Below are 230,686 nucleotides of genomic sequence, written 5' to 3' on the forward strand. Positions count from 1 at the left end.
CGTTTGCCAATGCGATGGTTCTTGTGATTACACTGATCCTCCTCTATTTCGAAGACCGGCAGGGAGCCATGTGGACATCCATCATCTTTTTCCTATTGAATCTCGGGTTGTCGCTGTTGTTCCTCCCATTCGGCTATGACGGCTATGGGCTGAGTTTCTCGATTGGGTCCACGCTGGCCTTTGTATTCGCACTAGCCCGTTTGATTCTTTTCATTGAGAAAGTCGACTATCAAGCTTTCTGCCAGCCGCAGGCACTCACCTACACGCAAAAGCGCAGACCGTTTACAAAGCTGGGGGCATGGATGAACAAACGCACCCTCTTCTAGCAGAAAAGGTCCGTCCCCACTCATGGGACGGACCTTTTTTATTCTCTATAACGGCGCCCGCTTCGTGTTTTAACAGATGTTCAAACCTACGTCCCATTCTATATCATTTAAAAGGCTATTTTTTTGAGGGCCGTACTGACCGATGCCATTGTCGGAATCATCCCCCTCCCGTCCTGATTGAGAAACTTCAATGTATTTCTCACCATATCCGGTCGGATTCCTGTACAAATGGGGGATATGCCGAGAAGCTTAAGAACGCCTGTCAGCTCATAGAGTAGTTTTCCGGCATGTTCATCAACATCATACAATCCGGACACATCGATGATCAGGTAGTTGAGGCGGTGACGGGGGATTTCTGTGCAGAGCTGCTGCATCATATGCTCCGTCCTTGTTTGATTCATCGTGCCGATCAGAGGAAGAACAGCGATTCCTTCCTTCAGCGGGACGATAGGAGTCATGACTTTGATCAGTTCACGCTCCGCTTCTTTCTGTGTGGTCATATCACGAAAGATCGATTGAATCGCCTTGGTTTCTTCATATTGAATTGGATGACAGAAAAGTTCTACCTCCACAACCGTGCCGTCTCCCCGGTAGACGGTTGTTTCCACCAATTCCCCGATTCTGCCCTTCTCTTCCCCATCCTTAATCCGTCCTCGGATAAAAGACCGGAAGTCTTCTGTAAACACATCTAAGACATTTCCTCCGACAATCTGGTCTTTTGCCAGTCCAAAGAACTCGGAAGCCGCTTCATTGATGTGAAGAATTTCATGATCGCAGTGGATGACGGTCGGTTCCATCGAATATTCGGTAATTTCCCTGTGCAGGCTTTCTTTTTCTTCATTAAATAAGGCGCGTGTCGATTTTTTCATCCCGCTCCCTCCCCGTTGAATGGTCTTTTTCCAGGCAGCTTTTTACTATAGTAGCACATGGAAACAGAGATATTTGTCACATTATGGCGAAGGACAAAGAAATATCATTGAGAATGAAAGCGCTGTACTTGAAAATTTACTGTATGAATTTTAACCACTTAAAATATATTATATTTTCTGATAGTTTGTTACAATAAAGCTAGTAAACTTCTTGAAAAACCTAAAAAACCGCATTACACCGCTTTTTGTCGATCGCTGCCACTTCCCTCTGTTCCATGAACACGAACGTTTGTTCATAAATCTTTCAAAATATTTACGGGTTCACTCTTTCAATCTATGTTCTTTTTTATTATAATTATAATCTGAGATGGGTTATAAAATAACATAAATTCTGAAGGGAGAATTGTTATATGCATAAAGATGATCTTCACGGAAGCCAGGGCGGTCAATGCCCGTTCACTGGTCAAACGAATGGTGGCACAGAGGAAGAAACAGCCATTACCACACAAAAAGTAGGAACGACCAATAAAGACTGGTGGCCGAATATGCTCAACTTGAGTATTCTTCACCAGCACGATAAGAAAACAACGCCGATGGGCGATGATTTTGATTATGAGGAAGAGTTCAGCAAGATTGACTATGATCAATTGAAGCAGGACCTTCATGACCTGATGACGGACAGTCAGGACTGGTGGCCGGCGGACTACGGGCATTACGGTCCCCTTTTCATCCGTATGTCCTGGCACGCTGCGGGAACATACCGTACAGGTGACGGACGCGGTGGTGGCGCGACAGGAAACCAGCGTTTCGCTCCATTGAACAGCTGGCCGGATAATGCCAACATAGATAAAGCCCGCCGTCTCCTCTGGCCGATCAAACAGAAGTACGGCAATAAACTCTCCTGGGCCGACCTGCTCGTTATGACAGGTAACGTTGCTCTTGAATCCATGGGTCTGAAAACGTTCGGCTTCGGAGCCGGCCGTGAAGACATCTATCACCCCGAAGAGGACGTCTACTGGGGTACAGAGAGAGAATGGCTGGCCGACAACCGTTATTCCGGTGACCGCGACCTTGAAAATCCACTGGCTGCTGTCCAAATGGGCTTGATTTACGTCAACCCTGAAGGACCGAACGGCAACCCGGATCCACTTGGAAGTGCCCGTGATATCCGCGATACATTCGGCCGTATGGGAATGAATGATGAAGAAACTGTAGCGCTGATTGCCGGTGGACACACCTTCGGTAAAGCCCACGGTGCTGGAGATGCCGAAGCCCACGTTGGTCCGGATCCAGAAGCAGCACCGATTGAAAACCAGGGACTTGGCTGGCAGAGCACAAACGGCAGCGGAAAAGGCCGCGACACAATTACAAGTGGTGTGGAAGGGGCATGGACAGCAAACCCGACAACATGGGATAACGGCTTCTTCGACCTTCTATTCGGCTACGAGTGGGAGCTATCCAAGAGTCCTGCCGGTGCCAACCAATGGGCTCCTGTCAACCAGAAGGAAGAACATATGGCGCCTGATGCTGAGGATGCATCCATGAAAGTACCAACCTTCATGACGACCGCGGATATGGCCCTCCGCATGGATCCGGATTATGAGAAGATTTCCCGCCGTTATCATGAAAATCCGGACGAATTCGCCGATGCATTCGCCCGTGCCTGGTTCAAGCTTCTTCACCGTGATATGGGACCAAAAGCAAGGTATCTTGGACCTGAAGTCCCTGAAGAAGATTTGATCTGGCAGGACCCTGTACCAGAAGGGAACTACGACCTGTCTGATGCAGATATTGAAGACATCAAGTCCCACATTCTTGATTCAGAACTGACGATCAGTGAGCTTGTCAAAACAGCCTGGGCTTCTGCAAGCACATTCCGCGGCTCTGACAATCGTGGTGGAGCCAACGGAGCGCGCATCCGTCTGGAACCGCAGAAAAGCTGGGAAGTCAACGAGCCTCAGCAGCTGGCCAAAGCTCTTGACGTGTACGAGCGCATCCAGTCGGAAATCGATTATGAAATCAGCCTGGCTGACTTGATCGTCCTTGGTGGATCTGCTGCTATCGAACAGGCAGCAAAGGATGCCGGTGTCCACATCACTGTACCATTCGCACCTGGACGCGGAGATGCCACAGAAGAACAAACCGACGCTGAAAGCTTTGATGTATTAGAGCCGATGGCTGACGGTTTCCGTAACTACGAGAAGAAAAAATACACACTCAGCCCAGAAGAACTGCTTGTCGACAAAGCCCAGCTCCTTGGACTGACGGCCCCTGAAATGACCGTTCTTATCGGCGGTATGCGTGTGCTTGGAGCGAACTATGAGGATACGGATCTTGGTGTATTCACGAACCGTGTCGGATCGTTGACCAACGACTTCTTCGTCAACCTGCTTGATATGGGCATCGAGTGGAAGCCGGTCGATTACAACCGCTACGAAGGCCGTGACCGCCAGAGTGGCGAGCTTGTCCGCACTGCTTCCCGTGTAGATCTTGTCTTCGGTTCAAACTCTGTGCTTCGTTCCATTGCAGAGGTATACGCGACAGAAGACAACAAAGAGAAATTCGTCCATGATTTTGTATCCGCATGGGTGAAAATCATGAACGCCGATCGTTTTGACCTGAAAAAGAATAAAAACCTGGCTTATAACCAGGCGTAACCATTAATCATCAACGACCCCGACCCCAAAAACCCTGGAAGCGGCACTGCTGCTTTCAGGGTTTTTTTATATGCATCCTGAGTCAGGACAGCCGTCCGCACAATTAGTTACACTTCCCGGACGGCAGGGGTTCACCTCATCTATCGGAATAGTCGTTCTACCATCTACCAAAAGAAACCCCGGCGCGAAAAAGCGCCGGGGAAAAATATAAACAACTTAGGTGACCCAACCATGTAAGAATCATCCTTGATTCTATACATTTCGATTGATTTTTTAAGACTTTCCCGAAGGACAATTCTACCAGGCATTCGTTCCCTTATCCCGTTACGTCCCGTTTTTATTCCAGCCCAGAAAGGAGAAAGCAGCAGTTATGGAAGCGGCCAATGTTTCTTTATTCCGCTGACCATCCAGCTTAATAAAGAAACCTTCCCTGTTATCCTTCTGCGGCCGGCTGGATCACAGACCCGATGTCCTTTCCTCGGTAAATGGAGGAACTTTTTTTCCACGGCTGTGATTTTGTCCGCTCGGAAACGAACACGTAATGGTTGAGCCACCTAAGTTGTTTATGTTTGTTACTGATCTTCTTTACACTTTTATTATAGCACCCTGTGCGGGTGTGCACGGGGGAAGTTGTGTCTATTTTGCAAACGTTTACAAAAGGAGTTCAGACGGTTTTTGATGAATAGGTAAGGAAGAATGATCTATCGATTACTCCAAAGGAGAGAAAACCATGCTGGACTCTGTAGACTTATCCTTGAGCATAGACAAACAGCAGTACAAAAAGGAACTGAAGGAAACACAGCTGAAGTTACTTCAGCTGCAGCGCCCCATTTACGATCAGCAGTTAGGAGTGATCATCGTTTTTGAAGGCTGGGACGCTTCCGGTAAAGGAGGCGCCATCAAGCGGATTACGAGCGGACTCGACCCTCGCGGCTTCGAGGTCCATGCCATCGGTGCGCCTTCCACAAATGAAAAACGCCACCATTACCTCAAAAGGTTCTGGAATAAGCTCCCTCCCTATGGGAAAATAGCCATCTTTGACCGCTCGTGGTATGGACGGGTGCTGGTGGAGCGGGTCGAAGGTTTTGCTTCAGGGCAGGAATGGAAACGGGCGTACGATGAAATCAATCAATTTGAACAACTCCTTTCCCAAGACCGCTATGTAGTGATTAAAATATGGATGCACATATCAAAAGAAGAGCAGCTCAAACGATTTCAAGAACGACAATCCGACCCATTGAAAAAATGGAAAATCACAGACGAAGATTGGCGAAACCGGTCCAAATGGGACATATATGAAGAAGCGGTGGAAGATATGTTCCACTATACTTCTCCTCCTGAATGTCAGTGGCACATTGTAGAAGGGGAAAATAAGCATTTTGCCCGGGTGAAGACCAATCGGATTATTATCCAGGCCATTGAAAAAAGGTTACAGCACGTCCCTTCTCATCCAAATCCATAAGTGAGGATAATAAAAAACAATCCCTGATAGAGATGTCAGGGATTGTTCTTTCAAGGTCATTCCCCTTTTTTCTTCACGATGTACATATGATACGCGGCGTGAAAGGCAGGATAGTCTGTATAATCATCACAAAGGATTTCCCAGTCGAAATCCATCTCATTCAGCACGCGCTTCAGATGATCCTCCCTCTCCTCTCCCTGAATCATGAAAGTGGCAAGGATGCCGCCGTACTGTAACTCGGATGCGACACGATGGAGCAGCTTTGTTTCTTTTTCCAGGTCCCTTTTATAAAAATGCAGGATGGAATCAAGCAGAACAATGTCGTGGTCGCGGGATACCGGGTACGCATAAAGATCTCCTGCCACCCCTTTGACGTCCAGCTGCTCATCACGGGCGGAATGATTCATCTGCTCAAGGCCGACTGTTGATATGTCCACCCCTGTCACTGTATAGCCTAACCTTCCTAAACAAAGAGCGTCCCTCCCCTGCCCGCATCCTAAATCCAGCACGTGTCCTTTCGGTTCATAGGACTCAAAGAACTTGATGAGTCCTGGGTAGGGGTCACCGAAGTATTGCGGTTCTTCATAATAATGGTCGTAGATGGGTTTAGTCATTCTTGTCCTCCTAGATCAGTCATGTCGTTCCTAAATTAATATCCTTTCGTGATTCCTTACTGCAGACATTCCGAATATCTTTAATTACCGGGGCATACAGGTTCGTTTCTCCTGCCCACATTCTAATCAACATGCGGCTTTAAGGTCTAGTGGCAAATAACTTCCTACACCCTTCTTTAAACTCCGGCGCACCTCCATAGGAAGGATGACGAATAGGAACGTGTTTCATTCCATACTGATTCAGCTTTTCTTTCGCATATTTCCCAATACAAACTACCTTACTATTGGGTGGACAGTAGTCTAACAAGCATTTCAAATACTCTACGCCTGTTCGTAATTCATCCGCTCTTGGAGGCCGGTTGGAGAGCAATCCTTTTTCTTCTTGATAAGGATGGAAAGGGTAAACATTCCAAAAAATAACCTTGTAAGCATCGATGTTATTTTCAAGGAGTGTTTTCCATACAATAGAAGCCGTCGGCTCACTAAAACCCTTCTTTCTCCAAGAATTTCTGAAGCCTGGATAATCTGATTCTGGATGGCTCGTTCGCTGCCCCGCTTTCCCTCTGAAAACACCCTGATGCCCTATGTCAGGATGAGTACCAGTAATGATTCTTTCCGATGTCATTGGAATCCCTGAAAAAAGGCCACCCTGATACCCTAATGCTTCTGCTACAAAGATATACTCTGCTGTTGTTTTTCTCTGTTCTAAATACCTGGTGAGATGTTCGGCCCTTATCAATGGCGCTTCAGGGTGGATATCAAGGTGTTCCGAGTAATCCTTCCATGGGTTAAACACTCCAGCATCCGTACGGTGTGACTTCATCTCGTCAATGAAATTCAGCATACCCTCATCCTTCCTTCTGCTCTTATGACCAGATACCCTCACGAGCTTGTTAACGATTTCAACATAATGGAAGGATTTCCTTTTCTTTTATTGAAAATCGGTCTGTGTAAATAGGCACATCACCTCTGTTCATGGTATGGTGAAGAAAATAGACGCATACCAAACACAGCCCCCTTCCCTACCCCCAAAGGAGGAATGCTCCGTGGAATATAACCGCGAAGAAGAAGTGATCCGTAACTATCAAAAAGGCGAAAAAATGATGATCCTTGTTTTTGCCCAGTGGTGCATCAACCATGACCTCGATCCCATCGCCATGTATACAGAAGCCTATCCCTACCAGGAGAAGAATAAAGAGTTGATCGAAGCACTGGATCTGACTGTTCCGAAGAAGGAATCCGATCTCATTGATTCAGAAACAATCCTTGAGGTACTCTCCCTTTACGGAAATGACGACCTTGCTTTTGTCGTCTCTGATTACATCCATCGTAAAAATATAAAATAACCTTTAAAAACGGTACCTTCCCCAGCGGATTCAGGTACCGTTTTTACATTTCAAGGCGGCCACATAGGAAGTTGATATAAATACATGAAACATTCGCCCATGTTCTTACGTATATTCATAGTAAGAGATTCATAGATTCCCCCGGATATATGGTATTCTTGAAGTAATATATAAACTTGAAGCCACGGAAATTAGGAAAGATGAAAAAAGGGGCTGACAATGCATGGACAACCTCTACTCTTCTACGCTGGAGTATTTGGAAAGAGCCTTCATGCCGCATACATCCGAATATCAGCGCTATATCGATTTTCAAACGATGAGAGATATGAAACAGGTCATCAAAGAAAAACGGCCGGTCTATTTCGATCTGGAGATCAAAGAGCTGGCGGAAATGAACAAAAGATATATTCTGGATGGATTTTGGAACGGCATATTCTTTACCGCCGTGCTTCCAACCTCCAATACATTCAAAGGGACGATCGAGTATTACGGCAAGCCGCCGAAAATGCTGATCGGCCGGTTTGAAATGGACGATGAACGCAGACATTTTTTCCCCACGTTCCTGAAGGAAGAGTTCAGCAGGAAAAAAGTGCTCGGAGACACATTACGGGATTTTTCAGGGATTTTGTTTACCTATTTGAATACGTACGTCAACGATATGGACGTATCCATAGAAACTACAACCTTTGAAGATTTTGAGAACCCCATATTCGAGGAGTGGGAATTTCCATTTCTCGAAAAGCATCACGATCTTCAGAAGGAGTGGGTTTCTTTAAAGGAACGGACAGCAAACCAATTCAAACGCCTGGACGAACTCGACGTCGAAGACCAATACGCGCTCGAGACGATGATGGATAAAGACGTTCCTGACTTCATCGCATCGTTCCATCGATTGTCTGATGAGAATAAGGAAAACCGGAAGCATGAACTGGTAGAGACGATGTATGATTTGAGCCGGTTCATCGAAACGCTGGAACGGAAAGAAGAAGAAAGCTACGCGCAGAACTTCGCCAGAAGCAAAGGGATTATCGCTTCCAAGTACAACAAAGAAGATGAAAACTTCCTCTCCAGGAAGTGATCGTTTTAAGCAGCCGGCTGTATTGTTTTTCTTGAGAAGACCGAATCGCATACAGGAGGTAGGACTATGAGTAACCATTCCACCTATAGGGACAAAGAAGCAGAACTGAACCATCAGGACCTGCGGGAAGCTATGACGCTGATTAAAAAAGAAGATCTCGACCGATTGAATGAGGAAGCGGAAACCTATGCCGGGAGATTCGATGCATCCAGGGACGACTCCCTCTCCGATGTGATGAGGGAACTCGGAGATCTCGGAGAAAAAGAACAGCGTGTCGCCGGGGAAACGATGGAAACGTTGAAGCGTCCGGTCAACGACCTTATGACCAAGGGCAATAATGACATCCCCCAGTCTTTGCAGGAGCTTGAAACAATCGTATCGGACCTTGATCCGAAGCGTACAGAAGGAAACGGCGTCCAGCGGTTCTTTTATAAACTAAGCAAAAAGAAACCGATCGACCGCTACATGAAGAAGTATGAAACCGTCGACTCAAAAATCGATACTGTCGTCCGCAGCCTGCTTGCAGGAAAAGACCGTCTTGAAGAAGACAGCGTCGAACTGCAGCTCATCAAAGAAAACGCCCAGAAGCGTATTTATGACCTGGACAAGCAGATTTATCTCGGGAAAAAACTGTTTGAGCTGTTGAAGGAAAAAGAAGCGACGGGTGAGTACGACCTTGCCCTGATCACCGAAGGCAAAGAGAAAATCATTACGCGTACGAGAAACATGACGCAGATGAAGAGTGTGCTGCATCAAAGTGTTTCCTCTGTTGATATCATTAAGAAAAACAATGAAAAGCTGAAGGAATCCATCCGCAATGCCGTGACACTGACAAAAAATATCATTACCGTCTCCGCCTCCATCCAGCTCGCCTTGAGCAATCAGCGGAAAGTGATCGATACCGTGAACGGTGTGAATAAGGCGACCGAAGACATGCTGCTGTCAAACTCCAGGAATTTGAAGCAGAATGCAGAAGAGACGACACAGATGATGGAGAATCCGGCCATCAGTATGGAAGCTCTTCAAGAATCCTTCGATAACGTGTTTGAAGCACTGAAGACGACCGAGCAGTCGTCGGAGCGGATCATTGCTTCGAGTGAACAGTTCATTGAAGAGATGGACGCATTGAATGAGAATGTCCGGAAGAAATTATCACAGACGACTACTCAAAGAGCGCTTCGTGACTGAAGCGCTCTTTGTCTAAGTACGAGTTCATCGCCTTCAAGCAAAACCGGGATCAGCAAGGTCCGGCTCGAAATATCTTGAATTCGTAAGCACCTTTTTCTGAAAGGTGTTTTTTTCATGGGATTCTTCGTTATGAAAATACAGTTGCACATCCAATACTGTATGACATATACTATGAGTAGATAGTGTTTGTCGTACAGTATACAGAGGAGTGAAGATTTTGAGTCAACTATTGAACTCGCTGCTGACCGAACAACGAAGAGGAAATCTGACGTTAGCGGTTTTGAGCCAGCTGCGTACGCCGCAATATGGATACTCTCTCGTGAAACGATTAGAAGGATCGGGCATCACCATCGAACAGAGCACGCTTTATCCTCTGCTGCGCCGGCTGGAAAAAAAAAATCTCGTCACGAGCAGCTGGGATACGTCAGAGTCCCGCCCCCGGAAGTATTATGTACTGAGTGATTACGGGGAAGACATTTTTCAAACCTTGAAGGAAGAATGGAAAAAAGCGACAAACGAATTGTTCCAACTACTGGAGGAGGAGAACAATGAAATGGATTGAGGTCTACTTACAAGAAGTTGAGCGCCGGCTTCCAGAAAAGAACCGGGAGGACATCCTGCTTGAGATCCAATCGACCATCCAGGATATGCTTCCAGAGAACCCTTCCGAAAATGACGTCAAAAACGTCCTTCAGGAACTGGGCGACCCTGTAAAGCTTGCCCATGGCTATAGTGAAAAGCCGATGCATCTGATCGGTCCCCGTTATTATGATCTTTATATCTCCCTCATCAAATTGATTCTGCCGATTGCGATTACCGTCTCATTGATCACTCTACTCGCTGAAAATATCATAGGGAATGTTGAGGAAACGAGCTTAATTGCGATGATCCTCTCCATTGTTGGTAATGGTCTATGGCTGATCCTTTCGGTAGGCATGCAGGTCTTTTTCTGGATCACGGTCATATTCGCCCTGATTGAGCGTGTCGATTTCAGCACCGAAGACGAAGAACCGACGTCTTCACGTAAAGCATGGACACCGGAAAAGCTGAAAAAAGTCTCGCACACCCCGAAAAAACGTGCGATACCTCAATGGGAAGTGTATGGGGCCATTATTTGGACAGCAATTTGGTCAACTGTCTACTTCCATGCCGACCAATTGTTAGGGATCTATGAAAACCAGGGAGAAGGACTGACCTACATCACACCCGCTTTAAACCAGGATGTCCTGCTCAGCTATTGGCCCGGGATTGTCCTTGTGATTGGTTTAGAAATAGCCTTAGCTCTTTATAAGCTGTTGAAGAAAGAATGGAGCAAAGATGTCGTTTGGTTCAACACGATACAGGAACTCCTGTCTACAGGTATTTTCGTTTGGATCATTACGGATGAAAAACTCTTCCAATCAGCCTTCATCAACTATATCTCTGACCTCTTCCAATGGAATTCCGCTCAAGTCGCGGATGGTCTGGCTTGGAGAATCGCCGCCATTTTTATCATTTTTGCTGTATGGAACATTCTTGATGGCTTCATCAAGTACAAAAAAGGCGTGAAGAAGACTAAGCTGAAAAATGAATTCAGTCCATAACACAGGAAAAGGTGACCCATGCTGCCAAGGGTCACCTTTTCCTGTCTGAACCTGCTGTTGTTACAGGAGGAGAGTTTTTTTATCCCCACCTTATTAACATTACATCAAATTTTGAAACCAGAACCCAAGTCCCGTGCCTATGTAGTTTCCAATGATGTACCCGAGCGTACCTACAAGAAGAATCGGCACGATCAGTTTATGCCAGCCTTTGGCAATCGCCATGGCTGCAGCTGTTGTGGGACCCCCCATATTTGCATTACTTGCAAGAAGAGTTTCTTCTAAACTAAATTTAAATAGTTTACCCAAAACCAGAGAGACTATCACATTCATTAGAACGATGATTAAAACAAATACCAATAACAATGGTGATGTTGTGACTACGATAGCGATGGAAGCCGGTACCCCGATGACGACAAAGAATAAATAAATCAAGAACGTCCCAAGTTCCTGTGTTCCTTTGATGCTTTCGAATTGTCTGGGGAACAACGAAACGACCAGCACTGTCAGTGTCGTAAGCATCAGATAACGATCACCAATGATACCGCCCAGCACCTGATAAATGATGCTTACATCCTCCCCACCAGGAAGGACTCCCGCAAAAAAGTCAGCGAGATTAAAGGATACTGTAACAAGGGCGAATGCACTCGCCACGCTGATCGCAATATCTTTTAAGGATATTTCCTTTCCTTTCCAAAAAGAAGCGGCCTGCGTTTCACCTTCATCACCGGTAACGCCCGATTCCACCTCGTCCATATGAGGGGTTCTGAATGTGTCCCGGAAGAATGAAAATGTCGGAATAGCCATCAAAACAAAGAAGAAGGTGGCCATCATCATATTATCTGCAACCACGGTAGCCGAAACAAGTTCACTGGGCGTATCGAATTTTGCTGCCATGGCGGCAAAGTTTACGCCACCACCTGTATAAGAACCTGCCATCATGGCACCAATTTTATCCAAATGGGGAATCACATCTCTTAAAAGCATAAACGAGAGAATGGTACCGGCGACCGTACCGATGGAACTTAACAGGAATATCGTCAGCATCCGTCCACTTTCCTGCCAAACCTTCTTAATATTCGCCTGAAACAATAGCAACGGTATCGCCAACGGCACGACATAATTCCATACCGCATCATACACACTCGACTCTAGTGGAATGACATTTAAATTAGCTAAGACCATGGCTCCAATCAAAGCTATGATGGCTCCGGAAATTTTGGATGCCCATTTGTACTTTTGCTCCAAATAAATACTGATGGCCGCCCATCCTGTCAGAAACGACCAAAGCGCCCACGTATTGTCTGACGATATGAACGTGTGATCCAATTGATTCACCTCTTTGTTTTGTTTTCAAATAAAACTACACCAATCATTTTTCCTTATTTTGGTTAACTATCATTATACATGAAGCGGAAAACAGTATTAAGGCAATCTATTATTCAATTCTCCTATCGTCTGATATGTACTGATCAACTCTCCTGTGAGAAGTCGTGGATTTACATAAACGAAGGTACTTTTCTACTAAAAGCGAAAGGAGACCTCTGTTTCTTCATAGATTTTATGCTCTCCCTCAACTACATCCACTCAGCTGTTAAAAGCTTTAACATCCTATCAATCTTTGCCTTCCTTCCTTTTTGACGAGTTGTCCGAACATCTCTATAATTAATCCCTATGTGAAATAAACGTCTTATAACCAGAGGAGCATTCGTTTTCTGAACGTCTAAAGAACAAAGCCATTATCCATCAACGTCTTCACAATATATTAACTATCACAGGTTAAAAACCTAGGGGGAAAATAATGAACGAAAAAACGGACAGGAAAACAAGAATTGACTGGATTACATTCAGCATCAGCGGAGGCTTTCTCGTCTTATTTTTACTGATGTCTCTTTTAAACAAAGACCTTACGGGAGAATGGATCTCAAGCTCATTCGACTTTTCTGTTACATTCTTTGGTGTCTTCTGGCAGCTGCTGCTGCTTGCTACTTTCGTAGTGGGCGTTGCGCTTGCCTTGTCGAAATATGGAAAAGTGAAATTAGGAAAAAAGGATACGCCTGAAAACGGATGGTTCCGCTGGGTCTCGATGATTCTTTGTACACTGCTTGCCAGTGGCGGAGTCTTCTGGGCTGCCGGAGAACCGATCTATCACTTTTTAACAACCCCGCCACTGTTTGCTGATGAGGGAATGACAAGAGCACAAGCCGTCGTCCCCGGCTTAGCGCAGAGCTTTTTCCACTGGGGCTTTACCGCATGGGCTTGTTTAGGAACTATCGCTACCATCGTCCTGATGTATGCGCACTACCATAAAGGGTACCCGCTAAAACCACGTGCGATCTTGTATCCGATGGTCGGCGAGAAAATTTTCAACAAGAAAAGTGTTGTCGGAGCAGCTGCTGACATCGTTTCTGTCATTGCTGTTGCCGCTGGAACCATTGGACCGATCGGCTTCTTAGGCTTACAAGTCGGTTATGCGCTCAACTATTTATTCAATATCCCGGACACCCTGTTTACGCAGTCCATTGTCATTATTTTTCTTGTGACGATCGCTGCCGTTTCAGCGGCTTCCGGTGTAGATAAAGGGATTCAACTGCTCAGCCGTCTCAACGTAGGATTCGCTGTCGTTCTAATGATCGGCATGCTTATTCTCGGGCCGACGATGTTCATCATCGATTCATTCGTCGCCGCCGAAGCTTTCCAAATCCAGAACTTCCTGCGAATGAGTCTTTACCGCGGAGATAGCGGCTGGCTCGGTTATTGGACGGTCTTCTTCTGGGGCTGGTTCCTCGGTTTCGGACCTGCAATGGCGATGTTCATCAGCCGTATTTCCAGAGGCCGTACCATTCGCCAGCTGATCCTTGCCGTAGCGATCCTCGCTCCGATCGTAAGTAACTTCTGGTTTGCCGTTGTCGGAGGTTCCGGTCTGTTTTACGAACTGGAATCACCAGGAGCCGTTTCAACCGCTCTCAATGAAACAGGCATGCCTGCCGCTGTTATGGCGATTATGGAGCAAGTACCATTCGGAATGGTCATGGCTGCAGGCTTCTTGATTGTCACGATCATTTTCGTGGCGACAACCGCTGACTCGATGTCTTATTCCGTCGCCGTCACACTTACAGGCGATACCCACCCGCCACGTGTCCTGCGCGTGTTCTGGGCTCTGTTGTTCGGAGGCATCGCCGCAGCGCTCCTCGGTATTGGGGAAAGCAGTATCCAAACGCTGCAGAACTTCATCGTTGTCACTGCTGTACCCGTTTCACTGCTGTTACTGCCACCTGTCTGGCTCGCACCGAAAGTAGCGAAACAGATGGCGAGGGAGCAGGGGCTGATTGCTGAACAAAGTGCCGCTGTACCCGTTGAGGAAAAAGAACGTAAAACATCATAATTAAATGTAAAGCCGCTATTCTCATCTATACGATAGAATAGCGGCTTTTTTGTCTGTCCAGATGATTCACTGATACAATTCCACCAACAAATCATTGACTTATATGGAAGAAAATATAAAATTACTAGTAAGATGTCCGCGTTGCCTGTATCAGGCTCCACTACTTTTAAGGGGGAAACTTATGAAACGTTCACTCTTCATCCTGTTTGTCAGTGTCTTCTTGATGGCTTTGAGCGCCTGTGGTACAGAAGAAAGTTCAGGATCAGATACCACCGCTGATGATGCTTCAAGTACAGAAGGAACAGAACAAGGTACGGATACTGAAAGCAAAGAGACAGATGCTCCTGAAACCATGACGGCAGAAGAAAACGAAAATAAGGATGCCAAGGTTGGGGATACAGTCACTTCTGAAGCAGGTGAACAAACGATGGTCAGCCGCACTGATGATGTCGGAACATTTGAAAGCGGCCCTATTAGCCTTACTATTGAAAAGGTCAATGGAGTCTCCGGCACCTTAAAAGGTGAAGCCGCAGCTCTTATGGATAAGGAAGAAATCGAATACATCCAAGTCGATATGAAAACAAGCAATTCTTCTGAGGATCATATTTCCTTTTATGCTTCCCAGGCTGTAATGACTACGAATACGGGAGAGCAGCTAGAGCCTGACATGCTTATGAGTGATCATATCGATGGCGAATATTTAGGTCAAGTGAACAAAGAAGGCACTTCCTTCTACATCCTGAAGAATTCAAAAGCTGAAGATGTGGAGTCGATTACGCTGTATTACAGTGCAGCTCAGAACGAGAATTTTGAAAATATCGGAGAAGAAATTGAAGTAGACGTAAAACTTAATAAATAATGGCTCCAATAAGAAAAGCTCCCTTGATCGATGAAGGGAGCTTTTCCTATCCTGCTTTGGTTATTTCGATATCCTTTGCATGCGTCCGACTCCCCGCTTTCACAGTGGTAAAGAAGAAAGAGTCAGCCACAGTCAATCACTTACTATCTGCATCCGGTTCCTCAACAGGCAGGAAGTCGAATATCTCACCGGAATCGATAGAATCAGACAGACGCTCCAACCACTTGCAGTACTTGCGGTAATCCTCAAGCTGCTCATAATTGATCCTTGCTCGTTCTACCGTCGCTTCGTCCGCCTCCTCATCTTCCATGACCTGCTGAAGAATCTCCCCTGCATAGTCAATGGCCGACAAGTTAAGCTTGGCCTCACGTTCCCACTTGCTTCCGAAAAAGCGGGAGAAATATTTAAAGAAATTCTTCTCCGCCATAAAGGAATCCTTGCGGGACCCTTTCCGCCAAACTTTATGGATGATGCTGACCTCCTGAAGGTTCCGGACGGCAATACTCATACTCGGCTTACTCATCCCAAGGTCGTCCTTCATATCATCAAGCGTCATCGGCTCATGTTTAAAATACATTCTCGCAAATAACCTTCCCGTTGACGGAGTGATGCCATACAGGTCCATTGTTTCAGCGATCGAATTGACAACAGCGCTCTCTGCTTCCTCAATTCGTGCCTCCAGGTTTCTTTTCAAAGAACCGCCTCCACTTTCTTCATTACCTTTTAAACGTTTAAATCATTCAATTTCATTAATACGCTCTTTCTATAATATAAATCGAAAGCAGGGGCTATACAAGCCCCTGCCTTCATATGGCAGTTTATTCAAGCCGCAACTCAGCCTTTAATCGATCCCGCATCTGCTGGATGGACACCATGCTGGTAATAGTCCATATGCTCAGCTTCAAGCGGTTTTCTGCCTCGGATAATATCTGCCGCCTTTTCGGCAAGCATCAGGACAGGTGCGTGGATGTTCCCGTTGGTGACATAAGGCATAGCGGATGCATCGACGACACGCAGGTTATCAAGGCCATGAACTTTCATACTCTTCGGATCAACGACGGCCATCGGATCGGATTTTGGTCCCATTTTCGCTGTGCAGCTTGGATGCAGAGCCGTTTCCGCATCTTCTGCCACCCAGTCAAGAATTTCTTCTTCAGTCTGAGCCGCCGGCCCCGGAGAAATTTCTCCTCCGTTGAATGGCTTCATTGCCGGCTGGGACATGATTTCACGAGTCACACGGACAGCCTCGATCCATTCACGTTTGTCCTGTTCCGTTGAAAGGTAGTTGTAAACCATGCTCGGATGAGCTTTCGGATCATTGGAGCGGATCTTCAATGAACCACGAGCATCTGAATACATAGGTCCGATGTGAACCTGGAAGCCGTGTTTGACCGGCGCTTTTTCCCCATCATAGCGCACAGCTACCGGAAGGAAATGATACATCAGGTTCGGATAATCGACGTCATCATTGGAACGGGCGAAACCGCCGCCTTCAAAGTGGTTCGTCGCAGCAGGACCTTTACGCCCCATGATCCACTGCAAACCGATCCATGGCATCTTCAGCTTGTTCAAGTTCGGCTGCTCAGAAACTGGCTGCAGACTCTCATGCTGGATATACACTTCAAGGTGGTCCTGAAGATTCTCTCCAACTCCTGGAAGATGCACTTTCGGAGTCACTCCTACAGAGCGTAGGTGTTCTTGATCACCGACGCCGGAAAGCTGAAGCATCTGCGGCGTATTGATCGCACCGCCCGAAAGGATGACCTCCCCAGCCCTTACGTAGTGCTCTTTACCATTTCGTTTGAACGTCAGGCCTCGCGCTTTCCCATTATGGATATCTATGTGCTGAACGAAAGCTCTGGTTTTCACGGTAAGATTTTTCCGCTTCATTGCCGGGTGCAGATACGCACGGGATGCAGACATGCGCCGCCCTTTATAGACGTGCTTGTCAAAAGGTCCGAAACCTTCCTGACGAAAACCGTTAACATCCGGCGTCCGGGCATGACCGGCTTCGGCAGCTGCATTGAAAAAGGCTTGGAAAAGCGGATTCGTTGCAGGACCGCGCTCCAATTTCACCGGACCATTATGACCGCGGTATGGATCGTTTTTATCCGAGCCGAGGGCGTTCTCCAAACGTTTGAAGTAAGGCAGGCAGTGGGAGAAATCCCACTCTTCCATCCCATCGTCCGCTCCCCAGCGCTCATAGTCCTTCGGATTCCCGCGTTGATAAATCATGCCATTGATCGAGCTTGATCCTCCGAGCATTTTACCACGGGCATGCTTGATACGCCGTCCTTTCATATAAGGCTCAGGGTCAGATTCATATTTCCAGTCATACAGGGATTTACCTGCCGGAAATGGCAGGGCTGCCGGCATCTGAACAAGTAGATCCCAAGCATAATCACTTCGTCCCGCTTCAAGTACAAGGACATCTTTCTTTCCATCTTCAGTCAGTCGGTCTGCGAGGACCGAACCTGCACTTCCGGCACCGATGATGACAATATCATAAGATTCTTTCATGATAACAGCCTCCTTAACATTGTTGTCATGTATTTAAATCAAGCCTTAAACCAATGGATCGGTTCAGGATTCACGTTACGGAAAATATGTTTTGTTTCTGTATATTCTTCAAGTCCCGGTTTACCAAGTTCACGGCCGATTCCGGATTGTTTATATCCACCCCAGGGCGCTTGTGCGAAATACGGGTGGAAGTCATTGATCCATACCGTTCCCATGCGCAGCTTACCTGCTATACGTTCGGCTTTGTCGATATCCTGTGTAAACACAGCACCAGCCAGCCCATAAATGGAATCATTCGCAAGCTTCACGGATTCCTCTTCCGTTTGGAAACGTTCGATCGTCAATACAGGGCCAAATACTTCCTCCTGCACGATCCTCATATCTGTCGTGCACTCTGTGAAAATCGTCGGCAGGTAGAAAAAACCGTCCTGAAGTTCAGGATTCTCCGGCCGTGCGCCTCCGACAAGCAGTTTTGCGCCTTCTTCCTTCCCGATTTCCACATAATTTTCGACCTTTTCGCGGTGTTCCGCTGAGATGAGAGGTCCGGATTGAGTATCTTCATCAAAACCGTTCCCCAGCTTAATACGCTCCGCCCGCTTCTTCAGCTCCTCTACAAACCGATCATGGATGGAATTTTCCAGGATTAATCTCGCTCCGGCAGAACACACCTGTCCGGCGTGGAAAAAGACCGCGTTCAGTGCCTGATCGACGGCTGTTTCGAAATCAGCGTCTGCAAAGACAATATTCGGGTTCTTGCCACCAAGTTCAAGCGCGATGTTCTTCACATTGCCACTCGCGGTCTGTATAATTCTCTTTCCGGTTTCAATGCCTCCAGTGAAAGAAATCAAATCAACGTCGTGGCTTTCTGCAAGCTCGTTCCCTACCGTTGCCCCCGGTCCCATCACGAGGTTGACGACACCTTTCGGGAAGCCGGTTTCTTCCATCAGTTCTGTTACTTTCAAAGTTGTGAGCGGAGTAATTTCACTAGGCTTCAATACGATGGTATTGCCTGCCGCCAATGCCGGTGCGATTTTCCACGCCGCTTGTAGAAGCGGATAATTCCATGGAGTAATCTGCCCGCAGACACCCACCGGTTCGCGGACGACTTTGCTTTGACTGTCGGGAATCGGGGATTCGATGACTTCTCCGCCATCCTTATCTGCCAGGCCTGCGAAGTACCGGAACACACCGGCAATGTCTTCCATATCCGCACGGCTTTCTTCTAATGTTTTACCAGTATCCAGCGTTTCGAGTTCAGCAAGTTCTTCTTTATCCCGTTCAATCAGTTCTGCGATACGAAAGACTTTTTGGCCGCGCTCGGCTCCCGGAGTATCACTCCACTCCCCATTGTCGAATGCTTCTCTCGCAGCCGCGATCGCAAGCTTCGCGTCCTCAGCATCCCCTTCCGCCACTTGGGCAATGACTTCCTGATTGAAGGGATTGATGATATCTCTCACCTTTTCAGACGCTGCGTTGACCCACGCTCCATTAATGTACATGTATTTCAACGTGAAACCTCCTTGTTTTTAATTTATTTATTTTATTTAATTTTTTTTAAACGAAATGAACAATTTGATCGTAACGTAAAATAGGAACCTTGTAAACCTATAGATGCGATTTTTAAAATCATATAAAAAACACAGATGAAGAAAAAGATTTTCACCTTTCTTTATTACTTATGATTATCCCTTCCATCGACGAAATGATCTCCAAAATATACCGAATCGAACTGTTGACAAACTTTCATTCTACGTTAGTGTAAATAGGTGCAGGTATGTTTAATAATTATTAAACGTTTTAAAACAATTAACAGGAACCGGTTCCATAGAAAGTTTTACATCGAAAAAAGAACTGTTCACCTTTCGAACAGTTCGATACAACCAATATGTAAAAGGAGTGATTCGGTGCAGCAGACAGTCACAAAACAGGAACAGAAATATGGTAATTCAGGATTATTAGGCTTCTTAGGCTTACTTGCCATCGTCGCCATTTATGTAGGAATTGCAGGTAAAGATGTGAACTGGGGAGCGTTGGCCTTCATGTTTCTCTCATATGCCATCATCTTCTATATAGGTGTCATCACCGCTGGAAAAAAATCCGACAGCGCCAAGGATATGATGGTCGCCGGTCGTTCCATGCCGTTATGGGTCGCTATGTTCACGATGACTGCGACATGGGTCGGCGGCGGATATATCGCCGGAACAGCCGAAACGACGTTTGCCTCAGGAATCGTATGGGCGCAGGCCCCTTGGGGATACGGCCTCAGTTTAATCATAGGCGGGATTTTCTATGCCCGTAAGATGAGAAGGCACGAATTCACGACAATGCTCGATCCGCTGGAGGTTCGCTTCGGTAAGAAGGTGGCAGGTGTTCTATACTTACCAGCCCTGCTCGGGGAACTATTCTGGAGTGCCGCCATCCTCGTTGCACTCGGAACAACATTCGGTCTGATTCTCGGACTCGACTTCAATACATCGATCATCATTTCCGCGATTATCGCCGTCGCTTACACCTTTGTCGGAGGTATGTGGTCCGTCGCTCTTACAGACGTAGCCCAGATCATCATGATCCTCATCGGGTTGTTCCTCGTCGTTCCGTTCGCCCTTTCTGAAGCAGGCGGTGTCGGACAAGCATGGGGAGCTTACAAAGATGGAATGGCCGGGTTTGCGAACCTTCTTCCTCCTCTTGATGGCTGGAACCATCCGGACTGGGGAAATTATTACTGGAACTGGTGGGATTATGCCTTACTGCTTATCTTCGGAGGTATTCCGTGGCAGGTATATTTCCAGCGTGTGCTTTCATCAAAAAATGAAAAGACAGCGATGTGGCTGTCCATCGCAGCAGGTATCCTGTGTATCGTACTAGCCGTACCCGCTGTTATGATCGGTGTCGCAGGCTTCTCTGCCGATTGGGCGAGCTATGGAATCGAAGGACCCGGTTCCGCTTCCGAAATTCTCGCTTACGTCATCAACTATATGTCGCCCTACGGGATTGCGATCATCGCCCTGGGTGCTGTAGCCGCAGCCGTCATGTCATCGATGGACTCTTCCATCCTATCCGCATCATCCATGGCAGCCTGGAACATCTACCGTCCACTCATCAAGCCGAAAGCGACAGGTAAGGATATTAAAGGCACCATCCGTTTATCCATCATCATCATCGGACTAGCCGCAACCATCGTCGCTTTAAATATCGACAGTGTCTACACACTTTGGTATTTATGTGCCGATCTCGTCTACTGTATGCTTTTCCCTCAGTTGACAACTGCGTTGTTCGATAAAAAAGCAAATACATATGGAGCCGTTGCAGGACTGACGGTTTCTTTCATTCTGCGTTTCGGCGGAGGAGAACCCGCACTCGGATTGCCGGCATTTCTTCCCTATCCGATGATTGAAGACGGCGTGGTCCTTTTCCCATTCCGTACGCTTGCAATGGTAGGCGGCCTGCTGACGATCATCATCGTTTCACGGCTCACACAGAAATCATGCCCTCCACAGCCTTTAACTAAGCTGAAAACAGAGGTAAAAAGCGAGTAAATCAAATAAAACCCGTCTACGCCTTAAAGCGCGGACGGGTTTTATTTTTACATAAGGATGAATTCTCAGCCAAGAGATTTCAAACAAGTGATTTCTTGTTTATACGTTCTATGTTTCTCATTCATCAATGCAGGCTGTAGAGAAGTGGACATTATTTCATCAGGGGTTTCCATCCCCTCCCATGGGCGGGTTGTCTCTTGGTCCTGTATGCCTCGTATTCTCTTCATAGACCTTTTCTCTTCCTCTTTTTTGATGCTTATTCAATTCATCGCCGTAAAATCGGTTGGTATTCCCTCCGAATTTATCCCGGATCATTCCCCATAAAATAGGCAGACCGAGCAAACTCAGAATGATCAGCAGAAACACGCCTCCACTCATATCCTTCCACCCACTTTCGCTTTGTTCCTTATCTATACGATTAGAAGGGGAATCAGGTTTCATACTCTATTGGATCATCACAGGAAGCGTGTACGAACCGGTTCCATTCTCCCATTCAGCGAAAACTTCAATCGTATACCGGCCTTCTGAATCCGGAAGAGTCACCTGTTCATTTTCAATCGGAAGCTCCTCCTGCCTTCCTTCATCATCCCAGATAAAAGCGGAGAGTTCCGGTGTTTTTCCACTGCTGAATGTGATCACTGCAGTCTTGTCACCGCCTGACGGTGCCGCTTCAACATTGTCAGCAATGTCGTAAGGTGTTCCGGCATCCGCTGTCACTTGGCTGTCCGAAAACACCCCCTCTTTGGTCCATTCATACGTGCCTTTCGCCATCTCCGTCACTTCTTTATTCATCGTCATAAAACCGTCCGGCGGTTCTGAAGTTCCGGAGCAGGCTGTAAGCAGCGCCCCTGTTAAAATTATCAGCCACAAAGCTGTTATCTTTTTCATTTCTCTCACCTCTGAAGTTTACTCTACCTATAAAGAGTACACCATTTTGCTGAGGTATGGATAGTTCAAAACACATATCAAGCATTCATTTTCATTCCTATGTGTTGAAGCTGTCTAATGACCATGGGATTCAAGCGTTTCCAGGACTTCTCCGCGTATAAAAAAGCACCACACTTGTCGAGTGCGGTGCTTCTTATCCGTATACAGCAGAGGCCGGACTTACTTTTTGCTGCGTTTTTTAATGGTGTAGTTCTTATGAGCAACAACGGTCTTTTCGAAGTCAAAATTGCGCTCGTGGAAATCTTCCATGATGGTAAGATCGCAGACAACGGAGTTTGCCGGATTCGTAGAAGTAACGACAGCTTCCAGCTGCTGGCCGTCTCTTTTGAAAGTAATGATATCCCCGTCGTTTGCTTTATTTTCTTCTTTTATTTTCTCTGCTTCTTCTGCTTCTTTCTTATTAAAGGCAGCATCAACAAGGCCTTTACTTAGGTTTTCATCAGCCATTGGAATTCCCCTTCCTAATTGAGTGTAGTTTCGATTTCGATTATGCCATGATTCAGGCAGAGGTTTCCTATATCTATACCCTTAATCACAGACTCTCATTCGCTCTACTGAATTTTTCAGACACGATTTTTTCAATGTCTGATTGTCAGCACCGTTCACACTGTACAATAATGCGGACCGGGTACGAAAGTCATCAGCTTTGATGAAGACTATAAATTTTCTCGTTTTGGTTGAACGTCGTTTCATTACTTCAGAAGTCCTGGAGTCTTACTTTTCTTTCTTCTCCAACCATGTTACACACTCCACGTGGCTCGTCTGCGGGAACATATCCACCGGCTGAACTTCCTTCGTCTCATAGCCGCCATCTTCCAGCACCTTAAGATCTCTCGCAAGCGTCGATGGATTACAGGAGACATAAACAATACGCTCCGGTTCCATATCAAGCATCGCTTTCAACAGCTCTTCGTCACAGCCTTTACGCGGAGGGTCGACAACGATCACATCTGGACGTAGCCCTTGGTTACGCCACCATGGCATCAGTTTTTCTGCTTCACCGACGAAGAAGTCGGCATTGTCCATCTTGTTAAGACGCGCATTCTTTTTCGCATCAGTGACGGCTTCCGGTACGATTTCAACGCCATACACTTTTTTCGCTTTCTGAGCTAAGAAAAGAGAGATGGTTCCGATGCCGCAGTAAGCGTCAATGACGGTTTCGCCGCCTCGTAGATCCGCATATTCCAACGCTTTATCATACAACGTTTTCGTCTGAGTCGGATTGACCTGATAGAACGATTTTGGTGAGATCATGAATTTGATGTCACCGATCGTATCGTAAATGTACTCATCGCCCCAAAGGACGTTCGTTTCTTTTCCTAAAATGACATTCGTTCTCGCGCTGTTCACGTTATGAACGATGGACTTCACAGTTGGAAATGCATCGCGGATCTCACTGATCATTTCATCTTTATGAGGCAGTTTTTTCGTTTTCGTTACGATGACGATCATAATGTCATTCGTATTCTTCCCTGTGCGGACCATGATGTGACGGAGCACACCTCGGTGGGTCTGTTCGTCATAGGCATCCAGGCCGTGCTTGGATGCGATACGGCGGACGGTTTCCACCATGCGGTCGTTCACTTCGTCCTGGATTAGACACGTATCCATATCAATGATGTTGTGGCTGCGCTTTTGATAGAATCCGGTCATCAATTCACCGTCTTCCTTCTGTCCGACCGGGATCTGTACTTTATTGCGGTAGCGCCACGGATCTTCCATCCCCATCGTCGGGTGGACAGGCACGTGTTCCAGATGCCCGATTTTCTTCATGTTGTCTTTGACCTGCTTCTGCTTCATATCGAGCTGCATCTGGTAGCTCATATGCTGAAGCTGGCAGCCTCCGCATTGATAGAATACGTCACACGGCGGCTCGACACGGTGTTCACTTTCCTCGCTCACCTTCAAGAGTTTACCGAAGCCGAAGTTCTTTTTCACTTTCACGACCTTCACATCAGCCGTCTCGCCGGGAAGGCCATACGGTACGAAAAGCGGATAGCCATCAACTTTCCCTACCCCATTGCCTTCATGCGTCAAATCCTCAAACGTCACTTGTATCGTCTCATTCTTCTGTACAGGCGGCTTCACCTTCGCCATCATTCATCCGTCCTTTATCTATATACTCTAACCGTAGTTTATCATATCCCTAAGTGCGAAGTCGCCCTGATAGCTGCGACAAGCATAAGAACGCCGATTATGAAAAGTGATCTTCCTTTTCACAATCGGTGGACTTATGACCTCGAGCAGCTGGGCGACGCAGCCGGATATCTTTATGTGCGGAGTCGCCCCGACAGCTGCGACAAGCATAAGAACAGCGGAACTGAAAAGCGTTCTTCCTTTTCAGAGCCGGTGGACTTATGACCTCGAGCAGCTTGTGGAGGCCTGCGGACTTCTACCTCAAACAATTCCCTCACGAGCACTTACAAACAAAAGAAAAGAACGCCACTGTTCCAACAGCAGCGCTCCCCCTTATTCTTCTTCCTTGAACTTATCTTCCGGTACAAAAAACTCCAGATGCCTGTATAAATTGACAAATTCCCCGGGCAATAATCCACCGAATTCCCCGTCAATATTCAGCTGCATCTTTTCATCCGTCTTCACTTTCACACGGCTGGCCGTGGTGTGGATGAACTTCGGATGGTTCAGGTGATTTCCCTGAATCGCGAGCGTGGCCAGACGGGCAAACTCGGCGACGTTCATTTTTTCGATGATCATCAGATCGAACAGGCCGTCATCCATACGTGCGGACGGAGCCAGTTTCTCAAGTCCGCCGACGGAGTTCGTGTTACTGACGAGAAACAGCATGATTTCTCCTTCATACCATTTGCCGTCATACTCGATTTCTACACGGGTCGGACGGATGGATGGCAGCATTTCGATGCCTTTCAAGTAATAGGCAAGCTGACCGATCATCGTCTTCAGTTTACTTGGTACTTCATAGGAAACTTCGGTGATCTTTCCCCCACCGGATATGTTCATGAAGTACTGATCATTCACGCGTCCGATATCAAGAGGGTGGGTATAATCCTCAAGGATGATATCGACGGCTTTATGGATGTTTCTTGGGATGTGCAAGGCACGGGCAAAATCGTTGGTAGTCCCGACTGGAATGACGCCGAGCTTCGGTTTATGGTCCTGTTCGGCAAGTCCGTTGATCACTTCATTAATGGTTCCGTCGCCTCCTGCGGCTACAACGACGTCGAACTCCTGCTCGACGGCATAACGGGCGGCCTCAGCGGCATCGCCGGCACACGTTGTGGCATGCGCGGAGGTTTCATAGCCGGACTGTTCGAATCTCTGTAATATGTCCGGGAGAACCTTGCGAATGAGTTCTCGTCCAGAGGTCGGGTTATATATAATTCGGGCACGTTTCATCATATGACCCCCTTTATCCAAGCTTGTTCCATCATACATCATATCTTTTTTTCCTGTTTTTGCAAACTTTATATAGTATATGACCGTTCGTCCTAAACCATACGAAAGCACGCACCCGGGAGTGCGTGCTTCGTCCCTCTATGATTCAGTCCAGGCTTCGTTTCAGCGCTTATCCATTTCTGCCAGAATGATTTTGTTTACCATCGGCGGGTTGGCCTGGCCTTTGGTTTCCTTCATTACCTGGCCGACGAGGAATCCGAGGGCGCGGTCTTTACCATTTTTGTAGTCTTCGATGGACTGCGGGTTGTTGTCCATGATTTTCACGATGATTTCCGTCAGCTGGCCTTCATCGGAAATTTGAACAAGTCCTTTATCCTTAACGATTTTCTCTGGATCGCCGCCGTTTTCCACAAGCTCTGTGAAGACTTTCTTGGCGATTTTAGAAGAAATCGTACCGTCTTCGATCAGCTGAATCATTTTAGCAAGAGATTCAGGTGTCAAAGCAAGGTCGGACAATTCTTTATAGTGCTTGTTCATGTAGGCGGATACTTCACCCATCATCCAGTTGGACGCCTGTTTCACATCAGCACCCTGACCAATCGCTTCTTCGAAGAAATCGGAAAGCTCTTTGCTGTTGGTGAGAACCATTGCGTCATAAGCGGGCAGCTCAAGCTCCTCGATGTAACGCTTCTTACGGGCATCCGGAAGCTCAGGGATTTCCGCACGGATGCGCTCTTTCCACGCCTCATCGATGTAAAGCGGGACAAGGTCCGGCTCTGGGAAGTAACGGTAGTCATCCGAACCTTCCTTCACACGCATCAGGATCGTTTCCTTCGTCTGCTCGTCATAACGACGGGTTTCCTGAAGGATTTCGCCGCCTTTCAGCAGCTCCTGTTCCTGACGCTTCTCTTCGAATTCCAACCCTTTTTGAACGAAGGAGAAGGAGTTCAAGTTTTTGAGCTCGGTTTTCGTACCGAATTCTTCCTGACCGATCGGACGGATGGAAAGGTTGGCGTCACAACGCAGAGAACCTTCTTCCATCTTACAGTCGGAAACGCCTGTGTACTGGATGATGTTTTTCAATGCTTCCAGGTAGGCGTATGCTTCTTTCGGAGAACGGATATCCGGCTCGGATACGATCTCAACAAGCGGTGTACCCTGACGGTTGTAGTCGACAAGGGAGTAGCCGTCGTCGCTGTGCGTCAGTTTACCCGCGTCTTCTTCCATGTGAAGACGGGTAATACCGATGCGCTTTTTCTTTCCATCGACTTCGATGTCGATGTAGCCGTTCTCTCCGATCGGCTTATCAAACTGGGAGATCTGATAAGCTTTCGGGTTGTCCGGATAGAAATAGTTCTTACGGTCGAACTTCGTGTCTTCCGCAATGTCACAGTTCAGGGCCATGGCCGCTTTCATAGCGAAGTTCACCGCTTCTTCGTTCAGCACAGGAAGAACGCCCGGATACCCAAGGTCGATCGGGTTGACGTTCGTATTCGGATCATCTCCGAACATGTTCGGAGACGGGCTGAAGATTTTGGATTCGGTTTTCAGTTCTACGTGGACTTCAAGTCCAATGATCGTTTCAAAGTTCATGAGCGCGCACCTCCAAGGGACGGGCGTTGGGTATGGTAATCGGTAGCCTGCTCGAAGGCGTGAGCGGCACGGTAGACAGTACCTTCGTCAAAGTGTTTTCCGATGATCTGCAGTCCGATCGGCAGTCCTTCACTGGAGAAGCCGCAAGGAATGGAGATCCCCGGAACACCGGCAAGGTTGACGGGAATCGTCAAGATGTCGTTGGCATACATCGTCATTGGATCGTCCACTTTGTCGCCGACTTTAAAGGCTGGTGTCGGTGTTGTCGGTCCAACGATGACATCGTAGTCTTCGAAAACTTTTTCGAAATCGTTCTTAATAAGGGTACGTACCTGCTGGGCTTTCTTGTAATACGCATCGTAGTAACCGGAGCTCAGCGCGAATGTTCCAAGCATGATCCGTCGTTTCACTTCGTCACCGAAGCCTTCTGCGCGGGAACGCTTGAACATATCCAGCATAGACTCCGCATCTTCCGCACGCTTGCCGTAGCGGACACCGTCAAAACGGGCCAGGTTGGCAGACGCTTCTGAAGAAGAAAGCAGGTAGTACGTGGAAAGCGCATATTTGGAGTGCGGCAGGGAAACTTCTTCCCATGTCGCGCCCATTTTTTCGTATTCTTTCAGGGCAGCCTGAACCGCTTCTTTCACCTCAGGAGCGACACCTTCAGCAAGGTATTCCTTCGGTACAGCGATTTTCAAGCCTTTCACATCACCTGTCAGAGCCTCTGTATAGTTTGGCACTTCTACATTGGCAGATGTCGAATCCATTTTGTCATGACCGGCAATCGTTTCCAGAAGGAACGCGTTATCTTCGACATTGCGTGTGATTGGTCCGATCTGATCAAGAGAGGATGCGAAAGCAATCAATCCGAAACGGGAGACACGGCCGTATGTCGGCTTCAATCCGACCACACCACAGTAAGCGGCCGGCTGACGGATGGAACCACCGGTATCGGAACCAAGAGAATAAGGGACTTCGCCTGCAGCAACAGCCGCCGCAGAACCACCACTGGAGCCACCTGGGACATAATCCGTGTTCCACGGGTTACGCACAGCAGCATAGCTGGAGTTCTCGTTGGAAGAACCCATTGCGAACTCGTCCATATTCAATTTACCAATCGTGACGGACTTCGCGTCGTTCAGCTTGTTGACAACGGTTGCGTCATACAATGGATCGTTCAGGTTGGACAAAATCTGGCTTCCGGCTGTCGTACGAAGCCCTTTCGTTACGATGTTGTCCTTCACGCCGATGGGCAGACCGAACAGCTTCTCCGCTGCCGTTCCGCGCTCAGCATCCAGTTCTGCTGCTTTCGTCATGGCGGCTTCTTTATTCAGTGTGATGAAAGCCTGGATCTCTTCATCCACTTCGTCAATGCGCTTGTAGGATTCCTCTACAAGGTCCGTCACTGAGATTTCTTTATTATGTAGCTTCTCCTGAAGCTCTTTTAACGTGTACTCAAATAAAGACATCGTTGAACCTCCTTATTCCAAAATGGATGGGACTTTGAATTGTCCGTCCTGTTTGTCTGGTGCATTTTTCAGTGCATCATCCTGGGTGATCCACTTCTTCGGCTCGTCCTTACGCATGACGTTTTTAAGGTCAAGGACGTGGGTTGTCGGCTCAACGCCTGTTGTATCGAGCTCATTCAGCTGTTCAGCATAGGTAATAATGTCATCCAGCTGTTTTGTGAATGTTGCTGCTTCTTCATCCGTGATCGCAAGACGCGCAAGATTCGCGACGTGCTTCACTTCATCTTTACTGATTCTGGACATAATGCGACCTCCATTTCGATCTCACATAATATATGATCATACCAAATTTAAGAATCCATTTTCAACGTACGTAACACACCTTTTCTATCTTAACATATCCACCGCCCCCTGTCTTTTTCCGTACGGATGGAAATTGACCACCGTTTCTGACAGAAAATTGAACACCAGGATGGAAGGCAGCCCCTCTTTTTTAAACCTGCTCAAACATAAAAAATCCCCGGTCCAGCGACCGGGGATGATACTAGAAACTCAGCGTCTAGCTGCTTCATTGAATTCTTCAATGATTTCTTTCGGCGGTGTACCCATCAGACTGACAATCACCGTAGCAAGGGTGCTCAACAGGAATCCTGGTACGATTTCATAAAGATCGAAGATACCGCCGCTCAGGAAGTCACCCCAGATGACAACAGTGACGGCACCGACGATAATACCGGCGAGCGCCCCGTTACGGGTGATGCCTTTCCAGAACAAGGACAGGATGATGATCGGACCGAAAGCGGCACCGAAACCAGCCCATGCATAGGATACAAGTCCAAGAACGGTGCTGTCCGGGTTACCGGCAAGAAGCACGGCAATGAGAGCAATACCGGCTACGGCAACACGTCCGACCCATACCAATTCTTTTTCTGTAGCGTTTTTACGGAACAACGCCTTGTAGAAGTCCTCTGCCAGTGCAGAAGAAGATACAAGAAGCTGGGAGTCAATCGTACTCATGATCGCAGACAAGATGGCTGCCAACAGGATACCCGCAATGATCGGGTGGAACAGGATCTGAGAGAACGTGATGAAGATCTTCTCAGAGTCGGCAAGCATCTGGATGCCGCCTTCTGTAATGACTTCAGCATTAAACGTGGACAAGTCCGCTACATCAGCTGTGTTGATGTAGGCAAGTCCGAATAAACCGGTGAAAATGGCACCGTACAGGCCGAGAACCATCCAGCCGATACCAATCAGACGGGCTTTCGGTACATCCTTAGGTGAACGAAGCGCCATAAAACGAACAAGAATGTGCGGCTGACCGAAGTAACCAAGTCCCCAGGCAAGGGAGGAAATGATAGCCAGAGCACCGACACCCTGTACCATGTTCAAGTGGGATGGATCAATCTGGGCAACAGCGTCTGTCGCTGCGCTCCATCCACCAAGCTCAGATACAGCCACAATCGGCACAGCGATAAGAGCAAGGAACATCAGAATTCCCTGGACGAAGTCTGTCCAGCTTACAGCAAGGAAGCCTCCAAGGAACGTATAAGAAATAGTTACGATCGCGCCGAGCCATAAAGCCTGTGTATAGCTTAAGGCAAATGAAGCTTCAAACAGCTTCGCACCGGCGACCATACCGGAGGAAGTATAGAAGGTGAAAAATAATAGAATGACAAATGCAGATATAACACGCAGAACGTGGGAGTTGTCACGGAAGCGGTTCTCAAGATAGTCAGGAACTGTAATCGAGTCATTCGCAACCTCTGTAAATACACGAAGACGACGCGCGACAAACTGCCAGTTTAAGTAGGCACCGATCGCAAGACCGACACCGATCCACGCTTCAGACAATCCGGAAGCATAAATCGCACCCGGCAGGCCTAACAGCAGCCAGCCACTCATATCAGAGGCACCGGCGGATAGTGCGGCTACTCCTGGTCCTAAACGACGACCGCCTAAAACATAATCGGATAAATCAGATGTTAGACGATATGCGGCAAATCCGATACCCAGCATACCGATTAAATAAATGATAAACGTTATTAACGTTGCAGTACTCATGGTTTGTTATTCGCTCCTCTCAGTAAATAGGGAAATAAGTGATAGAATAATTAGTATTGGCATTGGGACGAACAACCAGAACCAGGTCGCCCCGGCGATGGATGCTGATGCTGCAGTCGCGAGCTCAAACAAGTGGTTCACCTCCTTCAAGACTTATGATATACAATGTTATGCATTTGTACCGACTTATGGTTCTTGAGTCACAAAGACTCAGGGAAACCAAACACGGATACAACTATATCATATAACTTTTGACTGAACATTGCAAAAATTTACATATTTTTACCTATTTAAATAAATATCCGTTAATCATGCATAATAATGCGTATATACGATGTTTTAATGATATTCATTCACAAAATTTCTTCAAAAAAATTTCATCACTTTGGTTAAAATAGGGAATTATCCCCTTTTCTCTGCCTCTTTAGTATGTACTTCTGCCTTATAAAAAAACCCCTCCTCTTATGTTGGATAAAAGAAGGGTGCGCCCTTTGCTTTACAGCATCTCAGACGATGTTTTGCCCTGCATGTGCTGCAGCAGGTAGTCCGGTCCTCCTGCTTTGGAGTCGGTTCCGGACATATTGAATCCGCCAAACGGATGATACCCTACAATAGCTGCTGTGCACCCGCGGTTGAAATACAGGTTCCCAACATGGAAATCTTCCCGTGCTTTTTCAATGTGGTCACGGTTGTTCGTAATGACCGCCCCCGTCAGGCCGTAGTCTGTATTGTTCGCGAATTGAACAGCTTCCTCAAAGTCCTTGGCCTTCGTAAAACCGACGACAGGACCGAAGATTTCCTCCTGCATGACTCGTGCATCCGGAGCAAGATCGGCAAAAACCGTCGGCGCGACAAACCAACCTGTACCGTCATTCCCTTTTCCGCCGCACATTAAACTCCCTTCTTCTTTCCCAATGTTGATATAGCTTAAAATCTTGTCGTACGCTCCCTGGTCGATGACCGGCCCCATATAATGGCTGTTATCAGATGGATCTCCATAACTCACGCCCTTCTTCGTCTTCTGGACGACACGGTCGAGAAGGTCGTCGTAAATGGCCTCATGTGCAACGACACGGGAACAGGCCGAGCATTTCTGACCGGAGAAACCGAAAGCAGAATACGTGATCGCATCCGCAGCCATTTCAAGATCGGCATCTTCATCTACGATAATGGTATCCTTTCCGCCCATCTCAATGATCGTCCGCTTCAGCCATTTCTGTCCCTCATGGACTTTCGCTGCCCGCTCGAACAAGCGGGTACCGACTTCACGAGAGCCTGTGAAGCTGATAAAGCGTGTGCGTGGATGATCGACAAGGTAATCCCCGACTTCCTTCCCGCTTCCTGGAATGTAATTGATGACGCCTGCAGGAAGACCGGCTTCCTCAAGCACCTCCATCATTTTATAGGCGATGATCGGGGTGGCACTGGCCGGTTTCAATAGGACGGTGTTACCGGACACCATGGCGGCGACTGTTGTCCCGCACATGATGGCAAACAGGAAGTTCCAAGGTGAAATGACGACACCGACGCCGAGTGGTATGTAGTGGAACCGGTTGTTTTCAATCGGACGTGAGTTCACGTCGACTCCTTTATCTATTTCAAGCATTTGACGCCCATAATACTCCAGGAAATCAATCGCCTCGGCTGTATCTGCATCGGCTTCCTTCCACGGCTTACCGGCTTCCTTGACGAGATGGGCGGTGAATTCGTGCTTTCGGCGGCGAATGATGGCCGCAGCCCGGAAAAGAATATCCGCGCGGTACGACGCCTTCGTCTTCCGCCACCAGTCAAATGTCTCATCAGCCACCTGATGGGCTTTTTCAGCCAGGTCCTGATTCGCTTTCGACACTCGGCCGATCACTTCTTTTTTATTGGCCGGATTGACGACTTCGATCTTCTCGTCAGTCATGATCCGCTCCCCGCCGATGATTAACGGATACTCTTTTCCAAGGTCTGCCTCCACCTGCTTCAATGCAGCCTGCATGGCTTTTCGATTTTCTTCCAGCGCGAAATCTGTGAATGGTTCATGTTTGTAAGGGACCACCATAAAAAAACGCCTCCTTGAAAGTAGTTGGGTATACGCCTTGTAATTTTAAGAAAATTACAATAATTAATGTTTCCACAATTATTCTACCGCACCCGTGTTCCTTATTCAAACGGAATATCCCGTTCTATTCCCCTCTAAAGCCCGGGCCGGTGAAACATTTTCAAATTCCCAGAGCATCGTACTTCCTGCTTCCGTTCCCTCTTAAATCTTTCTAAATTCCTTCCGTTATACAGCATAAAAAAACAGCCTTTATCAAGACTGTTGGGCTGTAGAAAAAGCCTGTGTTAACCAGTTAGAGTGGTCCATTTGCAGGGTCACTTTCCGCTTATCGGTGGATGAATGCCGCGGGCACGGCCTCAGCTAACTTGGTCAGGAAGATCGCCTGCCCAAGTGGATCTTCGGCCCGTGCTGTTCCCGCAGGCATCACCACCGAACGCTCCTCGTGCCGACGTTAGCATATATAGAAGAGAACATGTGCCCTATGCAGGTTCGCAGATTCAAAAGAACGGCATGAGCGGCGCTGTTGCCGCCTGCATGGAAAAGAAAAAGGGAAAGAACAGGCGCTGATGACAGCTGCCTGCCGGAATATGAAAAAGACTGCCCGCCATCAAACAAGGGTGAGCTGGGTGAAGGGGAGTCTTTTTCGATTTTAAAGAACTAACAAGGAGCGGTGACCCTTCCACTCCTGCGGAAGAACGAGTGGGCCGAGATCACCGAGCGTGGGTGTTGCGAGGAAGCTCGGGCGCTCGTCCGCGGAAAGGGAAGGGGCTTTCGCTCCTGGCGGAAAAAAAGAAAAAAGCTTGTAAAGAAACAGGAGTTTCTCTACAAGCTTTTTTCTTTGTTGTCAGGTCATGCTTTCCCTGTACCGTTCACCAGGACCGGTTGGGCAGGGAAGCATTGATAAGCCGCACGCCACCGGTTACCACGCTGAAGGTCGATCGTAAATTTGGAGCGATTTGATATTCACATCCCCTTCTTTGCTGTAGATTTCAAGTCCACTGCTTTCAGGGAATGGGAAAATCCGCGTCGTTAAGACCTGCTGTCCACCATTCGCAAACACCTCCACAGAGGACCGGTCTACGAAGATGTGCAGCTTAACGGTGCCATCCTCTAATCGGGAAGGTGCCCGGTAGACACCAGCAAACGATTCGTGGAAATCGGTTTTTCCTGAGTTCAGACGATCGGTGAATACGACGTCGTTTTTCGTATCATATCCAACAATGGTTTCTTCCTGCATATCGGAGGAATATCGAACACGGAATCCGAATTCCCCAGAGGAGCCAGGTTCCATTTCCGCTGTAATCTCATAGGTTTCTTCTTCAAAACCATCAATCGTCTCTGAACCCTCCAGCTCGATACCAGCGGCTTCATATATGAGATCTCCGCGATGGTCTTTCAGTTCATCGGCCGGCTGCTGAATCAGCTGTACTTCCCCGTTTTTGTCTTTTTGAAGCGTGACTTCCCTTGGAAGCGACATCGCTCCGCGCCACGGATCGGTTGGAAGGCTGGAGGCATACGTCCAGTTACTCATCCAGGCCATCCATATGACACGGTCCTTCATGTTGTTAAAGGCCTGGGCTGCATAAAAGTCCGTCCCATAATCCACCCAGTTGATGTCATTGGACTTCTCCTGTCTTGTAAATTCAGCACCGTCAAAATCTCCGAGAAAATACTGGCCGCCTGAACCGCCGGCGATACTGCCCGGGTTCATATCCACCTGCAGCACCCAGAGTGTATCTCCCTCCTCTCCATCTACTGGGAGTTCAAACAATTCCGGCGTTTCCCAGATACCTCCCTGGGCTCCTGTATGACCGAACTCACTTAAGTATTCCCAATCCACCAGATTCTCTGATCCATAGAACATCACCTTTTTTCCTGCAGCCAGCAGCATGATGTATGTTTCAGACTCGTCATGCCAGATGACCTTAGGATCGCGGAAGTCCTCAATCCCGGGGTTCGGTACGACAGGGTTCCCATCGTATTTCTCCCACGTCCTTCCTTTGTCGGTGCTATAAGCGATCCGTTGATCCTGAACATCACCGGCACTCGTATAAAAGGCAACAAGACCACCTTCTTCATCTGGGAAGAGTCCACTTTTATTTTCTTCATCGGCAATGATACTCCCTGAGAAAATCATGCCATGCTCATCAGGTGTCAGCGCAACATCCTGTTCCTCCCAGTGTACGAGATCCTCACTGACTGCATGCCCCCAGCTCATATTTCCGAACTGATCCCCATCCGGATTGTATTGATAGAACAAATGGTATTCGCCTTCGTAATACACCATTCCGTTAGGATCGTTCATCCAGTTTTCCGCTGGAGTAAAATGATATTGAGGACGGAGCGACTGGTCATAGGAAATCTCCTCCCGTTCAGCCGCTTCCTCCTTTTCATTGATCTGCTCGGCAGGCGACACCGTCAGCATGTAAATGATCAGGAACAGGATGAGTACGACCACTCCTGTCAAAGCTGTAATTCGTTGGCGTGTAGACATAAACTTTAAACCTCTCTCTTTAAATATCCGAGATTATCTTATAGGGAGAGAAGCTTTCTTTCAACTATTAACCGGAGGGAGTGCTTTAGACCCTCCGCACGCTTCACAACAAAGATGAAATCCTTTTCCTTAGGTGTGTAAGCGGGTTCATCCCTCAAGGAAAAATGACTAAAGAACCAGAAAAAAACGACCAAGGTCATTAAAAAAAACATACCTCCATTTACAGGGTACGGTTTCAGTTTGTTGAAAACCCTGGTATTTTTCCAGAATCGCAGACCATTCTCTTTCCGTGCACAAACGTTTTCAGGATCTCACATCTCCATGCGGCTGGGACACAAGGAGCTTATCGGTGGTGACGCCCGCGCCAAGCATTCGATAAGCGGAACGTGGCCGTCATCACTTCACAGGTAAAAAAAGCCGTACCCTGAAAATCAGAGTACGGCTTTCTTTTATTTATAGACATGTACAAAGGGTTCTTCTTCCCCTGCGTTTTTAACGATCAGGCTTTCCGGGTCGTCCATGCTGTGAATGTTCACCTGAACACCATAATGGTCCGGGAACATTTCAACAACAAGACTGTACACATACTGGGTAAACCCGACAACCTCGGACTGCGACTGGAATTCGATCGGAATTTCAATCGTAACCTCCCGCAGGTCGTTGTTCACGTAAAAACCGTTGCCGATCATACCGACAAAGTTCGGGAAATAGTCGGACACTTCTTTTCTGAAGTCCGAAAATACCTGGGAATCATCGAAGTGATCGGTTTCCGCTTCACTGGATGGGAAAAGGACATGCTTCTCATCAATGGTGTCCCAGCCACCGATGGACGCGGATGAACCTTTCACATACGCCTTGCTCAGGAAGCTGCCCGGTACTTTGGAGCTCGCCTCTTCTTCTTCATACAAAGCAAATACGACAGGCACGTCCTTCAGTTCCTCATCTTCGCGGATACGTTCCAGGATTTCCCCGGCGTACTGCTTCCCTTTAGTCAAAAGCTCCTCGGTCGAATGGTTTTCAGAGTAATTCTTTCCGTCCGGTGTCTGGAAATTGTACACCGTACGCAGGGAGATTCCGATCGTGATCCCTTTCAGTTCCACGACGTTTTCTTCCTTCTTCACTAAGTAATCCTGTTCAACGATATTGGAAATGTATTTCGGACTGTCACGGAACTCTTCTTCCGATGCTTCATCTTCGTCGAGTTCAGGGTTCAGCCCTACTTCATTTGTCTCGCTTTCACGGGAAAGCCAGCTGATCAGCGTATCGTCCGTCAAATACTGACCCGACTGGAAAAAGTAATCCTCGGGGTCATAGTATTCCTTGGAGTGCCGGCGCAGGCCGCTTTCAAATTCATCGATATCCAGCCGGTTGCCCATCTGGTTCGTCGTGACGCCGCGGGCGGAAGACACTGTCGGACTGCTTTCGGTCAGGATCATCCGGTAATCTTCTTCAGACATCGTATAGTTGGGAACAATCGCCGACTGGTTATTGTTCTCATCGGTCGTTTCCTGTATGACTTCTTCTCTATTATCAAAAACGGGCGTACACGCGCTCACGAAAAGCACCGAACTAAGTAACAGTGCGTGCATCTTCCTCATGCTTTCCACTCCCTAATCGTTTAAAGCTTCTCTAAACTGCTCTTCATCCCAGATTTCAACGCCGAGATCTGCTGCCTTCTTATATTTCGAACCGGCATCCTCCCCGGCGATGAGAAGGTCGGTTTTGGCACTGACACTCCCCGTCACTTTGCCTCCGAGTCCTTCAACGATTTTCTTCGCTTCAGAACGACTGAAATGTTCCATCTTTCCGGTCAGGACAATCGTTTTATCCTTGAACGGAGAATCTTCCGGCTGGTCGCTTTTCTTCGCGCCGAGGTATTCCATATTCAAGCCGAGCGACTGGAGTTCGTCCAACAGCTCGATGACCTGCGGCTTGTCAAAATAGCTGGCGATCGAATCCGCCATCTTGCTGCCGATTTCGGGAACCGCCTCCAGCGTTTCCGTGTCTGCTGCCTTCAGAGCCTCCATATACTCAAAGTGCTGGGCGAGCGTACTGGCGGCCTTGGAGCCGACGTAACGGACGCCAAGACCAAAAAGCAGGCGTTCCAGAGAGTTTTCCTTGGAGGCTTCTATCGCATGCAGCAGGTTTTCGACCGACTTTTCCCCCATGCGGTCCAGCTGCAGCAGCTCTTCACGGTCCAGCTTGTACAAGTCGGCAATGTTATGGATCAGGTTTTCCTGGAATAGCTGGGCGATGACTTTTTCACCGAGCCCTTCGATATCCATGGCATTTCTGGATACGAAGTGGATCAATCCTTCCCGCAGCTGGGCCGGACAGTTCGGGTTGATGCACCGCAGTGCGACTTCTTCTTCAATCCGGACAAGCTCACTTCCGCATTCCGGACACGTTTCCGGCATGTAGTACGGCTCTTCGTCCCCTGTCCGATGATCCGTAAGTACACGTACCACCTCAGGAATGATGTCACCGGCTTTTTTAATGACGACCGTATCTCCGATGCGGATGTCCTTTTCACGGATCAAATCTTCATTGTGAAGAGAAGCCCGCTGCACGGTCGTTCCCGCGACTTTGACCGGTTCCAGAATGGCGGTCGGGGTTACGGCCCCTGTCCGGCCGACGCTTAACTCGATATCCGTAAGCGTAGTGACCGCTTCTTCAGCCGGGAATTTGTAAGCGGTCGCCCAACGTGGACTTTTAGCCGTAAAGCCGAGCGTTTCCTGTTGATCCAGACGATCTACTTTAATGACGATCCCGTCTATTTCATAGTCGAGATCCGGGCGCCGTTCGACCCAGCTGTTCACATAGTCGATCACTTCATCGATGTTGTTACACCTTTTCCATTCCGGGTTCGTTTTCAGTCCCAGTTTCTTCATCCGCTCCAGCCGTTCACTGTGGGCGTCTGTCGGATCGTCCTCCCAGACACCGATGCCGTAAAGGAAAATATCAAGGTTCCGTTTGGCGGCGATTTTCGGGTCCAGCTGACGCAGCGATCCAGCTGCGGCGTTCCGAGGATTGGCAAACGGCTCTTCGCCATTCGCTTCCTTCGCTTCGTTCAAACCGACAAACGAGCGCTTCGGCATATACGCTTCCCCGCGCACCTCAAGGGTGGCAGGCTCTTTCAAACGGAGCGGGATGTTGCGGATGGTCCGGAGGTTTTTCGTAATGTCTTCGCCTGTCGTTCCGTCTCCCCGTGTCGCTCCCCGGACAAACACCCCATCCTCATATTTCAATGAGACGGCGAGACCGTCGATTTTCAGTTCGCACACGTAGCTGACTTCTTCGTCTGTGCCGTTCTTGACACGGCGGTCGAAATCACGGAGCTCTTCCTCGTTAAAAGCGTTGCCGAGGCTGAGCATCGGAATATCATGCTGCACCTTCACAAAAGCATCGAGAGGCTTTCCACCGACACGCTGGGAAGGGGAATCCGGTGTCTGCAGCTCCGGAAATTCCTCCTCCAGGTTGATCAGCTCCTGCATTTTTTTATCATATTCATAGTCAGAGACCGACGGATCATCGAGCGTATGATATTGATAGCTGTACTGCTCGAGTTCCTGTCGCAGCGCCTCGATCCTCTGCTGCGCTTCACTTGCGTTCATACTCATTCACTTCCTTACGCTTTCGTAATCGGAGCAAAACGGGCAAGCAGCCGCTTAATGCCTGTCGGTGCCGGGAACGCGATGTCGAGCTCAAGCGCATCTCCCTCACCCTGCACTTTGACGACGGTGCCGGTTCCCCATTTTTTGTGTGTCGCTTTATCACCAGGCTGCCAGCCGATCTTCTCGCCTCCGGTCGATTCCGTCTTCTTCGGCTTCTTGGCAGAACGCTTCGGCGGCTCCTGGGTCTGTCTCCCAAACGGGCTCGTTTCACGCTTCTTATTGAAAAACGGCAGCTCTTCCTTCTGCTCGCGTCCGTCGACGAGCTCTTCCGGAATTTCATGGATGAACCGGCTGATCGGGTTCATGTTCGTCCGTCCATACAACGTACGCATTTTCGCATGGGTCAAAAACAGCTGCTTCTCAGCACGGGTAATCCCTACATAAGCGAGGCGGCGTTCCTCTTCCATCTCTTCCTCATCCATCAATGCACGGCTGTGCGGGAAGACATTCTCCTCCATCCCGATGAGAAAGACGACAGGAAACTCAAGACCCTTCGCGGAGTGAAGCGTCATAAGTGTGACCGTGTCATCACTACTAGGGTCCTCATTCATGGAATCGATATCCGCAATCAGCGCAAGATCCGTCAAGAACGCCACCAAGGTTTTATCTTCGGCATTTTCTTCAAAGTTCTTCGTTACGGATTTGAATTCTTCAATGTTTTCCAGACGGCTCTGGGCTTCGATGCTTTTTTCGTTCATGAGCATCTCTTCATAGCCGGTTTTATCGATCACCTGCTGCACCATATCGGTCGCTGACAGGAACTCCTGCTGCTCGCTCCAGTTCTGGACCATTTTGCGGAAGCTCATAATCGCCTTGGCTGCTTTGGCGCTGACCCCGACGAAATCGACTTCCGCCGCTGCTTCATACAGCGAAATATCGTGATCGGCCGCATAGGCCATCATCTTATCCATACTCGTTTTTCCGACCCCGCGCTTCGGTTCGTTGATCACACGCTGGAAGCTCAGATCATCGTTCGGGTTGGCAATGAGACGCAGGTAGGCAAGAAGATCCTTGATTTCCTTACGATCGTAGAACTTCGTACCGCCGATCATCTGGTACGGGATGCCCGCTTTGACGAATGTCTCCTCAATCGTACGCGACTGGGCGTTCGTCCGGTACAGGATCGCCGTATCCTGATAGCGGAACTTCCCCTGTCTTACGAGGTCGCCGATTTTATCGGTGACGAAAAGGGCTTCCTCACGCTCTGTGCCGGCCTGATGATAGTGAATCTTTTCGCCGCCTTTATTGTCGGTCCAGAGGCGCTTCGGCTTGCGGCCGGAGTTTTTATCAATCACGTTGTTGGCCGCATCGAGAATCAATTCTGTGGAACGGTAATTCTGCTCCAGCAGGATGGTCCGTGCTTTCGGGTAGTCACTTTCAAAGTTGAGGATGTTTTGAATATCCGCTCCGCGCCACGCATAAATCGACTGGTCGGAATCCCCGACAACACACAGATTCTGATACCGGCTCGCCAGATGCTTGACGAGCTGGTACTGCGCGTGGTTCGTATCCTGGTACTCATCGACATGGATATACTGGAAGCGGCGCTGATACGTTTCCAGCACTTCCGGCACTTCATCAAACAAACGGAGCGTCTGCATGATCAGGTCGTCGAAATCGAGCGACTGGTTTTTACGCAGCTTTTTCTGATAGCCTTTGTACACTTCAGCCACCTGTTCCTCATGGGTACTGCCGGCCTGGTTGGCATAATCTTCAGCAGTCATCAGTTCGTTTTTCGAATTACTGATCGCCCCGAGCATCGCCCGTGGGTCCCACTTCTTCGGATCCAGGTTCAGTTCCTTCAGCACCTGCTTGATGACAGAAAGCTGGTCACTGGAATCCAGAATCGAGAAGTTGCGGTCATAGCCGATCCGGTCGATGTCCCGTCGTAAGATCCGGACACACATCGAGTGGAACGTCGACATCCATATTTTTTCGCCGTCTTTCCCGACAAGGGATTCTACACGCTCTTTCATCTCGCGCGCGGCCTTGTTTGTAAACGTAATCGCCAGAATGTTGCGCGGCGCTACATCTTTTTCACTGAGTAAGTAGGCAATCCGATGGGTCAGCACCCTTGTCTTACCACTTCCGGCACCTGCCATAATGAGCAGCGGGCCTTCTGTATGGATTACCGCATTGCGCTGTTCTGTATTCAAACCTTGAATCAAAGCATTCAACGCCTGAGTCATGAACGTCCACCATCCTTCTTCTTTGTTGATTTGACTGCTTCCACCGTTTGAAGCGCCACTTGTATATCTTCATAGATGACATTCCCAATGACGACGACGTCTGCCTGGGCTGCCATTTCTGCTGCCTGCTGCATCGTCCGGATACCGCCGCCGTATACGAGCGTCGTCCCCTCCAGCACATCCGCCACTTCTTTTACGAGAGCCGGATCACCATAGGTCCCGCTGTATTCCATATAAAAAACCGGGAGGCGGAAAAGATGCTCGGCCATCCGGGCATATGCCAGCACGTCCGCTTGATCCGGCAGAGAACAGGACGTTTTTTGAAAAACTTTCGCTTCGGGATTCAGGACACAGTAGCCTTCCGTCAGCATAGCCGTCCAGTTGATCATATCGCTGTATTCTTTGACTGCTTGATGCTGCACATCAAGCATCCACTTTTTATCTTCGCTGTTCAGCACCATCGGAATGAAATAAGCGTCAAAATCCGGAGCAACGGCTTCCACATCGGACACTTCCAACACACAGGTGACGTTGTACGCCTCCACCCGCTCCTGCAGATCGGTAACATTTTCAAACGTTACCCCATCGGTACCGCCGATCATCACCGCGTCCGTACCGGATGTGCAGATGTCCTTCAAGTCTTTTTCCGAAATCGTTTTATTTGGATCCAGTTTGAACACATGATCCCACTTGCTTATATTGTACATTTCCGGCCTCCAAAACAACAGTTATCCATTAGTCGATTATAACAAAATTTCGGCACCGGGTTGAGGGTTTCCCTCAGAGTGTAAATATTCTGTGAAAGAACGACCGGGAAAATCCGGCTGCCAAACAAAAAAAGCGGCCGAGAATGTTCTCGGCCGCCTTACTAAATTAAGAGGCAGGATGTTCAGGAAGGAGACGGGAAGAGGTGAACGTCATCGTAACAAGACCGACACTCAAAATCGTAATGGCGGAAAGAAGCAGCGTTTCCATCGAAAACAGCAGCCCTCCCGCCCCGATGATGACCGCATCGATGGCCAGAATAACGAATCCGACATTTACCTTCATCCAGTCAGCGATCATCTGAGCAAGAAGATCCGTCCCGCCGGTGCTCGTATGGTGCCGGAGCATCAAACCGATCCCCCCGCCGACAAGGGCCCCGCCGATGATCGAGCTGATGGCAGGGTCGAGCGGCAGATGATAAGCACGCAGTCCCTGAAGCACATCAATGGAAAACGAGGAAACCAACAGGCCGTGCAGACTGTTGTAAAAGTACATGCGGAAATAAAACCAGGCAAGAGTGAAAATCGGGATGCTGAAGCAGATGATCGTCAGCCCCACCTTCATCCCCCATATGTAATTGGCAATCATACCGATGCCGATGATCCCACCGTCGAGGACATGGTCGGGAATAAGAAAAAAGTTGATGCCGAGCGAAAGAATCAAGCTTCCGGCTACGATCATGATCCCTTTCTTCACCATCTCTTTCACAGGCCCGTCCCCCCTCACCCCATTCTATGCGGGTCGAGTGTTTTTAGAAGACGAAAAAAAGACCGCCGTCACGGAAAAGCGTTCGGTGGTGAAGACTAAGGGAACAGCACGAGCCGAAAATCTACTTGGACAGACGGTTTTCCTGACCAAGTCAGCTGAGGCCGGGCCCTCGGCAAGCATCCACCGACAAGCGGAACGTGACCAGACACCAGCCATTCTTTCAGCAGATGAACTTCTCAGGAAAACCACGGTATGAAAATCCATATGTCTATTTCTTCCTATTAACACACTTATAATATTGATGTCTGCCTACTCCTTCTTTTTGAATTCAGTGGGGATGGTATCGGGATTTTCATCCTATGGCCCTAAGGTTCATCCCTCTTTCACGCTCATTATTTGACTGTCACGAGGAGCGTTCGGTGGTGACGCCTGCGGGAACAGCACGAGCCGAAGATCCACTTGGACAGGCGGTTTTCCTGACCAAGTTAGCTGAGGCCGGGCCCGCGGCAAGCATCCACCGATAAGCGGAACGTGACCAGACACACACATAAAAAAATAAAGACTGCCGTTATGGCAGTCTTTTCTCTATTCTGTACGCTTTTCGTGGACACGGTCGAGCGCTTTGGTATAGGCGTCGTTGCCGTAGTTCAAACAGCGCTTCACACGGGAAATCGTCGCTGTCGAAGCTCCGGTTTCCGTTTCAATTTTATGATAGGTGTACCCGTCTCTCAGCATGCGGGCGACCTCCAGACGCTGAGCCAGCGACTGCACCTCGTTCATCGTTGCCAGATCATCAAAAAATTCATAGCACTCTTCAATATCCTGTAGTGAAAGAATCGCTTCAAAAAGCTGATCCAGCGTTTTTCCGCGCAATTTATCGATTTGCATTCGGATTCCTCCTCAAAATTGAACCGCTGCGGATTCTGGTATAATGTTAATCCATGTATTTCCCGGGACGAACGGCACCTGCTCTTCCCCTTCATAAGGAAGCAGCCGTCCATCTGTATTCCGCCACTCCACTTCTTTCATCGTCCCTTTCTGCAAAAGAAAACCGCGTCCGCCTGAGGTCAAATCAACCTCCCTGCGGCCGGCCTCATCGATGATTTCGTGGCGGGCCTCTATCATCCATACATTATCGGCAGAAATCTGTTCCATCGTCGAACGATCCACAGACGGTTCTCCGTCGTCGAATCGAAGAAACCCATGATCGGAATACTGCCACCGGACTTGTGTCCTGCTGCCATAGGTGATTTCCACCTCATCAACCGGACGACCGTTTGGACTTTCATCTGTAAAATACAAAGCCTCCGGCGGGGCGTCCTCGGTTAAGCCTTTTTCACCGACCACACGATCCAGTCCTTCTGTCCAAAGGTAGGAATTGTGCGGTGCAGGACGGTCACCGGAACGGCGGAAAAGCCAGCCATTGTTGTCATAAACAGCACCATCGACAGCGTCCATGCTGGTGCCGGCAAGCTGCTGATATATGGAATGGGAAGCTCCGTGATAAGTGTAAAGAGCGTCATATCCATAGGCCAGCTCAAAATAATAGGGACGGGCGCTGCGTACCGGCCCGATTGTATCAGGAATATCACTGTGGAACAAAGCGAGAAAACGGGTGATCTGCCCTTCAGCAAGGACTTCATAGACGAGGTCTGCCTGACTGAGCCCGGACTGCGGCCGTGCTTTCGGATGGTTGTTGACCATCACACCGAGGACACGCCCGGATTTATCCCCTGCACCGGGTTCTCCCGTTAATGGAAAAACATCACCGGCAGGGACAGGATCAGGGGTTTCTGCTGCTTTTTCTCCAGGAGTCTCTCCTGTTGATTGGCAGCCAATAAGACCGGCGGTAAGCAGACCGATGAGCAGCAGCTTTTTCATACATGCACGTCCTTTAGATCATCCCACTTATATTTTAACGCATTATTGAAGGAAAGAGTACCTCTTTCTTTTTCACATCGATGATTCCAAGTGGTGTGATCCGGATAAATGGAAGATGCGTCGAAGACAGGAATAAAAGCGTATAAACAGGATCGGAGAAGGCGAATCCATAGGCTTTCAAATGGTTCTTCAACGTTTCTTCTTCTTCCATCAGTGTATTCATCGGCTTGTCGGACATGACTCCTCCGAGCGGAAGAGCCAGCTCAAAGATGACTTCCCCTTTGTTGACGAGTACGATGCCTCCCCCGATTTTTTTCATCCGGGCAAATGCCGTCCTCATATCCGCTTTCGATTTTCCGGTCAGAACAAGATCGCCTGTACTGCTGTATGAACTGACAAGGGCACCGAGTGAGGTTGTGAACCCTTTGATCAACGTATTGACCTTCCATTCACCTTCACGGTCCATCAACATGAGAAATCCTTCGGAGTGATCCTCCGGCAGACGTTCCACACCTGTATCCGTATCCACTGCATAAGGTTTCATGATGACGTCATTGATCATTTCAAGACCGACCGGCATGGAAAACTGCAGATCCTGTTCGGTGAGATCCCAGTCCAGGTTCAGCTTATCGATTCCGTTTTTCTTCCATTCTACAGGAGATGGCGTTTCTACAGCTTGTCCATCCTTTTTCACCCATTCACCTTTAGCAAGAACAGAATGGGGCGTCGGATTATCCGGGCTTGATAAGAAGTTCAAATGAGCGACGCGTCCGGCGTTCAGGCTGCCGACACGGTTTTCGATCGTAAAGTGACGGGCGGAATTGTATGTCGCCATCATATAGGCATCAATTTCCGGAACACCGGCATCGAGAGCAATCTGAATACACTGATTGATCAGTCCTTCACGATAAAAACCGGGGGTAGATCCGTCGGTCGTATACATCATGTGGTCGAACTGCTGATGTCCTTTTTCCATCAGTCCCTGCAGAATATCCGGCAGATCCGGACGGATGGAAGAATAGCGCAGTCCTGTCTGGAAACCGATGGCGAGGCGGTTCAGCACATCATCAGCCGTCATCGACTCGTGCTCGGAATCCATGCCGAGCAGCCGCATCTTCACCAGTGTTTTCTCTGATGCGCCGGGCAGGTGGGCTTCAAGCGGCTTGCGGGCCCGCTTCGTTTCCTGCATCCAGTGGAGGATCTGCTCGTCCCCGTTATACAAAACATCCGGCCAGGCCGTCAGCTCTCCGCCCTGAATGACGGCGTCATGCTCAATCCACGATTCGATCTGCTCATCAAACGCTTCTCTGTCCTCATCCTTTAATACGGACTGAGGATCAAAGCGCGCCCACCAGTACATCGAAGCAGGCAGATTCATAAATTCTTCGAGCAGAGAAAACGCTTTCTCTTTGTCCGTTAAAAAAAGCCACATCAAGTTGTCATTAATGAGCGTTGTCGTTCCCGTGGCGGCTGCATATTCTCCAAGGCTCTGGGGATTATATAACTGGAATGGATGGGCATGCGGTTCAATGTAACCCGGGACGATCCAGCTGTCCCTGCCATCAATCATTTCCGTTCCTTCTGTATGGGCAGGAAGCTCCTGTCCCGTATATATGATACGGTCTTCGTAAATCCAGATGTGACCGGTCATCCACTGTTTCAAATACACGTTCAAGTATGTTGTATGGGTAATCAGTTTCGTCGGCGCCACTTTCCCGTCCATGACAGCTGCATGTTCCCGCAGCTGACGGTTGCGCCAGCGAAAGCGTGTTTCGTTCATGGAGCGTACCTCCCTGATTTCATTATGTTCTATCGTAACACAGGATATTCCAATCTGCTAAGGAGGAACCTGTTATGAAACCGAATATCGGCCTGATCAACAGCATGATCCGGATCACAGCAGGCTTCAGCATGCTGACGTACTTGACGATCCGCGGAGCGCGCAAGGAAGGATCTTCCTCCCATCCGCTGCTGATCATAATGGCTTCCTTGAAGATCGCGGAAGGCATCGTACGTTTCTGTCCTCTCACTGCTTTATACGAATCAGCAGCCGTAGAGACAGACGGAAAAGAAGAACCCTGGGCACAGAACCTGCCGGATGACGCTTGAAAAGGTGGGAATGATCGATGATGTTTCTGCCACTCCTCTATCTTTTCAGCCGTTATAAAAAGAAGAAGGACGAACAGAAAGAGGAACCTGCAGGATAATAAAAAGAGCGGGGACATGCCCCGCTCTTACTTATAAAGGATGAATGAACGTGTACTTTTTAGAATATGTGACCGATGTCGGCTTCGTCATTCTCACGATCATCGGGACGATTGCCGCTTTAGGTGCGGTGTTTCTCCGTTCCCGAAGAAAAAAGAGTTGACCTTCCGATATCCCGGCGGTAGAAAAAGTCATCAAACGTGTCGAATACTTGAAGAGAGCGGTAGGCCTTGTCCAGCGCTTCTTCGGTATTCCCGCCGAGACTGCCGGCAAGGAGAACACGGCCGCCGTTTGATACATATCCTTTTTCATCGAGGGCGGTTCCGGCATGGACAAAAAACACGGACTTGTCTGTTTTCAGCTCTGGAAGGAGACGTCCCTTATCATAGGATCCCGGATAGCCTTTGGAAGCAACCACCACACCGGCACAGAACTGCTTTTTCCAGGTAAGTCCCGGATCCTTTCCGTCAAGAACGTCAAGAAGGACCTGGACGAGGTCGTTTTCCAACAGAGGCAGGACCACTTGTGTTTCCGGGTCACCGAACCGGGCATTGAATTCGATGACCTTCGGGCCTTCCTTCGTTTCAATCAATCCGGCATAGAGAATCCCTGTAAAGGATCGATCTTCCTCGACCATCGCTTCGGCGGCTGGGCGGACAATCGTTTCAAGCGCTGTCTCATAGGATGCCCTGGACAGTGCCGGAACGGGAGCATATGCGCCCATCCCGCCGGTATTTGGGCCTTGGTCCCCTTCAAAGGCACGCTTATGATCTCTTGCCGGAACCATAGGATAAACGTTTCCTCCACGAACGAAGGCCATTAAGGAAAATTCATCTCCAGCCAGGAACTCCTCAATAACCACTTCCCGGCCTGCTTCCCCGAAGCGACCGTCTCCGAGCATTTCTTCAACGGCCTGCTCTGCTTCTTGGACGGATTCTGCTACAACGACCCCTTTGCCGGCGGCCAGGCCGTCCGCTTTGACGACGATTGGCGCGCCTTTTTCAACGATATAGGCTTTCGCCTTATCCGCATCGGTGAACGCTTCATAATCCGCTGTCGGAATGTTGTATTTTTTCATAAGCTGCTTGGCAAAATGCTTGCTTCCTTCAATGAGGGCCGCACGGCCGCTCGGGGCAAACACAGGAAGACCGGCCTTTGTGAACGCATCAGCCAGACCGGCGGCAAGCGGATCTTCCGGGCCGATAATCGTCAGGCGAATATCCTTTTCCTTCGCAAACGCCACGAGCGCTTCCTGATTTCCTTCATCAATGGTGATGCACTCGGCCTGTTCGGTCATGCCCGCGTTTCCGGGAGCCGCATATAACCGCTCCACCCGGTCACTTTCCGCAAGTTTCTGGATCAGACTGTGCTCCCGGCCGCCGCGTCCAATTACTAAAACGTTCATCGTCCCTCATCCTTTCTGTATTTAATGCTTAAAGTGACGCATTTTCGTAAAGACCATGGCGATGCCGTGCTTGTTGCAGGCATCAATGGAATCCTGGTCGCGTTTCGATCCACCCGGCTGGATGATGGCTGTGACACCGGCCGTTGCCGCCGTTTCCACTGTATCCGGCATCGGGAAAAAGGCGTCGGAGGCAAGAATGCTTCCCTCTGCTTTTTCACCCGCCTGCTCAAGAGCAATCTTCGCAGCACCTACCCGGTTCATCTGACCGGCCCCGACGCCAAGCGTGCGGTCGCCTTTGGCTACGATGATGGCGTTGGATTTGACGTGCTTCACGACTTTCCAGCCAAGCTTCAAGTCTTCCATTTCCTGCTGGGACGGCGCACGATCTGTTGCCACTTCCAACTCCACCTGATCCAGGGATCCTTCGTCCGTATCCTGGACAAGCAAACCGCCGTTCACGCTCGTCAGCTTATGGGACGGGCGGTCGGATTTCTTCATATCCACCTTGAGTAAACGCAGGTTCTTTTTCTTTGTGAGAATGTCGAGCGCTTCCTGGCTGAAGGATGGAGCGATGATGATTTCAAGGAAAATCTCCTTCAGCTTGGCGGCTGTCTCTTCATCGACTTCCCTGTTCAGCGCGACGATTCCTCCGAAGATGGAAACGGGATCTCCTTCATACGCTTTCCCATAGGCCTCATACAGATTTTCACCGATACCGACGCCGCACGGGTTCATGTGCTTCACAGCGACAGCTGCAGGCTCATTGAATTCAAGGACGACTTCAAGGGCCGCATTGGCATCCTGGATATTATTATAGGAAAGCTCCTTGCCGTTCAGCTGCTCCGCTTCTGCGAGGGATGTTCCCTCCACGGCTGCTTTCTTATAAAAAGCAGCACTCTGGTGCGGATTTTCTCCGTAACGGAGGGACTGGACTTTTTCATATGTAACGGTATACGTTTCCGGATAAGCCTCTTCCGTCAAATCAGAGAAATACTTAGCAATCATGCTGTCATAATTCGCGGTATGACGGAACACCTTGGCTGCCAGACGGCGGCGTTCTTCATAAGAAAGTTCTCCCTGATTAAGGCCTTCGACGACCGTTTTATAATCAGATGGATCGACGACCACCGCGACATCTTCAAAGCTTTTCGCCGCTGCCCGCAGCATTGTCGGACCGCCGATATCGACGTTTTCAACCGCTTCGGCTTCGGTCACACCTTCTTTGGCGATTGTTTCTTTGAATGGATACAGGTTTACAGCCACAAGATCAATGGTCTGGATGTTCAGTTCATCCAGCTGCTCCATATGCTCTTTGTTGGAACGCTTAGCCAGAAGGCCACCGTGGACAGACGGATGCAGCGTTTTGACACGGCCATCCATAATTTCCGGAAAATCGGTCACTTCAGAAATCGAAAGCACCGGAATGCCTGCTTCTTCTATCGTGCGTTTTGTCCCACCTGTGGAAACGAGCTCATAACCAAGCTCATTCAGAAGGCGGGCGAAGTCTGTTAATCCCTGTTTATTGGATACGCTTAAAAGGGCGCGTTTTTTCATTTGTATTCCTCCTTGGGTAGTAAAGACTGGATGACTTCTGGATAAAGGCGGTGCTCTACGGTCTGGATGCGGCGCTGAACGTCTTCCCTGCTGTCATCATCATAGATAGGGACAGGCTCCTGGGCAATGATCGGGCCGGTGTCCATGCCGTCGTCGACAAAATGAACCGTCACGCCTGTCACTTTCACCTGTTTGTCGAGCGCCTGTCCGATCGCATCTTTTCCTGGAAAGGCCGGAAGAAGGGACGGATGTATATTCATTATCCTTCCTTCGTAAGGGGCCAGCAGCGTCGGTCCGATCAGGCGCATATAACCGGCAAGGACAATCCATTCCACATTCCTGGAGCGCAGGTCCTCGAGAATCGCCGCCTCGTAGGCAGCTTTATCCGGAAACATCTTCGGTGTATACACGACGGTATCGATTTCATGACGCTGGGCTTTTTCAATCACCGCTGCCCCGACCCGGTCACACACAAGCAGAGCGACGCGGGCATCAAGCTTCCCTTCTTCAATGGCTTTCACGATGGCATCAAAGTTGGAGCCGGTACCAGAAGCAAAAATCGCCAGCTGCTTCATATCAGCTCCACCCCCCGGCCCTTAGTCACGCGGCCAATGACCTTGGCTTCAGGACAGACCGATAATGCTTGTTCCACCTCTTCTTCCCTGATGACCGCTGCCATACCAATGCCCATATTGAAGACACCATACATCTCTTCTTCCGCAATGGAACCCTGCTCCTGTAAAAAACGGAACACAGGCGGGACGTCCCAGCTGCCCTGCTCAACAACAGCTCCGAAACCTTCCGGAAGCATGCGGGGTAGATTTTCATAAAAGCCGCCGCCGGTGACGTGGGCCAGTCCTTTCACATCGACTGCTGCGCGAAGTTTTTTGACCGGATCGACGTAAATGACAGTCGGAGTCAACAGCACTTCCCCGAGCGGCAGGGCCATCCCCGGATACACCTGCTCCAAATCAAGCTCTTCCACGAGTTTTCTCACAAGCGAGAAGCCGTTGGAGTGGATGCCTGAGGAAGGCAGGCCGATGATGACGTCCCCTTCCTGAACGGACGCCCCTGTAATCAGCTTGTCCTTATCAGCCATACCGACGACAAAGCCGGCCAGGTCGTATTCATCCGCGTCGTACATGCCCGGCATTTCCGCCGTTTCTCCACCTACAAGCGCAGCACCTGATTGCTCACAGCCGTCTGCAATGCCTTTGACGATTTGTTCGATACGGGCGGGGTCATTTTTGCCACAGGCAATATAATCGAGAAAGAGCAGCGGATCCGCTCCCTGCGCCGCAATATCATTGACGCACATCGCTACGACATCCACCCCTATCGTATCATGACGATCGAGTTGGAAGGCGAGTTTGAGCTTCGTCCCCACCCCATCCGTTCCTGTGACAAGCACCGGATGATTGTAGGACATCCCGCTGATATCAAATAACCCGGCGAAGGCTCCGAGTCCGCCGATGACTTCCTTGCGCATCGTCCGGCTGACATGCTTTTTCATCCGCTCCACCGCTTCATAACCGGCTTCAACATCGACACCGGCCTGTTTATAGGATTGACTCATCTGTATACCTCCCTACGCTTTCTCATATGGATGCATCGTGTTCGGATAGATTTCGGTCGGGTAGTTCCCGGTAAAGCAGGCCATGCAGCCGCCGTGCCTCAAGGATTCCTCTCCCTGGTAGATGCTCTCATTCAAGCCTTCCGTCGATAAAAAGGCGAGGCTGTCCGCACCGATCTGTTCTTCCATCTCCTGAAGAGAATGGTTCGCGGCGATCAGTTCTCCGCTGTTGGATGTGTCGATTCCGTAATAGCACGGATTCTTGATCGGAGGGGAGGCAATTCTGACGTGGACTTCTGCGGCCCCTGCTTCTTTCAGCATCTTCACAATCCGCCGGCTGGTCGTTCCACGCACAATGGAATCATCGACCATGACGACCTTTTTCCCTTCAACGATCCCCCGGACAGCGGAGAGCTTCATCTTCACACCCTGCTCTCTCAGCTCCTGGGACGGCTGGATAAACGTCCGGCCGACGTAACGGTTTTTGATGAGCCCGAGCTCATAAGGAATTCCTGAAGCCTCGGCATATCCGATCGCGGCGGAAATACTGGAATCCGGTACGCCTGTTACGACATCCGCATCCACAGGCGCTTCTTCAGCCAGTGTTTTGCCCATCCGTTTACGGGAGGCGTGGACATTCTTTCCATCCACATTGCTGTCAGGACGGGAAAAATACACATATTCCATCGAGCAGAGCGTCCGCTGGATCGGTGCTGAAAACCGAATGGAATCAATGCCCTCATCAGAAATGACGAGCATTTCACCAGGATCGATTTCCCTTTCATACGTCGCACCGACGATATCGAAAGCGCACGTTTCTGAAGAAACCACCCAGCTTCCCCCTAAATGGCCGAGACTGAGGGGACGGAGGCCGCGTGGATCGTTAGCGACAAACATCCGGTCTTCGGTCATTAACAAAAAGGCATACGCTCCCTTGATCATGGAAAGGGCTTCTGTAATGGCCTGCTCCAACGGCAGATGACGCGCCCGCTTGATCAGGTGGGCGACGACTTCTGTATCCGACGTCGTCTGGAGGATGCTGCCCTGTCCTTCCAGCTGGTTTTTCAATGCCTGGGCATTCACAAGGTTGCCGTTGTGGGCAAGGGCAAGTCCGCCGGTCTGCGAACGGAACAGGAGCGGCTGAATATTTTCATAGCCCCCATCTCCCGCTGTTGCATAACGCACGTGACCGATGGACGCATGCCCCTGCAGATCTTCCAGCTGGTTTTCAGAGAATACTTCATTGATCAGCCCGTGTCCCTTGGCAAGCTTCAACTGCCCGCCATCCGTCGTTACAATGCCCGCGCCTTCCTGGCCGCGATGCTGCAGAGCGTGGAGACCATAGTACGTCAGCTGGGCAGAATCCGGATGACCCCAGACACCAAAAATCCCACATTCTTCATTTAAGCCTTTGATTTCACCAAGCATGAAAGAGCTCCTTTCCAAGCTGTTTTCAGCACAGATGTCTTTTCCTCCATCACAACGTCTTCCTGCTTCACTGTATACATGCCATTATCCGTCACTGTACCAATCTGCTGCGCTCCAGGTGCGGCCTTCTCAAACGCGTCTTTGTTTTCCGGATGGATGGTCACAAGGAAACGGGACTGGGTTTCTGAGAAAAGGGCTGTCGTGATATCCCCTTCGATCGTGACATCACAGCCAAACTCCTGATCGAATAACGTTTCCGCAAGAGCTACAGCCAGACCACCTTCGGACAGGTCATGAGCAGATTCGACAAGACCAGAGCGGATCGCTGTCAGCAGCTGGTTCTGTCGCTGCGCTTCGACTTCTAAATCCAGTCCGGGTGCTTTTCCGAAATGCCGGCCTTCCAACAACCCCTGCAGCTCGCTTCCTCCGAATTCCGGTTTCGTTTCCCCGATCACATAAATGAGGTCGCCGGCGGCTTTCGCGTGGGAACGTGTGATATGGCGGACATCTTCAATTAAACCGACCATACCGACAATCGGCGTCGGATAGATGGCCTGTCCGCCGAACGATTCGTTGTAAAGACTGACGTTCCCGCTGATGACCGGGGTGCCGAGGGTGCGGCAGGCTTCACTCATTCCATCAACGCTTTTTTCCATCTGCCAGAAAATTTCCGGGTTTTCCGGAGATCCGTAGTTCAGACCGTCCGTAATTCCAAGCGGACGGCCGCCGGAGCAGACAATATTACGTGCCGCTTCCGCCACGGCAATCTGGCCGCCCACTTCCGGGTCGAGGTAAATGTAGCGGGAATTACAATCCGTCGTCATGGCCAGCGCCTTGTCCGTTCCACGCACACGAAGTACCGCGGCATCAGAACCCGGGGAGACCACTGTGTTCGTCTGGACCATGTAGTCGTACTGGTCATACACCCACTCTTTACTCGCAATCGTCGGCTGCTGCAGAAGGGCAAGCAGGGTTTTCGTATATTCCGTCACGGCCGGCTTGTAATCTTCCATACGTTGAAACTCTTCATAATACTCCGGTACTTTGGACGGCTGGTGATAGACCGGGGCATCCTCTGCAAGGGAATCCACCGGAACATCCGCAGCCACTTCCCCGTGATGTTCAAGGCGGAAGCGCTTCGTATCGGTCACTTCACCGACCGCAACGGCTTCAAGATCATACTTCCGGAAGACAGCAGCAATTTCCTCTTCCCGGCCTTTCTCAACCACTAAAAGCATCCGCTCCTGTGATTCCGACAGCATCATCTCATAAGCCGTCATGTTCTCCTCACGCTGGGGAATGTGATCAAGATTCATCGTCATGCCGGTTCCCGCTTTACTCGCCATCTCACTGGCGGAGGAAGTTAGACCAGCGGCGCCCATATCCTGAATGCCGACAAGGGCATCATGATGAATGACCTCCAGACAGGCTTCGATCAGCAGCTTTTCCATAAATGGATCGCCGACCTGGACCGATGGACGCTTCTCTTCAGACTCTTCCGATAATTCTTCAGAAGCGAAGGTCGCTCCATGGATCCCGTCCCGGCCGGTTTTAGCCCCGACATACATGACCGTATTTCCGATACCGGCTGCAATCCCTTTTTGGATATCCTTATGATCGATCAACCCGACACACATCGCATTGACGAGCGGATTGCCGTTGTAGGCGTCATCAAACTGGACTTCCCCGCCCACTGTCGGCACACCGACACAGTTGCCGTAGCCGGCGATGCCGCGTACGACTTCTTCAAACAAATATTTCACCCGTGGACGCTCAAGCGATCCAAACCGGAGAGAATTCAGTAACGCTACAGGACGGGCGCCCATGGAAAATACATCACGCAGAATACCACCGACCCCAGTCGCTGCCCCTTGATACGGTTCAACAGCAGACGGGTGGTTGTGGCTTTCGATCTTGAATACCACCGCCTGGTCATCTCCGATATCGATGATTCCGGCTCCTTCCCCAGGGCCTTGAAGGACATGGGAACCTTCTGTCGGAAACTTCTTCAGCAGTGGCTTTGAGTTTTTGTAGCTGCAGTGCTCCGACCACATGACCGAAAACAAGCCGATTTCTGTATAGTTCGGACGGCGGCCGAGAATGTTCACCACCGAGGTGTATTCGTCATCCGTCAGACCCATATCTGCATATAAACGGTTCTGTTCAATCATTTCCGGACTGATCTCAAGCGTTGATGGCATAATGTTCCCTCCAATAGGTCAAAATCGATTGAAAAAGCCGAAGGCCGTCATCAGTGCCGAGCAGGGCATCGACCGCCCGCTCCGGGTGCGGCATCATACCGAGGACATTGCCTCTCTCATTGACGATACCGGCAATATCACCGGCTGATCCGTTCGGGTTCGTCTGATAAGTGAAAACCACCTGCTTGTTCTTACGAAGACGCTCAAGCGTTGACTGGTCACAAAAGTAATTGCCGTCTCCATGGGCAATGGGAATCTGGATTTCTTCCTTCTCTTTATACGACTGCGTAAACGGTGTATCAGCATTCTCTACGATCAGCGTTTCGGTATGACACATGAACTTCAGTTTTTCGTTCGGCAGCATCGCCCCCGGCAGCAGGCCGGTTTCCAATAAAATTTGAAACCCGTTGCATACGCCAAGCACCGGTTTCCCGGCTTCTGCGGCAGCACGGATCTGCTCAACGATGGGAGAAGTCGCAGCAATCGCTCCTGAACGCAGGTAATCTCCGTAAGAAAAGCCACCCGGCAGAAACACAGCATCATAGTCTGCTAGATTCGCTTCCTGATACCAGACAAGATCTGCGTCTGCACCAAGTTCATCTTTGACGGCATGGTACATATCACGGTCACAGTTCGATCCTGGAAAGACGACGACGGCACATTTCACGTCAGCCAGCCTCCTCTATCGTATACGTATAGTTTTCAATGACCGGATTGGCGAGAAGCTGATCACACATCTTGTCGATTTCGGCTTCCAAATCTTCCTTGTCATCAACGAGAACCTCCATGTATTTCCCGACACGGACGTCGTGAACGTTATTGTATTCCAGTGATTTCAAGGAATGCTGAACGGCCTTGCCCTGCGGATCCAGGACCCCTTCTTTCAACGTAATGTGAATCTTTACTTTGCGCATACGCTCTCCTCCAGTCGTTGTAAAATCCGTTCATACGTATCTGTCAAACTGCCAATCCCTTCACGAAAAACGTCCTTATCCATTTTTGTACCTGTTTCCAAGTCCCAGAGCCTGCACGTATCCGGGGATATTTCATCAGAGAGGACGAGGCGGCCATCAGAGAGGAAACCGAATTCCAGTTTAAAATCGATCAGCTCAAGACCGGCTTTCTGAAAAATGCTGCTCAGATGCTCATTGATGAGAAGCGCCTGTTCCTTGATCAAGGTGAGGTCCTGTTCACGGATCCCCGTCAAATGATAGGCGTGGACATCATTGATCAGCGGATCATCCAGTTCATCATTTTTGTAAAAGAGTTCAAGAATGGGTGGTTGAAAGAGTGTCTGTTCAGAGATACCGAGGCGGCGGGTGATGCTGCCTGCGGCTTTATTGCGGACAACGACTTCGAGCGGAACGATATCTGTCTTGTAGACGAGCTGCTCGGTTTCGTTTAAAGCTTGAATGAAGTGGGTCTTGATGTGTTGTTGATGTAAGGATTGAAAGACTTTTGAGGTAATCAGGTTGTTCAGACGGCCTTTGCCGGGGAACGACTCCTTTTTCTTTCCATTAAAGGCGGTCGCATCATCTTTATAGGATAAAATCAACTGTTCAGGATCGTCGGTATGGTACACACGCTTCGCTTTTCCTTCATATAAAAGGGAACCTTTCATAAAAGCAGCACCTCACTTGTTTTGTTAGGGAAGGACCTGCATCCGCAGGTCCTTGATGATTACAAACCAATACGATCGAAAATACGGTCCACCTGTTTGAGGTGGTGCTTATAGTCAAAGCAGGCATCCAGCTGCTCTGAGGAAAGCGTCGACGTGATCTTCTCATCTGCTTCGATCAGCTCACGGAACGGAATGCCCTCTTCCCAGGCTTCCATCGCCTTCGGCTGCACAAGATCGTATGCCTCCTCACGCACCATGCCTTTGTCAATAAGGGTAAGCAGTACACGCTGGGAGAAAATCAACCCGTAGGTTTTCTCCATATTCTCCTGCATACGCTCTGGGAAGACCGTCAAGTTTTTCACGAGCCTGCCAAAACGGTTCAGCATATAATTCAGGGCAATGGTCGCATCCGGAAGAATGATCCGTTCGGCAGAAGAGTGGGAGATATCCCGTTCATGCCAGAGCGGCACATTTTCAAACGCGGTCATCATTTCTCCACGCAGTACGCGGGCCATCCCTGTCATGTTTTCCGAACCGATCGGGTTCCGTTTGTGGGGCATCGCAGAGGAACCTTTCTGTCCTTTTGCAAAATACTCTTCCACTTCACGCGTTTCCGTCTTCTGAAGGCCGCGGATTTCTACAGCGATTTTTTCCATGGATGTCGCAATCAAAGCCAGGGTGGACACGTAATGGGCGTGGCGGTCCCGCTGCAGTGTCTGCGTGGAGACAGGAGCAGCAGCCAGTCCAAGCTTCTCACAGACGTACGCTTCGACAAAAGGATCGATGTTGGCATACGTACCGACCGCACCGGAGAGCTTTCCGACTTCGATCTGTTTGATTGCCAGGTCGAGACGCTCAAGGTTACGCTTCATTTCTTCATAATAAAGCGCCATCTTCAAGCCGAATGTCGTCGGCTCTGCATGGACTCCGTGTGTACGGCCCATCATGACGGTGTGTTTATGTTCCTGTGCTTTTTCACCAAGAATATCAATGAAGTTGACCAAGTCGCGGCGGATGATTTCGTTCGCCTGCTTCAGTTGATAGGACAAGGCGGTGTCGACAACGTCCGTAGAGGTCAGTCCGTAATGGACCCATTTACGTTCTTCTCCGACCGTTTCGGAAACGGCACGCGTAAAGGCTACAACATCATGCCGCGTTTCCTGTTCGATTTCATGTATGCGGTCGATGGAGAAGGATGCTTTTTCACGCAGCTTTTCGACATCTCCCTTGGGAATGATGCCAAGCTCACTCCATGCTTCACAAGCCAGCAGTTCAACTTCAAGCCAGGCCTGATAACGATTTTCTTCCGTCCAGATGGCTCCCATTTCCGGGCGTGTATAACGTTCAATCATAGTCTTCCTCCTACCAATAATGGATCTGATTTTGTTCGATGCGTTCATCGATCTCTTCAAGTGTGTCACCGATGAAGGTCAGGTGCCCCATCTTGCGTGTGGTCCGGGCTTCTTTTTTCCCGTAGTCATGAAGATGGCCGCCTGTATAGTATTCAATCCGGTCATTGAGGATGCCGCGGTGTTTTCCGAGGACATTGATCATCACGGCTGCGCCGAAGGTATGTACCGGCAGCAGCGGCAGTCCACAGATGGCACGGATATGCTGTTCGAATTGCGAGACACTGCACGCTTCAATCGTGTAGTGTCCGGAGTTATGCGGACGCGGCGCCATTTCGTTGATGTAGATATCATCGCCGCTGACGAACATTTCCACAGCAAACGTCCCGACAACGCCGATACGTTCGGCCAGGGCCTCAACGGCGGCTTTCGCCTTATCAAGGACAACGTCCGACACCTGGGCCGGAACCCGGGTTTCATGAAGAATCTGCTGTCTATGGATATTTTCCGCAAGAGGGAAATAAACGATACTTCCATCCTGTCCACGGGTGAAAACCTGGGAGATTTCAAGATCGAAAGGAATCCACTGTTCCACGATATACGTGCCGCCTTCTTTCAGAAAAGAAGGGAGATTCTCAAGATCTGACTCCTGTTCGAGTTTCAGCTGACCTCTGCCGTCATAGCCGCCGCTGATCGTTTTCATAACTGCCGGATATCCAATCTCTTTGACGGCCTGACCGGCTTCTTCCGACGTATGGACGATACGGTAATCCGGTACAGCAAGGCCGGCGTCTACAGCAAAGGCCTTCTCTTTCTCACGATTCTGTGTCACCTCGAGGGCAAGCGTGCCCTGGGGAAGCTTGTCTGCTTCAGCAAAAAAACGGGAAACACCGGCGTCCACATTTTCAAATTCGTAGGTGACCACCTGGCTGATTGTATTCAACCGCTCTGCAGCTTCAAAGTCATCATAGGCAGCTAGAATATGATGGTCGGCCACCGGTGCACAGGGGCAGTCTTCGGATGGATCCAGCACAGCAATCCGGTACCCCATATGCCTGGCAGCGAGCGCCATCATTTTTCCAAGCTGGCCGCCGCCGAGGATGCCGATGGTCTGGCCTGGACGGATGACATTAATATTCATCGAGCTCCCTCCTCATATTTCCGACTTTCTCTTTCATCCGGCTGCGGTACTCCTCCAGCCGTCCAGCTGTTTCTTTATCAAAAGCCCCCAGCATTTCTGCTGCGAGAAGCCCGGCGTTCTTAGCCCCGGCTTTTCCAATCGATACGGTGGCTACAGGAACGCCGCCGGGCATCTGGACAATGGAAAGAAGGGAATCCATGCCTTGAAGCGATTTTGATTCAACCGGTACCCCGATGACGGGGAGTGTCGTCTTAGAAGCGACCATTCCAGGCAGGTGGGCAGCTCCCCCTGCGCCGGCAATGATGACCTTCAGCCCTTTCTGGCGGGCGGTTTCACTGTATTCAAACATATCTTCCGGTGTCCGGTGGGCGGATATGATTTCTTTTTCGTAATCGACGGCCAGTTCATCCAGGACGATGCAGGCTTCCTGCATCGTATCCCAGTCCGAAATACTTCCCATAATGATCCCAACTTCAGCCATGCGCTCTCCCTCGTTTCTTTGTGAAGTAACATAAAAAAAGCCTGCCCGACCGCTCAATCAATGAGAGGAGTCGAACAGGCATACGTCGGCCAAGGCCGGCCGGGCGCCGCTGACATAACTCCCCTCATAGTCCGGGACTTTACGGTTCCCAGGTAGAGACGTGCGGGCCATATCCCCGCCTTATATGAGGTCGTCTATGCAATTCTGTCTTTATCATATCAAGAATCTCTTTTGGCTGTCAACGCCATTGTCGAACAATGACATTTTACAATTGACAAATTGTTCGGTTTTACTGTTTAACGGCTTGAAATACGATCGTTTTTCCTACAGGCTCCATGACTTTTTCCCCGTTTCGGATTTCTTCACGGAAGACCGGCTCTTCCATGCGGCGGATGGGCATATAGCCTTGACTCTTCATGCGGTCGAGACAATCATCGATCGTTTCATTTTCCTGCACTTCAAAACGCATTCTGCTGTTCCTGCTGTTCTTTTTGGGCATCGCGGATCTTTCCTCTCTTTACAGACTTCACCCAGAAGCCTCCATGGATCTGCTTTGGTTCATACGCAACGATAAAGGCTTTTGGGTCAATCGTACGGATGGTTTCATATAAACTGAGTTCATACTTTCGAGGAGTCAGGATCTGCATCGCCAGCCGGTCTCCCTCCATGCCGTACGCGTACCAGCTCGTCACCCCGTACCCTTTATCCCGGAGCTGACGGGTGAATTCGATATCCGGGTTCGAGGAGATGACGTTAACTGTAATATACCCGAGGGCGAGCTTCTCTTCAATCTTCATACCGACAATCACCCCTGTACCGTAACCGACAGCATAGGCAATAACGTTTTCAATCTGGTCCAGACGGTCAAGAACGATGCCCAGTCCGTAAATGTACGTGACGATTTCAAACATTCCGATAAACGCTGCGAAATACCGCTGTCCTTTTAATGTGAAAATCATACGAAGGGTAAAAAAGGATACATAAACGATGTTCACCGCTAATATGATGGCGATGAGTACAAGTGGGTTTTCAAACAATACAGACAGCCTCCTTTGCCCGGGATAAAGTGAAAATCTATCACCCGGACCGCTTCTCTTGCATACACTATAAACCATGAGAATAAAGGGGCACAACCGCTTTTCACCGCAATTACAGACAAATCTTGGAGGTGCAGGCTGATGGATCAGTTCAAGGATTGGAAAGGAAACTTCGACCGTTTCTTCGGCCAGGAATTCTGGGGCGGCTTTGAAGGGATGATGAAGCCCGCCATACCGGCTGTCAACATCTATCAATACGATAATGAGCTGCTCTGTTTCGTCAACATTCCCGGCATGGACCACCCGAAAAATGTCGATGTTCTCGTCGACCACGCCACGTTAACATTGAAAGGGAAAATCGAAATCAACAACCGCGGTGGTCATCAGATCAAAGCAGAAATTGCCGACGGTACATTTGAACGTTCCATCGACCTCCCCTACCCTGTCCGGCATGACAAAATAGAAGCCACCTACAGGCACGGACTGCTGGTCGTCCAGCTTCACCGCTACATCCCTGATTCATCAAGACAGAAACCGATCACCATCCGCCACCTGGAGGATGAATAAAACCGGCGCCTGACAGAAGGCCGCCGGTTTTTTTATACCTTGACGGGGAAGTCATCCAAGAGTGCACCACTCTTTTCATAGACATCCTTATGCAAGGAAAATGAAATATAAGACGAAAATGACAAAAAGGAAATACATGATCGGATGAATTTCTTTGGATCGTCCTTTCAAGATCATTGTAATCGGATAGAAGATAAAGCCGATCGCAATTCCGGTGGCAATGCTGTACGTCAATGGCATCGCAGCAATCGTAAAGAAGGCAGGGACGGCAATTTCAAACTCATCCCAGTCAATGCTCTTCAAGGTGGACGCCATCAGCACTCCGACAATGATCAAAGCAGGTGCGGTAACTTCAGCAGTTACAACAGCGAGAAGTGGAGAGAAGAACAGGGCAAGCAGGAAAAATCCTGCCGTCACGACAGAAGCAAAGCCTGTTCGTCCACCTGCTCCGACACCCGCGGTGGATTCAATGTAGGACGTCGTCGTCGAAGTTCCAACGACGGCCCCGACGACCGTAGCGGCGGAATCGGAGAACAGCGCACGGTTGGCCCGCGGCAGTTTGTTATCCTTCATAAACCCGGCCTGGGTGGCTACAGCCACAAGTGTACCGGCCGTATCAAAGAAATCGACGAAAAGGAACGTCAGGATGACTACGAGCATCTGGATCGTGAAAATATCCCCAAAGTGTGTCAACGCTGCACCGAACGTCGGTGCCACACTCGGCGCCGGACTGACAATGCCGCCAAGGCCAGATGGTGGATCAATCAAGCCCGTGAGAATCCCCATCAATGACGTCAGCACCATCCCGTAGAAAATGCCGCCCTTCAATCCGACAGCAAGCAGAATGACACTGACAATGATCCCGAAAACAGCGAGAAGCGTCGGTCCGGCGGTCAAATCACCAAGCTGCACCAGTGTCGCGTCACTGTTCTGTACGATCCCGGCGTTTTGAAAGCCGATAAACGCGATGAACAGCCCGATCCCCGCTCCGACAGCCAGCTTAAGGTTTCCAGGGATAGCATCAATGATCATCGTCCGCAGGCCGGTTACCGTTAACACAATAAAAATAAGTCCAGAAGCAAGTACGCCGGCAAGCGCTGTTTCCCACGGAATACCAAACCCGAGCACAACCGTATACGCAAAGAATGCGTTCAGTCCCATACCGGGAGCAAGAGCGATCGGATACTTCGCAAACAATCCCATAATCAATGTACCCACTGCGGCTGCTACGGCTGTAGCGGTGAATACGGCTCCCTTATCAATACGAGTGACCCCTTCAGGCAGAGCCTCAATGCCGTCCAGTGCGAGCGTGGACGGGTTGACGAACAAAATGTAGGCCATCGCGAGAAACGTTGTGAGCCCCGCCATGAATTCAATCCGATAGCTCGTTCCCATTTCCTTAAACTTAAAAAACTTACTCATTTGTAAATCCTCCCCTTTTTGTTTTCCGTCGCCTTTCTTATCGGGTCTCTTTATTTTTATGTTGACCCATCTCCCACAAAAAAAGACACCCCTGGATAAAATCCAGGAGTGTCTGTAGATACGAGGATAAACGGACGTCTGCACATGCGTACAGGCAGTCGTCCATTCACCAGCGTAGTCAGACCAATTTACGGCGGTCTGGTAGAAACTCATGGGCCTTATCCCCAAAATTATACGAAGGTGATGCGTTATTGAATTGTCTTCAGCTTACATCGTTCGACAAGAACTGTCAATAATATTTCCGAACATTATTGAATAAAAACCCTTTAATGTTCGATTATTCCCATTCAATCGTTGCAGGCGGCTTACTCGTCACGTCATACACGACGCGGTTGATGTGATCGACCTCATTCACGATACGCGTCGATATTTTCTCCAGCACGTCCCATGGAATGCGGGCCCAGTCTGAAGTCATACCATCAATGGAGGTAACCGCACGGATCCCGATCGTATAGTCGTAGGTACGCTCATCTCCCATGACTCCGACCGATCGGATATCAGGAAGCACAGTGAAATACTGCCAGATGTCACGATCCAGCCCGGCCTTTTTAATTTCATCGCGAAGGACGAAGTCAGATTCACGAACGATTTCCAGTTTCTCCTCTGTCACTTCTCCTAGAACACGGATAGCAAGACCTGGACCGGGGAACGGCTGACGCCAGACGATGTGTTCTGGTACACCAAGCTCCGTACCCAGCGCACGTACTTCATCCTTGAACAGCGTATTCAAAGGTTCGATCAATTGGAATTCCATATCCTCCGGGAGACCGCCGACATTATGGTGGGATTTGATCGTCTGAGCGGTTTCTGTTCCACTTTCGATAATGTCGGTATACAGTGTACCTTGGGCAAGGAAGTCAATGTCCTTCAGCTTTTCTGCTTCATCATCAAACACATAAATGAACTCATTGCCGATGATCTTCCGCTTTCTTTCCGGATCGGATACACCGTCAAGTTTGCTCATGAACCGCTCCTTGGCATCTATTTTAATAATGTTCATATTGAAACCGTCACCCAGCGTACGCATGACGTCATCGGCTTCGTTTTTACGCAGCAGCCCGTGGTCGACGAAAATACACGTCAACTGATCGCCGATCGCCTTATGAATCAATGCTGCTACAACAGAGGAATCCACACCGCCGCTCAACGCACACAGCACTTTACGACCGCCCACCTGCTCACGGATTTTTTCCACTTCCATTTCTACCACGTGTTCCATCGTCCAGTCGTCCTTCGCTTCACAGACATCGAAAACGAAGCTGCGAAGAAGATCATTCCCATATTCTGAATGGCGGACCTCCGGGTGGAACTGGACGCCGTACATCTTTGCATCCTCGTGGCTGATGGCAGCTACAGGACAGGAATGGCTCGTCGCATCCACACGGAAACCTTCAGGAGCTTCGATTACTTTGTCACTGTGACTCATCCATACGGCCTGTTCTTTTGGTGTCTTGCGGAACAGGACCGGGTCTTCTGTAATGTGAATGTCGGCTTTGCCGTATTCGCGTTCCTTGGCCCGTTCTACTTTTCCATTAAAATGGTGGGTCATCAACTGCATGCCGTAACAGATGCCGAGCACCGGAATACCCAGTTCAAAAATCTGCTCATCACAACGGAAGCTGTTTTCTCCATATACGCTGTTCGGCCCACCGGAAAGGATAATGCCGCTCGGATTCAGCTCCTTGATTTTCTCTATGCTCATCTTGTGTGAATGCAGCTCACTGTACACGCCGAATTCGCGGATTCTTCGTGTGATCAACTGGTTGTACTGACTTCCAAAGTCGAGTACGAGAATCATTCCTTGTACGTTTTCCATATACGTTCCACTCCCTGTACCAAAATTGGTCCTGCCTGTTTCTTTCACTTCCCGTGCCATAAAAAAATGGACTCCTGCCTCTTGTATGCTGCATACAACGAAGGCAGAAATCCATCCATGTCAAGACACGTCTGTGACTCCCACCTTCATAGTCAGGGCATTTACGGTGCCCCGGTAGAGACTTTCGGGCCTTATTCCCGAGGATATACGAAGGAAGAATTCTATCTGATAATTTTCACTTATTCTATCAACCGTCTTCCAAGGAATCAAGACAATGTCTTTTTAATTAAATTTTCCCATAATTCCGTTACTTTCTGCCACTGGTCCTTCTCGGATTCATTTCCATAGATCACACGCTCATAATTATTCGTCAACCGCTGCATTTCATTGGATTGAAAATGCTGGTCCACTTTCAAGGCGTAATCACGGAGTGTTTGATCAGGCTTCCGTTTCAACCCTTTATGATTCAGCACTTTCAAAAGGAAGTGGTAAGCCTTCTCATACGTCTCTTCGTCTTCACTACGACGGTAGCGGCGGATCAGAAGCGCGGCCATCCAGCGGTAGCGGGTGACATAAAGCAGAATACCAACCGCCAAAAGGACGGTACCTGTGAGGACTGCCGTAAAGGTCGTCGATCCAGAAGAAGAGGCTGCATCCGCATTTCCGGAGGCTTCATCTTCCTCCTCCACCTGCTGAGGATTCCCCATCGTTTCATCCTGCGTATCGTCTTCAGCACCTGCTGCCGGATCTTCTTCGGTCTCTTCCACATCGACATCGGTGTAAAAATCAGCATTGTTACTGAAGCCCTGTGTCGGTTCAAAAGGAACCCAGCCAACGTCAGGAAAATACACTTCCACCCAGGAGTGCGCATTTCCACTCGTGACTTCGTACACGTTCTGGACGCCGTCTCCTTCTTCATTTTCCACAGAATCGATCCGCTCACCGCCTGTAAAGCCTTTGACCCAGCGCGCCGGGATCCCTTCTGAGCGGAGAAGGACAACCATGGATGTCGAGTAGTTGTCACAGTATCCAATCTGGGATTCAAACAAAAATTGATCGACATAGTCTTCGTCATCGCCCGGAACCGGAACATCCGTCGTTGAATATTCAAAGCCGTTGGCTGAAAAGTAACGCTCCACGGCCTTTGCCTGATCATACCGGTTGTCCTCTCCCTCGACAATCTGGGAAGCCAGATTGCGGACGCGCTCCGGCAGATTCTCCGGGATCTGCAGGTATTGATCCCTGATTTCCTCTGGATCATTATTCCCGGATTCACGAAGCTGGCTGTATTCAAAAGAAGGAAACTCATACGTCAATTCAGCTGTACTGATTTTCGCAGGAGCATCCCCCTGGTACGTATCCATCTCCCCCGTGTTATTGTGAACGCGGAGGTTGTACTCCCCATCTAAATTCCCGACGGATGTAAGACCGTAGGGATAAACCAGTTTTCTAAACGAAGCGAACCTCGTCATTTCAATCTGCGCGGTCTGCGTTTCCGTTTCCACTTCTTGAGTGAACGTGGAGAATGGAATATCATAAGGGTCCGTCGTCATGACCGGCTGCTCCAGCGTATCTGTCCAGCCTTTTCCTGTATACGTATCCTTCGATTCAATCCGCCAGTAGCGGTCCCCATCCACGGTCGCTGTGAAGATCGGCGTATCATCCTGCACAAACGATCCGCCAAGCTGGCTGTCATCCTCGCCATACCCGACCTTCTGGATTGTCCGTCCTCCTCCGGCCCCTGTCCCTCCTGCGGCACTTTCCAAGTATGGAACCGGATCCGGCCACTGTGGAGCAAACTTGGGAGACGCATAAGCGGCTGCGGAAGAAAACAAAATGACTCCAATCAAGGGAAACAGCCAGACATTGGCTTTATGAAGCCCTTTGAATACAATGGACTCCTTATCCATTTCTTTCGCAAAACTCGACAGTCCGAGCGCCGCCATACCGATCATAAAGGTCCGGATAATCGCCCAGCTGCCATCATAAACCGTGAATGTATCAACAATGGCAACGAAAAGAATCGTCAAAAGCACGAAAAAGAACATGCGGCGCGCAACTACGAACCAGTAGTAAAGAAGGTAGCTCATAAGCCACAGTAAAATCAGGAACAGCAGGCTGCGGAAAAGCGGCGTCATCTGCCACCATTCCTGACTACTGATCATCTGAATATTGAAGGTGACCTGCTCGATAAGAACGGCGAACCACCCCGGGGAAAAAATCAGTTCCCCGATGTACAGTCCGTCCAGAATAAAGGCCACACCCAGTCCTTTTAACGGCATGGATAGATACCAGGGGACTTGTAAAAAGGAAACAAAAAAACAAAACGCCGCAAAAATAAAGAAAATCCGGACGTCATCCGTCTGGGAAATCATTTCAAGCGGCCGGAGCCATTCACAGAACAAAAGAAAACCGATGCCGTAGAGGATCATCCGGTAAATGGTTGAATGACGGTCCTGCATTACGTGTTCACCTCGAATTCCTTTTGTGTCATCTGCTCTTCGGATAAGAGATTGACCACCACACCACGGCTTTTCAGCTGCTTGATCAGCTGGTGGTCCTGAAAGGTCAGCCGTTCATGCGGGCGGACATAAAAAAAGACGAGCCGCTTGCTTTTCTTCGCCAATTTCGAAAGCGCCGCCTGAACATCCTGGTCCAGCTGATGGCTGACCACCATCAAGAGAACACCGCTCGGCACAGACGGGCGTTCGCGCTCAAGCTGACTGGCAAACGGCTGCCGCCCCACCGGCCTTACCCGGGCCAGATGCCCCTGGATCTGCTGCTGGCGGGCCGGGTCCTGGTGATAGGGGAAATACCGGCGGTCTTCCCCAAGCGTCATGAATGACAGCGGGGAAGACTGCTGGTGAAACTCCTTCACAAGCGACGCTGAAAATTCGACCGCTCCTTCAAAGCTCAAAATGTCCATATCCGAATGGGCGCCTGTATTTAAGATCATCAGCATTTCCACGCTTTTTTCCTGTTCGAATTCTTTTGTCATCATTTCGTTTTTCTTCGCCGTCGTTTTCCAATCCACCCAGGCAAAGCGGTCACCCGGCATGTATTCCCGGACACCCGTGACGATATTGGTATTTTTCTCATTGAGTTTAAAGGAAGGACTTGTCCCCTGCTCAAAGCTGTAGACCCGGTCCTTCATTTTTACCGGACGGACGTATGGAAACACGAGAAGTTCATTCGTATGCTTGTACACCTGTTCTTTTTTTACAAATCCGAAGAAGTCGCCCGTTTTCACACGGATCGCCTTGAAGGCATGGGCACCGCGCGGGACTTTTTGAAGTTCGTAGCGGTACGAAATCCTCCGGCTGAACCACGGAAAGACGACTTTCTTGATATTCCGCTGTTCATGATACGTTTCTGTTTTCGTCATATCCTTGTATTTCTCCAAGTGTTCATCCACCTTTTTCAAGGATGCCGGAAGATATTCTTCAATGACACAGTAATAAACAGGGAATGGGAACCGCCGCTTCAGCGTCACCTCCACTTCCACGGTTTCCCCCCCAAGGGCATAACGCCTGGACAACTGGTGCTCAACCTCCCACTTACGGATCGGATACACGAGCACACCGAGCATATAAAGAAGGAACGGGAGAAACGCATAAAAAAGAAACCAGCTGACAAATCCGCCTTGAAACATCGCATACGAGAACAGGGCCGCAAACAACAGAACGACGACAGCCCCTTTGCCGGCAAGGCTGAACGTCTGCTTCATTCCCCGGTCGTCCTTTTCACCGGGATGGAAGTAGCCGTTAGGAGCTCCTCAATGATAGAGGCGGACGTCTTCCCTTCAAACCTCGCTTCAGACGTTAAAATCATCCGGTGGCCGAGCACATACGGAGCCATGAACTGCACATCGTCCGGGAGCACATAATCGCGATCATGGACGAACGCATAGGCTTTGGCCGCTTTCATCAAAGAAATTGATCCCCTCGGACTCACGCCTAAGTAGACTCCTTCATGGTCACGTGTGCCTGTGACAAGTTCTACGATATAACGGTGAACAGAACGGTCCACATAGACCTGGGCGGTTTCCTTTTGAAGCTCCACCAGTTCTTCCCTTGTTATTACAGCCGAGATTTCTTCGATCGGATGACTGTTCGACGTACGGGCAAGCATTTCCATTTCCTGCTTCGCTGTAGGGTAGCCCATCTCCATTTTCAAAAGAAAACGGTCCAGCTGCGCTTCCGGCAGCGGATAGGTTCCTTCATACTCGATAGGATTCTGGGTTGCCATGACAAAGAAGGGCTCCCCAAGCTGGACGGTACTCCCATCCACGGTAATGCTCGTCTCCTCCATCCCTTCCAACAGCGCGGACTGCGTCTTCGGAGACGTCCGGTTGATTTCATCGGCCAGGACGATGTTTCCGAGAATAGGGCCTGGACGGAACTCGAACTCCAATGTCTTCGGGTTATAAATGGAAACACCGGTCACATCTGACGGCAGCAGATCCGGTGTGAATTGAATTCTCTTAAAATCACAATCCAAGGATTTCGCAAGCGTTTTGACAAGCATCGTCTTCCCTACTCCAGGAACATCCTCAAGCAGAACATGCCCCTTTGCCAGCAGGGCCACAACGCTTAAAAGCGCTGCTTCTTCCTTTCCAATCATCACTTTTCTAATATTGTTAAGTACCTCGGTTACTTTCGGCTGATAGAGAAACGTTTGTTGAGACATTTGATGGACCCCTTCCTCCCTGACGCACTATTTTTCAGAATTATCACGCTCATTTCCACTATACTATATCCCTATCTATGGAACAAAGGAAAGAAGCTGATGGGTATATCAGGCATTAAAGGGTTCTTCACCCTTTTTAACAAAAGTTAAAAAAAGTTATATAAGTAATAAAATGAATCTAAAGACCTATGATTTTTTCCGACAATTTAGTTAACTTATCATCCTTAATATGGTATCTTTAGTTTGAGCCATCTGAAGTAGAGATATAAAAGAACATAAGAGACGAACGTTTGTATAGGTATAGGTGGCGGAGGCTCCAGCATTCAGCTGGGGCTTACTTATGGGTTTAGCAGCCCCAGCCAAAAAACCGCAGATCCAGGGGATCTGCGGTTTTTTATATCGTTCCATTATCTACATGTATACCTGTTCCCGTGATCGAAGAGGACTGGTCGGATAAAAGAAAAAGAACGGTACGTACGACACTGGCAATCCCGGTTTCCTTCTTCATCGCATTTCGTTTGTAAATTCTCTCCTTCTGTTCCTCCGTTAAGGTCGCACTCATGGCTGTATCCATAAATCCAGGGATCACACAGTTGGAACGGATGCCCCGTGCCCCCCATTCCCGCGCCGTATTTTTCGAGAACGCTTCGATGGCCCCTTTTGTAGATGCGTACATGCTTAATCCTTTGTATCCGGTGTGGGCACTGATGGAGGAGATGTGAACGATCGATCCTTCCGTTTTGTTCAACAGCATATCCCGGATCACATATTTGGTCAGGTGCATGGGACTCAGTACGTTGATTCGGAACATCTTCTCAAGCGGATCGACACGGAGATTGGAAATAATGTCATCATAGGCAGTGGCGGAATTGTTCACAAACCCATGAATGACCCCGAGCGGTTTCAGCTGCTGCAGGTATAACGATTTGATCCCTTCCACGTTTTCTAAATCGTAGGTAAGGTGGACAAAACGCTCCCCTCCCAGCTGTTTCAGATCTTCGACTTCGGCCCCTTTCGACCGGCTGATGCCGATGACCCCATACGTTCCTTCCATTAAAATTTCTCTGGCAACAGCCTTTCCCACGCCTCTGGATTCACCGGTGACAATGACCCACTTCATTCTCTGACCTTCTTTCCTGTGCGCGTTTTCGGAATGGCTTCGACAAACGCAAGAATCCTCGGTACTTTCCACGGCTGCAGGATGCGTGAGGCGTGCTCCCGGACCGCTTTCTTCACTTGATCCTCTTCGGCGTCTGCCGCTTTTACGATATCAGCGGTAAGCAGGTTTCCTGTTACACTATTTTTCTTCCCTTTCACCAATGCATCCTCTACTCCCGGGACCGCTGTCAGCACAGCTTCGACTTCCAACGGATTCACCCTGTACCCCCCGACATTAATAAAATCAGAATTCCTGGATACAAAAACAAATTGATCTGCCCCGACCTCCTGTACAACATCTCCGGTATTCAGCCATTCGCCGCCGACTTCTGCGTTTTCCAATGTACCGACCAGCGACTGATGGATGAGCAGTTCCTGGTTTTCATTGATTTTCACTAAGTCTTTTATGGAGGAGGATATAGTAAAGGTGCGGCCGTTTCCAGCAAATACACTTCCTGCTTCTGTCGAGGCATACACATTCCTGATCCGGGCATGCGGGAAAACCTGCTTCATCCTCTCCGACAATCGTTCATCAAACCCTTCGCCGCCAAATGTGATCCGCCTGACGGACGGATAGGTCTTCGACTGAAGCCTGGGGAATATATTGCGATAGTAGGTAGCTGTGGCGGACAGATGCGTCATTTGATATGGCTCAATCAAATCAGGCAGCCGTTTCTGCTCTTCATTGAACACATAGATCATCGGATTTTTATTGCAGAAGGCTTGAAAAAAGACCTGCAGACCGGCCATGTGTGTAGGGTTATAGGCAAACCCCCACACATGGTCCTCCCAGTGACTGCCGGTTTTCACCTGCCGTGTTAACGACTCATACCGATGAGTGACTTTTTTCGGCCGGCCGGTTGTTCCTGATGTATACAAGGACAAGGTCCAGTTTTTTGGGTGAAGACGGGTCGCTACGTCCTCATGAGACGGAGGATGCTCAGGAAGACTTTCCAACAAAGCAGGCAGGAGGTCAGAGGTTTGGATTCCCATTTTTTTCAATTCTTCATCAGAAAAATCTCCGTCCAACAGCTCTACCGGATAATCGAGCCACAGACTATGGACAATCGCTGCGAAAATCTGATACGGTTCGTTCCCTTTCACAAAAATTCTGGAACACGCCATTTTCCTGCTGCCCACATCCTTAAGGAGCTCCTCGTACGTATACTGATGTCCTTTGGAAGCGAGAAAAAGATGCTTCATGGACGCTGGTGCCCTTCGATTTTCCTGATGACGTCTCCAACCGTTTCAACAAGGCCATCCTCAAAGATATCTACGTCGAATTCACTCTCCACCCGGACTGTCAATTCAGCGAGCATCAAGGAGTCCATGTTCAAATCATCCCTGAGATGCTGACCGGCATCCAGTCGTTTCAACGGTGGCAGGCCATTATCTTTACGCATGTCATTAACAATCACAATCAATTGATCCTCCACGTTTCCTCCTCCTCCTTGTCAAAAGGGTGCGGTATATTTCTTAAATAGACGGCTCTTCTTCTCCCAGTCGGATTTATGAAGCTCCATCAGGTGGACGTCATGGCTTTTCCCATGCTTGATCACGTGATTTTTTCGAGTGCCGACCATACGAAATCCATGGAAGGTATTGAGCTTCACCACCTTGTCGTTCCCCTCCATCACCTCTGCTGTCAGCTTATTCAAAGAAAGATTGCTGAAAACGTGGTTATATAGATAGAGAGGAAGGATTCCACCATAAATCCGGTATTTTTCCTCACCTATGTAATAACCGAAAACGGCCCGTTTATGGACAGGGTGGATGTCACTTAGAGAAAGCACACCGACAGGCACCGCATCGATCACAGCCACCCAGTAGAGGTCCGTGTCGGATTGGGAGACCGATTCGAACCAGGCCTGATGTCTGCTTCGGTCCGCCTCTATATCTGTATACATGTACCGTGTGACGAAGGAGGAGGTTCTCCACTGTAACACCAGATCGAGATGGGATTCTTTCAATCTCTCGAATTCAATCATCCGTCTCCTCCTTTTTCTGCTGGATATGATGGTTGATTCCCGCCCATTCGGGGTGGGCGTCCAACAAGGCGAGCGCATCCTCCAAAGTAAAACGGGGATTCTTTGGGTAGAGATGTTCAAGGATCTTTGCAACCAGCTGAAAATCTTCTATGGTGTCCACCGTCCATCGGTGTCTGCTTTCATCTCTCTTATACAAGAGGTGATTGTGTTTGAACGGGCGGGTATCGCGGATCATTTTTGTTGTCACATGCTCGCGTGTGCAGCTGTCATCTGCGATCAAGTGAGAATGATAGAGAGCTTCGAATGTAAATACTTCGATATCCATCCCTCTTGGATACGTCCGGAATTTTGTATTGGATACATACGGATACTTCGGATAGTGATGGAGGAAGAGAGCGGTAACCTCATCAACAACGGCAGGGTCCATCAGCGGACAGTCCCCGGTAAGCCGGATCACGACGTCTGCCTGATAGTGGGAGGCCGTCAAATAAAAGCGTTCCAATACATCCTTTTCCGATCCTCTGAAACAGGCCGTTCCAAGCTGGCTGCACAAGTGTTCAATCGGGTCATCACCAGGTTGAACCGTCGTACTCACGACGAGCTGATCGATAGAGGATGCCCGTTGGACACGTTCAATCTGGAACTGCAGGAGAGGTTTTCCTGCTGCCATTTTCAGCACTTTCCCAGGCAGTCGTGTGGAGCCCATTCTCGCTTGGATGACCGCTACAACGTTCATACATCATTCCGCCTTCCCGTAAGCATATCCCAGCTCAACGGAGTGCCTTTGGAGATGGCAAACGGCGCCCGCTTCCCAAGGAAGACGCTTTTGTACTTCGGGAGCAGGCCGTAGCCCGGACGGACCGCTCGAATATTCTCGTCTGTAAAAGTCTCCCCTTCCTTTACATCCTTCGAAATGTAAAGAGACCTCCGGTAATTTCTCGCTCTTTCGTCTTCCAGCGTATCCCCGTACGAAATCCTCCCCATCGCCCGCCACACGTTTTTCGATTCTAGTACCAGCTGTTTCATTTCTGAGGGCTCCAGAGAAAAAGAAGCATCCACGCCTCCTTCAGACCGATTCAGCACGAAATGCTTTTCAATGACGGCCGCCCCCAGGGCCACACTTCCAACGGCCGCACCGATGCCGAGCGTGTGGTCGGAGAGGCCGACAGGGCAGGAAAATGTCTGCGCCATATGCGGAATCGTGCTGATGTTCGAGTGACCGGGAGGTGCCGGATAAGTACTTGTGCACTTCAGCAGGACAAACTGGCTGCCTCCACTGCCCCTCACCGTTTTCACTATATCCTCCACCTCACTTAAGGACGCCATTCCGGTCGAGATGATGACCGGTTTCCCTGTTTTCACGACTTTTTCAATTAAAGAGAGATCTGTATTTTCAAAGGAGGATATCTTATATAACGGAACGTGACACGCTTCCAGGAAATCGACTGCCGATTCATCAAAAGGAGTGCTGAAACCAATAATCCCCGCTTTCCGGCATCTGCTGAACACCTTCTCATGCCATTCCCACGGGGTTTTCGCTTCCTCATACAAGTCATAAAGCTTTTTTCCATCCCATTGGCTTTGTTTGTCCTTAATCGTAAAATCCGGCCGGCTGCTGGAGAGCGTCATCGTCTCCGGTTTATACGTTTGTATTTTCAAAGCATCCACCCCGCATGCGGCGGCATGGTCGACCATGGTAAGGGCTTTTGCCAGCGATTGATTATGATTGCCTGACATCTCCGCAATGATGAACGGTGGATGGCCGCTCCCGATGCGACGGCCTTGAATGCTGAATTCCATGGGGGAACCTTATCCCTTCTTCCTCCCCGGTATGTCAGGAGAGTTATTCCAGTTCATTAAACAAGCCGCCACACGTCCTGGGCGGTACCCATCCATGATTTGAGAAAATCGACCGGCCATTTCCCGGGCGGCGGCTGGGTTGCAGACAAGCTTTTCAACAGCCCTTTTCAACCGGTCCACCGGCACATCCACAGCCTTTCCCACATAGAAAACGGCTTTTCTCTCTTTCAGAGCAGCGATGGTGGCGGCCTGATTGGCAGCTGTTTGAATGACAATCACTGGAAGATTCATATAGCAGCACTCCCAGATGGATGAGCCGCCAGCTCCTATGACGAGGTCAGCCTCTTCCATCAGCCGTGCCATTTGACTGGTCTGTACGTGCAGGGTCATGTGTGGAAACCGGGACACGTACCTCCGAATGACCTCCACCTTCTCGTTCGCTCCACCGACAACGATAGTCACAGTCAGATCTGTCATATGATGGACAGCTTCAATCGCTTTCAACGTCTGACCGGAAGGATCGCTGCCTCCGAAGCTGATGAGAAGATGATGGATGTTTCCACTCTGCTCCTTACCTGCCTGGAGAAATTCCTTTCTTAAAAGAAGATAGTCCGGTCCGAGAAGACGGACAGCTGACGAAGGGATCAAATGGGTATACCGTTCATGAAGATTGCTGCAGATATTTTGGTCCAGCAGCACATCACAGGCATGCCGCCGGTCAGCCAGATCATCAATGACCATCAGTCCTTTCACCAACGGCCGCACCTCTTCCTCCCATCCGGCGTCCAATTGATAATGGTCCACAATCAGCCAGTCGATGGGTCCCCATGATTGAAGCAGCTCTTTCGTCTGGTCCGCATCCTTTTTATAAGAAAATTCCCCGCTGTCCTCAAGCCTATACACAGAAAAAGACTGGTTCACAGCCACCTGCACAAGACTTTCCGGACAGCTTCGGCATATAAAAAATACATGGGCTCCAAGGTCACGAAGATCTTGGGCCAAAGTCAGACAGCGCATCATATGCCCGGTCCCCCACTGGACCGATGCGTCGACACGGATGGCTGCTCTCATGAGCCGGCCCCATCCCGGTAATAATTCAAAACCTTCCGGACTGCTTCGATCACATCATCCAGGTCCTGTTGGTCCATGGCAGGAAAAAGCGGGAGGGTGAGGAATTGCTGATACAGCTTTTCTGCGGTTGGGCAGCTGACCTGATCAAAGCCGTTTTCCTGATAGTACGGCTGTTCATATACAGGCATGTAATGGACGTTCACCCCGATGTTCTCCGCTGTCAATGCCTCAAAAATCTCTTTCCGAATGCCGATCATCTCCTCATCAAGCTTAAGAATATACAAATGCCAGCTCGAACGCCGGTCCTGTTCCTGGTAAGGGATCGTTACACCCTTCACGGTCCTGAAGGCGTTGTTGTAATAATCCGCATAAGCTTCCCTCATGGATGTGAACGTATCCAGCCGGTCCAGCTGGCTTTCCCCAAGAGCGGCCTGCAGATCGGTCATCCGATAGTTGAATCCGAGAAACTGCATCTCATATTCCCACGGATCGCGTGTTTGTATAAAATCAGGTGCATGCTTCGTAATGCCATGGGTACGGAATTGAAGAAGCGTTTTGTACCAGCTTTCCTCATTCGTCGTAATGATGCCGCCTTCTCCGGTGGTCACTGGTTTCACGGGATGAAAGCTGAACATCGTCATATCACTGAGAGCACCGACTTTCTGTGTGTGATAGGAAGCCCCGAGAGCATGAGCGGCGTCTTCGATGATGAGCAGATTGTATTTGTCCGCCACTTTTCTGATAGCCTCATAATCAGCCGGCTGTCCGGTGAAATCTACAGGAATGACCGCTTTCGTCCGCTCGGTAACAGCGGCTTCGATACTTTCCGGTGTAATCAAATACGTGCGGGGGTCTACATCTGCAAAAACCGGCGTGCCTCCGCAGTACAAGACACAGTTGGCACTGGCGGCAAAGGTGAGAGGGGAGGTGATGACTTCGTCCCCCTTCCCGATGCCGGCAGTAAAACAGGCGGCATGCAGCGCTGCCGTTCCACTTGAAAAGGAAACAGCATACGCCGCCCCTGTATAAGCAGCTGTTTTTCTCTCAAAACTGGCTACGGCAGGTCCTGTCGTTAAATAGGGACTGTTCAAAACCCGTTCAACGGCTGCTTTATCTTCCTTGGAAATCCACTGTCTTCCATAAGGGAGAAACGAATCACGTACAGGCTTTCCTCCAAATACAGCAAGCTTGCCTCCCACCTGCCCAGCTCCTTTACATACGGTTGGATTTGATCCATTCCTCTGTCCGCCGGATTCCTTCCTCTAAATCTACTTCAGGTTCCCAGCCGAGGATCTTTTTGGCTTTGGAATAATCGCACAACAGTTTGGAAATCTCACTTTGCGGGTGAATGTGCTCGATATGAGTAATGGACGTCCGGCCGTCCGCAATCAGCTCAGCCAGCTGATTGATCGACACATCGCGGCCCAGACCCGCATTCAAAATTTCCCCAAACGCCTCTTCATGGAGACCCGCCTCCACAACGAACCGCGCACAGTCCTCTGCATATAAAAGATCACGGGTCTGCTCCCCGTTTCCATAAATCTGGATCGGATCTTTATTCAGCTTTTTCTTTATGAAAATAGGAACCACACCACCCTCTCCTCCTGTCTTTTGAAAAGGACCATACGTGTTGAAAGGGCGTACGATCGTGACAGGCATCTGATAGGCATGAAAGTAGGACAGCACCATATTTTCTGCTGCAATTTTTGAACCGGCATAGGGAGAAGCTGGTTTGACAGGGTCCTTTTCGGTAATCCCCTGGGGATTGGATGCTTGATCATAAACCATACACGTGCTCATGAACACAAGTCTTACCTTGTTCTTTCTGCAGCTTTCCAGCAAATGAAAGGCCGCAACCGTATCGTTATAGAATGTGGTCTGCGGATCATCAATGCTGTCCTGGACATTGATACTTGCCGCTAGATGGTAGCAGATATCCACAGAATCGTTGACGACCTGTTCGATGACATCTTCTTTGCGTATATCATCATGATAAAAAGCTTTAAAACGTTTATGCGAAAGAAACTCCTCGATGTTTCCGACGTCCCCATTCGACAAATTATCAACGACGCAGACGTTATGCTGGTCTTCCAGTAATTTCTTCACGACCCATCGACCGATAAACCCTGCTCCACCTGTAACAAGTACGTTCAGAAAGCTCCCTCCTCTTTTAAAAACGGCATTCCTATATACATATATTGCTAGGTGCCGTTATGTATGTAAAAAAATCACAGGGCATCACTTCTTCAGAAGCCCTGTGATAAAGGATGAAAGCCGCCCCTCTGCCCCGTTCCCAAGCGGATAAGTACGTTGTGTGAATGACTGCATCAAGGACTGATCGTGTGCAGATACCCTGCCATCTTTAAGGAAAGTATTGACCAAGCCCGCAAGCCGGACAGGGTCATCCTGTTTCAAACGTCCCAATGAATCAAAATATCCGCTGTATCCATAAAAGTTATTATTCAGGATAAATACAGGCTTACCGGCCATCAAGCCTTCAAGCCCGGCGGTTGAATGGTAACTGACCACCGCATCAGACAGCTGGATCAAGTCACTTAACGGCTGGTTCCTGGAATGGAAGGTGGACGGGAATTTTTTTGTTAAGTAATGGGGCGTGTGGTCAGGGAAATCTTTGATGATGAGATTCACCGGATTTGAAAGGGGGAGGGATTTCAAAAATGACTCCCATTTTTTCATTTGATAGTTGCTCCGTACAACAATGAGAAGGTTTTTCTTATGAATGGGAAGCCCTATATTCTGTTTGATTCCTGCTTTGTCGATCTGAGCCGCCTTGTACACTTCATCAAAACGCGGGTGTCCCATCACAACGATCTTCTTCTCCGGAACCCCCCGGGATAGGAACCATTGCTTCTCATAATGTCCAAAGACAAGCTTATAATCAGTGACGCACGGAAGATAGCCGAATGCATCGGAAATGATGCCGTGCTGCAGGGCGGCTACAGGTATCTGATAAACAGCTCCTAAAATGGAAAAGATCCGCGACTCCATATATTGCGAATACGGGACGATGACACACCCTACCCCTTCCCGCTGCAGTAATGCCCCGATCTGTTCCACTCGATGAACGACCTGGTCAATCTGATTCATCAATGCTTTTTCAAAGTAAGGAACGGCATACACCGGGTGGCCGGCCGCTTTCTTACGGGCAAGGATCACTTTCGCTTCTTTTTGAAGACGCAGCACTTCTTTATGGACATTCACCTTATATTCGTCAAAGTAACGAGGAGGAAGGACGCTCGCTGCTCTTTTTTTCATACCGGACGGCCTCTTCACTAACACTGTTTCACCCAGCGACCTAACCTTCGGCTTTTTCTCCCCTTTCTTCCGGCCGTTTTCCCGATCGACGATGTACAGCGTTTCAAAGGTCCGGTTCAGTCTCAATAAAGTGGCAGTTGGAAGCCTGAGAAGCCCATACCCGTCATACAACACGAGCTTCTTTTTCACTGCCTGATTCCTTTTCTTTTGAAACCTCGATTTGTACCCGTCAAAACGCCGCTGAACGACTCGTACATCCGTGACATGGTTACGAACAAAAGAAACCCACCCCTTCTGCTGGTAGATTTCCATCAGTCCTTTATTGCTCTGGATCAGCCCTCTGTAGTAACAAAGGTAGGAGATGCTGTGCCCTTTATAATGGAGGGATTGAAAATCATCCAGAAAGTCCAGGTACACGGACCAGTATTTTTGTTCAATGATATCCATGGCCGCTTTCCTTCCTAAATTAAATTCTGCTTCTGCACAATCCGGCGCAGCTCTTCTTTGGAGACCGGTTTCTGATCGCTTGAGCTGTACGTTCCCACTTGAGTTCTGACAGCATCCGGATAGGAGGTCCGTTTATCCCCCGGGATGACGTACATATCTTCAAATTCCCAGGCTGTCGTCGATTCTTCAAAGGTCATCAGTTCTTCGTACATTTTTTCTCCCACTCTTAACCCTATCTCCTGAACTGTGATTTCATGTGTGTCCAAGCCATAGGCAAGACATACTTCCTCCCGAACCACTTCAATGAGGTCCTGCAGGGAAATGACCGGCATTTTCAAGACGAAAATTTCTCCCCCCTGTGCTCTCGTCAGTGAGCGGATCGTTAAGGAAGCGGCTTCGTCAATCGTCATCATGAACCGCGACATCCGATCATCCGTCACGGTAATCCGCTTCTTCTCTACCATCTGCTTAACAAACAGAGGAATGACAGACCCTCTGGACCCCATGACATTTCCGAAACGCACACTGGCAAAAATTGTACCTTCTTCTGATTTGTGCTGTTCGGAGGATAAAAGAAGTCGTTCAGCAATCAGCTTGGAGGCTCCATACGTATTCGTCGGAGAAATCGCTTTATCTGTACTCGTGAACACAACCTTTTTGACACCGCGGGCCTTTGCTGCCCGCACCACGTGCCGTGTTCCTGCTATGTTGGTAAGCACCGCTTCATACGGGTTGTTTTCACAAAAAGGAACATGCTTCATAGCGGCCAGGTGAAACACGTAATCTACGTTTTCCATTGCATCATAGACTGTTTCGTAATGACGGATGTCTCCTAGAATAAAATGCACCCGCGGATCGGACTTCAGTTCTTTTTCCAATTGATACTGCTTATATTCATCACGGCTCAACACCTTGATATACTTGGGGGATTCATTCAAAAGGGCAGCCACAATCCGCTTTCCAATTGTGCCCGTCCCACCAATTACCAGAATGCCCTTATTTTTATAAAACACTCTCTTTCTCCTTCCCTCATATCTTTCTACCTGATCATGCTTATGTATATGCTATTTTTATAGAAAGGTGAAAATAATAGATAGAAACCCAGCCAGGAGCCGGCTCCGGTCCCTGGTTACAGGCTTTCAAGCAGATATAACCGATCCGATAAAGGGTGGATACGATAAGGAAGGTTTTTATTGGAAATCTTATTCAGAAGGGAATAAAAGTGTACGATTTCTTCTGTCGATAAAGATGGAAAGAACCGTTTCATTTTTTCCCGCCGGTCTTTTACGAAACGCAGCCTTTTTAAAGAGGGGACAGGGGCATGGGGAACCTGTTGGTTGTTCAACACGTTCAGAATGGCCGTGCAGGCGGACGGGATGGCCGGATGACTGTAATAATGAAAGAACTGATCAGGAAGTTCAGGCTTTTCAGCATGCTGCAGGATTTGAACGACTTCGTTCTCGGTGAACGCTTGGATACTCAGCCTGTCGGGAAAGTCCATCATGCCGGAGGAGTGAATCACAGGCTGGTAGGCGATGACCGGTTTTCTCAGCACAACCCCTTCAATTCCGGTTGTACAGCCGTTATGAATGACAGCATCCGCCCCGAGAATCCAATGAATCACACTACGCTCCCTATGGATGTGGATGTTACGGAACCCTTTAAACGCCTCCTTATAAACGTCGAGGCTTTCCCCGGGATGCGGACGGAATATGATGTTTTTTCCCGGATAGACCCGGCTCAGCGTCTGAGCGAGCTGGATAAAAGCATGGCAGAGCCTTTTTATTTTCTCCATTTCCGGCAGATGGACGTTATCTCTCACCCCGCCGATCGGATTATAAAACGTAAACCGGGTATTCATGAGGATATAAGAGCCGAAATCTGCCTGTATGACTTCTACATCCGAGGCGTACAGCTCTTTATAGATGTCATTCAGCAGGTCGAATCTGGGATTTCCGGTAATGGTACAGTTCTTTTCCATATGAGGATAAGCTTTTGTCAGGATGTTTTTTTGATGCTCCCCCCAGCAGCACACGTGGGAGAGTCCGCGAATATGCTCCTTCCTCATCCGCCGGCTGATGTATTTCGGAGCGTCGGGAATGAAAAAACCCTCTTCATCCAGTTCTACAATCTTATGATGACATCTCCCTATGTTTTCCACTACTCTTCTGCCGTACCCTTTCGAATAACCCTTGGCCAGGAAAATACCAAGCGGCAGCTTCTCTGCTGCCTGTTCCACCATCCGATGCTCTCCAATCACGACATGATACCCCTGACTTATGGCATGAAACGCAAGCAGTAACTTCGCATCCAGCTCTCTCACTTTCGTTTCAATCGGAAGATACAGCCACTTACGACTTCCGCTTTTCATTTCGTTGACCTCCTGCAAGACCTGCGAATAAAACATACGTATGTGACCCGTTCGATTCCTATGCTGAAAAAAAAGACCCGGAAAGCGTCTCTCCAGGGTCCGTGATTTATTCATATTCTTTTTCAATCGTTTTCGTACTTCTGACGGTATCAATCGGGCGCACGTAATTTTCGATCTCCTCACGCTTCGGCACCAGCTTCGGCGGGAGGGAGAGCATTTCACCGAGGGTTTCATACGGCTCATCCCCCATAAATCCAGGTCCGTCGGTCGCAAACTCAAACAAAATCTGAGGCGCTACTTTCGCATAGAGAGAACCGAAATAATGGCGGTCGACAAAACCGGACGTGCGGAAACCGAATTTCGGAAGGTGATCAATCCATTCCTGGAGGGCCCCACGGTCATGGACGCGGAAAGCAGCGTGGTGTACCGTACCATACCCCTGACGCGCATCTGGAAGGACAGCGTTGTATTCAACAATGACCGCAGCTCCGTTTCCACCTTCTCCGACTTCGAACCTCGTAAAGGCTCCTTCTTCAGCGGTTTGACGGAAATTCATCACTTTCTGCAGCATGTCCTTGAAGTAATCCGCCTTATCTAAGCGGACATACAACGGCCCTAATCCAGTGATGGCATATTCGTTCGGTACAGGCCCGGCCTGCCAAGGAATTCCGGCAGACACACCATTGTCTTTTTCATCAGAAATCAATTCATACGACTGGTCGTCAAAGTCGACAAACGGAAGAACCTTGTTCCCAAAACGTTCCTTAATGCCCTTGTGCTTCACATCCAGCCGGTCAAAGCGTTTAACCCAGTAGTCCAGAGCCTCATCATTCGGTACCCGGAACGACGTTGTGGAAATTTCATTCGTCCCGTGGGACCCTTTCGGAATGCCTGGGAAATCGAAAAACGTCATATCCGTACCGGGATTCCCCCGATCGTCTGCAAAGAACAAGTGGTACGTTTCAATATCATCCTGGTTGACGGTCTTTTTCACGAGGCGCATCCCAAGTACATAAGTGAAGAATTCGTAGTTTTTTTCCGCACTGCTCGTAATCGCGGTGACATGGTGAATCCCTTTCAGTTCGTTCATGTCCATTCCTCCATTTATTTGTTCATCCTTTTGATATTATCTCAGTTTCAAGATAAATATACCTTGCAGATGAACAAATGTCAAATCCACTGTTCTCAACCAATCTCAACCTCTCATAAGTTAGATGTAGAAAGTTACGGAAAAAGCATTGACTTTTAGTGAAAAATTGGATATTTTATAAACCTTAGTAATTTTATCAGTTTTATAGGATAAACAATTAAAGGAGGTCTTTTTTTATGGAAACATTTCTTGTTCTTTTGAACATTGTACTTATTTCAGCTCTTATATTCGTATTGATCCGCATGCAGCAGAAACACGTCTCTTTCAGTAAGCGTGTGTTCACCGGTCTTGGTCTCGGCGTGCTGCTTGGGGTTTATCTGCAGACCGTATTCGGCGCAGACTCTGCCATAACCGCCCAGACGACAGACTGGTATAACATCGCCGGACGCGGCTATGTGCGTCTCCTGATGATGATAGTCATCCCATTGATTATGGTTTCGATCATCCAGTCCATTATCAATTTGGAGAAAACATCGGAGCTCGGACGCATTTCTCTCTGGATTATCGGAATATTAGTCGGAACAACAGCCATCGCCGCACTTGTCGGGATCGGCAGCTCCTTTGTCTTCGATTTGAACGCCAGTGAAATTGAGGCCGGCCAGGCCGAGTCCGACCGGGGAATATACTTGGAAGAAACGCTCACAGAGGTCCAGGACTTGTCCACACCGGAAAAAATTCTCGAATTCATCCCGGCCAACCCTTTCCTTGATATGACCGGTGACCGTGCCACGTCCACCATCGCCGTCGTGATTTTCTCTGCGATTGTTGGTATCGCTGTTCTCGGCGTACGCCGCAAGCAGCCCGAACATGCCAAAACATTCATTAACATCATCAACGCTTTTTATGCGGTCGTCATGCGGATTGTTACCCTCGTTCTACGCCTGACACCCATTGGTATTCTTGGTTTAATGGCGACAACGGTCGCCCAGACCAATATCGCCGGTATTTTAGAGCTTGGTAAATTCGTCCTTGCCTCCTATGCCGCCCTTGCTGTCATGTTTATCATTCATCTTGTTCTGATTGGAGCGTTTGGATTGAACCCGTTCACGTACTTGAAAAAAGTGCTGCCGGTCCTCACCTTTGCTTTCACGTCCAGATCCAGTGCCGGAACGATTCCATTAAATATATCAGCCCAGAAAAACAGTCTTGGTGTTGATGAAGGAGTCGCCAACATGTCGGCATCCTTTGGAGCGACGATCGGGCAGAACGGCTGTGCCGGCATCTATCCTGCGATGCTTGCTGTTATGATTGCTCCTTCTGTCGGAATTGATCCGCTCAGTCCTGGATTCCTCGTGCAGCTTGTGCTGATTGTCGCCATCAGCTCCTTTGGTGTTGCAGGTGTCGGAGGCGGAGCGACCTTTGCTGCTTTGATTGTTCTTTCTTCCATGAACCTGCCTGTCGCACTTGCGGGACTGCTCATTTCTGTAGAGCCGCTGATCGACATGGGCCGGACAGCACTCAATGTCAACGGCGCTATGACATCAGGGACATTGACTTCACGTGTCTTGAAAAAGTTGAACGTCAAACGCTTCAACGATAAGGAAGCCGTTGAAAAAGATATTGCTGTTTAAACCAAAAAAGGTTCTGCTCCCAAGGGAGCAGAACCTTTTTCTTATCAACCAACGGTTTCAGGATCTAGGACAAATGGTGTTCAATCACATCCCGCACCTGTTTTCCAGTCGCATGTTTATTTACCCTCTTCATGACAAACCCCTGGACTTCCCCATAGTCAGACTCATCTTCCGCTCCGGTTTCTTCAATCGCATACTGAACAAGGAACGGAAGCTGTTGATCAGTCAAGGTATAGTCTTTCTTTTTCAAACGAAGTTGATCCAGAAGGAAACCCAGCATGTCCGCCCTGATCAAGTCCAGATCTCCTTTGCCGGCTGCCTGTCGTTTCTTTACTTTTTCATAAAGATCGATTTTCTTATCTAAATCTTTACTGGTGGTTAACGGCATATCTTTCAACTGTTGAAAAAGTTGAGCCTCCTCACTTAAGGCTGTGGGCACATTCACATCATCCACGTTGATATGTCCCCATCCACCTGTGGCCCGGTCAGTTACGCGGATCAACAGCTGCTCTCCGATAAACTCGGAGGCATCCCATTCGACACGGCGGTAGGTTTCTGCATTTCTTCCAGTGGCCTCTTTCAGCACTTGATCGTCGGAAGCCCTGACGAGTGCGACGGACAGTTCTTCGACATTTTTTCCTCCACCGATTAGAAAATCAATTTGTCCGCTCCCGGAGAGTTCAAATACTTCGGACTCCATCACACCAGTAGCTGCATCTCCGCCGGCAGCATCCAGGAATCCCCACAAGTGGAAGCGTTCGAGATCTGTGGAATCCTCCGCCTGATCAAACGGACCGCCCCATCCCCAGTCCTGTTTTGCTGTAATATGGGCATCGGAGAAAGCGTCCCCCTCCACAACATTCCATCCCGATAAATCACCATTTTGAAAGTCATGGTTCGGCAGTTCCCCATGAGGAGGTACCGTCGGCTGCTCCTTCTCATACACCGGTTCGACTTCACCAAATGCTCCGTTCAATTCCCATACGTCCATAGATACAACTTCCACTTCTCCCCCTTCACTCCAAAGTTCAATGCCGAGGGCGTCATAACTCGTTGGATAAACACGGGACGTTATACTCTTCTGCTCATTGGCATAGGCTTCAACCATGGAACGATCCAGATAAACGTGGAGATTCCAGTTCCCGTCCTCCAACAATAGCTCTCCACCTTGGATTCCCTTGCTGACATCAGGATTCAAACTGGAGTCGTTCCGGTCAATCGCAAAGTGCTCTTCTGATTGATCATAGAACAGCAGGGTTTCTTCCCCGCTTTCCTTACTCTGCCGAACCTTCAGTCCTGCTTTATCCGCCTCTTTCATATCGATCTCGAGAACAACCTCCAACAAATCTCCTTCTACATCCTCTATCTGTTCATTTGCCTGCTCCATCGACTGATTCTTCATGGAGACAAGCTGGCTGCCACGCAGCGTTTCCAGCTCTTCGATCGGTTTCAATCCAAGATCCCCCCCACGACTTAGAGAAAGTTCAACGGGAAGGCCGGCATTATGAGCCCATCCAGCATCATAATGTTCCTGCTCGCTTCGCTTATCCTGGGCGATGCTGAATAAAAGCGGTGTGCCATCCTCATCAATCATGCCGCTTGGACCTGTGAAGTGCTCTCCATAATCAAACTGCCTCGGTTCTTCATTATCCGGTACAAATTCCAGTTTGGCCGCATCCCATGTCCCCACCCAGTAGAACGTATATTTCACATTGTGAGGGCTGTAGCCGTCAAACCATGGATTGATAAAGAAAGCATACTTTTCTTTTCCTGTGTCATCTTTACCGATCGGAAGGAAGACCGGAAGTTCCCACACATCCCCGGTTTTCGGATACGTCTCCGAGTCTCCTGTGAAAAACGGTTTTTCATACGTCCAATTCTTTAAATCCTTGGACGAATACAACAAAGCCGTCCCCCCGACTTGATCAATTCCGGATCCCATTAATTGATACCATGTATCGCCGTCTTTGAAGACGAACGGATCGCGGAACTGCCCATACATGACCTCCCCGTCTTCTGCGGGCAGGTTTTCCTCCTGTACAGTGACAGGCTCATCCAGCATCCGCCAGTCTTTCAATAAGGGATCCTCTGGATTCTCACTGAAGGCAAGACCAGTCATCTGGTTCGGGAATCTGCTGTCATCACCGGCCGTGAAGAATAAGTAAGGTTCACCGTTATCCACGACAGCACTTCCGGACCAAACCCCGTCCGGGGCCACCGATCCTTTCTCCGGTGCCAGAGCCTCCGGCATTTCTTCCCAATGGACGAGATCCTCACTCACCGCGTGCCCCCAGTGAATCTGATGCCAATACGGTCCTTGAGGGTTCTTCTGATAAAAGATGTGGTATTTTCCACCAAAATAGAGCGGGGCATGCGGTTCATTCATCCAATGCTCAGGCGGCATGAAATGATACTGCGGACGATGCTGATCTCCGGCATAACGGGTACGATCCCAGTACAGCTCTGGTTTAGGAAGTTCCCCTCCCTCCATACCGCTGCTCGTATCATCAAAAGATTTTTTCAGTTGTTCGGTCGTTTTAGCTCCATTGGAAATCTTCACGTCATCCATCAATCCGTGAAACATGTTGGCTTCAAAAACCCCGTTTAAGAGAGCGGCCTTGTTATGCTTTCCTATGAGTAAATCTTCTTCTGATGAGGCAAGAGAACCGGATGGCGTCGATGATTCTCCGACAAGTTCACCATTGATATAGACGCGCAGCTTCTGCTCACGACGGTCAAATACACCAGCGACATGAGACCATTGATCTTTTTCAATCATATGGTCACCGGAATCCACTTCCACCCATTCGCCTCCAATGCCTGCCTTGAAAGCCAGAACTCCGTGACGACCCATCCCGAGCACATATCCTTCCTTTTTCCCTGGATCGTGCTGATTGACGATGGCCGACACCTGATTCAGGTCCCCCCATTCATAGGATCTCGGGGCCACCCAGCCCTCAACCGTTAAAGCATCTTCGGGCTGAATTACATCCTCTGCCTTCTGCGTCACCCATGTGGAGTACCCATCAAACAACAGCGCATTGTCCTTTAACCCTTTCCGCCATAATGGGTCGGAATCTGCTTTATATTCAGCCTCATTAAATACATAATGGACGGGATCTACTTCGCTGCTGACAGCTTCTTTAGTGACAGCCCCCTGCTCCTCATCAAACGGATAGTGGACGAGTGTGCCGGTCTGGTTGACCTGGAAATGATCGACATTAATATGTCCCCACCCGCCGGTGGCGCGGTCCACAATTTTCAGGTATACCTCTTCTCCTCTATAATCGGAAGCATCCCACATAACTTCGTGATAGGCCTCGCTGTCTTCCCATTTTTCATTGGAAGCTTTAATCAATTCCTTATCATCCGAAGCTCTCACTAAGGCCACATACAGTTCATCAGGATTGTTTCCACCACCGATTAAAAAGGAGATTTCTCCTGTGCCTGACAAAGTGAAGACATTGGAATGCAGCACACCTGTCTGGTCGTCCCCATTTCCCAAAGCCCCCCACAGATGGTAATCCCCGTTATGATTAAAAGGGCCTCCCCAACCCCAATCCGTATGGTCGGTGATACTTTGATCAGTAAAGGCCTCTCCTTCCACTGCAGTCCAACCCGTAAGATCACCAGTTTCAAAGTCTCCATTAATCAGCGTGTTGGTTTCCGGACTTCCTTCATGGTAAACCTGGAAGTCATCCACATTCAGATGACCGAACCCTTCTGTATGAAAATCCACCACTTTAATATAAAGGGTTTCCCCTATATAATCGGCAGCATCCCAGGAAACACGCCGATACTTTTCATCATCGGCTCCTGTAGCTTTAAACAATTCCTTCCCATCTTCAGCACGGACAAGGGAGACATACAGCCGGTCAAGATCCTCACCACCGCCGACTAAGAAGTCCACTTTCCCCTGTCCGGACAGCGTAAAGGGAGCGGACTGAAGCGTACCTGTACGAAAGTCGGAATCCGGAACATCCTCCGAAAATCCCCACAAATGGTAGTCCCCTTCATGATCGAAGGAGTTTCCCTCCCAATACGTCTCTACTTCGGATACACCTGAGGAAAACGCGCTTCCGGCCGCTGTCCACCCGGTCAGATCCCCTGTTTCAAACCCCCCGTTTTCCAAAGTTTCCGGAGAAGAGGCCGGCACTTCGTCCAAAGCTTTTTCGGGAGGAGCTGATTTCAGAGGAGTTGCACGCAGCATGGTCACCGCTGCTTCTCCGTCCCGGCTGTAAGCATGGAGTTCTGACTGGGATGTATCTCTGAAAATCTGATCGGTCCATACCGACCTTCCGTTATCTGCGAACATTTCAATCGAATTCCGGTCAACGATGATAGACAGATCCACCGTTCCATCCCCGCTTTTTATCGATCCGTTATGAACAGCTGCGAAATGCTCAGAAAAATCACTTTCCCCTGAAGCTGTTCGGTCAAGAGCCACTTTTCCCTCTTCTGGAAATATGGAGATCACCGTTTCCTCTCCACTTTCATTCGTAATCTTCAGTCCAAGTTCTAAAGCTGTTGTCTTTTCCATATCAAAGGATGCTTCAATTTGGATGAGATCCTCCACTTCACCAAACGATTTCTCCCCGCTCAACGTTTGTTGTTCCCACTCCTTTCCTTCCTCCTTCAACTGACCAAACTCCTCTGCCGGCTGCTGCTGGATGCTGTACTTTCCTCCCTCGTCCAGGAGAGCCAACTCACGTGGAAGGGACATGGTACCCCTGGAACCGTCGGAGGGAATTTCCTGTCCATACTGCCAATTGTTCATCCATCCGATCAGCACGGTTCTGTCCTGTTCTTCAGGTAGATTGTTCCATGTGACCCCGGCATACATATCTGCCCCATAATCGAAAGGAACAGGTCCTTGTTCGGCCTGAAACTGTGAACCGTTGAATTCACCGATATAATATTCCATCCCTGAGCCGCCTGCTTCGGCACCTTCACTGATGCTGACGATCAAAGCCCATTTATACTCATTTTCCTTTCCTTCCACTGGGAGCCGGACAAGGTCCGGGCACTCCCAGACCCCTTCTCCACCGCTTGGGCGCTCGAACGTATCGACATGATCCCACGTCTTTAAATCTTTCGACTGATAGAATTCAATGGACTGCCCTCCGGAAAGAAGCATCACCCATTGTTCAGTTGCTTCATGCCAGAATACTTTTGGATCCCGGTACACATCCTTACCCTCAGGCCTGTCAATCACAGGATTGCCCTCATACATGGTCCATGACCTTCCTTTGTCATGACTGTAGGCAAGACTCTGGATCTGACCGCCCTTTTTCTCCTGCGTAAAAAGAGCGACCATCGGTGCCGTTGAACCGTTCTTAAAGCCCGAGGTATTTTGTTCATCTACAACAACACTCCCCGACCAGATGAATCCTTTCTCATCTGGAAAAAGAGCTGGGGAAAGCTCCTTCCAGTTGATGAGGTCTTCACTGACGGCATGCCCCCAATACATAGGCCCCCACACATTACCAGCAGGGTTGTGCTGATAAAACAAATGGTATTCCCCATCGTAATAGACGAGACCATTGGGGTCGTTCATCCAGTTCTCATCCGGGGAATAATGAAAAGCAGAGCGATAGGCAGACGTTTCCGCTGTCACCACCGCCGGCAACAGCACAGCCATTACGAAAAAAAAGAACAAGACAAATACAGTCTTCGGGAACCTCCAAGTCAATCGAATTCCTCCTTTATATTGTAAGCGCTGTCATTTTGTTATAAAATTTTTTCATTTATCATCACATTACACATATACAAAAGGAGACGGCTCACCACCGCCTCTTTCTGATTATGAAACAGCATCCAAACGCAGTTGATTCGTAAACAAAGCCACTACCAAGAAGAGAATAAGGTTCACAGAATAGAGAGGTAAAATCCCTGGGACATACCGGATGCACACCAACAGCAGCACGATCCCGGCGGACAATGAAACAAGCCGGCCCGGATAGCACATGAGCAGATGAAAGGCGCGTCGAAGCGAAGGTATTGTCTTTTCACCGCTGCCCAGCGGGAGGAGCGTCAGCAGAAGCAGAAGAAAAAGGCCGGACATAAGAAAAATGGTGCCGCTGACAAACAGGTAAAATAGAATTCCCTGAAACTGCAGACTTGTATATAAGTTCAGACCAAGGAGAATAAAAACGAGGGATCCTCCTGTAAAAACCGTATTGGAAGAAAAGAAAGACTGCCGATAGATACGCCGGAAATAGGAAAACGACGCCGGCCGCTCCCCTGCCACCCACTCCTTCAATAAAGCTGAAGCAGCAGCTGAAGCTGGAAACACCCCGAAAACGAGCAGCCCTGCCATGCTGAATGTCAGCCATAATATGTTGAGAACAGCCAGCCGCATCAGCCAGTCACAGCATTGATAAATAACAGCGCCGGTTCCTTTCATGAATATTCTCTCCTTTCAGGAATGGTTTTCTGCCCAGATGGAGGGCCGTTGATCAATGACCATGTCCTTCACGGCCGCATACCCTTTTATACTTTCCAGCTTCATGAGGTGGGACAGGGCGGTTTGAGGAAAGTACAGATTTGTCATACCGATCTCTCCAGCATTTACAAACATTTCCACCGAAGAAAAATCACAAACGACCGTCAAGGTAACCTCATCGAAACTGCCAGCTATGTCAGCTGTGCATACGGCAGCGTAATGGTCGGAAAAAGCTGGCACACATTCATCCCGGACCACATACGCCCTTCCTTTTTCGACACCAAAGCGATATCCGCCTTCACCCGTATGAAAAACCGTACCTTCCACATGGGAATCCGCCTGGAGCTCCAATGTGATCTTCCATACAAAGGGGGCATCAGGCTGTGATTGAATGTGCGGGGATCCAGGGAGCAGTTGAACCCCGCTGTCTGGAGCGCTGTTGTCCACAGATTGAATCAAATCAGCCACCGGCATCTGCTTCAGCACACTCTCCCCGGAAACCTTTGTAAGCATCAGTTCTCTCGGGAGGGTCATCGCACTTCTCCAAGGATCGGTCGGTACGTCGTTGGCGTACTGCCAGTTACTCATCCATGCGATAATCACACGCCGGTCACGAAGGTCTGAAAAAGACTGGGCAGCATAAAAGTCTTTCCCGAAATCAAGCCACTTGACTTCATCCTGCTGCTGGTCAGGGAAAAAGGCAGACCCGTCAAAAACTCCCGTAAAATACTGTGTCCCTGAACCTCCGCATGGTCCTCCGGCATCAATGCCGATCATCAGGACCCACTCTTCAACTCCAGTCTTTTCATTGATCATAGGAAACAAATCAGGGCACTCCCATGTCCCTTTCTGTTCTCCCCACCCTTCCCCAAAAGAACTGGCAAAGGTCCACTGCTTTAGATTTTCCGATGTAAACAGCTGCACCTGTTTTCCAGCAGCTAATACCATCACCCATCGGGAAGAGGACGAATGCCAGAACACTTTCGGATCACGAAAGTCTGCAATGCCGGGATTCTCCAGTACAGGATTTCCGTCATATTTAGCCCACGTCCGTCCACGGTCTTTACTGTAGGCAATGCTCTGCCGCTGAAGGTCACCATCAGCACTTGTATAAACAGCGACCAGTCCTTTACCTCCGTCAAAAAAACCGGTGGTATCCTCATGATCAACCACTGCACTCCCTGAAAAAATCATCCCCTGCTCATCCGGATGCAGAGCGACAGGCAGGTGCTCCCAAGTCACCAGGTCCCGGCTTACCGCATGTCCCCAGTGCATCGGCCCCCACTGTGTACTGTACGGATGGTATTGATAAAACAAATGGTACTCTCCCTCAAAGTAGACGAGTCCGTTCGGGTCATTCATCCACATCTGCTCGGGTGTAAAATGGAGGTGAGGGCGGTACTTTTCTTTATAATAGCCATGGGCCGGCATCGTTTCGTAATGTGTCATAACGGCTGCACACTCCTTCCTGTTAATTCTTCGAACCTGTATGAGTCAGGCCCTGAACATAGTAACGCTGTAAAAACGTGAAAATTAAAAGCATAGGAACCGTTGCAATCGTAAGAGCTGCCATGACCTGCCCCCATTTAATCGGCGGTTCGTTCATGAAGTATTGAAGGCCGATCTGAATGGTACGCATGCTTTCATCCGATGCCACAACAAGCGGCCACAGGAAATCGTTCCAATGATTGATGAACAGCACAATCGCTACGGTTGCAAAAACCGGCTTCGACAGCGGAACAATAATCCGGAAGAAAATGCCGATCTGTGAGCATCCATCAATTTTAGCTGCCTCTTCCAGTTCTTTAGGGAAATCAAGAAAGAACTGTCGGAAGAGAAAAATCGCAAAGGCATTCGCGATAAACGGCACGATTAATCCTGTGTAGGTATTCACCCATCCGAGATCATACACAAGAACATACAATGGAAGGAAAATGCTCTCCGGCGGGATGATTAAAGTAGCGATGATCACCCCCAGCCAAAAACCAGCCAGAGGAAACCGGAACCTTGCAAGAGCGTACCCTGCCATCGAATTTACGACCAGTCCGAACACGATAATGCCTGTCGTATAAATTAGACTATTGATGATATACCGAAGCAGATCCACACGTTGGAAAGCTGCGATATAGTTTTGAAAATAGCCGCCTTCCACTTCACCTGGTGCTGGAGGCAGAAAAGCCTGCAGAGACTTCATATCCTTGAAAATCTGAAACTCGTTTTTCAAAGATGAAACCAGCATCCAAATAAGCGGAAATAAGAAGATAAAGGTCAGTAGAATTAAAGACGTATACAAAACTACGGTCTGCATCTGTTTTTTCCTTTTCATTTCCCTACCCCCTCTCTTCACGGACAAGGATCCGCTGAACAATGGTGATCACAAGGACAATAACGGTAAAGACGACAGCCATCGCCGAAGCATAACCGACATCACGATAGTTAAAGCCAGTTTCATAGATATGGTAGACGAGAGACTTCGTAGAGCCGAGCGGTCCTCCCTGTGTCATGATCATCGGCTGGACAAGGAGCTTAAAAGCAGCAATACTGATGGTTATGAAAATGAATAAGGCAATGTTTTTCAGACCGGGCAGGGTCACATGCAGAAACTTCTGCCAGCTGCTTGCTCCGTCAATATCAGCTGCTTCATACAAATGATTGGGGATATTTTGAAGGCCGGCCAGAAAAATCATCATTTGAAAACCAGCGCCCTGCCACACAGACATGACAATAATCGAATTCATCGCTTGATCCGGACTGGTTAGGAATGGCTGCGGCTGGATTCCGACTAAACCAAGGAGCTGGTTGATCAGCCCTTCATTCGGGTTGTACATAAAGGTCCACAAAATCGATACAACAACTAAAGACATGACGACTGGTGAGAAAAAAGCGGTTCGAAAAAATACCCGGAAACGGATTTTTTTGTTAATCAGCAGCGCAAGGCCCAGCGCTACGGCCAGTTGAACCGGTACAACAATCACCGAAAAATAGACTGTATTCCAAAAGGCCTGCCTGAACTCTGCATCCTGCAGAATGTATGTGAAATTTTCCAGGCCGATCCACGAGATATCGTCCGGCTTTAAAATATAAAAGTCTGTGAAGCTGTAATAAAAGGCTGCCCCCATCGGGTACAGGAGAAAGACGCCCAGAAGGATCAAAGCCGGAGCAAGAAAGAAATATCCTGTAACGGCTTCCTGAAAAGCTTGAGACTTCCTTCGTTTCTGTTTCTTCGGGGATGGTACTTTCTGCAATGGCCTGCGGGTGTGAGACGTCGTACGATCACTGGTCAGGGATTTCGCTGAGGAACTGTTCCCACTCATGGATGGTTCTCCTTTCTTAATAAAAGCTGAAACTCGATTAAAAAGGATTCAGAGCCTGATCAGGCTCTGAATATGAGGGTTATTCTTCAAAACGTTTCAATTCCCGCTTTACACGCTGGACCTGTTGTTCCACAACGCTTTCTACGTCCTCACCGAGGGCAGCGGCATGGAAAGACTGGGCAAAAGCATCGGTAAGAACCGGATACGCCGGTGTCGATGGTCGGGCATGAGCGGTTTCAATGACCTGCTCTTTCATCACACTCCATGGCCTCTCATTAAATTTATCCATACTTTCGAAAGCGGATTTTTGCGCAGGAGGCATACCGGTTGCTTCGGAAATCTTGATCGCCGCTTCTTCATTAGTCATCCACTTCATAAGTTCAGCCGCCTGCTCAGGATGTTCTGTATTGTTCGTAACCGCGTAAGCCATACTTCCTGATGGGGAAACCCTTTCATCTTTATACGGATAAGGCATCATTCCCCAGTTCAAGCCGGCGTCCTCTGCAGATACAGCAATCCACGGACCACCGAGAGCAAGGGCAGCCTTCCCTTCTTCAAACTGCATTTCACCAGGACTTTCCGTCACAACGCCTTCTTCAAACAACGACTTCACGTATTGAAGCGATTCAAGGGTTTCGGGACTATTCAAGTAACCATCCACTTCTGTGCCATCTTCAGAAATCAAGGCACCTCCGTTGGACCAGGCTAAAGGAGCCCCCATAAATGTCAGCCACTCCCCGACTCCATAATTCATGAACAGATTCAACCCGTATTGATCATCGTTCGTCAACGTCTTCGCATGATCCATCAATTCATCCCACGTCCATGCTTCTTCAAGCGATTCCGCCGGCTCAATCCCGGCTTCCTCTAAAAGGTCTTTGTTGTAGTAGAGCATAACGGACGCTTCCATGGCTCCAAGAGAATATAGCTGGTCATCGTACGTCCCCTGCTGGATGATTGAATCTACATATTGGTTCTTCGTTTCCTCATCGATGTAATCATCAATCGGCTGAATAACGCCCGCATCCGCAAAACTTGCGACATATGGACCGTCCACAGCCATCACATCCGGAAGATTTCCGGCTACGAGGGCTGCGTTTATACTGTCGCTGTACGCACTGGCTCCATCATCAATGATCACCTCTGCGTTTACGTGAATATCTTCGTGTGCCTCATTAAAGCCATCAATCAAATCGATATACGCTTTCGTTTCTTCCTCCCCGGTCTGGTGAATCCAGAAGTCCATCACGACATCTTCGTCACCCGACGCTTCGACAGTCGTTTCAACAGAACCGGTTTCGACTGTATCACTGGATGCATTTTCACCAGAACCTGCTCCGCCGTCCCCCTCACTATTCGCTGTGCTGTCACTTGAACATGCGGCCATAAACAACAGGATCAGCCCAAAAACTACGTATCCGAACCTTTTCATCCCAACATTCCTCCCTAAAAGATTAAATGCCTTCGCAAACGTTTACGTAATCGTTTACTTTATGGTGAAAAAGAGAAGGCTCTTAATAAGAACCTCTCTGTACCAACTCTGAGTCCAAGATGATTTCCTGGTGCTCTCCTTTATATCCATCAATTCTTTTTAACAACTGCTCTACGGCAGTCTTCCCTAATTCAAAAGCCGGCTGTCTGACCACGGACAGTGGTGGAGAAGTCACTTTCATCCAATCGTAGTCATCATAGCCAATGACCGCCATGTCATCAGGAATAGCTATGTTCTGCTCCTGAAGGTAAGAGACCGCCCCCATCGTCATCACGTTGTTGGCGATAAACAAAGCCGTTACACCAGCGCGGTGAAGCTTCCCGGCCAGCGAATACCCTTCCTTGAATGTAGCAGGACCTTCCTGCATATACCCTTCTTCAATAGTCAGCCCCCGCTCCCGCAGTGCCTCTTTATATCCTTCCAGACGCTCATCACTCGTCGTAATACCAAGACTTCCTGTCACAAATCCAATTCTTTCGTGACCTTTTTCAATTAAAGCCGTTACGGCTTCATACGCTCCACGACGGTTGTTTACGAGAACCCTGTCTCCTTCACCTGTACTTGGATGACGATCAATAAAAACGACAGGATAGTTACCGGAGAATTCCTCCTTGTAGTCATACTCCCTGCCGTTGACCGGGGCAATGACAAGCCCATCAATCAACTGGGTATTGAAAACCCGAATCTGATCTCTTTCCGTTTCCGCCTGTTCATTAGAATTACTAAGAATAAGATTATAGCCGTTTTCCTTTAAAACCTGCTCAATACCATTGGCTACAGACATGAAGAAAAAGTTTGACGTATCCTCTGCCACCAGAGGAACAAGAAGTCCGATCGTACTGGACTTTTGACTTCTTAAGCTGCGCGCAATCCGGTTTGGCTGATAGTTTAAATCCTTCATAGCTGCATATACTTTCTGCTTTGTTGCTTCTGCGACATACCGTGTCTCATTGATCACATGGGATACAGTCGCTGTAGAAACCTTTGCTTTACTGGCTACATCTTTAATCGAAACCATGGCTGACTCCTTCTCCCCGCGGGCAAGTAATCGTTTACGTAATCGTTTACCTTAACTAGACTATATACTCAGAAAGCGCTTACGTCAACACAATTTTCATCTTTTCTTCCTTTTTCGAACACGCCTCATCCCCTCATGCACGGAAGAAAATACGAAGTTCCGCCCCAGCGTCAGGGCAAAAAAAATGACAACTCAGCTGATTCTTTACAGACTCCTTTCACGAATTTCTATATTTTTTCCGGGAAATTGTGATCCAATGTCCACCCTCCTTCGTTAGCTGTGTAAGAAATCAATTAAAGGAGAGTGTACACATGAAACAAATGAAAAGAATCTTGATCACATTAATGGCTTTGATGCTCCTTGTCCCATCCGTAGCTATGGCCGATCACCACAAATCAGCACAGACGGAGGCGGCCGATCTAAGGTCGACGCTTGATCAACTATTGTCCGAGCACTTCGTCCTTGCTACAACGTTTATGATGAAATCGTATGAAGACGCACCAGACACTGATGAAGTATGGAACAAGCTTGATCAGAACGCACAGGATATGACCCCGGCGATCGCATCCATTTATGGAGATGAAGCAGCTGCACAGTTTGAAGAAATCTTCCGCGGACATAACGATTATTCCGATGGTTTTGTAAAAGCTGCGAAAAACGATGATCCAGAAGCCCGTAAGATGGCCGAAGAGGAAGTTGAAGAATTCACGGAAGAATTCAGTACGTTCCTTGCATCTGCAACTGAAGGAAACCTTTCCAAAGAAACAGCCAAAGAAGTCCTGAACGCGCACGAACAAGATGTTTTGAATGTTTTTGACCACTATGTAAACGAAGAGTATCAGAAATCCTATACGGCTTTCCGCGAGGGCTTCAACCGTATGTTCGACATCAGTAAGGCCCTTTCTTCTGCCATTGTAACGCAGATGCCGGATTCCTTTAATGGAACCAAAGCAGATACACCAGCAGCAGATCTGCGTTCCAACATGAATGCTCTTGCTTCTGAACACTTCGCTTTAGCCGTTCTTGAAATGCAGAAAGGCTATGACCAGGCGGAAGACTACGATTTCGTAACTTGGGCTGAGAACCAGCACACCGCTGATTTCAAAGCTGCTATCGGTTCTATTTATGGTGAAGAAGGTGCAGCCCAGTTTGAAAAGGTATGGCAGCAGGATCATATCAACGCGCAGTCTGATGTGATTACAGCAGCTCTTGAAGAAGATGAAGAAGCAAGAAAAATGGCTGAACAAAGCCTGATGGCCTTCTCTGAGGACTTCGGTGCCTTCCTTGGTACAGCAACTGAAGGAAACCTTCCACAGGAGGATGCTGTTGAAGCGGTCTGGACTCACGAGGAAGATATCCTTCAGACCTTCGATCATTACGTGAATGAAGATTATGCAGCCACTTATGACTCTTTCCGTGAAGGATATGCCTTCATGTTCGGAATTGGCGAAACACTAAGCAGCGCTGTTGTGACACAGATGCCGGATCAATTCGGCGGAGAAGTTATGCCGGAAGAAATGCCTAAAACAGGCTTTGGTGGAACAAGTGATCAAGGGATCAACACATGGATGTGGGTCGCCTTCGGAGTCATCGCCGCAGCTTCTGCCGGCTTCATCTCCATCCGCAAAGCCAAACAGTAATGCTTAACATGGAAGAAGAGCTTCTGCTCTTCTTCTTTCCTTATGATAGAGAGGTGACAGTCCATGAAGCTCGATTGGAAAATGTATTTCACAATACTTGGCCTGACCGCGCTCGTTATGGTCGCCTATGAATTCAATGCGTTCACTTTTTGGAAGGACGATTCGGATGTTGTCCGGATTGAAAATGCTACACAGGCGTCCTACCAAGAGGCGGATGTGCCGGAGGAGCAAAAAGAAGAGATTTTGGACGGCGAATTTACAGTGATTAATAAAAACGGAAATATGAGGTCCGCTGACGTTGTGAAAAACCAAAAGCAGGAAGAAACAGGGATCACTCCTGCCACCATTTCCATCCCTGCCATTGACGTAGAAGCACCTGTAGAATCAGTCGGCATTCTGGATAATGGACAGATGGGTGTACCGGAGGATCCGCAGAAAGCCGGTTGGTTTGAACCAGGTACAGAGCCCGGCAGCACAGGAAATTCTGTCATCGCCGGACACGTGGACAGCCGGACAGGACCTGCTGTTTTTTATGATTTGGATCAACTGGAAAAAGGAGACGAAATTACCGTCTCTGATCAAAACGGGGAAGAAAAGACCTATGTAGTCGAAAAGCTTGAAAGTTATCCGATGGATGATTCCCCCATTGAAACGATTTTCGGATCTTCTGATGAAAAGCGTCTCAACCTTATCACATGTACAGGTGAATTTCTCAGCAGTATCGGCGGTCACGCTGATCGTCTCGTTGTGTATTCAAAACTGAAGGAACCAACACAGAATCAGGAGGATATCCAGCCCCCTTCCAACGTGCAGATCCAGGGTACGATGGTTACCTGGCATGCGGTACGCGAAGATTATGTGGCAGGGTACCGTGTTTACCGCAGCAAGGACGGGGAAACATTCGAAAAGGTCGCCAGTATCTCCAAGCATGAACGGAAATCCTATACCGATCCCGAAGCATCCGATTACTCCTACTACGTAACGACCGTCAATGAAGAAGGTACAGAATCGAAGCCTTCCAATACAACAGGAACAAAATAAACCACGTCTTCCGGTCAGACGTGGTTTTCCGCTTGTCATAGGAAGGGACGATCTTCTGTTTAGCAGAAGATCGTCCCTTTTTTCAGTTCCTCATTAGATGGGGGTGCGCAGCATGTTCATTGGTGACACCTGCGGGGCCAAAACCGTCCCCTGACAGGCAGCCACGGATAAGCGTAACGTAATCATCTACACACCGTTTCTGCCGGAAGCGGTTATCCTATTTCAAATTTTCGAAGACATTCTTCACTTTAGGCACCACATCGTGACTGCCTTCTTCTGTATCTTCCATCATCATCGCCACAAGCAGATCCTGATCCTGGGTATCCCAGGCGACGAACCATCCATTCACAGGTCCCTCTTCATCCTGGGATTTCTTTAATTCCGCTGATCCTGTTTTCCCTGCGAGGGAGATTCCTTCCACAACCGGCTCGTAGGCTGTTCCGTTTTTGTTCTGTACGACCGCTGTCAGATCATCACGGATCAAAGCCGCTGTTTCTCCGCTGATGACCTCTTCTTTCCAGACCTCAGATTCTTCCTCATTCACCAGAAGCTGCGGTTTGATCAGTGTCCCATCGGTAATGAACGGCGTGTAGGCAGCAGCCAGGTGGACAGCGCTCATCTGCACCTGCCCCTGCCCATAGGCGGTCGCCGCAAGCAGCGATTCACTTTCAAATGTATCTTCGTTCATCAACTGGGAAGCTTCTATCGGATACGCAAACGGCAGATCCTCACCAAAACCAAATCCTGCTGCTTCCTCCAGGAAAGAATCTCCGCCGATATCCACGATCTGACGGGCGAAATAAATGTTATCCGACCGCATCAGTGCATCGCGGAGATTCACCTGACTGTCTGCGGCTGCCCCGGGTACACGGGTAACGGAATAGCCGGCATCCGCCTCATACGTTTCTCCGGATATCGACAGCTCCTCTTCCGGATTAATCGTTCCTGTTTCCAATCCAACCGCTGCGGTGATCGGCTTAAACGTGGATCCCGGAGAATACGTTCTCGAAAACTTGTTCAAGGTCACTTCTTCCCCTCCAAGCCCTAAAGAAAGAGCTGTCGGGTTGTAGGAAGGCGTACTGACAAGGGCCTCCACACTTCCGGTCTCAGGATGAATCGCGGCCGCTGTTCCGGATTCGTCTTTCAATTGTTCATATACTTCCGTCTGGACATCCGATGAAATGGTCAGCGTGACGTCTTCCCCGTCCTTCGCTTTCTGTTCTGCGAGCACTTCTTTTGTTTCATTTTCCTCATCGGCAATATACACACGCCAGCCCGGTTCGCCCCGAAGCTGCTCCTCCATGACAAGCTCTAAACCGGATTTCCCGATGTTATCGCTCGTACTGTAGCCTTTTCCTTCGCGCTCTTCAAGCTCTTCAGCCGTGATACTACCCATATAGCCGGTCAAATGCGCGGCCGCTTCCCCTAAAGGATAAACACGTGCTTCTTTTCCATCATTGATCATGTAGCCAGCTGGCAGATCTTCAAATGCTGTCAGCCTCTCCTCATCATCTTCCGGAATCATCGCAAGCGGCACGAATACATCGTCCTTCACCCAGGACTGCTCCAGTTTCTGATCGATTTGTTCAACGGAGAGTTTGAGAATGTCCGCAAGCCCTTCCTTCAACTCTTCTTCCTCTTCCATCTTCCCTGGTACGATACCAACTTCCTTCACCGGACCTTTGACAGCCAGACCCTGACCGTCGCGGTCGAAAATCTCTCCGCGTTCAGAATCCAGCCGGGTGATCCTCACTGTATCGCCTTCCACCATCTGAGGGAAAATAAGGTCCGGGTGCCATTCCACCGCCCAGCGATCTTCCTCGTCGTTTTGCTCATAGACAAGTCCCGCCTGATGACTGAATTCAATCGCACCGGCTCTTGAATCTACCGAAGCCGTATATTCATAGGCAGGTGGATCCTCTTGATCATAGCTTTCTTCCTCTTCGGGAAGATCGTATGTCATCGATACCTCTTCAGCGCCGATCCCATCATAAATCTCCTTATAGCGGCTGATAAAATCCTCTTTCGTGATGGATTCTTTCGAAGATTCACTTAAATAGCTGTACATCGTTTCATACTCTTTCTTTTCCCATGCGTCCATGTACGCGGAAAACGTATCCTGCGGCTCCGGCTGACTGCTGCAGGCAGAAAGCGCGGCCGTGGTCAGGAGGACGAGCAGGATCATCCATTTTTTCATCAAATCTCCCCTTATTTTTCTGTAATCAGACAAATTTTTCTAATTTCTATTATACCAGAGACAAGCCTGGGAAAAAGAAAAACGCCCGGTGTTCAGTTCACCAGTAAAGGAGCGTTCGGTGGTGAGGGCTGTGGGAACAGCACCCACCGACAAGCGGAACGTGATTACCAGAACGACAAAGCAGCTCCACCATTAAAAAACAAAAAAAGACGACCGATTGAATCGATCGTCTCCAGCTTCACCTATTAAATTCAATGATGTTTCCATCGGGATCCGTGATGTACACTTGATGCCATTCCGTTTTATTGACCGGCTTGTTCAGCATCTCCACTCCGTGCTTTTCCATTCTTTCGATAAACGCCTCAACATCACGGACTCTGACCGCAAAATGTCCGTCTCTGGAATCAATCTCTGTTGTACCACGGAGCGTTTTCCCTTCTTCATAAGCAATCAAGTGAATCTGTGTCGCTCCTACCTGATACCACGCGCCTGGAAAATCGAAATCGGGACGGTCGGGGCTTTCTTCAAATCCGAGCACTCCGCCATAAAATTGTTTGGCTTGTTCTATATCCGACACAATGACAGATACGTGGTGCAGTGATTCATACATGTACAGGTCCCCTTTCAAAAGTTACTCTGATATCAGTGTAATCCAATCGACCAGACTATTCCACTTTACGCTTCGCTTCATAAGCTTTTATAGGCTTATCTTTCTGACGGACGTTGGTCAGCCAGGCTTGATCGGCGTCGATCATTTTCTTCGCTGCGTAAATCAGAATGAACTGGATGACGATAATCGGCAGACCCATAAGGCCTGATACGACATTCAATGGGGCCAGACCGCCGATCCTCATTAGAATCAGGGCAAAAGCAGTAATCACAGCCGCAATGATAATACGAAGCATCTTCGGCGGCTCAAAACGGCTCATATCCCGCGTACTTGTATAGGCGGCAATTGTATAAGTCGTGGAATCGAGGGTCGTCGTCAAGAAAATCAGGGCGACAATCATAAAGATGACAATGGCGATTTCCCCGAAAGGAAGCGTATTTAAAATCTCCGGTATCGCTGCCATACGTGCTTCTTCTTCCACGAAGTTCAAAATATCAAGATTTCCAGTCAGGTAGCGGTGGACACCAAGACCGCCAAGCACCCCTGTCGCCAGCCAGGAAAGCAGCGTTGGAGCGAGCAGGTACGTGAGAATCATCTCCTTGATCGTCCGACCCTGTGAAATTTTTGCTGCAAACACACTGTGCAGCATGGCCCAGGTCGCACTGTAGGCGAACCAGAAAATCGTGTTGCTTTGAATATGCGAGGTTTCCCCCTGATAGACCGATTCCGTGTTCAAGGAAAAGTCCAGGTAGTTGCTCAAGAGCATCGATACACTATCTGTGAAGTAGTTCAGGATGAAAACACCGGGGCCCCCGACGAGAATAAACAGCGCTAAGAACCCGGCAATATACATGTTCCATGTACTTAACCGTTTGATCCCTTTTTCGATGCCGAGATACGCACTGAGGGAAAATAAAAAGACCCAGACGATGGTAACGATGATCGTCAGCGTGAAATTCACCTGGATGCCGAGCAGATGAGAAAGGTTCTGCGTAATGATCGGCGCCCCCAGTCCAAGCGTGACAGCTGCTCCGGAAAGAATACTGATTAAAAACAACACATCCAGCAGCCGGCCTCCGATGCCGTCTGTGAACTTATCTCCGAACAAAATCCGGCAGGCCTCTGAAATTCTCATCAGCGGACGTTTTTTTACGTGCAGTATGTATCCCATGGCTGGTGCTATCATGACAAAAATAGCGAACACTTGAAACCCCCATAAAAACATACTGTAGGCGTTCCCCCACAGCAGGGCTTCCGCAGAACCAGCCTCTACTCCGGCCGGCGGGTCGTTGGCGACAGACGTCCACTGGAGCATCCCCGTCCGCATGATCGTCGATCCGACACCCATCGCGACCAGAATGGACGCGTACTCAAAAAGGGTGAACCTCGGCTTCTCCTCCGGATTCCCAAGAACCACTTTTCCGTATTTGGAAAATGCCAGGTAAAGACCTGCGGCGACCAGTAAAATGCCATACCATAAGTATCCCCAGCTGAATGATGCCACAATCGAATCAAAGACCGTATTCATAAGTTCCAACGACTGTGATTCATACAGAGCGAAAGGGATACTGATGGCGGCCATCAGCAAAAGTGATGGAATGAATATTTTGTAATCAATCATGTTTTTATTCATGCTATCTCCTCCCAATTTCTGCATACCCGCTGAAAAACGAATTATAACGATATTTTTCTAATAAAATATTTCCAACGAATCATTCCCCTTTTCTTTCTTCGCTGTTCCGTTTACAGGATAGGTATGGAAGAAAAAAAAGACCCGCCGGATCATCCGGCAGGCTTCAGCGGAACCATTCCACAATTCCGATCATGCTGAGCAGTCCAAGGAGAAATGAGAATGTAGCCAGACGCTCATAACCATGACCGTGGGTTTCCGGAATCAACTCCTTATAAACGATGAACAACATCGCACCAGCAGCAAAGGCGAGCCCGTAAGGAACGAGGAACAAAGAGATATGAACCACGTAAAACCCGATAAAACTGGAGACGCATTCGATCCCACCAGTAAGGAGCGCCATGAAGATGGCTGTTCTTTTGGGAACGTGTTGATGAAGCAGAAACAAAGCCACAAGGAAACCCTCCGGTGCGTTCTGCATGCCCATGGAAAAAGCGACGACCATTCCGAGATGCTCGACTTGACTGGCCAGGCTGGCACCGACCGACAAGCCTTCCGGAATGTTATGGAGAGTCATCGCCGCGACAAGCATCAGTGACTGGTGCGGCAGCCCGGGAGATTTTCTCGTATGATCCATATCTACATGTGGAAGTAGATACTCAAGCAGGTTCAAAATGAGCGCGCCTCCGAGTACACCAATACAAAGCACCGTTACATTGGTCAGCTTCAAAGAGGCCGGAATAAGGCCATAGGTGGATGCTGCCATCATCACACCAGCGGTATAGGCGAGAATGCTGTCCATTTTCCGATGGGATACCCGGCGGATCAGCAGGACCGGGAGGGCTCCCGCTCCCGTAGCCATAGCTGACAGGATCATAATCATCAGCGTCCCCTCCAACAGCTCCGCCTCCTTCCATCCATTGTTCTCTAGTATATGTACAGGCCGTTGGAAAAGAACGTTCTATATCAGTATAGCAATCTACTTTTCCCTGACCGCTGCTAACCTATTTTTTTAGTCTGCCGGCATCTGTCCATGCGAACCATCCCTGGAGGACATATAGTAGTAGGGAGTCAGAAGAACCTGTCTCATAGACACCCTTTTTGACTCGGACTCTCAAAGATGACATATGCCTTGGTATCAGAGAGAAATTTCCTCCAGGGCGGCGGCCTGAATCCCGGACATTTCCCCACCACCGTTCGATACGAACAGGCGTCATTCCTCCACCTTCCATCATTGTAGAGAGCACCTTGAACGTGACCATTGAAAAGAGGGTTCCTTCCTGCGGAACCCTCTTTCTTTTTGTTTATCCAGTCAATATTCCCAGACATCCAGACGTTTGAACTGCTGCTGGTAAAGAAACAGCCCCCCATGAAAAACCCCTTGCACGTGAAGGTCACCTTTTCCTAAATCTTCCTGGTGAACCAGGAAGGATACGTTCTCCAGCTCCTTTTCCACCGGAGATGGATACGTTTGATAGATTTCCTTATGCATTTCCGCGCTTTTCGCTGTGTATTCCTTTTCCGAATGGGAAGGGAGTTCAGGAGTGATCATCCCCCCCACTTCCACCGTTTCCTCAAAGGGAATCCGCTTACAGATCCGCTTCAAATCCCCCTGTTCCTGATAATCCACGGATACAGTAAAACACCCGCGCAAAAAGAGAAACGGGTACATAGGAACTGAGATGCGCATATCATGGACGGACCATTCCGTCTTTATAATGTCCCCGGGATGGCAAGGAACAGGAACACTTTCCCGGATTTCCCATTCCAATGGGACATGAGCCAGAAGAACAGGCATTTTCACCGTTTTTTCTATGCTCTGGTCTTTCCATGAATCCGACGAACCATCATGACAGACTGGACAGCTTGAAGAAGAGGATGAAGAAGAACTGGAAGAGGATTCACAGGAAAATAAATCATCGATCCCACTCCCTGAAAAGGGATCTTCGCAGCTTTCGTCCTCTATAACAGAGGAACCAGAACGGTGGTCTTCCGCAGAACGCCGTTCTACAGCCTTCTCCCTTTCATCGGCATCAGAAGATTCTGTGAGCTGCGACATGGCTTTTTGAGAAAAGTAATGACTCTTGAACTCATTGGAGGATTCAGCCATGGCAGAGGCAATATCTCCGAGAATGAGGTAGTCATCTTCAGCTTTAGAAACGAAGGACGCTTCTGCAGAATCCTCCGACTCTTCCAGAAGCGCAGCTATTTCAGAAAGCACACCTTCCTCCTCTACCGGCTCTGGCCTATCATCAAAGAACCCTCCGCTGGATTCATCAAGCATCGAAGAAATTTCAGCGGCAAGGGACGACTTTCGTTTTCTTATTTCACCTTCATTCATCGGTGTGCGGGTATTGTTTTCCACAGCCTTCTCCTCTTCCTCCGGTTTAAACAAGGCCATTTCCTCCTCTTCAATGGCAGAGGAAGGCATAAACAACGGGCCGCCGTCCCTCGTTTCCTCTTCCCACTCCGACAGATGACCGCCCAGGAAACTTCCACGATCCTTAGGATTGACCCAGTGTGTCTGTTGAAAAGTAATGACATCACGTTTCATAGATATGAATGGACGCCTCCCTTCCTCCCTCTGTTCCTATGAATCAATCATCGTTGCTTGTCGATGCGACACGAATCTGCTGTTTCTGCAGGACGTTCACGCAGATATCCAGCACCATCTTCTCCTCTATCTTTGTGAAATATCCTTCATGAAAAGGGGCTTTCCCTGGAAGAGGCATGCGGTCCACTGCTTCATCCCACTCCACAATCCGGCTCGACAACAGTTCACAGTAAGGCAGTTCATTATAAAATTGACTGCTTTCCTGATGATACTGGGAGATATCACTGCTGATATGCTGGTCTTTTTCCGGAAATCCCTCCGGTAAAGACTTTGAGCGGACAAAATCAAATTCCTCCCGTGTATTGTTCTTCGGCATCACCGGCATGGAAAGAAATTCGTGAATTTCCGTCACCTGTTCGAACGGAACATCCACTGTAAAAGAATGAAGGTCGGAAGCAACACTCTTATCCGTCGGCATTTCAATTTCACTGCACGGGCTGGCATATTGGATATTTTTTCGTACGAATCCTTTAATAAACAGTTTTTTAGATGGAAGCAGCAGGCGGCATTGGGTTAAGTGCACGCGCTTCTTAATATCTTTGATCTCAAGCACCGGCTCTGGAAAAGTGATGGTTTCACTGACATGAATCTGAAGCTTCAGTTCTGCGAGTACGACAGGAACCTTCGTCACAATCTTGCCGATACTTACATGCGGTTTCCTTTCACAGTGAAGCTCCAATCCGTCCTCTTCGTTAAACACACCTGTCATTTGTCTGCCCCCTAATCAAAATATACCCACATCGTATGTAGCTGCCCTTCCTGTGTCTGGGCTCTTATCATGGTTTCAAGACATTGGCGGCACAGCAAAAAAAGATGACAGCCCTGATGGACTGTCATCTTTTTCAATTATAGAGCGTCTACGCGCACCTGTTGGTTTTGAAGCACTTTAATGGTGAATCGCACCTGCATTTTTTCTACAATATGGCGGAAGTACGCTTCATCAACCGGGCTGTCGCCAAACGATCCACGATCTGTTGCTTCGTCCCACTCAAGAATCTGACTGGAAACAAGCTCACAGAATGGCAGCTGGTTGTAACCTTGGAAACTTTCCTGATGGAACTGGGAAAGGTCACTGGACAGATACTGGTCTTTTTCCGGATATCCCTTACCAAGGTCCTGCGCTCTGAAGAAGTCATATTCGTCTCTACGGTTGCGAACAGGCAGTTGAGCTGGTGAATCCAATTCGATGGTAGTCATGCACTCAAACGGCACTTTCACAGTAAGGGACTTGATTTCAGATGATACACATTCACCCTCTGTATCATGACAAGGTGTCGCGTATTGAATGTTTTTACGGACATACCCTTTCAGGAACAATGGGAACGGACCTGCTGAAAACTGATCATCATCTCCTGCGGACGTACGCGTAAGCAGACGGCACTGGGTAATGATGACACGCTTTTTAATATCTTTGATTTCAAGTACCGGGTGTGGGAAGGAAATGTTAGCGACGAGGTTAGTCGTAACATTGTAGGCTCCCAGTTCAACCGGAATTCGGACGATACGCTCTCCGCTTGGAGTGATCGCAGTATCCGCACTTGAATTTGTACACTGTTCAATAGAAGCTGATTCATTCAGGTTGACACAGTGACGGTCATTTTTTCTCATGATGTTTTCCTCCTTTATAGTAACCTCACTGTAGTCTATGCTCTATGATTTCGAAGGCATGGTCACTTGCATTAGTATAAACGTGGAACTTTTAAGACAAGTTCCTGTAAAAGATTTATAGAAACGGTCCGCCCAAATCTACCAGAGGCACCTGGGGGAGTACTGGCACAGCCTGGAAAGCTGCGCATATGCTTTAACGTCAGGAGGTAGAAAATGAAAAACGAGCATATTTTCTCTGTAGATATCGGGAACAGCTGGTATAAGATTCTCGCATCAGATGACGGTGGTTTCATGGATTATCAAATCCCGAACGCCGTCGCTTTGTTTGATGAAGAGTTTTATGAAATGCCGTATGACGAGGAAGATGTGGATTATGAAGAAAACATGATTGTGGAAATCAAGAGCCCGGCTATCCAGGACCGACGGAACATTTACTACATCGGCAAGTCAGCGGTGAAACAGAGAAATGTCAGCCTGACTTCTTTTAACAATCAAAAGGTTGATGAAGAACGGACGTACATTCTTCTTTTTGCTGCTGCTGCTTACCACGCCCTGCTCGGCAGTGGTTCAGAAAAGGATGTCGAGTACACGATCGATCAACTGGCGGTTTCCCTGCCGACCACCCAGTACAAGCGGCGGAAAGATACGTTGAAAAACCGCCTCACCGGTACGCATACAATCATTTTCCATAAAGTGCCCGGGATCCGCGAACCGAAAGAAGCCGTGGTAACCCTTCATATTGAGGATGTCATCGTCGGCGCGGAAGGCGCCCTCGCCTATCTGGCTCTTACCCGTGATCCCGAAACGCTCGCCGTCTCCGATGAATCACTCGTGAAAGAATCGGAGCGGGGCGTCATCATTGGAGACCTCGGAGGAGATTCCGTCGACTTTGTCGGTATCAAACATAATAAACCGGTAGCTTCTGTGGAGGGGGAGCCGTTCGGCATCAACCCTTTTCTCGATACCATCATACAAAAAGTAAGCCAGAATGAGCTGTACAGCTTCAACTCCAGATCAGAACTGGAAGAAAAACTGGCACGCGGCCAGTCGGAATGGTATGTAGAACCTTTTGCAGGCGTGAAAAAGGATATCAGCCGCTACATTCTCCCGCAGCTGCGATTGATGGCTGGAAAATACTTGGAGCATTTCGACCGCGTCCGTTCAAGTTCACACGAAATCAAGGGAGCGGCCCGCTACATCGCCGTCGGAGGCGCAGCGCAGATTGCCGAGCGTCAGATTCGTGAAGCTGCTGTGTCCTGGAGTGAAAAAGGACGTCCGATCGAATTGACATTCCCGGAGGAAATGGCCAAATTGAACGTACGGGGGCTGATGATTCTTGCTAAAATGCAGCTCTTCAGTAAAAAACAGACCGCTGACAGGTCATAAGGGCGAGAAGGTGAAACGATGCCACACACCTACCGTGATTACTTCAACGAAACCGTTGTCACCATACCTGAGAAATATATAGACGTCAGGACCGGACACGCGCAGGCTGTCGACGCGGATGTGATGAAAGAACTGGCCTACCACGCGGAAAACAATACGCTCCAGCACTTCCTTCTTTCTGCCCTGCACCAGTACTTATCCGCACCGGCAGCAGGACGCACCTCTGGAGGAGACCCTGTACTCGAAGAGCTCCGCACCATCAAAGAAATGCTCACCAAAGGCGCCTTCCCATCCGGCGCATCAAGCATAACAAGCGTCCCGCCCCTTGCTGGTTCTGCTTTCATCGATCAAAAAGAAATCGAAGACATGTTGGAAGCTTTCGGAGGCTGAATCAGAAAAGCCGGCTGCGGCCGGCTTTTTTGATGGAGTCGATTCAAAGCGACACTCTGTAGGAATCTTTTTTCAGCTTAATGAAGGCGGACAGCCGGGAGACAGGTCACCGCACAAAAGCAGGATAAATCCACAGTGATGCAGATGCCCGTACCTGCCAGATCACGAACTTCTTTTCCATCAATCTGGCTGCATGCCGAGTGTTTCTGTTTTGAATCATTCTTCCAATCCGACTTAAATACAAGCAGTTCCAAAACCGCACACCCATCATGGACATCTTTCACTTTGAAGAGGTACGTATGGATACACTTGAAGGTTTCTTTTTTTGCATGACACGAATACGTTGCCACGCCTGTTCCCTTGAAGGGATCACAGCCGCAGTAAAGAATGACCGGCACGGTATTCTTTTTCTTTACTTTATGATCCCCGAGCAGAGAATCAATGGACTGCTGGCATGACGTGTGGCAGCTGTCTTCTTCCACTCTGTCCTGAGCATAAACAATCGCCTCCAGTACATCTTCCACACAGCTTTTGTAATGCTTTATTTTTTTGGATTTTCCACAGGGGTCTTTATGTTTATGGTCATAACTGTAACTTGAGCTTTCATAATCATAACTCATCGTTTTCACTCCTTATTCATTCAGTCCTGATAGTATACGCCACACATCCCATTCTGTTTGATATGTGCGCCCATACTGTCTTGAATAACTTCCTCCGGAATTTTAAATAAAATTGTTTATTTTCCAAATGTTTGCTATATTGAAAGAGAAAATTGAATAGCGTTGTAGATACAGGTTCCTTTTCTTTCACAGAAGAGGATTAATAGGGAAACCGGTGAAAATCCGGTGCTGTCCCGCAACTGTAAGTGGGAGTGTTCCGTACATACCACTGTCTTCACAAACGAAGATGGGAAGGTTTCGGACTGCGATGACCATGAGCCAGGAGACCTGCCTGTATCAGCAGACATCAAAACCTACGAGGATAGGAGGTGTTAAGTGCGGTCAGATGGTTTCCATATGGGCAGTTTTCTGCCTGTTTGTTTACTTTTCAATACGTATACTTAACAACTTCTAAAAGGAAGTTGTTTTTTTATGGTCAATATTTTGTAAGGGATGAGGTGCATGCCTGTTGGCGTCGCTAAAAGAAGATTTTTTGAACCACTTGAGATCCGGTATCATGCTTTATGTTTGTAGTGGCACGCCACACACACTGGAGGATATGTATGAAGCTCTTCAGGATGGCCTGACGGATAAGGACAACGATCTTGTGCATTTGGAGGAAGCTTACCAACAGGTACTTCAGGAAATGACCGGCTGATCTCACGTTTTTTGTAAGCGTTTACTCAATTAAAGGAGGAACTACATGGATAAAACGACGACGTTTCACCCCGGATTGAACGGGGTGATTGCTGCGGAAACGAAACTTTCCTACCTGGATGTAGAAGCGGAGGAAATCGTCATCCGCGGCTATGATCTGATTGAGCTGGCTGAAAAACAGCAGTACATCGACTTGATTCAACTTCTTCTGAAAGGCCGTCTCCCTGCCCGACCGGAACAGCAGGAACTTGAGAAAACCTTAAAATTAGAAGCCCCTCTTTCCGGCAGTTTGGTTCAACTATTAGCTAAGCTCCCTAAAGACACTCATCCTATGGACGCCTTACGGACGGGAATCTCAGCTCTGGCCGGGTACGATAAAAACCTTGGTGAGCGAAAAAACCTGGAACAGACGATCCTGCGTCTGCTGGCGAAAATTCCAGTGATGACAGCCGGCAGCTACCGCCTCCTACAGGAGAAAAGCATCCTGGAACCTGACCCGGACCTTTCCTACAGTGCGAACTTTTTGTATATGCTGACTGGCCGGGTTCCGGATGAGCAGGAAGCGTCGATTTTCGACCAATCCTTAATGGTGTACAGCGAACATGAAATGCCGAATTCCACGTTCACTGCCCGTGTCATTGCTTCCACCAATTCGGATGTATATGGAGCCCTCACAGGAGCTGTCGCTTCTCTTAAGGGGAACCTTCACGGCGGAGCCAATGAAGCCGTCATGCACATGCTGCTTGAAGGTGGATCTGTCGAAGGTTTTCGGCGGCTGCTGTTGGAAAAGCTCGCCCGCAAGGAGAAAGTGATGGGCTTCGGCCACCGGGTGTATATGAAGAAAATGGATCCCCGCGCCTCCTTGATGAAAGAAGCTCTGCGGAAGCTGGCAGCTGTAAAAAACAGAGAAGACCTGCTTGAGTGCTGTGAAGCAGGAGAAGAGTTAATGAAGGAAGAAAAAGGATTGTATCCGAATCTGGATTATTATGCCGCTCCTGTCTATTATCTGCTCGGCATCCCGATTGATTTGTATACACCGATTTTCTTTTCCGCACGCACGCTCGGCATCTGTGCTCACGTGGCCGAACAATATACGGATAACAAATTGTTCCGCCCACGGGTTCATTACACAGGACCACGGGGACTGCACCCTTAAAGAGCAGCCCCCTCCCTCATCAAATATTTCAAGCAAAGGTGGAGATGGAAGATGAATGAAACGCAAGTGCAGCAGACTGGGGCCGATCCAGTGCTAAGAGAAATTGCTTCCTATGCGGTGCACGGGGAAATTACAAATGAAGAGGCGATGGAAACGGCTCAATACGTTTTAATGGATACGCTCGGGTGCGGATTTTTAGCGCTCCGTTATCCGGAATGCACGAAACATCTGGGACCGATCGTTCCTGAAACGATTGTGCCTGACGGGGCACGGGTTCCGGGGACATCCTATGTCCTTGACCCTGTCCATGCCGCGTTTAACATCGGCTGCATGATCCGGTGGCTCGACTACAACGACACATGGCTTGCAGCAGAATGGGGACACCCTTCCGATAACATCGGAGGCATCCTTGCTGCGGCCGATTATATCAGCCGGACACGCCTCCGTTCGGGACAGGAACCGATGACGATGCATGAAGTCCTCGAATACATCGTGAAGGCGCATGAAATTCAGGGAATTCTTGCCCTCGATAACAGCCTGAACCGGGAGGGGCTTGACCATGTGCTCTTCGTAAAAGTAGCGACAACAGCTGTCGTGACCGCTATGCTCGGCGGAAAAAAGGAAGACGTTACAAACGCTGTATCCCAGGCGTGGATTGATAACTCCAGTTTACGTACTTACCGGCATGCCCCGAACACCGGGTCAAGAAAATCATGGGCCGCCGGAGACGCCACAAGCCGCGGTGTGCGCCTGGCATTGATGACGATGAAAGGTGAAATGGGTTATCCTACCGCCCTTTCTGCTGACGGATGGGGATTTCAAGACGTTCTGTTCAGCGGAAAAGAATTGACTCTTTCACGTTCCTTCGGTTCTTACGTTATGGAGAATATCCTATTTAAAATCTCCTTCCCTGCTGAATTTCACGCTCAGACGGCAGCGGAAGCCGCGATCCATCTGCACAGTCAGGTAAAGGATAAACTGGACGAAATAGAAAAAATTACAATTACTACCCATGAGTCAGCCATCCGGATCATTGATAAAAAGGGGCCGCTCCACAATCCGGCGGACCGGGATCACTGCCTCCAGTACATTACCGCCATCGGCCTCCTGTACGGCGAATTGAACGCCGATCATTACGAAGATGAGACCGCCCGGAACCCGGCGATCGATAAACTGAGAGATTTGATGGAAACCATCGAGGAGGAGGCCTATACCCGGGACTACCTTGATCCTGACAAACGTTCCATCGCCAATGCCGTCCAAGTATTTTTCTCAGATGGGACTTCCACAGACCCGGTTGCTGTGGAATACCCGATAGGTCACCGCAGACGCCGGGACGAAGGCCTTCCATTATTATTGAACAAGTTTCAAAACAATGTAAAAACCCGTTTTTCATTCAAACAGACGAATAAAATATTGAACCTGTGCGAAGATTATGAAGCTCTGACCAGGACGACGGTCCCGCAGTTTATGGACGAATTCCAATTGTGATGAAGGAGGAATGACCGATGACATGGCTCGTACAGACCGCCTCAACACAGAAAGAACGTGCTCAAGTATTTAAACATTTAATGAAAAGCGGGAACCTGTTGAAAATCCCCGGCGCCCATGATGGAATGAGTGCCAAAATCGCGAAGGACCTTGGTTTCCAGGCCCTCTACTTATCCGGAGCCGCTTATACAGCCAGTCAGGCGCTTCCGGATCTCGGTCTTATTTATTCCAATGAAATGGCTGAGAAAGCCCGGGAAATCGTCCGGGCTTCCGACCTTCCACTTCTTGTTGATATCGATACGGGGTATGGAGGCGTGCTGAACGCGGCAAGAGCAGCGAAGGAGATGGTGGAATCTGGAGCCGCCGCTGTCCAGATTGAAGATCAGCTCATGCCTAAAAAGTGCGGCCACCTAAACGGAAAGCAATTGATTCCCCAGGAAGAAATGATGCAGAAAATCCAGGCCATCAAAGAAGCCGCTCCCGATTTAATTGTTGTGGCCAGGACGGATGCCAAAGCGGTCGAAGGAATCGATCAAGCAATCAACCGGGCCCAGTCTTATATAGAAGCCGGAGCCGACGCCATCTTCCCGGAAGCTTTCATAAGCGAAGAGGATTTCAAACGGGCCTCTTCTAATCTGAATGCTCCGATTCTCGCCAATATGACGGAGTTCGGACGGACCCCCTACTACACAGATGAGCAGTTTGCCTCCTTCGGTGCGGACATGGTCATTTATCCAGTTACTTCCCTGCGCGCGGCAGCGAAAGCCTATGAACGGGTCTTCTCTGAAATTATGGAAAAAGGTACGCAGGAGGAGAAGCTTCAGGATATGCAGACGAGACAGGAACTCTATGAAACCATTGATTATTATGACTACGAAGCCTTAGATGAAAAAGTAGCGAAAACCATCCTCCCGGAAATCGACAGCAGAAACAAATAACTCATCCATGGATCTAAACAAGTGTTCCATATCATCATGTAAAACCTGTCCGGTGTTGAACATTTGACCCGGGGACAGGTTTTACATTCACCGCTTAACCGCATCCACCACTTTAAGCTGGTTATCATGAACATTTCCTTTTAAAAAAGCTCTGTTAAAGTCTGTTGTTGTTAATTTAAATGATTACTAAATCGTCTCCGTCTGGAATTAGGGTCCGGTCCGTTGTTTACTCAGAGAATGGGATGGCAGGGAAAACCGTCCGCTTTCCGCGGGGAACGATGAGCCTCCTCGAACTTCGTTCTCCGGGGTCTCACCTTGTTCCTTTTTCCCGCAGGAGTCTACCTGTTTTCCCTGCCATCCCTTTCGTAGTGGTGTAACGGACTTCGGTTATATCCTTTCTAACTACCCTTCTTTGAAGAGGCGGCCTTGGGAATGGCGAGACTCCTGTGGAATGAAGGTACATCGTGAGACCCCGGAAGGCGCAGCCTGAGGAGGCTCACGGTACCCCACGGAAAGGGAGTCATTCCCAAGGCCGCCTCATACAAACCCCATGAGAGAAAGGGGTGATAGGAGCTCACATGTTAAATAACAACACCAAGCAATAACAAAGCTTTTAAAAAAGAAACGGGGGTTTCCTCCCGGACCGGTCCATTATGAATTTGACGACCGGCCACTTTAGTCAAAAAGTCCGTCTTCCGGCGGACTTTGCCTCTTTTTAAGGAGAAGAATGTAGTTTTAGCTTCAAACCTCCTGATCTTTTCTTTTATACTTAGAGGAAGTACAGAAAGAAAGGATAGGAAGCTATTGATGTTATACATATGGAAAATCGAAGAAATCATCCAGCAGACGATCAGCGACCATCAGCTCGATATCAACTGGGCCGCTGACAATCAATTGAAGGCTCCGATGAGCTTTAACGTCTCCAACAATACACTGACCTTTAATTACCTTGAGGTGAACGGCTTCATGAGCAAAGCCCATCTGGGCATCGCAAAGGAATCTTATGTGCAGCTGATGGTTTGTCATGAACTGGGGTATTACCTTACGTTCAAAAAGCATAAGCACGACCTCCGCACACTCATGTACGGGGAAGACGAAGAAATTGCCGCATTGAAAGAAACGATTGAAACGAACGCCTGGGATTACGGACGGACGCTCGTGCCTGAGTCATTGAAGGAGGCGTACGATCAGCTCCGCCGGCAGAACGAACAGCTCCTCCGGGGACTTTGATTGAATCCGTCCATTGGAACTATTCTTTCAGCCGTTTTTAAGGATTATAATAAAATCATCGTGTCGGAATAAAGTTCTTTTCCTATTTTTCTCATCTTTTTAGAGGATTTTTACTTTTTTTGGAGAAATAGTAAACTATAATACTTTGACTGTCACTGCTCTCATTGATTAGGCTTATAAAAAGGATGGTGGATGGTTTGTTCAAGAATCGTATATTCAAGAATATTCTATTCCAATGGATGCCGCATAAGGAACAGAGTGTTTGCGAGCGTAAACTCGTCAAGGCGATCAAGCGCTTGAAAATTGAAGATTTTCATTTCAACTGGGATCGGAACAGCTGTTTTATTGAGTTTTCCTACCAAGGAGAAGTGTACAGACTGGAACATTCGGTGGACAAAGCTAAGGAACGCGGGATTATCTTAAGAAATGGTCTGGACTGTCTGAATGAATTGACCCAGTCTCTGGAAGATCTCGGTGTCATCATCGACCGCGGCATGTACAATTTCGAAACGTGGATCATCGGAATGAGGCAGCCGAAAGCAGGAATATCCGCTGCAGAGTATGAAGAGGAGTTTCATATCCGGTATAAATCATCCGCTCCTAAAGCCCCTTCAGAATTCGCACGCCCTGAGGATGCCGCCGCATTCCGTGAGCCTTTACCTGAATACAACGATCAGGAAAAAAGCTATCAGCGATTTTAAAACAAAGAAAGCCTGAAGGTATCCCCTTCAGGCTTTCTTCATGAATTCTCCCCCCACACAGACACTTCCCTTTCCTTCACATATAGTAGAAAAATAAGGAGGTGTTGATCATGGGGGTCAATACAGGATGCAGCGCAGAATTCTGGGGGGCACTTCAAAATATCCCTCAATGGCCGGAAGCCTATTCCATATGCGACCGTGTGAATACCGTTTTCGATGTCTGCATTTACAAAGATAACCTCAACCTTTTATTCGCTCTCAATCTTCCCATCCCTTCCACCCCGACACAGGAACTGGCTCTGGAAGGAACAGCCGCTCTTCTCAATGCCGCACATCCACTCGTGAACTATCCACTTACCGAAGATGAAGTCATTGCGATTTTCCAGGAAGCTGTTGAAACAGAAAGCTATGAAGAAGCCATCAGCCTGTTCGCTGCCTACAACAACCTCTACTGTCCACTGTCATAAACCAACAGTTTGGACCCATCCCCTGAGTTTCAGGGGTTTTTTTATCATGCGGGTCCGGGAAAGGAACGTATCACATGAAGACGAGCAAGTGGAGAAAATATCAATGGATGAAGCAGTCCGATGACCTCCGCCCTTTTCTGCCGGAAACGAAACGACTCACCCCCGATACAATGGTGGATATGGTGAAGAGACATAAACAGGTCATTTTAAAGCCTGCGCGCGGATATAAAGGCCGGGGGGTCATCCAGCTGTCCGATTTAGGGAACGATTCCTTTGAATGGCACGTGAAGCATAAAAAAATCCGGTCCTCCCGTTTATCCGGACTTTATGAGCATTTTACCAACACGTACAGCACCGGACGTTACTTGATCCAGCAGAAAATCTCCCTCGCTGAAATCGACGGATGTCCGTTCGATTTCCGGGTTATGGTCCAGAGGAAATCAGCGCAGACCGACTGGCATGTAACAGGAAAGCTCGCCAGGGTCGCAGCCGCCCCTTTTATCGCCACCAACTATACAAAACAAATGCTGCCTGCGGAACAAGCCGCATCTGCGGTCATTGGAAAAGCAGCGGCCGTGGACCTTATGAAGCGGATGGATCAGCTCGGTTTACATGCTGCCCACCACATCGCTCCTTATTATGTGGAGCACCGGCTTTTCGGTCTCGATATAGCCATAGATAAGGACGGTCATTTATGGATCATTGAAGCCAATACGAAACCGGATATTGGGATGTTCAGAAATTTACCGGACCTTACTGCCTATAAGACGATCCGTTCCTACAAAAAGGGTTAAGCTTTACCCGAAAATCCGGTCAACGATTTGGCGTAGGCGAGCGGGGAACGGTAGATGCTGTGCTTCAAAGATTCATCCCCGATCCTCACAAGGCTGGCGTGGCCATAGTTGGCATTCACTTCGAGAAAATAAAGATCTCCCTTGTCACTAATGATGAAATCGAGGGCGATATCCCCAAAGTGACCGACGGACTCATCCAGACGGGCGGCAGCCAGCAGACAGGCGGCTTCCACTTTTTTCTCCAGTCGTGCGCGTTCTTTTTTTCCAATTCCGTAAAACTGTTGGAGAGCGTCCGGCCCTTTCATCACTTTTTCGGTATACCTCAAATTGGTGATGACACTTCCCGTCCGGGCGATTCGTCCCACAAAGCCGCGCATCTTCCACGAAGAATCAGGATCTTTTTGAACATAGGCTCTGAAGTCCACTTGTTTTCCATCCATTGCATAAGGAACTCCTTGTTGAATCAGTCCTCTTTTCCTGTCAGGAATATCCGAGAGATACGCTTTCAACTGATCTCCGCTGGAAAATACCTCCTGCTTCTGCTCTCCTTTCAGAACCCTTGTGACGATATAGCGGTTGTCTTTCTTTTTCATTTGAATTATGCCATACCCTTTGGCACCGAACTTCCGTTTCCAATAAACGATGGAATATTGATCCATCAACATCATCAGCCGTTCGTCTGTGGAATATTTTTCTGTATGGGGTACAAGCTTTTCTGTCGCCGGGTCCTGTCTGAGCGCACAGTAAAACCCCCACTTTCCGGCACCTCTTCGATTAAAAAAACGTCCGGAGGTCAAGTCATCCAACAGTCGATAGGTCCGCTCTCCACCGGCACTCGGACGGCTGAACACAGCACTTGGAAAAGGAAAAGTCCCCATACAGAAGCCGTTTTCCACACCGGCAAAGCCATATCCGGTCACCGACTCCCCCTTCGATCGAACTCCATTCCTCGGAAAAACAATGACAAGGCCTTTTAAGTTTTTGTAATCCACCACCCAGCGGCGCATAATCCTTAAGACACTCGGACGGATGTTTTCCAGAGAAGCCCCTCTTAAAATCCCAAGGACCGGACCAAGATGAAAGCCATCTTTTTCAGACATCCATTCAAAGTCAATATCCTCAGGAATGGTCAGACCATGAAGCAGGTCATGGGAAAACTCCACCACATCTTCGTTCACATGGTTGTGGTAAAAGACAGAGGTGCTCCGCTTCCAAAGACCAAGGTGAACATCCAAAGAAGTCCCCCCCTCCCGGCCCAGCACTTCTTTCATAGAAGGATGGAAAGCAACGGACGCCCGGCTCAGCTCTGCATTCTTTTTTATAAACAAAGGGCTCCCTCCAACTTGTAAAAACCATCGTAGTAAAAGTTAGTCACACGCTTCTATTGTCCACGAATACCATATGCTGTACCTCAATCCAATGAGAGGGGATACAGGATGCACGGCGCCATTCACATTCAAAAAGAACATGGGGAAGGGCGGGAGTTCCACCTCCCACACCCCATCCTTCAACAGCTGTCTATTCAGGAGGAAACTCCGATGATCGTCGAGTTCGGTTCAAAAGCTGCGGCTGTCACGATAAAAGGAACGAAGGAACGACACGCACGCCTTTTCTCACGGATTGCGGATGAACTGCTTTTCCCTGACCAGGGACGTTTTCAACTGCGTCATGATGAGGGTCATCTCAGGATCGGTCCTCATTTAGGAATATTAGCGGCAGGCAGGGAAAAATACCTGCCCGGTAAAAGAAAACGGTTCAACCATGTGCTGCAGAATGATCCGCTCCAAAACGGCATCCTCACCATTTTTTCTATGGACAGTATTCAATCCAGGCACACGCAGTTGAGCGGATACATGTATAACCCCCTTGATGAAAGCTGGGAGAAAAGACTTCTCCCCTACCCCGATGTTGTGTATAAGCGCATGTCGTTGAAGAAAGAGCTGAAGTTGAGCTTCGAACGTCACGTAAGCGGTGCCGTCTTCAATCAAGCGGTTTATTCGAAATGGCAGGTCTATCAGTACTTAAAGAAAGATCCAATCCTCCTTTCGCACCTGCCTCCTACCGCTCTTTATACAGGAGGTCCCGAGGCCGTCGATTGGATGAATCAGTGGGGATCCTTATTTTTAAAACCTGTCAAAGGGTCATTCGGCCGTAAAACCATTCACATTTCCCCTTCTGCCGGGAGCCGGACATGGCATGTACGGACGAGGGAAAATGGAATGAACTTGGAGAAATGCCTGCCTCCGGAAGAAGCAGCCAACCATCTGGATAAAATCATCGGTCGAAAACCCTACCTTGCACAGAAATGTCTGGACATAGCGTTCAATCACCAAGTGATCGATTACCGGGTCTACCTGCATAAGGATAGGCAGGCTCAGTGGAAAGCTGCTGGATGGGTCGCTAAAACAGGTGCTCCACAAAGCATCATCAGCAATCACGCCGGCGGTGGTCAGGTCTCTTCCGCAGAGGATGTGGTGAGGTCTTGCTTTTCCCTTTCCAAAGAAGAGATCGACCATCTCCGTGAAGAGATCTTTTCCGTGTGCTGCCGGGCAGCTGAACGCTTAGAGGAGGAGTCCGGCACCGTTTTTGGCTATTTTGGTGTGGATATTGCTTTGGATCAAAAAAGAAAGATCTGGCTGATTGAAATGAATCACCGGTATGTGGATGACCGGCTCCCCCTTTATGCAGGAGATCATGCGTTGTATTGGCACATACAAAAATCCTACGTAGATGCATTGAAAGGTATGTGTGGTTTTCCACAGGAACATCTCCCGGGCCCCCGGTAAAGAAAGGGACATGGAAGGTTATGGACTGCATCGTCTTTTTAGAAACACACAAATCCGGATCCAGCAGAGATGCCATCGAGGCAGCCGTGCAGATGGGGTATTTCACCATCCTCCTCACTCAGCAGCTGAAGAAGATGTACCAGCGCGAAGAGTATCCCGATGTGCATCAAATGATTTTCGTCAAAGATTTACAGGATAAAAACGTCATTTACGAGCAGCTGGCGATTATAAATAAACAAGAAAAACATATCAAAGCCTTCGTTAGTTTCGTCGACCCTTTTGTTCGTCTGGCTGCAGAAATGGCAGCTGAACTTGGTTTAACTTCCCTGTCTGTTTCCGCGTTGTATCATATGGAAGATAAAACAAGGTTCAGGGAAATTTTAAACGGACACCCCGCGGCTCCGAAGCATGCGGTTCTACCTTTGGAGAAAGATGCTGATCCATTGTTTCATACTTACGCCGATCAACTGCCCTTTATTTTGAAGTCCCCGGTTTCCAATGGCTCCAAAGACGTTCTCTTAATCAAAGACAAGGAGGCTTTTCTGGATGCCTGCACCTATTTCAAAAGGCAGTCCGGTCTGTCCTCCCTCCTTCTAGAAGAATATGTGGAAGGTCCCCAGTATCTGATCGAGATCATTGTCGACCATGGAACGGTTCAGCTGGCCGCTGTCATTGAACAGATCATCTCAAAAGAAGCCCGCTTCATCATCACCGGCTATCTTATGCCGGCGCCGCTCTCTGATTCATGTACCGAAGAACTGCAGACGACCATCGAAAGTATCGTTCACCATCTGGGGCTCACGCATGGCACATGCCACGCGGAAATGAGGAAGACGCCCTCCGGGTGGAAACTGATTGAAATCAACCCCCGGATATCCGGGAGTGCTGTCAACCAGCTCATTTATGAATCCACCGGCATTTCTTTAGTAAAGGAAACGTTGAAGTTGAACCTGGGAGACAGGATTGACTGCACCCCGAAGAAACAGCTCTCCGCCTATGCTCACTTCATCACCATCCAAGGCAGGGGAAAGTTGATGAAAGTGACGGGAAAACAGAAAGCCAAAACGATGGAGTCTATAAAAAAAGTCTACGTAAAGCCGCGCAGAGGATCGATTTTGTCCGCTCCCGTATCCATGGGACACCGTTATGCGTATGTCATCGCTGCTTCACCGGACCAGGACGAAGCTGTCAGCGCAGCAAAATCAGCAGCGGAGAAAATCAAATTTCATTTAGAACCGATATAGGGTGTGGAATATGACACGGATCGGAATGCTTCATTACCGCCAAAAACCGCATCACGTCACGAAAGCTTTTGCTTATGCAGCTGCCGCAAAAATGTATGGATCAGATTTTTTCTACTTCTCTTATTCAGGGATTGATTTTGACCACAGACGCATCAAAGGGTGGATTTACCAGGAAGGATCCTGGCACGAAAAGGATCTCCCCTTCCCTGAAGTCATCATCAATATCAGTGCGCCCAGATCCTCAAAGCACAAGGCCGTCAGCCGTGCTCTCCGCAGACAGATCCCGTTTATCAGCCGATCGATTGGCAGCAAGCTGACTGTCTATAACAAAATCAAACGAGGAAAGACGTTTGCGGGCCACCTGGTTCCCAGCCACCCGCTTCAATCAACGGAAGATGTCCATTTGTTTCTTCAAGCTCATCCGGAGGCCGTCATCAAGCCTCACTCAGGCCGGAAAGGAGAATCCATCCACTTCATTACAAAGCTTGAGGATGGATCGGTGACCTGGCAGACCGGATTAGAGAAGCAGACCTGTCCGCGGGAGGTTTGGGAAAAGAAAGTCACCGACCTTCTTCAAAACAAAAAATATTTGATTCAGCCGTATATCGACAGTCGGACGAATGCGGGATTCAGCTATGACTTCCGCCTGCATGTCCATAAAAATAAAGAAGGCCGGTGGCAGACGGCCTTGATCTATCCACGAATCAGTGGAACCAAGCGATTAACAAGCAATGTCAGCCGTGGCGGCTACCGTGGAGAGCTTGTGCCCTTCCTAAAGGAAGAATTCGGCCGTGAATATTACAATATCAAACAGCTCCTTGAGTACTTTGCCGTGCAGTTCGCCACGCATTTCGAAACATTATACCCCGGACGTTCTTTTGATGAACTCGGGATTGATGCAGCCGTTGACCGCCATCATAAGCTGTGGATTTATGAAGTAAACTGGCGCCCTGGAAGCCGTCACAGGGAGTTTTCCATTGCCCGGCATATGATTCCTTATGCTTGTTACATGGCTCAGCAGTATAAGAGCTGAAAGCTGATCGAAAGGGGATGGAAAGGTTGAAGGATCATACGAGTCTATTGAAAAGCTTTGAAATACTTTATCAACAGCAGCGGGAACTTCAGGGAGATCCCTCAGATCCATGCAGCCCACTCCTGGCTAAACTCATGCGTATCGACACCATCCCCTTCTGCTTCTATGGACAGCACTCCTCCATCCCGTTCTCCGCAGAGGGAACCACGCGTGGAGAAACGTTTCAAACGTGGTGTTTCCGCATTGAAGCCATTGATAAACAAGAAAAAAACGTCCTTCTATCCCTTCTTCAGCCTTTTACGATTTACGGGGAACCTGCAGGATGGATGGAAGAAATCTATGCCTTAAAGAGGACGGAGTGTCTGATAACCCGGCCTGTTCATTCTATTTCCTCCCTCTCCTGTTTGAATATCGATTTACTGAAACGGGACATTATCGTGGAGCCGAAATGGTAGAATTCCGGCTCCTGTGCAAAGGAGAATCCTGTGAGAAAACTATCAGTACGTGACCTTGTGAAAGAATTGGATGGTGTGGTTGTACGTGAGGGCTCCCTGTCCGTTGTGAAAAGTGTCGTCACCCGTGTGAAGAAAGTAAAGCCAGGCTGCCTATACTTCTGCCTGGATGCAAAAGCACCGGCGGCCCAGGAGACAGAGCAGCTGCAATCGTGTGTGATAATCACAAGCCGCCCGAAAAGACTTCCATCCCTCCGCGGGGATATTACGGTTATTCAAGTGAAAAAAACAAGGGAAGCCTACCATCACTTCCTCGCCTGGTACCGCCGCCTCCTTTCCATTCCTCTCCTTGCCATCACCGGCAGTTATGGAAAAACGACGACGAAAGAGATGGTCAAGTATCTGTTATCAGAGCATCACCACGTAAAAGCAACGAAAGGAAACTACAATCTCTTCCGTTCGAACGCCGGGGTTTTCACAAGGATGAACGAGCATACCGATTTCGGCATCTTCGAATTCGGCGTTGGAAAGAAAGGGCATCTGGAGAAATGTGTCCGCTGTTTCAGCCCCTTTTCCGTGTTGATAACCGGGATCGGAACGGATCATATTGAACGCTATGGATCACAGCACTTGTATGCTGAGGAAAAAGCTGAACTACTCAAAGGTGCGGGAGTGGATCAACCTATTTTCCTGAATTCAGAATGTGACCATTCCAAGCGCTTCGCTCGATCCCTTCCTCCCGGGCAGATCATCTGGTTCGGGACCGGTGAACAGGCGGATTTCAGAGGATCCCACATCAGATATTCTGAGGAAGGAATGACGTTCACCCTCACCCATGCTGAAGAAAACTATGAAGCCTTCGTGCCTGCTTTTGGACTTCATATGGTCCGCAATGCCCTCGGCGCCATAGCTGCCGCCCATACCTTCGGGGTGGATATCGAAACCCTGCTGCAGCGACTCCGAACCTTTCCACCTTTGAAACGCCATTTAGAAATCACCAACGGCCTGAACGGATCCATATTAATTGATGACTCCTGGAACTCCAACTCCGGTTCCATCGAAGCTGCCCTTGCCGTATTACAGGAAAAAGCACGCGGGAAAAACAGTGTAGCTGTGCTCGGACAGATCAATGAGCTGGGCCCTGAAGAAATTCAAGAGCATAAGAAAATCGGACGCCTCATTTACAACAACCAGCCCGGACGGCTCATTACTATCGGAGAGCGAGCGGCCGTCATGGCCAGAGAAGCTGTGAAATGCGGGATGAGAGCGCGTCACGTATATATGTGCGGCACACCAGAACGAGCGCTTGAGCTGATTCAAAAATTTGCAGATGACCAGACCGTGTGTTTAATTAAAACATCGATGCGGGACTCCTATAGTCATTTCATCCGCGTCCTCAAAGACGAAACCTAAAAAAGCAGCCCTTCCCTTTATGGAAGGGCTGCTTAGCTTGTAGAAAAACCTTTTTCTAGTGACTCCAAAGGAGCGATCACCAATCCTTCGACATGGATAGGATTTTCCCCACGCAAGCGGCAGTAACGAAGCTTGTACTGTTCTTTTGAAACGGCGAAGCAGCTATGCTCAACGTTCTCTTTTATCATAGGATAAAGCTGTCTTCCCACAGGTATCGGCACGTGTAGCGTTCGGTGGTGACGCCTGCGGGAACAGCGCGAGCCGAAGATCCACTTGGTCAAATGGTTTTCTTGACCAAGTTAGCTGAGGCCGTGCCCGCGGCAAGCATCCACCGATAAGCGGAACGTGCCCTCTCAACATGACATACGGACAACTCTAACTGGATAGGACGAACTTTTTCCTGTGCGCTCTTATTTAAAGCCCGCCACTCGTTTCGCATACAGCATATTGGCTGTACGAATACGGTTGGCAAGTTCTTTATCTCCCGTAAAAGAAGCGACAAAATCATTCGGATTCCGATGATTGATTTCGATCAACCACACACGCCCGTGTCGATCCACACCGATATCGATGCCCAATTTACAATAGTGGAAACCGCAGTTCTCGATGACCTCCGACGCTCTTAGAGCCAGATCTTCGATCTCACGGATTAGAGAAGACACTTTTTCCTTATCCTTAAACATCCGCTCCAGCAGGACGACCGCAGGTTCAATCTTCCCCCCTTGATGACGGTTACTGACAATCTGACCTTCCTGGCTGATCCTTCCCATCAGAGCAAAGTTCTCCCAGCTTCCTTCCCCGTTTTTCACCATAACCGCCCGGAAATCATTGACCCTCCCCTCATATTGAAGGTCGAGGCCCTGCTGAACGATCACCTCACTGCCCGCAAAGACGTCCTTTAAGAAAGTCAGCCCGTCTTCAGATCGAGGGAATAAAAACTCTTTTTTATCTTCGGAATGAATATAGATCACCTTTATCCCTTTCTCTGTACGCAGCACCTTCGCCACACGTTTTCCCTGCATCCCTTTTACGGGCTTTATATAAACACAAGAATGAGCCTCCAGCATCTCAAGAAAATCTACTGAATGCTGGAAAATCTTCGTTTCGGGAAGGTACGGCTTCAAAAACGAGGAGGACTGAAACCACGTATACATTTCCCACTTGGTAAACGTTCCGGAGTGAAAAATACGGTCTCCGATGAATTGGTGAAATTGCTTCTGCCATTTCTTCTTTAGTGGAACACGCTTGAAAATGACCTGTGGAAACGGATAGATTCCTGCCGTCCACTCCCTTTTCACAGGATCAAAGAGATACCCAGCCACCAACCGTTTATCCACGTCCACCGCTTCATTGGAAAAAGCAATGACAGCTCCACCAAAGGATTCGTAGTTCTTCACATAACGACGCAGCTTGTGCAGCATATCCTGCAAACCTTCCAGGCGGCTGGAGGCAACGATTCCTATAATAGGTCCAATATGAATGGTGTTTCCCACACATTTCACTTCATAATGGGGCTGCGTGGGAATCATCAGGATACCGAGCGCATCCTCTGACAAAACCATCTGACCTGGGTCTATCCGTTCGGATGTCTGCAGCACCCCCTGACAGGACTGCAGTCCGAACTCCCAGGTGTATACCCGGCCGTCCTCCAGCCCCTCTTTCAAGGCGGATGATGGGTGAAGCGTGATGGCTGTTCCCATCCCCTCTCCTTTATTCACGTGATACATACGTGTCCCCCCTGTTCATTTTCCGTCTTCTTTTATATGTATGAACAACAGGAAAGAACATATCTTTTCTTCCTTCTGTATACATAGGATAAATGGAAACCCGGGAGGTGAGACATATCGTAAAAAAAGAGACCATCGGCATCATCCTGCCTGACAGCACCTGCGACCGGCTGGCAGAGGAGGGAAGTCAAATCAATGTCCGTGCATATCAGGAGGCGGCGGACCAGTTCAAGTTGACGGCCGCCTTTTTCAAGGTGAAAGATGTCCAACCCGGCAGGTCGACAGTAAAAGCATGGATCAGCAGTGAACATCGATATGAACAGCGGACGATTCCTCTTCCACAGATCTTGTATTCCCGTGGCTTTTTGTCCAGGAAGCAGCAGAGGTTCCTAACTGAATCAGGCATCATCTTCTACAATCACAAAGGCTTTAAACACGATAAATACCGGATGCATACGATGATCAAAAAAGACCCTGAGCTTCGCCACTGTCTGCCGCGGACAGCAAAAGCAGACCCAGCCGTTTTAAAAACCATGATGGCCTCTTATGATTCTGTCCTCTTGAAGCCTGTCAACGGCAGCCTGGGTGCTGGAATTATGCATATAGAGAAGATCTCAAAGAACAGCTGGCGGTTGGAATACCAGGTGAAACGAAAGCAGTGGAAACTTGAAACGTTCCAGGAGGAAATGCCTGAAGTGATCTTGAAAGCCTTCGATGCCAGGCCTTATCTCATTCAGGAAAAGATTCAGCTTGCTGCCTGTGAAGGAAGGCCCTTCGACCTGCGCGTCGTTGTCCAGCGCAATCACACCGGAAACTGGGTGGTCGCCGGTATTTTATGCAAGGTGTCACCGAGTAAGGATCAATTCATCACGAATCTTAGTCAAGGAGGGCAGTCGCTCAGCTTTGAAGAAGTTTTCACCCACCATCCTGACTTCCCACTGATTCCAACAAGAGATGGTATTGAACAAAGGGCTGTCCAGCTGGCCCGCCACATCGACAGGTATGCCAAGCACATTGCAGATATCGCTTTCGATCTGGCTCTGGATACTTCCGGGCGGGTGTATTTCATCGAATGCAACTTCCGCGGTCGTTACGGAAATGTCCGCTATAAAGGAAAACGCCTGGAGGAATGGAAGGCCAAACATACCAATCCCATCGGATACGCTCGATTTTTATACGATCAAATGAAACACCCCTGATTTGATCAGGGGTGTTTCATTTCCATATAGGTGTACCTTTTCAGCCTTCCTTTCCGCTTGAATCCATACGTTTCATACATGGGCCGGCTGTTTGTATTGCAGTATGCATACAGTTTTTCCGCTTGCAAGGAGCGGACACGCTTCAGCCGCTCTTCAAAAAGACGGCGGTACACGCCACGCCCGCGGAACTCTTCCAGAACGAGATCGCTTTTACATTTGATCCCGTATTTAGTCCGACGGAAAGCACATACGCCGGCGAGTTTTCCTTCACAGTAGGCTCCGAGCCAGGTCGTCGCTCTTGTCTTCCTTAATTTCAAAGACTCCTTTTCAAATGCTTCTTTCAAGGGCAGAACATCTCTGAAACTGATTTCCTTCATCTCCATGTCCAACACGTGAAACTCCTCTGCCTTTTTTCCTACTATATTCCGCCGTGGTGTCACGTGCGTGGATGCACATAAAAAAGGCTGCTGAGAATGAACTCAACAGCCTTCCTACATCTATTTCCTTTTGTTGATGGTATGTCTGCCGATGTACATCCACATCGATCCATAGGTAAGGAAAAGAAGAATCAGAAACAGCGGCACGGACAAAAGATCCCGGATGACCATAGATTCCATCCCCTTTTTATTTTAAACTGTCCAGAGGAAACGGGAAGCATACGTAAAACAACACAGCAATCGGAACAGTCAGAATCAAAGCGAGAGACGGGCGTTTGTAATGAACCGCAAGGATGAGGAATAATAGAGTATTCAGCGGGATATTAAGCCAGTTGTTCCACCCATGATCATAAACAAACATCCCTTTCATGGAAAACAGCCACTCCAGCGCCGTGTAGAAACCAATCCAGACGGCAAAGTAATAGACGCGGGCGGTCTTCGAACCCGGCATCCGCTGCAGAAAAATGACAAGACCAGCCGGGCAGATGATGAACGTGAATGCAGCGTTGATGACCGAATGGTTCAGCCACTCCAGTGTAATCCCCCGGAAAGCCCACAGCGTATGATTGTAGTAAAAATAGTTATAGAGAAAGTTAGAAAGCATAAAGAATAACACCGTCGGGTACTGCCGCCGCCACTGGGTCCAGTCAATGAACCTCCACGCAAACAAAACCCAGACGATAATGACAAGCAGTAAGTACATCGTTTATCCACTCCAATGAGTCAATTACCATCATTGTCGTCGATGACCGCCATTTTTATACTTGTCCCCTACGTAAAAACCTTAATAAAATTTCGCATGGAAGTAATCATCGAAATAACTGCTGGGCTTTGTTTTAATAACGAGATGCGGAGACCTCCCGAACACAAGACTATTGGCCGGAACATCTTCATCCTTAATATAGGAGCCGGCACTAACGATCGTGTTCCTTCCGATCCGGCAGTTTCCAATGACGACCGCTCCCGCGAGCAGAGACACCCTTTCCTCGAACACCGGGAAAATATTATGGTTATTTCCAACCGTAATGTGCTGGGAAAACACGAAATCGTCGGCATACACCGCCTTTCCAAGAACAGTGCCTACTGGATGATCAAGGAAAAAGTAGTCCGGCAGCTCCACCTCATAATAAAGATCGACGGCATTCAAAACCTTATTCAAATAATAGATGCGTTCCGCCAGTGAAAACGCCTCATATTCACGTAGGACTCTTGATAAATAATAAAGAAAGACCGTATACTGTCCTGAATGAAAAGGGTTGAAGTATACCTCGCCATCTTTTCTATAGTACTTGTTCCGGCTGCGGGAAAAGTTCACGGCCGTTTTTCCAATCGCTTTCCCTACAGCAGATGCCAGGAGGTTTCTTTCCCTTTTGACATGGTATAAGAACAAATGGTCCAGCTGTTTTTCAACCAAACAAATGAGATCTTTTACCGGAACAGCTGTCTTCAGTGCCCCCACTCCTCTTCTCACATCGTTTGATTACAATGTACGCCGCTGATTTCCTGATATGCGTAAAACGGTTCGTTTGTGAGGCGTCTTCTCATCCTTTATACTTCATATATAAGGATGAGAAGGAGGAATTTGGAAATGGGAGAAATGGAAACATTGTATTCCTCACAGTTTAAAACAGGGGCTTATCCGTTTTATGAGGATAAACGAACATCAAAGCCCGTCTTCCCGATGTCAGAAGACAACGGGTATACTTCCTGGCTTGTGACGAAATACGATGATGTCAAAGAACTCTTGAAATCATCGAGCTTCATTAAAGATCAAAGCCGCCTATACGCCACCAGAGACAAACCCTCCCCGGAGGAAGGGTTGAATATTTTCGAAAATATGATGCTTGATGCTGACCCTCCTGATCATACAAGGCTGCGAAAGCTCGTCCAGCCTTATTTCAATCCAAAGACAATCAAACTTTTAGAACCACGTATTCATGAGATTACGGATGAACTGCTCGCTGAAATGGAAAGTAAGACAGCGCCGGTCGATTTGATTGATGATTTCGCTTTTCCGCTTCCGATTATTGTGATCAGTGAAATGCTTGGTGTGCCTGTCGAAGATCGTGAGAAGTTCCGCAAATGGTCCAACACCATCGTGGCCGCCTCTGATAACATGGCTGGTGATTTCGTAGAGGATGTCGAAGCATTCACTCTTTACTTAACCGATCTTTTTGAGAAACGCCGGGCTCATCCCAGGGAAGACTTGATTTCCTATCTGCTTCAAACGGAGGATGAGGGCGATCAGCTGAGTAAGAATGAGTTGTATTCCATGGTCGTCCTGCTCATCATTGCCGGGCATGAAACCACCGTCAATTTGATCGGCAATACGATGTATGCGCTCTTTGAACATCCCGATCAACTCGAGCAGGTAAAAAAGGACCTATCGCTCGTGCCCCAAACCTTGGAGGAAGGCCTGCGTTTCTATAGTCCCGTCGATTTCTCCACAGCACGCTGGGCCGCGGAGGATATGGATTTTCACGGAGAAACGATTAGAAAAGGGGACTTCATCATGGCCTCGATCAGCTCAGCGAACCGGGATGAAGCGAAATTCACCAACGCCGATTGTTTTGATATCACCCGGCAGAAAAATGCCCACGTGGCTTTTGGTTTCGGCATTCACTTCTGTCTTGGTGCTCCACTTGCCCGCATGGAAGGAAAAGCCGCTGTCGAAAAACTGCTGCATACCTTTCCAGATATCCACCTGGACCCCGAACGTGAGCGTCCGGAATGGCGTCCCGTCTTCCTGCTCAGGGGCCTTCAGTCTCTCCCTGTCCAGCTTTCCTGAAGAAAAGAATAAAACCAGGTCCGCATCATTTCAGCGGGCCTGGTTTTATCTCTGCTCTACTTGAAAGAGCCCCGGATCAAAAAAGTGACCATACAAAAAGACGCCTCAAGGAGACGTCTTTCCATCAGCCATTTATGTCTTTCGCTGACGCAGGGCATAAAAAACGGTAAGAACCAATAATAAACCGGCAAGGATATAGGCTGTATACACTACGCCCGGAACTCCTGCATCTTCATTTTTTACAGCGATTCCAATAAACGCCCAGACAAAAACAAGTGGATAAATCCAGTCGTTCTGGCTGGTCATAAAGACTAAAGCAAGCAGGAAGCCGACGATCAGGAGAAGGATCGTCCAGGCAGAGGCAGAAATCCCAAAGCCGTCCCATCCGATATAGGTCAAGAAATAACTGATATTGGCAATCGTCGCGACACTGATCCAGCCTAAGTAAACGGAAAAAGGAAGCCGTTCCCAAAACGAAGCTCCTGCTTCCTGAAGCTTAAGATAAAGGCGGATGAGCGTGAGCAGAAGCGAAAGCATAACAAGGACGGACAGCCCGAAGAACTCGTAATGCCACATAAAAATCCATAAACTATTCAACAGCGAGCTTAACACAAACAAACCGCTCGTATTCTGGTAAACAGGAAGATTTCTGCGACTTTCCGGGAACATGCTGAGCACCCAGATGCCGAGTAATAAATAGATAAGTCCCCAAATGCTGAACACATAGCCGGCTGGCGTGAACAGCACATCCAGCCTGTTCGATATTTCCCCTGTTGTCTGACCATTCAACGGCAAGGCATTCGCCAGCCCGTTCACTACTACGACGAGAAGGAACGCAGCCAGATTCATCAGGAATTTCCCCATAATAAACACCCCTTTTATAAAACATTCATGTTTCATTATTATTCCTTTTGACCCCGGAATAAAACATTTCCATACCAACCAGAAAATTAAACCCAAACGATTTTATATTTCCCTCTTGCGTTAGAGTGAACTCCAACCATTATAGTTACGTTGAACAATCCGGATTGATGATGATAAAACGATGCCACATGGATAGAGAAAATCAAAACATTAAAGGATGGGATGACAATGAACAAAAGTATTGCCGTTGTTACGGGAACTTCCTCAGGTCTTGGCCTTGGAATTAGTAAAGTCTTAGCAGAAGCAGGCTGGAAGGTTTATGCAACGATGCGGAACCTCGATAAAGGAGCACCGGTGAAGGAACTGCAGCAGAACGGACTGGATATCGAACTTCTCCAGCTGGACGTACAGTCACAAGTGTCTGTCGATCAGGCTGTCCAAACCGTCATTGACGAAGAAGGTCGCATTGACTTATTGATTAACAATGCAGGCATAGGCTACATCCGAAGCACCGAACAATCCTCAGAAGAGGATTACACACGGATCTTTGATATCAACACATATGGACCCATCCGCTGCACAAAAGCCATACTCCCTCACATGAGAGCACAGAAAACAGGGCGTATCGTATCCATCTCTTCGGTCGGCGGGCTCGTCGGACAACCCATGCATGAAATCTACTGTGCGTCTAAATTTGCACTGGAGGGGTATTATGAAAGTCTTGCCACCTATGTAACCCCTTATTTCGGCGTTGAATTTATGATTGTCGAACCCGGTGGTATTGAATCCGAATTTGCCAATTCCGTTCTTGCAGACATTGAAAAGACAGGTGGATTTCCAAAGGACGAGTATGAACAGGTCCTCAATGACTTTATGGGACAGCGGGGAAATCATGATTCAGGAGTGTTCCAGACGCCTGAAGAAATTGCAGAGCGCATGATGGTGGAATTAGAGAAAGACACCCTTCCTCTCCGCATGAGAACTTCGGAATGGTCTGAGGAATTCACGAAGTTGAAAACCTCTGCCGATCCAACCGGTTTGAAGCAGACCGCCATGGTTACTTCCAGCCTTCTCGGAAAATAAGGAAAAGACGATCCTGCACTAAGGATGGTCTCAGCTTGTAGAGAAACCCCTGTTTCTTTACAAGCTTTTTTTTCTTACCACCAGGAGCAAAAGCCCCTTCCCTTTCCGCGGACGAGCGCCCGAGCTTCCTCGCAACACCCACGCTCGGCGATCTCGGCCCACTCGTTCTTCCGCAGGAGTGGAAGGGGCACCGCTCCTTGGGGATTCTTTAACATCGACAAAGACTCTCCTTCACCCAGCTCACCTTTGCTGGATGGAGGAGAGTCTTTGTCATATTCCGGCAGGCAGCCGTCATCAGCGCCAGTTCTTTCCCTTTTTCTTTTACACGCAATCTTCAATCGCGCAGCCTATGCCGTTCTTTTGAATCTGCGAAGCTACGCTCGACTTTCTCTTTTCTCATACGGTATATCCACGTTCTTTCATTTTATCGCAGCGTAGTTTTACACAGGCACCGGCACGAAGAGCGTTCGGTGGTGACGCCTGCGGGAACAGCGCGAGCCGAAGATCCACTTGGTCAAATGGTTTCTTGACCAAGTAAGCTGAGGCCGTGCCCGCGGCAAGCATCCGCCGATAAGCGGAACGTGCCCTCTCAACACGAGATGCGGACAACTCTAACTGGCTAACACAGGCTTTTTCTACAGCCAAAGACCATCCTGAGTGCAAGATGGTCTTTCTTCATTAGGTGCGACCTTAGTAGGTATTATCGGTTCCTTGGTCAAGGACGCTGTGATTTCCACGGAGTCTGCACTCCGTATGACTGCTGTTGGAGGTCAGATGCACAAGAGATCCCATCTGGGAAGCGAGATCAGCATCCCAGATCATTCCCCGCAGGTAATTATAATCCCCTGTTACACGGACAGCACTCCTGCTTATACTGGAGAGCTGGATCTGCAGATTCGTAAAGTTATTGCCGCTTGCTTCGTTAGGGATAGTCTTGGAAGAATTCATCCATATCCCCCTGACACAGTCATCGATCGTCACGTTCATGAAATTATTGGCATTCACCCAGCTGTAACCGGAGGAAGGTTTCGTTACCCTTACTTCTAAAGCTGTATGAAGCCCCACTGCTTTAATATCATCAAACTGCAAAAAGGATATTTCATCTGAAGGCTGACTGGAAGACAGGTGGATTCCTGTACCCTTATGAGATCCCGACCAGTTCACCATGTTAATCTGTTGAAACCTGGAGCGGTTCCAGGAGTTATAATACTTGTACTTCCCATCAAAAACAAGAATTCTACGACTAAAACGGCTGTCGTCTATCGCTATATAGGCGCCTGTTATTCCCGCGTCCTTCTCAATATGCAGCACATCCTGATTGCCATATACAACAAAGCGGGCGTCATAAGCAAAAACAAGGTTCACTCCTTCACGAAGTACCAGCGTCTCATTGATCACATAATCTCCATCCGGGACATACACAACACTTGGATTTCCATTGATTGCCGCATAATCAATCGCCTGCTGCACTTTCTGTGAGTCGCTGCCGGTGAAATCCGTAACAATTACAGCATGATCTTGATTCAACTCTTCTCTACCTCCACGCGGTTTATCTGAACGAATAGAACCGCTGATATCCGGCACTTATGCCTTCTATCATTCTATGCAGACACCCCCATGCCTGTCCGGGATTCCCAGCATGAATCATGTGCTCCCCGGACGGTTCAAGAGGATGTAAAAGACTACTGCCGACGTGGAACACACAGCCATTACGAGTGCCATCGGAAGGGCACCACCGCCAAGACCGACAAGCGGTGAAACGATGGCACCGAGCAGGAAAGGCAGCAGACCAAGCAGCGCTGAGGCGCTCCCTGCCTGCTCGGCCTGATCTTCCATAGCCAGAGAGAAAACGGTCGTATTGACGATTCCTACACTCGTAACAGCAAGGAAGAGCGTGAAACATAACAGCACCACATGGGCTTCTGCCAGAGCCGCACCAACGAGCAGCACCCCCCCGGTAAACGCCTGAATCAATCCATAACGGAACAAAGCGGTCCCGCTGATCTTCCGGCTGAGCAAGCCGGTCACCTGGGTGGCTGCCACAAGTCCGAGACCATTCACCGCAAATACCAGACTGAACTGCTGGGCGGATAAGGCATAGACTTCCTGAAGGACAAAGGTCGAACCGGAAATATAAGCGAACATCCCACTCATAATGAATCCTTTACTTAATACATAGCCCATAAAGGTCCGGTCTTTGACTAATGAACCAAACGTCTCAATGGTCTCCTTCAGCCCGCCTGTTTTACGATTCTTCTCCGGAAGTGTTTCTTCTAAAAACATGGCTGATGCAAGAAGCATGAGAAGGCCGAGACCCGTAAGCACCCCAAAAATACCACGCCACGGCATCACCTGCAGCAGCTGCCCTCCCGCTACTGGAGCAAGAATCGGCGCAAGTCCGTTCACAAGCATGAGCAGTGCAAAAAACTTTGTGAGCTCAGCTCCTGAAAACAAATCTCTGGCCGTTGCCCTTGAAATGACCAGCCCGGCCGCACCGGACAATCCCTGCAGGAGCCGCAATGCCACAAAGCTCCAGATGGAACCTGTAAACAAACACAAAAATGATGCCAGCATATAAACTCCGAGCGCAATGATCAACGGCTTTTTACGGCCTCTGACATCACTCAACGGTCCCATAACCAGCTGACCGACAGCAAGACCGATCAAGCAGGCCGTCAAACTGAGCTGGGTCATCGATGTAGTTGTTCCAAGCTCATCCGCAATTGTGGGGAGCGCTGGAAGATACATATCTATGGTCAATGGACCGAAAGCACTTAATGATCCTAAAATAAATATAAATACAGCAACGGGACTTCGTCTACCCGCCCTTTCCTGATAAACTTCTGTGTGATTCATCCATTCGTTCCTCCTTTATGCATACCCGGCTATTGTACGGGGTCCACCCACTGGAGGGTCAAACACAAAAAAAAGACTGCCGGGAATCCCCTGACAGTCTTTTACTGTTTCACTTTGATTTGAATTTCCCGCGTATGCTCTTCTTCTTTATGGGAAATGAACGATTCTACGATGGTACGGACGAAAAACGGACCATCGGTCTGCCAACCCGCGTTCGTTATGTTCTCCAGAATGTTCTGGTAAACGGCAGGGCTGCGGCTTTCCTGCGCTTTCACATAAGTTGTCGCATAGAAGCCCTCTTCGAGAATCTTCCGCTTATCATGCGATTCTTCCTGTTTTTCATCCACGGTAATGAAAACAGCCCTGTAATCAACGGCCTCCGTTTTGAAAACCTCCGCCTGTTCGACAACCATCCCGACCGTCCCGACCATGATCGGGGATTTGGCACTCACCTGTTTTTTCAACGCACGGAGAACTTCTTCCACATCATCCAGCTTGCCAAAGTGTCCCCGCACTTCAATGATCGAACGTTCCGGAAAGAAGTCTATATTCGTCTGATTTCTGATCCGATGATCCTTGGAGGATTCGAGTTCCGATATTTTTTGATGCAGCAGGCGGTTCATACGGGTCAGATCTTCAATGAGATCTTCGTTTTTCTGTTTGTACTCCGCCAGCACTTCCATGAATTCATCGACTGTACTGTGCTCGACTTTTCTTTTGATTTCCCGGAGCGGCACACCCATATTTTTCAAAAAAGTGATCATGTCCAACTTCTTGAACTGTTCGATCGCATAATACCGGTACCCTGTCTGCGGATCCACTTCATAGGGGACGAACAAGCCGATATCATCATAATAACGAAGGGTTTTGACCGGAATGTTATTCAGTTTGGCCATTTGGCCGATCGTAAACGTTCTCTTCATCTTTCCCCCTCGCTTCTACCTGTTGTTTATTCCTCCAGAGCACGTTTCACTTCATCAGCCATAAGGTCGATCGGAGGAAGTCCACTGGATAGATACCACAGTTCAGGATCCAGGTAAACAATCTGGTCATTTTGAGCTGCCGTCGTACCGTTTACCAAATCGTTGTTCAACGTTTCAGCAGCGGCGGACTCTCCATTTACCACTTGGTCGCGGTCGACAACGAACAGGTAGGAGGGATCTTTTTCAGCAATATACTCAAAAGAAATATCCATGCCGTGCGTTGAAGATTCGATATCATCGGCCGTTGGCTGTACACCAAACACATCATGAAGCATGCCGAAGCGTGATCCCGGTCCATAAGCACTCACTTTCCCACCGTTGGACAGAACAACAAGACCATCCTGTCCATTGCTTTCTGCTGTTTCTTTCATAGCAGCGACCGTTTCATCTAGTTCATCAAGCTTGGTCTGCACTTCATCTTCTTTATCGAAAATCTGCCCCAGTGTTTCCATACCTTCTTTATAGGATGCCATAAAATCAGCAGGATCAGCCGATAAATACAACGTTGGAGCAATGTCCTTCAGTTCCTCGTAAGCTTCACCCTGACGTCCGGCAATAATGATCAGATCCGGCTGCATTTCATAAATCGTTTCAAAATCCGGCTCTTTCAAACTCCCGAGATTCGTATAGTCTTCTCCTTCATACTTGGAAAGGTACGAAGGGATGTTACTTGATTTTGCCACACCTGACGCTTCAACTCCAAGCTGATCCAGCGCAGATAGTGTACCATAGTTGAAAACAGCTACTTTCTCAGGATTTTCCGGCACTTCTGTTGTACCTAGTTCATGTTCAATAGTAAAAGTCTCTTTCGTTTCTTCAGATTCATTATTTGTCTCAGCTTCCGCACTGTTCCCTTCTCCTTGAGAAGAACAGGCCGCCAAAAACATAACAGCAGCAATAAACAAACCAAACAACCATACTTTTTTCATCATCGACTCATCCTTTTTTCTTTTATTTAAAATGTAGACAAATTCGTTCACCGTTAATGAGCTGCACAGGAATATCCATGTCGTAGACTTCCTTCAGCATCTCACTGTTGATCATTTCCTCCGTCGGGCCTTCCCGGGCAATCTCCCCATCCTTCAAGGCAACAATCCGGTCGGAATAGCACGAGGCAAAGTTGATGTCGTGAATCACGATGACCACCGTTTTCCCCATTTCCTCAACCATTTTCCTCAATGATTTCATAATTTGTACGGAATGCTTCATATCCAGGTTGTTCAAAGGCTCATCGAGCATGACGTAGTCCGTATCCTGCGCAATAATCATGGCAATGTAAGCACGCTGGAGCTGACCACCACTCAATTCATCGATATAACGCTCCTGGATCTCCTCAAGCTCCATGTAATGAATGGCTTTGTTGATTTCCTCCCAGTCCTCTTTTGTTAAACGCCCCTGTGAGTAAGGGAAGCGTCCAAAACTGATCAAATCACGGACCTGGATTCTCAGATCTATATGATTGGACTGTTTCAGGATGGAAAGCTCTTTAGCCAGATCGTTCGGTTTAATTGAATGAATGTCCCGGCCGTGCAGAAGCACCTGGCCCTCATCCTTGGAAATCAGCCGGCTGAGCATGGAAAGCAGGGTGCTTTTCCCCGCCCCATTCGATCCTATGAATGATGTGATCTTTCCGGGCTGAATGTCCACGGACAAATTTTCTATGACTTTTTTCGAACCATACGTTTTTGATACGTGTTTCACTTCTACCATGAACGATTCTCCTTCAACAATAAGTAAAGAAAGTAAACACCGCCGACAAAGTTTACGATGACACTGATTGGAATTGAGAATGTGAACAGATGCTCGACGATAAACTGTCCACCTGCAAGTGTGATGATGCTGATCAAAACGGCTCCAATAATCAAATAGCTGTGGCGGTAGGTTTGAAACAACTGATGAGCGACGTTGGCGACGAGCAGTCCGAGGAATGTAATCGGACCCACCAATGCTGTCGATACAGAAACAAGGACAGCAATAATGATCAGCCAGCGCCGGACAATTTTGTTATAAGGAATCCCGAGGTTCACGGCCTGATCCTGTCCGAGGGCCATGACATTCAAATATTTCAACATCGGAAACGCATAAACCCCGGCCAGGATTATAATGATGACGGAAATACCAAGCAGGTCATCATTGACATTGTTAAAACTGGCAAACATGGAATCCTGAACAATCGAAAATTCATTCGGGTCAATCAGCATCTGCATGAAGGAAGAGATGCTGCTGAAAAAGGTCCCGCATATAATTCCAATCAACAGAAGGAAATAAATATTGCGCTGCTCCATTCTGAATACAAGCCTGAACAGAAGCAGAGCGAACAGCACCATTAAACCTACAGACAATACAAAGTGGAAGCGATTCTCCATCATCGCCAGCTGCTGACCTCCGAAAACAAATACGATGGCCGTCTGGATCAGCATGTACAGAGAATCGAGTCCGATTAAGCTCGGCGTCAAAATCCGGTTGTTCGTGATCGTTTGAAAAATGACCGTAGAGAAAGCGATACAGCTTCCTGTCAAAACAATAGCGGCGACTTTCATCAGCCTGCGCGGAAACACATAACCAAAAGCTGTTCCGATATCCCAGAACAAAAAGAGAACCGAAAACGCGGTGGCCAGCAGACCGAGCAGGAGCATTTTTCTTTTAAGAAGCATAAGCATTCCTCCTTAACAGCAGAAACAGGAAGATGCCGCTTCCAAGAACGCCGACCGTCAAACCAATGGATATTTCATAAGGGAAGATCAACACCCGGCCGAGCATGTCACATACGAGCACAAACAGGGCGCCCAGAAGAGCTGTATGGAGCAGGTTCTTCTGCAGATGGTCCCCTTGGTAAATCGATACGATGTTCGGAATGATCAAGCCGAGGAACGGCAGAGAACCGACCGTCAACAGTACAATGGACGAAACGAACGCGACAATGACAAGACCGATGTTTACAATTTGTTTGTACTGAAGGCCCAGGTTGCTCGCAAAATCCTTTCCCATCCCGGCGATGGTAAAACGGTTGGCATAGAAGTAAGCCAGAATCAAAGCCGGAATACTCAAATACAACAGCTCGTACCTTCCTTTTAATATCATCGAGAAATCTCCCTGCAGCCAGGAGCCGATGCTCTGGATCATATCAAAACGGTAGGCGATGAACGTCGTCAGAGATCCAACGATATTCCCGAACATCAGACCAACAAGCGGGATGAAAATCGTATCTTTGAATTTGATCCGGTCGAGAATCTTCATGAATAGAAACGTCCCGGCCAGAGCAAACACAAAAGCGATGGAAACCTTCATCAGCATACTAGCTGTCGGGAAAAGAATGAGTGCCGCAAGAATGCCGAGTCTTGCAGAGTCCATTGTCCCTGCCGTTGTCGGCGACACGAATTTATTCCGGCTCAGCTGCTGCATAATAAAGCCGATGACACTCATGCTCATCCCGGCGATCAGAATACTAAGCAGTCTCGGGATCCGGCTGACAAGCAGAATTTCCTGCTGCTGGGAGGTCAACCCGCCAATATCCATCACAGAGAGCTCCGATACGCCGATGAAAATAGATGCTATGGATAAAACGATTAAAGTTATGGCTAAGTATAAAACTCTCATACACGTACTTCTTAATGGAATGCTTCAATCTCCAACACGACAAAGATAATCATTCTCAATTAAAAAGGCTGGACCTCCCCTCTTTCTTTCCTTCCTTATACACCCCATTATAATGATAACGATTATCATTATCAACATAATTTTCGATCAATTTCTACACGGGTCCTCTCATTCTTCTTTCCATGCTAAACCCTCCAGTAACTGGAGGGTCAACAAAAACTGCGCTCTAAAGCGGAGTATGGACGCTTCTCCTCGTTCCTCATATTTGAACCGATATGGAAGAGTATCTTCCTCCCCCTGTTGAAAAATGGGGAAAACTAAAAATTATAGAAGGAGTTTGTTGGATGTTAAAGAATAGGTGAGAGAGGGAAAAGGATCCATGGAGTTTTTAAATTTCGTAAAAGGAGCGGATATCATGAACACCCGTCATTTTGAACGAATGAAAAACGAAGAAGGTTTTATTGCTGCACTCGACCAGAGCGGAGGCAGCACACCTAAGGCACTTGCCGCATACGGCGTACACGAAGACGCTTATGCCAATGAGGAGGAAATGTTCAACCAGGTCCATGAGATGAGAACGAGAATTCTCACCTCCCCTTCCTTCAATGCTGAGCAAATCCTTGGCGCCATCTTGTTTGAACAGACGATGGACCGCGAAGTGGAAGGGAAATTTACAGCAGACTACCTTTCTTCCAAAGGTATCGTCCCTTTTCTTAAAGTTGACAAGGGACTTGCCGAACAGGAAAACGGCGTACAGATGATGAAGCCGATCCCTGATCTGGATGATATGCTGCGCCGTGCCAACGAACGAAACATCTTTGGTACGAAAATGCGTTCTGTCATTCATGAAGCGAATTACGATGGCATCAAAGCTGTTGTAGACCAACAGTTTGAAGTCGCTAAAGAAATCCTTGCAGCCGGTCTCGTCCCAATCATAGAGCCGGAAGTCGACATCAACAGTGAGGAAAAAGAGAAATGTGAGGATATCCTGCGCGGTGAGATCCTCAATCAGCTCAATCAGCTGCATGAAGATCAAAACGTGATGCTGAAACTGACGATTCCTACGAAGCCGAATGCTTATCAGGAAATCATCAACCATCCACGTGTCGTCCGCGTTGTCGCTCTTTCCGGTGGATACTCCCGTGAAGAAGCCAACGAAAAACTGAAGGATAATGAAGGTCTGATCGCAAGCTTCTCCAGAGCCCTTGTCGGCGATCTTCATGTCGACCAGTCGCAGGAAGAATTCGACCAGTCCCTGAATCATTCCGTAAGCTCCATTTATGACGCTTCCGTAAATAAATAAACAGACAAAAACCTCCGCTGATTCAAGCGGAGGTTTTCTTTGTGTAGAGAAACCATTTATTCACCAGCCTTCAGGAGCACAAACCATTCCCTTTCCGGGGACGAACGTCCAAGCCTCCTCGGGAAAACCGGCCTCCGGGGTCTTGACCGCCCGTTTTTCCGCAGGAGTGAAATGGTTTGTGCTCCCTCCGGTGCCGGAAAAGACTCTCCTTCATCCAGACGATCCTATAAGTGAAGTGTCAAAAAATGATGCTCTCTTTAGCAAACCAGCCACCTTTTCAACCATGACAGGGTGTGGACACGGGAAGCGTTCGGTGGTGACGCCTGCGGGAACAGCACGAGCCGAAGATCCACTTGGTCAAGTGGTTTTGTTGACCAAGTTAGCTGAGGCCGTGCCCGCGGCAAGCACCCACCGATAAGCGGACCGTGGCCCCCACACGATTCAGGCGAAGAGGTAAGAGGTGAAAAACACGTGCTCTGTAAGTAGAAAACCCCCGCTTTTGAAAAGCGGGGGTTTTCCTTATTAATCGAACAGGACACTGACGGACTGCTCTTTCTGTACACGTGTCAACGCATCTGCAAACAACGGGGCAACAGATAGCGATACGATCTTATCAATCCGCTTTTCCTCAGGAAGATAAACAGAATTCGTCACGACCAATTCCTTGACCGGTGAATCCTCGATGATCTTCACGGAAGGATCGGACAACACGGCATGGGTGCCGCACGCATAAATTTCATTGGCTCCATTCTCGAGGAGTGCAGCAGCCGCTTGATCGATCGTTCCGGCAGTATCAATCATATCATCCACGATAATGACGTTCTTTCCTTCAATATTACCGACCACATTCAAATCTTCCTCCATGTGCGGTTCGGGGCGGCGTCTATCCACAAATGCTATAGGCGCATCCAGAATATCTGCCATGCGGCGCGCCCGGCGCAGACCGCTTGTATCAGGAGCTACCACGACAACATCCTCGATGTTTTTCTCCTTGTAATACTGAGCAATAATCGGAATGCCGAGCAGCTGATCGACCGGGATATTGAAGAATCCCTGAATCTGCGGCGCATGCAGATCAAGAGCGACGACTCTTGATACGCCTGCTTTTTCCAACAGGTTGGCAATCAATTTAGCCGTGATCGGTTCACGCGGACGTGCTTTCCGATCCTGACGGGCATACCCATAATAAGGAATGACCACGTTAATGGTCTTGGCGGAAGCTCTCTTCAAAGCATCCACCATAATCAAAAGCTCCATTAAATGTTCATTGACCGGCTGAGCCGTCGATTGAATCAAGTAAATGTCGTCTCCACGGACACTTTCTTCGATCGTAATTTGAATTTCACCGTCACTGAACCTCACTACAGAACTCTCTCCTAAAGGAACATCCAATATCTCTGAGATTTCCTCTGCCAACGGTTCGTTGGAGTTAAGCGTAAACAGCTTCATGCTCATCTTGATCTCTCCCGTACGTAAGAATTCAAATGGAGCCTATGTTTTACTTTTCATCTTGATAAACATTTACACCATTTTTATTTTGAGTTTACATCACTGTGTTATTCCAATAAAGAGTATACTATACCATTTCGAGTTTCGAAACTAATTAACTTCATACAAAAAAAGCCTTCTCCCGCATGAAAGGGAGAAGGCTTTTTCATCTAGCGGAACAAATCCAAAAAGCGGTCCCAGAGACTTTTCTCGTCCTGCTCCTCCTGCTCTTCTTCCTGTTCTGCTTTTTTGATACTTTCTGTTTTTATAACGAACTGAACCGATTCAACGTTCTCATTTTCTTCGGAAACAAAGGACACCGGTTCGAAATCGGAATAGTCATACTCGCTCATCAATTGATCGATTTCCGACTGCATTTCGTCCGGCAGATCGCTGGTAGAGGCAGCGAGTTCTGCCGTTCCGTTCTGAAGATCAGAAGCACCGGATTCCAAGCCGGCTGTCCCGCTTGTCAGCCCGCCGATCCCGGAATGCACTTCCTCGTACGAACCGGCCAGCTGTCCCACGCCGTCCGTATACTCGACAAGTCCGGCATGAAAGTCATTATACTGCGAGGAGAAATTCTGAATCCCCTGCTGCAGCTCCTTGATGGATTCATCCACATTCACACTGCCGAGATTTGTTTCAATTGTATCAGCCGCCGCTGCGAGCTGGCCGTTGATCTCACTCAATGAAGCCACTGCCTGATCAAGGGCAGGCCCGGCTGCATCAAATGCGCCTTCTGCATCTCCGTAAACCACCTTAGCCTCCTGGGCTGCGTGATACGTTTCAATCAGATGATCGACCACTTCCTGATCGACTCCTGACTCACGAAGCGCCTGGATATCCTCCTCGGTCACTTCATACCCGGGAATGGAAGCCATCGCCTCATCCAGTTGATCGTGGGCATTGGTATATTGGCTTCTCAAATCCTCAAGGCCGTCTTCCGCTTTCTGAAGACCGGAAGAGAGCTCTCTCAAGTTCGTCTGCATCTGCGACAGGTCCCCAAGGTTCAATTCTCCAGGTCCCTGTGAAGCCAGACGGCTCATTTCCGCAAGCGCACTTTTGATCGATGCGGATCCTTCGACCAGAGAACCCGAACCACTGTGCAACTCCTGGATGCCGTTCAGATACTGTTCTGAACCACTATAAACCTGAGCTGTTCCGTTATTCAGTTCAGCGATCCCGTCGGCTAGTCCGGAAGCTCCATCATGGATGGCGGCTGTCGCATCCGCGAGTGAACTCATATCATTCTTGACGCCATCAATATCAGGCTCTTCCATAGATATGGAGGCAGGAACCGCAGCAATTTCAATGCTGTCCATTTCAATATTCTCTGCATCAGCTGTCACCTTGTAGCTTTCTTCTTTCTCAGGAAGAACTGTGAACGTGACCTGTCTGTCTTTCCCGGAACTGGCAACCGTCCCCTCAGGTGCCTCAATATTCTCGAAGATTTCTGCATCTAGAGGAACCGTAATCTGCAGGGTATAGTTGTTGAAAAAGACAGGATCGGCCCCTTCCTTTTCTGACGTCTCGATACCGATTTCCAGTTGTCCATCTTTTCCAAGGAGTTCCTCCGGATTGATTTCTTCTCCGTCCAGCTTATAGGAGAAGTTGATATTCCAAGGAAGATTTTGATCTTCAAGATTTCCCTGGTAATAAAACTCCTCTTCTCCGGCTTTCACTTCAATCCGCGAATTTCTCTGTGTGACTTCATTCGTATTCGTTAAGTTTTCTACGCTTGAGTAGGGGCCGAAATCAACAATCGTTCCCGGCTCTTCGATATCAAAGTTATTGACCACATACATGTCCTTCTGGCTGCCGTCTGCATTCAAGGTGGCATAGACGACTTCACGCTTTTCAGAGTAACGGCCTTCCTCCGCTTTTCCATCTTCTTCAGCAGAAGCAGGAGCGGCTGGCACGGCAAGAAGAAAAGCCATGATCAGCAGAGATGAACGTTTCCCTATCATTATCATTTCCCCTTATAAAAGTTTGCTTTCCATGTCGTTTTTTCAATCACACGGTCCAAAATCACAAGCAGTGCAGGCAGGACGAGGACGACCATCAGAAACGCAAGCAGCGCTCCTCTCCCCAGCAGCAGACCAATCGACGAAACAATGGGGTTCGTGGAGGTCATCCATAAAATAAAGCCGACACTGGACAAAATCGAAGCCGATACAAAAATAGCGAAGACCTTATCATCAATCGTTTTCTTAATCGCCTCAAGAGCTGACATATCTTTACGGAGATGATTGTAATTCTCCGTAAATAAAATGGCATAGTCGACGGTTGCTGCCAATTGAATCGTGCTGATCAATAGATACCCCACGTAGACGAGCGGCGTATCCATGAAATATGGAAAAGCGAGGTTCACCCATACCGAGGCCTGAATCGTAATGAGCAGGACCACCGGGATGGAAACCGACCGGAACGTCAGAATCAATACCGCCGCAACCGCAGCGATTGTCAGCCAGTTCACAAGGGTATTATCCTTCTGCACAATATTTTTCATATCATACAACGTGACGCTTTCCCCCAGCAGGTGTGTCTCATCATAGTACCCATCTGCAGTTTCCCTCACTTCTTCAATAAGGGAAAAGGCTCTTTCCCCCTCCGCATCGGTCTCCGTATACAGCGTAATTCTAGCGTAGTGTTCTGAATAAAACGTCTCGGTCACCGATTTTTCCAAGTATTCAGGCGGAATCGCGGGACTGACGATGTTGACATAGGAAACAACGCTGGAGACATCTGTAAGCTGCTCCAGATCCTGCACCAATTCTTCCTCTTTCGCCCGGTCTCCTTCAGGTACGAGGAGAACCATCGGGATGTTTTTGCCAAAAGAATCCTGGATGGCGGCTACATCCTGGCCGGCCCTTGTGTTTTCCGGCTGCTCTCCTGTTCCGTAAATAAAGCTCGTTTCATTTTGAGCCAGAAAAGCAGGCACAATGATGATTAACAACAGGATAAAGCTCGGCAGCCGCAGCTTCATGACGTGACGGCCGATCCCTTTGAAATCAGGAACAAACGGACGGTGCTTGGTTTTATCAATCCAGTGATAAAACATCATCGTCAGCGCCGGCAGGAAGACCATGACACTGATAAAGCTGAGAAGAATCCCTTTCAGCAGGTTCAATCCGAGATCGGCCCCGATACCAAAGTCCATAAAGGTTAAAGCGGTAAACCCAAAGAAAGTTGTGGAAGCACTTGCGACAATCGCCGGAAAAGAACGCTTCATCGCCAGCTGCATCGCTTCCTTCGGATCTTCGACTTCCCTGCGGTAATCCGAAAAGCTGTGGAGAAGGAATATCGCATAGTCAAGCGAAACGGCCAGCTGTAAAATCGGAGCGACCGACTGCGTGACAAAGGATATTTCTCCAATGAAAATGTTCGTGCCTAAATTAATCAGGACAGATACACCTATGGCCACCAAGAAGAAGACCGGTTCCATCCATGATGTCGTTGATAAAATTAAAATCAAAATGATGATCGGAACGAGCAGTGCGGCTGCATACATCGACTCGCTGCCTGTCATTTTCTGAGACACAGCTGTGTTGACGGCTTCACCAGCCACCGCGTTTTCTTCTCCAATCAATTCATAAATTGAATCTGTGGCTGCGACTTCTTCCCCTTCTTCAATGTGAAGGGAATAGAGCGCTTTTTCATCCTGGTAATAGGATTCAACTGTATCCGCAGAAGCCATCTCCAACGGTACTTTCACATCGATGATATCATCGAGCCATGTGACACTTCCGACCCCATCCACGTCCTCCAGCTGCTGTTTATAGCTGAGTGCTTCAGTGATCGAAACACCTTCAATCATGACCCGGGCGTTTTCCACCGGTTCATCGAATTCCTGCTCCATGATGTCCACCGCTTCAATCGAAGGGGCGTCATCCGGCAGGTAGTCAATCATATTGTAGTTGACGGACACGGCGAACTGAGCCGCCGCACTTAACAGCGTAAGTATGACAAAGATAAGAACAATACTCTTTTTATGCTTTATGATTCGTGCTGTCCATCCGATAAAACGTCACCCTCTCTTGCATCTCCCATTCGTACACTATACTATTTTATTGACACCGTGTTGGATATTCAACAAACAGTTTTGTAATTTTCGTCATTTATCCAACATACCGGTACGCAAATGTTGGATTGTCATAAAAATGTAAAAAAAGGAGCCCCGCTATGAGTGAAAAAATGGACCGCCGCAAAAAGTATACCCGCCATGTACTGAAGGAAAGTCTGATCCACCTGCTGAATGAGAAGCCCATCGCTGACATTACCGTAAAAGAGATCTGTGCGCGGGCAGACATCAATCGTTCCACGTTCTACACCCACTATTCCGATCAGTATGACCTGCTCGGGCGGATTGAAGAGGAAATTACAGCGGATATGAACACCTATCTCAGTCAATATGATCATGAGCTTGAAGAAGAATCGATTCAGATGACGGAGAAGATTCTCTCGTACGTGCTTGAAAATAAGCTGATCTTTCAGACTCTGCTGAAGGGGGAAGCGGCGCCATCCTTCGAAAAACGGATGATGAACCTGACCAGAGGGTTCATGCTGGATAACTTAACGTCTGATAAAGTTATTTCCAAACAGGAATCTGAGTACGTCAGTACGTTTGTCATCAGCGGCGTCATCCACGTGATTAAAGACTGGATCCAGAACGACATGGACCAGCCGCCCGAGGAAATGGCGGTTATGGTCAATCATTTCATCCTCCATGGCCTTTCCCATTTCGATTAAAAAAGCCGCTTACGTTCCATAACGTGAGCGGCTTTCACGCTGTAGAAATCATACATGTCATCCAGTAGAGTTGTCTGTTTGTCCGGGTAGTGGTCACGTTCCGCTTATCGGTGGATGCTTGCCGCGGGCACGGCCTCAGCTAACTTGGGCAGGAAAACCACCTGCCCAAGTGGATCTTCGGCTCGCGCTTTTCCCGCAGGCGTCACCACCGCACGCTCCTCGCGCCAAAAGTACAGCACATACGAAGGAAAATGGGTATCTTATGAGAGAAGGACAATTTGAGCTTAGCTTCGCAGATTCAAAAGAGCTGCACTTACGGCGTAATTGTCGTTCGCGTGGAAATGACAATGGTCCGAAACAAACGCTGATGACAGCTGATTATAAGAAGATAAAAAAGATTACCCTCTACCCAGCAACGGTGCAGGTACTAGAAAAACACTGGACTTGTTTACAAACGGAAAGCCGCTTACGTCTGATGACGTAAGCGGCTTTTTCAATCATGATTCGTGTTTTCTGGCTTCTCGTTCTTCCGTTACCTGCACGACCGGCTCATCCCATGGGTGAGCGGCGTAAATGCCCTGCTCAATCACTTTGGTGAGCAGATCTTCATCTCTCGGTATGGAAAATTCAATTCGAAACGAGGTCACCCGTTCTTTTTCTCCTTTTTTCCCTTCTGCAGGGACTGCTGTGCCGGAGGGAACAAACTGCTCCATCCCATCTTTCGTCTGCCACATCACATTCTTATACTGACCGACCTGCAGATCATCCACATTCAACACACTTTGAATGACACTATCGACATACTCAGGAATCACATATGTTTTCACTCGGTAGATATCTACAAGTTTCATACAATCTCTCCTTTTGTGTTAATGGAACAGTCCGGATTCCCTGGATTTAGCCTTCACCTGTCTTGTCCGCTTATGCAGCGGTCCTTTCAGGAAGACGCCGATTAACAGAAATACCCCGCCGAATAAACTGAGAAACACCAAGTCTGTTTCCACTCGTTCCGGCACAATACCTCCGACGGCTTCCCGCATCAGATCGATGGCGTAGGAAAACGGAAGGAATGGATGAATCGTCTGGAAAAACTCCGGAAGAAGCGCAACAGGATACGTTCCTCCCGACCCGGCAATCTGCAGGACGAGCATGACAATCGCTCCGGCTTTTCCGACGTCCCCCAGAACAGATACAAGAGTAAAGACAACCGTCATAAAGACAAAGCTGATCAGCAGACCGAACAAGACAAATGGAACAACTTCAGCCACACCGATATCAAGAAGGAATACGTTTCCGAGCGTGACGACAAGTGTCTGCAGGAAGCCGATACTTACAAACGTCGCAAGTTTCCCGAAGTACTGCTCATAGCTCCGGTATTCCTGGAGGTTGACCGGGTCCGTAGACAGTAACGACACCAGAAGCAGTGCACCGACCCACAGGGACAGGACCGTATAGAAAGGCGTCATACCTGTTCCATAGTTTTCAATCGGGAACATGGCGTTCTTACTTAAGGTGACCGGTTCTTCAAAAAAGTTTTCCTCTGCGGCCGGGTCATTTTTCAGAAGATCGATGATTTCATTGATATCTGTTTCTCCCTGGATCTCACGTATCCGCTCCGCCATTTCATTCACTTTTTGATTGACGTACGGATATTCGTTCATCATATATTCCAGGATATCCTGACCTTCTGCAATATTGCCTTCCGTACTGTTCAAAATCCGCTCGACTTCAGGAACGGTCGATTGGACATCCATCAAAATGGATCGGGCGTCCGCCAGCGTGCTTTGAGTTTTGTCGATTTCGGACAGGACCTGCGGCTCAATGTTTTCGTTGTATTCTTGCAAGAACGCATCAATCTGATCCGCCGTTTCCCCTGACTTTTCTTCAAGGGAGGCAAGGGTTTGATCGATGTTCTGCTGGGCTTCTGACAATCGATCACCAATCTGACTGCTGTCCTCCTGGATGGACGTGAGCGCTTCTTCTATCGCCTGGACATCAGCAATCGCCTGATCAATGGTTTCCTCAGGAATCTGCGGGGGTGGCTGCGGCGTGCTTTCTTCACTATTTTCTTCACTGCTCTCTTCCCCATTGTCTTCCTGATTTTCTTCATTCCCTTGATTGGCTTGCTGCTGTTCCTTCACTTGTTGGAGAAGCTGCTCGACCGCCGCAATTTCTTCCAAGGACTGACTTGTCTGATCATTGATTTGACTACGGATTTCACCAATCGATTCCACATTGACATCGACCGACTGGACATCCTTCAAGAAGGCGTTCACGTCCTCAGCCGTCTGTTGGGCTGCGTTCAAATCTTCCTTTACCTGCGGAGAGAGTTCGTTCAACCGCTGCTCGGCATCATCAATAAACGCCGTCGTTTCATCAATTGTGTTTAATCCATCCCCTGCCGCCTGCTCAGCCTGCGGAATTAACCCCTGCACATCGTTGATGATGGAGGAAGCATTCTGGGAATCATCATACGCATCGGAAATCAATTGATAAATTTCTGGCAGATTCTCTTCCAGCTTGAAAATATATTCTTCAAAGCGCTTGATATCCGGCAGATCGTTTTCCAGTTCAAGTCCGAGATCGTTGAACAGATCAGCAACGGTACCGTTCACTTCCGAGATGAACTGACTGGTAATTTGATCGACCAGCACCGTGGCTCCTTTTTCAGTGATCTTGGGAGCGATGGCATTAATCTTTTCGTTTACATAGTATTGAACTTCCGACTTTTCCGGATTTCCTTCAACGACTGTTCCTAAGTGTTCAGAAAAGGTATCCGGGATGACAATGACAGCATAGTAATCCCCGTATTCCAGCTTATCCATGGCCTCATCACGATCGGTAAACTGCCAGTCGAAACTGTCTTCATCCTTTAAGTTATCCACCAATTCCTGACCGACATCGATATCCTTATCCCGGACAACAGCCCCTTGGTCTTCATTGACTACGGCCACAGGCAGCTGGTCCGTCTGACTGTAAGGGTCCCACGATGCTTTAATATTGAACCAGGCATACAGGGAAGGGAGGACAGCGAGTCCAAGAATCAGGATTAACGCTACCCAGTTCGTTGCCGTGTTTTTCCAGTCTCTGCTGAATATTTTCCATATGTTCTTCATTTCAGATGCTCCTATACGTTCGTCATGGTTTTGAATGGGAGTACATGAGTTTACGTTAGTTTTATCTACGAGAAGAAATTATATAGGAATGTTTCAAAAGTGAAAAGGGTGGCAGCTCCATGTAAGCCTCACCAATCCACACAGCAGAGGACAAAAATGAATTTTCGTTCATTATGAAAAGGTGATTCCACGAGAGGAAACCCGCTTCTAATAGAAGCGGGTTTCCTCTCTCGTTTATTGAAAAAGCTGGTGCAGTTTCTCAAGCGTCCTCTCTTCATCCATCGATGTGTCATGAAAGGCGACATGGCCATCGGGCCGGATCAAAAACGCACTTCCTTTTTCCATGCCGAGCTTCCGTTCCATGTGCCGGTGGACATCATAAATGATCGGTAAATCATCACCATCCGTATGGACAGTCCCACCTTTAGCCACAAGGAATATCTTCATCAGCCCTTGGAACTGGTCATTCACTTTTTGCGCAAATGTGTAGGCATAATCTATGACATCCTGATGCTGGGCATCAATATAGATCAGACAGACAAATCCATATTCGCAGATGAACGGATACAGCCTCTCATCCTTCGCCCCATCGAAAAACAAAAGATGATCAGGTACACGATGGCCGGCTTGGATCGCTTTACGCGGCAGGGTGGAATCCTTCAGCTCTTTATTCCGTTTCACCTTTTCATATTCGTTATGGATATTGGATAGATGATTGGCGATTTTCTGCTGCACCCAGTCCTGAGTCAGCGCTGCTTTTCCAGCCCAGTTGCGGACTTTTCCCTGAGTTCCCTCAAGATTTACGATTTTCAACATCCGGGACGTTTCTTTCAAAACATCCTTCCCAATAGGAAAGCGTTCATCCTGATAACTATCCAGGAACGAATCTGCAGCATAGCCTTTCAATACTGAAGCCAGCTTCCAACCCAGATTGGAAGCGTCCTGCAGGCCTAGATTCATTCCCTGGCCTCCGAACGGGTTGTGGATATGAGCCGCATCTCCAACAAAAAACACCCGGTTTTTCCGATAATCGGGGACCTGACGGTGAGCAGTACCAAAATAGGAAAGCCATGTCGGGTTTTCAAGGCGGTAGGAATATTTCAGAACCGTATTGACGCTATCCTGCAGTTCTTCCATCGTCAACTCATCTTTGTGAGGAAGCCCCTGCCTGGCGCGGTCAAAACCGACCACCCGGTAACTGCCGTCTTTGTATGGAAAGAAGGCGACTGCCCCGCGGTCATTCAAGTGCATATGAATAAAAATTTCCTCAAGACCGGGAACATCGACATCACCAAGGAAAAAGGTGTACCCTTCATCTTCGCCTTCAAAATCGATATGCAGCGCCTCACGGACTTTACTGTGTGCGCCATCTGCTGCAATTAAATAGTCCGCTTTATATTCCTTCACTTTCCCGTTACAGGAAGCCTTGACGTATACGCCTGTTTCATCCTGATGAACATCCATCACCTCGTGCTCCCGTTCGACTGTACCACCGAGCGAGGCGAGATGGTTTTCCAGGATTTTTTCTGTTTCACTCTGAGGGAGGATTAAGAGGTAAGGATAACGGCTTTCAATATGGTACAGTTCCACAACGGAGGCATTCTCTCCACCAAGATGAAGCTTAGCCCCGGGGCCTGGATAACCTTTTTCGAGAAATTCCTTGTGCACACCAAGAAGCTCGAACATTTCCATCGTCCGCGCTTGAATGCCGAGTGCCTTGGAGAGATCGGATGGTGCCTCGCGTTTCTCCAGACAGATGAAGTCGATGCCCTGTTTTTTCAGTTCATTGGCCGCCATCAAACCGGTAGGACCCGCACCGATGACGATCACTTCTGTTTCAATAACGGAAGACATGATTCTGTGCCCCTTCCTTTTACGTACTTTTGTATAACGCAACCTATTGTACGATACCCTTCTGGCAGAGCTTCAAGCGTATTGAGGCATATTCGTAAAGGGACCATCAAGAAAAACACAGCACTAAAAAAAAGAGCCCGCACCTATATGCAGACTCTTTTTTCTCTATTTTTATTGATCAGTCGTCTCTTCTTCTTCAATCATCTCTGTTTCATCCAGATAACGAAGCAGGTCTCCGTATACAACGGAATCAGACAAGGCCAGTTCTTCTTCTGCCTGTTCAAAGCCTTCTCCGCAGGCCGCGTCTTCGACCTCTTCACCCGTTTCCCGGTCATAGCAGGTGCCGTTGACGCCGACATATTCTTCGTTGGCGAAGTTTCCGTCACGTGTGACCATCAGCTCCTGACGGTCCTCGTTGAACAGGTCCTGACCGAACTGGATCGGGTTGTCATCTTCTACACCGAGCATATTCATCAAGGTCGGACGCAGGTCAATCTGTCCGCCTACGGTGTCATATTCCTTACCTTCAATGCCTTCTCCAATCATTAGAAGCGGCACTCGCTGAAGTTGGAACTGCTCGTAATCGTTAATATCTTTATCGAGATATTCCCCCATCGCCTGCTGGTGGTTTTCAGAAATCCCGAAGTGGTCCCCGTATATGACGAGTACCGTGTCGTCATAGAGGTCTGACTGCTTGAATTCCTCCACAAACTGCTTCAATGCCTCATCCTGGTATCGGATCGTCTGGAAGTAGTTGTTCAGCGTCTGACTGGATGTTTCTCCTTTTTCAATCAGCTGTTTATCTTCTGGAAGAGTAAAGGGATGGTGGTTGGTGAGCGTGATCATCTTGTTGTAGAACGGCTCTTCCATCTCTTCCATTTTCGCTAAGGAATCTTCAAAGAAATATTCATCCAAGTAACCCCAGCTGTGGGACTTCTCTTCCGTTACATCATAGTCTTTCTTCGAATAGAAACGATCATACCCGAGAGAATCGTACATGACGTTCCGGTTCCAGAAAGTCGCATCATTAGCGTGCATGACTGATGACGTATAGCCTTCCTGATCAAGAACTTCCGGAGTGGCCTCATACTCATTACCTGAATGGGTAAAGAAAGCTGCTCCACGGTTCAGTCCATAGAGAGAGTTATCGAGCAGAAACTCAGAATCGGACGTACGTCCCTGTTTCACTTGATGGTAGAAGTTACTGAAATAAGCTCCCTCTTCTTTCAAGTCATTGAAATAAGGAGTCAGTTCTTCCCCGTTCAATGTGTTATCCACAACAAACGTCTGCGTACTCTCAAGCGAAAGTAGGATGACGTTCTTTCCTTCCGCTGCCCCTTCCATTTCTTCACCTGCACCGGACTTCGTTTCGTTCAAATAATTGAGAACCGGAACGAGTTCGTTGCTGTCTGCGAACGTTTTCTTCGCTTCGGTCTGTCCTTGAAGCACGACGTCATAAGCGTGGAAGTTCAGAACGCCGATATATTTCACCAGCATATTGCGGTCAAAGGCCCGCTGCAATAGTTCAGTACGTTCCGTCTGCGCCCATCCGATATTCACGATGAACAAGGGGATGGCCAGCGCCGCAAGGATGAAACCTTCTTTACGCTTCGGCTGGAAAGACGTCAGGCGCTTCCCGTTCAAATAGAACAAAAGAAAGGCCGCTGCAAAAATATCGACAAACAAGAAAATGTCTGTCCAAGAAAGGATATCTGTAATACTCCCTCCGAGCCCGGCAAGGTTTGCGGCCTGCCCAAGCATAGGAATGGTCAAGAAATCAGAGTATTCTCTGTAAAATAAGACGTTAAAATATAATAAAAGCGATCCGACAATATACATGGCCAGCATACCTTTACGGCCGGCAAGCAGAATCCCTACACCAAATAGAAGAAAAATACTGCTGAGTGGGTTGAAGGCCAGAATTAAGGCTTCATTGAAGTTTTCAACGTCAAGGTTGAAAATGCCGCTCTGGATGATATACATCTTCAGCCAGAAGACAGCCATCACCGCTCCATAAATCATTACTTTCTTCTTATTGGCGGGGTCTTCCAATTTAGCTTTCCATTTAGAAATCATGAAATAACCTCCGTTTTATTAAACCTAAATCAATTGAAATACCGACAGCACATTCGCTGCATCATGGGTGCCGTTTTTTTCTACGACAAAACTGATCATAACATATTTTAAAGAAAAACCCCTTGTTTTAAATAATCTGTTATGTTCTTTTAATTCTGTAACACCCACGTAATCAAAGAAGAAGCAGCACCTGAAAACATAAAAAAACAACCTGCTGAATCAGCAGGCTGTCCCTGTTCGAAAGCTTAGAGTTTGTTCACAGCATCTTTGATGGAGGTGGATCCACCAACGACTTGAAACTCTTTTCCAATCGTTGATTCGTTTTCAAGCACCGAAAGCAGAACACCTGCAACATCTTCCCGGGAAATCTCTCCCCGTTCAACGGTCTCCGCTGCCTCTACCTGACCGGTCCCATTTTCATTTGTCAGAATACCTGGATGGACGATCGTATAATTCAAGTTCGTACGACGGAGCCAGTCATCGGCATAATGCTTCGCAATAACATACGGAGCGAAAGACGCCGGGGCTCCCTGAATCGCCTCACGTGTCGTATCAAAGGAACTGACCATCACATAGCGGCTGACCCCTTTTTGTTTGGCGGCCTCCATCGTTTTCACAGCTCCATCAAGGTCGATCATTACCGTTTTATCCGGTCCTGTGTTCGGACCTGACCCCGCCGTAAACACGACAGCATCCACGCCTTCAAAGGCTTCCGCCATTTTTTCTGTCTCATCCTCAAGATCAACAATGACGGTTTCTGCGCCAAGATCTTTGAAATAGGAGGCCTGCTCCTCTTTACGGATCATAGCTACGGCTTCTATATCATCATGGTTTTGTATGTTTTGTACAAGGTGTTTCCCTACCTGACCATTGGCTCCTACGACAAGTACCTTCATGGAAAAATCCATCCTTTCATCGATAAGTATCTCCCTTATATGTATCCCTTTTTCAAGAAAAAGAAACGTAGGAACCCTCCAGCCCATAAAAAAAGCCGGTTTCCCTGCCGGCTTTTCACGCCTTTATTGATCATTCGGCGGTTTCATATGGAATTCCTCAGCTATTTCACTGAGCTTTGCCTGCATGGCTTCATCATTCATGACATTCGCTGCGAAAGCCGGCTGTGTCTGCTCGTGCGGCTGATCGAAAAGCTGTCCAATTTTCTCTTTCGTTTTGGAGTACGTATCCATCGTCGCATCCGCTGCCTGGCTTACCCCTTCTTTCACGGAATGGGTCAGTCCTCCGTCCGACAAACGCATCTGCTGTTTCTCCTTGCGGGCATCCTCAAGGAGGTGCTGGATGCCGAATCCGTTACCGACAGCAAAACCTTTTACCCGATCTCCCAAATACATGGCGGCACCAACGCTTTTAACGACGGCCTTACGTGTACCTTTTCTTGCGTCCTCCGAAAAAACGAGCACGGTTGCCCCTGCTACGACCCAGCCGAGGGGATTATTCAAGCCCAATACTTTTTTCCACATGGCAATACCCTCCTTCTATCTTTTCATTGTTTCCAGCCCCGCCCGCTTTCATTCATCAAAGATCCTTCTGTTCATGAATAAATAACGCTGTGAAGTTTACAATAACGACTATGTTATTTAACAGGAATTTTACAAATCGGCAGTAAAGGAAGATGGGCATGTATGAAAGTTTAGAGCTACGGACGCGAGCGTTTCACGCATCCTCCGGAAAGCTTCGCTTTGAATTGTATGACCTTGAAAGAAATCCAGAGATTCAGCAGAAATTCGAACGGATTTTCCAGTCGATCCCAGGCGTCACTAAAGTAAAAGCCAGCACGACGACAGGAAACGTCCTTCTTTTATTTGAAGAAACGCGCATTCAGTTGAAGCAGTTGACGAAGCTGATCGCCGAGTTTGAGCAAGCGTATTATAAGCAGAAGCACAGATGCTGTGAAAGCCCTGAAATGGTTCAGGAGGCGGCCGCAGCCGTGTCCTGTCCAGGATCTCCAGACCTTTCTCTCATCCCGAAAATGAAAAAACACCTCCGCTCTCTGCCCTTCGCCTGGCTGGTGAGCGCAGGAGGTCTGCTCGTGCTCAGCCTGAAACGCTGGATCCGGGGTCCATCCGCTCTGGCGTCCCATCCTCTTCCTTTTTATATGGGGGCAGGCATAGCCATCATGACCGGCTACCCTTACTTTAAACGGGGGATTCAGCAGGTGAACAAGCGTTTTCCGGAATGGAAGATCGACTGGCTGCTGGGGACCGCCTCCCTGGCTCTTGCCCTCATCCGGGAAAATGTCGTCGTTCTCGCCGGACTAACGATTCTCACAGCTTTAAACTGGCAGCGCCAAAAAGCCTTTGATACAGACAGTTATCTGGAAGGGTCCTATGTTCTGCCTGAAGTAGAGTCGTATGCAAAACAGACAGGACGCCTCGGATTCCTTGCTGCAGGTGCCAACCTCCTGCTGACCAGAAATGTGGTGTCTACGATCGGTATTCTGCTCGCTGCCAACCCGCGGCCGGCACGAGTCGCTGCTGAAATCACATGGAAAAAAGCCGAACTTGATTCGAAGGAAAGCGGAGCCGTGCTCCCCGATAAAGGTTCGTTGTTCCAACTCGCCGCACTGGATACCGTTATCTTGAACCACCCTGACCGCTTGATGGAAAATGACCGGTCGCTGACAGAAGATGCGATGGCCTTTTTAGCTGCCCTCCCGGAACAGACCAACATTCATGTGGAAGGATCCGGGGAGACTGCTGAACTGATTCACCACCAGTTCCCTCATTTGATGGTCATTCAGGGTACGAGCGAGTGGCCCGCTGATTCCAGAAATGTTCTAGTCGTTGAGGAAGCTGGTGCTCTTTCGAGTTTCAGCCACTATCCTTCTATCACTTCCAGTGAATTATCAGGGATAACCGAAACATTACAAACGGCTCTGAAACTTCGCAGGAAAAACCGATGGCAGCTCGGCATTTCCGGTACGTGGAATGCTGCCGGAACCGCCCTTGCCTTTATGGGACGATACAGCCCGCCTGTCATTAATTTGATGGCAGATACCCTGCTTCTGCTCTTTCTCTCCTCCATTGAAAAGCAGAAATACAACACAAAGGCAGTTCAAAAGCCTGCAGAAAAACAGAAGCTGGAGCTGGCGGCTGCGCTTGAACAACAGCAGTCCTTTTCCAACTGGCATTCTCTTGCCAATGAGGACATTGTCGAGCAATTGAAGACCCATCCTGCCGAAGGGCTTTCCTCCCTTCAAGTCAAAAAGAAGCGGTTACAGTATGGGAAGAATGAGTGGCAGGTAAAGGCCCGCCCACATTGGATTACGGTCTACTTCAATCAGTTGAAGGAATTCACCACGCTGATTCTGGCAGGAACAGCTGTCATCAGCGCCTTCCAAGGGGCCCTGTTTGAAGGCATCGTCATGGGGGCTATTCTGCTGGCCAATGCAGGGATCGGCGCCTATCAGGAGCAGAAAGCAGCCAACCTTCTCAATAGTGTGAGTGAGTTTCAGGCGCCGGCCTGTACAGTTATACGGAACGGCCGCCGAACAGAGTTGGAGGCCGATCTTCTCGTCCCGGGCGATATTGTAGAAATCGATGCAGGCGAACGAGTGCCGGCTGATTTGAAGCTGCTGCAGGCCAACAACCTGGAGGTGAACGAATCGGCGCTCACAGGAGAATCTCTCCCTGTCGCCAAATCAACCCTTACGATTCAGGCGCAGACGTCCATCAACGACCGCAGCAATATGCTGTTCATGGGAACCGATGTCACCCGCGGCCGGGCGAAAGCCGTTGTCGTTGGTACCGGCCTTCACACAGAAATGGGACACCTCGTCACATTATTGACAGAGGAACCGAATGAAAAAACGATGCTCCAGCAGCAAGTGGACAAAGTGAGCCGCAAGTTTTTAAAAGTCGCTCTCGTTACTGGATCACTCGTATTTATTACGGGCCTTCTACGTGGGAGCACCATCAGCCAGATGCTTACTACATCTGTCGCCCTTGCTGCTTCAGCCATCCCGGAAGGACTGCCTGTTACCATTACGATAGCCTTAAGTGCCGGCGTCCTTCGCTTGTCCAAGAAAAAAACCGTCACACGTAAACTGAATGCTCTCGAAGCGATGGGGCGCGTTACTGTGATCTGCACGGATAAAACCGGTACGCTGACGAAGAACGAAATGACTGTGACGAATGCCGCCACACCTTCTGCCTCCTTTAAAGTTGAAGGCACCGGCTATCATCCGTCAGGAGCGATCCACGGTCCAGAAAACAATCAGGACTTCCAAGACCTGCTCCGCATCGGTTGGCTTTGTCATAATACAGAGCTTCACCAGCATGAAGAAGAATGGAAAGTCAAAGGCGACCCGACCGAAGCGGCCATTTTGACGCTCGGAAGAAAGTACGGATTGACGGAAGGCAGCTTTGCCCACTGGCACCGCACCCATGAAATTCCGTTCGATTCCCATAGAGGGATGATGTCTGTCGTCTGCCGCGAATCTGTTCAGGACAAGCAATGCTATGTGATGACGAAAGGATCGCTGGAAAAAGTTCTCGACCGCTGTACGCATTACCAAATGAATGGCACAAAGAAAAAAATAACGGCGTCTTTCAAGAAGAAGTGGCTGGAGAAGAACACCCGATTCGCCGACCAAGCCCTGCGTGTCCTGGCCTTTGCTTATGCTCCCATTACCGATGAACCGGAATCCGACACGGTAGAAGAAGTGGAAAACCATTTGATTTTTGTCGGCATCGTCGGCATGATGGATCCGCCGAAACCGGAAATCCAGCAAAGCATCCAAGAAAGCAGACGGCTGGGTATACAAACGGTCATGATCACAGGAGACCATCCAAAAACCGCCGCAGCTATCGGAGGACAGATCGGTCTGAACAGCGGACCGGAACAGGTCTTAACGGGTACAGACATCGATCAGATGACAGAGGAAGAACTCGAGGAAAAAGTACGGGATGTCCACATTTTTGCACGCGTCACCCCTGATCATAAGCTTCGCATTGTCGCAGCTTATCAACGACTGGGTCACGTCGTTGCCATGTCCGGTGACGGCGTCAATGACTCTCCTGCCATTAAGAAGGCAGACGTCGGCATTGCCATGGGACAGACAGGCACGGCTGTCACGAAAGAATCGGCCGATATCGTCCTCACAGAAGATGGTTTCCAGACGATTCTTGATGCCGTGAAAGAAGGCCGTTCCATCATCGGCAACATCCGCAGGGCCCTCGGTTGTTTATTATCCGGGAACATTGCAGAAATCTTAGTCACATCCACCGCTGTTCTGGCGGGTATGCCGCTTCCGATTGTACCGATTCAAATCCTATTGATGAATCTATTGACCGATGCGCTTCCGGCTATGGTATTCGCCATTAATCCAGGAGAGCAGAAAGAGGAGCCTTACCGGGAGCGGATTGCCGATAAGCCGTTATACACCCAGGTGATCACCCGCGGCATCCTCCTTGGAGCCGGAACCCTTGCCCTGTTTGGAATAAACCTGGGAGCTGGCGCTTCTCTCGTGCAGGCACAGACGACCGCTTTTGCTACGCTTGTAGCCGGACAGCTCATCCAGACGTTCACTTGGAGTAAACAGCACGCAAAAGAACGATCCATCAACTGGAAACAGGATAAGTTCCTGCTCGGAGCTATCGGAGGGTCCACACTGGCCCTTCTGGCAGCTATTTATGTTCCACCGCTTGCCGGGATGTTCCATACAGCCCCCTTATCCTTCAACAGCTGGGCGCTCGTCCTTGCAGCGGCCTGCGGGTCCGCGCTAGCTGCGGGACCTGTGTATGCCTTATTCCATCGTGCCCCCGGCTCCAGCCCAGCACGAAAAGCCGCAGTACAGGCCTTTGCCGGATAATCCCCTGTATAAAGCTGACACCCAGGGGCAAACCTTAAGACAAGACCGATCATTACGGAGGTGCAACCGATGTTCTTACGATTAATCCAGACAGCAGCAGTAGGATCTGTCGTTCTCATTGCCGGATCCGCTGTCTTTCCAGTGATCAAACGAACCATCAGACCGATCATGAGGGAAGTATCGCATGAAATGAAGTTTCTGCTCGTCAGTTCAGGTGAGCGTATGCAGGACATGGTCGATGATGTAAAATTTGAGCGGATGAAACGAGCGATGGACAACATGGACACAATTGAATGCGAGGTGTATGAAGATTGACTGAAGAATCGAAAGCCTCCAACCTTGATATTTCAGATAAACAGAAGGAAGTCGTCCAGGAATTGAAGCAGTCCATGCAGCACTTAAACACCGCCCTTTCCTTATCTGTTGAAGGCGTAAAAGAAAATGAGCAGGATAAGCAGATGTATTTAGATATCTGGGAAGAATTCATGAAATCGTTCGTGAAAAAAGTGAAAACAGAAAGCAAAGAAGCGAACGTCAACCTGATGAGCCAGATTCCCCTTAAACGATTTTTAGGCTTTTAATAAGAAAGTTTTACCAATAGGCCTGGAGGGAACTTCTCCTTAAAAAGATCTGCATAAGGAGGGGTTCTTTCCTATGATCGTTTCAGGGAAAATCCAATACAAACATCATCAAATTGATTTTGAGGTGAGGATGGAACATGAGGATATTGAGGAAGGTGCCATAAAATCTGAGGAAGCTAAACAAGCGCTGATCCATGCTGTCAATCGTAAATTCCGGGTGAAATATCCGCTCACAAGCACTATTGATCCCGTCCACGTGTCTTCCATATAAAAAAAGCATCCGGTTTGATCGAGGCCACTGAATGAAGGATCAAGTTAAAAAAGGCGGATGGCATGAAATATTTCATGCCATCCGCTTTTTTCTATTTTCAGGGGGGCTTATCCTTTCTATTCCTTCATTCATGTCACGATTCGTTTTACATTCGTTGTAAAGATCGCGATGGCACCTTGAAGGCGCATGCCTTCAGACCGAAGATGAGGCAGCCGCATATCCGTGTCTTTATGTATTCTTTTCATTGTACAAAAAAAGAGCGATGTTCTTACCGTTGATTCCACGATGAGCGTTCGATGGTGACGCCTGCGGGAACAGCGCGAGCCGAAGATCGACTTGGTCCAATGATTTTCTTGACCAAGTCAGCTGAGGCCGTGCCCGCAGCAAGCATCCATCGACAAGCGATTCGTGAAAAGCAACAACCACCTTTACCCCCTTCTCTTGATAGGAAGGAGGTTTTCAGTGGCCTCGTTTGATCCGGACGCTTTTTTTCAATTCAAGTACGATACTTAATGGCCAGACCTTTCAGGAAGTTCCGGGCAAACTTATCCAGGCAGGGCTTATAGTTTTTATGCCCTTCTTTTCTTAGGATCGCACTAAGTTCGCCTTTGCTGATAGCTACGCCCGCTTCATCAAGGATATCAATCACATCCTCATTTTTCAGCTGCAGGGCGATTTTCACCTTCTTCATCATGACATTGTTCACACTGGAACGGTTTTTGATGGAGCGGTCAGGCTTGACGGGCTCGCCGTCCTTCGTTTTCTGAGGACCGCGCTTATAAATGATGAATCCATTCAGGAAAGATTCCAGCATACTGTTCGTACACTTGATATAATCCATGCCGTCCACGGCTTCCTCATCGTCTTCCTCTATTTTCGTCAGCACCAGCTTGACCTCTTCCACAGCCAGATCCTCGCCGCCGAGCTCAAAGATTTCCTTCATTTCGCTGTCCCTCAAATCAAGAGCATAACGCAGACGAATCAATATATCGTTATTATCCATTACACAACCTCCTGTTGTACGTTCTTTTCCCGCTTTTTCACACCAGTCCTCATCCTACCACGTTTCTCCGTATTCTATAAGGCTGAATAGAAAAAATCAGGAATGATCTTCTTCCGGCCTGTACGTTTTCGTCAGATAGATGACCACTGTGAAAAAGCACCCGCCGAAGATGAATCCGGCTTTCATAAGAAGATTTGGTGCAATATAAAAAGCCGAGAATAAAAATGAAGACCAAATCATTACAAGGATCGATATTTTCGCTTTCAGGGGGAGCCCCCGGCCTGATTTATAATTTTGTATATAACTGCCAAACCATTTATTCGTCATCAGCCAGTTGTACAGACGATCAGAACTCCGTACGTAGCAAGCGGCTGTTAATAGTAGAAACGGAGTCGTCGGAATCAACGGCAGGATGATGCCCAGAATACCCAGACCAAGCGAAACGCTTCCGACAATGATCAGCAGAATCTTCACAACTTGTTTCATCATTAACTCCTTAAAAAGTAAATTGAACCGATTATCATACCTGTATAGAAGTCCGGTTATTCCTATTGTATCCCTTCCGCCCCTCCCGTTTCCATTATTTCATATGGAAACCGAGGACTTCTCCATCTACGAAAAGCCTGTGATAACCAGGTAGAGTTGTCCATTTGTCGTGGGAAGGGTCACATTCCTCTTATCGGTGGATGGAATCCGCGGGCATCCACCGAACGCTCCTCATTCCGACGTTAGAATATAGAGGAGAGAGAATGTGTACGAAGCAGGTTCGCAGATTCAAAAGAACGGCATGGGCTGCGTTATTGCCGTTTGCGTGGAAAAATAGGGAAAGAACTGGCGCTGATGACCGCTGCCTGCCGGAATATGAAAAAGATTGTCATCCAGCAAGGGTGAGCTAAGTGAAGGAGAGTCTTTTTCAATTTTAAAGAACTCCCAAGGAGCGGTGCCCCTTTCGCTCCTGGCGGTAAGAAAGAAAAAAGCTTGTAAAGAAACAGAGGTTTCTCTACAAGCTGAAACTTCCCATCCTGAAGATGGGAAGTTTTTTTATATGGATAAACGAGAAGATAGGTTGTACACGTCTTCGTCCACTTGTACTGTTTTCGTATGGACAAATCCATAGGTAAGGGCTTCAGGCTGATTTTCCTTTATCGTGACGATCACACCTGATTGATCCTTGATCAACAGATCGACCGCATAGGCACCAAGGCGGCTGGCGAGAATCCGGTCTGCCGCTGTCGGGGCACCTCCGCGCTGGGTATGGCCGAGAACCGTCACACGTGACTCGATGCCTGCCTCCTGCTTCAGTCGTTCGTTGAGATCGATCCCACTCACGGTTCCCTCTGCAACAACAACGATACTGTAGCGTTTGCTGCGCGACGGCCCCTGCTTGATCTGCTCAACAATGGAGTCCAGGTCCTCTTTTTTCTCAGGGATCAAAATGTTTTCCGCACCGCCGGCGAGTCCGGACCAAAGAGCAAGATTACCGGTGTCCCGGCCCATCACTTCAATAATGGAAGACTTTTCATGGGAGGAAGCCGTATCCCGGATCCGGTCAATGTAGTCCATTACCGTATTCAGAGCCGTATCAAAACCAATGACTTCAGAAACACCAGGGATATCAGAATCAATCGTCGCCGGAATCGCAGCAGTGGGTACGCCCGCTTCTTCCAGGACAGCCGCCGCCTGCAGCGATTCTTTCCCGCCGATGACGATAAGGGAATCGATTCCATGCTCCTTGATCCTTTGAAGAGCCTTTCCTTTACCTTCTTCAGTAAGAATTACATCGGAAGGGGAGGACTGTAAAATCGTTCCGCCCCGCTGCATGATCGATCCGACAGATGCAGCATCCATCTGATCCATTTTTCCATCTATAAGGCCCTGGAAACCATATTGTATTCCTATCATTTCCACATCGTAGTAAATACCGGAACGGACAACAGCCCGGATGGCTGCATTCATTCCCGGAGCATCTGCTCCACTTGTTAATACACCGAATCTTTTCATCATGACCACTCACTTTCCACTAGGAATCCGTCCCCGGCACTTGGAAATGCCGGTGTGATGCTTCGCTGTTTCGTCCTTAAGCTTCCCGATTCTCTTTCTTCCCCATCACTACATCGAGAAATCCCTACTCATCATTCTCCTGTTTATTTTACAAAAGTTCAACAAATATACTCCAGCTCAAAGGTATACGCAAATCATGACCACAACCATTGAAACAAAAACCTATGCAGGAGGGACAAATGAAGGTTGAGTTTCCACAATACCATAAAAAAAGAGTCCTGGGGCAGGACTCTTTTTTATGTGGTCTGCTTATTTCTACTTTCAAAATCAAACTTGATGCTGTAGTTCTCATCCAGCTTCAAGGCGGTGCTGAACGGCTTCTTGCCCTTAAAGCCTTTGAGGACTCTCGTTTTCTTTTTCTCACAAAGCGTTTTGATCATATTTCTTGTCAGAGTCTTGCCGGCAAGCTTCTTCGGAAAAGTCACCTTACAGCCTTCCTTATAATTGGAGCAGCCGTAAAACTTATAACGATCCATGATCTCCCCAGTCTGGCAGGAGGGACATTTGGCAATCGGTTCTTTGCCGCTTCCCCATGATGTCTTTTCTCCGGTGCTCCGCACTTCCACCTGCTGCAGAGCGCCCGGCGTTTCCTGAATGAGCTTTTCGATAAACTGCCCGGTCTGCTTCAGAAACACCTGACGGGATCCTTCTCCGCTGCCGATCTTCTTCAAATACGTCTCCCATCTGGCCGTGAGGGATGGACTCGACAGCAGGGTGCCTTCGATGGCTTCGCAGAGCATCATCCCTTTTTCCGTCACATAGACGTTATTCTTCTTCACTTCAATATAATTCTGTGCTTTGATGGTTTCGATGATGCTTGAACGCGTCGCTTCCGTACCAAGACCTTCAACTTCTTTCAGAATCTCAACGTCTTCTTCATCATCCATCCATTTCCCGCACGTCTTCATCATGTTGATCAGCTGGCCTTCGGTGTACGGCTTCGGAGGCTGCGTCATGCTTTCTTTAATATGAAGCTTCGCGCCCACTTCCTCTCCCTGATGGACTTCAGGAAGCAGAGGTTCCTTTTCCTTCGCTTTAGCGGGCTTCGGAAACAGCTCCTTCCACCCTTGACTGACGTCGCGCTTACCGGTTGTCTTAAACGGCAGCTCCTTGACATGGGTGTGCAGGGTCGTTTCTTCATAAATGTAGTCGGTATGGAACATCGCAAGCGTCGTAGCGAGTACTTCATTATAAATGTTCTGCTCATCACGGCTCAGCCCGCTCAGCTTTTTCTCTGTAGGTACGGATTTTGTCGGTATGATGGCATAGTGCTCCTGCACTTTGCTGCTGTCCACGTAGCGCTTCTTCGGCTTCGTGGAAACCGGTGTAAACGACACGTTCAGCGTTTTCTGGTACCCATCCAGATTTTTCACCAGGTAGGAAAATTCACTTTCCGTTATAAAGTTACAGTCCGTCCGTGGATAGGTGACGAGTTTTTTCTCATACAGTTTCTGCATCGTTTTCAATACTTGGGACGGCGTGTACTTCCAACGCCTGTTTGCGACACTCTGAAGTGTGGAAAGCGAATGAAGCTTCGGTGATTTGATGTACTTTGTCTTCTTATCGACGTTCCCCACAATACCGGCCAGCGGTTCATTTTCTTTTAAACCGTATTCATCCATCAAGGCTTGTACTTTTGCCTTATCCTTTTCCTTGATTTTGGCCAGGCCTTTGTAAGACCCTTTCTCTGCTTGGAACTGTCCTTCGATCTGATAAAAAGGTTCAGAGACGAAGGTTTCGATTTCTTTATGACGCTGATAAATTAAATACACCGTGGGCGACTGGACGCGTCCAATCGATAAGTAGCTGCCGAACCCTTTTTTCTGCAGCAGCAGAGTAAACAGACGACTGGCGTTGATACCGACAAGCCAGTCGCTGATCTGGCGGGCTTTGGCTTCCTCGAACATACGCAGGTCTTTATCATTGGCCTGCAGGTTCTGAAATCCTTTGCGCACTTCATCCCGCTCGAGGGAGTTGATCCAAAGCCTTTTGACAGGCTTGTTTTTTACACCGGTCAGGCGGAGGATGCTGTAGAAAATGTTGGAGCCTTCGCGGTCGACGTCCGCAGCATTGATGATGACATCAGCACTTTGGAACAGTTTTTTAACAGCTTGAAACTGATCCCACTTGCCTTTGGACACTTTTTCAAGGTACCGTTCCGGAACGATCGGCAGCTGATCCAGCTTCCACTTTTTCCATTCGGGTTTATAATCGTGTGGTTCCTTCAGCTCCACTAAATGGCCGACACCCCACGTAATGACTGCTCCGTCCGGGAACGTATGGTCAGGTTTCAATTGTATATAGGTTTTCGTTTTATTTTGAACAGTAAAGGCCTCGGCATAGGCTTTTGCCTGCGAGGGTTTTTCGGCTAAGATGACCACCTTTTCCATGGTCTTCCACTCCCTTCAATAGACCACAAGAGTACTATGAGACAGACCGGAAAGCAAGGGAAGATATATGGATCATGGAAAATATAAAAAGACATTATATCTATAGGCGATGGCCTGATGATGGTCAAAGGCCGCTTGGTGGTGGATGCCTGCCATAAACGGGACTTTCCCACACGCCCCTCGTCCGGTACAGTACCCTGTACAAATCATTTGTCAGTAAAATCTGCCAGTAAAAAACAGGCTGTCGAAAAATTTTCCGACAGCCTTACAGCATCCACTCTATGTTATTTCATCTGCTGGTATGCACCTGTCCGCTTGATGACAGTTTCCACAGCTTTCTTCAACGCTTCTTTTCCAGGTTTCAAAACTTCCATCGGTGCATAAAGATCTTCGTTCTCTTCCAGCACCTGCCTCGTCGCCTGCGACCAGGCAATGTTCAGCTCTGTGTTATAGTTGATTTTCGCATGGCCGTAGCTGATGGCCCTGCCCAGATCTTCATTATTGATACCCGAGGCTCCGTGAAGGACGAAAGGCACAGGGGTCGATTCACGAAGAGCGGCCATTTCCTTGAATCCAAGATTTGGTTCACCTTTGTACTTTCCGTGCACAGAACCGAGAGCCGGAGCGAGGCTGTCGACACCCGTTTCTTCTATTAATGTACGGCATTCATTCAAATCGGCGTACAGTAGATCGCTGTAAATGCCATCTTCTGTACCTCCGACGCTTCCGACTTCCGCTTCAACCGTCACTCCATGCTTATGGGCGTAGGCGACGACCTTTTTCGTATTCTTCACGTTTTCCTCAATGGAAAGTTTGGAACCGTCATACATGACAGAATCATACCCGGCATCTACAGCTTCCATGCAGCGCTCAATGGTCTGCCCGTGATCGAGATGAAGAACAGCCGGAACCGTCAGGCCGATTTCTTCTTTCATAATCGAAAAGGATTCAGACAACAGACGGAATCCTCCTATTTGATCGACGATTTTATCTGTCGTCCCTACAATAACCGGAGCGCGGCAGGCTTCTGCAGTTTTTAAAATGGCCTCAAGCCAGATCCAGCCATTCATGTTGAACTGGGGAACGGCGTACTTATTTTCTAAAGCATCATCTAAAATGTTATACATAGGATCGCCCAATCTCATAATTGACTTGAACCGGTTTTCCCGTCTCATAGGATTCCTGCGCTGCCCGCGCGATGCGCTGCGCCATAATGCCGTCCTCGAATTGAACGCCTGTCGGACGGTCCTGAAGAATACTTTCTATAAATTGTTCCGTTTCATGGATGAACGAATCATTATACCTTTCCAAAAAGAACGGCAGCGGCTTATCAGACTCTACTGTACCAGCGTTGTAATATTTTAAATTCGTCGATGTCTGGTTGTCCGCAACTAGAGCGCCGCCGTTCCCGAAGATTTCAATCCGCTGATCATAGCCGTATACCGCTTCCCTGCTGTTATCAATGACACCTAAAGCGCCGTTTGCAAAGGTCAAAGTAACAATGGCCGTGTCGATATCCCCTTTTTCACCGATAGCCTGATCAACAAGGTTTCCGCCTTTAGCGTAAACCTCCACCACTTCATCCCCAACCAGATGTCTGGCCATATCAAAATCGTGAATCGTCATATCCATAAACAAACCTCCGGAAGATGTAATATAATCAAGGTGCGGAGGGTTAGGGTCCCTGGACGTGATTTTAAGAACATGGACATCACCAATATCGCTGCGCTTGATACGATCCTTCATCTCAGCGAAGTTGCTGTCAAAGCGTCGGTTGAATCCGACTTGAAATTGAACGCCCGCCTTTCGGACTTGATCATACGCTTCCAACGTTTCCTGGTCACTGAAACTCACAGGCTTTTCACAGAAAATATGTTTGTTATGCTGAGCAGCCAGTTTAATCAGGTCCGCATGTGTACTTGTTGGAGAACAGATAAAGACCGCGTCAATCTCCTGATCTTGAAAAATATCATGGTAATCCGTTGTGATTTCTTCCACCCCGCTTGTTTCAAACCATTCCATCAGCTGTTCCGCAAAAAGGTCCGAAACTTTTTTTAAACGGACATTTGGATTCCTGTTCAGGTTATCAATGTGCAGCTTACCAATACGACCTGCACCGATGACACCAACTGTTATTTTTTTCATCGTGTACTCCCCTTCAATTGAAGATGCTAAGACTGCCGGCTTATAAAAAAGACATACCAGTCAACGAACCTTATCCTTTTGAAGTAATTCGTCAATGTACCGCTTCGCTTTTAAAGCATATTCAAAAGCATTGCATACATCCGGGTCCTGTTCCGCTTCCACAACAACCCAGCCATTGTACTCGTGACGGGTCAGGTAATTCATGATGGGTGCGAAATCGATCATCCCATCTCCTGGTACCGTGAAGGCCCCCTTTTTCACTCCTGTCAGAAAGCTGTCCCGTTCCCTTTGTACTTCTGCAGCGATATCTCTCCGTATATCTTTGAAGTGGACGTGTTTAATGCGGTCAAAATACTTCTCAAGAATTTCAAGAGGATCCTCGCCTGAAAAAACGAGATGGCCGGTATCAAACAAAAGGCTGACCTTGTCCGGATCCGTAGAGGACATCAGCTGGTCAATTTCCTCTTTCGTCTGCACCCCGGTCCCCATGTGGTGATGGTAAACGATTGACATTCCCTTCTCTGCTGCCAGTTCGCCCAGGACTTCCAAACCATCAATAAAACGCTTCCATTCTTCTTCATTAAAAACAGGCTTTTCTGCAAAAAGCGGCGTATCCATCTGACCTTGAATACTGTTTCCCTGCTCAGACACGACGATAACTTCAGCCCCCATGGCATAGAGAAAATCCCGGTGGTCAATGAAATCAGCCTTCACTTCTTCCAACGGCTGCGTCGTTAAAAAAGCACTGAACCAGGCACTGGCTACCTCAAGGCCTCGGATATCCAAATAATGCTTCAACACTTCAGGGTCACGGGGATATTTGTTGCCAATTTCTGTACCTGTATATCCGGCAAGTGCCATTTCGCTGATACACTGCTCAAAGGAATTGTTTCTCCCAAGCTCAGGCATGTCATCATTCGTCCAGGCAATTGGTGCACACCCCAGTTTGATTTGATTTTCCATTTTCCGATCTCCTTAATATAAAAGTTTAAAGTTCACACTCTCTTCGAAAACCGCTGGTCCTCCCCTGCCTCATCATATGGCTGGAACCTCAGTCGAAAGCCGTCTTTCATCTATGTAGCCTCTAAGTTAAAAGAGAGCCATTCATATCCCCATAAGTTACATGTTGTCGTCTGGGATCAAGCCTTGACGGCTTAATCCAGCGACACTCATATGCATAAGATTGATGCACAAAGCCCTCGTCTTCTAATACTGCCTTGCGGTCGTTCGAATACCGATCACTTCCTCGGCTTTTTCGTTTACCCGCTCATTTGAGGAATGCTCAGAAATACCGACGTTCCAAAAACTCTCATATCCATCCGTCATTGTTTTAGGAAGTACCCGGATATGAATAAGCGTAGAGTTGTCCGTTTCCTTAGATTTTCTCACGGCTTCTTCAAGCTCTGCCTCATTGGAAGCTGTAAATGTATCAAAGCCATATCCTTCAGCTACTTTCGCATAATCAACCGCAAGCACGGTGCCGTCAGACTTTGTGAATTCCGTGCAGTAACTGTCACTTCCGTGCCCCATCTGCAGATTGTTAATACAGCCGTAACCGGAATTATCAAACAGCACGATGTTCAACTTCTGTCCGTATTGAAGGGCTGTTACCATTTCCGTGTGCAGCATTAGAAAGCTGCCATCTCCCACAAAGCTGTAAACTTCCTTATCTGGGTGCGCTAATTTCACACCGAGGCTGCCGGCAATCTCATATCCCATGGCTGAATACCCGTACTCTACGTGATACGTATTCGCTACAGATGGATTCCACAACCGGTGCATATCTCCAGGCAGGGAACCTGCGGAAGTAACAACATAACTGGACGGATCCACCAGTTCATTGACTTTAATCAAGGCAGACGTCTGCGCATACGTCGTATCCAGAGCTTCTGCATACGATTTCAATTTTTCACGGCCGAATTCGTCCTGGATTTCAGGCTGATAACTGTCATCATCCAGCTTCACTTGAATGTCTGCCAGACGTTGACGTTCCTCTTTCCATTCCTTTTTATACTGCTCGAGTAATCCGGAAAAACCGCTCTCATAACCCTCGAGCATGCTGTCGAGCTTTTCTACAGTCGCTTTTGCATCGCCGACAAGCTGGTGGGCATCCATTTTATAGGTCTGCATCCGACTGACGTTAATATTAATGAACGTAGATTCGTCAAAATTAAACGCGGTTTTTGAAGACGATGTAAAGTCGGTGTAGCGCGTTCCGATCCCGATAATCAAATCAGATTCTTTAGCCGCTTTGTTGGCTGCCAGCGTCCCGGTTACGCCAAGTCCTCCCATATTGAAGGGATGATCCGAGGAAACGGTTGATTTTCCTGCCTGTGTTTCTGCAAGCGCTATGCCGTACTTTTCTGAGAAAGCAGCAATCGCTTCACCTGCAAGGGAGTATTTCGCACCTCCACCTACGACGATCAGGGGCTTTTCAGCTTTCTGAATTTCGTCCACCGCACGCTGGAGTGCCGCTTCGGATGGAAGGATACGATCGACGTAATGGACCCGCTTTTTAAAGAAGGCTTTTTCGTATTCAAACGTCTCCCCTTCAACATCCTGGGCGATCGACAATGTGACAGGTCCCGCGGTTTCCGGATTTGTCAGAACTTCAAACGCTCGGAGTAAAGCAGACATCAGCTGTTCCGGACGCTCAATTCTATCCCAGTAGCGGGATACAGGCTTCAGAGCATCGTTGGTCGTGATGCTGTGACTGTGCAGCTGCTCAATCTGCTGCAGCACGGGATCAGGCTGACGGCTTGCGAACGTATCGCCCGGAAGGAATAAAACAGGAAGGTTATTCGCAAGGGCGGTCGCACTGGCTGTCACTAAGTTGGCGGAACCAGGACCTACGGATGATGTCACTGCATAAATCTTTCTTCTGAAATGCTCCTTGGAAAAAGCAGCGGCCGCATGCGCCATACCCTGCTCATTTTTTCCCTGGATCACATTCAAATGTCCCGGATCCTCCTGCAGGGCCTGGCCGATGCCCAAAACATTTCCGTGACCAAATATATTGAACACCCCTTCGACGAAAGGTGTTTCTTCACCGTCGAAGTGGATGTATTGGTTATTTAAGAATTTCACGAGTGCCTGTGAGGTTGTAAGTTTCACTTTCTCTGTCATGCTCGTTTCACCCTTCCTGACTATGAATCAACTGTTCAATCTCTTCAACTGTCGGCATAGCATCAGAGGAGCTGTGCTTGGAAACAACGATGGATGCCGCAGCGCTTCCGTATTTCAGCGCTTCCTGTATGCCTTTCTCCTTTTTCAGAGCATAAATGAAACCGGAAGCGAAGGAATCCCCGGCGCCGAAGGTCTTCAATACCTGTGTCTTATAAATATCTCCTTCAATGACTTCCCCATCTCTCGTAAAGGCCTTGGAACCCTTGACTCCGTGCTTGACGACGACGAGATGAGGAGAATAGTTGAACAACTGCTGCACAGATTCTTTGTCAGAGTTCCCCTCGGAATTCTCCAGAACGTTGAATTCGTCACGCGTTCCAATAACGATATCTGCGGAGCGGGCAGCAAGAGTCATATAGACGGATGTTTCCGCCTCACTTTTCCACGTATAAGGGCGGTAATCCAATTCGAAGATTACTTCCACCCCGTTCTTTTTCGCGATATCCATGGCATGAAGAGCCGCTTCCCTGGACGGAGACTGACTTAGTGCCGTTCCCGAGATAAGCAGGGTTTCCGCCCTTTTGATGTAATCCTCATCAAAATCATCAGCACTCAAGTACAGATCAGCTACCTGATCACGGTACATAAGGATGCTGCACTCTTCAGGACTCTTGATTTCTGTAAACGTAAGACCGATTTTACGGCCTTCGGTATCTTTTTTTATCGAAGACGTTTCTACGCCGACTTTGTTCATATAATCAATAACAAAATTTCCGTGCTGATCATCTGAAACTTTAGCAATCATGCCGGCCTTTAAACCGAGCTTCGATGTACCAATCGCAATGTTCGCCGGTGATCCTCCGACATACTTCTTAAAGGTCATTGTTTCTTCCATCGGCATATTATACTCAACGGCATTCAAATCAACGGCTGCTCTTCCGAACGTGACAATATCTAGTTTTTTCATAATCAATCCCTCTCCAATATCCATTCGTGGTCTTTATCATTATGAAACTTCCATTTCCGTTTCGGTCCAGCCATAACGTTCAAATAATATAAGTCATAACCATCAGGAACACCTACAGGGTGGTACCCTTTCGGAACGGACACGCAGTCCTGGTGTTCAACAGCCATCGTTTCATCCAGGCTGCGGTCATCGGTATAGACCCGTTGGAAGACAAACCCCTGCTCAGGATCGATTTCATGGTAGTAGGTTTCCTCTAAGAAAGACTCTTCGGGAAGATTGTCCTGATCGTGTTTGTGCGGAGGATAGCTGGAAAAGTTTCCACTGTCCGTATAGACTTCAACGACGAGCAGGTTCTCCGGGATATCGGCGTAGTCCGGCAGAATGTTATGAACCAGACGCTTATTGGAATACTGGCCTCGGTGTTCAATATCATTATCGGCTGCCCGAATCACCTTCGTGTCCTTCATTTTCGTGGAGTTGGAATAACATAACGCAAGCTTTGCCGGCTGATTAGCCTCAACATGGAAGCTTTTAGAAGACGGGATATAAATGCTGTCCGTCGGCTTCTTCTCAAAAACCGTTTCGCGCGTGCCCAGGCTGCTGTATACTTCTTCCTCAACGGTTACATCGACATCCCCCGTCAGGACGACGGCGCACAACTCGGTGCTTTCCAGCGTTTCCGCATAGCGGGCGCCCTCCTCCATTTCAATGACCTTAAACTGCACGTACTCAAGACCTGTCGCTTCCTTGTTCAAGTCTTGAATTAACGTAACGCCTTCAGATAACTTCAATTCTCTTCGTTTATACAACAGGTCCGCCATCGCTTACTCCTCCCCTTCGAACTGAGGTTTCAGGTGACGCGCGGTAACGACTTTCTTACGCGTATAGAACTCGACGCCGTCTTTCCCGTTGGCGTGCAGAGATCCGAAGAAAGAAGACTTCCAGCCGGAGAATGGGAAGATCGCCATTGGAGCCGGTACACCAAGGTTGATTCCAAGCATTCCCGCATCAATATTTTCACGGAAGTAGCGGATGCTTGAAGCACTGTCACTGAACAGGCAGGCGCCGTTTGCAAATTCCGATTGGTTGGCTGTGCGGATGCCGTCTTTCAAGTTCTTCACTTTCATGACAGAAAGCACAGGAGCGAAGATTTCATCCTTCCAAATCTTCATATCTGTGGTGACATCTTCGAAGATCGTCGGACCGACGAAGTAGCCATCATCCGAGCAGCGGTCACGACCATCCAGGGCAAGCTTTGCTCCTTCTTCTTCTCCCTGATTGATATACTCAAGCGTACGTTCCTTGTTTTCCTCGCGGATGACAGGTCCCAGGAAGACACCATCATCAAGGCCGTTCCCCATTTGAATATTTTCAGCTTCTGTTTTTAATTTTTGGATAAATGTATCGTAAATGCCTTCTTCGACTGTAATGACAGCAGCTGCCATGCAGCGCTCGCCGGCAGAACCGAAAGCGGCTCCGATGACTTCCTTAACCGCCTGATCAACGTTGGCATCGTTCAGTACGATGGTATGGTTCTTCGCACCAGTCAGCGCCTGCACCCGTTTCAGGTTATCGGTTCCTTTTTTGTAGACGTATTCACCTACAGGTTTGGATCCAACAAATGAAATCGCTTTAATATGTTCGTTTTCTAAAATGCCGTTCACGACATCGTGGGCGCCGTTGACAACATTGAATACGCCTTTTGGAAGTCCGGCTTCTTCAAGCAGAGTTACAATCTTCTCAATCAGCAGCGGTGTTTTTTCTGATGGCTTCAAGACGAAGGTATTTCCTGTTGCGATGGCCATCGGGAACATCCAGCAAGGAACCATCATCGGGAAGTTGAACGGTGTAATGCCTCCGACAACACCGACCGGATATCGGTAGTTCGTTCCTTCAATATCCGTCGCAATGGAAGGAAGGGAATCGCCCATCATTAATGTCGGAGCTCCTGCAGCAAATTCAACATTTTCAATACCGCGCTGAACTTCACCAAGGGACTCCTTCAAGCTTTTGCCGTTTTCCTTTGTAATGATTTCGGCCAGTTCCTGTTTGTTATCGATCAGCAGCTGCTGAAACTTAAATAAGATCCGGGCGCGTTTCGGTACGGCCGTCTCCTTCCAGTCCTCAAAAGCTTCCTGAGCCACTCTTGCCGCTTCATCCAGTTCGCTGCGTGTGGAAAGTGGTGCTTTTGCCATCACTTCTTTTGTTGCCGGGTTATAAACATCAAGGGTTTTCGTACTCTCACTTTCCACCCATTCACCGTTAATGTAGTTCTTCAAAGTTTTTACTGTCGTTACTTCTGCCATTTTCTCTCCTCCTTAGTAATCGCTCTCAAACACTTTGGATAACTTCTGGTTCAATTCTATAAATTTTCGCAAAATTAGTCAAGTCTTAATTATATTTTGGGTAATTTTTGAGTAACTTAACCAAAATATATGTATAAGTAAAACAAAACATGATACACTAGTTGTGGAATCATACCTATCAGACCATACAAAAACGAGGAGGTGATTGGATGAAGGTAAAAAGAATCAACCAGATTGAAGAATATTTAGAGCAGAAACAAGAAGCCTCTTTAGAGGAATTAAAAGACTACTTTGATGTTTCCCTCAATACGATCCGCCGGGATATCAATGAACTGACCAAGGCCGGAAAGATCAAAAAAGTTTACGGCGGTGTCGTTTACAACAAAAACACTTCGACAACGACCACGTATGAAGTAAGGAATATCAACCGGCTTGCCGAGAAGAAAAGGATCGGCCGTTACTGCTCCCAGTATATCGAGCAGCACGACATCGTCTACATCGATTCCGGGACGACCACCCACTTCATATTAGATGAACTGCCCTCAGACATTGAGTTCACTCTGATCACGAACAGCCTGGAAGTCATCAATAAAGCGGTCATTTTCCCTAATGTGAACGTTATGATCATCGGGGAAACGTACAAACGCTCAACCAAATCCTTCACGGGATTTACTGATGAACAGACAATTACCAAATTCAACATCAATAAGGCTTTCATGTCTGCAACAGCATTTTCCATCAATAACGGAGCCTCCAACTCAGACCTTCTGGAAAACCGCATTAAAAAAGAGGTCTGTGACCGAGCCAATGAAGTATACCTGCTGATTGATTCTACGAAATTCGGAAAAAGCTCCTTGTTCACCTACTGCAACCTGCAGGGTGTGAACACCATCGTTACCGACAGCAGCGTGGAGACGTCCTATGCCGAAGAGATTCAAAAAGCGAATAAAGCGCTGATTACCGTATAAAGGAGAGGGTCGTTGTGCCATTATTGAAATTTCATATGTATGAAGGAAGAACAGAACAGGAAGTGAAGAAACTGTTGGATGTTACCCATGAAGTGATGGTCAATGCTTTTGAAGTACCAGAAAGAGACCGCTATCAAGTGGTGCACGAACATAAACCGTACCAGATGATTATGGAGGATACAGGTCTCGGTTTTACACGATCCGAAAAATTTCTGCTGATCCATATGATTTCAAGAAAGCGGACAGAGGAACAGGTGACCTCTTTTTATGAAAACCTGGCCCATGCTCTTGAAGAACAGTTCGGCATTACACCTGAGGACTTAATGATCTCCATCTCTGTAAACGGAGACGAAGATTGGAGCTTCGGCGGCGGCAAAGCTCAGTTCTTAACCGGAGATCTATAAAAAACAGGCATCTGAAATTAATCAGATGCCTGTTTTATTTACTTTTTCAGATCAAACTATCCAATGTATACACCAAATTCATGCCCATCTCGATACACGTTATGAACCGGAACCTTAAAGCGCTTCTGTCCGACCAAGCAGTGCTGCACCAATCAATCCTGCTTTCGTGCCCAGCTCCGCCGGCTCAAGTTTCACCTGATTCCTCAATTGCGGATACAAATAATCATTCAACCGTTCCCGCAGAGGGACAAGCAGCAGATCCTCCGACTGCATCACTCCTCCTCCAAGCACAAACACAGACGGATTTACAATGTGAGTGAGGTTGGCAATGCCCATGGCTAAATAGGTAATCGTATCATCCACGATGAGGGCTGCTGCTTCGTGCCCTTCCTTCACCTTCCGGAAAACCTCTTCCGCACCGCCGTCTACACCAAGGCGCGCTTTTCCTTCTCTCCCGATAGACGTACCAGAAGCCAGGGATTCGAAGGAACCAGCATTCAGATTGGACCAGCTTGGGCCGTCCGGCTTTAAAATCATATTGCCGATTTCCCCGGCATACCCCTGGGCCCCTTGAACGATTTTTCCGTCAAGGACGTAACCACCGCCGATTCCGGTGCTGATCGTTATGTAGTAACTGGAGCTATGACCACGCCCTGCGCCGAATTTCGCTTCAGCGAGTGCAGCTGCGTTAGCGTCGTTGTCGAGGTACACCGGAATATCGACGGCTGCCTGCACCTCATCAACAAGCGGAATGTCATCCCACCCCGGTAAATTTGGAGGGCTGAGAATTCTTCCTTGGTGAGGATTGAGAGGACCTGGAGATCCAATTCCGATGGATGCAATGTCGTGGCTGTCCATCAATTCCTTGATCATGTCGTTCATCTGCTGAATCACATAAGCCGGCTCTTTATCCGTTTCGGTGCGGATGCTTTTCTCAACAAGAATGCTTCCCTTTTCATCTACGACACCTGCGCGCAGGTTGGTGCCGCCCAGATCAATGCCGATGGTTTTCATATCCATCACTCCTTTACGATTCTTCTTTATACATCTACTATACATGCAGAATGAAGACCTACCAAATGAAACCGGACCTATAAGTTCCTTCTCTATGTTCCATTACTATGAAGGATTGTTCTTACTCGTCTTTTTCATGAAAATTAGCATCCACCTAATCAATAGAAGATAAAACACGGATGAGCGTCTGCTTGAATTTTTCACGGTCCACCGCTTCACAGACGCGGACATTGGCTTTACACCCACTCCGGTTATTGATATCCACCATGCTGTACCCGCGGGTCAGTCTCCCCTGGGTCTCGACTTCGACGTAATAGGAATGAGATGCAGTCATGATCGATGCATCCGCGGCTATCGCAGCAAGCAGTGTGTCCGGATGGGTGGTTCCGGGCAGACGGTGTACTTCTTTATTGAACTGCCTTACCACCTTGTTGACCGCTGTGAAAAATCGGGAGCCGGTGGTATTCAGGCCTTCGATTTCCCGGTGGTCCTCCTCATCCATCACCGAATAAGCGACGCACATCTCCCATCCGACCATTGTGACAGGAACGCCTGACTGGAGGACGATATTGGCAGCCTCCGGATCGACCCAGAAATTGTACTCAGCCGCGGCTGTAATATTGCCAAGCGAGTTATTCGTTCCTCCCATGACATACACATGCGGAATCAGCGGAATAATACCCGGGTCTTTTTGAAAAGCCATCGCAATGTTGGTCAGCGGAGCGATAGCCAGCAGTTCAATTTCCCCAGGATTATTCCTGATCGTGTCAATTATAAAGTCTACCGCATGTGTCGTTTCCGGACGCTGGGTGGCTGGATCAAAAAAGGCACCGCCCATGCCATCCTTTCCATGAACGTCTTCAACGGTACGGTGAGCCGTCATCCCCACTGCATTCAACGGACGCTCCACCCCTTTGTATACCGGCACTTTCTCCTCCGGGGCTGCGACCTGAATCGTATAAAGCGCGTTTTCAACTTCCTGATCGAAAGCCACATTTCCCCCGGTAATGGTAACCCCCTCCACCTTGAAATGATGAAGCGTCGTTAACAGGGCGATTGTATCGTCACCGGCTGTATCTGTATCGATAATGACGCGTCTCATCTTACGTTCCCCCTTTATGTATAAGTATTCCTTCTTCATTATCATACTAAAAAAATGGTAGAACCTATGCTTGTGTGCACATCCTAAGATAATTGAGGCGCCTTATGATACGATATGTGAGTCAATACAAAGCAAGAGATTGGAGCATTCAACATGAAAGCAATGGCTAAACGGGGCTACACTTTATTGATCAGCCTTTATGTCCTTATTTATTTTATCGTTTCCTTTGCAGGCGGAGAGACCTTGTCCACCGCTATGTCGTTGTTTGGTCTGGCCGCCTTCATCATCGGATATGTTCTGCTTCCGGTAAAACAGGCATGGATATCATTACTCCTGTTAATCATTGCCCTCTTTGTCCACCTCATTGCGGGCACATCCCTCACTCAGGGCGTGGTGGAGGGCTTCACCGTGATGAGTGGTTTGATTGCGCTCCTGCTGATCGTCCCTGCGATCAGCTGGGTGCTTGAGGAAAAGCCGTACATCGAATCGGTCATTAACTTTGCACAGAGGCTTTTGAATACGAGCCGGAAATTTTATTTCGGAATGATGGTCATCACCCAGATCATCTCCTATTTCCTGTTGTTCGGATCGATTCCGATGGTATACGGGATGATCAACGATTTTCTCAACAAACAGAAAGGCGAAGCATGGGAAAACTATAAAGGGACCGCCCTCCTTCGTGCTTTCAGTTTAACGACGATGTGGGTCGTCAGCATTCCAAGTTTCATTTTCGCCGTCGATGCGCTAGGAGCATCACTCGGTCTATCAATTCTGCAGGGATTTTTTATATCCTTTGCCGGCATCCTTCTGTCTGTTCTCTTTTCCAAATATCAGGAGCGGCACTACGGAGTGGATTTAACCGCAGGCATTCAGGAGCAGCTTGCTGAAATTGCCGAGCAGAAAAAACAGGACACCCGCGGCAATAAAGATGCTGTCGAGTTTGCTGTATTATTTGTGACGTTGTTTGGATCGATTTTCATCCTGAACGCTGTATGGCCTGTCGACCTGCTGTTGATTATTCCGATCGTCATTACCGCCTGGGTCATCCTTTACTTCATCGTCCGCGGTCGAACAGGGGCAATTGTAGAGAACGGAAAAGTTTATCTGAAGGAAAGCATTCCTAATAAAGCCCAGCAGTTTTCCATTCTATTGGCGGCCGGCTTTTTAATCAATGCGGTCAACCAGTCAGGATATGGAGAATACATTATCGATGGACTGTTTTATATTACAGACGCTGTACCGTTCCTGAATTTCCTATGGGTGCTGCCGTTCGTCGTCATCATCCTCGGATTCATCGGTTTGGGACCACTGACCGTGATTGTTCTTGTATCTGGGATTCTTCAAGGAGTGGAACTTCCATATCCACCGGAAATCGTCGTGCTCGGCATCACCTCAGGAAGCGTGATTTCCATCATGGTGTCACCGCTGATCCTCCCGTCGATTATCTTAAGCTCTGTGAATAAATTAAGCATTGTCAAAAACGGACTGATGTTCAACTACAAATACGCCATCGTCTTTTATTTAATGGTTCAGCTGTATCTACAGCTTGTTGTTTTCTTCTTCCTATAATAAGCCCTTCCACTGGTTCTCATGCGGCAGGGAAACCCGATGTTTTCCCAGTGCCTTCAGGAGCTGCGGCCGTGCCCGCGGCAAGCATTCACCGATTAGCGAAACGTGACCATCGCAGCTCCATTAGATGAGAAACACTTTTTTCTAAAATTCGACGACAGGCGTTCAGCCTGTCGTTTTTTAGTAGGGCGGTTCAAAGAAATGGGAATCGGTTGATATGAATAGAATAAGTTAACAACCTTCGGAGGTGGAGCATGAAAACGTATATTGAAGTGGAGCCGGGTGTCGAGTTGTATGTTGAAGATCACGGAGCGGGAGACGTCCTCGTTTTTATACCGGGATTTACTTTTACGACAGAGGTTTTCTCCAGGCAGGTGGATCACTTTTCAAAAACGCACCGGACGATTGTCATCGATCCGAGAAGTCATGGGCGCTCGACAATGACGGTTCATGGCAACGACTACGTCACGCATGGAACCGACCTGAAGAAAGTCTTACAAGCGTTAAAAATCGAGAACCCCACGCTGATCGGCTGGTCGTTCGGATGTCTCACCGTATGGGAATACATCCGCCAGTTCGGCGCAGAAGGAATAAAAGGGCAGGTTTTTATTGATATGCCGCCAAAATCCTTATCTCTCCATGAAAATCAGGACTGGGTGGAAGGAAAACTTGATGATATGGCGGCTGCCTATACCAACTATCTCCATAACCCTAAGGGACAGCGGGATTTCATTTCCGCCTATGCGAACGGGGTGATGGTCCAGAGAGATTTAACAGAGGAGGAGCTGTCGTGGCTGGTGGAGCAGTCCCTCACCACCCCCTATTACATCGCAGCCAACCTGTTTTCATCCGGCCTGTTTTCAGACTATCGGGAGGAAGCTGCTTCAGGAAGTCAACAGATTCCGACCTTGTATGTCATTGCTGAACACTGGAGCGCCACGGCCCGCCCTTACTTAAACAAGCTGGCTCCGGAAGCAGGGATTGATGTACTCGGAGGTCACATGATGTTCTGGGAACACTCGGGAAGATTCAATACGCTCCTGGAAGCCTTCCTCCACAAACAAACCTGACAAAAAAACCTTTATGGTTTATCTAAAGCGACCTCCTGTGTCATAGAGGTCGTTTTCTATCATATAAATCTATTATGGACAAGATGTTGTGTACTCGATAAGAAATGAGGGTATAGATTTATAACTTACAGGGAGGTGAAAACGAATGGCTTTGGAAGTCCTATGTGAAGTGAACAACTGCATCCATAATGAAGGTGGGGAAAAGTGCGGAGCTCCTGCCATCTCCATCGTCAGCGAATCCGGACGTACCGCTTCCTCTCAGGAAGAAACCGACTGCCGGACATTTGAAGCAAAAGAAGCTTAATGGTTTCTCCATTCCCAGTGGCCTTCACGGCTGCTCTTTTTTTCCACCCTACTGATAAAAAGAATCATTTTCACTCCACGGATCCCTCTCCCACTTTCCTCCCATTTATAAACAAGATGGTTCCCCGAAGCTTCACATCCCTTTATCATGAAACGTGAGTGTTGACTCACAATTCATAAAGAGGTGACGAAAAATGGCTGATATCCTGATGATCAACGTTCCCGCAGAGGGGCACGTAAACCCGAGCCTCGGTGTTGCGAAGGCCTTTGCCGACCGTGGGGACAACGTCCACTACATAACTACTGAAAAATATAAATCCCGGCTTGAAGGTGTAGGGGCTAACGTCTATCTACATGAGGACCACCTGCTCATCGGCGGTGTTGATCCTACTTCAGAAGAAGGGATCCAATTTTTCATGAACATCATGCTGCAGACCTCCACCGATATCTTATCGATAACGAAGCAGCTTGCGGAAGAGATCTCCTTCGATTTTGTTTACTATGATTCTTTCGGAGCGGGAGAACTCGTCAGAGACTACCTGCAGATTCCAGGCTTCTCATCATCCGCCTCGTTCCTGATTCCTGAAGAGTACCGCAAACGTCTTCCTCTTCATCCGGAGAACACCGGTACAATGGAGTACAGTGATAAAAACAGGCAGCTGATGGAAACAATGAAACAGGAATTCGGAGTAGCGCCATCGTCCATGCTTCAATTCATGCATAATCAAGGAGAGCGGACGATGGTCTACACCAGTGCTTACTTTCAGCCTCAATTAGACGAATTTGGTAAGGAAAACCACTTTATCGGGCCAAGTTTTCCTGAACGGAAGGGCACCCATGACTTCCCTCTACAAGATTTAAAAAATGAAAAAGTGCTGTACATCTCGATGGGGACCGTTCTCGATCAAGTGGAAGAGTTTTTCAACCAATGCATCGACGCTTTTGCCGACTTTGATGGAAAAGTAGTCATTGCGGCCGGATCTTTTGCAGATTTTAATAAAATCATTGCGGCTCCGGAAAACTTTATCATCCGGTCCTACGTTCCTCAGCTTGACGTGCTGGAACACACGGATGTCTTTTTAACCCATGGTGGGATGAACAGCGTGAATGAAGCCATTGATAAGGAAGTTCCGATGGTTGTTCTTCCCCGCGATAAAGATCAGCCCATGGTGGCAGCGAGGCTTGCGGAGCTGCATGCCGGTTATCCGATTTTCCCTGGAGACGTATCGGAAGAAACCCTGCACCAAGGAGTGGATCAAGTCGTGAATGATGGAACCTACCTGGAAGGCATCCGGAAGATTAAGGAAAGTTTTGATCACTGCGGCGGCCCGCAGGAAGCTCTCGCCGTAATCGATCGATACCTGGAACAAAGGATATAAAGAAGCCGGGACTCAAAAGAAGTCCCGGCTTTTCTCGTTCTTATTTTTTCTCTTCGGCAAATGTCTTGATGCGGTCAGCAATCTCATCACGGACACGCTGGAATACCGCCCATTTTTCTTCCTCTGTCCCTTCCGCTTTCGCCGGGTCATCAAAGCCCCAGTGGAAACGTGTGACGTGAGGAGGTGTCATCGGACATTTATCATTGGCATCACCACAAAGGGTGATTGCATAAGCTGCGTTAGTAAGGACATCGTTATCAATGATATCAGACTCTTGGCCACTGATATCAATATCCACTTCATTCATCGCTTTCACAGCATTCGGGTTCAAGCCATGAGCTTCGATACCCGCTGAGCGGACATCAAATTCCTCTCCCAGGTATTCTTTTCCGAATCCTTCTGCCATTTGACTGCGGCAGGAATTTCCTGTGCATAGAAAGTAAATGACTGGTTTGTTAGACATAAAGCATTTCTCCTTTTTAAATGGTCGTTATAAGATGAGCAGCCATACATAGAGACCGGCTAATGTAATGAATAAAGTGGGAACGGTAAGGATGATTCCGATCTTAAAGTAATAGCCCCAGGAAATTTTCACACCTTTTGTCGAAAGGACGTGAAGCCATAATAAGGTGGCCAGGGAGCCGATCGGCGTAATCTTCGGCCCAAGGTCTGAACCGATGACGTTGGCGTAAATCAAAGCTTCCCTCATTGTTCCCGTTGTATTCGTCTCAGCAATCGCCAGGGCATCAATCATCACTGTCGGCATGTTATTCATAATGGATGACAGGATTGCCGCAATGAATCCCATTGATACAGTACCGACAAACAAGCCTTGGTCCGCTGTGGCCTGAATCACATCAGCCAGGACGTCCGTCAAGCCGGCGTTACGCAGGCCGTAGACAACGACATACATCCCAACCGAGAAGAAAACGATGGCCCACGGGGCTCCTTTGATGACTTCTCCTGTTTTTACAGCGGCACTTCTGCGCGCCATTAACAAGAAGAAAATGGCCACAATGCCGGCAATAATCGATACTGGAATACCGAGCGGCTCACTCGCGAAGTATCCAACTAACAGAATCACCAGGACGGCCCACGATAAGCGGAACATTTTATGATCCTGGATTGCATCCACAGGCTTCTTCAGCTGAGCCAGATCATACTGCCCCGGAATACTCTTACGGAAAAACAAGAATAAAACGAGGATACTGGCCGCTAAGGAAAACAAGTTCGGTACAACCATACGGGAGGCGTATTCAATAAAACCAATGTCGAAAAAGTCCGCAGAAACAATGTTGACGAGATTACTGACAATCAGCGGCAGTGAAGTCGTATCTGCAATAAATCCACTTGCCATAATAAACGGAAGAACCATCGCTTCCTTGAAGTTCAAATTTCGTACCATCGCCAGGACAATCGGCGTCAAAATCAACGCCGCCCCGTCGTTGGCAAACAAAGCAGCCACAACTGCACCAAGCAGGGTGACATAAATAAACATGCGCCGGCCATTTCCTTTAGCAGCACGCGCCATATGGAGCGCCGCCCATTCGAAAAAGCCGATTTCATCCAAAATCAGCGAAATGATGATAATCGCCACGAACGCAAGGGTGGCGTTCCAGACGATATCCGTCACAGCGAGAACATCCTGAAAATCAACGACACCAAAAATCAGAGCAAGTATGGCACCCGCACAGGCGGACCATCCAATCCCCAGATTTTTAGGCTGCCAGATGACAAAGATCAGGGTAAGTATAAATATAATCGTTGCTATCCATGCCAAATCCGAACAATCCTCCTACTAGTCACACTGGATGCGTCTGCCCGCTTTTTCCAATGCGATTAACTTTTCTTTTTGATCAGGTATTTGATTCAAAACTTCCTCAATAATCGGGTAGGTCTCATGACTGGTGTTCAAGGAGTAAAAGATCCACTGCCCTTTGCGCTTCTCCTTGACTAAGCCGGCATCCCGCAGCTTTCGTAGATGCTGGCTGACCGAAGGCTGACTCATCTCCAGGACATCTACAAATTCGCAGACACAACACTCTCCATCTTTCAGCAGTCCAACAATTGTCAGACGGGTTTTATCTCCAAGAAGCTTCAGCGTTTTTGCAGCTTCTTCCAACGTCATTATGGTTTTCTCCATACCATCACCTCAACCATCAGTGTATAAGTATATGCTTATATTTGCAACATAAAATTAACCCCTCTCCTTTTCATTATGCTTCCATGGGTGCCACATGTCCTCCATATATTTCGACCGGACGGGGCCACCGGCAAAGCGCAGCAGCAAATAGCTGCCTATCAGAACAGACCATAAAAACAGGAGGGAATAAACAGGAATCGTCATGATCTTTCCATCCCGCACTGTCCGGGATGATCGCACCACATACGCTCTTCAACTTCAGTGACATCCATGTTCAATCCATCAGCGATTCTCCGGATAAAGGATGATGATGGATAAAGCACCTCTTTTTCGAGGCGTTCAACAGAAGCAGCATCTGTACCAAGAACCCAGGCCAACTCTTCTACACTCATGCCCATTCCTTTTCTTCTCTGCTGCAATTCCACCCCATAACCCTCACAAGGTTTTTGAGTTACCATATACAGCCTCCTTAAAATAGTTATATAAGTATATACTTATAAGTTAATGAGAATATGTTAACTAAATATATATAGTAAGTAAATATTGAGTTAAGAAAGAACTTCCATAGAAAACCCCTTCGGCATTCATTATGTGGCGAAGAGGTTGGTTTAGAACGACATCCTTTTATCAAAACGGAGGGCCGACTGGAGTCACACAGTCAAATAAGACTAAATAAAACACATCTGTCATGCCTTTCAATCCTATTGGAGTCTTTCCGTTTTATGAATCTTCCTATTGTAACTCCGTAGGAATGGTGATAATATACTAGTCATAAATAGTATGTCACATTAACACTAAATACTTAATTAGTGTGTCATAATAAGTCGCACTCTCGAAAAGAACGGCGAAATCACTCGTACACCCCCGGGTTTTGCGGCCATCACAAAAACAAACAGGGAGAGGTCTTGTGACTAAACAAATGACTGTGTACATCGTATCGGACTCCGCAGGTGAATCCGCTGATCTTATGATCAAGACAATTATGAGTCAATTCACCGGACAGGACATCATCATCAAGCATTTTTCCTATGTACAGGATCATCAGGAAATGAATAATGTCATCACATTAGCCAAATACAACCCTTCCATCATCGCCTACACGATCGTGACCCCTGCTCTCAAGCAGTACTTGGATCAACGAGGGGAAGAAGAAGGCCTTACAGTTGTCGATTTGATGAATCCGCTCATGGATGTGTTTTCTCAAAAGTTTCAAATGGAACCCACTTGTGAACCTGGTCAGATCAGAAAACTGGACGAAGATTATTTCAAAAGAATCGAAGCGATTGAATTCGCTGTGAAATACGATGACGGGCAGGAAGCCAGAGGCCTGAACCAGGCAGACCTTGTTCTCGTCGGTGTTTCCCGGACATCCAAGACTCCTCTATCGATGTATTTAGCCAATAAGAAAATTAAAACGGCCAATGTCCCGCTGATTCCGGAGATTCCGCCACCACCGGAACTTTTTTCGATTCCGGGAATCAAATGCATCGGCCTGATCATTACTCCTGAGAAGTTGAACGACATCCGTAAAGAACGCTTGAAAAACCTCGGCCTTACCGGTCCTGCTAATTATGCGTCTCTGAACCGGATCCTGACTGAACTGGAATACGCTCAAAATATTATGAAACGTATCGGCTGTCCCATTATCGATGTGTCCAACAAAGCCATCGAAGAAACCGCTGATATTATTTTAGATCTTTATAACAAGAGGGGGAGTTTTGCGTGATGGATAAGACGTTTGTTTTCATGTTCGATGAGCTTAAACATGCAGGGAAAGAATTATTGGGTGGAAAAGGAGCCAATCTGGGTGAAATGACGAAGATCGGTCTGCCGGTGCCCTACGGGTTTACAATCACGACGGATACGTGCCGCTCCTACTACGACTCCGGACAGCAGCTTCCAGAAGAAGTTGAGGATCAGGTCTTGGATGCACTGAAAAAACTGGAGGAGACCACGGGTAAGGAGTTGGGCAGTCCATCGAATCCCCTCCTCGTCTCTGTCCGTTCAGGCGCAGTTCATTCAATGCCCGGGATGATGGACACTGTTTTGAACCTGGGAATGAATGATGACACGGTCAAAGGCATGGCCGAACTGACCGGCAACCCTCGTTTCGCCTATGACTCCTACCGCCGCTTCATTCAAATGTTCAGTAATGTTGTGTTAAAAGTGGACCACTATCATTTTGAGCAGCGTCTTGAAAACGTTCGTTCTTCAAAAGGATACACATCCGATACACAAATCACCGCTGAAGATTGGAAAGGAGTGATCGAAGAATTCAAAGCCATCGTACGCACGCAATCGGACCGGATCTTTCCGGAGGACCCGAAGGAACAGTTGTTTCTCACCATCCGTGCTGTCTTCGACTCCTGGAACAATCAACGCGCCATTTTATACCGCCGCCTCCATCAGATTCCAGGTCACCTGGGCACAGCCGTGAATGTGCAGAGTATGGTGTTCGGAAACACGGGCGAAGATTCCGGTACAGGTGTAGCGTTCACCCGCAATCCGTCCACCGGAGAATCTGAGTTGTATGGAGAATACTTGATCAACGCTCAGGGCGAGGATGTGGTCGCCGGCATCCGCACCCCTCAGCCCATCGCAAGTCTGCACTACGACATGCCGGAAGTCTATCAACAGCTGGTGGACACGTGTAATCTGTTAGAAAACCATTATAAAGATATGCAGGATATCGAATTCACGGTGGAACGCGGAAACCTGTTCATCCTTCAGACCCGGACAGGTAAGCGGACGGCTCAGGCGGCCATTAGAATGGCTGTTGAAATGGTAGAGGAAAAGATTATGAATAAGCGTGAGGCGCTGTTACGTGTCGACCCCGATCAGCTCCACCAGCTTCTCCACCACCGGATTGACCCGGGGCATGGGAAGACACAGATCGCCAAAGGACTGCCGGCTTCCCCGGGCGCTGCCTCCGGACAGGTCGTTTTTGATGCCGATGAAGCTGAAGAACTGGCCGGAAACGGAAAGAAGGTTATCCTCGTCCGCCCGGACACGACACCGGATGATATTCACGGCATCGTAGCAGCACAGGCCGTCGTAACGAGCCGCGGCGGTATGACAAGTCATGCGGCCGTTGTCGCCAGAGGGATGGGAAAAGCCTGTATCTGTGGGTGTGACTCCATCAAAATTGACCTGGAAGCCGGACAATTTACGGCAGGGTCTGTCACAATCCATTATGGCGACCTGATGACCATCGACGGAGCCACTGGTGAGATTTTCGCAGGAGATATCCCGATGATTGAGCCGGAACTATCCGATGAATTCCAGCTTCTCCTCCAATGGGCGGATGAGGAAGCTCAAATGGGTGTGCGGGCCAACGCCGACAACCCCGTCGATGCTGCCAAAGCTCTGGAATTCGGTGCAGACGGCATCGGGCTCTGCCGGACCGAGCACATGTTCATGGACGCTTCCCGGCTGCCGACGGTACAGAGTATGATTTTGTCTGAAACGACCATCGAACGGAAAGAAGCATTGGATAAGCTGCTGCCGATGCAACAGGAGGATTACGAGAAAATCTTTGAAGTCATGCAGGGACATCCGATTACGATCCGCTTGTTGGATCCACCACTCCACGAATTCCTCCCTGATAAGGAAGAACTGCTCGTCGACGTAACAAGACTTTCCTACACGGATCCTGACTCGCAGGAACTGCAGACGAAGAAAGACATGCTGCGTAAAGTGCGGCTTCTGGAAGAATCCAATCCGATGCTCGGCCACCGCGGCTGTCGTCTCGGTATGATCCATCCTGAAATCTATGAAATGCAGGTCAGAGCCGTCTTCCAAGCCGCGGCCAATGTTATGAAAAAAGGAATCACGGTCATCCCCGAAATCATGATCCCTTTAGTAACCCATGTCAACGAACTGAAAGACATGCGCCGACTCGTCCTGAACATCAGCCGTCAGGTGGAAGAGCAGGAAGGAGAGGCGTTTCAATACTCGATCGGAACGATGATTGAAACGCCGAGAGCCGCGTTAACGGCCGACCAGGTCGCACAGGAAGCCGACTTTTTCTCCTTTGGAACGAACGACTTGACCCAGACCACATTCGGGTTCAGCCGGGATGACGCAGAAGGGAAATTCCTCCACCATTACGTCGAAAACGATGTCCTTCCACAAAATCCGTTCGTATCACTGGATCAGGATGGCGTCGGGAAATTGGTAGAAAGCGGCGTGAAGCTGGGCCGTCAGACGAAGCCATCTTTAAAAACCGGCATCTGCGGAGAACACGGTGGCGAGAAGACATCCATCCAGTTCTGCTTTAACCTGGGGATGGATTATGTCAGCTGCTCCCCTTTCCGGGTCCCTTCCGCCCGGCTGGCAGCAGCTCAGGCATCCGTTCGTCATTCACTCCACGTTCCGCAGTATCAATAATAGAAGAATCAAGATATTTTCCACAAAAGAAAGGACGCTGAACCGCCCCTCCGAGGTTTTTGTTCAGCGTCCTTTTTCTATGAAATTACCAGGATACCTTTTTCCCGCTCAGCTTCTTCACGCCGATTTCTTTGGTTTGCTTTTTCTTCTGCTGTTTGCTGAGCCAGTACTGCTCGATTTCTTCGAGTGTCTTCCCTTTCGTTTCCGGAACGAGCTTCCAGACGAAAGCAAAAGATAGAACACACATCAGGCCGTAGAGACCATACGTGAAGCCTGCACCCAATTCAAGAAGAGTCGGGAACGTCGTTGACACGAGCAGGTTACTTCCCCAGTTCACCGCAACGGTCAAAGCCATGACCTGCCCACGGATTTTGTTCGGGAATAGTTCTGATGCGAGTACCCATGTCAACGGACCGAAAGATAAGTTGTAAAATGCCACAAACACCAGGATGGAAATCAGTGCGCCAATGCCCATCGATCCGGCGAATGACAGGGCAGCAATGCCGAACATCCCCACTGCCATTCCGACAGAACCGATAAGAAGCAGTCGCTTACGACCAACTTTTTCAACGAACATAAGAGCAATCAGGACGAAGATGAAGTTTACAACACCAATCATGATCGTCTGCAGCATGGAGCTGTCTGAAGATGCACCCATGTTGGCGAAAATACGCGGCGCGTAATAAAGGATAACGTTGATTCCGACGAATTGTTGAGCGATTGCCAGCAGCAGTCCTACAGAGACGACCAATTTACCATAAGAGAAGATGCTCGTTTTCGTCTTATCAAGCTTGTCAACGGCCTGTCTGATATTTTTATAAATCTCCCGAGCCGCTTCTTCAGAGCCGTTCACTTTCTTAAGAATATTCATCGCTTTTTTATCCTTATTTTTCATAACCAGATAACGCGGCGTCTCCGGTACGAGGAACAATAATCCGAAGAACAACAGAGCCGGTATAGCTTCTGAAGCAAACATATACCTCCAGCCAATATCATTGATCCAGCTCATACTTTGTCCTGCAACGATTCTCCAGTTAATAATGTATACAACCAGCATCCCGAAAATAATCGCGAGGTTATACAGAGTGACCAGCTTCCCTCGGATTTTCGCCGGTGCCGTTTCACTGATATACAACGGCCCCAGTCCGGATGCAAGCCCTACGCCGATACCACCAATGATTCTATAAATATTGAACATAATGAAAAGACCCATGGTCGGTTCACCTTTAGTAAAGAATAAAAACTCCGGTGAACTGGAAAGGAGTGCGGAAAAGAAAAACAGGACAGCCGCAACGATCAGTGAATTCCTCCGTCCAATCCGATCGGAAATCATCCCGCTCATCAATCCACCAGCAATACAACCAATCAAAGCACTGGAAACCGTCAACCCTTGAAATAATTTACTCAATCCTAAACTATCTATGAAGTAGACTTCCAGAGACTGTTCTGCACCAGAGATAACAGCTGTATCATAGCCGAACAGCAGCCCTCCCAACGCTGCAATCACAGATAAGAATATAATGTACGTCCGACTTCGTTTCATCTGCTTGGAACATCCTCTCTTAAAATTTCGATTAATCTAACAGTCTGAACCTGAATAAAATGAAATCCATTCCATATGGATTATCTATCGAATACTCCTATTCCCTCCTTCAGTCTGATAACTTCTATAATTAGGTAAATGTGAATTCTTAGCTGTACATTTCTCTGAATCACAATTTTTAAAACATCCCCCGCAAAATGAAAGGGTTTACAATTGAATCTTTTATACGCTGGATGTGCCCGCACGCCTGGGATATATAATACTTAGAAAAAATTTACTATTGGTTGCTATTTTAGAATTTATAATAAATTTATAACATTTATAAAAAGTTTAGTTCTTAATAAAGAACGTATAGTTGTAATCGTTTACATAAAACAAAAAAACGAATCCCTTTTGTTTAGGAATCCGTCTTTTTTTCAGCTTTTGAATATGTAGGAATCATAAGTGTCCCTGTGATGAACACCGCATAGGAAAGGATACGGATAACGTCATAATAGTTCCCTGACCTGAAGTAGATCAAGTTGATTACCATTGTGGCTGCACTTGCAATCACGAATAGGATTCCCCACTTTTGTTTGGTCATAAGCCCTCTCACTCCAATCCTTTTCAGTACCTTTTATTTTACCAAATTAAGGTGACTCAGTTACCTCCCGCTCCACTGTTATTTACTTATTATTCATCATCCCTGTGATGACAGGAATGATGTTTTCCGACCATGTGATCGGAAGTTCAGCAGCTTCCAATAAAGGATTCAAATATGAAATGCGTGCAGCCTCTGATCAGTCCAATCTGAATGATCCTTCTTCTATGAATGATACTGGCGAAGGAGAGGGTTTAAACCAGGAAAATGCGGGCGGAGAGGCTGAAAACACGGCCGTTCTGACGCCTGAGAAAAGATATCCCGAGTTATTTAAAAAGCTGCAGGAGACAGAACATCTCCAGATGACTGCCGACAACTACATTGGTTCAATTACATTAATGGAAGACGATATGGACCCTTACGCGGGAAAAAAACTGACGACCCATGGATTCGTATTCCGGGATGACAACTTTCCGGATGATCAGATCGTCGTAGGGCGGTTCGGAATCAGCTGCTGTGTAGCTGATGCAGGGATTTACGGCATTCTTGTTCAAGGGGAGAACCTTGGTCAGTACAAAAATGATACATGGGTGGAAGTGACAGGAACACTTGAAAAAGTACAGATGAACGGATGGGAGCTTCCTCTCATTCAACCGGAAGCGATCAAACCGATCGAGACACCTCCGGAACCGTACGTCTATGAAGACTTAGAATTTGGCGGATAACAAAAAGTCACAGCCCCTGACGGCTGTGACTTTTTATATCAGGCAGACGTTACAATCCGCTCCGCTGACTTTCTCGCACCAGCTATATTTCTCGCGGCCGGTCCGATTTCCAGTTCCGCAAGAGCCCCTGCAACATATAACCCTTCCTTCCATTCCAATGACGTCGACACTATAGGGAATCCGCAGGGCGCGTACGGCAGACCGATCTGTTCAATGAGAGGCTCCAGCCATTCCTTCCCAGGGAGACATGCTTCCGCTCCTGTAGCCAGAATGATAGAGTCACCTGACACAAGCTGCCCACCTGTCAATTGAAGATTGAAACCATGCTCCCCTTTCACAGCTTTTTCTACTTCCCCGGTATATATCTTTAATCTGGAGGCACTCCCCTGCCGTTTCAACTGAACATGGAGATCTCTTGTAATAGAACCTTTATGTCTTGCCTGTTGAATGAACCTCCGGCGTTGGTCATAGCAGGTCAGTTTCTCATAGTCGTTTAAAAACTTCGGACCAAGCCACCCAGGGTCGCTGTCAAAGTCCTCTACCCGGAAGGGGTGACGCTTCACTAGAGAAACAGATGCTATCGAGGTTTTGTTCGACAATGCATTAGCCAGGTGAGCCGCCGTCATCCCTCCTCCAACAACGACAACGCGGCCTTCGTGAGGCACAGGGGTGTGCATATCAAACACATGACTGACAGAAATCCCGTCTTCATGAGCCCATTCAGGATAATGCGGGGAGTGATTGACGCCCACAGCCAGTACCACCTTCTCCCCTTGGACGAGAGAACCATCTTCCAGAGACACATTCCAATGTTGGTGTTCTTTGGAAATACCATTGACTATCCCCTGCTTCCAGCATTCTTTAAGGCGTACATCATCAAATACATCCATGCTGTGCTGATTAAACAGGTCCAATTGAGGTCTCGCATACCTCCCTCTGAAAGGCTGGGCAAAGTCATGACCTTTGGAGTATTTGCTCAGACTATATGGATCTGTGTCCAGGTGGTGGACAGAAGGGGATCTTAAATGAGACATCCCAATCTTTTTCGTTAACGTCTGCCACACGTGCATAGGCCCGGGAAATGGATCAATCATTAACAATCCCTCATTCCCTGCTTTTTCTCCAAGAAGCCGCCGGGCCACACAGCAGCCCTGAACACCACCACCAATAATGATCCATTTGTACATAACCTTCAATCTCCTTTAGCTTACCAGCTGGATTTTTTCATCCCCATGACGGCTGATGTTGATGTTGAATAACAACAGCTGCCCATCTTCTGACTTTAATTTGCCAAAATTAAAACTCTCCTCTATATATAAATAGCATTACGAACAAAACGTAATGATTACTATTTATTGAAGAGTAAATTTTTTTTAAACCACTCTTTGATTCGCATTTATGCTTAAACCGTCCACTGATTAAATAGTAACCGTTACTATTTAATGACGTACTGATATTAAATCACAGGTTCAAAACGTTGGCAAGAAGAAAATGAAGGTTGGGTGCTCCCTACTCGTAATCAGTCCATACATAAAGACCCGGTTATAAAAATAACCAGGTCTTTATTCATTTCCTCCGAATACCGATCGTACGACCGGCCTGCTTCGGATGCTCCTGATCCGCATGCATCTGATACACAGAACGAATCCTCTGCTCCACTTCATCAGGAAAAACAGATGGGCGGCCTGTATTTTGATCCATACCCATCAGCATTTCTTCAAGCGTGGCAGTTATTTCACCATGTTGATTCTTCATCGTTAGAAACAAATGAATACGTTTGGCATCATAATCCAGAACGCGGGCGGTGATTTCAAATGGCTCGTCCTCATGCATTTCCTTCAGATAGCAGATGTGCGTTTCCAATGTGAAGATCGTATACGCGTAGTGGCCTCGCGCTGTTTCGTCCAGTCCGATATAATCGATAAACGCATCTGTCGCTAAGCTGAAGGCGCGGTTGTATTCAGCATCGTTCATATGCCCGTTATAGTCCACCCACTCCGGCAGCACGCGGTCTTTATAATGAAAGGATTGTTCCATGAATCCCCCTCCTTTACCGTTTGACAGCGGTCTGTTCTTCCGGCCAGTATTCCTGTACAAGATCATACAGCTTCACTAAAAATTCGTTGCGGTTCTGATCGAGTTCAGCCATCGACATGCCATTGGACTGATGCTCACACCCGGATACGACTTTGTCATACAATTCGTCCGTAAGTTCCGGTGCCTCAAGCTTCGTCCACGGCTTTTTCAAGGCCGGGCCGAACTGCTTCAGCATGTGACGCATACCACCTTCGCCTCCCGCCAGGTGGAACGTCAGGAATGGACCGTACTGGGCATAGCGCATGCCCGCACCGTGGGTGAAGGCTTTGTCTACTTCTTCCGTTGTCGCAATCCCTTCATTAACGATATGAAGAGACTCTCTCCAAATCGCTTCAATCAGGCGGTCTGCAATATGACCTTCAATTTCATGGCGGACGAGCAGGACACTCATATTCAAGCTTTCATAAAAAGCTTTCGCTTTATCTACATTCTCGTCTGTTGTCTGTTTTCCTGCTACGACTTCTACAAGAGGCAGGATATACACAGGATGGAACGGGTGTGCCACGACAAATCGTTCCGGATGCTGTAGATTCTCTTGAAGTTCAGAAGGCATAATGCCCGACGTACTTGAACCAATAATCGCCTCCGGTTTGGCGTGTTTGTCAATCGTCTGCAGCACAGACTGCTTCAATTCCTCCACTTCAGGCACATTTTCTTGAATGAAGTCTGCGTTTTTCACCGCATCCTCTGTATCTTTTACGAATGTTAAACGATCTTTGGAAGCCCCCTCAGCAAGGCCGAGCGCTTCCACATAAGGCCAGGACTGCTCAACAGCCCAGCGCATCCGTTCTTCTGCTCCTTCTGCTGGATCTGCTGCGATCACATCATATCCTTGAGCAAGCATACGAACGATCCAGCCGTTTCCGATAACTCCTGTTCCGACAATGGCCGCTTGTTTAATAGACAACATTATTTCCCTCCATGTGGGTTTCTTAGATTGAGATATTCACGCGCTTCCTGCGGGCTCATCGGTTCAAGATCCAGGCCGCGGAGCATACCTACAGCCTTGTCGACCAGCTGTTCATTCGTTGCAGGAACACCTTTGGAAAGATAAATATTATCTTCCAGGCCGACACGGACGTTTCCACCGAGCATCGCTGATTGAGAAGCCATCGGCATCTGCATGCGCCCGATTCCAAACGCTGACCAGTGCCCATTCTCCGGAATACGGTTCTTCATATACATCATCGTTTCTGCATCAGCCGCCGCTCCCCACGGAATTCCAAGACAGAATTGGTACATCGGATCGCCGTCGATCAACCCTTCTTGCACCAATTGATTGGCAAAACGAATATGACCGGTATCAAAACATTCCAGTTCCGGCTTCACACCACTCTTCTGGATCATTTCGGCCTGATCTCGAAGCCAATCTGTCGGACTCATATAGATCATGTCTCCGAAATTCGTGCTGCCGCAGTCGAGCGTACACATTTCAGGAAGCAGTTCACCGACAGGCGCATGACGCTCGGTCGGCGTCTGGATATCTGTACCGGCTCCGCCCGCGGCAGGTGTGCTCAAGCTCGGGATGAAATCCCCGCCTCCACCGGACGTAATATTAATGATGACATCCGTTTCCGATTCACGAATCCGGTCGACGATTTCACGATAGTGGTCCACATCATGACTGATGCCTCCCGTTTGCGGATCCCGTGCATGCACGTGGGCAACCGTAGCTCCCGCTTTAGCTGATTCAATCGCAGATGCTGCAATTTCCTTCGGTGTCACAGGGACGTGGGGGTTTTTCTTCATCGTATCTCCCGCCCCTGTGACCGCAGAGGTTAACAATACTTTATTTTTCATTCCAAAGGTCCTCCTTTGAATTGGTTTGTTTGATCATCCAGTTGAAACTATACCATCTGGACTGTTTAGTTTCAAATCCCTTTCAAGAATTCCCTTATCCATCAGGAATCAAAAATCCCCTTCCATCCCTTCAGCATCAATGATTCAATCGTACAAAAATTTCTTTATAAACTTTTAAAACTATTATCAAAGCATATGCTAAATAAAAAACATCAAATAAACGGACCCAGATCGTCATTCCTTGAATATGTACGGACATTCTCCTTTATACGGCCCTATCCATCCATTGAAACAAAACCGTCTGGATTGTAAAGTTTACATCGGATTATCAAATTCATAACGGACTTTTTCTTAAGGGGGATTTCTATATGAAAAAACAAATCATGGATTGGAAAACATTCGGAGGGGCCCTGGCACTCCTGTTGTTCGTTTCACTGCCTCTTCTGATCTTTCCGGAACAAGGAAAGGAAATCGTCCTGGCTGCCAACGAAATTGTTACCCAGCGGCTCGGTTTCCTATTCTTATCCGTAGGCTTAGTCATGCTGCTTTTCCTCTTATTTATAGGGGTGAGCCGCTATGGAGATATCAAGCTGGGAGATGCGGATACCAAAACAGAATTCAAAACCGGCTCCTGGGCAGCGATGCTGTTCACGAGTGGGATTGGAACAGGGATTCTCTACTGGGGTGTCATTGAGTGGGCCTACTACTATCAGGGACCCCCATTCGGAATTGAAGCGGGATCCAGCGAAGCGATCCAGTGGGCATCGACCTATGGTTTTTTCCACTGGGGACCGATCGCATGGGCAATGTTTGCCATACCCGCCCTTCCTATCGGCTACATGTTTTATGTCAAAAAAACCGATGTATTCAAAATCAGTGAAGCTTGCCGTCCCGTTTTAGGTAAGTATACAGACACATGGGTCGGCCGACTCGTGGATATTCTCTTCATGTTCGGACTGCTTGGCGGAGGGGGAACCGGTCTCGCTCTGTCTGCTCCAATCATTTCATCCGGACTCAACCATCTTGTCGGCCTGCCGGATACGATGATGACGAAATCCGTTGTGCTGGTGATTTGTACACTGATCTTCGGACTCAGCGCCTATTCCGGACTGCAGAAAGGAATCCGGGTATTAAGTGACATCAACTTATGGCTGGCCTTTCTACTTCTTCTATTCATTTTCATCGTTGGACCGACCACCTTCATCACAGAAACGACCGGCACCGCCCTCGGCCGCATGATGGATAACTTCTTCCTCATGAGCATGTGGTCGGAACCCTTTAATGACCTTGGCTCCTTTACACGGACCGGTTTCCCGGAAGGCTGGACCGTATTCTATTGGGCCTGGTGGATCGTTTATGCCCCATTCGTCGGCTTATTCATCGCCCGGATTTCCAAAGGACGGACCATCCGTCAGGTCGCTTTTGGAACGGTCTTATTCGGAAGCCTTGGAACGATTCTCTTTTTCGGGATTCTAGGAAACTACTCGATGTACCTGGAGCTGAGCGGGCAGTACCCTGTTATTGAAACGTTAAATAATGAAGGGGCACCTGCAGCCATCATCGGCACATTAACCGAGCTGCCATTAGACACATTTGCAATCGTTGTGTTTATTTTACTCGCGACGATCTTTTTATCGACAACCTATGATTCCGGTTCGTATGTCATTGCTTCCGTCGTCCAAAAACGGGTCGAAGGAGAACCACTTAAATGGAACCGCCTGTTCTGGGCTCTGGCATTGTCCATCCTTCCAATGATCTTCATGAATATGGGTGGATTGACGACACTACAGACCATCAGCATTGTCGGAGGCTTCCCACTGCTTGTCATCCTGCCGATTCTTGGATGGTCCTTTATCAAAATGGTTAATGAAGACCAGGCAGCGGAAGAAAAAGAAAACAAGAAGGCATCTTAACGGAGGAATACGATGAAATCACGTTATGAACAAGGATTAGAGATTTTAAGAGGATATACAGACGAAGAAAAAGGAACCAATCACTTTGAACTGATGAAAGCATTGGAAGATATTTCCCCGGATCTCGGGAAATATATCATTGGTTTGCTTACGGGGATATTTACAACCGGGATCACCTGGATAAGAAAGGGCGTGCACTTACAGTCTTATCCAGTCTTGTCACTCAGGGCAGCGGCAGCCTCCCCCAGCTCGAACTTCATATCAATACGGCTCTCAATGCGGGGCTGTCTGAAAAAGAAATCGTAGAAGCGATGATGCAGTTGATTCCTTATGTCGGATTCCCCTCTGTAATCAATGCGCTGACGCAGGCTCAACAGGTGTTCAAGGAACGCAAAAACAAACAAAAAACGCACGCATAAAAAAATCACCAGTCCCTTGTTGGGATCTGGTGATTTTTATTTAGGCCGGCTTTGTTCTTCCAACCGCTCCAGCACCTGCTCTCGAAGCGTCTGAGGCAGAACGCCGAGGCCGAAAATTTCAGACAGCCATAATCCGTCTACAGCAAGACGCAGAATGGTGGCATCGACAGGATCGAGTCCATCATGTTCCATATGATACTGCCAGTCAGCATAGGTCTCCTGTAAAGGCTTCATGAGTTGAGGATTGATGCCTTGAGCGGCCAGCATTCCCCCACTGATCGTCTGGTTTTCTATACTTTTATCGTGGAGCACTTTAATAAATGCCCGTGCCCACTTTCCGACTTCATCCTCTTCTTCGTCCACAAAGCTTTCCACGTTCTCTTTGTAGATGTCATTCATGTGCTGGACAAGCGCTTTCACTAGAGCTTCCTTTGTTGAAAAGTGATACAACAGCCCGCCCTTGCTGACTTCTGCTTTTTTTGCAACGGCATCCAATGTCAATGCATCGCTTCCCTGCTCCTTCACAATCAATGCCGCTGCTTCCAGCAGTTTCTGCCGTTTTGATACTCTTGGCATATACGTCCCCTCATTTTTGTTCATTTTCCCATAATGTTATCAGTAGTCATACATTTTATCAATTTGGGATACAGGGATGAATGGAAAGGCGCTGTCTGAACAAGAGGCGTAATTCTCTTCCCCGTTCAATAAACTAGAGTAACCAAGCAACGTTTAGGAGCGATTCGTATGTTAAAAAAGTTCGTCGATCCCCTTCCCATCATGAAAACCATGCGTCCGGCAGGCTGTCTCCACGGTGACCCCTATTTTGAAGTCACAATGAAGGAAACATTCCAGAGGCTGCACCGAGACCTCCCACCTACAAAAGTGTGGGGCTATAACGGGCAGTATCCCGGACCTACATTCCACGTCTGGAAGCATCAGCCGATCCACGTCTTATGGAAAAATGAACTTCCTGAACGTCATTTTCTCCCCATTGATACGACGGTTCATGGAGCAGAAAAAAGTCAGCCGGAAGTACGGACGGTCGTACACCTGCATGGAGGAGTGACGCCGGATACCAGTGATGGCTACCCAGAAGCGTGGTTCACCCGTCACTTTAACAAAGTAGGCCCTTACTTTTCTCATCGAATGTACACTTACCCCAATCATCAAGACGCTGCCAGCCTTTGGTACCATGACCATGCCATGGGGATTACCCGTCTCAACATTTACGCTGGTCTTTCAGGCATGTACATCGTCCATGATGAAAATGAAGCCCGATTGAACCTTCCCTGCGGTCCCTTCGATCTCCCATTGATCATCCAGGACCGTTCGTTCCGGGAGGATGGCAGCCTTTTCTATCCATCGAGGCCAGCCCAGCCTCAAACGGCACCCACTCCTTCGGTCATCCCTGATTTTTACGGAGACACCATTTTAGTGAATGGGAAAGTCTGGCCCCATTTAAATGTCGAACCTAGAAGATACAGATTCCGGATTCTGAACGGATCCAATGCCCGGATCTACCGCTTATCCCTTTCCAACGGAGCTCCTTTCATCCAAATCGGCACCGATCAGGGACTACTTGAGACCCCAGTCCGCGTACCTGCTCTCGTATTAGCACCTGCCGAAAGAGCGGATGTGATCATTGATTTCTCCACTTGTTATGGAAAAACCATTATCTTGGAGAATGATTTCGAAACCAAGGGTGAAAAAGCGGATCCAGAAACGACAGGAACGATTATGCAGTTCCGAGTCAATCAGCGTCTTTCCTACATCGATCACAGCTCTATTCCTGCGTGGCTCGCTCCTGTTCCAAGATATACATATGTGGACAGAACCCGGACACTGAAACTGAACATGCGGAAAGATTCCTACGGACGTAATATTCACTTGTTGGATGACCACTTATGGTCAGATCCCGTTACTGAAGTTCCAAAGCTCGGACAGACGGAAGTGTGGAGCATCGTCAATGAAACAGAAGCGATCCACCCGATCCACCTTCACTTGGTCCGTTTCCAAATCCTTGACCGCCAGCCTTTCGATGTGGATGTTTTTAAACAGGAAGGAAAGGTCATCCTTACAGGACCGCGTGTCGCTCCGGATTTGAATGAAAGAGGCTGGAAGGATACCGTTCGTTCCCGTCCCGGAGAAGTAACAAGGATGATCATGCGCTTTGGCCCCTACCCTGGTTTGTTTGTGTGGCACTGCCATATTTTAGAGCATGAGGACTACGAAATGATGCGTCCATACTTTATTCGGACATAAAAAAACGCATGGTTTCTTCCGCTTCAATAAAACGGGAGAAAACCATGCATCTTCCATTACCAGCTGGCTTTTTTCACACCAGGGATCTGGCCTTTGTGGGCGTAGTCTCTGAAAGCAATACGGGACATATGGAACTTTCTCATATACCCCCGGGGCCGGCCGGTTATTTCGCAGCGGCCTTTCAAACGTGTCGGGGAAGAATCACGCGGCAGCTTTCGAAGGGCTTCATAATCGCCCTTCTCTTTCAACTCTTTCCTCAAGTCTGCGTATTTCGCTACCATCGCCTGTCTCTTTTTCTCTTTTGCTATCTTTGATGCTTTCGCCATAGTTTATATCTCCAATCTTTTATAGAAATGCTCGCCTTTCCAAAAGTGTAATCATTACTATTTAATTTAAAGTAAATTTTTTTGGAAATCTCTCCTTTAAAAAGGATGCCCAAAACCAAAACGTAACGATTACGTTTTAAATTGTGTAATCCTATTAAATCATAAGATCAGCCATTTGGCAAATGTCATGAACCCCCCGCCAGTTCTCTTCTATATCATCCCAAATTTCAGCACTTGGTCCGGTTACGAGACGAAAACAACCTCCATAAACTAATAGAAGCATCAAAGTCTATAATAATAAGGAATGATCCTATGGAGAATCTATTTAATGGGAAAATCACTAAAAAGGACCTGGCCCCCTATGAGATGATCGGTGATGGAAAAGATGGGGAGATTTACATGGTCGCCGACGACAAAGTCGTCAAATACTTCTTTAAAGAGGAAACGTGGCAGCGGGAACTGGAAGCGATGAAAATCGGACAGACCTCGACCATTATGCCCCGCCTTTATGAATATGGAGAGCATTATATTGTCATGGAGTTCGTTCAGGGCATCTCTCTTGCCCGGCATATGAAACGTCATGGATACATCGATGATGAAATGACGGAAAAAATCCTGTTCGTTTTGGCAGAGTTCAAGCGGTTGGGGTTTACCCGCTGGGATACAGAAGTCCGCCACATGCTGATGGATGGCTCCGGCGATTTTAAAGTGATCGACCACAAACGTGCCTTTACATCGAACGCCCCTTATCCAACGAAGCTGATGAAGGGTATGAAGAAGTTTGGTCTCTCCGGAGAATTCATGAAACATGTAAAAACGCTGAGTCCGGATGTCTATCAAGCCTGGAAGAAAGCCAAATAAGTAAGAAAGCACTCGAGATCTTTTTATAGCATCGAGTGCTTTCTACTAGATTCCCCATAAAAAAAAGACTGGATTTATCCCAGTCTTTTTTTCCGTTCAATTAGATTTTACGAACCGTAACATTATCAAGGTTCGTTGTGTTGATGTGGCCGTTATCATCAGCCCATACTAAGAAGTGATCGTCCGCATATACGTAGGAACCTTCATCCAGCTCTTCATCGCCGGATAGAACTTCAATTTTATCACCCATGGACAAAATCTTGTTCAAGAACCCAGCCATGCTTTGGCCTTTATCTTTTTCTTTATCTTTATACATATCATTTCCCTCCTTTTCACTGTTTACTCTATTTCTATGCTGAGTCAAGGAATGCGTACAGGCATATCGCTCAATTTGAGAATGTTTTCCTATTAGCCCTTGATAGATTTTCCGTTTCGGCTGCCGGACAGGATATACGTTGATAGATAGATGACCACGTTTACGTGTATTCGTTCTCGTACGTATCAGAGGATAGGCCGCCTTCTGATTGACTCTGCTCGATTTTGACGAAGTTCAGAAGCTCTTTATCCACCGAAGAAGTGTCGTGCCTCTTCCTCCCGGCGTGTTCGGTCTCCTTTTTATCACAGGAGTGGTTTCCCCTGTCCTTCCGCATGGAACATGGATCAGCCTGCTTTTTGGATTTCTCCCGTTTTTTTCTGTCCCTTTTGATTTTTCTTACACTGACCGGACCGCTTACATTGGTTACATTGATATGTCCCTTACGATCCACCCAGACGAGAACATTGTGGAACGCTGTTATATAGGTACCTCCCTCTCCGAGCACTTGATCCCGGAAGAAGACTTCTAGATCGTCCCCCAGTTTAAACATGGACGTTAAAACATCATCCATGGCTGGGACATTGTTGTGCGGCTTTCTGGGAGCATGATCTTCCCGCCCCTTATCTACAGGGACCTTCCCAGCGTTCGATGGACTGTGATTTTTTCTCATCGGCTCACCTTCTTTACATTAGAGCTTTCGTTCCTAATCAATATATGATGCCGGAAAAAGGTTGTAGAGCCTATTTTCAGGGCAGCCCCCGGCTCCTCTCTCTATTTTTTTATTCTGAGGCTGCATTCCAATAGGGGAACAAACAGTCAGGCGCCCTGTGCTCGTGTCTGTTTCGACTATCATTCGGAACACATATAGTAACGTAATAGAGATTAGAATGAGGTGATGAAAATGAAAGATACTGTATTGGTCATCGCTGCCCATCCGGACGATGAACTCCTTGGCACAGCAGGAACGCTGAAAAGATTCGTGGACCAGGGAAGTAGAGTCGTATCGATCATTACAGCAAACGGAAGAAAAGAAGAGGCTCATCACATTCAATATCTTGCCCGCAAGGCAAACCAAGAGATCGGAATTCAGGAAATGGTATTTTTAGAACACCCGAACTTGGAATTAGAAATGATGCCTCTCCATCTATTAACAAAGGAAATTGAAAGACTGATTGAGATTTACCAGCCATCGATCGTATTCACCCACCACTACGGGGATGTGAATATCGATCATCAGATTACGTTCCAGGCTGTACTCACAGCCGTCCGTCCCCTTCCTGGTAAACAGCCGATCGAGCTGATCACCTTCGAAACCGTATCTTCAAGCGAGTGGAATGCCCCGGGCAGTGATAAGCAGTTCAAGCCCAACTATTATGTGAATATATCTACAAAGATTGAAGAAAAAATCGCTTCCTTGAAACATTACGAAGTTGAAATGCGCGCCTTTCCCCATCCGCGTTCCTATGAAGGAGTCAAACATCTGGCGAGTGTCCGCGGGATGACTATCGGTGTTCCATACGCGGAAGCCTTTGAAGTAATCAGGAGGATATGGATATGAAGGAATCCTATTTTCCATACCCCCACCTGATCGCCGCTCTCGATGATTATTATGGAATCAAATCGAAGCCGCTCCACGCTTTCCTCGAAGGAAAAAGTAAAAAACCACGGCGGAAGAAGAAAACAAAACACAAACCCGGACAGAAAAAATTATCCATACTTCTGACGACCTTTTGGGATTATCCACATACCGGCGGACTTTCCAACTACATCACCACATTAAAAGAAGGCCTCGAATCTATGGGACATAAAGTCGATGTTATCTCACCCAGCCAATTTTCACCTAAAAAGGTACAAAAGCTCCGGGAAGCGATCGTCCCTGAATTAAAGACTTTCTTTGAACGGCGTTATGGCAGCAGTACAAGTAAAATCATCCAAAACTCACGTCTCCTTTATATCTATGAACAGATGATATCATCCGTCAAAGTGGAGAAATACGATATCCTTCACGCCCAGGATTTATTTACAGCCAACATCCTGGGAAGATTGAATGAAGGCATAGGAAAGCCGCTTCTTTTTACGCCCCACGGCATGTTCACCTTCAGCAGGGTCAAATTCAACCGCATTGAGGCAGGATCCGTCGAAGAAGTGTATTACAAAAAAATCGAAGAAAAAGCCATCGACTACGCCACCCACATGGTCATTTTGAGTGATTCCTTCCGTGAACCGTTGAGTGCTCTCGGAGCCAAACCGAACAAACTGACTACAATTCATACCGGCATTGAATTCAAAGACTTGAAGCGGAGGGACAGGAATGAGAAAGTTGTCATCGCCTGTATCGCAAGGCTGGGGCCCCGCAAAGGACATACGCATCTTTTCAAGGCACTGTCGATGATCAAGCGGATCGGCCAGCAGGCAGAGGTGTGGATTGTCGGGGACGGGGAAATGCGGGAAACGCTTGAAGCGGAGGTCCAATCGTTGAAGCTCTCCAACGTGAAGTTTCTAGGTAAGCGCGGGGACATTCCTGCCATTTTGAGTAAAACCGATATTTTCGTCCTTCCCACCGTCAACGACAACCTTCCGATTTCCATTATAGAAGCGATGCACAGCGGGGCAGCTGTCTTGACTACCGACTGTGGCGGCATCACGGAAATTGTCCACCACAATCAAACCGGTCTCGTGGTGGAACCGGGACATGTCGGCCAGTTAACCACCGAGCTCCAACGACTGCTTGGAGACGAAGCCTTACGAAGAAAGCTTAGCGGCAAGGCGTATGACTATGCCAAGAAGCACCTGACACGGGAAGCAATGGTCGGCCGCGTAGAACAACTCTACTATAACCTTCTCGATTCGGAGGGAGAATGATGTTCACACACCCAGCTGTCGTGCTTGATTTAAGTGCTAACGGCGTCGGAATCATCCACACTCTTGCCCGAAAAGGAATTGATGTGTACGCCTTCGATACAGAAGGGCCCTATGCCAAAGGAAAATCACGGCTCGCCCACTGCGCTGTCTGCCCAAGTCCCTTGACCCAGGAGGAAGAACTGCTTTCTTTTTTAATCCAAACCTCCGATTCTCTCGATCATAAACCCGTTCTCTATGCCGGGTCGGATGATTATGTGGTGTTCATTTCCAAGTACCGCCGTGAACTGTCCTCCTACTATCTGTTCTTATATCCCGATCATTCAACCATCATGGATCTGCTCGATAAAAAGAGAACCTATGAATTGGCCGTCCAGCATCACGTACCGACAGCGAAAACTTTTTTTATAGAAGATGAACAGCACCTGGATGAAGCCATTGCACAGTTGGAGTTCCCGTGTATTTTAAAGCCCGTATTCGGTCATGAATTCCGGAAACACGTCAACAAAAAGGCGATTCACATAGAGGATGCTGACATGCTGAAGGAGGTCTACCCGGCATACCGGGCCTTCGGAGAGCTGATCATACAGGAAATCATCCCCGGCGATAACCAATCCTTCTATAAAATCGCCACCTTTTTTGATGAGAACATGCGGTTACTCGCCCTTTTCACCCTGCAGAAAAATCACCAGTTCCCCGCCCAGTTTGGAACAGGCGCCCATATTGTGAGCAGGAGAATTCCCGAACTCGTGGAGGAAGGTCTGCCGCTGTTGGAAGCGTTGAACCTTAAAGGGATCGGAATGATCGAATACAAAAAAGACCCACGCGACGGCCGATACAAGCTCATTGAAATCAACCCTCGTTTTTGGCTCACCCACAGCTTAACCGGCGCTTCGGGCGTTGATTTTGCCTATTTTTACTACCTGCACCTGACAGGGCATCACCCCGCACCATCCTTACAGCAGACAGACGGCGTTCAGTGGATCTATCTTGTCCGCTATTTCCTGACCTTCCTTGAAAAAAGAAAGCACGGCGAAATGAATGTTCGAGATTTCCTAGAGGGGTTCAGGGGGAAGAAGGTTTTTGCTCTCCTTGCCCTCGATGACCCGATGCCTTTTATACGCAGCACCTTGTCCCATTTGAAGAATGCCTGGAAAAAGAACCGAAGGAGTGAGTAACCATGTATTCCGGCGCCGAACTGACGTCGATGTTTCATAAAAACCGTATTGAAGAGAAGCTCACTGCCTCTCTTGGAAAAAAAGTGTCGCTCATAGAGAATTCGGTACAAAACCTAAAGTCCACGAAGCGAAGCAGCATTTATCAGCTCGACCTTCAAACACACAACCAAACCTTTCCGATCATTTTCAAAATCTATCACTCGACTAAATATAAAAATGAAATTGAGATCAATATCTACAGCAGGGCCTATCCTTTCCTGAAAGAATTCCTCCCCAACATCTATCTGGTCGAGAGACACGGGTCAGATACGTGGGTGTTTATGGAGTTTGTCCGGCAGATCCGGGGACAATTGACGTTCACCCCCGACCATTTCGATCTCATCATCCCTGCCCTTGCCAAGCTGCACGCCCACACGTATGAGGAAAAGTTCAGAAGGGAGTCCGCGGCTCTGCAGCCTTGGTTTCCCATGTACGACTCTCCCGAAACGAAAAAAGACCGGGAAAAATTCATGTCCAATACACTAACCATGCTGACGAAGGCCAAAAAGGAAAAGCAGTGGAAGGATGTCATCAAACCTCATTACAAATCATTGAAAAACATGTATAAGCAGGGCCCTGATTTTTTCCCTGAACTTCTGGAAAGCGGGTTCTCCATCACCCACGGTGACCTTCACATGCAGAATATCTGTTCAAAGGATGTCCAGAAACCTACCGCCTGGCCCATTCAATTCATTGACTGGGAATCAGCGAAATTCGCCCCGTCCTGGTTCGATATGATTGTCATGGTCGAGATTTTGATCGCCTTCCGCAAAGACTGGCAGAACGACGCTGACAACATCCGCACTCGAGTCGTGGATGTTTATACAAAGGAAATGAAAAAGCATGGCATTGAGTTCCAAACACCGCCCATGAAGCTTTATAAAATGGCCTATCTCCAGCGGACCCTTGAAAAAGGACTGCACACCCAGCTGAGGCGCATCCTTGAAAACCGTGGAGGGGAACTCCTGCCCTACCATCTGGAGAAAATAGCTGCATGGGGGAAAGAGCTGGGAATTTACAAATAGATAAGAAAGGACGAGGAAACGTGAGTGAAATGCCATCCTTCCGCATTCATCCCGCTCTTACTGCTGTGATGGATCAGTATTTTTTAAAGAAGAAAGACGCCGCTCCCAACTCCCCCCATTCCTTCCACCAGCAGTCAATGGAATACCGGCCGCCGAAGTCTTTGACCATCTTATATGTAACGTTTTTTCGATATCCCAATACCGGCGGGCTGTCCCATTACATCACCTCCTTGAAAAACGGCATGGAGGCTGCAGGTCATCACGTTGATGTACTGGCCCCCGGGCACATGTCTTCCGTGCAGCTGGAGGAGTGGATTCCGGAAGCCGCAGCCGCCGCCCGGGCGTTCATGATGGACCGTTACGGATCAACAAACGAAAAAATCATAAAGAACCTCAGCTTTCTTCATGTGTTTTCAGCGTTTCTCAAAACCCAGAACCTTGAGAAGTATGACGTTATCCACGCCCAGGATCTGTTTGCCCTTTTCCTTCTTGGCGATCTGAATCAAACGTACCAAAAACCACTATTTTTCACCCCGCACGGTTTTTTTACGAAAAGCCGCCTGACATTCAACAAAATCCATAAAGGGTCCCTTGAAGAAGCCTATTTTACGTGTATTGAAAAAAGCGGGATAGCAGCCAGTACGAAAATTATCATGATCGCTGATTCCTTCCGCCCCAACCTGATGAATTTTGGAGCAGAGGAAGAAAAGCTGGTGACCGTTCATACCGGCATCGATTTTCAACCACTCCCGAACCGCCCCCGCGAAAAACTCACCATAACCTGCGTTTCCCGACTGTCCCCACGGAAAGGTCATGGGTACCTTTTAGAAGCGCTGGCACGTCTGCGGGAGTATAGGAATCATATGGACGTATGGATTGTCGGAGATGGTGTCATGAAAGAAATCCTGATGAAACAAGCGGAAGAATGGGAGCTGGATAACGTCACCTTCTGGGGCAGACGAGACGATATCCCGTCCATTCTCTCGCAGTCAGACATCTATGTTCTGCCTACGATCAATGACAACTTCCCTTTATCCATCATCGAAGCTATGCATTCGAAGCAGGCGGTCATCTCCACTACATGTGGGGGCATACCGGAAATGGTCCATCCTGAAAAAACCGGCATTCTCTGCGAACCGGGGAATGTAGAAGAACTGGTCCGGGCGCTCAGGCGTTTTATAACCAGCAAAGAAGAGCGCAGGCGGTTTGCCGCGGCCGCCGAGTCTTACGCACGCAGGCACCTTACCAGCGATATCATGACTAAAAAAATCGAAGCCGTTTACCAGAATCATTTATATAGAAAGGAGGGTTTTCAGTGAAAGTATTAGTGACCGGCGGAGCCGGATTCATCGGCTCCCGAATTGTCCACCTGCTATTGTCAGAAGGTCACATTCCCATTGTTTTAGACGATTTCTCCAACGGACGGAAAGAAAACCTTCCATGTGGAGTGAAGGTTTTCAAAAGACACCTTTCATCAAAAAAAGTGAAGGATATATTCGAAAGGGAGAGGCCCGATATCGTGATGCACCTCGCTGCTCAAGTGAATGTGACGGAATCCCTTAAAAAACCAGCGGAAGACGCTGCCGTTAACATTTCAGGCACCGTAAAACTGTTGGAATACAGCAGCCGTTATGGCGTGAAAAAATTCATCTTCTCCTCCACCAGCGCCGTTTATGGGGAGAGCTGTGACACCCTCCACGAGGAAAACCCAACCAGCCCCCTGTCCTTTTATGGGGCCTCAAAATCAGCAGCCGAAACGTATATCCGATTGTTCCAAACACTTCACGGCCTTCCCTACACCATCTTCCGCTATGCGAATGTCTATGGTCCCGGGCAGCGCTCCGACGGGGAAGGTGGTGTAATCAGCATTTTTGTTGAGCAGCTGTTAAAGAACCAACCCCCGGTCATTTTCGGGGATGGCAGCCAGACCCGCGACTTTGTCTACGTCGATGATGTCGCGCGGGCCAACCTGCTTGCCATGACGAAGGCAGATAACCAAACCCTTAACATCGGCAGCGATACACAAACGTCGATCAAGGATCTATACTCCCGGCTTTCCGAGAAGTGTGGGATATCAACGGAGCCTGTTCATTATGAAAAACGGGATGGTGACATCCGGCACAGCCGGCTTTCCAATGCAAAGGCACGGAGCGAACTCACATGGACTCCAGCGCATGATTTGAATGAGGGGCTGGAGAAGACGGTCGATTATTATAAAGGAATATAGAAAACCCCGGAAGCCTCCCTGACGCAGAGGGGGCTCCCGGGGTTTCCATATTCCTGTCTACATCGTTTTAAAGGCATGGAAAAACTCCGCCATCGTCCCGGCTTTAATAAATGGTTGTACAGTGGATGGACGATCAATCATCTGCCCGAGTTTTTCATATAATACCTGCAGATCCTCCTGGCTGTCCTTTTTCACACAGAGAAAACAGATCAATTGGACAGGCTTTCCCTCCCATAAAACAGGATTCTTCAGCGTACAAAAACTTAAGAACGTTTCCGATGATTGAGGGGTAATAGGATGAGGAATCGCGGTTAAGTTTCCAAAAGAGGTTGGTGCGACTGCTTCTCTTTCAAGAACGGCCTTGAGGAAAGTATCGTCTACCAAACCCTTATTCATTAGTTCGCCGCTCATAAATTCAAGGACTTCCTGTTTTGACTGACATTCTTTCTGTAAGTAGACGAGATCTTCACGTATATAATCGACGAATGCCTTTTTTCCTCCCACCACGGTTTCTTCAATCCTGAGCAGGTCGGATTCACTTACAATGGTATTCACCTCGATCACAGGAATCTCCAACCTTTGAATCGGAATGGAACTCACCACAAAATCAATGTCTGCTAAGTTATATTCGTCCAGTTTATAGTATTCCGTCGTTCCGGTAATATCCAGATGACTGCCGAAATGTGATTTCAATTTATAATAAATCAGTTTCGCTGTCCCCATTCCAGAAGCACAGACGATCAGACATTTCTTTGGTCCTGTTTCCAACTTCCTTCTTTCTATAGCTGCCCCGAAATGGAGGGCCAGGTAGCCTACTTCGTTTTCATCAATACTGACCCCTGTATGCTCTTCAATGACCACGCCGGCTGTCACTCCCGTCTCAAAGGCTAACGGGTAATTTTTTTTGATATCCTCCAGCATCGGGTTGCGGATGTTCATTTCATACTTGAAGCGGTTGATGGCCGGTTTCAAATGGAGGCGGAGAGCCACGATTAATTCCTGATCTCCTCGGATTCCTAAATTGAATTCCCCATCGATCTTTTCCAAAATAGCTTTAACCAGATCGATGACCTGCTGATCCATAACCTGTTCTACAACCTCACTGGATGTGGTCAATAATTTCGTTCCAAGAAGGTGCAGCCCTATATAAGCGATCTCTATATTCGGAAACTCGACATGAAGAGCATCCTCCACCTCTTTTAAAATTTCTGCGGCTACCTGATACTGTTCCTGTTCTTCAATTTCCATCAGGTCATCCTGATACATCTCTACGTAGTTGCCACTTTGGACACGTTTGTAAGCGATCAGGATATGAATCAGCAGATTGTTCACCGCGATGTCGGATAGCGTCATGTCATGCTCATTGATTTTTCGGATGAGAATAGCGAATACCTTCTCTTTATCTTCTTTAGAAAAAGAATCCAGCTTGTCCGGAATACCTGTATTCTGCTGGTTAAATAAATATTCACTCAGGCAGAACCGGACCTTCATTTCTTCCCCCTTGATTTTCAGCCCATAATTCGGGCGGGATTCTAATGAAAGATCATAATTGAATAACTGCTTTTTGACTTCCTTCAAATCATTTTGAATCGTAGACTTGCTGATGAACATTTCCTCGGCAAGATCATCTAATTTGACATACCCTTCACTTAATAACAGCTCTTTCAAAAGATAAGCGGCCCGGCCTTCCGGAGATTCCGGCAGTCGATTCCCAGCCGTTTCACCAGGATCATCCGTCCTCTTTAAAAACTCATGGAAACGGGAAACATCATGGATCTCCAACTGATATCCCTTTCCCATAATGGTATGAATCTCCGCCCCGTTCTCTTGTAACCACCCATTCAGAGCTTTAATATCTTCCCTTGTGGTACGTGGAGTTACGTGATTAACACTGGCTAAGTAAGAACTGGAAAGCGGATAATCCACCGCCATTAATTTACGCAATATATTTTCCAATCGAGAGTTCAGCATATCGCTTCTCCTTACTGATCCATACTGTGGTAACCGATTGAACTACGCTTCACCGCGCAGAAGAGTTAAAACCCATTATTATCCGCCACATTTTTAAACCAGTGCGCACTCTTTTTCAAGCTTCGTTCCTTCGTTTCCACATCGATGGAAATAAATCCATAACGGTTTTTATAGGCATTGGACCAGGACCAGTTATCCATCGTCGTCCACATATGATACCCTTTGGCATTGCACCCTTCCTGAACAGCTTTATGGAGCCACTTCAAATGCTCCGATACAAATTCAATACGGTAATCATCCTGGATTTCCCCGCCTTGCAGGAATCTCTCTTCGTTTTGTACCCCCATGCCATTCTCCGAAATAAATGATGGGATGTTTCCATAGTGATCCTTCAAATTCATCATAATATCATAGATTCCTTTTTCATAAATCTCCCACCCGCGATAGATGTTCATCCTTCTGCCCGGCATCTCGTAATGGTCGAAATACCATTCCGGAAGAAAAGGAGCATAAGGGTTTGGTAGATTTTCCTTAGCTTTCACACGACGAGGCTGATAATAGTTCACTCCTAAAATATCGACCGTATTGGCTTTCAACAGGGCTTGATCTTCCGGCTGCGAATCTGGGAGACAGCCATGCTCGGATAAAAGTTCGATCAATTCCTGAGGGTATTCTCCAAGGACAGCGGGATCCAGAAAACTGCGGTTAAAGAATAAGTCAGCGATCCTGGAAGCACGCAGGTCAGCAGGGTTTCCGCTACGCGGATAAGAAGGAGTGAGGTTCAGGATGATCCCGATTTCCCCCTGGTGCTCATTCCTTTTAAAAGCTTCTACAGCTTTTGCACTGGCCAAAGCTGTGTGGTAGGCGACCTGGGCTGCCCGCTTCGCGTCCACGACGTTTGGATAATGGAAGTCATACAAGTATCCACCTTCTACAGGTACAATCGGCTCATTGAACGTAAACCACTTGGAAACCCGGTCTCCGAACAAACGGAAGGCTTCTTCTGCATATGCCCTGAATGCTTCGACAACCCGACGACTCTCCCAGCCCCCTTCCTCCTGCAGTTTCATCGGCATATCAAAGTGGAATAAGTTCACGAAAGGTTCGATATCGTTTTCGATCAATTCATCAATGACATCATTATAAAAAGCAGCTGCTTCCTCATTGACCGACCCGCGCCCTTCAGGAATCAGTCGTGACCAGGAAATCGACAGCCGGAACGTATTATGGCCGATTTCTTTCATTAACCCGATATCTTCTTTGTAGCGGTGATAAAAATCTGAAGTTGTCTGCGGTCCTACATCCTGAAAAAAACGATGGGGCTCAGTTTTATACCAATGATCCCATATATTTTCCCCTTTCCCGCCTTCCTTTGCTGCACCTTCGATTTGTGTGGCAGAGGTGGCACTCCCCCACCAAAACCCTTCTGGAAATGAATACTCTACACTCATCATGATCTCCTCCTTTATTTCAAACGGTAAATTTCAATAATTTCCACAGCAAGATCTCTAACCGTCATGGAAGTCATTAAGTGATCCTGCCCATGGATTAAAAACACATTGATTTTTGTTTCCCCTCCGCCCGCTTCTTCTTGAAGCAGCTTTGTCTGAAAGCCGTGAGCCTTTGCCAGTTCATCATTGGCTTCCTCGATCAGCCGGTCGGATTCATCGAACTTTCCTTCCTTAGCGGCTTGGATCGCTTCCATCGCACTGGATTTTCCGTTCCCTGCGTGCAGGATGATCTGGAAGGCTGTTTCTGTTGCCGGATTCATTTCTTCATTCATTTCTCATCAATCCACCTTATATCATTCTGAAGTTACCCCTGATCCTTTATTCAACCATGTCTCCCTTACCTTCATCTTCATAGTATTTTTTATCTAATATTTTCAGAAACGGCCACCAGATGATGAAGACGATAAACAGATTGAATGCTTGAAGCGCTGCGCCCTGCCACGCATTCCCTGTTGCCAGAAAACCACTGAGAAGCGGCGGTGTCGTCCATGGCACAATGATTCCTGCAGGTTTTGGCACCAGTCCTGTCGACATTGCAAAAAATGTAACCAGTGTTATAACAACAGGAGCTACTAACCATGGGATAAGGATCAATGGATTCATGACAATTGGTAAACCGAAAATAATCGGTTCGTTCACATTAAACAATCCCGCTGGTGCCCCTAATTTACCCAGTTCTTTCAACTGTCGGCTTTTACCTATAACAAAGATTAAAATAATAACCGCAAACGTCATCCCCGTTCCACCCATACCGACAAGAAATGTATCGATGAATTGCTTTGTAACAACGTTCGGAAGTTCATTTCCAGCCTGGAAGGCATCAAGGTTCTGTTCATTCAAGGCATACCAGATCGGGTCGAATACAGAGTTGACGATAATCTGACCATGCAGCCCGAAGAACCAGAAGACCTGAATCATAATAACCGCTACGATTGTAGCCGGCAGTCCACTTCCCAACGCTGTCAATGGTTCCTGGATCAACGTATAGATAAAGTTCTGAACCGTATCGAATGGTGTGAAGCTGAATAAAATACGTACGAGCAAAAACACGGACAATGTCAACGTTATTGGAATCAGTGCGCTGAAGGACTTGGAAACCGCACCAGGAACACCCGAAGGCATCTTAATCATCCAATTCTTCTGAACGAAGAAGCGGTAAAGCTCTGCGGAGATAAAGGCAGTGAATATTCCCAGGAACATTCCTTCTGCACCTAGACTGGAGGTCGGAATAACGCCGGTGACGCCCTCCAGAATCTGGGGGGTCAAAATGAGAAAGGAGGCCAAGGCTACGACGCCCCCATAAATGGACTCCAACTCATAATGCTCGGTCAATTTATAACCGATTCCGACAATGACGAACATCCCCATGATACTCAGGGTGGAGGCCGAAGCAGGTCCCAGTGCATTTTGATACGCTCCAAACGCCTCTTCACTGATCATTTTGTCAAGGAATGGAAAGTTAGCTATAACTACAAAGATCGAACCGAAAATGATTAAAGGCAGAGCTACCATGAAGCCGTCTCTTAACGCAGTTAAATAGCGGTTGTTATTCAGCTTATCTGCGATCGGCAGCAAAAACCCCTCTAAAAACTCCATAAATTTATTCATGCTGGATGCCCCCTGAATGGATATTAATGGTTCTCGATCGTACCAAGCGCGTTTTCTAAAACAGCTTTACCATCGACTCTTCCGTAGGCGACTGGATCGATCACCTCAACAGGGATGCCCACTGCTTCAGCAGCTTTGGAAAATTTCTTTTTCATGAAGCGCATCTGCGGACCGATAAGCAGGATATCGGCCTGCTCCATTTCTGTTAAAGCCTTATCCTGACCGACCGCCCATATGTTCACGTCCAATCCTTTTTCTTCAGCGACCTTCTCCATTTTTGAAACCAATAAGCTTGTAGACATGCCTGATGAGCAGGCTAATAAAATGTTCTTCATTTGTGCGTCCCCCTTGATTCGTTTGTTTTACCTTAATTCCATTGTATTTTAAAAGCGCTTTCATTTACACGCATGCTTTTTCCTCTATAGGTAGGAAATAATTAATGGCATACGTGTCTTACGTACCATTGATACCAATAAAAAAGGAAGCTGTGGCCAGCTTCCCTCTTCCTATCTATAGGTTTCCTTCAATGAGCCCGGGTATCGATCATCATCGTTAAACCTACTTCTCCAATCCAGCCACGCCAAATCCTCCGGGACCTGAATGTGTTGAAATCATGGCCCCCGCCTGTATCCATGTAGTATGGTGGAACCCATACTCTTCAGCGATTTCCTCCATCCGTTGCTTCACCTTTTCATCAAGTCCGATGGAATAGATCATATAAAGCTGACGAGTATCCAAGTCGAATACACTCAGGTAATCTCTCAGGAGCTTTTCAGCCGCTCCCATCACCCTTCCTCTGTACTTTTTAGTGGACATGAGGTTTCCATCTTTCAACTCTATGCAGGGCTTTATTTTCAACAACGTGCCTACAAGAGAAGCGGTATTGCTTACCCGGCCTCCAGCTTTCAAAAATTCAAGGCTGCCGGGAATGAAGGACAGCCTTGTTTTCGGAACCACTTCCTCGATTTCCTGCAATAACTGCTGTGCATTCACGTCAGGATTCCGGCCTAATAACTCTGCGGCATACAGGACGATTGCGGCTAATCCGCCAGTCACATTTAGAGCATCAATGAGATAGAGATCCTCGAATTCTTCAGAAGCGATGACGGCATGTTGAAAAGAAGATGACGCTTTTGATGTGTAACCAATATGAATGATCGTACAGCCAGGGTACTGCTCTCTTATCTTTGTAAAGAATTGCTCATATTCATAAACATTGGTGGAGGTCGTCGTGGGAATTTGTTTCGTGCGGGTGTAATAATCATAAATCTCCTGAACAGGCAGAGAGCCATCTAAATAATCCCTGCCGTCCATAATAATGTGCATAGGAACCACTTGGATCTTGTGCTTGTCCGCTAAATCAGAGGGGATATCGGCCCCGCTTTCTGTCGATAAGACGATTTGTCCCATACTACTGCCTCCTGAATGATTAGAGATTCTTACTATCTTCCCTCCACACATTCCCTCCACTTTCCAATTCTAAAAGCCATTTCTTTCTCGCGTTTCCTCCCCCATATCCGCCGACCGTCCCATCACTGAGAATGACGCGGTGGCACGGGACAATAAGGGCGAGCTGATTAGCCCCGTTCGCTCCAGCAACGGCACGGACAGCCGCAGGCTTCCCGATGGCACGGGCAATTTCTGTATATGTGCGGGTTTCCCCTGCAGGAATTTCCCTTAGTTCGTCCCATACCCTCGTTTGAAAAGGAGTGCCTGTGAATGCCACAGGTGTTGTGAATTCGGTTAATTCTCCATCAAAATACAGATGCAGTTCTTCCTCAATGGTTTGCATAGGCGGCGTTTTCCCTGGGATGATAACAGCCTTCTTTTTTCTCCTGAGCACTTCCACTTCTTTTTCCAATCCTCGCCGATCCACAAACTCCAATAAGTACAGATGCGTTTCATCCGCAACAGCAATCATCGGTCCCATCCTGGTGTCCAGCCACGATGCTTTCAACAGTTGGTTTTCCTGAGCAGAGGCCGGGGACTCCCCCATGATTCGGGAAAAAGCGTCCCTAAACCCGCTGCTGGATTCGTAACCGCTGTTCAACTGCGCATCAATGACTGATCTCCCTGACCGGATTTCCTTCATCGCAAGGCCCATTCTCCGGGCCCGTGCATACTGCACAAAGGTCATGCCGAAACGTTTTTTAAACTGACGGCGGGCGGTGGACTCATCGACGGAGAGCTCGCGGAAGTCCTTTTCTCTCCATTTCTTCTCCGGGTTTTCCTCCACCGCCTGGACCAGTTTCTGCACAAGCGCAGAGACTTGGTCAGGGTGGGAAAGCGGGGTACATCTTCTGCAGGGACGAAACGATGCAAGAAGCGCTTCCTGCGGGGTAAGGAAGAATTCACAATTCTCATACTTCGGCTTCCTTGCCGGACAGGTGGGACGGCAGAATACTCCCGTGCTTGTGACCCCTGCAAAGAAAAGCCCTTCATAGGCTGCATTTCTTTCGAGTAAGGCTTGGTAGAATTCTTTTCTCTTATCATCACTTATCATAAGAACACCTCTTTACAATTGATCAAAACCAGGATGCTTTTCTTTATTATAGAGGGAATTCCACCATCCGCAGCCGAAAATCAGGCATCGATTTGTTCTTCAAAGGCTCCTGTCTTTTTATATTCGGCTCCAGAACAGTCTCGTCCTGTCTATCCCATAAAAAAAGCCTCTCAAGAGGACGGTAACTCCTGAAAGGCTTTTAGTAAGGAGGACCGATATCCACGTCTACTCTTCTTCATTCACTCCAAGCGTCATACCGCCATCCACCACAATTTCCGTTCCAGTACAATAGGAGCTTTCATCAGAGGCTAGAAAGGCAGCCACACGGGCAATTTCAACCGGCTGGCCGATACGCCCAAGGGGGACCGAATCATAAAACGAGGGAACACCCTGCCCCTGGGTAGCCATTTCCGTCTCAATACCGCCGGGATGGATCATATTCACCCGGATTCCCTTCTTACCGAGCTCAATCGCTGCCGCTTTAGACATCGCGACCACCGATGCTTTCGTCGCGGCATACGCCGATGACTTGGCAATCGGAGAAAACGAGGAGATGGATAAATTGTTGATGATGGATCCTTTTCTCTGTTTTTCCATTTGAGGCGCAACAGCCTTCATCCCTCGAAAGACCCCGAGCTGATTCACATCAATCATTTGCTGGTATTCATCCATCGTAATCTCTTCAAATGGTTTGCGGATCAAGACACCTGCGTTATTGATGAGAACGTCAATGGCTCCGAACTTCTCTACAATTTCTTCTACAGCCCCGTCCCAATCCGAATCTTTCGTAACGTCCAGTTTTACGGGATAGGCCTCATCGATTTCGTTTGCTGTTGCTTGAGCATCTTCCCATTTCCTTGCGCCTACCATCACCTTTGCCCCAAGAGAGGCAAGGTGCTCCGCCATCGCTTTTCCCTGTCCGCGATTGGCTCCCGTGATCATAATGACTTGGTCCGTTAAGTCAGCCATGCATATACCTCCATGTGTTCTTTTATGATTGAAGCTTTAACTTCAGCTTCAATCTTATACGTAAAACATGATTATACGGACAGACGTCGTTCTTGTCTAATTCATTATTTTCAAACATGAATCATATCCCCACACTCAAGAGGAACACCAATCAAAAAAGCTGGAGACCATTATTATGGCCTCCAGCTTTTCCTCGTACAAAGACTTACCGTAAAACTAATGATTAATGCGCCGTCATTTCATGAGCGATCTCCTGACCATCCATGTCTGATGGATAATACGTCGGCCAGTTTGTCACTTCGTCCAATAGTGCTTCACGGTCATCTCCCCAGTAAAGGTGGTAGTGATCCGCGTCAGTCGGAGTAATACTGTGATCACTGAACTGGATGTATTGAGGAAGATCCCCATCCTCTTCTGTTAACTCATAAATATAACGGACCCCTCTATTGCCCGCTTCATAGGTAAGGATTTCATAACCATCATAGGTATAGGTTCCCGACGACTTTTCTCCATTTTCGAAGAACGTTACGTCATTTCCCTCAAAAATAATGCGTTCCACATCGGTTTCGTAACCGATCTTATAGTACTCTTTATATTCTTCTGCTGTCATATCTCCGTCATTATCAGCCTTATGAGCAAACACTTCATCAAGTGTTCCGTCCTGAAGGTATGGATATACAGACTGCCAGTCTCCTTCCCAGTCTGTCAGCTCACGATCCTTCACCTGCTCATCTTCAAAGTACCCATCATAAATCTGCTGGGCTTCTTCGTCTTCCGCATGGCTGTGATTATGATCGTGGCCGCTGTGCTCGTCTGATTCAGAAGATTCCTCTGAATCAGACGGTTCTCCGGATAACCCTTCTGTCAATACTTCTAAATTCCGCTTCATGAGGGTGAAATAATCTTCTTCATTGTTGATATCTTCTTCCGTCAACACAGACAAATTATGAAGACGCAGAGATTCTGCCCCGATTTCTTTTCTAACGACATCCGCAACTTTAGGTGTAACATTCTGCTCAAAGAATACATGATTGATGTTATGCTGTTCAGCCGTTTCAACTATGGCTTCCAAATCTTTTTGAGAAGGTTCATTGGTCGGGCTTAAACCGGAAACAGAAACCTGCTCGACGCCGTAGGATTGTTCCCAGTATCCATAAGCGGCATGAGAAACGATGAATTTATTCTTTGGTGCAGCTTCCAATTGATCGTGGAACTCCTGATCCAGCCCTTCAAGGTTACTTTTTAGTTCCTCGAAGTTTTCATTATAAGTGTCTTCCTGCCCAGGATTCAGTTCAACCAGTGTATCTTTGATATTCTCAGCTACTTGAATAGAAAGGACGGGGTCAAGCCAGACGTGCGGGTCCTGGTCCCCGTGATTATGTCCAGCGTGTTCATCCTCATGAGAGCTTTCCTCTTCCTCATGGTTATGAGCATGCTCTTTTAATTCAATCCCCGTGGATGCTTCCAGAATTTTCACGTCTTCAGATTTAATAGAATCTGAGATTTTTTCGGCATAAGGTTCTAACCCGGCACCGTTGTAAATAAAAGCATCCGCTTCTGCCATTTCGATCATTTCTTTTGATGTTGGTTCATATGTGTGAGGATCTGAACCCGGAGGCAGAATCGATTGTACATCCGCCTGCCCCCCTGCAATCTGCTCGGCAAAATACTGAAGGGGATACACCGTCGTATAGATACTCAATTCTTCAGAAGGATCGGATTGTTCACCCTCTCCACTACTGCTTGATTCTTCTTCTCCACATGCGGTAAGTAATAAAATAAATGCAAATAAACCAACTGCGCCAAATATTTTTTTCATTATTTCTCCTCCTTCTTATGTACCTCAATTATCCTATCGTAATGATTACGAATTGTAAATAGTAATCATTACGATAGATTCCGCGAATTTCAGCCCAGCCTAAAATCATTGAATACCTTAACCATAAATTTAAAATACATGCTGATCTTCGCCGCTCATGATTAAGACTTGAAGCAACGCTTGGTGTAGGGCATCGCAGCCTCTATGAGGTTGTGATTCCTTTAGTTATCTCAGTCGGTAAAGGATGGTAGTGGGTCATGGAGATCGTGCCATTCCAATCTCATTTCTTCATCTGTCAGCAGGCAGTGATCAAGTCCCTTGATGATTTGTTCCTTATCCATTTTCATACCGATAAATACCAATTCCGTCATGCGATCTCCATATTCATCATCCCATCGTTCGGCTAACTCTGGTTCTTCTTTCAGGATTTCTTCCTGTTCTTGTTCTGGATACACCGCTATCCAGTCTCCGACTCCTTGGATAACGAGAGAAGGTCCAGCCTGGGATAACAACCCAGACGTGTCATTTCTCGAAGCCAGCCAGAAGAATCCTTTGGATCGAACGATTCCTTCCGGCCAGTTCTCCAGCCAATTCATCCAGCGTTCGGGGTGAAACGGCTTCTTCCTCCGATAAACAAAAGAGCCAATCCCGTATTCTTCACTTTCCGGGACATGTTCTTCATTTAGCTCTTTCATCCACCCTGCTCCCTGACTGGCTTGTTCAAAATCAAATAAACCTGTATTCAGAACTTCATGGAGAGGCACTTGGCTGTAAATCGTATCCACAATTTTGGCATGAGGATTTAATTGTTTGATAACAGCCTTTAATTCCTCTCTATTGACTTCTTTTACTAAATCGATTTTATTCAACAGAATAACATTCGCAAATTCAATTTGGTCGATCAATAGGTCGATCACTTCTCTAGTATCGTTTTCATCAGCCCCTTGATTACGGTCCAGTAAGTTTTCTCCTGATCCATAATCATCCCAGAAACGATTGGCATCCACGACGGTTACCATGGTGTCTAACCGGCAGTGGTTACCAAGGTTGATCCCCAGTTCTTCATCCTCATACGTAAAGCTTTGAGCAACGGGAATGGGTTCTGATATTCCAGTGGACTCAATAACGATATAATCAATGTCCAGGTTGGAAAGCTTTTCTACCTCCTTAATTAAATCGTCCCTCAGCGTACAGCAGATGCAGCCATTCTGTAATTCAACCAACTTTTCTTCTGTCCGGCTGAATCCACCCTGCTTGATCATATCTGCATCTATGTTGACTTCACTCATATCATTTACAATGACCGCGATTTTGAGGTCTTCTCTATTGTGCAACAAATGATTTAATAACGTCGTTTTTCCGGACCCTAAATAACCACTCAACACGGTTACTGGTATCTTCTTTGGCATGTTTTCTCCTCCTTAGCGGATGGCACGGTGCATTACGCCGCTCCTCCAGCACCCTTGAATTCGAGCACCAATGATGATTTACTCAGTTATTCATACCCGCACCCTTTTCGCTTACCAGCTTGATTTTTTCACACCTGGAACCTGTCCTTTATGAGCATATTCCCTAAAAGCAATACGGGACATTTTGAACTTCCTCATATAGCCGCGCGGTCTCCCGGTCACTTCACACCTGCCGGTCAAACGAGTGGGAGAAGAATCACGCGGAAGCTTCCTTAGTGCTTCGTAGTCTCCTTTCGCTTTTAGTTCTCTTCGAAGATCAGCGTATTTCGCTACCATTTCCTGTCTCTTTTTTTCTTTTGCTACTTTTGATTTCTTAGCCATTTAAAATAAACCTTCCTTTCATGTGTAATGATTACGATTTAATTTAAAGTAAAAAAATTCACTTCTGCAAACGATCAACACGGGGAATGGATACAAAAAACACCTTTTGATTTTCTTTCAACTGTGACCTGGAAAGAACAAATTCCGTGCAATCTTTCCACTTAACCGCGTCCATCATCGGTATAAGCTGGCGGCTGATCTCTTCTTCTACCTGCTTCATGACGTTCAGAAGTTCAAACAAAGTCATATTGAAATGTTTCGCTGCGCGCTTATGCGGCGAAACACTCCTGAGATGATTCATAAATTGTTCTTCAGAATCAACTTCCTCTGCAATATCATCTTCCATCTTTATCACATAATGATATAGATCTTTCTGTTGTTCAGGCAGAGTGCTGAGAATGTTCTCCGTTAGGATTTTCTGTAGATATTCACTCATGATTTCACCTCTGTATGTAACCTTGGCCACTTAGAGAAGCTGGGTTACGATTGCCGTTTTCATTTCGTGACACACTCCATTTATTCTCCTCATAGAAAATCTGCAGCAAGTCTAACTACGGATGATTAATAGTAATCGTTACGATTTAACGAAGAATACTGTTATTAAATCATAATTTCAAATCCTTGGCAACAACTTTCTTGTACATTAAAAAGTCTTTGTTGATTCATATAGCGGAATCTCTCCTGCTTTCTTCTATATTTTATGCCCAATTAATATCCGCAGACATTGTTCCATAATCATAAGTGGTCTCCCCTTCCCGCCTCAAAATTCCATGCTCTCTAATGCCATTTTATAGTCATACACCAGATTCAGCGGCACTTTCACTTTTTCAGAAAAATTTGATAGTATCTGTAGTACACCTTCAAGGAGGGATAGTCATGAAAGTCATATCAAAAGAAGAGATTACGAGTAATTTTTCTATGAAGGAAACGATGGACAGCATCGAATCTTTTTACACCAAAAAAGAGAGCGGATTCATATCACCGGACCGAATGCATATAGAGGATGGGGAGAATACGGCTTTGCTGATGCCGGCCTTCTATGGAGATTATTACTCCACGAAACTTGCAGGCGTTGCTCCTGAAAACAAAAATGCTGGAAAAGACACAATCCACGGCTTGATGGTTCTGAATGACCGCAAGACGATGGAACCCCTTTTCTTGTGTGATGCCATTGCCATTACGGCCCTGCGTACAGGCGCTCTGGGAGGACTCGGAATCAAATACCTGGCTAAAGCAAACGCGGAAACGTTAGGCATTATCGGAACCGGCACACAAGGATGGAGTCACCTGGAATCAGCCCTTGCTGCCAGAGATATCAAACATGTACATATTTATAACCGCACCGAAGAGAAAGCCCATCAGTTTAAAGCAAAAGCAGAGACACGCTTCCCGCAAGTCACGTTTACCGTTTCCTCTGTCGAAGAATTAGCCAGACAGTCAGACATTATCGTAACAACTACGACCTCCACCACACCTGTACTTCCTGAATTAAACGATTCAGATTGGAAAGGCAAACTCATTGTAGGCGTCGGCTCCTTCCGCCCTTCCATGCAGGAAATCTCTGATCAAGTACTAAGAATCGCTGATGAAGTATTTGTAGATGCCAGATCCGCCCTTCATGAATCCGGGGACATGATCCAGGCCGGGCATTTACGTTCGGACTTAGAGAACTCCTGGGACCTCGAAAAAATCATCACCGAAAATGATCCGCCGCAGGATTTAGACGAAAAGACGATCGTGTACAAATCTGTAGGGGCTGCCATCTTTGATTTAGTTGTGGTTCAATCGATTTATGAAAAGCTGTATAAGTAAGAGATATACGGCATTGTTTTTGTCGATGCCTGTCCCCCCCATTTGGCTGAAGCTTTGCTGGACTGGGGATAAGTGTCTTTGCAGTAAATCCTCTTTCTTTTACCCTCTGCGCACAAGTCTTCATGTGTGCACCAGCGGGTACTGATGTAGATTTCCCTTCCCCATGTTCTTTATAGATCTAAAATGATCAGCTCCAAAACCTCGGAGTCCGTTCCGGGCTTCTTTTTACATCCGCGTCCATCTCATGTGATAAAATCCAAATAGAAATCGTGATTTCATACGCACCTAAGGGAGGAGCAATCATGGATCAGTCATTCATTCAAACGAGAGAAGAATTGATCAGTTTGCTAAAGGATTTAAATGATTACGATTTAAATACTGCTACGGAACTGGGAGGTTGGACGGTTGCACAGGTGGTGGAGCATCTAGCAGTGGCTGAGGTGAATTTTCTAAAGCTGGTGGAGAACGCTATGAAGCAGAAACACATAGGGCATGCTGAGGAAAAAGATTTCTCCATCCTGCGGGATCGTTCCGTAAAAATGAAGGCACAGCAGGAGCCTTCCACTGTCCACAGAAATGCAGAAGACTGCATCCAATTGTTGCAGAACTCAAGAAACGCAACCGAAGCTTTTTTAAATGAGAACAAATACATCGAACGATATGTCGTGTCCCATCCGCGATTTGGAGATATTTCTGCCAACAGCATTTTCACTCTCATAGCCGAGCATGAACAACGCCACATTGAGCAGATTGAAGAGATTTTAGAGGCTATTAAGTAAATCATTGTTCACATGTTATTTGATCATACAGTGATGCGTCCCCATGTTTTCTCGCCTTTTAAGTAATGGAATATCCTTTACGCTGCTCGGCAGTCATACATGCCTGGAAACTATTATAGCTGAATGCCAAAACAAGGATTAATACAGTGGATTTTAAAGGAAAACAAAAGCGCAAGTGAGGCTCACCCATTACCTCATTTGCGCTTTTGTTTGTCTTATCTTTTTTATAATCTGGTTAAGCACTTCCGAGAACACGAGCCCAAATGCTATAGCACCAGATATCATAAAAGCTTTCGCTGCAATAGAGATTGCGGCGCTGTAGTCATTTTGTACAAAGTTCCGCATCGCGTCATAAGCGAGACTTCCTGGTACGAGAGGAATAATCCCTGGTACGCTAAATATAATCATAGGCGTTTTGTTTATCCTTGCCAGCATCTGGCTGACCATGGCAATAACAAAGGAGGCGATGAGTGTAGCTGGGACACTGTCGACTTCTCCCCATACTAAGGATATGTAAATGACCCAACCAATCATGCCGACAAGACCGCATTTGATGATTGTATTTCTTGGCGCCTGATAGATGATCCCAAAGGCAGCTGATGCAAAAAAGCTTGCTATGGCGTATTCAATCAACATAGTCATTCCTCACGATCTCTAAAATAGTGCAAACATCACAGCAATACCTGCCCCAATTGCAAAAGCTGTTAAAAAAGCCTCTGCCCCCTTGGCGAGTCCTGAGATCAGATGGCCTGCCATCAAATCTCTTACAGCGTTGGTGATGAGCAGACCAGGGACCAACGGCATGATTGAACCGATAACGATCTTATCCACTTCCTTCCCAATACCGAATGAAAAAAGGGAGAAGGCTGTAAAACCGATCAACAACGAAGCAACGAATTCAGCAACGAATTTAATTTCAAATAATCGAATGAAGTTAATCAATGCAATAAACCCTAGTCCTCCTGCTAAGCAGGCTGGCAGGAAATCGTACCAGCTCCCCTGAAACATGATAGTAAAGAAACCACTTGCTAACGTGGCAGCGATGATTTGCATGCGCATGGAATAGTCTGTAGGACTGGTTTCAATCTTCCTGAGCTCTTTATACGCTGCTTGAGTAGACAATTCCCCACTTGCAATCTTTCTGGAGACATTATTCGCAAGGTTCACTTTCTCGAGATTTGTCTCTCGTGCCGAAACTCTTACTAATTTTGCATGGGCACCAGGGCTGATCGTAAACATAATCCCAGTAGGTGTTACATAACTTTGGGATTCATCCCGTCCGAAAGATTGGGCAATCCGCGTCATCGTATCTTCCACACGATAGGTTTCCGCTCCATTTTGTTGCATGATCTTCCCCATTAATAAACATAACTCAATCAAGTCCTCTGTATCCTCCACTCGGTCACCTCCATTCGTATTCCAGTATGTTTAGTGTATCTATTCCTATCCTAAAAGCTTAAAACCCTAAAGATTTCCACAATCGCGAAACTTCTTCACTTTCTTTTGAAAGAATGGCTGGATCTTAGCTCCATATTATTCTTTACGGCTTCCCAATGTGGATGTTCATCAAAGAATATTCGTCTCCATACAAGTACAATATCACATCACCCAGGGCTGGAGTATTGTGCATTCTTTACTTTGAACAAAACTAATAAAAAAACTATAAGGAAAAGAGGTGTGCATCAGCCCCCTTCTACACCTAAGCTTCTTTACTGTATAAACCATTCGGCAATAAGAACTTTAGATATTCATAATATCTGCTCTTTTTTCTGTTGGCTGGAATTTACGGTCTTCTAAAAAACCTGAAATGAAAATAAAAAAGCAAAAAAGGACTACATCCTTTATTTAGGATTTAGTCCTTTTATTCCTAACTATTTATACATGACTTCAAGAGTTCCAGAGACTTTTTGTGTGTTTCAAACTGTTTATAGAAAAAGCCCTATTACTTAAGTGGTTGGAGCGTTATTACATCATGCCGCCCATTCATTGCATTTAAAAAATAATAAAGAATAAGATGCGAAAACCCCTATATAATTGGTTTTCCAGCTTTACTCTATTAGTATGAGTTTAAATAAGATATCAGTAATAATAAAGAAAATCCAGTCAATATCCAGTCGGGATTACTACCTAAAGCCAGCACCGAAACGACCTACAACTTAGAATGATGTTGGGGTACGGATGAAGTGTACAAATAAAATGATATTGAATCCTATTTAGTCAAGCTTTTATAGTATTAAGTACTTCCTTTATAAATGGAGATGAGGCAAAAATAATAGAGTTCCGCCTCATTTCTGCTCCAAGTGAGGTTCTGAAAGTTATGACGAGTTTCTTCATTTAATTAGAGAAGATAAATGCATGAAAAAACCCACTCATTAAATGAGTGGGTTTTGGATATTAACGTAGAAGTTGAAGAACTCCTTGTGGCATTTGGTTCGCTTTCGCAAGCATAGCTTGAGAAGCTTGAGACAAAATAGAAGACTTCGTTTGATTCATCATTTCTTTCGCCATATCAACGTCACGGATTCGCGATTCGGAAGCTGTAAGGTTCTCACTAGAAGTGTTTAAATTGTTAATTGTATGATCCAAACGATTCTGAGTGGCACCAAGCGAAGATCGTTGAGCAGAAACCTTCTGAATAGCTTCATCAATTACTGTAATAGCTACATTTGCTTGACCTTGATTACCAACTTGGAGACCTTTAACTCCTAATGCATCTGAACTCATGTCTTGTATAGCAAGATTAATATTTTGCCCAGTATTCGCACCAATTTGGAAAGTAGCCGATCCATCAGAGTGATCCTCAGTTGCCTGAGTAGTCTCAGAGAAACTGGATAGAGCATTAGAAGCGCCTGTTCTAACTTCACCACTAGAATCTTTCACAGTAACAGTCAGACCATGAATTGCTCCTGCATGGCCATTAGCACCCGCAGTAGCAGTTATTTCACCAGCTGAACCAGCAATTGCCACATTGGTGTCGTCGGTAGTGCCGTCAGATGTACCAATAGACGCCAGTGTTAAACTTCCGCTAGACCCGTCATCGTTTGTGAATGAGTTAGTAACAGTCTGCCCATTCATTACATAGGATACTTCTATCGTATCACCGATTTGAACACCTAAATTGTTACCATCTGAATCTGTTAGTGCTGTTAGGCTATCACCGACTGCTTGTGTAGCACCTAGTGAATTGTTAGTGTTTACATTTACACCTGCAACAGTTGTTTTATCCATAGAACCATCAAGTAAGTTTTTAGTATTAAATTGGGTTGTACCTGAAATACGATCAATTTCTTTACCTAACTGATCCATCTCATCCTGGATATTTTTACGATCTTCTGCAGTATTTGTGTCATTTGCTGCCTGAGTAGCTAACTCACGTTGACGTTGTAAAATTGAGTGAGTTTCATTTAACGCACCTTCAGCAGTCTGAATTAGAGAAATACCATCTTGAGAATTTCTAGATGCTTGGTCCAAACCACGGATCTGACCACGCATCTTCTCAGAAATCGCAAGACCAGCTGCATCATCAGAAGCATTGTTGATACGAAGACCAGAAGATAATTTCTCCATTGAATTGGACTGAGCATTGTTTGCTTGTCCTAGCTGACGGTAAGTATTTAACGCCGCGATGTTGTGATTAATTCTCATTAAAATAACCTCCATGTAATTGTTTTCTACATAGCCACATCCATTTGGCTACATAATCTATAATCACTCTATTTTATAGAGTCATTACCATTGAATATTTCATCACGATAGAAGTTAAAGGATTTATCTCCAGTGAGCTTCAATCGTAAATGTCCTTCTGGAGATTTAACCACTTCAATCTCGCAGAGTTCATCTTTGTGTTCTATAATTAATTTCTCCCCAGGCTTCCTGCCCAATACTAAAGCCATTAAGATCATCCTCCTTGATGCTTTCAATAATGATATCGGATTAAAAGTTTATATGTTTAGTGAATTTGTTTTAAAAATGAAATTCCCGAATATCTTTTTATGATATGAGAGTTGATGGTGAAGGGGAAATGTCCCTAAACGAAATAGACTTAGAATCCAATCCAAACTTAAATGATAAGTATGATTATCCGGTTGAATTTGATAAAAACACAAGAGTGTATCATATCGGTGTCAAGATGAATGGCAACCAGGCTAATAATGTATATGTAGTTGCTCAAGATGATTCAAAATTCTTTAATGACAACTTTAAAATAGTAGCTATGGAAATATTAAAAAGGATTGAATTTTAAACCTACATATAAATAATGATGAACATTAAATTAAAAAAGCCCAATAATTTTGCCAGGTTTTTTCTAATTTATTCAACATCGTATGGCTTATATACAATACTAGCTTTAATTTCTAGAGTAATGCTCTTTTACATATATGGAACAGACTTGTTCTAGATGAACAAGGTGACCCACCTACGCTCTCTATTAATTTTATGGGTGTAACTTTGGAATTCAGTGAATATGTGAGGAATTCGAGCTTAAAAGTGAAGATAAGATCGGTTTACATAAAATTTACAAAACAAATTTCGCAAAACATGACACCAAATGTCTCCTAACTAACGATTATAGAGTAAGGAGGCGAAATTAAATGAACACTACAATGAAAAAGCTGGACAAGTGGCAAGATGTATTAGTAAAGCAGGATTTGAACGATGAATTAAAGCAGGTCTTAAAAGAGATGCATATGTATCTTGGGGATCAGGATTATGAAATCAATCGATTGAAGGTGAAAATACTTACTTATGAGGGGTACTTAGAAGGTTTGGGGCAAGGAGAATTAATTATGGATGAGCTTTATATGGATGAGGACAAACACTAATTTAATACACCTGGCTCCGTCAAATTCGACGGAGCCAGGTGTAATTACAAACAAATCAAAGGCTTTTTCTTTCGAAATTCATGTCGTTACTTGGTTTTAACGACCAATGAACATGAGAAAACGGTATGCCGCCCATGGTTTCTTTTAAATAAATAAGGTATATTAATCTCCAAAATATTCGGTGCATAAAGCTTTAAAGGGGATCGGTTAGAATACCTTAACCTATGGAAGCTAACTGCTTATGAGAAACAGTATGTCAAAAAGTATGTCTATCACAAGCTATGATCTCCTGATTACATCTGAAAAACAATTATCGTTTACACTTCTGTCTCGTTTAGCCACTTCTGCATTAACAAACCTTTGTTTTTGTAGCACGTTTTCGGGGGTGATTTCATTGAGTGAGTTAATTTCTTCATCAAGGATATCTCCTGGTAAGTAGTCTGATAGATATGGACTAGTGAGAGCTAAGCACAAAGTTCTTTCGTTAGTTGATGGAATATATAAAACACCTCTCTTCTCATTACTTTGTATTGCGTGAACTTCAATTTTATGGTCGTCATTGATTCCACCACATACAATAAACGAGGGACCTAGTTTACTCCACTTTATCGCTTCCTCAGATGTAGTTGATTTTTTATAGATTTGGTAAGCTAATGATTTCAAATCATAATTCTCACCAATATTATTTTCAGGTATGTCTTTTAATAAATCTTTTCTCCACTCATCAGTTCCTGTATAAGCCACAAACTGATCCTTGCTAATTTTATAAAACTTCGGAGTCTCTTCACTTCTAACAAACTCTCTAAGAATAGTAAATTTTCCATCTATATACTTTCCTTCAGTTCGAATTATTAAACCGTCTGACATACAAGTTATAAATTCCGGATTAATCACTATTGATACGAAACTCATCAACTTTCCCACCTTTAAAATACTTGTATTGTAAGTTGCAAAATTTACGACATTTTGGAATTGAGCTAAACAAAGAGATATTCATTCAAAAATTGAAGAGAAAATAAAAGAACATCTATCTGCAATTTTGGATTATCTCCTTATATCCTTTAGCCATTTTTTTTCTCAGACTAAAAATATATTTATATTCAATCGGTTTAGTATAATTACCCGTATTTTTGTGCAAAGGATGTGAAATATCACATTCCAACCTTTTTTCATGCACTTCCTTACACAAGTCCCAAAGTGTTGGATATTTATTTTTGAATTTTTTATTATTTGGATTTAATACACTTCCTATTCGTCCCAGATTGTAACCTCCAATACTACCATCTTTCTCAAATAAACTCTCCAATAATATATCGTGAAAGACGTCTAAAATATTTACAAAAGCAGACATATCATTTTGAACATATCCATAAGCA

General features: G+C 47.8%; 206 protein-coding genes, 2 pseudogenes and 4 riboswitches (2 of these 212 only partly in view). Of the genes and pseudogenes, 67 read left to right on the forward strand and 141 right to left on the reverse strand.

The features are described from left to right. Positions 1-326, forward strand: partial view of an exopolysaccharide Pel transporter PelG gene (gene pelG, locus ACXAJH_RS13945; protein ID WP_474972027.1) — the end only. 1,147 nt of this gene lie to the left of the window's left edge; the window shows 326 of its 1,473 coding nt (coding positions 1,148-1,473); its start codon lies beyond the left edge, outside the window; its stop codon occupies positions 324-326. A 107-nt stretch (positions 327-433) separates the two neighbouring features. Here pelG and ACXAJH_RS13950 read toward each other — a convergent pair whose 3' ends face one another. Beyond that, a complete protein-coding gene (locus ACXAJH_RS13950; RefSeq protein ID WP_474967438.1) occupies positions 434-1,195 on the reverse strand; it encodes a PAS domain S-box protein in 762 nt (253 codons plus the stop codon). Positions 1,196-1,605: 410 nt separating this feature from the next. Between ACXAJH_RS13950 and katG the strand changes: the two genes are divergently transcribed. Both katG and ACXAJH_RS13960 read left to right on the forward strand, forming a co-directional pair. Further along, positions 1,606-3,852, forward strand: a complete 2,247-nt coding sequence (gene katG, locus ACXAJH_RS13955) for a catalase/peroxidase HPI (protein ID WP_474994290.1) — start codon at positions 1,606-1,608, stop codon at positions 3,850-3,852. Positions 3,853-4,582: 730 nt separating this feature from the next. Beyond that, positions 4,583-5,314 carry a polyphosphate kinase 2 family protein gene (locus ACXAJH_RS13960; RefSeq protein ID WP_474994291.1) on the forward strand — a complete coding sequence of 244 codons (732 nt, stop codon included), beginning with the start codon at positions 4,583-4,585 and terminating at the stop codon, positions 5,312-5,314. A 56-nt stretch (positions 5,315-5,370) separates the two neighbouring features. On the opposite strand, the gene ACXAJH_RS13965 is transcribed toward ACXAJH_RS13960, so the two are convergent. Both ACXAJH_RS13965 and ACXAJH_RS13970 read right to left on the reverse strand, forming a co-directional pair. Further along, a complete protein-coding gene (locus tag ACXAJH_RS13965) occupies positions 5,371-5,928 on the reverse strand; it encodes a class I SAM-dependent methyltransferase (protein WP_474973560.1) in 558 nt (185 codons plus the stop codon). Positions 5,929-6,067: 139 nt separating this feature from the next. Beyond that, a complete protein-coding gene (locus tag ACXAJH_RS13970) occupies positions 6,068-6,772 on the reverse strand; it encodes a uracil-DNA glycosylase (protein ID WP_474994293.1) in 705 nt (234 codons plus the stop codon). A gap of 256 nt (positions 6,773-7,028) precedes the next feature. Between ACXAJH_RS13970 and ACXAJH_RS13975 the strand changes: the two genes are divergently transcribed. From ACXAJH_RS13975 to ACXAJH_RS13995, 5 genes are all read left to right on the forward strand, one after another. Further along, on the forward strand, positions 7,029-7,274 hold the full coding sequence (locus ACXAJH_RS13975) for a hypothetical protein (RefSeq protein ID WP_474970345.1): 246 nt from the start codon (positions 7,029-7,031) through the stop codon (positions 7,272-7,274). A 223-nt stretch (positions 7,275-7,497) separates the two neighbouring features. Then, a complete protein-coding gene (locus tag ACXAJH_RS13980; RefSeq protein WP_474994295.1) occupies positions 7,498-8,352 on the forward strand; it encodes a hypothetical protein in 855 nt (284 codons plus the stop codon). A gap of 66 nt (positions 8,353-8,418) precedes the next feature. Then, positions 8,419-9,540 carry a toxic anion resistance protein gene (locus tag ACXAJH_RS13985; RefSeq protein WP_224871159.1) on the forward strand — a complete coding sequence of 374 codons (1,122 nt, stop codon included), beginning with the start codon at positions 8,419-8,421 and terminating at the stop codon, positions 9,538-9,540. A 217-nt stretch (positions 9,541-9,757) separates the two neighbouring features. Continuing rightward, a complete protein-coding gene (locus ACXAJH_RS13990; RefSeq protein WP_474994297.1) occupies positions 9,758-10,102 on the forward strand; it encodes a PadR family transcriptional regulator in 345 nt (114 codons plus the stop codon). Continuing rightward, positions 10,089-11,123, forward strand: coding sequence for an HAAS signaling domain-containing protein (locus ACXAJH_RS13995; RefSeq protein WP_474994299.1), 1,035 nt, complete (start codon positions 10,089-10,091; stop codon positions 11,121-11,123). Before ACXAJH_RS13990 ends, ACXAJH_RS13995 begins: the two co-directional genes overlap by 14 nt. Positions 11,124-11,222: 99 nt before the next feature. Here the strand turns inward: ACXAJH_RS13995 and ACXAJH_RS14000 are convergent, their stop codons facing one another. After that, a complete protein-coding gene (locus tag ACXAJH_RS14000; protein ID WP_474994301.1) occupies positions 11,223-12,449 on the reverse strand; it encodes a DUF819 family protein in 1,227 nt (408 codons plus the stop codon). 472 nt (positions 12,450-12,921) lie between these two features. Here ACXAJH_RS14000 and ACXAJH_RS14005 point away from each other — a divergent pair, with 472 nt between their 5' ends. Both ACXAJH_RS14005 and ACXAJH_RS14010 read left to right on the forward strand, forming a co-directional pair. Further along, positions 12,922-14,505, forward strand: coding sequence for a BCCT family transporter (locus ACXAJH_RS14005; protein WP_474972037.1), 1,584 nt, complete (start codon positions 12,922-12,924; stop codon positions 14,503-14,505). A 181-nt stretch (positions 14,506-14,686) separates the two neighbouring features. Then, positions 14,687-15,364 (forward strand): hypothetical protein, encoded by a 678-nt coding sequence (locus ACXAJH_RS14010; protein WP_474994302.1) that lies wholly within the window; start codon positions 14,687-14,689, stop codon positions 15,362-15,364. A 136-nt stretch (positions 15,365-15,500) separates the two neighbouring features. On the opposite strand, the gene cudC is transcribed toward ACXAJH_RS14010, so the two are convergent. From cudC to betB, 3 genes are all read right to left on the reverse strand, one after another. Next, a complete protein-coding gene (gene cudC / locus ACXAJH_RS14015; RefSeq protein ID WP_160839581.1) occupies positions 15,501-16,058 on the reverse strand; it encodes a choline uptake/conversion transcriptional regulator CudC in 558 nt (185 codons plus the stop codon). A gap of 140 nt (positions 16,059-16,198) precedes the next feature. Then, a complete protein-coding gene (betA, locus tag ACXAJH_RS14020) occupies positions 16,199-17,884 on the reverse strand; it encodes a choline dehydrogenase (RefSeq protein WP_474967427.1) in 1,686 nt (561 codons plus the stop codon). 38 nt (positions 17,885-17,922) lie between these two features. After that, a complete protein-coding gene (gene betB / locus ACXAJH_RS14025) occupies positions 17,923-19,383 on the reverse strand; it encodes a betaine-aldehyde dehydrogenase (protein ID WP_474994475.1) in 1,461 nt (486 codons plus the stop codon). 405 nt (positions 19,384-19,788) lie between these two features. Between betB and ACXAJH_RS14030 the strand changes: the two genes are divergently transcribed. Further along, positions 19,789-21,420 (forward strand): high affinity choline transporter 1, encoded by a 1,632-nt coding sequence (locus tag ACXAJH_RS14030; RefSeq protein WP_474967426.1) that lies wholly within the window; start codon positions 19,789-19,791, stop codon positions 21,418-21,420. 159 nt (positions 21,421-21,579) lie between these two features. Here ACXAJH_RS14030 and ACXAJH_RS14035 read toward each other — a convergent pair whose 3' ends face one another. The 10 genes from ACXAJH_RS14035 to pruA form a co-directional block, all read right to left on the reverse strand. Further along, positions 21,580-21,798: a hypothetical protein gene (locus ACXAJH_RS14035; RefSeq protein ID WP_160841340.1), complete on the reverse strand. Its 219-nt coding sequence runs from the start codon at positions 21,796-21,798 to the stop codon at positions 21,580-21,582. Between the two features lie 66 nt (positions 21,799-21,864). After that, positions 21,865-22,308: a carbohydrate-binding protein gene (locus tag ACXAJH_RS14040; protein ID WP_474972038.1), complete on the reverse strand. Its 444-nt coding sequence runs from the start codon at positions 22,306-22,308 to the stop codon at positions 21,865-21,867. Between the two features lie 219 nt (positions 22,309-22,527). Then, on the reverse strand, positions 22,528-22,815 hold the full coding sequence (locus ACXAJH_RS14045) for a YkvS family protein (RefSeq protein ID WP_474967424.1): 288 nt from the start codon (positions 22,813-22,815) through the stop codon (positions 22,528-22,530). Positions 22,816-23,082: 267 nt separating this feature from the next. Next, positions 23,083-24,465 (reverse strand): 23S rRNA (uracil(1939)-C(5))-methyltransferase RlmD, encoded by a 1,383-nt coding sequence (gene rlmD / locus ACXAJH_RS14050; protein WP_474994304.1) that lies wholly within the window; start codon positions 24,463-24,465, stop codon positions 23,083-23,085. A 372-nt stretch (positions 24,466-24,837) separates the two neighbouring features. Next, entirely contained in the window at positions 24,838-25,743 is a 906-nt protein-coding gene (locus tag ACXAJH_RS14055; RefSeq protein WP_474967412.1) for a diacylglycerol kinase, read from the reverse strand. Positions 25,744-25,905: 162 nt separating this feature from the next. Further along, positions 25,906-27,336, reverse strand: a complete 1,431-nt coding sequence (gatB, locus tag ACXAJH_RS14060) for an Asp-tRNA(Asn)/Glu-tRNA(Gln) amidotransferase subunit GatB (RefSeq protein ID WP_027955740.1) — start codon at positions 27,334-27,336, stop codon at positions 25,906-25,908. Next, the gene (gatA, locus tag ACXAJH_RS14065; RefSeq protein ID WP_474967411.1) at positions 27,333-28,805 is read right to left on the reverse strand and encodes an Asp-tRNA(Asn)/Glu-tRNA(Gln) amidotransferase subunit GatA; all 1,473 of its coding nucleotides are present in this window, start codon (positions 28,803-28,805) and stop codon (positions 27,333-27,335) included. The genes gatB and gatA overlap by 4 nt, the downstream gene beginning before the upstream one ends. Positions 28,806-28,817: 12 nt before the next feature. Next, entirely contained in the window at positions 28,818-29,108 is a 291-nt protein-coding gene (gatC, locus tag ACXAJH_RS14070; RefSeq protein WP_160839217.1) for an Asp-tRNA(Asn)/Glu-tRNA(Gln) amidotransferase subunit GatC, read from the reverse strand. 249 nt (positions 29,109-29,357) lie between these two features. Beyond that, positions 29,358-30,869: a sodium/proline symporter PutP gene (putP, locus tag ACXAJH_RS14075; RefSeq protein ID WP_474967410.1), complete on the reverse strand. Its 1,512-nt coding sequence runs from the start codon at positions 30,867-30,869 to the stop codon at positions 29,358-29,360. Positions 30,870-31,365: 496 nt separating this feature from the next. Next, positions 31,366-32,916 (reverse strand): L-glutamate gamma-semialdehyde dehydrogenase, encoded by a 1,551-nt coding sequence (pruA, locus tag ACXAJH_RS14080; protein WP_474994306.1) that lies wholly within the window; start codon positions 32,914-32,916, stop codon positions 31,366-31,368. Between the two features lie 488 nt (positions 32,917-33,404). Here pruA and ACXAJH_RS14085 point away from each other — a divergent pair. Continuing rightward, positions 33,405-33,569 (forward strand): annotated as a pseudogene (locus ACXAJH_RS14085) (IS5/IS1182 family transposase); the annotation flags it as partial. Between the two features lie 266 nt (positions 33,570-33,835). Here the strand turns inward: ACXAJH_RS14085 and ACXAJH_RS14090 are convergent. The 6 genes from ACXAJH_RS14090 to ACXAJH_RS14115 form a co-directional block, all read right to left on the reverse strand. Then, positions 33,836-35,410 (reverse strand): glycoside hydrolase family 32 protein, encoded by a 1,575-nt coding sequence (locus ACXAJH_RS14090; RefSeq protein WP_474967408.1) that lies wholly within the window; start codon positions 35,408-35,410, stop codon positions 33,836-33,838. A 449-nt stretch (positions 35,411-35,859) separates the two neighbouring features. Further along, the gene (locus tag ACXAJH_RS14095; protein WP_474967407.1) at positions 35,860-37,008 is read right to left on the reverse strand and encodes a CamS family sex pheromone protein; all 1,149 of its coding nucleotides are present in this window, start codon (positions 37,006-37,008) and stop codon (positions 35,860-35,862) included. Positions 37,009-37,020: 12 nt separating this feature from the next. Beyond that, positions 37,021-39,024 carry an NAD-dependent DNA ligase LigA gene (gene ligA / locus ACXAJH_RS14100; protein ID WP_474994308.1) on the reverse strand — a complete coding sequence of 668 codons (2,004 nt, stop codon included), beginning with the start codon at positions 39,022-39,024 and terminating at the stop codon, positions 37,021-37,023. A 14-nt stretch (positions 39,025-39,038) separates the two neighbouring features. After that, a complete protein-coding gene (gene pcrA, locus ACXAJH_RS14105; protein ID WP_474967405.1) occupies positions 39,039-41,273 on the reverse strand; it encodes a DNA helicase PcrA in 2,235 nt (744 codons plus the stop codon). After that, positions 41,270-41,980 (reverse strand): heptaprenylglyceryl phosphate synthase, encoded by a 711-nt coding sequence (pcrB, locus tag ACXAJH_RS14110; protein ID WP_474967404.1) that lies wholly within the window; start codon positions 41,978-41,980, stop codon positions 41,270-41,272. The genes pcrA and pcrB overlap by 4 nt, the downstream gene beginning before the upstream one ends. Positions 41,981-42,146: 166 nt before the next feature. Next, positions 42,147-42,737, reverse strand: a complete 591-nt coding sequence (locus tag ACXAJH_RS14115) for a YitT family protein (protein ID WP_474970342.1) — start codon at positions 42,735-42,737, stop codon at positions 42,147-42,149. 94 nt (positions 42,738-42,831) lie between these two features. On the opposite strand from ACXAJH_RS14115, the gene ACXAJH_RS14120 reads away from it, so the two are divergent. Continuing rightward, a complete protein-coding gene (locus tag ACXAJH_RS14120; protein WP_474994310.1) occupies positions 42,832-43,002 on the forward strand; it encodes a hypothetical protein in 171 nt (56 codons plus the stop codon). A 329-nt stretch (positions 43,003-43,331) separates the two neighbouring features. Here ACXAJH_RS14120 and ACXAJH_RS14125 read toward each other — a convergent pair whose 3' ends face one another. From ACXAJH_RS14125 to ACXAJH_RS14135, 3 genes are read right to left on the reverse strand one after another with little or no spacing between them, the layout of a single operon-like run. Then, on the reverse strand, positions 43,332-43,634 hold the full coding sequence (locus ACXAJH_RS14125; protein WP_027955730.1) for a YerC/YecD family TrpR-related protein: 303 nt from the start codon (positions 43,632-43,634) through the stop codon (positions 43,332-43,334). Positions 43,635-43,646: 12 nt separating this feature from the next. Beyond that, positions 43,647-44,627 carry a DUF3048 domain-containing protein gene (locus ACXAJH_RS14130; RefSeq protein WP_474972048.1) on the reverse strand — a complete coding sequence of 327 codons (981 nt, stop codon included), beginning with the start codon at positions 44,625-44,627 and terminating at the stop codon, positions 43,647-43,649. Between the two features lie 34 nt (positions 44,628-44,661). After that, a complete protein-coding gene (locus ACXAJH_RS14135) occupies positions 44,662-46,407 on the reverse strand; it encodes an adenine deaminase C-terminal domain-containing protein (RefSeq protein WP_474967402.1) in 1,746 nt (581 codons plus the stop codon). Positions 46,408-46,481: 74 nt separating this feature from the next. On the opposite strand from ACXAJH_RS14135, the gene ACXAJH_RS14140 reads away from it, so the two are divergent. Both ACXAJH_RS14140 and ACXAJH_RS14145 read left to right on the forward strand, forming a co-directional pair. Then, complete coding sequence (locus tag ACXAJH_RS14140; protein WP_474967401.1) at positions 46,482-46,736, forward strand: YgaP family membrane protein; 255 nt, start codon at positions 46,482-46,484, stop codon at positions 46,734-46,736. A gap of 148 nt (positions 46,737-46,884) precedes the next feature. Next, on the forward strand, positions 46,885-46,995 hold the full coding sequence (locus tag ACXAJH_RS14145; RefSeq protein WP_169516209.1) for an EYxxD motif small membrane protein: 111 nt from the start codon (positions 46,885-46,887) through the stop codon (positions 46,993-46,995). On the opposite strand, the gene purD is transcribed toward ACXAJH_RS14145, so the two are convergent. From purD to ACXAJH_RS14215, 14 genes are all read right to left on the reverse strand, one after another. After that, positions 46,954-48,237, reverse strand: coding sequence for a phosphoribosylamine--glycine ligase (gene purD / locus ACXAJH_RS14150; RefSeq protein ID WP_474994312.1), 1,284 nt, complete (start codon positions 48,235-48,237; stop codon positions 46,954-46,956). The genes ACXAJH_RS14145 and purD overlap by 42 nt on opposite strands. Positions 48,238-48,258: 21 nt before the next feature. Next, the gene (gene purH / locus ACXAJH_RS14155) at positions 48,259-49,791 is read right to left on the reverse strand and encodes a bifunctional phosphoribosylaminoimidazolecarboxamide formyltransferase/IMP cyclohydrolase (protein WP_474994314.1); all 1,533 of its coding nucleotides are present in this window, start codon (positions 49,789-49,791) and stop codon (positions 48,259-48,261) included. Next, on the reverse strand, positions 49,788-50,366 hold the full coding sequence (purN, locus tag ACXAJH_RS14160) for a phosphoribosylglycinamide formyltransferase (protein ID WP_474994315.1): 579 nt from the start codon (positions 50,364-50,366) through the stop codon (positions 49,788-49,790). The genes purH and purN overlap by 4 nt, the downstream gene beginning before the upstream one ends. Then, positions 50,363-51,367 (reverse strand): phosphoribosylformylglycinamidine cyclo-ligase, encoded by a 1,005-nt coding sequence (purM, locus tag ACXAJH_RS14165; RefSeq protein WP_474994316.1) that lies wholly within the window; start codon positions 51,365-51,367, stop codon positions 50,363-50,365. Before purM ends, purN begins: the two co-directional genes overlap by 4 nt. A 12-nt stretch (positions 51,368-51,379) precedes the next feature. Further along, positions 51,380-52,792 (reverse strand): amidophosphoribosyltransferase, encoded by a 1,413-nt coding sequence (gene purF / locus ACXAJH_RS14170; RefSeq protein ID WP_474967396.1) that lies wholly within the window; start codon positions 52,790-52,792, stop codon positions 51,380-51,382. Further along, positions 52,768-54,993, reverse strand: coding sequence for a phosphoribosylformylglycinamidine synthase subunit PurL (gene purL, locus ACXAJH_RS14175; RefSeq protein WP_474991104.1), 2,226 nt, complete (start codon positions 54,991-54,993; stop codon positions 52,768-52,770). The genes purF and purL overlap by 25 nt, the downstream gene beginning before the upstream one ends. Beyond that, on the reverse strand, positions 54,977-55,660 hold the full coding sequence (gene purQ / locus ACXAJH_RS14180; protein ID WP_474967394.1) for a phosphoribosylformylglycinamidine synthase subunit PurQ: 684 nt from the start codon (positions 55,658-55,660) through the stop codon (positions 54,977-54,979). The genes purL and purQ overlap by 17 nt, the downstream gene beginning before the upstream one ends. A 1-nt stretch (position 55,661) precedes the next feature. Continuing rightward, the gene (gene purS, locus ACXAJH_RS14185) at positions 55,662-55,907 is read right to left on the reverse strand and encodes a phosphoribosylformylglycinamidine synthase subunit PurS (RefSeq protein WP_027955719.1); all 246 of its coding nucleotides are present in this window, start codon (positions 55,905-55,907) and stop codon (positions 55,662-55,664) included. Beyond that, positions 55,895-56,614 (reverse strand): phosphoribosylaminoimidazolesuccinocarboxamide synthase, encoded by a 720-nt coding sequence (purC, locus tag ACXAJH_RS14190; RefSeq protein ID WP_474967393.1) that lies wholly within the window; start codon positions 56,612-56,614, stop codon positions 55,895-55,897. The genes purS and purC overlap by 13 nt, the downstream gene beginning before the upstream one ends. Positions 56,615-56,673: 59 nt before the next feature. Beyond that, a complete protein-coding gene (gene purB, locus ACXAJH_RS14195; protein ID WP_474994318.1) occupies positions 56,674-57,966 on the reverse strand; it encodes an adenylosuccinate lyase in 1,293 nt (430 codons plus the stop codon). A 10-nt stretch (positions 57,967-57,976) separates the two neighbouring features. Continuing rightward, entirely contained in the window at positions 57,977-59,104 is a 1,128-nt protein-coding gene (gene purK / locus ACXAJH_RS14200) for a 5-(carboxyamino)imidazole ribonucleotide synthase (RefSeq protein ID WP_474994320.1), read from the reverse strand. Then, a complete protein-coding gene (gene purE, locus ACXAJH_RS14205; RefSeq protein WP_474967390.1) occupies positions 59,094-59,585 on the reverse strand; it encodes a 5-(carboxyamino)imidazole ribonucleotide mutase in 492 nt (163 codons plus the stop codon). The genes purK and purE overlap by 11 nt, the downstream gene beginning before the upstream one ends. Before the next feature lie 107 nt (positions 59,586-59,692). Then, positions 59,693-59,793, reverse strand: a riboswitch (purine riboswitch). Between the two features lie 81 nt (positions 59,794-59,874). Continuing rightward, complete coding sequence (locus tag ACXAJH_RS14210) at positions 59,875-60,084, reverse strand: NETI motif-containing protein (RefSeq protein WP_474967389.1); 210 nt, start codon at positions 60,082-60,084, stop codon at positions 59,875-59,877. Next, positions 60,044-60,622, reverse strand: coding sequence for a DUF2179 domain-containing protein (locus ACXAJH_RS14215; RefSeq protein WP_027955713.1), 579 nt, complete (start codon positions 60,620-60,622; stop codon positions 60,044-60,046). The genes ACXAJH_RS14210 and ACXAJH_RS14215 overlap by 41 nt, the downstream gene beginning before the upstream one ends. Before the next feature lie 141 nt (positions 60,623-60,763). On the opposite strand from ACXAJH_RS14215, the gene ACXAJH_RS14220 reads away from it, so the two are divergent. Continuing rightward, positions 60,764-61,189 carry an Hsp20/alpha crystallin family protein gene (locus ACXAJH_RS14220; protein WP_027955712.1) on the forward strand — a complete coding sequence of 142 codons (426 nt, stop codon included), beginning with the start codon at positions 60,764-60,766 and terminating at the stop codon, positions 61,187-61,189. 87 nt (positions 61,190-61,276) lie between these two features. Here ACXAJH_RS14220 and ACXAJH_RS14225 read toward each other — a convergent pair whose 3' ends face one another. From ACXAJH_RS14225 to ACXAJH_RS14310, 18 genes are all read right to left on the reverse strand, one after another. Then, positions 61,277-62,611: an NCS2 family permease gene (locus ACXAJH_RS14225; protein WP_027955711.1), complete on the reverse strand. Its 1,335-nt coding sequence runs from the start codon at positions 62,609-62,611 to the stop codon at positions 61,277-61,279. Between the two features lie 155 nt (positions 62,612-62,766). Beyond that, positions 62,767-62,869, reverse strand: a riboswitch (purine riboswitch). A gap of 79 nt (positions 62,870-62,948) precedes the next feature. Then, positions 62,949-64,487: a glutamine-hydrolyzing GMP synthase gene (gene guaA, locus ACXAJH_RS14230; protein WP_474970341.1), complete on the reverse strand. Its 1,539-nt coding sequence runs from the start codon at positions 64,485-64,487 to the stop codon at positions 62,949-62,951. Between the two features lie 129 nt (positions 64,488-64,616). Continuing rightward, positions 64,617-64,718, reverse strand: a riboswitch (purine riboswitch). A 35-nt stretch (positions 64,719-64,753) separates the two neighbouring features. Continuing rightward, complete coding sequence (locus ACXAJH_RS14235) at positions 64,754-66,949, reverse strand: transglutaminase TgpA family protein (RefSeq protein ID WP_474994322.1); 2,196 nt, start codon at positions 66,947-66,949, stop codon at positions 64,754-64,756. Continuing rightward, positions 66,949-68,214 (reverse strand): DUF58 domain-containing protein, encoded by a 1,266-nt coding sequence (locus tag ACXAJH_RS14240; RefSeq protein WP_474967387.1) that lies wholly within the window; start codon positions 68,212-68,214, stop codon positions 66,949-66,951. Before ACXAJH_RS14240 ends, ACXAJH_RS14235 begins: the two co-directional genes overlap by 1 nt. After that, entirely contained in the window at positions 68,211-69,176 is a 966-nt protein-coding gene (locus ACXAJH_RS14245) for an AAA family ATPase (RefSeq protein WP_474967386.1), read from the reverse strand. The genes ACXAJH_RS14240 and ACXAJH_RS14245 overlap by 4 nt, the downstream gene beginning before the upstream one ends. Before the next feature lie 394 nt (positions 69,177-69,570). Then, complete coding sequence (locus tag ACXAJH_RS14250; protein WP_474991096.1) at positions 69,571-70,296, reverse strand: SDR family NAD(P)-dependent oxidoreductase; 726 nt, start codon at positions 70,294-70,296, stop codon at positions 69,571-69,573. Continuing rightward, positions 70,293-71,537, reverse strand: coding sequence for an ANL family adenylate-forming protein (locus tag ACXAJH_RS14255; RefSeq protein WP_474994324.1), 1,245 nt, complete (start codon positions 71,535-71,537; stop codon positions 70,293-70,295). Before ACXAJH_RS14255 ends, ACXAJH_RS14250 begins: the two co-directional genes overlap by 4 nt. Beyond that, a complete protein-coding gene (locus ACXAJH_RS14260) occupies positions 71,534-71,770 on the reverse strand; it encodes an acyl carrier protein (protein ID WP_474967383.1) in 237 nt (78 codons plus the stop codon). The genes ACXAJH_RS14255 and ACXAJH_RS14260 overlap by 4 nt, the downstream gene beginning before the upstream one ends. A gap of 18 nt (positions 71,771-71,788) precedes the next feature. Continuing rightward, entirely contained in the window at positions 71,789-72,322 is a 534-nt protein-coding gene (gene pseH, locus ACXAJH_RS14265) for a UDP-4-amino-4,6-dideoxy-N-acetyl-beta-L-altrosamine N-acetyltransferase (protein WP_474967382.1), read from the reverse strand. Then, positions 72,315-73,058, reverse strand: a complete 744-nt coding sequence (locus ACXAJH_RS14270) for a cytidylyltransferase domain-containing protein (RefSeq protein ID WP_474994326.1) — start codon at positions 73,056-73,058, stop codon at positions 72,315-72,317. Before ACXAJH_RS14270 ends, pseH begins: the two co-directional genes overlap by 8 nt. Then, positions 73,055-74,122: a pseudaminic acid synthase gene (gene pseI, locus ACXAJH_RS14275; RefSeq protein WP_474972067.1), complete on the reverse strand. Its 1,068-nt coding sequence runs from the start codon at positions 74,120-74,122 to the stop codon at positions 73,055-73,057. The genes ACXAJH_RS14270 and pseI overlap by 4 nt, the downstream gene beginning before the upstream one ends. Positions 74,123-74,131: 9 nt before the next feature. Continuing rightward, positions 74,132-75,193, reverse strand: coding sequence for a UDP-2,4-diacetamido-2,4,6-trideoxy-beta-L-altropyranose hydrolase (gene pseG, locus ACXAJH_RS14280; protein ID WP_474972068.1), 1,062 nt, complete (start codon positions 75,191-75,193; stop codon positions 74,132-74,134). Next, entirely contained in the window at positions 75,190-76,392 is a 1,203-nt protein-coding gene (gene pseC / locus ACXAJH_RS14285; protein ID WP_474972069.1) for a UDP-4-amino-4,6-dideoxy-N-acetyl-beta-L-altrosamine transaminase, read from the reverse strand. The genes pseG and pseC overlap by 4 nt, the downstream gene beginning before the upstream one ends. A 13-nt stretch (positions 76,393-76,405) precedes the next feature. Beyond that, entirely contained in the window at positions 76,406-77,347 is a 942-nt protein-coding gene (locus tag ACXAJH_RS14290; protein ID WP_474994477.1) for a dTDP-glucose 4,6-dehydratase, read from the reverse strand. An 84-nt stretch (positions 77,348-77,431) separates the two neighbouring features. Then, the gene (locus ACXAJH_RS14295; RefSeq protein ID WP_474994328.1) at positions 77,432-78,916 is read right to left on the reverse strand and encodes a capsular polysaccharide export protein, LipB/KpsS family; all 1,485 of its coding nucleotides are present in this window, start codon (positions 78,914-78,916) and stop codon (positions 77,432-77,434) included. A gap of 14 nt (positions 78,917-78,930) precedes the next feature. Next, complete coding sequence (locus ACXAJH_RS14300) at positions 78,931-79,929, reverse strand: SDR family NAD(P)-dependent oxidoreductase (protein WP_474967376.1); 999 nt, start codon at positions 79,927-79,929, stop codon at positions 78,931-78,933. 116 nt (positions 79,930-80,045) lie between these two features. After that, complete coding sequence (locus ACXAJH_RS14305) at positions 80,046-81,287, reverse strand: surface carbohydrate biosynthesis protein (RefSeq protein ID WP_474967375.1); 1,242 nt, start codon at positions 81,285-81,287, stop codon at positions 80,046-80,048. A 106-nt stretch (positions 81,288-81,393) separates the two neighbouring features. Then, positions 81,394-82,377, reverse strand: coding sequence for a ring-cleaving dioxygenase (locus ACXAJH_RS14310; RefSeq protein ID WP_474994329.1), 984 nt, complete (start codon positions 82,375-82,377; stop codon positions 81,394-81,396). Positions 82,378-82,613: 236 nt separating this feature from the next. Between ACXAJH_RS14310 and ACXAJH_RS14315 the strand changes: the two genes are divergently transcribed. Then, positions 82,614-84,008 carry an L-cystine transporter gene (locus tag ACXAJH_RS14315; RefSeq protein ID WP_474972072.1) on the forward strand — a complete coding sequence of 465 codons (1,395 nt, stop codon included), beginning with the start codon at positions 82,614-82,616 and terminating at the stop codon, positions 84,006-84,008. A gap of 64 nt (positions 84,009-84,072) precedes the next feature. On the opposite strand, the gene ACXAJH_RS14320 is transcribed toward ACXAJH_RS14315, so the two are convergent. The 8 genes and pseudogenes from ACXAJH_RS14320 to ACXAJH_RS14355 form a co-directional block, all read right to left on the reverse strand. Continuing rightward, positions 84,073-89,700 carry a GH32 C-terminal domain-containing protein gene (locus ACXAJH_RS14320; protein WP_474994331.1) on the reverse strand — a complete coding sequence of 1,876 codons (5,628 nt, stop codon included), beginning with the start codon at positions 89,698-89,700 and terminating at the stop codon, positions 84,073-84,075. Positions 89,701-89,811: 111 nt separating this feature from the next. Continuing rightward, the gene (locus ACXAJH_RS14325) at positions 89,812-90,414 is read right to left on the reverse strand and encodes a DUF624 domain-containing protein (RefSeq protein WP_474994333.1); all 603 of its coding nucleotides are present in this window, start codon (positions 90,412-90,414) and stop codon (positions 89,812-89,814) included. 15 nt (positions 90,415-90,429) lie between these two features. After that, complete coding sequence (locus ACXAJH_RS14330) at positions 90,430-90,927, reverse strand: GH32 C-terminal domain-containing protein (protein WP_474994479.1); 498 nt, start codon at positions 90,925-90,927, stop codon at positions 90,430-90,432. Further along, positions 90,910-91,869: pseudogene (locus ACXAJH_RS14335) on the reverse strand (glycoside hydrolase family 32 protein); the annotation flags it as partial. The pseudogene ACXAJH_RS14335 and the gene ACXAJH_RS14330, both read right to left, overlap by 18 nt. Positions 91,870-91,924: 55 nt before the next feature. Beyond that, a complete protein-coding gene (locus ACXAJH_RS14340) occupies positions 91,925-92,779 on the reverse strand; it encodes a carbohydrate ABC transporter permease (RefSeq protein WP_224871035.1) in 855 nt (284 codons plus the stop codon). Positions 92,780-92,783: 4 nt separating this feature from the next. Beyond that, positions 92,784-93,767, reverse strand: coding sequence for a carbohydrate ABC transporter permease (locus tag ACXAJH_RS14345; protein ID WP_474991076.1), 984 nt, complete (start codon positions 93,765-93,767; stop codon positions 92,784-92,786). A 79-nt stretch (positions 93,768-93,846) separates the two neighbouring features. Then, positions 93,847-95,199, reverse strand: a complete 1,353-nt coding sequence (locus ACXAJH_RS14350) for an ABC transporter substrate-binding protein (RefSeq protein WP_474967368.1) — start codon at positions 95,197-95,199, stop codon at positions 93,847-93,849. An 82-nt stretch (positions 95,200-95,281) separates the two neighbouring features. After that, positions 95,282-96,277: a LacI family DNA-binding transcriptional regulator gene (locus ACXAJH_RS14355; RefSeq protein WP_474967367.1), complete on the reverse strand. Its 996-nt coding sequence runs from the start codon at positions 96,275-96,277 to the stop codon at positions 95,282-95,284. Between the two features lie 311 nt (positions 96,278-96,588). Here ACXAJH_RS14355 and ACXAJH_RS14360 point away from each other — a divergent pair, with 311 nt between their 5' ends. After that, positions 96,589-97,917 carry a copper amine oxidase gene (locus ACXAJH_RS14360; protein WP_474967366.1) on the forward strand — a complete coding sequence of 443 codons (1,329 nt, stop codon included), beginning with the start codon at positions 96,589-96,591 and terminating at the stop codon, positions 97,915-97,917. 63 nt (positions 97,918-97,980) lie between these two features. Continuing rightward, complete coding sequence (locus tag ACXAJH_RS14365) at positions 97,981-98,958, forward strand: class F sortase (RefSeq protein ID WP_474994335.1); 978 nt, start codon at positions 97,981-97,983, stop codon at positions 98,956-98,958. A gap of 217 nt (positions 98,959-99,175) precedes the next feature. Here ACXAJH_RS14365 and ACXAJH_RS14370 read toward each other — a convergent pair whose 3' ends face one another. The 7 genes from ACXAJH_RS14370 to ACXAJH_RS14400 all read right to left on the reverse strand — a co-directional run bounded on the left by ACXAJH_RS14370 (position 99,176) and on the right by ACXAJH_RS14400 (position 107,617). After that, positions 99,176-101,155 (reverse strand): penicillin-binding transpeptidase domain-containing protein, encoded by a 1,980-nt coding sequence (locus ACXAJH_RS14370; RefSeq protein ID WP_474994337.1) that lies wholly within the window; start codon positions 101,153-101,155, stop codon positions 99,176-99,178. Between the two features lie 238 nt (positions 101,156-101,393). Beyond that, on the reverse strand, positions 101,394-101,765 hold the full coding sequence (locus tag ACXAJH_RS14375) for a VOC family protein (protein ID WP_474991058.1): 372 nt from the start codon (positions 101,763-101,765) through the stop codon (positions 101,394-101,396). Positions 101,766-101,820: 55 nt separating this feature from the next. Beyond that, entirely contained in the window at positions 101,821-103,398 is a 1,578-nt protein-coding gene (locus tag ACXAJH_RS14380; RefSeq protein WP_474994339.1) for a BCCT family transporter, read from the reverse strand. 163 nt (positions 103,399-103,561) lie between these two features. Next, positions 103,562-104,293, reverse strand: a complete 732-nt coding sequence (locus tag ACXAJH_RS14385; protein WP_474967361.1) for a ZIP family metal transporter — start codon at positions 104,291-104,293, stop codon at positions 103,562-103,564. 414 nt (positions 104,294-104,707) lie between these two features. Then, complete coding sequence (locus tag ACXAJH_RS14390) at positions 104,708-105,949, reverse strand: hypothetical protein (protein ID WP_474994341.1); 1,242 nt, start codon at positions 105,947-105,949, stop codon at positions 104,708-104,710. A 43-nt stretch (positions 105,950-105,992) separates the two neighbouring features. Next, positions 105,993-106,718, reverse strand: a complete 726-nt coding sequence (locus ACXAJH_RS14395; RefSeq protein WP_474967359.1) for a CsxC family protein — start codon at positions 106,716-106,718, stop codon at positions 105,993-105,995. Between the two features lie 137 nt (positions 106,719-106,855). Then, a complete protein-coding gene (locus tag ACXAJH_RS14400; RefSeq protein ID WP_474967358.1) occupies positions 106,856-107,617 on the reverse strand; it encodes a CsxC family protein in 762 nt (253 codons plus the stop codon). A 213-nt stretch (positions 107,618-107,830) separates the two neighbouring features. Here ACXAJH_RS14400 and ACXAJH_RS14405 point away from each other — a divergent pair, with 213 nt between their 5' ends. Further along, on the forward strand, positions 107,831-109,003 hold the full coding sequence (locus ACXAJH_RS14405; RefSeq protein WP_027955674.1) for a ParM/StbA family protein: 1,173 nt from the start codon (positions 107,831-107,833) through the stop codon (positions 109,001-109,003). A gap of 18 nt (positions 109,004-109,021) precedes the next feature. Continuing rightward, positions 109,022-109,393: a hypothetical protein gene (locus ACXAJH_RS14410; protein WP_474967357.1), complete on the forward strand. Its 372-nt coding sequence runs from the start codon at positions 109,022-109,024 to the stop codon at positions 109,391-109,393. 77 nt (positions 109,394-109,470) lie between these two features. On the opposite strand, the gene ACXAJH_RS14415 is transcribed toward ACXAJH_RS14410, so the two are convergent. Then, positions 109,471-110,013 carry a CotY/CotZ family spore coat protein gene (locus ACXAJH_RS14415; RefSeq protein WP_474994342.1) on the reverse strand — a complete coding sequence of 181 codons (543 nt, stop codon included), beginning with the start codon at positions 110,011-110,013 and terminating at the stop codon, positions 109,471-109,473. A 155-nt stretch (positions 110,014-110,168) separates the two neighbouring features. Beyond that, positions 110,169-110,362, forward strand: a riboswitch (cobalamin riboswitch). 159 nt (positions 110,363-110,521) lie between these two features. Between ACXAJH_RS14415 and ACXAJH_RS14420 the strand changes: the two genes are divergently transcribed. From ACXAJH_RS14420 to ACXAJH_RS14455, 8 genes are all read left to right on the forward strand, one after another. Continuing rightward, positions 110,522-110,710 (forward strand): hypothetical protein, encoded by a 189-nt coding sequence (locus ACXAJH_RS14420; protein ID WP_474967355.1) that lies wholly within the window; start codon positions 110,522-110,524, stop codon positions 110,708-110,710. A 45-nt stretch (positions 110,711-110,755) separates the two neighbouring features. Continuing rightward, positions 110,756-111,865, forward strand: a complete 1,110-nt coding sequence (gene mmgD, locus ACXAJH_RS14425) for a citrate synthase (protein ID WP_474994344.1) — start codon at positions 110,756-110,758, stop codon at positions 111,863-111,865. Positions 111,866-111,916: 51 nt separating this feature from the next. After that, positions 111,917-113,356: a bifunctional 2-methylcitrate dehydratase/aconitate hydratase gene (locus ACXAJH_RS14430; protein ID WP_474994346.1), complete on the forward strand. Its 1,440-nt coding sequence runs from the start codon at positions 111,917-111,919 to the stop codon at positions 113,354-113,356. Between the two features lie 17 nt (positions 113,357-113,373). Beyond that, positions 113,374-114,294 (forward strand): methylisocitrate lyase, encoded by a 921-nt coding sequence (gene prpB / locus ACXAJH_RS14435; RefSeq protein ID WP_474994348.1) that lies wholly within the window; start codon positions 113,374-113,376, stop codon positions 114,292-114,294. An 807-nt stretch (positions 114,295-115,101) separates the two neighbouring features. Beyond that, positions 115,102-115,524, forward strand: coding sequence for a hypothetical protein (locus ACXAJH_RS14440; RefSeq protein ID WP_474994349.1), 423 nt, complete (start codon positions 115,102-115,104; stop codon positions 115,522-115,524). Between the two features lie 197 nt (positions 115,525-115,721). After that, entirely contained in the window at positions 115,722-116,225 is a 504-nt protein-coding gene (locus ACXAJH_RS14445; protein WP_027955665.1) for a hypothetical protein, read from the forward strand. A gap of 110 nt (positions 116,226-116,335) precedes the next feature. Further along, positions 116,336-116,692, forward strand: coding sequence for a hypothetical protein (locus ACXAJH_RS14450; RefSeq protein ID WP_474967350.1), 357 nt, complete (start codon positions 116,336-116,338; stop codon positions 116,690-116,692). A gap of 74 nt (positions 116,693-116,766) precedes the next feature. Beyond that, on the forward strand, positions 116,767-117,486 hold the full coding sequence (locus ACXAJH_RS14455; protein WP_474994350.1) for a YheC/YheD family protein: 720 nt from the start codon (positions 116,767-116,769) through the stop codon (positions 117,484-117,486). Here ACXAJH_RS14455 and ACXAJH_RS14460 read toward each other — a convergent pair. After that, positions 117,483-118,814: a YheC/YheD family endospore coat-associated protein gene (locus ACXAJH_RS14460; protein ID WP_474994352.1), complete on the reverse strand. Its 1,332-nt coding sequence runs from the start codon at positions 118,812-118,814 to the stop codon at positions 117,483-117,485. The two genes, ACXAJH_RS14455 and ACXAJH_RS14460, sit on opposite strands and share 4 nt — an antisense overlap. A 108-nt stretch (positions 118,815-118,922) precedes the next feature. Here ACXAJH_RS14460 and ACXAJH_RS14465 point away from each other — a divergent pair, with 108 nt between their 5' ends. From ACXAJH_RS14465 to ACXAJH_RS14485, 5 genes are read left to right on the forward strand one after another with little or no spacing between them, the layout of a single operon-like run. Next, a complete protein-coding gene (locus tag ACXAJH_RS14465) occupies positions 118,923-120,272 on the forward strand; it encodes a YheC/YheD family endospore coat-associated protein (RefSeq protein WP_474972090.1) in 1,350 nt (449 codons plus the stop codon). 20 nt (positions 120,273-120,292) lie between these two features. Further along, the gene (locus ACXAJH_RS14470) at positions 120,293-121,516 is read left to right on the forward strand and encodes an ATP-grasp domain-containing protein (protein WP_474972091.1); all 1,224 of its coding nucleotides are present in this window, start codon (positions 120,293-120,295) and stop codon (positions 121,514-121,516) included. Between the two features lie 10 nt (positions 121,517-121,526). Beyond that, entirely contained in the window at positions 121,527-122,549 is a 1,023-nt protein-coding gene (locus ACXAJH_RS14475) for a YheC/YheD family protein (protein WP_474967345.1), read from the forward strand. A 26-nt stretch (positions 122,550-122,575) separates the two neighbouring features. After that, complete coding sequence (locus ACXAJH_RS14480; RefSeq protein ID WP_474972092.1) at positions 122,576-123,004, forward strand: hypothetical protein; 429 nt, start codon at positions 122,576-122,578, stop codon at positions 123,002-123,004. Between the two features lie 30 nt (positions 123,005-123,034). Further along, positions 123,035-124,414, forward strand: coding sequence for a UDP-N-acetylmuramoyl-tripeptide--D-alanyl-D-alanine ligase (locus ACXAJH_RS14485; RefSeq protein ID WP_474994353.1), 1,380 nt, complete (start codon positions 123,035-123,037; stop codon positions 124,412-124,414). Positions 124,415-124,824: 410 nt separating this feature from the next. Here ACXAJH_RS14485 and ACXAJH_RS14490 read toward each other — a convergent pair whose 3' ends face one another. Continuing rightward, entirely contained in the window at positions 124,825-126,141 is a 1,317-nt protein-coding gene (locus tag ACXAJH_RS14490; RefSeq protein ID WP_474994355.1) for a YheC/YheD family endospore coat-associated protein, read from the reverse strand. A 107-nt stretch (positions 126,142-126,248) separates the two neighbouring features. Between ACXAJH_RS14490 and ACXAJH_RS14495 the strand changes: the two genes are divergently transcribed. Then, the gene (locus ACXAJH_RS14495; RefSeq protein WP_474967341.1) at positions 126,249-127,340 is read left to right on the forward strand and encodes a YheC/YheD family endospore coat-associated protein; all 1,092 of its coding nucleotides are present in this window, start codon (positions 126,249-126,251) and stop codon (positions 127,338-127,340) included. Positions 127,341-127,345: 5 nt separating this feature from the next. Here the strand turns inward: ACXAJH_RS14495 and ACXAJH_RS14500 are convergent, their stop codons facing one another. The 3 genes from ACXAJH_RS14500 to ACXAJH_RS14510 form a co-directional block, all read right to left on the reverse strand. Further along, positions 127,346-127,723, reverse strand: a complete 378-nt coding sequence (locus ACXAJH_RS14500) for a GNAT family N-acetyltransferase (RefSeq protein ID WP_474972332.1) — start codon at positions 127,721-127,723, stop codon at positions 127,346-127,348. 241 nt (positions 127,724-127,964) lie between these two features. Then, on the reverse strand, positions 127,965-128,480 hold the full coding sequence (locus ACXAJH_RS14505) for a CBO0543 family protein (RefSeq protein WP_474994356.1): 516 nt from the start codon (positions 128,478-128,480) through the stop codon (positions 127,965-127,967). Between the two features lie 81 nt (positions 128,481-128,561). Further along, on the reverse strand, positions 128,562-129,236 hold the full coding sequence (locus tag ACXAJH_RS14510) for an LbetaH domain-containing protein (RefSeq protein WP_474994358.1): 675 nt from the start codon (positions 129,234-129,236) through the stop codon (positions 128,562-128,564). A gap of 129 nt (positions 129,237-129,365) precedes the next feature. Here ACXAJH_RS14510 and ACXAJH_RS14515 point away from each other — a divergent pair, with 129 nt between their 5' ends. Continuing rightward, complete coding sequence (locus ACXAJH_RS14515) at positions 129,366-130,565, forward strand: cytochrome P450 family protein (RefSeq protein WP_474994360.1); 1,200 nt, start codon at positions 129,366-129,368, stop codon at positions 130,563-130,565. A gap of 132 nt (positions 130,566-130,697) precedes the next feature. On the opposite strand, the gene ACXAJH_RS14520 is transcribed toward ACXAJH_RS14515, so the two are convergent. Further along, entirely contained in the window at positions 130,698-131,429 is a 732-nt protein-coding gene (locus tag ACXAJH_RS14520; RefSeq protein ID WP_474967337.1) for a tryptophan-rich sensory protein, read from the reverse strand. A gap of 228 nt (positions 131,430-131,657) precedes the next feature. On the opposite strand from ACXAJH_RS14520, the gene ACXAJH_RS14525 reads away from it, so the two are divergent. Continuing rightward, positions 131,658-132,512 carry an SDR family oxidoreductase gene (locus tag ACXAJH_RS14525; RefSeq protein WP_474972098.1) on the forward strand — a complete coding sequence of 285 codons (855 nt, stop codon included), beginning with the start codon at positions 131,658-131,660 and terminating at the stop codon, positions 132,510-132,512. 690 nt (positions 132,513-133,202) lie between these two features. Here the strand turns inward: ACXAJH_RS14525 and ACXAJH_RS14530 are convergent. The 7 genes from ACXAJH_RS14530 to ACXAJH_RS14560 all read right to left on the reverse strand — a co-directional run bounded on the left by ACXAJH_RS14530 (position 133,203) and on the right by ACXAJH_RS14560 (position 139,948). Continuing rightward, complete coding sequence (locus ACXAJH_RS14530; protein ID WP_474967335.1) at positions 133,203-134,039, reverse strand: hypothetical protein; 837 nt, start codon at positions 134,037-134,039, stop codon at positions 133,203-133,205. Between the two features lie 117 nt (positions 134,040-134,156). Next, a complete protein-coding gene (locus ACXAJH_RS14535) occupies positions 134,157-135,368 on the reverse strand; it encodes a multidrug effflux MFS transporter (RefSeq protein ID WP_474972100.1) in 1,212 nt (403 codons plus the stop codon). A gap of 101 nt (positions 135,369-135,469) precedes the next feature. Further along, entirely contained in the window at positions 135,470-136,291 is an 822-nt protein-coding gene (locus ACXAJH_RS14540; protein WP_474967333.1) for a MerR family transcriptional regulator, read from the reverse strand. A 26-nt stretch (positions 136,292-136,317) separates the two neighbouring features. Next, the gene (locus tag ACXAJH_RS14545; protein WP_474972102.1) at positions 136,318-137,280 is read right to left on the reverse strand and encodes a siderophore ABC transporter substrate-binding protein; all 963 of its coding nucleotides are present in this window, start codon (positions 137,278-137,280) and stop codon (positions 136,318-136,320) included. Positions 137,281-137,302: 22 nt separating this feature from the next. Further along, entirely contained in the window at positions 137,303-138,061 is a 759-nt protein-coding gene (locus ACXAJH_RS14550) for an iron ABC transporter ATP-binding protein (protein WP_474967331.1), read from the reverse strand. Further along, positions 138,055-139,005 (reverse strand): iron chelate uptake ABC transporter family permease subunit, encoded by a 951-nt coding sequence (locus tag ACXAJH_RS14555; RefSeq protein ID WP_474967330.1) that lies wholly within the window; start codon positions 139,003-139,005, stop codon positions 138,055-138,057. Before ACXAJH_RS14555 ends, ACXAJH_RS14550 begins: the two co-directional genes overlap by 7 nt. Next, complete coding sequence (locus ACXAJH_RS14560; protein ID WP_474967329.1) at positions 138,995-139,948, reverse strand: ABC transporter permease; 954 nt, start codon at positions 139,946-139,948, stop codon at positions 138,995-138,997. Before ACXAJH_RS14560 ends, ACXAJH_RS14555 begins: the two co-directional genes overlap by 11 nt. 415 nt (positions 139,949-140,363) lie before the next feature. Between ACXAJH_RS14560 and ACXAJH_RS14565 the strand changes: the two genes are divergently transcribed. Beyond that, on the forward strand, positions 140,364-141,251 hold the full coding sequence (locus ACXAJH_RS14565; protein WP_474967328.1) for a fructose bisphosphate aldolase: 888 nt from the start codon (positions 140,364-140,366) through the stop codon (positions 141,249-141,251). Positions 141,252-141,773: 522 nt separating this feature from the next. On the opposite strand, the gene ACXAJH_RS14570 is transcribed toward ACXAJH_RS14565, so the two are convergent. The 3 genes from ACXAJH_RS14570 to ACXAJH_RS14580 form a co-directional block, all read right to left on the reverse strand. Further along, on the reverse strand, positions 141,774-142,706 hold the full coding sequence (locus ACXAJH_RS14570; protein WP_474967327.1) for a ribose-phosphate diphosphokinase: 933 nt from the start codon (positions 142,704-142,706) through the stop codon (positions 141,774-141,776). Positions 142,707-142,909: 203 nt separating this feature from the next. Beyond that, positions 142,910-144,706 carry an AAA family ATPase gene (locus tag ACXAJH_RS14575; RefSeq protein ID WP_474994362.1) on the reverse strand — a complete coding sequence of 599 codons (1,797 nt, stop codon included), beginning with the start codon at positions 144,704-144,706 and terminating at the stop codon, positions 142,910-142,912. Between the two features lie 2 nt (positions 144,707-144,708). Further along, positions 144,709-146,649, reverse strand: a complete 1,941-nt coding sequence (locus tag ACXAJH_RS14580; RefSeq protein ID WP_474994480.1) for an efflux RND transporter permease subunit — start codon at positions 146,647-146,649, stop codon at positions 144,709-144,711. Between the two features lie 272 nt (positions 146,650-146,921). Between ACXAJH_RS14580 and ACXAJH_RS14585 the strand changes: the two genes are divergently transcribed. Then, on the forward strand, positions 146,922-147,488 hold the full coding sequence (locus ACXAJH_RS14585) for a TetR/AcrR family transcriptional regulator (RefSeq protein ID WP_027955635.1): 567 nt from the start codon (positions 146,922-146,924) through the stop codon (positions 147,486-147,488). Positions 147,489-147,750: 262 nt separating this feature from the next. Beyond that, positions 147,751-147,972 (forward strand): hypothetical protein, encoded by a 222-nt coding sequence (locus ACXAJH_RS14590; protein WP_474994364.1) that lies wholly within the window; start codon positions 147,751-147,753, stop codon positions 147,970-147,972. A gap of 13 nt (positions 147,973-147,985) precedes the next feature. Here ACXAJH_RS14590 and ACXAJH_RS14595 read toward each other — a convergent pair whose 3' ends face one another. The 6 genes from ACXAJH_RS14595 to ACXAJH_RS14620 form a co-directional block, all read right to left on the reverse strand. Next, a complete protein-coding gene (locus tag ACXAJH_RS14595; protein ID WP_474967324.1) occupies positions 147,986-148,339 on the reverse strand; it encodes a hypothetical protein in 354 nt (117 codons plus the stop codon). 18 nt (positions 148,340-148,357) lie between these two features. After that, on the reverse strand, positions 148,358-150,604 hold the full coding sequence (locus ACXAJH_RS14600; protein WP_474994366.1) for a YhgE/Pip domain-containing protein: 2,247 nt from the start codon (positions 150,602-150,604) through the stop codon (positions 148,358-148,360). 234 nt (positions 150,605-150,838) lie between these two features. After that, entirely contained in the window at positions 150,839-152,458 is a 1,620-nt protein-coding gene (locus ACXAJH_RS14605) for an FAD-dependent monooxygenase (RefSeq protein WP_474994367.1), read from the reverse strand. 171 nt (positions 152,459-152,629) lie between these two features. Further along, positions 152,630-154,534, reverse strand: coding sequence for an LTA synthase family protein (locus tag ACXAJH_RS14610; protein WP_474967321.1), 1,905 nt, complete (start codon positions 154,532-154,534; stop codon positions 152,630-152,632). A gap of 245 nt (positions 154,535-154,779) precedes the next feature. Further along, positions 154,780-155,430: an SDR family oxidoreductase gene (locus ACXAJH_RS14615; RefSeq protein ID WP_474967320.1), complete on the reverse strand. Its 651-nt coding sequence runs from the start codon at positions 155,428-155,430 to the stop codon at positions 154,780-154,782. A gap of 123 nt (positions 155,431-155,553) precedes the next feature. Further along, positions 155,554-156,012, reverse strand: coding sequence for a hypothetical protein (locus tag ACXAJH_RS14620; protein ID WP_474972108.1), 459 nt, complete (start codon positions 156,010-156,012; stop codon positions 155,554-155,556). A 158-nt stretch (positions 156,013-156,170) separates the two neighbouring features. Between ACXAJH_RS14620 and ACXAJH_RS14625 the strand changes: the two genes are divergently transcribed. The 4 genes from ACXAJH_RS14625 (at position 156,171) to ACXAJH_RS14640 (ending at position 161,216) form a co-directional block, all read left to right on the forward strand. Then, the gene (locus tag ACXAJH_RS14625) at positions 156,171-160,364 is read left to right on the forward strand and encodes a cation-translocating P-type ATPase (protein ID WP_474994368.1); all 4,194 of its coding nucleotides are present in this window, start codon (positions 156,171-156,173) and stop codon (positions 160,362-160,364) included. Positions 160,365-160,433: 69 nt separating this feature from the next. Then, the gene (locus tag ACXAJH_RS14630) at positions 160,434-160,679 is read left to right on the forward strand and encodes a hypothetical protein (protein WP_474967317.1); all 246 of its coding nucleotides are present in this window, start codon (positions 160,434-160,436) and stop codon (positions 160,677-160,679) included. Next, a complete protein-coding gene (locus ACXAJH_RS14635; protein WP_474967316.1) occupies positions 160,676-160,945 on the forward strand; it encodes a hypothetical protein in 270 nt (89 codons plus the stop codon). Before ACXAJH_RS14630 ends, ACXAJH_RS14635 begins: the two co-directional genes overlap by 4 nt. Positions 160,946-161,018: 73 nt before the next feature. Further along, positions 161,019-161,216, forward strand: coding sequence for a hypothetical protein (locus ACXAJH_RS14640; RefSeq protein ID WP_474967315.1), 198 nt, complete (start codon positions 161,019-161,021; stop codon positions 161,214-161,216). Between the two features lie 496 nt (positions 161,217-161,712). Here the strand turns inward: ACXAJH_RS14640 and ACXAJH_RS14645 are convergent, their stop codons facing one another. The 11 genes from ACXAJH_RS14645 to ACXAJH_RS14695 form a co-directional block, all read right to left on the reverse strand. Further along, the gene (locus ACXAJH_RS14645) at positions 161,713-162,219 is read right to left on the reverse strand and encodes a YehS family protein (protein ID WP_474972113.1); all 507 of its coding nucleotides are present in this window, start codon (positions 162,217-162,219) and stop codon (positions 161,713-161,715) included. 96 nt (positions 162,220-162,315) lie between these two features. Then, complete coding sequence (locus tag ACXAJH_RS14650) at positions 162,316-162,705, reverse strand: YbaN family protein (protein WP_474967313.1); 390 nt, start codon at positions 162,703-162,705, stop codon at positions 162,316-162,318. A gap of 555 nt (positions 162,706-163,260) precedes the next feature. Continuing rightward, positions 163,261-164,220, reverse strand: a complete 960-nt coding sequence (locus tag ACXAJH_RS14655) for an ATP-dependent 6-phosphofructokinase (RefSeq protein ID WP_474994481.1) — start codon at positions 164,218-164,220, stop codon at positions 163,261-163,263. Between the two features lie 296 nt (positions 164,221-164,516). Then, positions 164,517-166,670 carry a type IA DNA topoisomerase gene (locus tag ACXAJH_RS14660; RefSeq protein WP_474967312.1) on the reverse strand — a complete coding sequence of 718 codons (2,154 nt, stop codon included), beginning with the start codon at positions 166,668-166,670 and terminating at the stop codon, positions 164,517-164,519. A gap of 284 nt (positions 166,671-166,954) precedes the next feature. Beyond that, a complete protein-coding gene (locus ACXAJH_RS14665; protein ID WP_474972115.1) occupies positions 166,955-167,797 on the reverse strand; it encodes a class II fructose-bisphosphate aldolase in 843 nt (280 codons plus the stop codon). Beyond that, positions 167,790-168,815, reverse strand: coding sequence for an inositol 2-dehydrogenase (iolG, locus tag ACXAJH_RS14670; RefSeq protein WP_474967310.1), 1,026 nt, complete (start codon positions 168,813-168,815; stop codon positions 167,790-167,792). The genes ACXAJH_RS14665 and iolG overlap by 8 nt, the downstream gene beginning before the upstream one ends. A gap of 60 nt (positions 168,816-168,875) precedes the next feature. Then, positions 168,876-169,778 (reverse strand): myo-inosose-2 dehydratase, encoded by a 903-nt coding sequence (iolE, locus tag ACXAJH_RS14675; RefSeq protein WP_474994370.1) that lies wholly within the window; start codon positions 169,776-169,778, stop codon positions 168,876-168,878. A 243-nt stretch (positions 169,779-170,021) separates the two neighbouring features. Next, complete coding sequence (gene iolD, locus ACXAJH_RS14680; protein ID WP_474994372.1) at positions 170,022-171,941, reverse strand: 3D-(3,5/4)-trihydroxycyclohexane-1,2-dione acylhydrolase (decyclizing); 1,920 nt, start codon at positions 171,939-171,941, stop codon at positions 170,022-170,024. 7 nt (positions 171,942-171,948) lie between these two features. Then, positions 171,949-172,908: a 5-dehydro-2-deoxygluconokinase gene (gene iolC / locus ACXAJH_RS14685; RefSeq protein ID WP_474994373.1), complete on the reverse strand. Its 960-nt coding sequence runs from the start codon at positions 172,906-172,908 to the stop codon at positions 171,949-171,951. A 2-nt stretch (positions 172,909-172,910) separates the two neighbouring features. Next, positions 172,911-173,729, reverse strand: a complete 819-nt coding sequence (gene iolB, locus ACXAJH_RS14690; protein ID WP_474972119.1) for a 5-deoxy-glucuronate isomerase — start codon at positions 173,727-173,729, stop codon at positions 172,911-172,913. 3 nt (positions 173,730-173,732) lie between these two features. Next, complete coding sequence (locus ACXAJH_RS14695; RefSeq protein ID WP_474994375.1) at positions 173,733-175,214, reverse strand: CoA-acylating methylmalonate-semialdehyde dehydrogenase; 1,482 nt, start codon at positions 175,212-175,214, stop codon at positions 173,733-173,735. A gap of 209 nt (positions 175,215-175,423) precedes the next feature. Between ACXAJH_RS14695 and ACXAJH_RS14700 the strand changes: the two genes are divergently transcribed. Both ACXAJH_RS14700 and ACXAJH_RS14705 read left to right on the forward strand, forming a co-directional pair. After that, positions 175,424-176,182, forward strand: a complete 759-nt coding sequence (locus ACXAJH_RS14700) for a DeoR/GlpR family DNA-binding transcription regulator (protein ID WP_474994377.1) — start codon at positions 175,424-175,426, stop codon at positions 176,180-176,182. Positions 176,183-176,196: 14 nt separating this feature from the next. Beyond that, positions 176,197-176,586 carry a tautomerase family protein gene (locus ACXAJH_RS14705; protein WP_474967303.1) on the forward strand — a complete coding sequence of 130 codons (390 nt, stop codon included), beginning with the start codon at positions 176,197-176,199 and terminating at the stop codon, positions 176,584-176,586. Between the two features lie 114 nt (positions 176,587-176,700). Here ACXAJH_RS14705 and ACXAJH_RS14710 read toward each other — a convergent pair whose 3' ends face one another. Both ACXAJH_RS14710 and ACXAJH_RS14715 read right to left on the reverse strand, forming a co-directional pair. Further along, positions 176,701-177,600 carry an ROK family protein gene (locus ACXAJH_RS14710; protein ID WP_474967302.1) on the reverse strand — a complete coding sequence of 300 codons (900 nt, stop codon included), beginning with the start codon at positions 177,598-177,600 and terminating at the stop codon, positions 176,701-176,703. 154 nt (positions 177,601-177,754) lie between these two features. Continuing rightward, positions 177,755-178,702: a nucleoside hydrolase gene (locus ACXAJH_RS14715; RefSeq protein ID WP_474994379.1), complete on the reverse strand. Its 948-nt coding sequence runs from the start codon at positions 178,700-178,702 to the stop codon at positions 177,755-177,757. A gap of 153 nt (positions 178,703-178,855) precedes the next feature. Here ACXAJH_RS14715 and ACXAJH_RS14720 point away from each other — a divergent pair, with 153 nt between their 5' ends. The 4 genes from ACXAJH_RS14720 to ACXAJH_RS14735 all read left to right on the forward strand — a co-directional run bounded on the left by ACXAJH_RS14720 (position 178,856) and on the right by ACXAJH_RS14735 (position 183,023). Continuing rightward, positions 178,856-180,271, forward strand: coding sequence for a hypothetical protein (locus ACXAJH_RS14720; RefSeq protein WP_474967300.1), 1,416 nt, complete (start codon positions 178,856-178,858; stop codon positions 180,269-180,271). A 254-nt stretch (positions 180,272-180,525) separates the two neighbouring features. Continuing rightward, positions 180,526-181,341, forward strand: coding sequence for an alpha/beta fold hydrolase (locus ACXAJH_RS14725; protein ID WP_474994381.1), 816 nt, complete (start codon positions 180,526-180,528; stop codon positions 181,339-181,341). 145 nt (positions 181,342-181,486) lie between these two features. Further along, positions 181,487-181,645, forward strand: coding sequence for a DUF1540 domain-containing protein (locus ACXAJH_RS14730; RefSeq protein WP_160839461.1), 159 nt, complete (start codon positions 181,487-181,489; stop codon positions 181,643-181,645). A gap of 193 nt (positions 181,646-181,838) precedes the next feature. After that, the gene (locus ACXAJH_RS14735) at positions 181,839-183,023 is read left to right on the forward strand and encodes a macrolide family glycosyltransferase (RefSeq protein ID WP_474994382.1); all 1,185 of its coding nucleotides are present in this window, start codon (positions 181,839-181,841) and stop codon (positions 183,021-183,023) included. A 40-nt stretch (positions 183,024-183,063) separates the two neighbouring features. On the opposite strand, the gene arsC is transcribed toward ACXAJH_RS14735, so the two are convergent. The 4 genes from arsC to ACXAJH_RS14755 all read right to left on the reverse strand — a co-directional run bounded on the left by arsC (position 183,064) and on the right by ACXAJH_RS14755 (position 185,624). Then, positions 183,064-183,486 carry an arsenate reductase (thioredoxin) gene (gene arsC / locus ACXAJH_RS14740; protein ID WP_474994384.1) on the reverse strand — a complete coding sequence of 141 codons (423 nt, stop codon included), beginning with the start codon at positions 183,484-183,486 and terminating at the stop codon, positions 183,064-183,066. Positions 183,487-183,513: 27 nt separating this feature from the next. Continuing rightward, the gene (locus tag ACXAJH_RS14745) at positions 183,514-184,803 is read right to left on the reverse strand and encodes an arsenic transporter (protein WP_474967296.1); all 1,290 of its coding nucleotides are present in this window, start codon (positions 184,801-184,803) and stop codon (positions 183,514-183,516) included. Between the two features lie 18 nt (positions 184,804-184,821). Then, a complete protein-coding gene (locus ACXAJH_RS14750; protein WP_474967295.1) occupies positions 184,822-185,166 on the reverse strand; it encodes an ArsR/SmtB family transcription factor in 345 nt (114 codons plus the stop codon). 200 nt (positions 185,167-185,366) lie between these two features. Further along, positions 185,367-185,624 carry a helix-turn-helix domain-containing protein gene (locus ACXAJH_RS14755; RefSeq protein ID WP_474967294.1) on the reverse strand — a complete coding sequence of 86 codons (258 nt, stop codon included), beginning with the start codon at positions 185,622-185,624 and terminating at the stop codon, positions 185,367-185,369. 449 nt (positions 185,625-186,073) lie between these two features. Here ACXAJH_RS14755 and ACXAJH_RS14760 point away from each other — a divergent pair, with 449 nt between their 5' ends. Next, the gene (locus ACXAJH_RS14760; RefSeq protein WP_474967293.1) at positions 186,074-186,892 is read left to right on the forward strand and encodes a pyruvate, water dikinase regulatory protein; all 819 of its coding nucleotides are present in this window, start codon (positions 186,074-186,076) and stop codon (positions 186,890-186,892) included. Then, the gene (gene ppdK / locus ACXAJH_RS14765; protein ID WP_474994386.1) at positions 186,892-189,555 is read left to right on the forward strand and encodes a pyruvate, phosphate dikinase; all 2,664 of its coding nucleotides are present in this window, start codon (positions 186,892-186,894) and stop codon (positions 189,553-189,555) included. Before ACXAJH_RS14760 ends, ppdK begins: the two co-directional genes overlap by 1 nt. A gap of 85 nt (positions 189,556-189,640) precedes the next feature. Here the strand turns inward: ppdK and xylE are convergent, their stop codons facing one another. Further along, positions 189,641-191,098 (reverse strand): D-xylose transporter XylE, encoded by a 1,458-nt coding sequence (gene xylE, locus ACXAJH_RS14770; protein WP_160839473.1) that lies wholly within the window; start codon positions 191,096-191,098, stop codon positions 189,641-189,643. A gap of 397 nt (positions 191,099-191,495) precedes the next feature. Continuing rightward, a complete protein-coding gene (locus ACXAJH_RS14775; protein WP_474994388.1) occupies positions 191,496-191,681 on the reverse strand; it encodes a hypothetical protein in 186 nt (61 codons plus the stop codon). A gap of 80 nt (positions 191,682-191,761) precedes the next feature. Between ACXAJH_RS14775 and ACXAJH_RS14780 the strand changes: the two genes are divergently transcribed. Further along, entirely contained in the window at positions 191,762-192,403 is a 642-nt protein-coding gene (locus tag ACXAJH_RS14780) for a TIGR03943 family putative permease subunit (RefSeq protein WP_474994482.1), read from the forward strand. Between the two features lie 38 nt (positions 192,404-192,441). Here the strand turns inward: ACXAJH_RS14780 and ACXAJH_RS14785 are convergent, their stop codons facing one another. The 4 genes from ACXAJH_RS14785 to ACXAJH_RS14800 all read right to left on the reverse strand — a co-directional run bounded on the left by ACXAJH_RS14785 (position 192,442) and on the right by ACXAJH_RS14800 (position 196,300). Further along, positions 192,442-193,590 carry an FAD/NAD(P)-binding protein gene (locus ACXAJH_RS14785; protein WP_474994390.1) on the reverse strand — a complete coding sequence of 383 codons (1,149 nt, stop codon included), beginning with the start codon at positions 193,588-193,590 and terminating at the stop codon, positions 192,442-192,444. A 379-nt stretch (positions 193,591-193,969) separates the two neighbouring features. After that, the gene (locus tag ACXAJH_RS14790; protein WP_474972132.1) at positions 193,970-194,440 is read right to left on the reverse strand and encodes a thioesterase family protein; all 471 of its coding nucleotides are present in this window, start codon (positions 194,438-194,440) and stop codon (positions 193,970-193,972) included. A gap of 13 nt (positions 194,441-194,453) precedes the next feature. Beyond that, a complete protein-coding gene (locus tag ACXAJH_RS14795) occupies positions 194,454-195,401 on the reverse strand; it encodes a 3-hydroxyacyl-CoA dehydrogenase NAD-binding domain-containing protein (protein ID WP_474972335.1) in 948 nt (315 codons plus the stop codon). A gap of 8 nt (positions 195,402-195,409) precedes the next feature. Next, complete coding sequence (locus ACXAJH_RS14800; RefSeq protein WP_474972133.1) at positions 195,410-196,300, reverse strand: beta-keto acid cleavage family enzyme; 891 nt, start codon at positions 196,298-196,300, stop codon at positions 195,410-195,412. 368 nt (positions 196,301-196,668) lie between these two features. Here ACXAJH_RS14800 and ACXAJH_RS14805 point away from each other — a divergent pair, with 368 nt between their 5' ends. Next, complete coding sequence (locus ACXAJH_RS14805) at positions 196,669-198,213, forward strand: BCCT family transporter (protein ID WP_474990981.1); 1,545 nt, start codon at positions 196,669-196,671, stop codon at positions 198,211-198,213. Between the two features lie 176 nt (positions 198,214-198,389). Next, positions 198,390-198,632: a carboxymuconolactone decarboxylase family protein gene (locus ACXAJH_RS14810; RefSeq protein ID WP_474994484.1), complete on the forward strand. Its 243-nt coding sequence runs from the start codon at positions 198,390-198,392 to the stop codon at positions 198,630-198,632. A gap of 36 nt (positions 198,633-198,668) precedes the next feature. Here the strand turns inward: ACXAJH_RS14810 and ACXAJH_RS14815 are convergent, their stop codons facing one another. Next, the gene (locus ACXAJH_RS14815; protein ID WP_474967279.1) at positions 198,669-199,208 is read right to left on the reverse strand and encodes a TetR/AcrR family transcriptional regulator; all 540 of its coding nucleotides are present in this window, start codon (positions 199,206-199,208) and stop codon (positions 198,669-198,671) included. 168 nt (positions 199,209-199,376) lie between these two features. On the opposite strand from ACXAJH_RS14815, the gene ACXAJH_RS14820 reads away from it, so the two are divergent. Further along, entirely contained in the window at positions 199,377-200,894 is a 1,518-nt protein-coding gene (locus ACXAJH_RS14820) for a multicopper oxidase family protein (RefSeq protein WP_474972136.1), read from the forward strand. Positions 200,895-200,950: 56 nt separating this feature from the next. Here the strand turns inward: ACXAJH_RS14820 and rpsN (ACXAJH_RS14825) are convergent, their stop codons facing one another. Further along, entirely contained in the window at positions 200,951-201,220 is a 270-nt protein-coding gene (rpsN, locus tag ACXAJH_RS14825; protein ID WP_474967277.1) for a 30S ribosomal protein S14, read from the reverse strand. Positions 201,221-201,532: 312 nt separating this feature from the next. On the opposite strand from rpsN (ACXAJH_RS14825), the gene ACXAJH_RS14830 reads away from it, so the two are divergent. Continuing rightward, the gene (locus ACXAJH_RS14830) at positions 201,533-202,081 is read left to right on the forward strand and encodes an RIO2 family protein (RefSeq protein ID WP_474994392.1); all 549 of its coding nucleotides are present in this window, start codon (positions 201,533-201,535) and stop codon (positions 202,079-202,081) included. Positions 202,082-202,181: 100 nt separating this feature from the next. On the opposite strand, the gene ACXAJH_RS14835 is transcribed toward ACXAJH_RS14830, so the two are convergent. Next, the gene (locus tag ACXAJH_RS14835) at positions 202,182-202,397 is read right to left on the reverse strand and encodes a hypothetical protein (RefSeq protein WP_035532206.1); all 216 of its coding nucleotides are present in this window, start codon (positions 202,395-202,397) and stop codon (positions 202,182-202,184) included. Positions 202,398-202,557: 160 nt separating this feature from the next. Beyond that, positions 202,558-203,067: a hypothetical protein gene (locus tag ACXAJH_RS14840; RefSeq protein ID WP_474967275.1), complete on the reverse strand. Its 510-nt coding sequence runs from the start codon at positions 203,065-203,067 to the stop codon at positions 202,558-202,560. Positions 203,068-203,298: 231 nt separating this feature from the next. On the opposite strand from ACXAJH_RS14840, the gene ACXAJH_RS14845 reads away from it, so the two are divergent. The 6 genes from ACXAJH_RS14845 to ACXAJH_RS14870 are packed head-to-tail and all read left to right on the forward strand — an operon-like array spanning position 203,299 to position 209,725. After that, the gene (locus tag ACXAJH_RS14845) at positions 203,299-203,955 is read left to right on the forward strand and encodes a PIG-L deacetylase family protein (RefSeq protein WP_474967274.1); all 657 of its coding nucleotides are present in this window, start codon (positions 203,299-203,301) and stop codon (positions 203,953-203,955) included. Next, positions 203,952-205,259, forward strand: a complete 1,308-nt coding sequence (locus tag ACXAJH_RS14850) for a glycosyltransferase family 4 protein (protein ID WP_474994394.1) — start codon at positions 203,952-203,954, stop codon at positions 205,257-205,259. Before ACXAJH_RS14845 ends, ACXAJH_RS14850 begins: the two co-directional genes overlap by 4 nt. After that, positions 205,256-206,434: a carboxylate--amine ligase gene (locus ACXAJH_RS14855; RefSeq protein ID WP_474994396.1), complete on the forward strand. Its 1,179-nt coding sequence runs from the start codon at positions 205,256-205,258 to the stop codon at positions 206,432-206,434. Before ACXAJH_RS14850 ends, ACXAJH_RS14855 begins: the two co-directional genes overlap by 4 nt. A 2-nt stretch (positions 206,435-206,436) precedes the next feature. Then, positions 206,437-207,498 (forward strand): phosphotransferase, encoded by a 1,062-nt coding sequence (locus tag ACXAJH_RS14860; RefSeq protein WP_474994397.1) that lies wholly within the window; start codon positions 206,437-206,439, stop codon positions 207,496-207,498. Between the two features lie 29 nt (positions 207,499-207,527). Beyond that, entirely contained in the window at positions 207,528-208,817 is a 1,290-nt protein-coding gene (locus ACXAJH_RS14865) for a glycosyltransferase family 4 protein (RefSeq protein ID WP_474994485.1), read from the forward strand. Then, on the forward strand, positions 208,814-209,725 hold the full coding sequence (locus tag ACXAJH_RS14870; protein WP_474994399.1) for an NAD-dependent epimerase/dehydratase family protein: 912 nt from the start codon (positions 208,814-208,816) through the stop codon (positions 209,723-209,725). The genes ACXAJH_RS14865 and ACXAJH_RS14870 overlap by 4 nt, the downstream gene beginning before the upstream one ends. A gap of 57 nt (positions 209,726-209,782) precedes the next feature. Here the strand turns inward: ACXAJH_RS14870 and ACXAJH_RS14875 are convergent, their stop codons facing one another. The 12 genes from ACXAJH_RS14875 to ACXAJH_RS14930 form a co-directional block, all read right to left on the reverse strand. Further along, positions 209,783-211,696, reverse strand: a complete 1,914-nt coding sequence (locus tag ACXAJH_RS14875; RefSeq protein WP_474994401.1) for a BglG family transcription antiterminator — start codon at positions 211,694-211,696, stop codon at positions 209,783-209,785. A gap of 65 nt (positions 211,697-211,761) precedes the next feature. Beyond that, positions 211,762-213,147, reverse strand: a complete 1,386-nt coding sequence (locus ACXAJH_RS14880; RefSeq protein WP_474994403.1) for a glycoside hydrolase family 1 protein — start codon at positions 213,145-213,147, stop codon at positions 211,762-211,764. 14 nt (positions 213,148-213,161) lie between these two features. Continuing rightward, complete coding sequence (locus ACXAJH_RS14885; protein WP_474967267.1) at positions 213,162-213,479, reverse strand: PTS sugar transporter subunit IIA; 318 nt, start codon at positions 213,477-213,479, stop codon at positions 213,162-213,164. Positions 213,480-213,525: 46 nt separating this feature from the next. Beyond that, entirely contained in the window at positions 213,526-214,815 is a 1,290-nt protein-coding gene (gene celB, locus ACXAJH_RS14890; protein WP_474994404.1) for a PTS cellobiose transporter subunit IIC, read from the reverse strand. A 23-nt stretch (positions 214,816-214,838) separates the two neighbouring features. Next, complete coding sequence (locus ACXAJH_RS14895; RefSeq protein WP_474972144.1) at positions 214,839-215,150, reverse strand: lactose/cellobiose PTS transporter subunit IIB; 312 nt, start codon at positions 215,148-215,150, stop codon at positions 214,839-214,841. A gap of 223 nt (positions 215,151-215,373) precedes the next feature. Next, positions 215,374-216,225 (reverse strand): DegV family protein, encoded by an 852-nt coding sequence (locus ACXAJH_RS14900; protein ID WP_474967264.1) that lies wholly within the window; start codon positions 216,223-216,225, stop codon positions 215,374-215,376. A gap of 19 nt (positions 216,226-216,244) precedes the next feature. Further along, a complete protein-coding gene (locus ACXAJH_RS14905) occupies positions 216,245-217,318 on the reverse strand; it encodes a bifunctional transcriptional activator/DNA repair enzyme AdaA (protein WP_474994406.1) in 1,074 nt (357 codons plus the stop codon). Positions 217,319-217,543: 225 nt separating this feature from the next. Then, complete coding sequence (locus ACXAJH_RS14910) at positions 217,544-218,287, reverse strand: SDR family NAD(P)-dependent oxidoreductase (RefSeq protein ID WP_474994408.1); 744 nt, start codon at positions 218,285-218,287, stop codon at positions 217,544-217,546. 223 nt (positions 218,288-218,510) lie between these two features. Continuing rightward, complete coding sequence (locus ACXAJH_RS14915) at positions 218,511-220,106, reverse strand: metal ABC transporter solute-binding protein, Zn/Mn family (protein WP_474994410.1); 1,596 nt, start codon at positions 220,104-220,106, stop codon at positions 218,511-218,513. 230 nt (positions 220,107-220,336) lie between these two features. Continuing rightward, entirely contained in the window at positions 220,337-221,515 is a 1,179-nt protein-coding gene (locus ACXAJH_RS14920; RefSeq protein WP_474994411.1) for a GTP-binding protein, read from the reverse strand. A 111-nt stretch (positions 221,516-221,626) separates the two neighbouring features. Further along, the gene (gene rpsN / locus ACXAJH_RS14925) at positions 221,627-221,896 is read right to left on the reverse strand and encodes a 30S ribosomal protein S14 (RefSeq protein WP_160839496.1); all 270 of its coding nucleotides are present in this window, start codon (positions 221,894-221,896) and stop codon (positions 221,627-221,629) included. Positions 221,897-221,954: 58 nt separating this feature from the next. Next, complete coding sequence (locus tag ACXAJH_RS14930; RefSeq protein WP_474994413.1) at positions 221,955-222,332, reverse strand: hypothetical protein; 378 nt, start codon at positions 222,330-222,332, stop codon at positions 221,955-221,957. 440 nt (positions 222,333-222,772) lie between these two features. On the opposite strand from ACXAJH_RS14930, the gene ACXAJH_RS14935 reads away from it, so the two are divergent. Together ACXAJH_RS14935 and ACXAJH_RS14940 are read left to right on the forward strand one after the other, a co-directional pair. Further along, the gene (locus ACXAJH_RS14935; protein WP_474994414.1) at positions 222,773-223,708 is read left to right on the forward strand and encodes an ornithine cyclodeaminase family protein; all 936 of its coding nucleotides are present in this window, start codon (positions 222,773-222,775) and stop codon (positions 223,706-223,708) included. Between the two features lie 302 nt (positions 223,709-224,010). Further along, positions 224,011-224,487 (forward strand): DinB family protein, encoded by a 477-nt coding sequence (locus ACXAJH_RS14940; RefSeq protein ID WP_474994416.1) that lies wholly within the window; start codon positions 224,011-224,013, stop codon positions 224,485-224,487. 189 nt (positions 224,488-224,676) lie between these two features. Here ACXAJH_RS14940 and ACXAJH_RS14945 read toward each other — a convergent pair whose 3' ends face one another. The 4 genes from ACXAJH_RS14945 to ACXAJH_RS14960 form a co-directional block, all read right to left on the reverse strand. Beyond that, positions 224,677-225,123: a threonine/serine exporter family protein gene (locus ACXAJH_RS14945; RefSeq protein WP_474994418.1), complete on the reverse strand. Its 447-nt coding sequence runs from the start codon at positions 225,121-225,123 to the stop codon at positions 224,677-224,679. 18 nt (positions 225,124-225,141) lie between these two features. After that, a complete protein-coding gene (locus ACXAJH_RS14950) occupies positions 225,142-225,885 on the reverse strand; it encodes a threonine/serine exporter family protein (RefSeq protein ID WP_474967258.1) in 744 nt (247 codons plus the stop codon). Positions 225,886-226,881: 996 nt separating this feature from the next. Further along, entirely contained in the window at positions 226,882-228,132 is a 1,251-nt protein-coding gene (locus ACXAJH_RS14955) for a flagellin N-terminal helical domain-containing protein (RefSeq protein ID WP_474994420.1), read from the reverse strand. Between the two features lie 68 nt (positions 228,133-228,200). Further along, positions 228,201-228,380, reverse strand: a complete 180-nt coding sequence (locus ACXAJH_RS14960) for a carbon storage regulator (protein WP_474994421.1) — start codon at positions 228,378-228,380, stop codon at positions 228,201-228,203. A gap of 128 nt (positions 228,381-228,508) precedes the next feature. Between ACXAJH_RS14960 and ACXAJH_RS14965 the strand changes: the two genes are divergently transcribed. Further along, entirely contained in the window at positions 228,509-228,730 is a 222-nt protein-coding gene (locus tag ACXAJH_RS14965; RefSeq protein ID WP_474994423.1) for a hypothetical protein, read from the forward strand. A gap of 349 nt (positions 228,731-229,079) precedes the next feature. Then, on the forward strand, positions 229,080-229,310 hold the full coding sequence (locus ACXAJH_RS14970; protein WP_474994425.1) for a hypothetical protein: 231 nt from the start codon (positions 229,080-229,082) through the stop codon (positions 229,308-229,310). 279 nt (positions 229,311-229,589) lie between these two features. Here ACXAJH_RS14970 and ACXAJH_RS14975 read toward each other — a convergent pair whose 3' ends face one another. Next, complete coding sequence (locus tag ACXAJH_RS14975) at positions 229,590-230,222, reverse strand: hypothetical protein (protein WP_474994426.1); 633 nt, start codon at positions 230,220-230,222, stop codon at positions 229,590-229,592. 115 nt (positions 230,223-230,337) lie between these two features. Beyond that, positions 230,338-230,686, reverse strand: partial view of a reverse transcriptase domain-containing protein gene (locus ACXAJH_RS14980; protein ID WP_474994428.1) — the 3' end only. Its footprint extends 1,733 nt past the window's final position; only the last 349 of its 2,082 coding nucleotides appear in the window; its start codon lies off the right edge, out of view; the stop codon is at positions 230,338-230,340.

The sequence above is a fragment of the Halobacillus sp. ABD4_316 genome, from assembly GCF_056161385.1.

What these genes read in the sequence shown, in the direction of transcription:
- ACXAJH_RS13950 (WP_474967438.1), bottom strand. Translation starts at nt 1,195, where the DNA reads ATGAAAAAATCGACACGCGCCTTATTTAATGAAGAAAAAGAAAGCCTG.
- katG (WP_474994290.1), top strand. Translation starts at nt 1,606, where the DNA reads ATGCATAAAGATGATCTTCACGGAAGCCAGGGCGGTCAATGCCCGTTC.
- ACXAJH_RS13960 (WP_474994291.1), top strand. Translation starts at nt 4,583, where the DNA reads ATGCTGGACTCTGTAGACTTATCCTTGAGCATAGACAAACAGCAGTAC.
- ACXAJH_RS13965 (WP_474973560.1), bottom strand. Translation starts at nt 5,928, where the DNA reads ATGACTAAACCCATCTACGACCATTATTATGAAGAACCGCAATACTTC.
- ACXAJH_RS13970 (WP_474994293.1), bottom strand. Translation starts at nt 6,772, where the DNA reads ATGCTGAATTTCATTGACGAGATGAAGTCACACCGTACGGATGCTGGA.
- ACXAJH_RS13975 (WP_474970345.1), top strand. Translation starts at nt 7,029, where the DNA reads ATGATGATCCTTGTTTTTGCCCAGTGGTGCATCAACCATGACCTCGAT.
- ACXAJH_RS13980 (WP_474994295.1), top strand. Translation starts at nt 7,498, where the DNA reads ATGGACAACCTCTACTCTTCTACGCTGGAGTATTTGGAAAGAGCCTTC.
- ACXAJH_RS13985 (WP_224871159.1), top strand. Translation starts at nt 8,419, where the DNA reads ATGAGTAACCATTCCACCTATAGGGACAAAGAAGCAGAACTGAACCAT.
- ACXAJH_RS13995 (WP_474994299.1), top strand. Translation starts at nt 10,089, where the DNA reads ATGAAATGGATTGAGGTCTACTTACAAGAAGTTGAGCGCCGGCTTCCA.
- ACXAJH_RS14005 (WP_474972037.1), top strand. Translation starts at nt 12,922, where the DNA reads ATGAACGAAAAAACGGACAGGAAAACAAGAATTGACTGGATTACATTC.
- ACXAJH_RS14010 (WP_474994302.1), top strand. Translation starts at nt 14,687, where the DNA reads ATGAAACGTTCACTCTTCATCCTGTTTGTCAGTGTCTTCTTGATGGCT.
- betA (WP_474967427.1), bottom strand. Translation starts at nt 17,884, where the DNA reads ATGAAAGAATCTTATGATATTGTCATCATCGGTGCCGGAAGTGCAGGT.
- betB (WP_474994475.1), bottom strand. Translation starts at nt 19,383, where the DNA reads ATGTACATTAATGGAGCGTGGGTCAACGCAGCGTCTGAAAAGGTGAGA.
- ACXAJH_RS14035 (WP_160841340.1), bottom strand. Translation starts at nt 21,798, where the DNA reads ATGAGTGGAGGCGTGTTTCTGCTGATCATTCTGAGTTTGCTCGGTCTG.
- ACXAJH_RS14040 (WP_474972038.1), bottom strand. Translation starts at nt 22,308, where the DNA reads ATGAAAAAGATAACAGCTTTGTGGCTGATAATTTTAACAGGGGCGCTG.
- ACXAJH_RS14045 (WP_474967424.1), bottom strand. Translation starts at nt 22,815, where the DNA reads ATGGCTGATGAAAACCTAAGTAAAGGCCTTGTTGATGCTGCCTTTAAT.
- rlmD (WP_474994304.1), bottom strand. Translation starts at nt 24,465, where the DNA reads ATGGCGAAGGTGAAGCCGCCTGTACAGAAGAATGAGACGATACAAGTG.
- ACXAJH_RS14055 (WP_474967412.1), bottom strand. Translation starts at nt 25,743, where the DNA reads ATGAAACGTGCCCGAATTATATATAACCCGACCTCTGGACGAGAACTC.
- gatB (WP_027955740.1), bottom strand. Translation starts at nt 27,336, where the DNA reads ATGAACTTTGAAACGATCATTGGACTTGAAGTCCACGTAGAACTGAAA.
- gatA (WP_474967411.1), bottom strand. Translation starts at nt 28,805, where the DNA reads ATGTCTTTATTTGAGTACACGTTAAAAGAGCTTCAGGAGAAGCTACAT.
- gatC (WP_160839217.1), bottom strand. Translation starts at nt 29,108, where the DNA reads ATGTCCAGAATCAGTAAAGATGAAGTGAAGCACGTCGCGAATCTTGCG.
- putP (WP_474967410.1), bottom strand. Translation starts at nt 30,869, where the DNA reads ATGAGTACTGCAACGTTAATAACGTTTATCATTTATTTAATCGGTATG.
- pruA (WP_474994306.1), bottom strand. Translation starts at nt 32,916, where the DNA reads ATGGTGGTCCCTTACAAACATGAACCATTCACAGATTTCGCGCTGGAA.
- ACXAJH_RS14090 (WP_474967408.1), bottom strand. Translation starts at nt 35,410, where the DNA reads ATGTCTACACGCCAACGAATTACAGCTTTGACAGGAGTGGTCGTACTC.
- ACXAJH_RS14095 (WP_474967407.1), bottom strand. Translation starts at nt 37,008, where the DNA reads ATGAGGAAGATGCACGCACTGTTACTTAGTTCGGTGCTTTTCGTGAGC.
- ligA (WP_474994308.1), bottom strand. Translation starts at nt 39,024, where the DNA reads ATGAACGCAAGTGAAGCGCAGCAGAGGATCGAGGCGCTGCGACAGGAA.
- pcrA (WP_474967405.1), bottom strand. Translation starts at nt 41,273, where the DNA reads ATGACTCAGGCGTTGAATGCTTTGATTCAAGGTTTGAATACAGAACAG.
- pcrB (WP_474967404.1), bottom strand. Translation starts at nt 41,980, where the DNA reads ATGTACAATATAAGCAAGTGGGATCATGTGTTCAAACTGGATCCAAAT.
- ACXAJH_RS14115 (WP_474970342.1), bottom strand. Translation starts at nt 42,737, where the DNA reads ATGGTGAAGAAAGGGATCATGATCGTAGCCGGAAGCTTGATTCTTTCG.
- ACXAJH_RS14125 (WP_027955730.1), bottom strand. Translation starts at nt 43,634, where the DNA reads ATGCAAATCGATAAATTGCGCGGAAAAACGCTGGATCAGCTTTTTGAA.
- ACXAJH_RS14130 (WP_474972048.1), bottom strand. Translation starts at nt 44,627, where the DNA reads ATGAAAAAGCTGCTGCTCATCGGTCTGCTTACCGCCGGTCTTATTGGC.
- ACXAJH_RS14135 (WP_474967402.1), bottom strand. Translation starts at nt 46,407, where the DNA reads ATGAACGAAACACGCTTTCGCTGGCGCAACCGTCAGCTGCGGGAACAT.
- ACXAJH_RS14140 (WP_474967401.1), top strand. Translation starts at nt 46,482, where the DNA reads ATGAAACCGAATATCGGCCTGATCAACAGCATGATCCGGATCACAGCA.
- purD (WP_474994312.1), bottom strand. Translation starts at nt 48,237, where the DNA reads ATGAACGTTTTAGTAATTGGACGCGGCGGCCGGGAGCACAGTCTGATC.
- purH (WP_474994314.1), bottom strand. Translation starts at nt 49,791, where the DNA reads ATGAAAAAACGCGCCCTTTTAAGCGTATCCAATAAACAGGGATTAACA.
- purN (WP_474994315.1), bottom strand. Translation starts at nt 50,366, where the DNA reads ATGAAGCAGCTGGCGATTTTTGCTTCTGGTACCGGCTCCAACTTTGAT.
- purM (WP_474994316.1), bottom strand. Translation starts at nt 51,367, where the DNA reads ATGAGTCAATCCTATAAACAGGCCGGTGTCGATGTTGAAGCCGGTTAT.
- purF (WP_474967396.1), bottom strand. Translation starts at nt 52,792, where the DNA reads ATGCTTGGTGAAATCAAAGGCTTAAATGAAGAATGTGGGATTTTTGGT.
- purL (WP_474991104.1), bottom strand. Translation starts at nt 54,993, where the DNA reads ATGCCATCAACGCTTGAGATCAGTCCGGAAATGATTGAACAGAACCGT.
- purS (WP_027955719.1), bottom strand. Translation starts at nt 55,907, where the DNA reads ATGCGCAAAGTAAAGATTCACATTACGTTGAAAGAAGGGGTCCTGGAT.
- purC (WP_474967393.1), bottom strand. Translation starts at nt 56,614, where the DNA reads ATGAAAGGTTCCCTTTTATATGAAGGAAAAGCGAAGCGTGTGTACCAT.
- purB (WP_474994318.1), bottom strand. Translation starts at nt 57,966, where the DNA reads ATGATTGAACGTTATACACGCCCGGAAATGGGAGCCATCTGGACGGAA.
- purK (WP_474994320.1), bottom strand. Translation starts at nt 59,104, where the DNA reads ATGAATATTAATGTCATCCGTCCAGGCCAGACCATCGGCATCCTCGGC.
- purE (WP_474967390.1), bottom strand. Translation starts at nt 59,585, where the DNA reads ATGGCTGAAGTTGGGATCATTATGGGAAGTATTTCGGACTGGGATACG.
- ACXAJH_RS14210 (WP_474967389.1), bottom strand. Translation starts at nt 60,084, where the DNA reads ATGCCCAAAAAGAACAGCAGGAACAGCAGAATGCGTTTTGAAGTGCAG.
- ACXAJH_RS14220 (WP_027955712.1), top strand. Translation starts at nt 60,764, where the DNA reads ATGGATCAGTTCAAGGATTGGAAAGGAAACTTCGACCGTTTCTTCGGC.
- ACXAJH_RS14225 (WP_027955711.1), bottom strand. Translation starts at nt 62,611, where the DNA reads ATGAGTAAGTTTTTTAAGTTTAAGGAAATGGGAACGAGCTATCGGATT.
- guaA (WP_474970341.1), bottom strand. Translation starts at nt 64,487, where the DNA reads ATGGAAAACGTACAAGGAATGATTCTCGTACTCGACTTTGGAAGTCAG.
- ACXAJH_RS14235 (WP_474994322.1), bottom strand. Translation starts at nt 66,949, where the DNA reads ATGCAGGACCGTCATTCAACCATTTACCGGATGATCCTCTACGGCATC.
- ACXAJH_RS14240 (WP_474967387.1), bottom strand. Translation starts at nt 68,214, where the DNA reads ATGAAGCAGACGTTCAGCCTTGCCGGCAAAGGGGCTGTCGTCGTTCTG.
- ACXAJH_RS14245 (WP_474967386.1), bottom strand. Translation starts at nt 69,176, where the DNA reads ATGTCTCAACAAACGTTTCTCTATCAGCCGAAAGTAACCGAGGTACTT.
- ACXAJH_RS14250 (WP_474991096.1), bottom strand. Translation starts at nt 70,296, where the DNA reads ATGAAGTGGGTCATTGTCACCGGTGAATCCAGAGGCGTGGGAAAGGCT.
- ACXAJH_RS14255 (WP_474994324.1), bottom strand. Translation starts at nt 71,537, where the DNA reads ATGAAGCATCTTTTTCTCGCTTCCAAAGGACATCAGTATACGTACGAG.
- pseH (WP_474967382.1), bottom strand. Translation starts at nt 72,322, where the DNA reads ATGATTGAATTCGAGAGATTGAAAGAATCCCATCTCGATCTGGTGTTA.
- ACXAJH_RS14270 (WP_474994326.1), bottom strand. Translation starts at nt 73,058, where the DNA reads ATGAACGTTGTAGCGGTCATCCAAGCGAGAATGGGCTCCACACGACTG.
- pseI (WP_474972067.1), bottom strand. Translation starts at nt 74,122, where the DNA reads ATGGAATTCAGCATTCAAGGCCGTCGCATCGGGAGCGGCCATCCACCG.
- pseG (WP_474972068.1), bottom strand. Translation starts at nt 75,193, where the DNA reads ATGAGAGCAGCCATCCGTGTCGACGCATCGGTCCAGTGGGGGACCGGG.
- ACXAJH_RS14295 (WP_474994328.1), bottom strand. Translation starts at nt 78,916, where the DNA reads ATGGATATCATTGAACAAAAATACTGGTCCGTGTACCTGGACTTTCTG.
- ACXAJH_RS14305 (WP_474967375.1), bottom strand. Translation starts at nt 81,287, where the DNA reads ATGAAAAGCGGAAGTCGTAAGTGGCTGTATCTTCCGATTGAAACGAAA.
- ACXAJH_RS14310 (WP_474994329.1), bottom strand. Translation starts at nt 82,377, where the DNA reads ATGAACGAACTGAAAGGGATTCACCATGTCACCGCGATTACGAGCAGT.
- ACXAJH_RS14315 (WP_474972072.1), top strand. Translation starts at nt 82,614, where the DNA reads ATGGAAACATTTCTTGTTCTTTTGAACATTGTACTTATTTCAGCTCTT.
- ACXAJH_RS14325 (WP_474994333.1), bottom strand. Translation starts at nt 90,414, where the DNA reads ATGAAAGGAACCGGCGCTGTTATTTATCAATGCTGTGACTGGCTGATG.
- ACXAJH_RS14330 (WP_474994479.1), bottom strand. Translation starts at nt 90,927, where the DNA reads ATGCCGGTGGCTGATTTGATTCAATCTGTGGACAACAGCGCTCCAGAC.
- ACXAJH_RS14340 (WP_224871035.1), bottom strand. Translation starts at nt 92,779, where the DNA reads ATGAAAAGGAAAAAACAGATGCAGACCGTAGTTTTGTATACGTCTTTA.
- ACXAJH_RS14345 (WP_474991076.1), bottom strand. Translation starts at nt 93,767, where the DNA reads ATGAGTGGGAACAGTTCCTCAGCGAAATCCCTGACCAGTGATCGTACG.
- ACXAJH_RS14350 (WP_474967368.1), bottom strand. Translation starts at nt 95,199, where the DNA reads ATGAAAAGGTTCGGATACGTAGTTTTTGGGCTGATCCTGTTGTTTATG.
- ACXAJH_RS14355 (WP_474967367.1), bottom strand. Translation starts at nt 96,277, where the DNA reads ATGGTTTCGATTAAAGATGTAGCCAGTAAAGCAAAGGTTTCTACAGCG.
- ACXAJH_RS14360 (WP_474967366.1), top strand. Translation starts at nt 96,589, where the DNA reads ATGAAACAAATGAAAAGAATCTTGATCACATTAATGGCTTTGATGCTC.
- ACXAJH_RS14365 (WP_474994335.1), top strand. Translation starts at nt 97,981, where the DNA reads ATGAAGCTCGATTGGAAAATGTATTTCACAATACTTGGCCTGACCGCG.
- ACXAJH_RS14370 (WP_474994337.1), bottom strand. Translation starts at nt 101,155, where the DNA reads ATGAAAAAATGGATGATCCTGCTCGTCCTCCTGACCACGGCCGCGCTT.
- ACXAJH_RS14375 (WP_474991058.1), bottom strand. Translation starts at nt 101,765, where the DNA reads ATGTATGAATCACTGCACCACGTATCTGTCATTGTGTCGGATATAGAA.
- ACXAJH_RS14380 (WP_474994339.1), bottom strand. Translation starts at nt 103,398, where the DNA reads ATGAATAAAAACATGATTGATTACAAAATATTCATTCCATCACTTTTG.
- ACXAJH_RS14390 (WP_474994341.1), bottom strand. Translation starts at nt 105,949, where the DNA reads ATGAAACGTGATGTCATTACTTTTCAACAGACACACTGGGTCAATCCT.
- ACXAJH_RS14395 (WP_474967359.1), bottom strand. Translation starts at nt 106,718, where the DNA reads ATGACAGGTGTGTTTAACGAAGAGGACGGATTGGAGCTTCACTGTGAA.
- ACXAJH_RS14400 (WP_474967358.1), bottom strand. Translation starts at nt 107,617, where the DNA reads ATGAGAAAAAATGACCGTCACTGTGTCAACCTGAATGAATCAGCTTCT.
- ACXAJH_RS14405 (WP_027955674.1), top strand. Translation starts at nt 107,831, where the DNA reads ATGAAAAACGAGCATATTTTCTCTGTAGATATCGGGAACAGCTGGTAT.
- ACXAJH_RS14410 (WP_474967357.1), top strand. Translation starts at nt 109,022, where the DNA reads ATGCCACACACCTACCGTGATTACTTCAACGAAACCGTTGTCACCATA.
- ACXAJH_RS14415 (WP_474994342.1), bottom strand. Translation starts at nt 110,013, where the DNA reads ATGAGTTATGATTATGAAAGCTCAAGTTACAGTTATGACCATAAACAT.
- mmgD (WP_474994344.1), top strand. Translation starts at nt 110,756, where the DNA reads ATGGATAAAACGACGACGTTTCACCCCGGATTGAACGGGGTGATTGCT.
- ACXAJH_RS14430 (WP_474994346.1), top strand. Translation starts at nt 111,917, where the DNA reads ATGAATGAAACGCAAGTGCAGCAGACTGGGGCCGATCCAGTGCTAAGA.
- prpB (WP_474994348.1), top strand. Translation starts at nt 113,374, where the DNA reads ATGACATGGCTCGTACAGACCGCCTCAACACAGAAAGAACGTGCTCAA.
- ACXAJH_RS14440 (WP_474994349.1), top strand. Translation starts at nt 115,102, where the DNA reads ATGTTATACATATGGAAAATCGAAGAAATCATCCAGCAGACGATCAGC.
- ACXAJH_RS14450 (WP_474967350.1), top strand. Translation starts at nt 116,336, where the DNA reads ATGGGGGTCAATACAGGATGCAGCGCAGAATTCTGGGGGGCACTTCAA.
- ACXAJH_RS14455 (WP_474994350.1), top strand. Translation starts at nt 116,767, where the DNA reads ATGAAGACGAGCAAGTGGAGAAAATATCAATGGATGAAGCAGTCCGAT.
- ACXAJH_RS14465 (WP_474972090.1), top strand. Translation starts at nt 118,923, where the DNA reads ATGCACGGCGCCATTCACATTCAAAAAGAACATGGGGAAGGGCGGGAG.
- ACXAJH_RS14470 (WP_474972091.1), top strand. Translation starts at nt 120,293, where the DNA reads ATGGACTGCATCGTCTTTTTAGAAACACACAAATCCGGATCCAGCAGA.
- ACXAJH_RS14475 (WP_474967345.1), top strand. Translation starts at nt 121,527, where the DNA reads ATGACACGGATCGGAATGCTTCATTACCGCCAAAAACCGCATCACGTC.
- ACXAJH_RS14490 (WP_474994355.1), bottom strand. Translation starts at nt 126,141, where the DNA reads ATGTATCACGTGAATAAAGGAGAGGGGATGGGAACAGCCATCACGCTT.
- ACXAJH_RS14500 (WP_474972332.1), bottom strand. Translation starts at nt 127,723, where the DNA reads ATGGAGATGAAGGAAATCAGTTTCAGAGATGTTCTGCCCTTGAAAGAA.
- ACXAJH_RS14505 (WP_474994356.1), bottom strand. Translation starts at nt 128,480, where the DNA reads ATGTACTTACTGCTTGTCATTATCGTCTGGGTTTTGTTTGCGTGGAGG.
- ACXAJH_RS14515 (WP_474994360.1), top strand. Translation starts at nt 129,366, where the DNA reads ATGGGAGAAATGGAAACATTGTATTCCTCACAGTTTAAAACAGGGGCT.
- ACXAJH_RS14520 (WP_474967337.1), bottom strand. Translation starts at nt 131,429, where the DNA reads ATGGGGAAATTCCTGATGAATCTGGCTGCGTTCCTTCTCGTCGTAGTA.
- ACXAJH_RS14525 (WP_474972098.1), top strand. Translation starts at nt 131,658, where the DNA reads ATGAACAAAAGTATTGCCGTTGTTACGGGAACTTCCTCAGGTCTTGGC.
- ACXAJH_RS14535 (WP_474972100.1), bottom strand. Translation starts at nt 135,368, where the DNA reads ATGAATCACACAGAAGTTTATCAGGAAAGGGCGGGTAGACGAAGTCCC.
- ACXAJH_RS14540 (WP_474967333.1), bottom strand. Translation starts at nt 136,291, where the DNA reads ATGAAGAGAACGTTTACGATCGGCCAAATGGCCAAACTGAATAACATT.
- ACXAJH_RS14545 (WP_474972102.1), bottom strand. Translation starts at nt 137,280, where the DNA reads ATGAAAAAAGTATGGTTGTTTGGTTTGTTTATTGCTGCTGTTATGTTT.
- ACXAJH_RS14550 (WP_474967331.1), bottom strand. Translation starts at nt 138,061, where the DNA reads ATGGTAGAAGTGAAACACGTATCAAAAACGTATGGTTCGAAAAAAGTC.
- ACXAJH_RS14555 (WP_474967330.1), bottom strand. Translation starts at nt 139,005, where the DNA reads ATGCTTCTTAAAAGAAAAATGCTCCTGCTCGGTCTGCTGGCCACCGCG.
- ACXAJH_RS14560 (WP_474967329.1), bottom strand. Translation starts at nt 139,948, where the DNA reads ATGAGAGTTTTATACTTAGCCATAACTTTAATCGTTTTATCCATAGCA.
- ACXAJH_RS14565 (WP_474967328.1), top strand. Translation starts at nt 140,364, where the DNA reads ATGAACACCCGTCATTTTGAACGAATGAAAAACGAAGAAGGTTTTATT.
- ACXAJH_RS14570 (WP_474967327.1), bottom strand. Translation starts at nt 142,706, where the DNA reads ATGAGCATGAAGCTGTTTACGCTTAACTCCAACGAACCGTTGGCAGAG.
- ACXAJH_RS14575 (WP_474994362.1), bottom strand. Translation starts at nt 144,706, where the DNA reads ATGATAGGGAAACGTTCATCTCTGCTGATCATGGCTTTTCTTCTTGCC.
- ACXAJH_RS14580 (WP_474994480.1), bottom strand. Translation starts at nt 146,649, where the DNA reads ATGATTGACTACCTGCCGGATGACGCCCCTTCGATTGAAGCGGTGGAC.
- ACXAJH_RS14585 (WP_027955635.1), top strand. Translation starts at nt 146,922, where the DNA reads ATGAGTGAAAAAATGGACCGCCGCAAAAAGTATACCCGCCATGTACTG.
- ACXAJH_RS14590 (WP_474994364.1), top strand. Translation starts at nt 147,751, where the DNA reads ATGAGAGAAGGACAATTTGAGCTTAGCTTCGCAGATTCAAAAGAGCTG.
- ACXAJH_RS14595 (WP_474967324.1), bottom strand. Translation starts at nt 148,339, where the DNA reads ATGAAACTTGTAGATATCTACCGAGTGAAAACATATGTGATTCCTGAG.
- ACXAJH_RS14600 (WP_474994366.1), bottom strand. Translation starts at nt 150,604, where the DNA reads ATGAAGAACATATGGAAAATATTCAGCAGAGACTGGAAAAACACGGCA.
- ACXAJH_RS14605 (WP_474994367.1), bottom strand. Translation starts at nt 152,458, where the DNA reads ATGTCTTCCGTTATTGAAACAGAAGTGATCGTCATCGGTGCGGGTCCT.
- ACXAJH_RS14610 (WP_474967321.1), bottom strand. Translation starts at nt 154,534, where the DNA reads ATGATTTCTAAATGGAAAGCTAAATTGGAAGACCCCGCCAATAAGAAG.
- ACXAJH_RS14615 (WP_474967320.1), bottom strand. Translation starts at nt 155,430, where the DNA reads ATGAAGGTACTTGTCGTAGGAGCCAATGGTCAGGTAGGGAAACACCTT.
- ACXAJH_RS14620 (WP_474972108.1), bottom strand. Translation starts at nt 156,012, where the DNA reads ATGTGGAAAAAAGTATTGGGCTTGAATAATCCCCTCGGCTGGGTCGTA.
- ACXAJH_RS14625 (WP_474994368.1), top strand. Translation starts at nt 156,171, where the DNA reads ATGTATGAAAGTTTAGAGCTACGGACGCGAGCGTTTCACGCATCCTCC.
- ACXAJH_RS14630 (WP_474967317.1), top strand. Translation starts at nt 160,434, where the DNA reads ATGTTCTTACGATTAATCCAGACAGCAGCAGTAGGATCTGTCGTTCTC.
- ACXAJH_RS14640 (WP_474967315.1), top strand. Translation starts at nt 161,019, where the DNA reads ATGATCGTTTCAGGGAAAATCCAATACAAACATCATCAAATTGATTTT.
- ACXAJH_RS14645 (WP_474972113.1), bottom strand. Translation starts at nt 162,219, where the DNA reads ATGGATAATAACGATATATTGATTCGTCTGCGTTATGCTCTTGATTTG.
- ACXAJH_RS14650 (WP_474967313.1), bottom strand. Translation starts at nt 162,705, where the DNA reads ATGAAACAAGTTGTGAAGATTCTGCTGATCATTGTCGGAAGCGTTTCG.
- ACXAJH_RS14655 (WP_474994481.1), bottom strand. Translation starts at nt 164,220, where the DNA reads ATGAAAAGATTCGGTGTATTAACAAGTGGAGCAGATGCTCCGGGAATG.
- ACXAJH_RS14660 (WP_474967312.1), bottom strand. Translation starts at nt 166,670, where the DNA reads ATGGAAAAGGTGGTCATCTTAGCCGAAAAACCCTCGCAGGCAAAAGCC.
- ACXAJH_RS14665 (WP_474972115.1), bottom strand. Translation starts at nt 167,797, where the DNA reads ATGTATAACATTTTAGATGATGCTTTAGAAAATAAGTACGCCGTTCCC.
- iolG (WP_474967310.1), bottom strand. Translation starts at nt 168,815, where the DNA reads ATGAAAAAAATAACAGTTGGTGTCATCGGTGCAGGTCGTATTGGTAAG.
- iolE (WP_474994370.1), bottom strand. Translation starts at nt 169,778, where the DNA reads ATGGAAAATCAAATCAAACTGGGGTGTGCACCAATTGCCTGGACGAAT.
- iolD (WP_474994372.1), bottom strand. Translation starts at nt 171,941, where the DNA reads ATGACAGAGAAAGTGAAACTTACAACCTCACAGGCACTCGTGAAATTC.
- iolC (WP_474994373.1), bottom strand. Translation starts at nt 172,908, where the DNA reads ATGAAAAAACTAGATATTGTCACGTTCGGAAGAGCAGCCGTTGATTTG.
- iolB (WP_474972119.1), bottom strand. Translation starts at nt 173,729, where the DNA reads ATGGCGGACCTGTTGTATAAACGAAGAGAATTGAAGTTATCTGAAGGC.
- ACXAJH_RS14695 (WP_474994375.1), bottom strand. Translation starts at nt 175,214, where the DNA reads ATGGCAGAAGTAACGACAGTAAAAACTTTGAAGAACTACATTAACGGT.
- ACXAJH_RS14700 (WP_474994377.1), top strand. Translation starts at nt 175,424, where the DNA reads ATGAAGGTAAAAAGAATCAACCAGATTGAAGAATATTTAGAGCAGAAA.
- ACXAJH_RS14710 (WP_474967302.1), bottom strand. Translation starts at nt 177,600, where the DNA reads ATGAAAACCATCGGCATTGATCTGGGCGGCACCAACCTGCGCGCAGGT.
- ACXAJH_RS14715 (WP_474994379.1), bottom strand. Translation starts at nt 178,702, where the DNA reads ATGAGACGCGTCATTATCGATACAGATACAGCCGGTGACGATACAATC.
- ACXAJH_RS14720 (WP_474967300.1), top strand. Translation starts at nt 178,856, where the DNA reads ATGAAAGCAATGGCTAAACGGGGCTACACTTTATTGATCAGCCTTTAT.
- ACXAJH_RS14725 (WP_474994381.1), top strand. Translation starts at nt 180,526, where the DNA reads ATGAAAACGTATATTGAAGTGGAGCCGGGTGTCGAGTTGTATGTTGAA.
- ACXAJH_RS14730 (WP_160839461.1), top strand. Translation starts at nt 181,487, where the DNA reads ATGGCTTTGGAAGTCCTATGTGAAGTGAACAACTGCATCCATAATGAA.
- ACXAJH_RS14735 (WP_474994382.1), top strand. Translation starts at nt 181,839, where the DNA reads ATGGCTGATATCCTGATGATCAACGTTCCCGCAGAGGGGCACGTAAAC.
- arsC (WP_474994384.1), bottom strand. Translation starts at nt 183,486, where the DNA reads ATGTCTAACAAACCAGTCATTTACTTTCTATGCACAGGAAATTCCTGC.
- ACXAJH_RS14750 (WP_474967295.1), bottom strand. Translation starts at nt 185,166, where the DNA reads ATGGAGAAAACCATAATGACGTTGGAAGAAGCTGCAAAAACGCTGAAG.
- ACXAJH_RS14755 (WP_474967294.1), bottom strand. Translation starts at nt 185,624, where the DNA reads ATGGTAACTCAAAAACCTTGTGAGGGTTATGGGGTGGAATTGCAGCAG.
- ppdK (WP_474994386.1), top strand. Translation starts at nt 186,892, where the DNA reads ATGGATAAGACGTTTGTTTTCATGTTCGATGAGCTTAAACATGCAGGG.
- xylE (WP_160839473.1), bottom strand. Translation starts at nt 191,098, where the DNA reads ATGAAACGAAGTCGGACGTACATTATATTCTTATCTGTGATTGCAGCG.
- ACXAJH_RS14775 (WP_474994388.1), bottom strand. Translation starts at nt 191,681, where the DNA reads ATGACCAAACAAAAGTGGGGAATCCTATTCGTGATTGCAAGTGCAGCC.
- ACXAJH_RS14785 (WP_474994390.1), bottom strand. Translation starts at nt 193,590, where the DNA reads ATGTACAAATGGATCATTATTGGTGGTGGTGTTCAGGGCTGCTGTGTG.
- ACXAJH_RS14790 (WP_474972132.1), bottom strand. Translation starts at nt 194,440, where the DNA reads ATGGAACAATCCTTTCATTATAAAGACCGCGTGCTGCCGGAGTGGGTG.
- ACXAJH_RS14800 (WP_474972133.1), bottom strand. Translation starts at nt 196,300, where the DNA reads ATGAAAAATAAAGTATTGTTAACCTCTGCGGTCACAGGGGCGGGAGAT.
- ACXAJH_RS14805 (WP_474990981.1), top strand. Translation starts at nt 196,669, where the DNA reads ATGAAAAAACAAATCATGGATTGGAAAACATTCGGAGGGGCCCTGGCA.
- ACXAJH_RS14815 (WP_474967279.1), bottom strand. Translation starts at nt 199,208, where the DNA reads ATGCCAAGAGTATCAAAACGGCAGAAACTGCTGGAAGCAGCGGCATTG.
- ACXAJH_RS14820 (WP_474972136.1), top strand. Translation starts at nt 199,377, where the DNA reads ATGTTAAAAAAGTTCGTCGATCCCCTTCCCATCATGAAAACCATGCGT.
- rpsN (WP_474967277.1), bottom strand. Translation starts at nt 201,220, where the DNA reads ATGGCGAAAGCATCAAAGATAGCAAAAGAGAAAAAGAGACAGGCGATG.
- ACXAJH_RS14830 (WP_474994392.1), top strand. Translation starts at nt 201,533, where the DNA reads ATGGAGAATCTATTTAATGGGAAAATCACTAAAAAGGACCTGGCCCCC.
- ACXAJH_RS14835 (WP_035532206.1), bottom strand. Translation starts at nt 202,397, where the DNA reads ATGTATAAAGATAAAGAAAAAGATAAAGGCCAAAGCATGGCTGGGTTC.
- ACXAJH_RS14840 (WP_474967275.1), bottom strand. Translation starts at nt 203,067, where the DNA reads ATGAGAAAAAATCACAGTCCATCGAACGCTGGGAAGGTCCCTGTAGAT.
- ACXAJH_RS14845 (WP_474967274.1), top strand. Translation starts at nt 203,299, where the DNA reads ATGAAAGATACTGTATTGGTCATCGCTGCCCATCCGGACGATGAACTC.
- ACXAJH_RS14850 (WP_474994394.1), top strand. Translation starts at nt 203,952, where the DNA reads ATGAAGGAATCCTATTTTCCATACCCCCACCTGATCGCCGCTCTCGAT.
- ACXAJH_RS14855 (WP_474994396.1), top strand. Translation starts at nt 205,256, where the DNA reads ATGATGTTCACACACCCAGCTGTCGTGCTTGATTTAAGTGCTAACGGC.
- ACXAJH_RS14860 (WP_474994397.1), top strand. Translation starts at nt 206,437, where the DNA reads ATGTATTCCGGCGCCGAACTGACGTCGATGTTTCATAAAAACCGTATT.
- ACXAJH_RS14865 (WP_474994485.1), top strand. Translation starts at nt 207,528, where the DNA reads ATGCCATCCTTCCGCATTCATCCCGCTCTTACTGCTGTGATGGATCAG.
- ACXAJH_RS14875 (WP_474994401.1), bottom strand. Translation starts at nt 211,696, where the DNA reads ATGCTGAACTCTCGATTGGAAAATATATTGCGTAAATTAATGGCGGTG.
- ACXAJH_RS14880 (WP_474994403.1), bottom strand. Translation starts at nt 213,147, where the DNA reads ATGAGTGTAGAGTATTCATTTCCAGAAGGGTTTTGGTGGGGGAGTGCC.
- ACXAJH_RS14885 (WP_474967267.1), bottom strand. Translation starts at nt 213,479, where the DNA reads ATGAATGAAGAAATGAATCCGGCAACAGAAACAGCCTTCCAGATCATC.
- celB (WP_474994404.1), bottom strand. Translation starts at nt 214,815, where the DNA reads ATGAATAAATTTATGGAGTTTTTAGAGGGGTTTTTGCTGCCGATCGCA.
- ACXAJH_RS14895 (WP_474972144.1), bottom strand. Translation starts at nt 215,150, where the DNA reads ATGAAGAACATTTTATTAGCCTGCTCATCAGGCATGTCTACAAGCTTA.
- ACXAJH_RS14900 (WP_474967264.1), bottom strand. Translation starts at nt 216,225, where the DNA reads ATGGGACAAATCGTCTTATCGACAGAAAGCGGGGCCGATATCCCCTCT.
- ACXAJH_RS14905 (WP_474994406.1), bottom strand. Translation starts at nt 217,318, where the DNA reads ATGATAAGTGATGATAAGAGAAAAGAATTCTACCAAGCCTTACTCGAA.
- ACXAJH_RS14910 (WP_474994408.1), bottom strand. Translation starts at nt 218,287, where the DNA reads ATGGCTGACTTAACGGACCAAGTCATTATGATCACGGGAGCCAATCGC.
- ACXAJH_RS14915 (WP_474994410.1), bottom strand. Translation starts at nt 220,106, where the DNA reads ATGAAAAAAATATTTGGCGCAGTTGGTTTATTTGCATTTATTTTATTA.
- ACXAJH_RS14920 (WP_474994411.1), bottom strand. Translation starts at nt 221,515, where the DNA reads ATGCCAAAGAAGATACCAGTAACCGTGTTGAGTGGTTATTTAGGGTCC.
- rpsN (WP_160839496.1), bottom strand. Translation starts at nt 221,896, where the DNA reads ATGGCTAAGAAATCAAAAGTAGCAAAAGAAAAAAAGAGACAGGAAATG.
- ACXAJH_RS14930 (WP_474994413.1), bottom strand. Translation starts at nt 222,332, where the DNA reads ATGAGTGAATATCTACAGAAAATCCTAACGGAGAACATTCTCAGCACT.
- ACXAJH_RS14935 (WP_474994414.1), top strand. Translation starts at nt 222,773, where the DNA reads ATGAAAGTCATATCAAAAGAAGAGATTACGAGTAATTTTTCTATGAAG.
- ACXAJH_RS14940 (WP_474994416.1), top strand. Translation starts at nt 224,011, where the DNA reads ATGGATCAGTCATTCATTCAAACGAGAGAAGAATTGATCAGTTTGCTA.
- ACXAJH_RS14945 (WP_474994418.1), bottom strand. Translation starts at nt 225,123, where the DNA reads ATGTTGATTGAATACGCCATAGCAAGCTTTTTTGCATCAGCTGCCTTT.
- ACXAJH_RS14955 (WP_474994420.1), bottom strand. Translation starts at nt 228,132, where the DNA reads ATGAGAATTAATCACAACATCGCGGCGTTAAATACTTACCGTCAGCTA.
- ACXAJH_RS14960 (WP_474994421.1), bottom strand. Translation starts at nt 228,380, where the DNA reads ATGGCTTTAGTATTGGGCAGGAAGCCTGGGGAGAAATTAATTATAGAA.
- ACXAJH_RS14965 (WP_474994423.1), top strand. Translation starts at nt 228,509, where the DNA reads ATGTCCCTAAACGAAATAGACTTAGAATCCAATCCAAACTTAAATGAT.
- ACXAJH_RS14970 (WP_474994425.1), top strand. Translation starts at nt 229,080, where the DNA reads ATGAACACTACAATGAAAAAGCTGGACAAGTGGCAAGATGTATTAGTA.
- ACXAJH_RS14975 (WP_474994426.1), bottom strand. Translation starts at nt 230,222, where the DNA reads ATGAGTTTCGTATCAATAGTGATTAATCCGGAATTTATAACTTGTATG.